We start from the raw sequence: 214,176 nt of genomic DNA, 5'->3' as shown, positions 1-214,176 counted from the left end.
TGATTGAATTTGTTTGGTTTTATGGATTTAAGATAGTGTTACTTGATGGTGTTGTGTTGGAGTCAATTGATTTGCTACAAAGATTTGGATTTTTTGAGAAAGGAAATAAATGCCTCGCCCTACGACAAAGTCGCAACTACAAGAAGCTTCACAGACAAATTTTAAAAAGCTTTTCGCAATTATTGAATCTATCCCGCTTGGTGCCCAAAATACTCATTTTGCCTACAATGAACGCGACGAGACACTTAAAGATGTGCTTATCCATTTATATGAATGGCAGATTCTACTGCTTACTTTTGTGCGGACAAATCTCAATAAAACCAGCGATTTTATCCCTTTTTTGCCGTCACCCTACAACTTCAAAACTTATCCAAAAATGAATTGGGCAATTAAAGAAAAACACCACGCCACTTCACTAGAACACGCAAAAAGTTTGCTTTATCAAAGCCATACAGAAGTAATGGAGCTTATCGCCACTTTACCGCATAAAACACTTTTTGTGAAAAAGCATTATAAGTGGTGTGGCAACACAAGTCTTGGTAGCTATTGTGTGAGCAGCACTTCAAGTCATTATGACTGGGCAATAAAGTGTATTAAAAAGTATGTTAGGGCTTTAAAGTAGATTTTATAATTCTGTAAGATGTGCTATGAATTTGTGGAATAAAGGTGTGTTAAACACTCCAACTCTTCAGCAGAAAAGCCTGCTTGTAGCCTTGCTTTGTGATTGAGTATCTTTGGCACGGAGTGGAATTGCTTAAAATTTTGAAGTATTGCTAGAAAGTCCTCTGGGCTTGTTTTGGTATTGGCATATCTCCACCAAAAATCCCCTTTTCTTACGTGCTCTATCTCATCGTGCAGGATAATCTCAAGCGTTTGTAGAATCTGCGGAATATTCTCGTGTTCAAAACGCTCAATCTTAGCTACCACAAAAGGATTTGCATCAAGTCCATTTGCTTCTAAGCCACGATGAAGCAATGCCATTCTATCTCTAAAATCCTGTGTAGCACTCTGTGCGTCAAAAAGCTGGGAATGCACAGCAAAATCTCCATATTCATAGCCTAAACTATGAAGTGAATCTAGCAAAAGTCTAAAGTGATTTGCCTCTTGCAATGCCACAATAAGCCAATCTCGGTAATATTGCAGGGGCAAATGTCTAAAGCGATACATCGCATCAAGGGCTAAATCAATCGCACTATATTCAATATGCACGATAGAATGCAATACTTTAGCAAGGGATTGCACGCTTTTGATATGCCTTGGGCGGCGGATTTTTGTAGGGTGGGTGATAGTGCAAAATCGCTGATATGATGGGGTGCGAAGTGGGCGAATAGGGGAGTGAAAGTCGGTAAAAAAATGCTGTATCTCCTGCGTTTGGAAGCTAGATTCTAAATAATAAGAATCTAGCGTGTTTGAAGGTGGATTCTCACTTTCTAACAGCTCTTGTGCCATTTGCTCTATATTGGCAATAAGCTTCAGCTTTTCTTCTGGGCTTTGAGCAATCATTGCTTCAAAAATCAGCGTAAAATCCATTAGGCCTCCTTTTTGATATGAGTCATATGATGGTAAAACACAAATGATGTAAGGCTAAGAGTGATTGCAAGTGAGATGATAAGCATTTGCCAACCAAATAGCTCAAAAACAAAAGATGAGAGATAAGAGCCTAGCGTCCCGCCTGTGTAATAAAAGCTGAGATAAAGCCCACTTGAAGCGGCTTTATACTTTGGAGTGAGTGAGTTGTTGAGAGCATTTAGCACGGAGTGTGCGATAAATGAGCCAAAGCACATAACAAACATTCCCACATATATCCACATAAGCGAATGCAAAAGAAAGACACACAGCCCTAGGGCAAAAAGATTTAGGCTTAAAAAAATGGTTTTTTCTCTGCCACCACAAAGCTTGATGATAGGATTAGCAAGAAGTGAAACGACAATCCCTATGCTATAGCCCAAATACAGCCTACCAAGCTCATTTTGACTGATATGCGGAAACATCTCTTTTGCATAAAAAGGCAGAGTGTTAAGCACAGCCTGAAAACTAAAAAACATCACAAACACGCTACCTAGCACCACTAGCGAAGTTTTATTGCCAAGTAGTGGGAGAATCTGTGAGAATGTAAATTGAGTAAGCTTGGAGGCTTGATTTGCAATCCAAGATAGGCTAAAGATTCCACCTAGTGTTAAGCTCACTCCCAAAAGGATAAAGCATATTTGCCACGAAAAAAGCTCTGTGAGATATGCTCCACCCATTCTGCCAATAAGCCCACCTGCAATGGTGGAGGCGATATAAATGCTGACATTAAACTGCAAAGAGCCACTTTGTGAGCGTGTGAGAATGGTAAGTAGTGTGGTAAGAATAGCTGGGAAAAATAGGGATTGAATAAAACGCAAGAGTAAAAAAGTCTCCAAGCTTTCGCACCAAGCAAGGAGAATTTGAAAGATTCCTGCAACAAATAGTGAAAGACTTAAAATCAATTTTGGTTGATGATTTTCTAAAAAATAGCCATAAAAAAGCGGTGCAAATGCCATAGGTAAAAGTGTGATGGAAGTAATGGCAGATGCGTTTTGTGCAGTGGTGTTAAACTCTAGGGCTAGAAGCGGTAAAATCGGTTGGGGGATATAGACGCTAGAAAGCGTTATGATTGCTATATAGACAACGCTAACTTTTGTCTTTGTATCCATTGTTATGCCATTTTATTTACTTTTGCTCCAGCACCTTAAATGCAGGGAGAATCTTACCTTCAAGTAGTTCTAAACTCGCCCCGCCACCTGTGGAGATAAAGCTCATATTATCTCTTTCCCCCGCCCTATCAATCGCATCAGCCGTATCGCCCCCGCCAATCAGGCTAAAAGCATAGGTATCACTCACAGCGTGAGCGAGATTAAATGTCCCACGAGAGAAGGCTTGAATCTCATAGATTCCCAAAGGTCCATTCCAAATAATCGTTTGAGAATCTCTCACCACCTCGCTAAAAAGCTTACTTGTCGCAGGTCCCATATCCACCGCCATAAAGCCCTCTGGCACATCTTGTGCTGGTGTGATTTTAATCTGTGTATGCGTTTTCACATCATCAGTGCTTACCACATCAACAGGCAGGTAAATTTTTACCTTTTTTTCCCTAGCGTGTTCTAGAATCTTTTTAGCCTCCGCCACAAGATCTTCTTCCACAAGGGATTTTTGCATATCATATCCACAAGCTTTTAAGAATGTATTGCTCATTGCCCCACCGATGATAATCTTATCCACAACATCAAGGATATTGTATAAAAGTGCGAGTTTTGAACTCACCTTGCTACCGCCAACGATAAGCAACACGGGCTTTAGCGGATTTGCCATAGCTTTGGCAAAAGAATCTATCTCTTTTTTAAGAAGCAGCCCCGCCACACGCTCTTTAGCAAACTCCGCAATTCCGCAAGTGCTAGAGTGCGCTCTGTGGCTTGTCCCAAAGGCATCATTGACATAAATATCACAAAGAGCGGCAAGTTTTTGCGATAAATCTTTATCATTTTTTTCTTCCCCAACGCAAAATCTAATATTTTCTAATAAAATCACACTGCCACTTGGGCTTTGCTCCTGTAATAGTGCTGCTTCCTCAATGCTTTCTGCAAACCCCACATTTCGTCCCAAAAGTCGCTCCACACGCTTGATAACGTGTTTGAGTGAAAATTCCGCACTTCTACCCTTTGGGCGTCCAAGATGGCTTACAAGCACAATATTTTTAGCGTGATTATCAATGCAGTAATTAATCGTAGGCAGTGCCTCGCGGATTCTCGTATCATCAGAAATGTCAAAATCTTCGTCCATTGGGACATTAAAATCCACACGGATAAGCACCCTTTTGCCATTCACATCAATATCTCTTACACTTTTTGTATTTTTCATAAGTTCAATTCCGGCTTCTTTCATTACTATGCTCCTTTAAAAATAGTGCGGTATTTTAGCATACTTAATCTTAGAAATTTGAGTGTTTTTAGACAAGAATTGCATAAATATTTGTATGCTAGATTCTATCAAGTTTAAATGCTATACTTCGCATATGAAAAGTGCCTATATACAAGTTCCCAAGCCAGATGTAAAAGATAGAGATATAAAAACCGCATACGCCATAGAGCTTTTTGGCATAATCCAAGGCGTGGGATTCCGCCCATTTGTGTATCAGGTAGCCACGAGCTTAAATCTCAAAGGCTATGTGCAAAATCGCCATAATTCTCTCTTTATCTATCTTGAATCTACTTCAACCCAAAGTGAGCAGTTTTTGCAGCAGATTTTGCAAAATCCCCCGCCAAATGCCGTTATACACGCTCACACAATGCACCAAGTCCCTTTTGTTAGCCCCCCTTATAGCGATTTTAGAATCCTTGCTTCAAGCACAGAAAAGCAAGATGACAGGCTCTTTTTGCCGCAAGATGTAGCGATATGTCAGGTGTGCTTACAGGATATGGGCTGTAATACAGGACAAGGTATAAAACAAGATACAAAACAAAGCTCAAGGCAGAATCCACGCTTTAAGGACTATGCTTTTACCACCTGTTCTTATTGTGGGGCTAGGCATTCTATTATCCACGCTCTGCCTTATGATAGGGCTAATACTTCAATGCGGGAATTTAAAAAATGCAAAGATTGTGAGCGTGAGTATCACACTCCCACAAACCGCCGATTCTACGCCCAGCCCATATCCTGCAATCAATGTGCCATTAGAATGCGTCTTATTATCCCTAGTGTTGAAAAATCTTACATATTTGCCTACCCCAAAGCCACAAGTGATATTTCGCTCCTAGCCCTTGTGGCTCAAAAAATAATGGAAGGTAAGATTATTGCCATTAAGGGTGTAGGCGGGTTTAATCTCATCGCAAGTGCAGCTCATACACAAGCCATTATGACATTAAAAAAACGCAAAAATCGCTCAAAAAAACCCTTTGCTATTATGTTTAAGAATCTGCAAGACATAGCCTCTGTGGCGGAGATAAATGAGAGTGAGAAACAAGCTCTATTATCCCCACAAGCCCCCATTGTGCTACTCAATAAACGCCCTTATAATCGCCCGCATAATGAGCGTGAAAATGCGATTCTAAGTCAAGATGCCCTAGAGCTTATAGCACCGCAAATATCAAGCATTGGAGCGATTTTGCCCTACAATGGCATAATGCACCTGCTGTTTAGATTCTTAAATATTCCGCTTATTTTCACAAGTGCAAATGTCAGTGGAACGCCTATTATCACTAGTCTTGATGAGCTTATGGAAAAGCTTAGTGGCGTGTTTGATATGGTGCTTGATTATGATAGGGAGATTACCCACGCCCTTGATGATAGTATTATGCGTTTTATGGCAGGGGAGATACGCCCTTTGCGTTTATCGCGTGGCTTTACACCGCTATTTTTACCCTTTGGAAGCAAAAAAATGTGCTTAAGCCTAGGAGCACAGCAAAAATCAAGCTTAAGCATAGCCTATAAAAATACGCTTGTTAGCCCATATTTTGGGGATTTGCATAGTGTAGATTCTATATGTCGTTATGAAAAAGAGCTGCAATTTTTCCTTAGCCTTTATGTGAATAAGCCTAAGGTGATAGTGAGCGATTTACATCCGCAGTATACTTCAACGCATTTAGCTAAGAATCTTGTAAATGACACAGCCTTGCTAGATTCTGCTACGGATTCTGCGACAAGTTTAGATTCACCGCAATTTTTACAGCTTAGTCATCATAAAGCCCATTTTTATGCGATTTTGGCTGAATCTAGTGCCTTAAACAATGATGGCTTTGGCATTATATGGGACGGCACAGGCTTAGGCGAAGATGGGGGCATTTGGGGCGGGGAGAGTTTTATATATGATTCTAAGCATAAAAGTATGAGTAGAATCTTTTCTCTTAAGCCCTTTGCATTGCTAGGCGGGGAGGGGAGTATCAAAGAGATAGGTAGGCTCACACTAGGCTTGTTATGGAGCTATGGCATACAAACGCAGAATCTAGCGATAGAAAAGAGAGAGAATATAAGCCTTTTGCAAAATGCGTTTGAAAGCAAAGTGTTTTTAGGCACAAGTTCTATGGGGAGGCTTATTGATTGTGTGGCGTATTTGCTTGGGATTTTAGAAACTCAAAGTTATGAGGGGCAAAGTGGAGCATTATTAGAATCTTATGCTTTGCGTGAAAGGGCGGAAGTCTCTCCCTATCCATTTAAGATTGATAATGGCGAGATTGACTGCAAAGCGATGATAGAAGAGATTCTAAAAACGCAAGATAAGGCAAGGGGGGCAAAGCGGTTTTTAGAGACTTTGGCATATATGGCTTTAGAGATGAGTGAAAAGGTGCTAAAAACAAAAAGGGTGTGCGTGTATTTTAGTGGCGGGGTGTTTCAAAATAAGTTTTTGTGTGATAGAATCCACGCTTTGTTTAAAAAACATAATATACCTTTTTATATGCATAAGATTTTACCTTGCAATGATTTTAATATTAGCTTTGGACAGGCGGTTTTTGGCAGTATGGAGCAACATAAGGAGATGTAAAATGAGTGAAAAATTTGAAGGGCTTAATCGCAATGAGCGATTAGCAAATAACGCAAATTTGAATAAAAAATCTGTTGAGATTGTCCGCAAGATTCTCTCAAAAAATGATGTAAAAGCAAATGAGCTAAGGGAGCGGTATAAAAAGCTTGGTGTATATGTAGTGAATCTTATGAGTTCGCCCGGTAGTGGGAAAACGACATTGCTTGAATCTTTAAGCGAGTGCGAGGGGTTACGATTTTGCGTCTTAGAGGGGGATTTACAGACAAATCGCGATGCGGATAGGCTAAAGACAAAGGGGGTGAGTGCCCATCAAATCAGCACGGGGGAGGCGTGTCATTTGGAAGCCTTGATGATAGAATCAGCTCTCAATGATCTAGAAAAGCAATGCGATTTTGCGGCAATGGAGTATTTATTTATAGAAAATGTGGGGAATCTCGTGTGTCCGGCAAGCTATGACTTGGGGGCGAGTTTGAATCTAGTGCTACTCTCAAGCCCGGAGGGTGATGACAAGGTGCTAAAATACCCTACAATGTTTATGTGTGCGGACGCGGTGATTGTGAGTAAGGCGGATTTAATGGAGCATTTTAATTTTAGCCTTGAACGCGTGAAAAATGACTTAGCACAGCTCAAGGCAAATGTCCCGCTTCTACTCACTAGCTCTAAGGATAGGGCGAGTATTGAGAAAGTGAGAGATTTTATAAAGCAGAGAAAAGCACAAAATTACCATTCAAATCATCAGTTTTAAGGAGCGAAAATGTGTCTAGCTATACCCTCTAAAGTTGTGGAGCTAAAGGAGAATAATATAGCCGTAGTGGATACGCTTGGTGTAAGGCGTGAGGCGAGTTTGGACTTGCTAGATGAATCTGTGAAGGTGGGGGAATGGGTGCTGTTGCACATAGGCTTTGTGATGAGCAAGATTGATGAGCTAAGTGCGATGGAAAGCTTAAGGCTTTATGATGAGATTTTAAAAGCAATGCAAGAAGAAGATGAAGCGTTGCTTAATGCTAATGGCGGAGTTAGAGAATGAAACTTTTCATCATCAATCTCGCTCAAGCCACGGAACGCAAAGCTTTAATGACAAAGCAATTTGAGAATCTAGATTCAAAATTAAAAGAAAAATATGAGATTATATTTTTTAATGCTATTAACGCACAAGAAAAAGAGCATTTAGATTTCAAACAATACTCTAAAATAAAAAGCTTACTTTTTCGTGGAAAAGAATTAAGCGATGGAGAAAGAGCTTGTTTTGCAAGTCATTATACACTTTGGCAAAAATGTATAGAATCTAATGAACCCATAATCGTGCTAGAAGATGATGTTGAGATTCTCCCGCATTTTTGGCAAGAGCTAGAACGGATAGAACAAAGTGAGTTTGCGTATGTAAGGCTTATGTATCTTATCACAAAGGCGAAGTTTTATGATTTGCAAAAAGGCTTTTACTTTACTTTTAATAATGTCTCTGGCGCACAAGGCTACTATCTCACACCCACAGCTGCAAAGGCATTTATAGAATCTGCTAAATCGTGGTATCGCCCTGTTGATGATTATATGGATATGTTTTATATCCATAAGATTCCTATTGTATGTGTGAAGCCTGTGATACAAGAAGTGGGGGTAAATACTACAATTAGTGGGCGTGAGCAAAAGCCATCATTGCTTCTTAAAATCGTGCGAGAATGTGTAAGATTGCTTTTTCAAACAAGGCGATTTATTTTTCTATTCTTTTTTAAAAGCACACTTCTTTTGCCAAAAGAATCTTTGCAGAAAATACGCTGGGGGGGGGGGGGGTGCTAAAAAGCAAAGATATATTTAATTTATAATATTTTGGAGCGTGATATGCCAAATTTAGATTTGATAAGCTTAGATTTGATTGAAAATTTTCGCGATAAAGATGTAATCGCAGGCTTTGCTAAAAAGATTGCGATTCTAGCTCAAAGTTTAAAGCAAAAGCTTGTGATTATGGAAGTGTGTGGCGGACATACGCACACACTTATGCGATATGGGCTAACTCAGCTTATGCCAGAAAATATTGAGTTTATCCACGGACCGGGCTGTCCAGTGTGTGTAATGCCTAAAAATCGCATTAATCAAGCCTATGAAATAGCGATGCAAAAAGACACGATATTATTAAGCCTTGGCGATATGATTAAGATTCCGGGTTCTTTTGGGAGCTTGGCAGATGCAAGGGCTAGGGGGGCTAGCGTGCAGTTTTTGTATTCCCCACTTCAGGCTTTAGAGATAGCAAAAAATAATCCGCAAAAAAAGGTTGTATTTTTTGCCATAGGCTTTGAGACAACAACGCCAATGACTGCCGCCCTTGTGGAAAAAGCCCTGCAAGAAAATATTACAAATCTCTTTTTTCACATTAATCACGTGCTTGTTCCCCCGCCATTATGTGCGATTTTAGATTCTAAAAATTCACGCATTAATGCTTTGATTGCCCCTTCACACGTGAGTGCGATAAGTGGAGCTAAGATTTATAAAGATATTGTAGAGAAGTATAGTATTCCTGCGGTGGTGAGTGGTTTTGAGCCGGTGGATATGATGGAGAGTGTGTATAGGCTTGTGAAGCAAAAGGTGGAGGGCAGAAGTGAGCTTGAGATTCAATATAAACGCGTAGTCAGTATGAGTGGGAATCTTAAAGCCCAAGCATTGGTAGAAAAATACTTTACCAAACGCAAAAGCTTTGAGTGGCGTGGGCTTGGCAATATCGCAGATTCAGCTTTAAAACTCAAAGAGCAATACGCATACATAGATGCTGAAGTGGTGTTCGATGAGATTTTGAGTAAAGATTCTGTGGCGGATAATAAGGCTTGTCGCTGTGGGGATATACTGCGTGGAGTGGCAAAACCCTTTGACTGCAAAGTCTTTGGCAAAGCTTGCACGCCAAGCAATCCTTTGGGAAGCTGTATGGTGAGTAGTGAGGGGGCTTGTGCGGCGTATTATAAATACGGCACATTATAGGGGTGTAATGGCGTGTTACAAAATGGTGGCAGTATGAGTGAGATAAAAAAGCGACTATGCGATGGGGCAAAGCGGTATTATGAGTATCTTTCATCACATAATCTGGGTTTGAGTGAAATCCCCATTAGTGTGCCGACATTGCAAGATGATACACTTATTCTTTCACTTAGGGGCAATGTGGCGGATATGGATTTGAAGCTTAGTAGTGCTTTGATTTTGGATATAGATTCTACGCATTATATGGTGGGCGATGAAGAGAATATTGAGCTGCAATATTATGATGAGCGTCAAAAGGTTGTGTATCTCACGCTAGATTCTACACTCAAAGAGAGCGTGAAAAAAAATCTAAAAAAGCTTAGACTTTTTAGCGATTTGAAGTTTTTGGTTAAAAATGTGGAAGAGTTTTTTGAAAATTTTGGCGATAGGCTAAAGCTACCTACATATATAGAATCTAGCGTTATTCCCATTATCCCCACTTTGAGCGGAGAGCAAAATCAAGCCTTAAAAGTCGTGCTAAGTGAGCCTTTAAGCTATGTATGGGGACCACCCGGAACAGGTAAGACCCAAAAGGTGCTGTTTGAAGCGATTTTGCATTATATGAGACAGGGTAAAAGAGTGGCGGTTGTAACAACGACAAATAATGCCTTGGAGCAGGTGCTTATTACGCTTATTAAGCAATTTGATACGCTAGGGCTAGATAGAAGCAGTATTTTGCGGCTTGGCACACCAACAATGGGCTATATGAATGCGTATTGGCAGACTTGCGATCCTAGCTTGTTGCAGCAAAAGGGAGCAACGAATCTTTTTAATTTTCAAGATACACTTAAAACTCGCTTGAAAACAGCTTGTGTGGTGGGCGTAACCCTTGATGGCTTTATCAAGCGATATGAGAGTTTGGAGCTAAGTTTTAGCCATATTTTTTTAGATGAATGTGCGTATGCACCGCTGATTAAAACCTGTGCGTTATGCTTGGAAGGCACACCACTGGCTTTTTTTGGCGATCATAAGCAGCTGTTTCCCGTATGCGAAATGCCAAAAACTGCTCTTATGCAACAAGAGAATGAAAATGCGTTTGTGTGGAATCTCTCTGCTTTGTTTTTGGAATCTTTTTTTAATGGTGAGAAGCCTAAAAATCTCGCACAAGCGTATGAGCAAAGTGGAGAAATCCCACAATATAGGCAAATGCGATGTGTAAATCTAAGTCGCACACATCGCTATGGGGATAATCTCGCACAGATTTTGGATAGATATGTATATCGTATCGGGCTAAGGGGCAAAGATGAGCCTATGGAGATTTTTGCTATTGATAGTGGAGCAAAGCAAGAGGTAGAGACACAAATCAGTCAAAGTGAAGTGAAGGTGTGTGAGATTCTAAGCACAAAGCTAAAAACGAGTGAATATGCTATAATCACGCCCTTTGTGAAGCAAAGGCAGAAGCTTGGGCTTAAAATCCCACGCGATAGGATTTTTACCATTCACGGCTCACAAGGACAGGAGTTTGATAATGTCATCTTTTCACCGGTGAGTTTGCATTATCATTTGACAAATTCATATCAAACCCACGCCCTTTATGCCCTAAATGTAGCTATTTCGCGTGTGAAAAAGCGACTTTTTATCGTGTGCGATTATGCCTTTTGGAGCAGACAAAAAGAACAGCTTTTATCAGCGATCTTGCAACAAGCTCAACTTATCACTTTAGAGGACTTATTATGAAACAAACACAAATTACACTCTCTCAAGGCAGTGGGGGATTAGAATCTAATCTGCTTTTAGAAGAGATTATATATGAGATTTTGGGCGAGGTGCTTGTGCATAGTGGCGAAGATGCGGGGGTATTTGACAGCAAAAAGCCCTTAGCCATAAGCACGGATAGTTATGTGATTAGCCCGATTTTTTTTCCCGGTGGCGATATTGGCAAACTAAGTGTGTGTGGCTCAAGCAATGATGTGGCTATGCGTGGGGCAAAGCCTATGTATCTCACACTTGGCTTAATCCTTGAAGAAGGCTTTGAGATAGAATCTTTAGAAAAGATTTTAGTTTCTATCAAGCAAGAAGCCCTTATGGGTGGGCTAAAGATTCTATCAGGGGATACAAAGGTCACTCCAAAGGGCAGTGTGGATAAAATATTTATTAACACCACGGCAGTGGGGGAGATTCAGAGTGCGGAATATAGTGTGAAAAATTTAGCCATAGGCGATGAGATTATCGTAAGTGGGGCGATTGGCACACACGGAGCGGTGATTTTCTGCCAAAGAAATGAGATAGATTTACAAAGCGATTTACAAAGCGATTGTGCGCAGCTTTACCCTATGCTTGAGAGATTAAGGGAATGTAAGATTCATAGTATGCGTGATGCGACAAGGGGGGGCTTAGCAGCGGTGCTGAATGAGTGGGCTAAGGCTATGTGCGTGGAGATAGAAATTGATGAGGGTGGCATTCCCATTTTGCCGCAAGTGAAGGGGGTGTGTGAGATTCTAGGGCTTGAGCCATTGAGCCTAGCAAATGAGGGTGTATGTGTAATGGCTGTGCCACAGGGGGAGAGTGAAAGGGTGCTAGAGATGTTGCATTCCCATAGCCTTGGCAAAAACGCGTGTGTGATAGGGCGGATTAGCAAAAAAGTGGATAATGTCAAAAATGCACGGGTGATCATCTCTAATGCGTGGGGGGCTAGGAGGTATGTGGAGTATCCACAAGGGGAGCTACTCCCTAGAATCTGCTAATCTGCAGTGTCTCTTGGGTGCTTTTCAGGGAGTTTGCTTTTTGTGCCTCGGCACTACCCTTTAAGTAAAATAAGTTCCTTTCTCTCATAAAAAACAATAACAAGAATGGAGATTTATACGAGATGTTTCACGCTTAAAGCCCTTTGTATGATAAAAAAGCAAAATAAATATAGATTGATTTAAGAAGCTTTAGACTTAACTTTGTTTTGCTAAAGAAGCTATATTTTGTTCGTGGAAGTATCGCAATAGTGGAGATAAAAGTGTAGCGATGATTTCCGGTGGGGAGGCACAGAGAATCTGCCTTATCCGTGCTTTATTGCTTAATCCTAGAATCTTAATTTTAGATGAGAGTTTATCAGGGCTTGATTATGAGCTATGCGATGAGGTATTGGCATTTTTGCGTGAGTGGCAGGGGGAGAGTAGGGCGAGTGTGGTGTTGATTACCCACGATGAAAACATTGCCCTGCGATTTTGTGAAAGGGTGTATTTGCTAGAAGTCGGCAAACTTAGAAATTGCTCATTGCCACGCCTTGCCCTGCGGCAAGTCTCGCAATGACGGAGAGTGGGTATAGTCGCTATTATTTAGATTTTAGCCATCTCTGCGTATGTGTTACTCAAAATAGCTTAGAATCTTATAGCCGCCATCTTTTAGGTATTTATCCTTTTGCATAAGCTTCAAATCACTCTGCATCATATCTTTCACAAGGGCGTTTAAGTCATATTCTGGAATCCACCCTAGCTTCTCTCTCGCCTTACTCGCATCGCCGATGAGTAGATCCACTTCGGTTGGGCGGAAGTAGCGCTCATCCACACACACTACTTCCTTGCCAAGCTCAAGTTTGAACTCCCCATTACAAGCCTTGATATAGCCCTTTTCATTCACACCTTCACCCCTAAACTCTATCTCAATGCCCAGCTCATTAAATGCCATTTTGACAAAGTCTCTTACTTCGGTGGTAACGCCTGTGGCAATAACCCAATCTTCAGCCTTACTCGCTTGTAAAATCATCCACATCATACGGACATAGTCCTTGGCGTGCCCCCAATCGCGTTTGGCAGAGAGATTCCCTAAATACAGCTTATCTTGCAGTCCTAAGGCGATTTTTGCTACCGCACGAGTGATTTTTCGCGTTACAAAGGTCTCCCCTCGTATGGGGCTTTCGTGGTTAAATAAGATTCCATTACTCGCAAAAATATTATATGCCTCTCTGTAATTTACCGTTATCCAATACGCATAGAGCTTCGCACACGCATAGGGGGAGCGGGGATAAAAGGGCGTTTTCTCACTTTGTGGAATCTCCTGCACTAGCCCATAAAGCTCACTTGTGGAGGCTTGATAGATTTTGCTTTTTTCTACTAGTCCAAGTAGTCTCACCGCTTCTAAGATTCTAAGTGTGCCTATGCCATCGGCATTAGCGGTGTATTCTGGTGTCTCAAAGCTCACAGCTACGTGGCTCATTGCCGCGAGATTATAAATCTCATCAGGCTTTGTATCAGCAATAATGCGTGTAAGATTCATAGAATCTGTCAAATCCCCATAGTGTAAGAAAAAGTTACGATTATCAATGTGTGGGTCTTGGTAAAGGTGGTCTATCCTATCGGTGTTAAAAAGTGAGCTTCGGCGTTTGATGCCGTGCACCTCATAGCCTTTTTTGAGTAAAAACTCTGCCAAGTATGCTCCATCTTGCCCTGTGATGCCTGTGATTAATGCTCTTTTCATAGCACTCCTTTTGTGTAAATATCGCAAATGTTGCGTCAAAAATGTCGCATATTGTAGGAAAGTTTGACTTAAATCATTATTTTTTTACCACAATGTGTAAAAACTCATAAATATGATTTTGGGATTCAAAAATGGCTAAAATTGTAGGATAAACCTGCGTATCTTTTAGCAAAAATTGCTCATCTTCATCAGTGCTAAAATAATATGGCTTAGAATCTAGCAAGGCACAAAGCATTTCATACCGCACACGCAGGGCTTTTAAGTCATTTTTTAAAAGCAGGGTGTTTTCCTGTGGTATAGCCTGAATCTTCTCACACAAAATAATGCTAAGATTTTTAAGGTTTAAAAAATGTTCCTGTAAGCTATCAAATTGCTGTAAAATAGTGGCAGGATAGCGTTTGTTGTTGTCTTTATTTTTGTAAATAAGGAGTGAAAGATCATCAAAACTGCGTATAAGCTGATTTTGTTCCTGCAAAATGTGCTGCTTATCCTGCTCTAAATCAAGTGTGAGTGTGGCTAGGCTTTGCAGGGTGCTTTTAAGCTTAGGGATAAACTCATCAGCGCTATATCGCGGATAGATAATTTTAGCAGTCAAAAAGGCGATAAGAAATCCAAATAAAATATCGCCAAACCGATACAAAATAAGCTCAATAAAATTATCATCTACGAAAGCAAACATCAGCACAAGCTCAAGCATAAGCACCAAAGACCAAAGCATAAAAGGATAGGATTTAAAATAAATCACTAAAAAAAGATTGAGTATAAAAATCACATAGAGCCAAGTGTGTCCAAAGCCAAAAAGCACTAGAATTACCCCCAGCACAAGCCCCATAAAACTCCCAAGGATAGAATCTTTACCCAAAGTTTTAATCGTATCTATATTTTGATTCATCATAGTCATCACCCCAAGGGCAATCCAAGCCCCGTGATTGATATGAAAAAATTGTGCGATAAACATCGCAATACTCATCGCACTTGCATAAGTAATACCATAGAAAAAAGGCAAGGGATTTGTTTGAAGCTCTTTATACATACTTTTTAGCGTTTTTGCTTTGGGATTTTCTACAAAGGCTTGAGATTGCAGTGATGAAAGGCGTGTGAAAGATTCTATCTTTGAGTAAAAAATCTTTAGGGCGTTAAGAAAATGAGAATCTTGTATCACCTTGTGGGCTTCAAGGAATGAAGTTTTACTGATATTTGGCTTTTTCCCAAAAAAGATAAGCTTAAGCTCCCCTAGATTCTGTGTAATCTCATCACGCAAAGATTGAAGCAGGGCAGAATTGTGAATCTTAAAATAATCGTGCAGTATATCAAGCGTGTAGCAGATAGATTCAAGCTTGTAGAGATAAAATAGGGCGCGTTTGTGATTTTTGATAGAATGTGTATCTTTGATTTTAGCTGATTGTGAGGTGAGCTTACTTTTCAATAAAGGCAGATGATTAATAAATGTAGATTGAAATAACGCATAGTCCTTACTCCCAAGTGATTTACTCATACTTGATAAGTAGATAAGGATAAGGGCGAACTGCACTTGAATAAAGCGTCCATACTCCCCAAAAGACACAAAAAGTCTCACAAATATACTCACGCTTCCGCCGATGAAAGCTGCTAAAATGCTGTGCCACAAAGGCACATTTGGGTGTGAGCTTACATAGATAACCGCCACTAATGCACTGACTAAAACAAGATTCAGCACTTTTGGCAAGTCGCTATCATAGACTTCACTCACCCCTATGCTAAAGGCAAAAAAGGAAGAAAGCAGAATTAGCCACAAGCTTTCATCTAGTATGCCAAAAATGGGCATAAGCCCACACACAAAGCCCACAAAAAGCACAAGATATTTCCAATCCATATCTTTATTGCTTTTAAAGCCATTCAAAAAAAATACATACATTGCCATCATCACAGCCCAGATAAGCACATCTGCACCGAGTGAAACATAGCAAATCGCCCCGCTAATGCTTAGGGCAATCATCGCCTTTATAGAATAAATAAGTCCAAAATATCCCGCATCATAGACATAAATAAAGCGTCTAAAAATGAGATTATGCAAGGCTTTTAGCATAATTATTTTGCGTAATAATCCCCACTAGCACCAACACATTGCTGTGTGCAAGCTCCATTAGAGCAAATCGTGCGGCATTCCACACTTTGAAAGTTCCCCACCGGCTGCTTTTTGCTACTACACGCACTTAAGGCAATAGCCACCATTAACGCACAAATTACTACTTTTACATTGCTTTTAAGATTCATATTAGGACTCCTTGATTTTTTGGATTTATCAAGCATTTTTAATACCATTTTGCGTGGGATTTACAGAAAATAGTATAGAATCTAGTGATTCTAAATAGGCTAGATTCTAAAAATTAAGGAGCGTTTATGTCTTGTGATATGCCAAAGCCCCCAAGATTAAGCCCGGAGCTATTAAAAAAGATTTTTGTCGCAGCAAGTATTCGCCGATGGAATGACCACGCCACGCCTGTGGAGTTTGTAGAGCTTGATAAACAAGCCCATAAAATCGTTATTGCTTATCTTTTGGCAAAGTATGAAGAGTATGTGCGTGGGGTGCGTATAGATTGGGAGGCGTTGATTTTGCAGTTTTGCTTTGAGTTTTTTGAACGCATTGTGCTAACGGACATTAAACCCCCTGTGTTTCACAAGCTCCAAGCCCATCATAATAAGGAGCTTGTGAATTTTGTCTGCAATCAGCTAGAATCTGAACTGAGTATGTATGAGTTTTTCCCACAAATGAGAGAATATCTCACAAGTAATAAAAGCAATATTGAAGGGCAGATTCTAAAAGCTTCTCACTACTATGCGTCTAAATGGGAGTTTGATATTATTTATCATTTTAATCCCTATATGTATGATGTCCAAAATATCCGCAATATCATTAATAAGCAAGTGGAGGAGCATTATCATCTAGCGGGTATGCAGCAGATTATGCTCTATGAAAATGTAAGAGAGCTTGTAACGATGTTTGGACAGCTACGATTCCAAAAGCGATGGAGTCAAACGCCTAGAATCCCAGCGACTTCTGTGCTAGGGCATACGCTTATCGTGGCGTTGAGTGCGTATCTAGTAAGCTTTGATATAGGCTGTTGTAAGCAAATGCGGATTAATCACTTTTTGTGCGGATTATTCCACGATTTGCCAGAGATTCTAACGCGTGATATTATCTCGCCTATTAAGCGAAGTGTGAAGGGGCTTGATGAGTTTATTAAAAAGATAGAAGAAGAAGCGGTGAATGAGAAGATTCTAGCCATTGTGCCGCCAAATATACAAGAAGATATAAGCTATTTTACGCAAAATGAGTTTAGCAATCGCTATAAGATAGAGCATTTTTGCTATACCGCTGATAGTGAAAGCCTAATGCAGACTTATAATAGAGATGAGTTTAATGGCGTGTATGGCGAGTTTCTAAAGATTTTTGATAACTTAAGCGCATATTTAGAAGCAAAGATTTCCATAAGCCACGGCATTTCAAGCGATGATTTGGTAAATGGTGCAAAGGGGATTTATGATAGATGTGCGGATAAAGTGATATGTGGCGTTGATGTGGGCAAACTCTTTAGGGATTTTGCATAACAAAGATGCATAAATATCGAGGGTGGTGCAATAAATGATAAACCTATTAAAGGCTTTGTGATAGAATCCGCCACTAGTATTTAGAAATTTATGAGATAGCTAATATGTTTTTCAAACGATATGAGTTTTTTGTAAGATATAAAGGAGGGTTAGAGATGATTGTCATTCCGGCACGATTAGAATCTACGCGTTTTCCGCAAAAGGTGCTTTGTGATTTGGGTGGGCTGCCTATGGTGGTGCGGACAGCATTAAACGCGGGGGCGGTTGATGAAGTGGTTGTAGCTTGTGATGATGAGCAAATAGAATCTGCGTGTAAAAAGCATAATATCCCTTGTGTGCTAACAAGCAAAGAGCATACTAGTGGCACAGACAGATGTGCAGAAGCGGTAAAAAAGCTAGGCGTGGCAAAAGATGAGATAGTGATAAATGTTCAGGCAGATGAGCCATTTTTAGAACACAGCGTGATTAGGACATTGCAGAATCTAATGAAAGAAAAACAACCCTTTATGGCAAGTCTTGCCAAGGTGATTGATGAAAAGCAAATTACAGATTCAAATCTTGTCAAAGTCGTGTGTAATGCTAAAGATGAGGCGATTTACTTCTCTCGCTCTCCTATCCCATTTTGTAGAGATGGGGCGTGTGAAGCGTTGCAAAATACGCCATATTTAGGGCATTTAGGGCTTTATGGGTTTTTTGCTAAGACTTTAGAGGAGTTTTGCTCCCTGTCAAAAAGTCCGCTAGAAGAGATAGAAAAGCTAGAGCAACTTCGTGCGATATATCATAAAAAAAGCATTGCAATGGCGGTTGTAGAGACACAAAGCGTGGGGATTGACACGCTTGAAGACTATAAAAAAGCATTGCAATATTTGGCACATAATGAGTGATAACTAAGGGCAAAAATGAGCGTAGCAAGTGTGGATTTAAACCAAAATAATGCTAATCCCAACGATTTAAATTCAAAGGATTCAGGCACAAATGAAAAAGTAGATATGCGTAATGATTCTATTTACAAGCTTTTTTTCTACTTTTTTATCCCAAATCTCTGTGCGATGTTGGCTCTCTCCACATATTCTACTATTGATGGAATCTTTGTGGGTAAAAAGCTGGGTGAAGATGCTTTGGCGGCTATTGGGCTATGTTGGCCTGTGTTTCCTGTGTTGATTGCTTTTGAGTTGCTTTTTGGTATGGGGGCGGCGGCTATTGCGGCGTATTTTTTAGGCAAGGGGCAGGATCATCGTGCTAGACTAATGTTTAGCTCTGTTTTTTATTTTGCGTTAATCAGTTCTGTGTGTATTGGAATCTTGCTCTTTGTGTATGCAAGGGAGGTGGGCATTGCTCTTGGGGCGAGTGGAGATGTATTAGATTATGTTGTGGAATATTTGCAGGTTATTTTTCTAAGTGCGGCAATTATTATCCTGCACCCATTGCTTGATGCATTTGTGATTAATGATAAACGACCTATCCTTGCGATGATGGCGATGATTATCGGCTCGGTTTCAAATATCATTTTAAATTATATTTTTCTTTTTATGTGGGAATGGGGTATGTTTGGTTCAGCTCTGGCGACAGCTTTGGGACACGGGCTTGGTATGGGCATACTTTTAACGCATTTTGTGAGAAAAAAGGGGCGAATCTATCTTGTAAAACGCTTTAGCTTTAATGCTGTGTTAGCTTCAGCAAAAAATGGAATCCCACAAAGTATATCCGAACTTAGCGTAGCGGTGGTTATTGTGATGTTTAATCATACGCTTGTATCCCTTGCGGTGAATGAAAGTGTGAAAGTAAGCTATTTGGCGATTTATAGCATTGTGATGTATGTGGGCGTGGTGTGCTTTACGATTTTGCTCTCTTGTGCGCAAGGGGTGCAGCCTGTGGCGAGCTATAACTATGGGGCAAAGCAAATGGGGCGTGTCAAGCAGGTTTATGCCTTTGGCGTGGGCTTTGCTACATTGATTGGAATCTTGGTGTATGTGGTGTTTTTATTGACAGATTCTTATCTTGTAAAGTTATTTTTGAAAAGCGGACAGGAGGGGATTTTAGAGCCTACGCTTGAAGCGATGAAGGTGTATTATGTGGGATATATTTTCCTTGGGCTAAATATTGTGAGTTCTATATTTTTTCAGTCTATTCAACGCCCTAGAAGCTCATTTGTCATTACACTTTCTTATAATCTCATTTTTATTATTCCTTTGCTTTTTGTATTATCGCATTTGTATGGAGTGGCTGGTGTGTGGGCGTCTTATCCGCTTTCGCTTGTGTGTTCAAGCGTTGTGGTGGTGGGCGTGGTGCTGTATGAGTATCGCTATGGGGTGTTTAAGGATTCTACAACCAAAGCTCTTGTGTAGAATCTAAAGCCATAGATTCTACACCTTTACGCAAAAAAGTTTTATTTAAGATTTATATTTTATTAGAGTAGTGTAACCTTACCCTTATGCGTGGTGAGTATGCCCTGTGTCTTTAGGGATTTAAGTGTGCGGGATAGGGATTCTGGTGCGATATTTAGGGCGTTTGCAATGTGTCGTTGGGTGAGTGTATGGAGGCTGTCTTTGTTGTGTGAGAGATAGCTTAGGACTTTTTCTTGCAAACTTTGGTTTTGCAGGGCAATGTGAGATTCTAAAATCTCTATCTTTTTACATAATGAAGTGATAAAAAGCAAACAAATCTCGCTATTCCCCAAACAATGCGTATGGAAACTCTCGTGGCTTATAGTGATAATCTCGCATATTGAGGCACATTCCGCATTTGCTGGGTAGGGGCTTTGCATAAAAAAGGGCATTTCAGCGATGAATTGCGGAGATGAAAGCGTATGTAGCGTTAGCTGTGTGCTTGAGATATGCTCTTTTGTCTTATAAAGTCGCACTTTGCCGCTAAGAAGTAGGTATAAATGCGTAGGCATAGCACCTTGCAGGAATAAAATCTCGCCGTGTTGATATGTGCGTTTATTGCCCATTTGCTCTAAAATATGAAAAAGTTTTTGCATACATAATCCTTTAAAAATAGAGAATCTTAACATATATCAATGTTTTCTTGTGTAATTTTGTCTAGCATTGCATTGAGATTCTATCTATCATTGATGAAAGGAATAAAATGGAAGCAATCTATCCGTATATGCTTACACTGCATTTGCTTTGTGCGATTATATTTTTAGGATTTATTTTTACTGATGTGGTGTTGCTTAGTCCGCTGAAAAAGGCACTTGGCGATGAGTTAGCAGATAAAATCTTTAATGTTATCTCAAAGCGGGGTGTGAAGATAATGCCCCTTTGTCTGCTTTTGCTGCTGCTGAGTGGCGGGGCGATGATAAGCCGCTATGTCGGCACAACGCAAGGATTTTTTGACTCGCCTTTGCAGGTGCTATTGATGATAAAAGTTGTGTTGGCGTTGTGTATTGTGTGTATGGTGGTTGTGTCTTTGTCGTGTAAGTTTTTGGGGCTAAAAAATCCATTGGCAAAGAGCATTCATAAGGTGGCTTTGGTGCTTGGATTTTTCATCGTGGTGTTAGCAAAAATGGCATTTTATATGTGAAGTTAATTTCAAAAAGGAGCGAATATGCAGGAAAAATTTGATGTGATAAGTGAAGATTCTATTATTAGGCTTATGGATATTTTTTATAATAAGGTGCGTTTTGATAAGCGTGGGTTGGGTGATGTGTTTAACGCTAAGATTGGCAGTGATGATATGGCGTGGGAGAAGCATAAGGCAAAGATTGCGACATTTTGGCAGGGTATGCTTTTAAATAGTGGTGATTATAGCGGACACCCTTTGAAAGCTCATCTTGACTTGCCCCCTTTTCCTAGAGAGCTTTTTGCTGTGTGGCTTGAGCTTTTTAAGCAGAGTTTAGAATCTGTGTATGCAAAAGAAGAGCATATTGTAATGATTATGGAAAGGGCTGAGATGATAGCGAAGCGATTTATGTTTGTGCTGTATGAGAGTGGGTATATGGAGCGTGGATAGGATTGTGTATAGAATCTTATCTTTTATCATATTATTTTATATAAGTATGTGGGCAAAGCCTAGTGGAGTGATTGAGCCATTAAATACAGAAGTGGCAGAGCTTTTTGAGATTAAGACTTTTTGCGTGAGTGGTAATGGAAAGAAAAAAGCTAAAGAGTTTATGTCAAATTCTTTGTGTGGGGAAGTGGAGCAACTAGATTCTATAAAAGAACTTCAACATCGGTGGTTTCAAATCCACATTGCTCTGCCGAAAATAAAAAGCGATACACAAAGCGTATTTTATACTCTTGATGGAAATGCATTTTTTCCTATGATTCTCAATCTTGTAAGTGCTGATATTGATATGTATGATAAGCTTCCCCTTATTGTAGCTATTGGACACGATAGTCCTTTGGCATTTGATAGGGTGTTGCGAAGCTATGATTATTTGCCTTTTGTGCCACGAGATTCTATTCTTATGCAAAGGGTTGATGAGACTGGTGGGGCAGATCAGTTTTTAGACTTTATAACAAGTCAGGTTTTGCCTTTTATAGTAGAACAATATGGGACTCCTAAGAAACAATTACTTTTTGGTCATTCTTTTGGGGGTGTGTTTGTTTTGAATACATTATTTAATCAAAAAGGTGGTTTTACTCATTATGCGAGTGCTTCTCCTTCATTATGGATTGATAAAGGACAGCTTATTAAGAATAATGTGAGAAATTCCACAGAATACTTGAATGTAAAATTGTTTTTAACATACGGAAGCTTAGAGAGACATACTCAAAAAACTACACAAGCCAATCAAGTGTTTCAAGCTCAAGATTTGGATATTGATGAGATTGTGGAGATGTTAAAGATTCAAATTCCCAACGGGGTAAATTATCAAGAATTTGCTAATCAAACCCACGGTAGCTCAATTCCTTACGCATTAAAATGGAGTTTATACGAATTTATGAAACAAGATTAGGACTTATTTACCCGCATAAGCACCTTGTCTCGTGCCATATCGTTTGGATTTGTGCCTAGCTCACCTTGCGGAATGGGCTTTTGCAATTTCTTAAAAAGCTCTTCCCAATATTGTGGCAGACTGCCATCGGGTGCGTAAAAATTCATAGGCTTTGCACTGAAAATATGCCGCCCCTTTGTGTCTAAAAATGCCTCATACACAAGTTCACTGCAATACATCGCACCATTATTTGCTGTATAAGTAAAGTCATAAGGCTCCCCTAAGTGCTTTTCTGCGCGTTTGATACTTGCTTGTATATCCACATTTTTAGCCACTTTTGGAGTAAGACGCATAATATCAAAAAGCGGATTCTCTTTTAAAAATATCTCAAGCTTTTTGCGAACTACCCCTTGCTTTGGCTCTGCCTCCAGCACAGAATCTAAGTGTAAATCAAAGATTCCTATATGTGTATAGCTCACTTCATCTTTTTGCGTAGCTTGGCTAATGGCTTTGTCAAAGGCAGACTCTGAAGTTTTGATAAAGATTAAATCCCCGTGCTGTAAGCCTAGCTTTTTTGCTAAAGGAGAAGGGGCATGGCTATTGCCATTAGGGTTTGCTAGGCAGGTAAGGGAGAGTAGCATAAGACTTGCAATAATTTTTAGCAGAAAACAATTCATTATATTCCTTTGTATTTGGGATAAAATCTAGGATAGAAAGGGTAGATTCTAGCATATTTGGCATTGGCTTTATTTTTTACTTTTCCCCATAAGATATGCGATTGAACCTGAATAGGCTATATTTTCAGCCGAAATTGAATCATCATTTAAAAACTCAACTACGTCATCTTGCTGGGATACAAGCTGTGCGTTTAGCTCATCTTCTTGGTAGGTGTAGTGCATATTAGCATTAATCACGCCGGGCAAAGATTCTAAATGCTTATTGATAGCCACTTCTTCTTGTGTGCTTTTGGCTTCAAGCACGACTATGATTTGAGATGAAGTCTCATCTTCTAGGTAGATTTCACAGCCTTGCACTTCTAAAATCGCTTCTTTCACAGAGCTAAAGGCGGGTTGTGTTGTTTTAATCACAATGCTTGAAATATTCATTTTACACTCCTAAATGCCAAATCATAAAATGCTTATCATCACTGCCGACAATCAATGTTTGCTCATCATAGAAAATAAGCGTATTAATGAGCGAGGTTGCACCTTTGAGTGTGAAAAGCTCTTGTTTTGTGGCAAGATTTATAATTGCAATGTCGTTTTGCTCATTTTTGCTATATGCTCCAAGTGTGCCATTTGGGGAGATTCCAACCGAATAGATAAGAAACTCACTTTCAATCTTTGTGGCATTTTGTAAGGCAAAAGGGGTATGCGTATCAGTCTTAAAAGTGTAAATTGCCATTTGCCTATCCACACTCGCTGTAAGGATTGCATTTTTTGCGGATACGATTTGGTAGTTATTGTCCTTATTAATCATATCAAGGCGTTTTAGAATCTTGCCACTAGCAATGTCAATGACATTCACAATGCCAGATTCATCGGTGCTAAAAATAAAAGGTGGATTTACGCATAAATCCGAAAAACCTGCAAGGCTAGGGTGAGCCTTATAAATAAAAGTCTTGTTTTTTAAATCAAAAAGTCCAATTTCATTACTCAAAAACCCAACAACTAATTTATCTTTATCAAAAGCTACAATGCGTTTGGGTGAAGTGCTTGTTTGCAATATAGGCGTTATTTTCTGCGGAGATTGCAAGGATAACTCTAGAATCTGCTTTGTGCCTTTGCTACCTTCTGCTAGGATAAAAAGTGTTTTGCCATCAAAAGTCGTTATATCATATACACGCGGTGCGTGGGAGTTACCAAAATAATCTTGTATGGGTGGTAGAGTGAGATTCTGAATCTTGTGAGCTTTTTTAGATTGAAGCGTAAAAATATCAATCTTACCCCCAGCATTCCCCACAAAAATCATATTCTCAAATGTGCTGATATGGGTAAGAATCTCATCTATTTGTATAATTTGAGCATTTTTATTTGTAAGCTTAGTAGGCTCTGCTTGTAAGGCTTGAGTGAAAAGCATAGCACCAAGCCCCACAAACAAGCCAAATCGCAGAAAAATACGCCAATATGAAGCAAACATACAAAGACGCATTGTTACTTGACGCCCTCATTTAGCACATCAAGCAGATTTGATGAATTTTTGCTTTCAGTATTGCGGAAATCAGGTGTAAAGGTGTTTGCAACTGCGGGATTGATATTTGCCTGTGGTGTGTGGCAAAGCACGCAGTTAAAACGAGCGTGAGAGACCTGCCCTAAATCTTTGTTTGTGCGTAAGTCGTGTGTGTGTGAAGAAGGGACTGCCACAGCACCTACATCAGCGGCTATGGCTGGGTCGTGGCAGGCTAAACATTGATTATTATCCTGCGTGATAGGCAGCATATCCTCAACATTATGTGGAATCATAGGCGGTGCATTTTCATAAGAGCGTTCAATCTTTGTGCTTTCCCCCGCCTCTAGTTTAGAATACTCATATTCTGGCAGTTTTACATCTTTTTCATCTTGTAAATCTACCTTACGCAAACCAATCTCCGTATCTGTAAGAGCTTCACCTTTTTGTGTCTCTTGTGAATCTGAACACGCAAAGAACGCCAATCCAAGCAATCCTACCATTAAACCTTGAAGCCATTTTTTCATTTTTTCTCCTTTTGTGTGAAATGTAAAATACTAAAATGCAACGCATTATCATCGCACGCCTCAATACATCTTCCGCAACGCAAACAAGTCATTGTTTTTAAGATTCCATCTTGTTTGCCAATGGGTTTTAGCACCTCCGGTTCAGGGCAAACTCGCACACATTCCATACACTTCGTGCAGTTTGAAAGTGTATGTTTGACACGCAAAAGTGCGAATTTACCAAGCAGAGAATACATCGCCCCAAGCGGACAGATATGCCCACAAAAACCATTTTTTAGCACAAATAAGTCAAAGCAAAACACAGCCAACACAGCAAAAATGCCAAATCCCATACCAAAAACCACACCACGATGTAGCATAGAAATCGGGTTAATAAGCTCAAAAGCAGCCACGCCAAATAAGGCACTTAGCAATAATCCTAGCCCCAAAATCACAAAACGCGTTGAGCGTGAGATAAAAAGTTTGCGTTGAGCGGTGTTAAACCCAAGCTTATCACGCAGGAAGTTTGCAAAATCGGTTACAAGATTAATCGGGCAGACAAACGCACAATACACCCTGCCTAAAAATATCCCATAAATAGCTGCTACAAGCAATGCCCCAAGCAACACATCAAGGGCTAATCCACCACCAGCTAGAAAAATTTGCATAACGCTTAAAGGATCGGTTAGACTAAAGATTCCACCAAACCAGCTAGAATGGCTAAGATTACCCTGCACGATATGGCTAAAGATACTTGGCTCTTTAGCAAGGACGGAGCTAGAATCACCCATTAGAGATTCTATATTGCCTCCAAAAATACCCACTTCCTGCTTGTATTGCACATTTTTAAGCGTGGCAATAGAGTAGTTTCCTAAGATAAAAAGCACGAGAATGCTCACTTGGCAAATGCGTCTTAGTAGCAGATATTTGATTTTCGCAAACTTCATTATATGTCTCCATCATTGAGATAATCTAGGCTACCACTTGCTTTTTGCTTTTTGTCTTTTTGCTCTTTGATTTCAAAAAGACGATTTTCATCAGCTTTATCCCAGCCTTTTATGTAGTTTGTCCCCATTTTGCCTAGAGCCACACTGCGAGGCAAGACAATAATAGTTGGAAGCTCTGTTACACAAGCTTTTTCACACATTCCACAGCCCGTGCAGTAATCACTATCTACCACAGGAAGTAAGAATCCGTGTTTGCCTGTGCGTTCATTGCGTTTGTATTCAAGCTTAATTGCCTTATCAAGCAAGGGACACGCACGATAGCACGCATCACATTGAATCCCAGCATACGCCACGCAATGTTTAGAATCTACAATCGCTACGCCCATTGTCGCATTATTAATATCAGGCTCTTTGTATTCTAAAGCGTTTGCTTCTTGTTTTTTTGGCTGATATAAACGCTTTAAGTCCAAAGCATCAGTGGGACAAGCCTCCGTGCAAGGAATATCTCTACACATATAGCAAGGCACTTTTCGTGGTTGAAAAAAAGGTGTGCCAAGCGTGGTATCATCATTTGGTGTAGCAAGTCTAAGCGTATAAAAAGGACAGGCTTCTACACAAAGCCCACATTTAATACAGCTTGCGATAAACTCCGCATCATTTTTACTTGCCCCCGGAGGACGCAAAATATTCCCATTACCAGCTTTTGCGACATTCACATACGCACCCCATACAAACGCACCAAATAGGGCAAAACCTGCATTTTGTCCTATTTTAATTAAGGCTTGTCGCCTTTTGGGATTGCTTGGTTGCTGTGTATTCACTTAGAATCCTTATGCCTTATAAATTTTTACCGCACATTTTTTAAAGTCTGTTTGCTTTGAAATGGGGCAAGTCGCGTCAAGACATACTTTATTGATGAATACATTTTCATCAAACCAAGGTACATAGATAAGCCCCTTTGGAGGGCGATTCCTACCGCGCAAGTCAAGTTTTGCCTTGACTTTACCACGGCGAGATTCTACCCATACGATTTGATTTTGTGCGAGATTTTGCTTAGCCGCATCATCTGGGTGCATATAGCAAAGTGCTTCAGGCACAGCACGATAGAGTTCAGGCACACGCATAGTCATCGTGCCAGAATGCCAATGCTCTAGCACACGCCCGGTGCAAAGCCAAAGTGGATAATCTTTATCAGGCATTTCGCAAGGATCCATATAAGGGCGAAGGAAAATCTTTGCCTTATTATCAATACTTACTTTCGCATCGCTTGGGGCATTGAGTGAGCCAGATGGCATACTCTTGTCTTTATTACCATAGAATGCAAATGCCTTGCCATTGCCGAGCTTTTGAGCGTAAAAGTCGTATTTAGCGTTAAACCTCCATTGTGTTTCTTTGCCATTAACAACAGGCCAACGCAACCCTCTCACACGATGATAAGTGTCAAAATCAGCTAAATCGTGAGCGTGTCCTAAGCCAAATTGGCGATACTCTTCCCAAAGGTATTTGTGGATAAAAAATCCATAGCCCTTAAAGTCTTCATCATTACCATCTTTAATAGCACGATTATCCCCAAACACTTCAGTGTTTAGCTCATTTTTAAGCAAAGGATCATTGATGCTAAAGCCCTTTGCATTTTTATTTGCAAAAAGCACATCATAGAGTGTATCACTCTCTTTATACCCCATAGCTTTAGCAGATTCTAAAACCGGCTTAAGCTCAAGGTTAGCATACTCTTTGCCCCATACTTCAGCAAGTGTGAATCGTTTAGCAAATTCCGTCATTTGCCAAATATCAGGCATAGCCTCACCCGGAGCTATAACTTGCTGTTTCCAGTGCTGTGTGCGTCTCTCTGCATTGCCATAAGCACCCCATTTTTCATAAATCATTGCTGTTGGCAAAATAAGATCGGCTACCTTCGCACTCACGCCCGGATAGCATTCACTCACAACAATAAAGTTATCAAGCTCTCTAGCTGCGGCAATCCAGTGATTAGCATTGGCTGTGTTTTGCCAAGGATTATTTACTTGCACCCACGCCCATTTAATCTTACCATCTTCTAAATCCCGCATAATTTTAAGATAAGGTGAGCCTACCTTGCCATTAAGCGTTCCGCTTGGGAGATTCCAAATTTTTTCGGTGATTTCACGATGTTTTGGATTAGCAACAACCATATCCGCAGGAAGCCTATGAGTAAATGTTCCAACTTCACGAGCTGTGCCACACGCACTTGGCTGTCCTGTGAGTGAGAAAGCACCACTACCGGGCTTGGCTTGTTTGCCTAAAAGCATATGCACCATATAGCTTTGTTCATTAACCCAAGTGCCTCTTTGGTGCTGATTCATACCCATTGTCCAAAAGCTCACAATCTTGCGATTTTTATCAATGTAATAATCCGCTAAGGTTTGGAGTTTTTTCTTATAAGATTCTATATCCTCATCAGGATTACCTTTTGAGAGTTTCGCTACAAAATCAAGGCTATAAGGCTCTAAACCTTTTTTGAAATCTTCAAAGCTAATGCCCCAGTGGTTTCCAGCTGCATCCGCCTTGTCCATTTTCATTGTATCTCCGGCTTTGATTCCAAGATATTGCAAGGTAACGCCTTCTTCTTCGCTCACCACTTTTGATACTTCTTTAGCGACAATGTCTTTTTCTTCAGCTTTAAACTTAGCGTGATTTGGGTTATTTCTCATACCATAGCCGATATTGACAAAGCCGGTGCTAAAGACGCAATTTTCTTTGACAAATGTAGAATCTACGGCGTTGCGATTAATAATCTCGCGTGCGATGTAGTTCCAAATCGCTAAATCTGTATGTGGCTTAAAGATGATTTCCATATCTGCTAAATCCGAAGTTCTATTCGCAAAGGTTGAGAGATTAATCACCTTGACATTGCTATTGCTTAGCTTTCTATCGCTCACACGACTCCAAAGCACAGGGTGCATTTCCGCCATATTTGCCCCCCAAGTAACGATAGTATCGGTTAGCTCAATATCATCATAGCAACCAGCAGGCTCATCAATCCCAAAAGTTTCCATAAAGCCCACAACCGCACTTGCCATACAATGTCGTGCATTTGGGTCAATATTATTGCTTCTAAAGCCGCCTTTGACAAGTTTTACCGCAGCATAGCCTTCTTGAATCGTATATTGCCCAGAGCCAAAGACTGCCACACCCATTGGTCCAAGCTCGTTGTAAGCTTTTTTAAACTGCTTTTCCATTTCATCAAAAGCACGCTTCCAGCTCACAGGTGCAAACTTGCCTTTTTTGTCAAACTCACCATTGCTATTAACACGCAAAAGAGGTTTTGTAAGCCTATCTGCTCCATACATAATTTTGGCACAGAAATAGCCCTTAATGCAGTTTAGTCCTCTATTTACCGGAGCTTCTGGGTCGCCTTTAACAGCCACGATTTTAGCTTGTCCGCTAGTGTCTTTTTGAGTAGCGACCATAATGCCACAGCCTGTCCCACAGAATCTGCACACAGCTTTGTCCCATTTCCAAAGTTTTTGTGCGTTTTGTGCTTCTGCACTCATTGCACTAGGGATACTTAGCCCCACACTTGCTGCTGCTGAAGCTGCTGCCGCACTTTTGATAAACTCTCGGCGTGAAAGCGTGGGCTTGTGTTCTTGCATCTTCTTTGTCATAAAACCTCCTTAAACAATGTTGTTTGACATTTGGGGAATCCAAATGTTTAGGGCAAGATTCTAAACTTAGATTCTCATTTTGCTACTTGATGAAAGTCAATGTGAGTTAATAAAAATTTTACTTTTAATCACTCTATCTTTATACTTATAAATATATTTCTATTTAGCAATGCGTGTGGAAAGTTTGACATAATAGCAAGGTATAGGTTTTAAAATCCCTACAATACACATTTTCGGCACTTAAGGAATACAGATGAAAAAAGAATATATCCTGCTGTTTGACTTAGATGGAACACTTGTAGATTCTACACAAGCCATTTATGCGAGTTTCTCTCAAGCCTATCTAGCGATGAATGACACGCCTCCAAGCCTAGAGCAAGTCAAATCGGGCATAGGGCATACTTTAGAATCTATGTTTTTACAAAATGGTGTCAAAAAGCAAAATGTAGATGAGTATGTGAAGCATTATAGAGTGGCGTATCGTAGGCTAATGGAGCAAGGTACACATCTCCTGCCTAACGCAAAAGAAGCCATAATCTTAGCTCATAGTTTTGCGACACTTGGCGTGGTAACGACAAAGCGGGGCGATTTCTCGCAGATTCTGCTTGATAAGCTTGGTGTGTGGGAGTATTTTAGCGGTATTGTTGGTATAGAATCTGTGAGTAATCCAAAGCCCCACGCAGAGCCGATACTCAAGGCTTTGGAGATGTTGGATAAGGATAAGGAGATTCAAAGAGATAGAATCTATATGATAGGCGATACAATCCTTGATATACAAGCGGCAAAAAATGCTAAGATTCAGGCTGTTGGGGTGCTGTGTGGCTTTGGCAAAAAGGAAGCATTAGAAAAATCCCAAGCACCTTTATGTGAAAATACACTTGAAGCAATAAAGTGGATTCTAGCAGGGGCTTAGAGAGATTGAGCCTAGTGCCACAAAATAAGCAAAAACTTTTTCATAAAATCTTTTTGGGTAGAGCTTGTGAAAGTGAGAATAAGCCCCTTAAGAAAAGGGCTTATTAAGTTTAAAATTTGATGATATGAAGTTTAGTGTCGTCCGGGGAGACCGCCTTCTACTTCAACAACAAGATTACCATCATCTGTGCGTCTTGCTGTGTATTCAAGGTTGTGTTGAGTGTCGCTAAACTCTTGATCATAATCATCAGCCATTTTTTCAAGTCGTTTATCGTAGGCACTTTGACCTCCCATAGACTTGATGTAGTCTTCAAATTTACCATCTGTAAGCACTTCACCATCATTTAAACTTCTAGCTGCGGCTGCCCTATTAAATAGGTCTAGCATTTCAATAATCTTATCACTTTTCATATCTCCAGCGATTTTCGCTTGGCAGGTAACGCGATTTCTTTTCTCATCTACACGATTTGTAGCAAAGTTATTCATTGTGAGATTGAGCTCTTTCATAACTAGTTCTTGTGCTTTTTTGCTAAAGTTACTTGCTTCTTTGTGGTCATCATTTGCCACAGCACCATAGAAATTGTTTTCTAGCCATCTTTCTGTGTAAATTTTCTTTACCGCATCTTGCACATCGCTATCATCGCAGTCTGGCACACCTCCGCCACAAGCTGTAAATGTCAGTGCAGCTACCGCACAGCCTAAACCTAAAGTAAGTTTTTTACTTACTAATTTCATTTTGTCTCCTTTTGAAGTAGTGTTTTTCTATAGATTCCCCTCTTTTATTGCTCTTAATGAAGTAAAAAGGCTTGTAAAGATTGTAAAATCTATGAGGCGGGATTCTACAAAAAAACAAACGCAAGAAAATTAAGCATTTTTTCCTTTTTTTGATGAAAGGGTGAAATAAAATTTAAGCTTTGATTTATGTTTATTTAACGAAGTTTGGCTATGATTTTGCTTTTTTAAATATTTTCAAAACATTTTCAAAAAGGGCGTTATAGCCAAAATGTAAAATAAAAAATGCAAAGAAAATAGAATCTAAATTATGGGGAAAATAATGGCAGAACCAATGACAAACTATGGCTATGAGAAGTTATGTGCGGAGCTAAAGAATCTCAAAGAAGTGGAGCGTCCAAAGATTGTAGTAGAGATAGATGTGGCACGCTCTCACGGGGATTTGAAAGAAAACGCAGAATACCACGCCGCAAGAGAGAAACAAGCTTTTATTGAAGCTAGGATTAATGAGCTAGGGCTTATGCTCTCACAAGCGCAAGTGATTGACCCTGCGACTTTGAAGCACGATAAGGTGAGCTTTGGCTCAAGTGTGAAGATTCTAAATCTTGATACCGATAAGGAGTTTGTTTATACGCTTGTAGGCTCAATGGAGAGCAACCCTTCTCGTGGGCTAATTTCGGTTTCTTCGCCTATTGCCAAGGCGTTAATGGGAAAAAAGCAGGGCGATGAGGTGAGTATTATGCTGCCTAGTGGAGAAAATGAATTTGAGATTTTAGAAGTGTTTTATAAAGAGATTGTGTTTGGGGATTAGGCTATGAAACAGGCTTGTATTAAGATTAAAAAGCTCCATAAGGACGCGGAGATTCCAAAGTATCAAAGTGTAGAGGCGGCTGGATTTGATTTGCATTCCATTGATGAGCTTGTGCTCAAAGCTGGGGATAGGGCGGTAGTTAGCACAGGCTTAGCCTTTGAGATAGAATCTGGCTTTGAAGTGCAGGTGCGTCCTAGAAGTGGTTTGGCACTAAAAAATGGCATAAGTGTGCTAAATACGCCCGGCACGATTGATAGTGATTATCGTGGGGAAATTAAGGTGATTTTAGTCAATCACTCGGGGGAGGATTTTATCATACATAAGGGCGATAGAATCGCACAAGGTGTGGTCAATGAAATAACTCAAGCAGTGTTTGCTGAAGTGGAAAAGTTAAGCGAAAGTCAAAGGGGAGAATCTGGCTTTGGCTCTTCAGGTGTTAGCAAATAAATTGATAGAAATAAAAGGAGTTTTATGAGTTTGCAGTCTAATTTAAAGGGCGTGAAAGAAGAATTTAAAAGTGATGAGAAGCTACTAGAAAATGCGTTTCGCTTGGAGATTTTATGGAGGCGGTATCGCAAGTATGTGTATGTGGCTGTGGTTTGCGGAGCTGTGGGACTAGGCTGGTTTGGTATAAGCTCGTATTTATCAGCTCAAAAAGCACAGGAGGCAAGTGCGGCGTATGCAGTGCTTATGCAGGATTCAGAAAACAAAGAGGCTTTAGAATCTTTACAAAAAGCAAGTCCAAATCTCTATGATGTGTATATGTATTTTAACGCTAATGGCGATAAGGCAAACTATGAGAAGTTGGCAAACTCGCAAAATAAGCTTATTAAAAATCTTGCTAAATATGAAGTAGCTACTTTAAATCTAAGTGAAAAAATCCAAGATAAAGACGCCATAAAAAATGCGGATTTTACAGGGGAGTTTAAGTCTTTAGAAAATGTGGAATACAAGTTATTAAGGGATTTAGCGATTTTGCAAGAAGCTTATGTGCTATTTCAACAAGATAAGATTGCTGAAGCTCATCAAAAGCTAATGCTTATTGCTGAAAATTCGCCCTTTGCCGCAGAAGCGATGATATTGAAGCATTATGGGCTTGAAGATTCAGCTAAAAATGCCCTAGATTCACAATCTCAAGTCGCAAATACGGAATCTCAAGCCACAGATTCACAGCCTAAGCCCTAAGGATTTGTATGAAAAAGTTTTTTTTGTTGGTGTGTGTTTGTAGCCTTGCTATCTTTGCTGGGTGTAGCTCTAAAAAGCATTTTGAGCCAAAGCTCATAAGTGGTAAAATGGAGTTTAAAGACAAGCTAAGTTCGCCCATACAAAGCGTTTCAAGACAGGGAGCGATTTTAAAGGATAATACGCTTATTACCTTGGAAAATGGCATAACGCCTATTGTGCTAGAAAAGGGCTATAAGTTTCTAGCACAAGATGGGGATAATTATGCGATACAAAAGCAATGCGATGAGATTCTTATTGTGCGGAATGGAAATGAGAATCTCCATAAAGTGCCTTTTAGCTCCTGTGTGCTAACTGCGAGTTTAAAGGGCGATAAGTTGGCTATGGTGCTTATTGATAACACGCTTGTGTATTATGATATAGCCAAGCAAAAAGAGATTTTTTCGCAAAAATACCCAAATGTCAGTGCAATAAACTCTTACCTTGCTTCACCTTTGATGAATGATCAGTATGTGATTTATCCGGATTTGGAGGGTAAGATTCTTATTTATAGTATCGCTCAAAACAAGATTGTAAAGGATATTTTAGTCAGTAGCGATAAGTTTTTTAATAATGTCATTTATCTTCACGCCAAGGGTGAATACCTGCTTGGGGCGACTGCAAAGCGTGTGAGTGCGATTATCAATGATAAGAGCTTTAAGTATGATGTGGATTTGCGTGATGTGAAGTTTTATAACGATAAAGTGTATGTGCTAGGCATTGATGGGGAGATTTTGGAGCTTGATCATACTTTGAAGCTGTTGCGTAAGGTGCGATTGCCTTTTGCGGTGCTAAGTGGGATTGTCATACAAAATGACACGCTTTATACGCTTGAAAAGGGCGGCTATGTGATAGCTTTAAGTCTCAAAGACTTTGCACCATTAGTGTATAAAAGCAATCTTTCCAAGAAAAAAAGCCTTTTTTACACCAAGGATAGTATATTCTACGACAAGGTTTATAAAAGGTTTGAGTAATGCTATTGTGCGATGTGGGGAACACTTTTTTACATTTCTACCATAATGGTAAGATTTGGAAAGAAAAGCCCTATGCCCTAAGCAAGAAAAAAGAGAATCTACCTATATATTATATCAGTGTTAATGAACGCTTTGAGCGTTGCTTACTTGCCTCGCACCCATATTGTGTGAATATTGGCGAGTATATTGAGATTGAGAGCGAGTATAAGGGGCTTGGCGTGGATAGGCGTGCAGCGTGTAAGGCGGTGCAAGATGGCGTGATTATTGATGCGGGAAGTGCCATTACTGCGGATATTATGCAAAATGGAATCCACCTTGGTGGCTACATTATGCCCGGACTTAGTGCGTATAGAAAAATGTGTGCTGACATCTCCCCTGTGCTTGATATAAAAATAGAGCCAAGTGTGAATCTCTCCGCCCTACCGCAAAATACAAGCGATGCCCTAAGCTTTGGGGCGATAAAAAGTGTCATTTTAATGATAAAAAACACCACTCGCACAAAAAAGATATTTTTCACAGGGGGCGATGGCAAGTTTTTCGCACGATTTTTTGAAAATGCCATTTATGATAATACGCTTGTGTTTAAGGGTATGCAAAAAGCCCTTGAGAAGCATATCTAGCAGAATCTAAAGAAAATCTTAAGGGAGACAAGATGATAAAAGTCGCTTTACCAAAAGGTCGTATCGCTAAAGAAAGCTTAGCGTTGTTTGAGCAGTTGTATGGGGCGGGATTTGCCTTTGATGATAGGAAGCTGATTTTAGAGCATAGAGACTTTACCTTTATGCTTGTAAGAAGCCAAGATGTGCCTACTTATGTAGCTCATAGGGCGGCAGATGTGGGGATTGTAGGGCTTGATGTGATAGAAGAGCAACAGCTTGAAGTCATAAAGCTTTTAAATCTACAAATCGGTCGCTGCAAGGTTGTCGTAGGCTCTCCTTGTGGAAAAAGCCTTGATCTTCAAAAGCCACAGCTAAAAATCGCTACAAAAATGCCAAATATCACGCGTAAATATTTTGCTAATAAAGCCTTATCTATTGAGACACTTAAGCTCTATGGCTCTATTGAGTTAGCCCCACTTGTTGGGCTAAGTGATGCTATTGTGGATATTGTAGAGACAGGTAGCACGATGAAGCAAAATAATCTTAAAATTGATGAAGTGATTATGGAATCTAGCGCGTATTTAATCGCCAATACAAATAGCTTTTATGAGAAAAAAGAGCAGATTCTAGCGTTGTATGATAATCTTAAAAGCACACTATAAGGGAGCAAAGGGGGTAAAATGAAAAAGATTCTAAAGATTCTGTTTTTATGTTTAAGCGTAGGTTTATGGGCTGGGGAATGGGAGATGTTTTCTGATGGTAAGGATACTTATATCTATTCCACAAATACAGGCGAGATTTATATCCGTCATCAAATGGGAAAACAAAACTATGAAGATGTATTTGTCAAAATGCCCCGTGGTATGCAGCCAAATGAGCTAAGAAACCCTCGCCAAAGTTCCCTATCTCAAAACCAACAAACACCCCAAACTTCAAGTGAAGCAGAAAGACTCAAAGATATGCAGTTAAATGCGTTGAAAAAATCCCAAGATATGCTTAATGCTGCTATTGAGTAGAGCTTAGATTCTGCTATTTTGTGCTTGTGCTTTACTAAAATCTTGCTTTGCTAGAATCTTGTCATACTGAGCTGTAGGCGAAGTATCTACATTCTTTAAAATTCTTTTTTTAGCTAAGGGGGAGAGGCTTGAATTGTGAAGTCGCTCTCTCCCCCTTAGCAATCCCCCACTCCGACGACACTTTCAAGGTAGGCGATTCACGCAGTGAAACGCCACCATTGATTTTATGCGTGGCAAGGGCGTGCCTTGCCACTGCGGTGGTTGCTGAATCGGCTTGAGATTCTACGGCTTTCTCCGTCATTGCGAGACTTCCGCAGGAAGTCGTGACAAAGCGTAGCTTCTTTAGCAATCCATATAAAAACACAAACCCCAAAGCTAGAACCCACTCACAGAATCCGCCCAAAGCCTAATTCATCTCTCTATACAAATCACAGCCTTGCTGATAGCCTAAATAACACGCCTGTCCATAGAAGCTTAGAGCCGCTTGTCTGCTTTTTGCCACACCTATGCCCTTAGCATACATATCGCCTAGATTCACGCACCCTGCCACGCTCCCACCAGCACAAGCCCTTTCATACAATCTTAAAGCGTCCGCATAGCTTTTACTTACAAAAATCCCCTCTTGTGAAAGCACCCCTAGATTATTGCACCCATCAGGCTCAAAGCGTGAGCAGGAGAATTTATACAGCTGTAACGCCACGCCATAGTTTTGCTTCACACCTAGCCCATTTTGATATAAGATTCCAAGGTTGCTACACGCTTTAAGCACCCCACCATCACAGGCTTTTTTGTAATAATACACAGCCTTGCTATACCACTGCAGCCCATTTTCGCCTTTCATATATTCGTATGCGACAAAGTAGCAATCCCCCATAGAGCCATTATCGCAGTTTTGTAGATACTCCGCCACTTTCTTTTTCATATCTGAACTTTCATAGTTATTCATATTTTCATCAGCTAGCCACGCCCCAAATACAACGGCACAAGCCGCACTTAATATCAACAAGATTCTCATCTTTTCTCCTTTAGTTTCAGGGCTTTGTATTCTTCGCACCCCTCTTGGAATCCCAAATCACAAGATAGCCCATAATACTCCATCGCCTTTTTCTTATCTTTTTTAAGCCCCTTGCCTGTAAAAAGCATTTCCGCGATATTGAAACACGCCCTATCATCTCGTGCCAAACACGCATCGCTATAATACAGCCCCGCTTGTTTATAATCTCTCTTTATCCCAAGCCCTTCTTCAAACATCACGCCTAGATTATTACAGCCCCTAGGATATCCGGCTTGACAGGATTTGTGATAGAGATTGAGTGCGACCTCATAGTCCTGCCGCACACCTAGCCCATAATGATACAAGATTCCAAGTGAGCTACAACTCTGCCCAAAGCCCCCATCACACGCTTTGTAATAATAGCTCGCACTCATTGCATAGTTTTGTGCTACACCGCTCCCTTGAAAGTAAAGCGTCCCAATAGCGTGGCACGCACCCAAATCCCCATCATAGCACGCATTTTCATAGAGTCTTATAGCGGTGCTAAACTCCCCATTAAGCCACGCATTATACGCCTCTTGCAATTCACGCGAGGGCTGTGCATTAGCATTGTATGAGGCTTGTGCTTGTGGCGTTAAGGCTTTAGGTGGCGTGATTTCTTTGGAGTGTGGAGTTTGTATAGATTCAAGCGGGATTTCTGGTATTGGCATTTGAGCTTCATTTAGCGTAGAATCTGGTGTAGAATCTGCAGGTGTAGAATCCACAAGTGCGGAGCTTTTCTCAATCTGTGGAGCGATATACTCGCTATTTGGCGTTGGGCTAAGTGCGCTAGGACTCACTATATCACCCTCACCGCCAATAAGGCTTGTCGCCACGCCCAAGCCCACAACCAAACCTATGATATACAATCTCGCCTTATGTAGTATCATCATTATTCCCTTCCGCGAATAGAATTTATTTAAAAATATGTATGCTAAAAGTGTTCCTTTTTTAAGATTCTAGCAAAAATTTTAAAAACTTTTATGCGAAAGTCTGTAAAATGGCACGATTTTTTCTTACCTAAAGATTCTAATAAATGTTTATAGAGGTGTGTATGCGACCAAAACACAAGAAAATGAGACATAGGACAATGAAACATAAAGTAATGGCACTAGCGATGTGTGCGGGAGTAAGTAGCTTTGGCTTAGAGTTTGGATCTATGGGGCAGGTCTCTGCTGGTATGGGCGGGGCTGGTGTGGCTGTGCGTGATTCTGCGTGGGGGCTATACTATAATCCCGCGTTGCTAGGCTCGGATAGACGCACGAAAATGGGCTATAGCTTTGGGATTCAGTTCAAAGAGCAAAATCTTTTGCAGCTTGCCACTATTGATACGGCAAATTTAGAAAAACTCCCCGATACGCTTACAAATCAACTCACCGGTCCAAGTAGTGGCGGCACAAGTGTAACAATCGGCGGACAAAAGGTTGATGGTGCGTTAGGTGGGGCATTAAATGCATTTTTTGGCACAGATAATATTAATGATCAAGCCATTAGTGATGTTGTTAAAGATTTAGGTGGCACTTGCACAGATTTTACTACCTGTGCCGCTGCGATTAAGGGAGATTCTGCCTTGGCTGAAAAGTTTAAGGATAAACTTGCAGGGGCAGCCACAGAGGGAGGCTCCCCGCTTGTGGGAAGCATTATCTCTGGGATTGATGCGGGTAAGCTTGGCGATGTAGTGGATAAGATTCAGCAAGGTGGGGGGGGCAATATCGCTGATGAAATCTTACAAACAGCCGGGAAAGTAACTATCGCAAAAGGAGCAGATTCTGTTATTGATAAGCTTTTAAATGACTTTGGCGTGGTAGATGGAGCGTTAAAGGGTAATGATGTGAATCTGGCTACGCAAAATGGCTTTGTTTTTCAATTTGCTGGGGATAAAGGCTCAAGGCGAGTGGAGAGCGATAGCTTAGGCACAATAAATATCCAAGAGATAGATTCAGGGCGTGGAGCTGTGGGGATAGGGCTATTTACTTCAGCATTTTCTAATGCCTCCGCACAGATTGATCCAAATAATAATAAGCTCATTTTTGATTTAGGTGGGAAGTATTATCAGGCAACTATCAATGGTGATAGTGTAACGCTTGAGTATTTGCAAGGGACAACTAATCTTAATGGCTCAATTATGAATGATAAGGCACAGCATACTTTGTATGCCAACGCCCTAGCCCTTGTGGAGATTCCAATAGGCTATGGGCATACGATTTTCACGCCTATGGGCGATGTGAATCTGGGCTTGGCGGTGAAATTTATCCAAGGGATTGGCTATGGGGATAAGATTAATTTTGCTGTGGGGAATATGCCAAGCGTGAGTGTGGATAAAAATAAAATGGATATGGCTCAAACCTTTGGGCTTGACTTTGGTATGCTCTATTCGCCAAGATTTGTGAAGAATCTTCACCTTGGGCTTGTGGCTAAGAATGTCAATTCCCCCACGATTAACCGCACTGGTGTGGCGGATACTACGCTTCACCCACAGGTGCGCGCAGGGGTGAGCTATGAGATGATGGACTTTCTCACTTTTGCCTTTGACGCAGATGTGCTGCCAAATGAGACACTCTCACTCTCAAGCCCTAAAAGTCAGTTTTTTGGCGGTGGGGTGATGGCGAACTTTAAAAAGGTGGATTTCCGCCTTGGGGCTATGCAGGATATCCGCTCAAATGCGGGAGAAGGGCTAATCCTAACCGGTGGGCTAAATCTCTTTGGATTCTTAGATGTGGCTATGCAGTATGGGCTAGGGCAGAATATCACCATACAAGGCATAAATGTGTCAAACTATATGAGCTTACGCGTAGGCGGTCAGTTTAGCTTTTAGGGGGTTTGCCACTTGGCTTTTGCGGTGCTTTTTTGGGTTTTTGATAAATTAGAACGACTCTTTATTTCGTAAAAAAAGGAGTTGAGAATGGATTTTGTTGTAAGATTATCTGTCGTATTGTTGCCGTTATTTATTGGGTGGTCATCTATTGTTGAAGATAGAACAAGCAGGGAGTTTTTTCCTATTGTAGTATTTATCTTAAGTTGGATAGTTTTTGTTTATGTTGTCAATATCCTATGTGATATTCGTGATAATACTAAAAAATAAATAGAATCTACAACACAAACCGCATAAGCAGGTAGCTGCCCCACACAAACGCTACAAATAAACACGCCATCAGCTGAATAGCACTGCCCATATCCTTTGCTTTTTTGGCTAGAGGGTGGATTTCAAGGCTTGTAAAGTCAATGGCATTTTCAATCGCGGAGTTAATAAGCTCTACAATCACAGAAAGCACACAAGGCAAAATTAGCAAAATCAGCTCCTGCCAACTCTGTGCGAGAAAAAAGGCAACAATGCTTAGCACAAGCCCAACGCTAAAAACTTGCCTAAAGCCCTCTTCTTCTTTCCAAGCTGCCTTAATCCCATCAAGTGAGAAAAAAAAGGCATTATATAAACGCTTGAAACCTGTTTTACCCTTTTTATCATTGCGTTGATAGTTGTTTTCCATTTTGCACCTTTTGCCTTTCTCGCCTATTGTGAGATAATCTCAAAAGTAAAGTTATCTGCAAGGTAAGACGCATAAGGATTGAGCAAAAACTCTTTGAGAGAGACAAACTCTTCTTGTGAATCTGCCTTGTGTTTAAATGAGAATCCAAGCTCTTTGCTTTTGCCTAACACTAAGCTTTCAAGGGCATTGCCAAGCTCTATGATTTCATTATGATAAGCCTCACCCATTATCAAGCTTAGCCCGATTGTGGCTAACATATTTACATTTTTGGCATTTTGCTCAAATCCCTCTTGGCTGACAGGTAGCCCTTGAGCATTGCTTTGCAGTTCATAATATTTATACAGATCTTTGCTTAAGCCATTGTCCTTGACTTTAAACATAACATTATCAAGAGCATATTTGTATTCTTCAAAATGTGTAGAACTCTCTTCATTCACAAACGCATCAAAATAAAACTCTTGCAGAATTTGAGCGATATTTTGTGTTTTAAAGCCATCGTGCTGGTAGGTATCAACACCTTGTATTTGGTAGGTCGCATTCTTAGCTGCAATAGTGCATTGTAGGTTTTCAGCGAGTTTGTCATCATTTTGTTTAAGTGAGATATTGCATCTCACATTGTTTGGGAAAAAAGACGAAAAAAGAGCAAGATTCTCTTTAAGATCCTTATCTTCTTTATCAATATCTTTAACTCCAAGTGTTATATCTTTGATATTAAGTGATGCTTGGAGTGAAGCATTATCCATAGAATCAATATCAAATCCCATATTTTTAAGTGTCAAAATCCCCTCTCCATCTGTGGCGACAATCTTTGGGCTATAACAGCCTATATTTACAAGCCCACTACAAGAGAAAGGCTCCCATTCTGTGATGTAGCCACTCTCTTGGACAAAAGATTCAAATTTTTCATTGAGTGTTTTTTCTAAATGCGACTTGATATCTTTTGTTTTGATTGAGAGAAACACACCCAAACCTAACGCAACTAATGCGCCTAACCCCAAAATAAGAGCAATAAGCTTTTTGTTCATCATTTTTTCCTTTTGCTATGAAATGAAATATGTGGAATTTGCGGATTATAGCATAATAATCGTAATAAAAAGAGAAAGGATTCCTAGCCTAAGCCCCCTTGTCTTTTATATCAAGGCTAGGCTAGGAATATGAGAGAAAGATTATTTTGTGCTTATGGCACTTGCAGAAGTTTTGTCAATTTCACTGAAATTATAAGGCTTTGTATTTTTATCAAGCTCTAAAAGTTCCTTTGGAGCTTCGCCATTAACTTCGTGATGTTTGTAGTATCGCTCACCTGCTGTGTGTCCATTAAGGTCAATTTTATACACAATCTCACCGGGATTAAACTTTTGAATCTCCTCAAAGCCAAGATTTGAAGTTTTGAAGTTTTTAATGCCATTTTGACTTGCGATTTCAACAAGCTTTGTTTGTCCCATACGTGCCATTTCTACCGCTTGAAGTAGCATACGACTAGCTTCCCTTGGATTGTGGAATCCTGTGGAGTTTTCCGCCCCGACAAAATCACCTCGCATTTGCCCTTTTCTATGGAGTTCAAGTGGCTCAGCTAGAGCTTTTGAGATTTTAGCGTCATCTGGTTTGCCATCGGTTTGATATGCAGGAAGTTTGCCTAGCTCTTCACGCAATTTCTTAATATCAAAAATAAGGCTTACAGTCGCATACTCCGCACTTCTCAAATCAAAGGCGACAGATTTTTGAATATCTGCAATTTGCTTTTTGAGATATTCTTCGCTTTGTGTGTGGCAAGTCTTACACGCAGAGTTGATATCAAAAAGTGGTGAAGTGATGTTGTGTTGCGTAATCTTCTTGCCACCTGCACCCTTGACATAAGGCATATGACAATCCGCACAGCTTACGCCATTAGCTGCGTGCACCCCACCGCTAAACATCTCATACTCAGGGTGTTGAATCTTAATCATAGGAGCTTTAGTTTCTTTATGTGTCCAATCCTCTTTAAATATCGGTCGCACCGCATCATAGTGAGCATCAAACATTTCAATTCTAAAAGGCTCACCTTTTTTCCACGCACTCCACGGGAATGTAAGGTTAATGCCATCTACTTCTATTTCAGTAGCTTTATTGCCATTTCGCCAATGCTCATACTCATCATAAGTCTTTTGTGTGCCATTCCACCATTTTTGGCTTTCATCACTTGCGATAGTTTCTCCCATAACCTTGACTTTCTCACCTGTGGGCTTGAAGTAGTATTCCACGTGGCATTGCGCACAAACAAGCGTTCTCATCTCTTTTCTGTCCGCTTTGATACCTTGAATCGGGTCTTTTTGGTAGCCTCTATCCACAAGTGAATTAATAAGGGCTGGACGCACCACTCTTAGGCTCATATCATCAGGATTGTGGCAATCTGCACAAGTAACACCCATTCTCTTGCCTCCGTGTGGTCCGCCGTGTTCAGCAGAACCCTCTTTTATGCCATTACGCGTGGGGACATTTTTAATCATTGTCCAATATTTTGTGCTATTAAATGCGGTGAAATCGCCTTTGGCTACATTATTGATAAGCCAAGGTGTCCAACCGCTATGGCAGTTCATACACGCAGCGGGTTGTCCGCCAAATTTCGCAAATCCGTGTGCGTTTAGGAAGTCTTTATTGTTTCTTGCTGTATCCATTTGATCCACTTGAATCCAAAAATGCCCTCTTTCTTCGTTGGCATCAAGGCTAAATGGATATCCCGCCCACAAAATCGTGAGTTGTGGGTAGCGGATAAGCTTTGAATAGGCAAGATTCCCACCAAAATTTGTATATTTTGGTGCTTCTGTTTCCACTTTGAGATACATATCAAGGTATTCTGGGAAGTTTTTACCCCAAAAGTCAAAAGTTGGATTCTCATCAGTAAGCTCCACAAGCTGTTTAGAGATGACACCAGTATTTCCCGCTTGTTTTGATGAAATATCTTGATTAAGCCATAAAAGCCCAACAATCACAACAATAGCTACAACAACAAGTATGGGTAGCATTCCTTTCTTTTTCTGCATTTTTTCCTCCTTTAGTAAGTTTATTTAAAATCCGCGTTTATGCCCCACGCCTTCGTGGCAAGATACACAGCTTAAAGCACTGCTATCGTGTCCGGGTATGGTCGTGGGATTGACCGCATTTTGGACATATTCAATATGACATCGCACGCAGTTATCTTGCACCATTTGCTTACTTGCCTCGTTTGCACTAAGATTGGTTGGCAAAGATTCAAGTTCAAAAGTGAAAGCATAAGCGTGTCCTACACCACTTTTTGCCTTGGCAATCCATTTAGAAACAAATCCGTGTGGCAAGTGGCAGTCATTACAAGTAGCCCTTGGTTGCCCTGCAATCTTTTGTGAATGGGGCGCACTGAGATAGTCGCTATACACTTCATTCATAATATGGCAGTTATTGCACGCTTCTGAATCGTTGCTAAGATAAGACATTCCCTTTGCATTATAGAAAGTATAACACGCTAGGATAAGTATTACAACGAGCAGAATGGCAAAAATGCTTGAAATGAGAGAGAAGGACTTTTTTTGTTGGCTTTGTTTCAATAGACCCTCCTTAAGTTGTTGCCTTATTTGTGTTGCCGAGTGAGAATTAAGAAAACACTCGCTAGAATTTTATTATTATCATATTGAAAATGATTTGATTTACATCAAAAATAAGGAATAGATGTTATGTTTTTTTATACAAGTTTAGAATCTCCACTTTTTAAGAATGAAAATGTATGTTTTGCCTTGAGCGATCGCTATGGTGGAGTGAGTGAAGGGGTATTTAATACGCTCAATCTTGGCTATGGTGTGGGAGATTGTAAGCAAAGTGTAGATACAAATCATAGGCGTGTGAAAGAAGCGTTTGTAAAAACTTTTGGCAAGGCAGATTCTAGAGTTGGGCTTGGGACTAGTGAGAGTGGGGCGGATAGGGATTTTGCTAAAAATATCCCTATGTTTTATTGTCAGCAGATTCATAGCACAAAAAGTGTGGTTGTAGATGAGAATCTTGTTTCAAAATATAGGCGGCGTGATGGGGGTATGTGTCTTGGCGAGGCAGATGCGATTATCACGCATTTGTCAAATGTGCTTGTTTTTGTTATGGTGGCAGATTGCAACCCTATATTGCTTTATGATAGGAAAAATGGGGTTGTGAGTGTGATACACGCTGGGCGTAAGGGCGTGTTTGATGGGATTTTGCCCTTTGTTTTTAAGCGTATGAGTGAAGTGTATGGCACGAGGGTAGAGGACTGCCTGATGTATGTGGGAGCCTCTATCCGTTCGTGTTGTTATGAAGTGGGGGAGGAGATACGCACACAAGCGGAGATTTTGGGATTTAATGATGTGTTTCAGGGGAAGAATCTTGACTTGATTGTTTGTCTTAAGCAGCAAAGTGAGAATCTAGGCTTGAAACCTAGTCAGGTGGAGATAAGCCCATTTTGCTCAAGCTGTGAGAGTGGGCTATACTCGTATAGGAGGGAGCATTCCACAGGGCGATTTGGACTTTTGGCAATGCTAAAAAAGGGCATTATTTAAGTGTGTATATTGCTACTGCGGTGTGTCCTTTTGCGTTGGGTGGGATTTTGATAAAAGATCTGCCGATAAATCCTGCTTTATTGATGAATTTTCTTGCCAATCCCCTGTCTATGAGCGGAGTTGGCAAAAAGAGCTTCGCCCACATTGTGGCTTTGTAGAAATCAATATGCTCTGGCTGGACTTGCTCGTGGTAAATTTCTAGCAATGTAAGATTAAAGATTCTAGCTATTTCTTGGAGAGTTTTATCACTAAAGCGGGAGATATGATGAGGCGGCATATTAAGAATACCATTGACACAATGCTTCAAAAAGCTATCTTCGCTTGGCACGGCGATGATGAGATATGGGATCTTATCTCGCCCCCCCCCCCAGTTAAAATATCAGCTTTTAAGCAGTCAATTTGAGCTTGTATGAAAGAGTTTGGATTGCTCGTATGCTCTAAAACTTGGAAACTACACGCGACATCAAAAGTTTGTGCGTGTGATTTTGCAAACTCTTCAACAGATATATTTTCAATGACGATTCCATTTTTTGCCGCCATTTGCTTTGCTTGCGTGCTGAACTCTAAGCCGACATAGTGGGGCTTTGTCTCTTGTGGCAGAAAGTTGGCAAAGGCTGCTTTGCCACAGCCTACTTCTAAGACTTTAGAATCTTTAGCGATGAATTTTTTAGCAAAGTGGTATTCGTGCTTTTCACTAAAATAATACCAATCAAGCTGATTTAGGGCATTGTAGAAGGCATCATCACCGGTGGGGATAGAGCCATCTTCACAGGTGAAAAATCGCAAATCACAAGCCTTGCAGTGATGATAGAGTAAATCACTTGTGATAAGTGACTGTATATCAGTGCCAAAACTCCTTTTATACAGAGCGATAAGCTCATCTTTATTTATATTTTGTGTGATATGTGTATCATTGCTGTGGCAGAGTATGCAGGGTTGTGGCGTCATTTAAAGCTCCTTTTTCTTTTTTAGTTTTCTTAATAACCTCACACAGGGTCTAAGCACAAATCGCACCATATTCAGCAAGGGGAATAAACATTTGCTCCCCCCCCCCCGCTAATTTCACAGCTAGATTCACTCGCGTGGGTTTAGATTTATGATAGATTTGGACATATTCTGCCCCTTGTATATCGCCAATATGCGTAGCACCCATAAGTGTGGCGATATGCTTAAAAGTGTAGCGGAAGTGAAAATGCTTTGGCAAATGGCAGTCAATTACAGGGTAAAAACAATTGCCAATAAGTGCCTTGCCGCCTATTTGCAGACTTTCAAGCATTATGTTAAATGTCTCTAGCACATTATCTACGTGTTCTAGCACATCTGTTGAGACAAGGCAGTCATAATAATCTTTTTTAAGCTCATCTACAAAGTGGATATTTGCAAAATTCTCTATACACTTTTTGCCATATTCACTTGGGAATGGTTCGTATATGTCAATTTCAATATCTGGGCAAATTTGTGCGATTTCTCGTGCTAATGTGCCAAACCCTCCGCCATAATCACAAATGCGTTTAAAGCCTTGCTGTGAAATATATAGGGCTATGTTTTTGCGTATTTGCATTGAAAGCTCGTGCGTTTCTATAAAAAGCCCATTGAGTAGCCATACAGGGTGAGCGTAAAATTGAGCGATTGTATCCCAATTTAAGTTTTTGTTATCACAGCCCATATCCTGCCAAGTTTTATTGAGTAGATACCAAATCTGCTCTAAATCATCAGCAATGTTTGGATTCTGCGATTGTAGTAGTTGCTCTACGCCTAGTCTTTCTTGCTCTGTGAGATTTTTCTCTTGTAAGTTGATAGTCATTTTCTCTCCTTGTTTAAATTGTATCAAGCTGTTACAATGCGTTGTTTACGAATCTTAAAGGCGGATTCTAGCATAAAATTTTCACTAAAAAACACACGAGGCAAAGCGTGGAGAGACTTAGTGTGTTGGGGATAAATGCTTCCGTGTCTCGTTGTGGTGGCGGTTTTAAAGCCTAGGTTTTGTATGAGTGAAAAATGATGTGGGCTTACCTCTACTCTACTGCCAAAAGGATAGGCAAAATGCGTAGGCGTGAAGTGAAGATTTTGTAAAAAAAGTTTTTGAGCTTTTGCTATGTCTTGTGCTATTTCATCATTGCTAAGATTATTAAAAATAGGGTGTGAGTGAGTGTGGCAGCCTATGGTGCAAAGTTGTCTTTGCCCCCCCCCCCAGCGTATTTTTAGATGTATTTTCTAGCTTTTGAGTATGGAGGAAGGCTATATCTTCCCAAGAAAGTGTGAGATTGTCATAATCGCGTGGATTATAGAAGATTCCAAAATTTTCAAGGGTTTGTTTGCAGTTTTCATAGCTATCAATTTGTGTGATTATATCAGCTCTCATTGTAAGAAACATCGCTTCTTTTAGGGCTTTTGTTGAGATGTCATACTCCGCATTTTTATAAGTAATGTTATCGTGTGTTAAAAGATGATCTTCTAAGGCAAACCACCACATATTATGGCTAGATTCTGGAAAAGAGGTGCAGATGTAAATGCAAAATGGGATATTGTATTTGGCAAAAATAGGATAGCCAAAGGTAAGATTATCCTTATAGCCATCATCAATGGTAAAGCAGATAAAATATTCTGGTAAATTATTATGCAGTAGCCCATCATAGAGCTCATCAAGGCTAAGGAAGTGATATTTTAAGTCCAATGCTTGAATAATGAAAGATTCTAAAAATTCAGGACTAACTTTCATAGCTTCATTGGGTGAGAGTTTATCTTCAAAAGGGGCGATTCTATGAAGCATTACAATCACTCCACTGCCTTTAAATAATCGCTGAATAGATTCAAACTGCGAGAGAGTATCGCGTATTTTGTTGATGTAATACCTCAAAGTTGTACTCCTAATATTTTTTAGCCACAATGGTTATTAGCACAGGATAGCGTGGATCATTGTAGAAAAGCTCATCGTGCTTAAGCTCTTCAGCGGCGATGCCTTGCAGCTCTGCTGTGGCACTCAAAACATTACCATAAGTGCCAACTTCCACATTCCCTTTGCCAAAGACTTCTTCAAAATCCCTTTTAATCCCCATATCCGTAAAACGCCAATAATCTCCCCATCTCTCATAATCATATTGTGAAATCTGCACAAGTCCTGCTACGGTTACAAGGGCGGTGCCAGATGGTCTTGCGGGTGGATTTATAGATTGATTTGTTGGGCTTGTTTCACGCATTGAGTTTGTTATGCCCCCCCCCCCATTACTTTTTAGCATTAAATATATACCCTTAATCGCTGCTTTATAATCATAGATGAAATTGAGCGTAACCGTGCAAATAAAGCAGTCTAAAATACCTTGTGGCAAAGTGCTGTGCTGTGTAAGATCGCCTATAATCGTAGCGTTTTTGTTTTCTGTGGTGTAATGGAGAATCTCACTTTTATTTACATTGCTTCCAAAAGTTTTGGTGTAGGTGTTTTCGGCGATTTCACATACTCTACCTTGTATAAAATGTGTGTTTGCTGACAAGAAGTCATTGGTGTAGATTCTATCAATGGGTGTGCCGCGATCAAAGCCAAAGACTTGCGAGATAGGTTTAATAGAGCGGAGATTATGCCATTTTGGTGGGCGACATAGGCGATTGTAGCGTTGCAGAACTTTTATTTTGCATTGATTGAAAATTCGCCACGGACACCTAAGCATAGTGCGTAATGTGCTGTTTGCCATAATGTTTCCTAAGATCAAAATGGCGTGGATTCTACATTTTGCAATCTTAAATATTCCTTGATAGTTTAGATAGTTTAAAAATCTACGCTCTAGCTTCCATATATAAGCTTGATATGCCTTTGTATGGGCTGCCATCGGCGTTTATATCTAGTAAATATGCGTTAAAGTTTGGGATTTGAGAGTGATTGTAACGCATTATTTGTATATCGCTAAATCCCGCTTGTGTAAGCAGTCTATGTAGTGAGAATCTATCATACGCCCATTTATGCCGCTCACCAATGCTTGTGCGGATAAAGACTTCATCGCGTATGCTAGAAGGGGCTAGAAAATACAGGGCTTTGAGATAGAGATTTAGAATTTTGTTTGTGAGTTTATCAAGGGTGATTTTGGATTGTAGGCTAGGTTTTGTAGTAGTGTGGGGAGCTATGAGCCTTTCGCCTACTCGTTGCTCTATAAAATCCGCTTTTATCCTATCTCTGCTTACTGCTATGTTGTGGAAACACTCTCCCATCTCTCCGCCACTTCGCATACGCACCATTTGATCAAACATCTCAATCGTCAGCCAATCATACTCAAACTCAAGCCTTTCAAATTCTTGTGTGGGCATTTCTCGCCCCCCCCCCCCGTTAAAATCTCTCTTTTTAGAATCCACACTAGAATCCACAAGGCGTGAGAGTGTAGAGAGATACACAGAGGCGAGATTTTCTAAATCTGGCACGACAAGACGCACAATGCCATTTGGCTTTAAGATTCTTTTGATTTCTTTAAGGATTTGCAGGGCTTTTTGCGGAGCTAAATGCTCTAAAAAGTGGCTGCTATACGCTACATCAAAGCTTTTATCAGCAAAGGGAAGTGTGCGAAGAAGATTTACTTTTTTCACTCTTTTATCAATAGGGCTAAAGTCAATATTTATCCAATCAGGGTGGATTCTACTGCCACAGGCAAAGTTTAAACGCTTCATTCTATATCCTTTATGTCAAATAAAACATGGCATTATAACTCCATTTGATTTAATTTTTCACAATCACTCATCGTTTTAGAGATAAAGCGTTTTTTAATAATCTTAAAAAGTCCCTTGTGTGCTAGTTTGATAATCCATTTAAAATATAATGGCGAGATAGGAGACTGACTAAATAAATGTAAGCCCCCATAGGAGCAAAAATGTAGATTATGGGCTTTGGCGATGAACTCTAGGGATTTGTAGGTATAAAAGCTGATATGCTGTCCGTGTGAAAAGCCATAATACCACCACGCATTCGCTCCGCTAGATTCTGGAATGGGGCAGGGGAGAAGCTCGGTAGAGAAAAGTAGGTTGGGACAGATTTGTAACATAGAATCTATCTGCTCTCTAGGATTTGGCAAATGCTCAAACACTTCAAAGCAAGTTGCCAAAGTGGGCTTTCTATCCTTCTGCCACTCAAACCCCCTAGCAAACAGATTGTCACAATATTCATCACTCCAATAACTCTCTATCCCCACATCACGAAGCAGTCGCACAAGTAGCCCACTCCCACCGCCAAAATCAAGCAAACTCTTTTCACTTATCCCCCCCCCCGTTAAAATCTCGCTTTTAGTATGCATACCAAAAAAAATCGCTGCTACGCAGGATACGATTTTATATAGGTAAAGGTTGCGCGCTACTATGCCTGTGTCTGAAATGTTGATTGCATTTTTGTAGGCTTGTGGTAGCCAATGTGCTTCATTGCAGCTTAAAAATCCGCAGTTTTGGCATTTGTAAAAAGGCTCATTGAATGTGTGCAAAATCTGTGCGAAAAAGGCAAGCTGACTTTGTGTGCCGCAGATTTTACAAGGGATATGGTGTTTGTTGTGTTGTGTTTTCATCTTATCTCCTTTTTGTTTATTAAAATGTTAGTTAAAATCTTTGCAAGTATGCAAAGGCAGGTGCTTAATACTATCAAATCTCTCATCGCCTTGCAAAAATGAGAGATTGCCAAGCGTATCGCGACTTTGCCTTGCGTGGTGCGTGGAGCAATACTCTTGCAAAGGGGCAGTGGTAAATGCAAGTTTAGATTCTAGGCTTTCGTGGATAAAAAATAGATTTGTCCCGCTAGAATCTGCCCCGATAAATACATATCCTTTCTTTTTGCCAAGTGCGATTAAAGCTTTTATACTCGCACCAAAATATAGCCCACTATGATGTGCTAAAAATCGCTCAAAATCCGCCCTGTATGGCACACTGACACTAAGATTTTCTCCAAATATCGCATTATACTCAATCACCACGATAGCAGGTCTTACGCATTCTATGGCTTCCCATACAAAATAATCCACCCCGTCAATATCAATGCTTAAAAGAGCGATATTGTCTAGCTTTCTAGAATCTAGCCATTGCTTGATTAACGCATTGATATTTTCTCTTGTGATAAAGGCGCATTGTGCTTCTATATCGTGCTTCCAATACAGCTCATCTTGCTTGATAGATTCTATATGCTTAGCATTGCCGTCCATAATAAGCCCCATAAAATTGCGTTTTTTCAAAAGATAGCGCGTATTAGATTCTGTATAATCTTGCACACCAAATTCCACAAAAGCACGAGGATAAGGAGAGTGGCTAGAATCTAGCTCTAAAATTTCAAGAAGCAAATCCAAGATTCCATCTTCACCATTTTGCGAATACGCACTAAACTCAAAATCCCTAATATCTACTGCCCCCCCCCATTAATTGTTCTCTTATAAAGCTCTTTGTGTTGCATTGACAGAAGATCAGCGTGTAGCATAGTAAGTTTATCAAGCTTAGAATCTAGCCTATGGGTGAAGTAGAATCTAAGCTTTGCTAAGATTTTTTTAAGAAAATTTTTCATTGTTGCTCCTTTTTTGAATAGGCTAGAGCCTTTATCTCATAGCTGAAAATTTGCGGACTCGGCGCGTGAAAAGCACTATTTGTGATACGATTCCAAAAGGCGAAGTTTAGTTTGTAGAGTTTCAAAAAGATTTTGCGAATAATTCTTTTTACCCCCTTTACCCCTGCAAGCGCGTCTTTATCTATAATGTCTGTATGGGCAAATCCTGCCATTTTTAGCACATATAGTAAGCTTCCGGCTGTAAAAAGGGTGTTGTGAGTAAAGTCCTCATATGCCCAGTAGCAGCCTGTATGGCTTTGGGCATTTGGCACTACTATAAACATTTTTCCACCTTCTTTCAAAATATCACTCTTAAAATGAGAGAGAACTTCTATCAACCGCTCCTTTGGCAAATGCTCTAAAATATGCGTAGCAATCACTAGGTCAAACTTCTGTTGCGGTCTAAAATCAAAGATATTTTCACATATCATAGCTTCTATGCCTACGCTTTGCACATAGGCGATGGCTTTGGGATTTATATCAATGCCAAGCAGTTGATATTCGCCCCCCCCCCCCCCGTTAGAATCTACAAAGCCAAAATTACGCTCTTTAATCGCTAAAAGATTTTGCCCAAAGCCACAGCCGAAATCTAGGATTCTAGCGTTTTTAGGCAGTTGGCACATTACTTCCTTAAAATATGCTGGCAGACTCGCTCTCTTGTAGGTTTCTGGGGAGACACCCCTTGCTTCAAAATATTCACTCATTGTCGCTCCTTTATGTTGGTTTGTGTGTAAATTTGGTCTATGATACCAATAACTTGCTCGGGTTTTATTTCATTGATGTCAAGTGTGCTTTTGTAGGTAAAGGCATTGCTTAGCTCCTTGTATCTGGCGTAATTCGCCGTGATATATGGGTGAAACACAGGGTAGTATTTATCCCTTATCTCTTTGGGATAAGGGATAAATCTCCCTAAATGGTTGCCGTTAGACACGGCGATAATTATCGCCGTGTCTAACAAGGCAGCCAAATGCACCGCGCTTGTTTCATTCGAAACAAGCAGGTTGCCGTTATACACGAGAAAAGCCAGCTCCACTAGAGTGGTTTTGCCTGTGAGATTGTATATAGATTGCTTGCAGTCCTTAACCTTTGCTTGTAGTAGCTGCTCTAGGTAGAATCCACTTTCTACATCGCCATTGCCTCCGCAGATAAGAATATTATGATTATGTGTTTGTATCAAATATTCCCCCACTTCTGCGAAATGCTCCACACTCCAGCGGCGATACTTCGCACTAGCCCCTACAAAAAGAATACTATAAGGTTGCTTGTAGTGTGGGGGCGTGGGGGGGGGCAGATGGAGCTTTGGCGAGGTGCTAAGGGGCTTTTGTAATAGCTGCTCAAAAAACTCCTTGTTGCGATAAAACTCAAAGAGAATTTCTGGGCTACTTGGGGTGAGAGTAGAGTAGATTCTATCGTGCTTTGCCTTTTTGCGTGGGGAGAGATTGACATCATCGCCTTGTGGAGCGATTTTGCTTAGGGCATTGATATGTGAAGCGATGGTAGCATTGAGCTTGTCTCTAGAGTGCTGGGGGTTGATGAGTAGCTCATAGCGTATTTGCTTGATGTGGCGTAGAATCGCAATTGTCTTGTAAAAGCGTTTTGTTTGAAAATCCGCAGTGCTAATCCACACGCATTCATCGCAATATGCACTATCAAAGCACTCATACAAATCTCTCCAAGCACTATTGCCAATAAGCGTGATGTGGTAAGTAGGGTAAGCAGCTCTTATTTCATTCAAAAATGCGCGAAAAAGCAGATAATCGCCTATGGCATCGGTGCGGAGAATAACAATGCTTTTTTGCCTATGAATCTTGGGCTTTGTGTAGGCAAGGATACTGATACAAGGCTCTAGTATAGGTAGCAGTATCGGTCGTAAAATGGACTTTAGCATTATGCTGCAAGTCCCGTGCTAGAGATATTGGAGAAGAAGTTGTGGCAAGAATTGCGGTGTGCTTGAGAGAGTGGGATAACTTTTAAGAATCTATGATTGCTCCCCCCCCCCCGCTAGAAATTTATACATATCAACGTATGTATTTGCTATGTTTGTAGATTCAAATCTCAAAGCGGATTCTCTGGCATTGTGGGCAAGTGTGGCGTAGGCTGTTGCATCTTGGGCTAAAATCCACTTTATTCCCTGTGCCAAATCGCTTGGGTTTGTAGCGAGATAGCCATTGTGCTTATGGGTAATCATATCGCCATTGCCGCCGATGTCAAAGGCTACTACCGGTGTGCCACAAGCTAGAGATTCCATAATGACATTGCTTAGATTTTCTGCCAAGCTTGGAGCGACAAATATATCACAAGCGTTAAAGGCAAAGGATAGGGCGTAGTCATCGTGGAGAAAGCCTAGTGTGCGGGACTTAATCCCTTGAATCTGTGGAGCATTCCCACCAAAGACGAGCAGCTCACACTGACTTTTAAGATGTTGCGGGAGACAATCTAGCGCAGCTTTTAGCTCATTAAAGCCTTTTCTTTCAACACTAGCCCCACCAATCGCACCAAAGCCGATATAAAAAGTAGGCTGTGTAAAAATATGGGGGAATAGTGCGTGTAGGGCGTGCTTGGCAATGGAGATAAGCCAAGTTTTATCTACTGCCCCCCCCCCAGCTAATTGTGCGTAAGCATTGATATAAGCATTGGCGACTTTTGATGATTCAAAAGCTTTTATCGCAGAAGAGCGGGCGTTTTTTGAAAGGTTTTCATATATTGCACTTTCACAGCTTAAAATCCACTCCATACCCTTTGCCAAATCGTTTGTGTCATAACACTTAGCCAGATAGCCATTGTGTTTGTGCGTGATAATATCTTTTAGTCCGCTTGTATCAAATGCCACCACCGGTGTGCCACAGCTCAAAGCTTCAAGGGCAGTTTGCCCAAAGGATTCTACATAGCTTGGCATAATAAATACATCACTTGCACTATAAAGCAGAGCTAGGGCAATATCATCGTGCAACGCACCTAAAAAATGCGTAGGCATATCCTGTAAAACTTCGCCTCCACTAGAGCCAAAGACAAGCAACTCGCAGTTATCTTTAAGATGTTGCGGGAGACAATCTAGCGCGGCTTTTAGCTCATCAAAGCCTTTGCGTGGCGTTGAAGTAGCCCCTATGGCACCAAAGCTAATCATCTTTTTTGGTGTGTGGATACGCAACATTTCTCGTGCTAGGGATTTTTGTATTGGGCGATAAATGCGTGTGTCAATGGGATTTGGGAGATTGATGATGGGCTTAGAGCCTAAGAGGGCAGAATCTTTCGCGCTTTGTGCTATCCAGCGAGATAAGCCATTGATGGTAAGATTATTGAGTTTGGCATAGGTTTTTGCTTTACGCTTAAATGTCCAAAAGCTTAGGTCAAAGGGAAGGGTAGATTGTAATAGGGGGCAGCTTTTACAACGAGTGCCAACCCCTATACAGGCGGCTGCCACATAGTGGCAGCCGCCTGTATAGGGGTTGGCATCGTGCAAGCTCCATAGCATAGGGGCTTGTATGGATTGCAAATCTTTGATACTGAAAAAGCCATTCTCCACCCAATGCAAATGCACGATGTCTGGCTTTAGGGCATTTATCGTTGAGATAAGCAGATGATTGCTTGGGGTAAAAATAGGGATATTGGGGGAGAATATGTCTTTTACTCGTTTTGGATAAGCCATAAGTGGAAGCTGGGAGAGAAAAGGGCGGATTTTAGCGATAAGCTTTTGGAGCTTTGTTTGAGCGAGCTGCTGCACTTTGGGCGTGTCGGTGGTTTTGTTTTGCGTGATGATGATAGAATCTATCCCTGCTTCTAGCAGGGCTTTATGCAGTCTTATACAAGCCCTGCCCGCCCCACCATTATCTTGACTCACAAGATGCACGATTCTCAATACAGTCCTCCAAAAGCAAAGTTTAGTTTCAATTCTAAGTAAATATTGTATTAAACGACAAATTCTACATTCTCTTTATAGTTTTTTTGAAGTGGTACGCCCAAGAGGATTCGAACCTCTGACCTACGGCTTAGAAGGCCGTTGCTCTATCCAGCTGAGCTATGAGCGCATATCTAAATTTGCCATCAAGATTCTATGTTGTAAAACACAAATTTAAGGACTTAAAAACAAATTGGTTGCGGGAGAGGGATTTGAACCCCCGACCTTTGGGTTATGAGCCCAACGAGCTACCGGACTGCTCTATCCCGCGTCAAACTAACACTACATTTTACAAAAAGTGCTAGAAAATTAAAAAACCTGTGAGTTCAAAGAAGTGGCTGGGGTAAAAGGATTCGAACCTCTGAATGCCTGGACCAAAACCAGGTGCCTTACCGCTTGGCGATACCCCAATGAAAAACGAGACGCAATTCTAGCGAGTTTGCTACGATTTGTCAAGGGAATCAAGTCCTCAAAGCCAAAATTATGTGGAGATGTTTTATAAGATTCCAAGGCAAGATAGAAACTTAGTTTGATATTTGCCATAAGTTATTCCATATGTTTTACAATAGACACCATTCCTTGAATAATGTAGTGATCGTGCAATGTGTTCAAGCTGCATTTAAAGGAAAATTTAATTTCAAAGGAAATGATATGAGTAAAGTTGTAGAACTTTTAAAACAGATTCAGGCGGATGCATCGGTATTTTACATCAAGGTGCATAATTTCCACTGGAATGTGAAGGGTATGGACTTTCACCCTACGCATAAGGCGACACAGGAGATTTATGAGCAGTTTGCTGATGTTTTTGATGATGTGGCAGAGCGTGTGTTGCAGCTTGGCGAAATGCCTTATGTAACACTTGCAGATATGCTAAAAGCAGCAAAAATCAAAGAAGAGAGCAAGACAAGCTTTTGCTCTAAAGAGATTGTTCAAGCGGTTTTAGCTGATTATGAGTATTTTCTCAAACTCTTTACCGAGCTTTCAGCCCAAGCAGACAGCCAAGGAGACAAGGTCAGTGCGGCGTATGCTGATGATAAGGTAGGAGAGCTACAAAAAGCGATTTGGATGCTAAAATCTCAGCTTGCATAAATTTTTGTTCCCTAGAATCTACCTTTGTGGTTCTAGGGCAAATTAGCTTTTAAAGAATATAAACTCTAGCTTTCATTATATACGGTAATTTATTTTATTTTTATACAATCACAGCATTTTAAGATTCAAAAACCCAAGGATAGCCAATGTATCAAACGCGTATGAAAGACGCCATAGAGGCGATTAAAAAAGGTGAAATGATTATTATAATGGACGATGAAGACAGAGAAAATGAAGGCGATTTGGTAATGGCTGGAATCTTTTCCACACCAGAGAAAATCAATTTTATGGCACAAGAGGCAAGGGGGCTAATCTGCGTATCTATCACGCAAGAGTTAGCCCATAAGCTAGACCTGCCCCCAATGGTAAAAAGAAATGACAGCAACCACGAAACCGCCTTTACCATATCCATTGACGCCAAGGAAGCAAAAACGGGCATTTCTGCGTATGAGAGGGATTTAACAATCCGCCTAATGTGCGATAACAACGCAAAGCCAAGCGATTTTGTGCGTCCGGGGCATATTTTCCCACTTATTGCTAAGAGTGGTGGCACACTTATCCGCACAGGGCATACAGAAGCCAGTGTAGATATTTGCCGCCTTGCAGGGCTTTCGCCCATTAGCGTGATATGTGAGATTATGAAAAAAGATGGCACGATGGCGGGGCGGGGGGATAAATTCCTACTTGATTTTGCTAAGATTCACAACCTAAAGATTCTCTATGTCAGCGACATCATTCAATATCGCTTAAATTTTGAAAATCTCGTGCGTGAAACTTCACGAGAAAAAGCCGAGTTTATGGGGCAAAAATGCGAGAAAATCACATTTTTAGATCATTTGCAAAATTGCCATATCGCCTTTAGCTTTAGCCCACAGGCTACAACGCCACTCATTAGATTCCACAATACAAGTAGCGATATTGCCCTTTTGACAGATTCTAGTGAATGGCAAGCCCTGCAAAAAAGCATAGACTTACTTTCACAGCAAGGCGGCTATCTTGTATGCCTAAATAGTGAGAATATGGCAAATAGTGGAAATATCGCAAAAAATTGTGGCGATATGAAAGACTTTGGAATCGGCGCACAGATTCTAAAATCACTTGGTGTGAAAGACTTTACACTTCTTAGTTCTCATTGTGCCAACAACGCAAATAAAAGCTACAATGCCTTAAGTGGTTTTGATTTGCATTTGCAACAAAGCATTGAAGTATGAGATGGGTGGCTTAAATATACAATTTTGTTGAATCTTATAGCTTGCATTCCTGCCAAGTGTAGCTTTGGAGTTGTGTAATGCCATTTTCTCCGCAAACGCGACATTGCGGATTCTTTTTTAGCTTGACTTTGCGAAAAGCCATAGAGAGTGAATCAAAGCTTAAAAGCTGATTGTAAAGTGGCTCTCCTATGCCTGTAATGATTTTTAGCACTTCTGTGGCTTGAATGCTTCCTAGAATCCCAGCTACCGAGCCAAATACTCCCGCTTCCGCACAGCTTGGCACACTGCCTTGCGGTGGCGGGCTATCAAAAATACACGCATAGCACGCACTTTCGTTTGGTTTCACACTCATACTCTGTCCGCTAAATCGCAAAATTCCCCCGTGCGAATAGGGCTTATTCAGTAGCACACACGCATCGTTTATGAGAAATTTACTCGCAAAGTTATCGCACCCATCAACAACAACATCAAATTGAGAGATAATCTCAAGGGCATTATGTGAATCTAGCATAGATAAAAATGGCGTGATAGTTACATCAGGATTAATGGCTTGCAGCTTTTTTTGAGCAGATTCTACTTTGGGAATGCCAAGATCTGCAGTGGAGTGCAATATCTGCCTTTGCAAATTGCTTAAATCCACATTATCAGCATCAATAATGCCTATTTCCCCAACACCTGCTGCGGCTAGATAATATGCCACAGGGGAGCCTAGCCCCCCAGCCCCCACTATCAGCACTTTAGATTCTAAAATCTTTTCCTGCCCCTTGAATCCACACTCCCTTAAGCTAAAGTGCCTAGCATATCGCCTTAACTGCTCTTGGCTAAAGTTATACATTGACTAATTGCCTTTAAGAATATTTAGGGCTTGTGCGCATAGGCTTTTCCACACACCTTCATAGTTGATATTCACGCATTGTTCAAAGGCTGCTTGAGAATCTTGCCCACTTGTTTTTAGCACAGATCCTTTGAGATAGAGAACCTTTTGTTTATTGTCATCATTTATATCTTTTTGTAAAAGCTTATCTAGCACATTGATGGTTTCATCAAATCGTTGTGTGCGGATATAGCTTTGAGCTAGGGCAAAATCCACATAAGGAGAATCTGCTGTGTCATTTGTGAGATTCTGCAAACGCAGTATATCTTTAGCATAAATTTCAATGCCTAGCTCATCTTTTTGAGATTCTGCGTTTTTTAGTAGGGCGAGATTGACTTGAAGCATTTTTGGATTATCAGCTTGAGTTTCTTTTAAAAACGCATAAGTTTGGAGCATTCCCTCTTTGTCATCAAGGCTTGAAAGGGTATTAAAGAGTGTAAAGCCCACATCATAATACTGCGTCTTTTTAAGACTTTTAGCCAAAGTGAGTGTATCTCGTCCAGCACGGGCTGTACTTTTCTCATCGCCAAGTTTGGCAAAATTAAGCGTATCTCTGTAAAGCCACGCAAGTTTTTGCTCTACATCTTTGCTTGATTGTGCCATATTTTGCGAGATTTGTGCGGCTTGTTTATTGAGTGCTAGGGCGTAAAGGCAGTCAAAAAGTGGCATTTTCTCACTCTCTTGCAATGAGGCGTTTGGATATTGTAAATAATAGTTTGAAGCCTGTTTGCAGTCATTGTCTTTTAGGCTTTGGTGCAACAAGGCACTATAAGATTCACCAATGATGGGATCATTTTTAAGCATATCTTTTAATGCTAACACTTCTTGGTATTTGCCCTCACCAAAAAGCGTTTGGGCTTTGAGCAAGAGAGCTTTTTCTTGTTCGGGTGAATTGGCGTAATTTTCAATAATATAGTCATATTTTTGAATTTTAGAATCTGTACTTTCATCTTGGGCTAGAGCAAAAAGTAGCTTATCGTCCCTATCTTTAACTTCTTCAGCTTTTGGACGATGCTCAAATTCTTGCAAAAACATCTTATTAATCCTGTGTGCGTCCTGCGTGGCGTTTGCCCCTTGATACCAAAGGCTGACATTATTGAGTAAATCTTCCGCGGAGACATCGTCATTTGGGAGATTGTCATAGAGATATTCCCCAAGTTGTGCAGCAATGAGAAAAAGCTGCTCTTCAGCTAGGAATTTTAAAAATTCATAGGATTTTATTGGATATTTTGTAATATAGCTTGGATTGACTTTAAGCATAGTTTCTAGGAGCTTTTGGGCTTGTTCTTTATCGTGATTTTGCAGACGGAATTTACTCCATTCAATGGCTATGGCACTCGCACTATCAAGGTCTTTTGCCTCTTGGTAAGCTTGGGCAAAGAGCTTTGAGGCAACATTAGAATCTGGACCTGTATTGAAATTTTTTGCTAAAGCCATTTTTGAGAGTGGCATATAGCGAGATTCTGGATATTCGCTTATGGTGCGTTCAAAGTAGTATTTTGCCTCATTTGGAATCTTCATATCCGCATAGGCATTGCCAAGATAATATAAGACTTCTGGAACATTAGAATCTGTGGAGTATTTTTTAATCCATTTTATTCCCATATCCACAATCATATCGCTGTTTTCAACAGAATCAAAATGCTCTAATGCCCTTAGGCGATACAGCAGTAAATCTTTGGTAAAAATGGTTTGAGGATAGGCAATGAGCGTTTCATCTATGGCTTTGACTGCTTCAATATGGTTGTGATTGTTAATGAGTGTTTTAATGTGATTGTAGGCTTCAAAGTCCTCACCCTCATCATAATGCAAAGGACCCCTATCTATATCTAAATCTTTAAAAAAAAGCTCTTTGTTTTTTATGATTTTGATGGGGAAGTTTAGCCCTTTTGGCTTTGCCTGATTTGCATAGTCATTCAAAAAAGGGATTATTTCTTTGTAGCCAATAACTTGCCACGAAGTGCTTAACTTTGGTTGTTCTTTTGTAATGGGGGTTTGTTTTTTTAAATCGCTTGGTGTAGCAAAGAGCTTGATTTTATGCTTTGGCTCTACATAGAGATAGAATCTCCCATCTACCACACGACTCCAAAAGCGGAAAAAAAGTGTCTCTGTCGGGGAAAAACTCGCAATAGGCATTCTATCAAGAGTGCAGACAATATGCGTTACTTCGCCTTGTGTGTCGTGATTTTCTTGGCACTCTAGTGGCTCTTTATGGGCGATATTAAGGACAGAAAAATGCTCTTTTAATTCCTTGCCATAGTTTATGGTAACATCTAAAGCAAATAAAGGCACACAGCACAATAACACCACCCATAATATCCGCACTTACACTCCTAAGGTGGCTAACTTTAAGCCACTAGATTCTAATATATTTTAAGATAGTATGAGATAATGTCAAGCAAATTTTGGACCATAAACATACAGCCCACACTCATAATCGCACAAATGCCGATAGCAACCTTGCTTGAAAGCTCAAGTGGTGGCTGATAATCCCCAATGCCATTTGAATCTTTAGCAAAAATATATACCACAAGCTTAAGATAATAAAAGCCCGCTATAGTGCTATTTGCCACCATTACCAAAGCTAGGAATATATAATCCGCACTCAAGGCTTCTAAAATCAAATACATCTTACCCCAAAAGACAGAAAATGGCGGGATTCCAGCAAGGGCAAACATAAAAAGACTTAGGAAAATAGCTAGAGTTGAGTTTGTCTTTATCATTCCGCTAAAGCTTTTAAAGGAGTGATTGTATTTAGAATCTGCACTGAGCCATAAGATTCCAAATGCTCCAAGGTTGGCAAAAAGGAATAAAATCCAGTATAAAAAGACAATGCTAAAGGCTTCCTGTGTGCCAATGAGAATGGCAGCTAAAACAAAGCCAGAGTGTGAAATTGAGCTATATGCAAACATTCTTTTGACATCTTTTTGAGCTAGGGCTATGAGATTTGGCAGGGTAATGCTTAGCACCACTAGTGTGTATAGCGTGTATTCCACAAAGGGGCTATGGGATTTTAAGAATATGCTAAACACGCTTATAATCACACTAAAAGCGGCAATTTTTGGCACAATAGCAATAAATGCGGCTAAAAGTGAGTTTGAGCCTTCATACACATCAGGCACCCAAGTATGAAAAGGCACCATAGAGATTTTGAATCCAAAAGCGGCGATTAAAAATGTGAATCCTGCAAAGACAAGGATTGAAGGCTCATAATTATGCTGGAGCAAAAACTTTGCGATACTCACAAGATTCACACTGCCTGTTGTGGCGTATAAAAGCATCGCACCAAAGGCATAAAATGCCGTAGCTAAAGCTCCCATAACAAAATATTTGATTGAAGCTTCAAAGGCAACCTGCTTATTATGCAGGGCGATTAAAGCATAGATTGATAAAGAGGCGGTTTCTAAGCCAAGCAGGATAAGGATAAGATTTTGACTTGATACCATAAAGCTAAAGCCAACTAATGCAAATAATAAAAGTGCGTAAAACTCCGCATTTTGTGTCTCATCAAAGGCATTTTGACGCATAAAAAATAGCAGTAGTATAAGCGTGGTGATAAGCATAATAATTTGAGCAAGGAGCGAGATTCCATCTACAAGTAGCATACCAAAAAAGCCCGGGGCAAAAAGCGGATTTGCCTCAAGGATAAGGAAGCCAAGATTGACTATGACAAATAAAAGGGCGATTGTGATATATAAATCGCGAGATTTGATTTTGTTAAACACGCCAACGCCAAGCAGCACAATGCCGCCAAGCAGGGAAATACTCATAGGGATTAGGAGTGATATATTGAGTTGAGTGAGTGAAAAACTCATAGATTCTGGCATTTTATTCTCCTATTCGTGGGATAAATAGCACCCCATCATCATTGAAATCTTGCGGAATGTTACCAAGGGGATATTCTAGCTTTTCTTCGGCATTATCCATTGTATTATCTGTGGCGGGATTAGTGAGCTGAATCTTTGCGGCAATAACTTGACTGAGTGTCTCTGCACTTGTGCTAATAGGCGTAAGCAGGGGCTTTGGATACACACCTAGCCATATAATTATCACAAGAATGGGGATAAAGACAATTTTTTCTCGCAAGTTTAAATCTTTTAATGTCGTGTATTTTGGCAGAGCAGAGCCAAAAAAGACTTTTCTAAACATTGTAAGCATATAGATTGCCCCGACAAAAAAGCTACTGCCTGCTAGAAAAGCAATGATTGGATTAACTTGAAAAAATCCATACAAGCTTAAAACTTCACCTACAAAGCCCATTGTGAGTGGCAAACCAAGAGAACACATCATCACAATTCCAAATACGCTACCATATTTAGGCATACTATGGGCTAGTCCTTGCACATCTTGTAAATCCTGCGTTTGTGTGCGTGTTTGCAACACTCCAACAAGCATAAACAACGCTCCCACAACTATGCCGTGAGTCACCATAAAAAACACCGCTCCACTTAAGCCCTCTGTATTAAGTGAGAAGATTCCAAGCACGATAATCCCCATATGAGAGAGAGAGCTATACGCAAGAAATGTTTTAAGATTTGTTTGAGCAAGGGCTATAAACGCACCATAAACCACCATAAACACGCAAACAAGTCCAATAAATAAGGAAATATTGCTACTTGTAAAAGGAAAAAGTGGCAATACAAGTCGCAAAAGCCCATAAGTCCCCATTTTGCTTAATACCGCAGAAAGCAAAACAGACCCAACAAGTGGAGCTTGCGTATAGGCGTGTGGCTGCCAAGAGTGAAGCGGAAAAATAGGAATCTTAACTGCCATACCAATAAAGAAAGCCACAAAGAGCCATTTTTGCGTGTCTATATCAAGTGAGATTTGATACCAATCAATAAGATTAAAGCTCCAAGCCCCCATAATAAGAAAATATTGATAAGCAAAATACAAGATTCCAACAAGCATAATTAAAGACGCCCCAAAAGTGTAGAGAAAATATTTGATTGAAGCATAGATTCTTCTCTCTCCGCCCCATACACCGATAATATACAGCACAGGCAAAAGTGAAAGCTCCCAAAAAATATAAAACATCATCACATCAAGTGCGCTAAATACGCCCATTATAATGCTTTCAAGGAATAAAATGGCGATAATAAGCGGTGTCCTTAAATATTTGAAAAAATAGAGTGTAAGGAGCGTGATAAAGGCATTAAGCGTAAGTAAGAAAAGCGAAATACCATCAATTCCCACAAAATAGCTGATATTATAAGAAGAGATAAGTTCATAATGCGTAGATAGCTGAATCCCGCCATAATTAACATTAAATTCATTCCATAGCAACGCCACAAATAGCAACTCAAGTATGCCAACAAGAATGGCAAAAATACGACTATTTTCACCCTTTAGCACATAAAGCAAGAGTGCTGCAAAGGCTGGAAAAAATATAACAATATTTAAAAGATAATTCATCTATTTTACCTCCACATAAAGTAAATGCCACACGCAAAGAGCATAGCACAAAGCCCAAGGCACATAAGTAGAAGCATACGGGAAAGTGAGCCATTCTGCATAAGTGAAAGTTTAAGACCTAGAGCTTTTATAAGTAACGCTAGAGAATCTACAAACCTATCAATACCCCCAAGCTCAACCTTTTGCCACAGAAAGTGAGCGCATTTGTAATAGGGCTTAATGAAAATCATCTCATACAGCTTTGGGATATAGTATTGATTGCTTAGAATCTTATATAAGAAGTTAGATTCCCAAAAGGCTGAAAATCCACCACGAGCATATTTGATAATAGCAAATAGCACACTTAAGCCCACAAGCCCTAAAGTCCCGCCAATCAGCAAGATATGCGTATCGTGTGGAATCTCAAGTGAAAAAGCGGGGAAGGCATTTTTAAGGAAAGATTCAAGCACTCCGCCAAACCCAGCGATAATGGCTAAAACCATCAAAGGCAGCATCGCAAGAAGCATATATGAATACGCCTCGTGGGGATGTTCGTGGTGATTTTGCTTAACAAAAAATACAAGCATAAGTAGCCTAAAGCTATAAAATGCGGTAAAAATCGCACTTAAGAGTAAAACTATCCAAATAATATTGTTATGAGTGAAGGCAACTTCTAAGATCAAATCTTTTGAAAAGAATCCAGCAAAAGGATAGATTCCAGCTAAGGCAAGAGAAGCAATAACCATCATAATCATCGTGTAACGCAGACTTTTATGCAACCCGCCCATTTTTGTAATATCAAGCTTATCATTCATTGCGTGCATAACATTTCCCGCACCTAAGAATAACAGGGCTTTAAAAAAGGCGTGTGTGATAAGATGAAAAAGTGCTATGGCATACGCCCCAAGCCCAGCAGCTACAAACATATAGCCAAGCTGCGATAGGGTAGAGTAGGCAATAATGCGTTTTAAATCCTTATTAACAAGTGCCATACTCGCTCCAAAAAACGCCACAAATGCACCAAGCGAAGCGATGAAAAAGCCAATATCAGCAATCATCTCATACAAAGGAAAGCACCGCACCACGAGATAAACCCCAGCAGTTACCATCGTAGCGGCGTGAATGAGTGCAGAAACAGGTGTGGGACCTTCCATTGCATCGGCTAGCCAAGTGTGGAAAGGGAATTGTGCCGATTTACCCATAGCTCCAACAAAGAGTAAAGCACCAATCCATATCAATGTGCTTGTGTCAAAGTCATTTGATTGAAGTGCTAGGAATACTTCATCATATTTCAAGCTTTCACAAATATAAAAGATTAAAAATATTCCCATAATTAAGGCAAGATCGGCGATTCTATTCATCACAAAGGCTTCAATGGAAGCAAAATTTGCGCTTTTTCTTTCATACCAGAATCCAACAAGCAGATATGAGCATAGCCCCACACCTTCCCAACCAGCAAAAAGCCCAAGGAAATTATCACTCATTACAAGCAATAGCATTGAAAACACAAATCCGCTTAAGTAGCTAAAATAGCGGTTAAATCCAGAATCTTGCTTCATATAGCCAATGGAATACACAAACACCATAGCAGACACAAGGCTCACAACGAGCATCATACTCGCACTTACACTATCAATCATAAAGCCAAATGAGCTATAAAAATCCCCCGCTTCAATCCAATCTAAAAAATCAATATGAATAACAATATTATTATGATAGATTTCCCAAAAGATAAGAACAGAAGCACATAAAGAACAGAAAAGTAGCAAAGTAGGCACAATCCCAACAAGTAAAATCTTTTTTCTATGTCCTAAAAATGCGGCAAATACTGCCCCAGCTAACGGGGCAAAAAGGGCTAGATAAGTAAGCCAAATGAGTGTTTGGGTGTCAAGTCTCATAATTTATCCTTTAAGGCTTTTGAGTGTGTTAATATCAAGCGTATGGTGCTTTTTATACCAAATGACAACAAGCCCAAGCCCCACAGCGATTTCAGCTGCGGCAATAGCGATAATAAAAAGCGCGAAAATCTCTCCATTCAAGTCGTGTAAATACGAGCCAATGGCTACAAAGCCGATATTGACAGCATTAAGGAGAATTTCAGTTGAAAAAAATAGCATAAGAATATTTTTTCGCCTTAGGATTCCAAATAGCCCAATGCAAAACAGCAGAGCGGATAAAAGCAGATAGTGATTAAGGCTTATCATCTTTTCTCCTTTTTGACACTAAGAACTATGCCTGCAACCATCGCTACAAGCAGCATAAGTGCGGCAAGTTCAAAGGGGATAAGGTATTGTGTGAAAAGCACATAGCCAATTTTTTGAATATTGCTCATCTCAGCAAAATCAAGCAAATTTACTGAATCTGCGATAGTCTCAAGCTGATTGCCAAGTAAAGGCAGCCCAAACATTATTACTAGCACCACACATATCCCCACACACAGCACAGAGATTACCCATTCGTTCTTGCGAGATTCTATAACATCTTTTGAAGTGTCAAAAAACATCATCGCAAACGCATAGAGTGCCACCACAGAGCCACCATACACGACAATTTGCACCGCTCCTATAAACTCCGCCCCAAGTGTAAAAAAGATTCCAGAGATGAAAATCATTCCACCTGCTAGGGCAGTCATCGCATAGATAATACGCGATGAACTCACCACAATAAGAAAGCTGACAATACATAATGTGCTAAAAAGATAAAATGAAATACTCTCAAACATTAGCACTCTCCTTTGGATTGTTATCATTTGTTACACTTTGTGTGTCGCTAGGCTTTGTAGAATCTTGCAAGGCTTGTTGTGTGTTTTGTGAATCTTGTGTGGATTCTTGTTTTGTAGAATCTAGCACATAGCTTAGAGGCGTTTTTATCATACGCTCATCGGCATTGTAGGACACAGAGCCGAAGCCACCATATTCTATGAGTGAAGATTGAGATTCTAAAAGTTCAGGTTTGAAGCCAAAATGTGCTCTTTGCACACTTGCATTCTCAAAGCCCTTGCCGTGTATGATGGCAAGCTCGGGGCAGACTTCAGCACACAATCCACAATAAATACAACGCCCAAAGTTGATACTATAATCTAAGATTTTTTTACGCCCATCTTCGCCCCTATCGGTAATAATGCGTATGCAGTTGCTCGTGCATATTTTTTCACATAGCCCACAGCCAATACAACGCTCATTTTCAGATTCTAAAAGTCTTTGTAGTTTGTGAATGGCTCTATATCGTGGGCTTAAGGGATTAGATTCTAATGGGTATTGCACCGTAACATTTGGGGAGAAAAACGCGCCAAGTGCAGTTTTTAAGCCACTTAACAAATCAAGGCTAAAGCTTGTTTTGAAAGTGAGTGCAACGCGTGAGAGAAAAGGCTGTTTTTCACGCTTATTGCGGGGCGGTAAGATTCTGTATCCTGTTTTCATAACACACTCCTAGAGAAGTAAAATACAACCAGTGATAAGCACATTTAAAAGTGCAAGGGGAAGCATCACTTTCCAGCACATACGCATAAGCTGGTCAGGTCGCACGTGTGGGAATGAAGCTCTCACCCACATAAATAAAAAGATAAAAAAGCATACTTTTAGCAAAATAGCAATGCCACCGGGGATAAAGCCTAAATCATTAAATCCGCCACAAAAGATAAGGCTTAGAATAAAGGCAGTTGCGAACATATTAGCATATTCGCCGATGAAAAACATACCCCATTTTAGCCCACTATACTCACTTGCAAATCCGGCTGTAAGCTCTGCCTCGTGTTCAAGCAAGTCAAAAGGTGTGCGGTTAAGCTCCACATACGCAGCAATAAGAAAAAGCACAAACGCAAGGGGTTGTTTAAACAAAAGCCAATCAAATATACCACCTTGCTGGTAGTTGTTAATATCCACAAGCGATAAGGAAGCTACAATCATCAAAGGTGCTAGGAGGGATAGCATAGTAATCACTTCAAAGCTCAAAAACTGCAAAGCCGCCCTTGCTCCGCCAATAAGCGACCATTTATTCCCAGAGCTTAGTCCAGCAAGAAGTGGTGCGTAAATCCCACAAGATCCAACCGCTAGGATAAATAAGATTCCAACATTAATATCAGCAATAATAGGGCGAATCGTGTAGCCAAATAGCTCAAATTCAGGAAAAAAAGGTATAGGTGCCATAGCGACAAAAGCCGTTATAGCGGCAATTGATGGTGCCAAGATAAATATGGGTTTTATAGCATTTTGCGGGATAATATCCTCTTTTGTAAAAAGCTTAATCCCATCGGCAACAACCTGCAATAAGCCATAAGGTCCCACATAGTTTGGTCCAATGCGTTTTTGAAAAAAGCCCAAGACTTTGCGTTCTAAATAAGTGCCAAACCCAGCTAAGGCTGAAAAAATAAGCAAAACAACTAGAATCTTAAGAATGGTTTCAATTATGCCACCAGTCAAATCACTCATAACGCACTCCTTGTAGGCTCGGATTCGGGCTTAGATTCAGTCATTTTGCCGCTTAGCTCGGCTGTCTTTAGCTCCACTTTAGCCCATTGATTTTGAGCAAAGATTCTATCCGCCCCTTTAAGCATAGGATTGATAAGGAAATATGGCTCACTCAAGCGATGATCTATGTATAATGCCCCGCTTACTTGCGTTGTAGAATCCCAAAGCGTGATTAAATCTCCTTCTTTTATGCCTAACTCCGCAAATAATGCGTTGCTGACATAAATGCCCATCTTATTTTGTAAATGCACACTTGAAGCGGTGTAGGCATTAAATTGTGATGGTGAGTGGAGTTTGTAGGCATTATAAGTTTGATAATGCGGTAGCTCTAGCTTATTAGATTGAGATTCTGCTAGTGGTGTTAGGGCGATTGATTTGAAGCGATAGCCCCGCATATCAGTGCCATCATTGGCAAACTTATTCTCAAAGTCATCAAACTCACAGCCACAAATAAGGCTTGTGTAGTCAATGAGATATTCCCCCTTCATACCAAAGGCTTTAGCAATATCGCTTAAATCATAGCCTTTAAATGTAAGGGCAGGTTTTAGGGGCAAGATTCTGCTATCAATGCTTGTATAAGTGCCCTCCAGCTGATTGATGGCAGGCAAAATAAAATCAGGCGATTGTGTAGCACATTTTTGGCTATCATCTATGCTAACACAATCAGATTCACACACAAAATCCCCGCTTGTGCGGTAGCCTATGCTGTATGTGGAATCTGCTCTTTTTGGGCTAAAATCACAAATCATCGCTAGTCCAAGGGCGTTAGCAAATGGTGGAATGAGTAATACTTTTAACACGCCTTTATGCTCTAAGATTCCAAGAATGTGAGCTAGAATCTGTGCTTGTGGATTTTCATATACTTCTGCCCCAAGCACAAGCAGGGGGGTATTTTGAAGTATAAGCTTTAGTGCGTCAAACTCATTGATATTGGCTTCAAGCAAGGCTTGAAACTTCACTTCTTCTTTTGTCTCTTTTATTATTTCTGTAATCTCTTGCTCTATCTTCTCTCCTGCCTCATTTGTGCTTGTAATAGTCTTTTTCATTTCTCTTTCAATGGGCGTTGTAATGGTGGTTTTACTTTCAAGCAGGGGTGCTAGAATCTGCCGTAATGTGTGAGATTCTGCATATTCATTATTTTCTACATTCTCTAAATACGCAAGAGCAATCGCACCAACAGCAACGCCTAGGGCATCTTCGCGATAGGCAATGTGCGTGAGTGATTTGCTTAGGCTTGTCATCAGCGTATCATTGAGCGGGTGCATATAGATAGCGTTAGAGCCTTTTTGGAGTTTAAGTTTATTATTTAGCATATAGCGTAAAGTCGGCACTTGGTAGTTTATCGCACTGCCTAGGATAATGACATTTTGTGCATTTTTAAACTCATCTAAATGATTGAGATTTGTCTTTTGAGCGTGTGTCAAAAAGGCATTAATAAAGTTTTTAAAATCTAGGGCTTCTTGGTTGTGAAGTGTGAGATTCTGTATCTTAGCGATGTGATTTAGCACAAAGGCTTCTTCATTTGTCGTTTGATTGCCTACATTAATAGAATCCGCGTTCTTAAAGGCGTTAATAGCAGTTTGTAGATTTTGTTTGGGCTGTGGGCTTGAGCTAACATCATAGGCATAGCGTCCCGCCCCGCAAATGGGATTAAAGTAGAAGTCATTTTTTACGCGGAAAATATGGGGTGTGCCAAGGCTGTCATTGTGGCGGACATCATAGGTGATTTTACAGCCCATAGGGCAGTGCGGACAGGTAGAATCTATCTTTTTGAGTTCCCACGCATTGGCTTTGTATTTAAAGTCATTTGTGCTTAATGCCCCCACAGGACATACGCTAATGCACTCTCCGCAGTCAAAGCAAGGCGTTTCGCCTACAAATGCGATTAAAGCCTTTTGCTTTCTAGCCCACACGCTTAGGGCGTCCTTTGGCATTTTCTCTTTCCATACTGCTGTGTCAAGCACTTCTAAATCCGCCTTTTGTGCTTTTAAGTTATTCTCCCCTAAGTTGTCCTTACAGGTTGTGGCACATCGCTCACACATAATGCAAAGATTCGGGTCATAGACGACTTTTGCCCAAGTTTTATGGGGCTTGTCATTTTCTCTAATGTGATAATTTTGCGAAGTAACATTCATTTTAAGCGTGTAGTTTTGTAGCTCACATTCCCCGCTTTTATCGCACACACCGCATTGCAGTGGGTGATTGACATCATAGCTTTGCATAATGGCATTGCGTTCTTCCATAATCTCGGGCGTATGGGTAAGGATATTCATACCATCTTTTGCCTTTGTGTTGCAAGAATAGCTGCGTTTCCCATCAGCATCTATCATACAGAGCTTACACGCCATAGTAGGAGAGCAGCCGGAGAGATAGCAAATCGCTGGAATCTCAATGCCCTCTTTACGCGCGATACTAAGGATACTCTCTCCCTCAACGCAAGAGATAGCTTGATTATTGATTGTAATGGTAATTTTACTCATAATATCACCTCTACTTTTTTGTAAGGATAGCCTAGATTGACATTATTAGACACATCAGGGAGATATAAAAGGGCGATTGTGCCTTTGAGTGAGCTATCATATTGACATTGCGTTAGAATCTGCTGGGATTCAAAGCCTAGTGTAATGCTTGTTTTATCCTGCAATTTGAATGCTGGAGCAAAAAGCGGTGGTGCTTTAAGCAAGGGTAAATCTATTGTGTTAGCATAGTCGCACTTAGGCATAATGTAGATAAAATTGCCATTAGATTCTGGGAGTTGCTCACAAGGCGAGAGACTAATCTCCACACTTTGACTTGGGCTAATAGAATCTATGAGTTCAGGCATAATGATTTCTATATTTGTGAGTTTGCTTAAAAGCCCAAGTATATGGGCAATGTCCTTGGCATTTGGGTGCTGGGCTAGTTCAGAGCCTAGCACAAGAGCAAAGCTTGAAGGGTTGAGAAAGATTTTAAGTTTTTCTAGCTCTTCTTCTGCGAGATTAGATTCTGAAGAGAGAAAGCCCACATCAAGCTTATCAAGCATATCATCAAGCTTTGATGTAAGGGCAGAATCTATCCCATTTGGTTGAAATGCAGATAAAAGCGTGTGGGCTAAAAGCCACGCTACACCAAATTCCGTGCCAACTTCATATCTAGCAAAATGTGTAATTTGCTCATTGTTTTCAAGCAATGGAAGCGGATGTAGAATAAAAAGTTTAGAATCCGTATCTATCTTTTCCCATAAATAGCCAAAGCTTAGAAGTGTTTTGTGGCTTGTTAAATTTGTTTGTATGGGCTTATTTGAAATATTGCTTAAGATTCTAGCAAAGGCTTTCATTTTGCTCTCCTTACAACAATACTCCAATCCACTTCATTAAATCGCAAACTATTCAGCAACTCATCACCACGATTAAGCACACAATCAATGGCTTTTTGGACATTATTAAAATCTCTCACTTCAAAGAGAAATATCGCCACTTCTCCTTGAGAAAGCTCATCGCACAGCTCACTTAATCGCTTTTCAAAGTCATTTGCCAAATGTCGCAAATCATATCGTCTCATATCTCTCCTTTTACCTATCCACTTCGCCAAATACGATATTTGTTGAACCAATAATTGTTGGAATGTCCGCTACATAATGTCCTACTAAAAGCTCTTGTAACGCTCCTGTGTGATAGAAGCTCGGTGTGCGGATTTTGAGCCTATGCGGAGAGGGCATTCCTTGAGAGTTGATAAAAAATCCTAGCTCCCCTTTTGGAGATTCAGTTGGGACATACACTTCCCCAACAGGCGGACGCATACCTTGTGTAACAAGCACAAAATGCTGCATAAGAGAATAGTTTTGCGTCATAATATCCTCTTTTGGAGCAGAGATATAGCGGGCGTCTTTTGCCATTATCTCACTTGGTGTATTTGGATACATAGTCATAAGCTGCTTAAGAATCTTAATAGATTCATAAATCTCTTCAATATAGAGTTGATAACGCGCATAGCAATCGCCCTCATTTGCCACAGGCACTTCAAAATCAAGCTCATTATATAGCTCATAGGGATTATGTTTGCGAATATCCCACTTAATCCCACTGCCTCGTGCCATAATCCCACTTAAGCCCCACTGCTTAATAAAATCTTGTGAGACTACACCCACATTTTCAAGCCTTATACGCCAGATTCTATTTTTATCAAGTAGCCCACGCACAAGATCAAGCGTTTTAGGCACACTTTGGGTAAATCTTTCCACACTTTGTAAAAAATTATGCGGCAAATCAAGTGGCACACCGCCTATGCGGATAGCATTATGTGTAAGCCTAGCCCCGCAATAATCCTCCATCAAATCAAGCCCATACTCACGCTCAATAAAGCAATACAAAAAGATAGATAACGCCCCAACATCCATACCGTGAACGCCAAGGAAGAAAATATGCGAGATAATGCGATTAATCTCTAAAAGCATCGTGCGAATGACTTTAGCACGCAGTGGCACTTCCACACCTATGAGCTTTTCAACCCCTAGGGCGAAGGCGTAGTTGTTACTTGTAGCGGCAATGTAGTCTAGCCTATCTGTTGTTGGCATAAACTCGTTGTAAATCATATTTTCAGCCATTTTTTCAATACCGCGATGAAGGTAACCAATATCAGGTGTGGCTTTGATGATTTTTTCATTTTCTAGTTCAAGGATAAGGCGGAGCTGTCCGTGAGCTGAAGGGTGCTGTGGTCCAAAATTGACGACCATTTTGTCATTTTCTTGTTCAAAAAAGATATTTTCAAAGTTTGGTTTGAGTTTCGTGTAGTTTTGCTTCATCGGCGTTCCTTCAATTCCTTGCTTGACTTAAAGGATTTCAGCAGGGCTGGAGCTTTAGATTCTTGATAGCGAGATTCAAAACTAATGGCAGAGAAATTTTTATCATCATTTCTATCAATCCTTGCACTATCGCGTTGCTCTGGTCCAATAATCTGCCGATACTCTTTTCCAAAGATTTTATCTACCTCATACCACGCAGCATATTCATCGCCTTGCAAAGGATAGCTTTTAAGCAAAGGGTGTCCTACCCAATCTTTTGGCATAAGTAGCCTTTGTAAATAAGGGTGTCCATCAAAGATAACCCCAAACATATCAAAGCATTCCCTTTCACTCCAATTCGCACTTTTAAAGAGTGGAGTGAGTGAAGCGATATGCTCCCCTTTTTTGATTTTTGTTTTTATTTTAAGGCGTTTGGAGCTTGTGTCTTCAAGCTTAAGAAGCAGGTAAAAAAGCTCAAATTCATTATTTTCTTCTAGCTTATCAATCGCACTCATCTCTGTTAAAAAATCATAGCCCAAAGCGTATAGCTCTTTAATGAGTGGTAGAATCTGCGTAGATTCTATCCAAAGCGTGATGAGGTCATTTTGGATATAGCTTTGTGTGATAGGTGTATGCAGGGCTTGGAGAAAAGATTGAGACTCACCCAAAGGGAGCATTGGCGAAGTTGGCATTACATCAAAGCGGTTTGTGTAATATACACTTTTTTGTGCGTTAGCCTTAGGGGGATTTTGTCGTATCATTTTGCACCTCTTGTGTATTTGGCTTTCATACAAGTCGCTTTGGTTTGATTTGCGGGATAGCTTTTTGTTTGCGGATTTTTTGCTGAAGCACCATAACCGCATATTGTAAAGTCTCTGGTCTAGGCGCACAGCCGGGCAGGTAAATATCAACTGGGATAATCCTATCCACCCCTTGAACGGTTGAATAAGTATTAAACATTCCGCCCGTATTGGCACAGCTCCCCATAGAGATGACCCACTTTGGCTCGGGCATTTGATCGTAAAGTCGGCGGACAAACTCGGCGTGTTTTTTTGTTACCGTCCCTGATACAATCATCAAATCCGCCTGTCTAGGCGAAGCACGAAAGATTGTCCCGAATCTATCTAAATCAAAGCGGCTACCACCTGTTGCCATCATCTCAATCGCACAGCACGCTAAGCCATAGGTAAGCCCCCAAAGTGAATTGCTCCTACTCCAATTTAGCAGTTTATCCACACTGCTAAGGGCGATGGGAAGTCCCGCACTTTGCGTATAATTTACTTGATGCTCTGCCACGATAATGCTCCTTTCTTCCACGCGTAGATAAATCCTACAACCAAAAAGGCAATAAAGCTTAACATTTCAAAAAACACAAAATTGCCAAGTCCAATGTATGTGAAATATTTAAAATCTATCGCCCAAGGAATCATAAAAATCACTTCAATATCAAAAAGGATAAAAAGTAGGGCAAGGATAAAAAAGTGTGTGGAGATTCTATTTTGCTGCTTATTTGGGGTAGGACCGCACTCGTAGGTTGAGAGTTTGAGCTTTTCTCTATCCTTTTTTGCCATTTTTCTTGAGATAATGCGTTGCAGTCTTAGTGTGAGTGTAAAAGCAACACTTGTCAGCACAAACAGCACAAAAACGCCAAAATATGGATGTTCAAAGACAGAATGACTCATCTTGTTCCTTTTTGTTGTTGTAATTTGTGTGCGATTGTAGTGTATAGATTCTAAAAATCAGTATGTTTGGTTAAAAAATACTTTACAAATATTAAAAAAGAGTTACTTTTTTACTCCCAAAACTATGTGTGATTATTGATTTAGGTAGATTCTACACAGATATAAAAGTTGTGTAAATTAAGGCTTGTTATGGCTTATATTAAATACCCAAGTGATTTATAGACTTCATAACAACCAAAGATTATCATACCAACTGCACCAATGCGTAAAAAGAGAAGGCGTTTGTTTTGCAGGGCTGTGCTTAAGATTCCAAGTGTGAATAGTGGTGGAATGGTCGTAACTCCAAAAAGAATCATTACAATCGCTCCATTTAGCCCATTCCCAGCGATTGTAGCTGTAAGTAAAAAATAATACACTATCCCACAAGGCAGTAAGCCATTGAGCAAACCGAGTATGTATATACGCCAAAGTGAAGGCTTAAGCAAAAAGGGACGAGTGAGAGAAATGAGCTTTTGCAAAGGCTTTGGTGTGAGAGAGCTAAAAAGGGCATTAAGCCTAGCAAAATTAAAGCTAGATAGTCCAAAAAGCACAAGCAAGATTCCCACTATAAGTAAGATAACAGCCTTAATCTGCTCGTTTAAGCTAAGAAAATGTCCCAAACTTCCAGCGATAAAGCCAAGTGTGGCGTAAGTAGTGATTTTGCCGGTATGATAGCTTAGGTGCAGGGGGATTTGAGTGAAAAATTGCGTGAATAACGATGAGAATTTAGAATCTTGTAAATTCTGCCCTTGTGTTTGTGTAGTGGCATTTAAGGAATCTTTGCTAGATTCTAAAGAGTGAGTTTTAGCGTTCCTATGGGTTTTATGGGCTTGATACAAGCTTGTATAAGCTACCACAATGCCCCCACACATTCCCACGCAATGCCCTAAAGAAGCAAAAAAAGCAATGCTTAAAAGTGTGGCAATTTCTATATGCTCCATTGATAGAATCCTGCACTTGAGCTTAGAATCTAACCTTAGATAAAGAGTGAATTGACACTTTCATTGTGATAGATTCTGCGTATGACTTCGGCAAAAAGCGGTGCTACGCTTAAGACTTTGATTTTGGGATGGGCTAGTCGCAAGGGGATAGAGTTTGTTACCACAACTTCATCAAGTGAGCTTTTAGCAATGCGTTCAATGGCTGGTCCGCTTAGCACGGGGTGTGTGCCTAGAGCCATTACGCTATTTGCCCCACGCGATTTTAGCACATCAGCAGCCTTACACATAGTCCCTGCGGTGTCAATCATATCATCTACTAAAATCACATCTTTCCCGCTCACATCGCCGATGATATTCATCACTTCACTTTCATTTGCCCTTTCACGCTTTTTATCTACAATGACTAAGTCCATTCCCATTCTATCGGCAAAATACCTAGCCCTTGCCACACCGCCAATATCAGGCGAAGCGATAATGGGGTTTTTAAACGGTTTTTGTCGTAAGTAATCAGCAAATACGATTGAGCCATAAAGATTATCCACAGGAATGTCAAAAAAGCCCTGAATCTGCCCGGCGTGCAAGTCCATTGTAATCACCCTATCAATGCCACTTTGCTCAATGAGATTTGCCACAAGCTTGGCACTTATTGGCACGCGAGGGGCAGCCTTCCTATCCTGCCTTGCATAGCCAAAGTAGGGAATGACGGCATTAATGCTATTTGCCCCACTGCGTTTTAACGCATCGGTCATAATAAGAAGCTCCATAAGATTATCATTTGTTGGAGCGCAAGTGGGCTGAATGATAAAAATATCCTTGCCACGCACAGATTCGCCGATTTGGATATTGATTTCACCATCGCTAAAACGATTGATTGTTGCTTTTGAGAGAGATATATCAAGATATTTGGCAAGTTCATTGCTGAAAAGCGTATGGGCTGACCCACTAAAAATTTTAAAACCACGCATAAAAATAGCCTTTGGAATGAGATTTTTGCATTATAACAAACTCCTTTTACATTTAGCTAAAAATATCTTCATTTTCAGTGATGCTGCATTCTAAAAATAGCTCTAGCTTCCCTTCGCTTAGTAATCTTGGATTGATTTTTCTATCAAGGTTAATGAGCATTTCACTTTTATTCCTATCACGGATAAACTGCCGTGTTTGCACGATATGGCAAGGCGAGTTTAGAATCTTCTCATCAAATTGCGTAATGGCATAAACTTGCTTAATCTCTTTTGGCTCTTTATTTGGCTCACTTAGCTCTTCAAGTATGAGTTTGAAGCGTTTTGGAGCGATTTTGTCATAAAGGCTTGAGCCTTTCTTGCTTGAGTAGTAAAAGAGTATATCTTTGCCCTGATTGTAGATTTGTGTCGTGCTAGAGCTTGATTTGAGTGTGCGGGCATTGATTGTTGAATTTTGCTGATTAAGGAATGAAAGCAGGGCTTTAGATTGTGGCACAAGCACATAAGTATCGCCATAGAGCAAAATCTCCGCATCTTTATCCTGTAAAGGGAAAATTCCGCCCTCATTCACAAATATGTCATTTTCCAAAGAAACAGAATCTGCTTGTGCTTGGGGTTTTGAATCTTGCTGGGATTCTAAACTCACACTTTGTAAAGAATCTGCCAACACAGAATCAAGGGTGGAATCCACAAAAAGTGCTGGGGATTGCTCTTGTGAATTAGATTCTAAACTTATAGATTCTGTATTTTCTGCTATATTTTGTGAATCTTGCGGGACTTCATCACTTGTATGAACTTGATTTGCGTGAGTTTGAGATTCTGTATCTTTTTGAGAATCTAGCTTTGTTTCTACTTCATTAAAATCAGCGATGATAGAATCTGTGCTGTTTGGCGATGTGGTGTCTAAATCTTTTGCAATCCCAAAAGAAAGCCAACATATCCCAACACATATAAAAAACTTCCGCATTTTTAGAATCCTTTTATGAAGTTTTATTAAGAAAAAACACAACTTTAGCTAACATATCGTTAGAAAAAGATTTTATTTAAGAGTAGTGTAATGAAAACAATAGCGATTTTAGGCAAGCCAAATGTCGGCAAAAGTTCCCTTTTTAACCGCCTTATCAAGCAGCATTTGGCTATTACTTCAGATATGAGTGGCACAACGCGTGATGTGAAAAAGGCGTGTTTTGAGATTAGCGGGGTGAGTGTGGAGCTTATGGATACAGGCGGGATTGAAAAGACTCAAGGGCTATTTGCTCAAGTGAGTGAAAACTCGCTCAAAGCTGGGGCAGAGGCGGATTTAGTGCTGTATATGGTAGATGGAAGCTTTTTGCCACAAGATGATGATATAGCCTATTTTCGTAAGATTCAGCGTTTGAAAAAGCCCTTGATACTTGTGGTAAATAAGGTAGATAATGACAAGATTAAGCAAAGAGCGTGGGATTTTAGCTCCTTTGGTGCCAAAGAGATGAGCTTTATCTCCGTGCAGCATAATCGTGGCTTAAGCCTTTTGCTGGAGATGATGTTTGAGCTTTTGGATTTAGCAAAGGAGCAGAATCTTAATGCTATGCTGAAGTTTCAATTTGAAAACGATACAGAATCTAACGATGAGAGCTTGGAGGAGTTTTTAGATACGCTAGATTCTAAGGAGCAAGATAAAGATAGTGAAGAGTGTATTGCTGTTGGGATTATTGGGCGTGTGAATGTCGGCAAAAGCTCACTGCTGAATGCCTTGCTTGGCAAAGAAAGAAGTGTGGTGAGTGAAGTGGCGGGGACAACTATTGATCCTGTTGATGAAGAGAGTGAGATTTTAGGACAAAAGGTGCGTTTTGTAGATACGGCTGGAATCCGCCGCTCTAGTAAGATTCTAGGGATTGAAAAATTTGCCCTTGATCGCACAAACAAAGCCTTAGCTCAAAGTCATATTGCCATTTTAGTTCTTGATGCGAGTGAGCCTTTTGTAGAGCTTGATGAAAAGATTAGCTCTCTTATCCCAAAACACGCTCTAGGCGTGATTGTGGTGCTGAATAAATGGGACAAACGGCATAAGGAATTTAAGGAGATTATGGCGGAGTTTAAGCATAGATTTGGCTTTTTATCCTTTGCGCCGGTGATGACTTTATCTGCGTTAAATGGGCGGAATATTGAGAAGCTAAAGAGCGAGATTCTAAAGGTATATGAGCGATTTTCATATAGAATCCCAACGAGTGTATTAAATGAATGTGTAGAAAAGGCGACACAAGCTCATCATATCCCAAGCGATCACGGCAAGATTGTTAAAATCTACTACGCTACGCAATATGCTACCCACCCACCGCAAATCGCCCTTGTGAGCAATCGCCCACAGAGTTTGCACTTTAGCTACAAGCGGTATATTATTAATGTATTAAGGGAGCATTTTGACTTTCAAGGTGTGCCTTTGCTGCTGAGTGTGCGGGGGAAAAACAATAAGGCTGAAGTGGAAAATGAAAGTATAGAATCTGAAAAAATAGAGCCAACAAAACAAAAAGACGCAAAATTTGGCAAGAAGCGAGATGTGAAACAGGCTAAAAATGTTAAAGGTGCTAAAAAGGATTCTAAAGATTCTAAAAAGGACAAAGAAGCAAAAACAACAAAGAGTAAAAATATGCGTTTTGTGTGAGTGTGCTTGTTTGATGTGCTGAAATAATAGGGGCAAAACGAAAGAATTTGCCAAAGTTTTACACAAGGACATACAAGGCTGTAAGGAATACATTATAAAACCAAGCTAGAATCTAGCCTAGATTCTAAAACCAAAAAGGAGTGAAAATGCTATCAAAAGATATTGTTACCTATGCGAAGATGCGTTATGAATTACGCGCGTATCTTACCTTTCTTTTTACGCAGAATATTAAAAATTTTATGCCGGAGCCGAGCTTTGAAGTCGTGCTAAGTGGGCTAAAACGCATAAAAGATGAGATTAAAGTTTTTGATGCGATGTATATTTTGGATAAGAATGGAATGCAGATTAGCGATGTGTTTCAAAGCAATGGGATTATTGAAAATGCGGGGGCGAACTTCTCAAATCGTGCGTATTACTATGAGGCGTTGGACGAGCAGCGATGTATCATCACAAATCCTTATCCTTCAAAGATTGATGGGAATCTTGTCGTAACGGCTGCCTATCCTGTGTATAATCAAAATCACGAATTGCTTTTTGTGGTGTGTATTGACATTCATCTGCGTGATGCGTTGAAGATTAGCTCGCCTAATCGTTTTTTTCATATTTTTTCAATGTTAAGTGTAGGAATGTATTGTGTGCTTTCACTTGCCTTAAGTTTTATCGCCATCTTGCTTGTGGTGGAGGGGGTAGTGCGGTTTTGGTCAGAAGATCTTTTGCGTTTTCAAAGCTTTGATATTAAAGATATTTTTGAATCTACGATTTTGCTGACCCTTGCTCTGGCAATTTTTGATTTAGTCAAGGCGATTTTTGAAGAAGAGGTGTTAGGCAAAAATGTCGGCAGAAGCTACACAGTGCATAAGACGATGATACGCTTTCTTGGCTCCATCATCATAGCCCTTGCCATTGAAGCTTTGATGCTTGTGTTTAAATTCACCTTTTCAGCGCCCGAGCAGCTACTCTATGCGGTGTATCTCATCGGCGGCGTGGCATTTTTGCTCATCGCTTTGGCTATATATGTAAGATTTGCCTATGGGGTGAATAAGAAGGTATAGGAAAAGTGAGATTAACCCCTACCAATAGTCTTTGGTAGGAGATAGTTAAAATGGTCTCAGTTTCTACTTCACCCCACAAAACTCTCTAATCGCCTCAACCTTATCTGTTTTTTCCCAAGAAAATTCTGGTAATTCTCGTCCAAAGTGTCCATACGCTGCCGTTTTGCGATAAATAGGGCGAAGCAAGTTAAGTGATTCTATAATACCTCTAGGGGTTAGTCTAAAGACTTTTTTCACGCACTCTGTCAGCACAGAATCTTCCACCTTGCCCGTGCCTTGCGTATCTACAAGGATTGATACAGGCTCTACCACGCCAATGGCATAGGCTACCTGCACCACCGCTTTATCACACACGCCACTTGCGACAAGATTTTTTGCCACATATCGTGCTGCATATGCCGCACTTCTATCCACTTTGCTGGGGTCTTTCCCGCTAAATGCTCCGCCTCCGTGCGGACAGCTTCCACCATAAGTATCCACGATTATTTTACGCCCGGTTAGCCCCGCATCGCCTTGTGGTCCGCCGATGACAAATTTGCCTGTGGGATTGACAAAATAGCGGATATTATCGTTGAGATATTCTTGCGGGATTACCTTTTGCACGATTTCTTCAATGACTGAATCTTTCAAATGGCTTTGCTGTGTCTCTGGGCTGTGCTGTGTTGAGATAACGATTGTATCAATGCTTACAGGCTTGCCATCTTCATAACGCACGGTAACTTGGGACTTGCCATCTGGGCGTAAAAAGGGCAGTGTGCCATCTTTGCGTTTTGCTGCTAAGCCTTCTGTAATGCGGTGGGAGAGCCAAATAGGCAGCGGCATAAGGGAAGGCGTCTCACGGCAGGCATAGCCAAACATAAGCCCTTGATCGCCTGCACCTATCTCGCCATCGGCTCTATCTACGCCTTGATTTATATCTGGGCTTTGCTCACCGATACCATTTAGCACCGCTGCACTGCGGTAGTCAAAGCCATAAAGCGCGTCTGTGTAGCCTATCTCTTGCACGACTTTTCTAGCGATCTCTTGCATAGGGGCATATACGCTTGTCTTGAGCTCGCCTGCGATGACACAAAAGCCATTGCTTACAAGCGTCTCACACGCTACACGCGCATTTTTATCGCGCTCAATGATGTAGTCAAGCACCGCATCACTGATTTGGTCTGCCATTTTATCTGGGTGTCCTTCGGTTACAGATTCTGAAGTGAAAAGAAACGATTTTTTCATAAACTCACCTTGTAATTTGAAATTTTTGTAAAGCAGAATGCTAACACAAAAAGTTAAACTACATATTGTAATTTTGATTTTTTATTAGAATCCTCTAGCTAGTGGGAAATTCAAAAAAAATCAATGTGAAACAAATTGTGGTACATAGAATAGATAAATTCTAAATTGTAGCTAGGATTTGATTATATTTTGATTTATGTTAGGGATTCATACAAAGAATAATGGTCGGAGCAGCGGGATTTAAACCCACGACCTCACCCACCCCAAGGGTGTGCGCTAATCAGGCTGCGCTATGCTCCGTCAAAAAGTAGAGCGGTATTATATCAAATTTTGTTAATTTGTCTAGCCCTTAGATTCTAGGAATGCAAATTGCTTCAAAATCTCGCAAAATATGCAAAATTGTATAGAATCTTAAGTAGCAAGGACGCGAAATGAGACAGGTTGAGCTAAGTCAATTTAGGCTAAATCAAAGATTAAACCAAGTAAAACTAAGCAAGATAAAACTCGTTCTTATAGCCTTTTGGCTAGTGTTTGGAATCTCAGCTCTATATGGGCAAAAAATAAGCCAAATCACCCAAGTTGTCGGCATTAGGGATAATAGCCTTGTGGGCTATGGGCTTGTGATAGGGCTAAATGGCACAGGTGATAAGAGCGGGTCAAAATTCACAATGCAAAGTATTGCTAATATGCTGGAAAGTGTCAATGTCAAGCTTTCAGCAAATGATATTAAGTCTAAAAATGTCGCTGCGGTTATGGTAACGGCTTCTTTACCGCCTTTTGCACGGCAGGGTGATAAGCTTGATATTTTAGTCTCTTCAATTGGTGATGCGAAGTCTATTAGCGGTGGAACGCTTGTGATGACACCCCTTACCGGAGTTGATGGCAATATCTATGCTCTAGCTCAAGGCAATATCACAATGGGAGAGAGTGGGAGTGTATTATCGGGTAGAATTGTAGGCGGGGCGAGTGTGGAGCGTGAGATAAACTATAATCTTTATAATCAAGAAAACGCCACTCTAAGCCTTAAAAGCTCGGATTTGCAAAATGCCATAAAGATTCAGCAAACACTCAATAGCGTGTTTTCTGATGCGATAGCAGTGGCTGTTGATGCAAGGACGATTAAGCTTAAAAAGCCAGAGAATCTTAGTATGGTGGAGTTTCTAGCCCTTGTGGAAGAAGTGGAGATTGACTACTCACGCAAGGAAAAAATCATCATAGATGAGAAAACCGGCACGATTGTAGCGGGAGTTGGCATTAGCATTGATCCTGTGGTGGTAACGCACGGGGATATTACGATTAAAATCTCTGATGAGATTTTAGAAGATCCAGAGGTGACAAAGCTAGATAATGATGTTGTAATGAGTAAGTCCCAAGGCACAATCGCTAGTGTAAATGGCACAAAGCCCACGGTTTCAAGCGTGGTTAAGGCGTTACAAAAAATGGGTGCGACACCTAAAAATATCATCTCTATCCTTGAAAATATTAAAAAATCCGGTGCGTTGCGTGCGGATATTGAAGTGATGTAAGATTGAAGCTAAAGGCTGAAATCAAGTTTTAAAATAATAAGGAGTGAAAAAATGAATGTAGATACTTCTATGGCGTTAATGAACTTTCACAAGGCAAAAGATTCTAATAAATTGCGTGTAGATTCAGCGGATTCGCAAAAAGAGGACGCAAAGCTAAAAGAGCAAACAGATAATTTTGAATCTTTGCTTTTAAAGATTATGTTAGAACAAGCGATAAAAAATGATGATACACTCTATCCTAAACAGGCTGGAAGCGATATTTACCACTCAATGTATATTGATAACTTAAGCCAAGAGCTAAGTGGGAGTTTTGGATATAGTGAGCTACTTTTTAACTTCCTAAAAGAGCAGCAAAATCAAGGCAAAGCAAAGCCTAACGCGAAACTTACTAATGGAGTAAAAAATCCTTATGGATAATCAAAATATCATAAGCCCAGAGATTTTACAGCATTTAAGTAGTGATGATAAAAGTGTCCTGCTTGAATCTTTAGCCACACTCATACAAAGCACCTATGGCACGGAGCAGGAGTTTAAAAAACTTCAAAATGATTTTAATGCACTTAAAGCTTTGTATGAATGGGTTTTAGAGCTGATACCTCAAGCGGTGTGGGTGCTGGAAGCTGATAAGAGTGTGTTTTATCAAAATGAGCACGCAAATAAGCTAAAATCTATGCTGCCAAGTATTATTAACCTACAAGAGGGCGAACACGAGGTGGAGTTTGAAGGGCAGTTTTATCTCTTGCAAAATAATAGAAAAAATGATAAGCAAGTGATGAGTGCGACACATATCACTAACCAAAAACGCCAAGAGCGACTAGCCTCTATGGGGCAGGTATCTGCACATTTGGCACACGAGATACGCAATCCAATCGGTTCAATCTCACTTTTAACTTCAAGCCTACTTAAAAGGGGTGATGAGCAGATAAAACCGCTTGTGTTTGAGATGAAAAAGGCACTTTGGCGAGTGGAGCGACTCATCAATGCGACTTTGCTTTTTACAAAGGGTGTAAATCCAAATAGGCAGATTCACGCTCTTATTGATTTTGAATCTGATTTGTATGATAGTGTTGGGTATTATACTTATTCAAAGCCTATTGAGTTTAGTTTTAAGCTTTGTGGTGGCGATGTGAATGAGATTCTGGCGGATTTTGATTTATTAAGCATTGTGCTACAAAATTTTTTATCAAACGCCATTGATGCTATTGAAGAGGGGGAGTGTGAAGCGGGGCAGGTAAATATCACTTTTAGCGATGAGAGTGATTTTTGGTGTTTTAGTATCAGCGATAATGGCGTGGGGATTCAAGATAAAAATATTTTGTTTGAGCCATTTAAAACAACAAAGCTAAAGGGTAATGGGCTTGGCTTGGCGTTGTGTCAGCAGATAGTGGCAGCACATAATGGGAGCATTGAATTACAAGATTCACAGACAAAAAAAACCTTTTTTGTTAAGATTGCCAAAAACTAAACCTTATATTGTTATAATGCGTGGAAACAGCAGATTCTAGTATATTCTAAAGGGTGGCAATATGAGCAATCTTAGCATTTTCAAAATCGGTGTAGGTCCTTCAAGCTCTCATACACTTGGACCGATGTTGGCTGGGAATTTATTTTGTGAGCGAGTAGATTTTAAAATAGAATCTGTAAAAAGAGTGGAGATTATTCTCTATGGCTCTTTGTCATTGACAGGCAGGGGGCATTTAAGTGATAAGGCTATCCTTTGGGGCTTAAGCGATTTAAAAGCACAAACTATCACCGCGGAGCTTCAGCATAAGGTCATAAATGACTGCTTACAGGGGCAGATTCTAAATCTGTGTGGAAAAAAACAAATAAGTTTTAACTATGAAAAGGATTTGATTTTTTCACAAGAGTTTTTGCCACTCCACGAAAATGCCCTAAAAATCACGGCTTTTGATGAAAATGCTAATATTATAGAATCTCAAGTGTATTATTCTACGGGTGGTGGGTTTGTGGCTACGCAAGAGGAGCTAGAGTCTCATTTACAAGGAAGTGCTAAGGTAGAATCTCACTTTGCCTTAGAGATTGATAATGCTGCACATTTATTAGAGCTGTGTGAAAAGAAAAATAAGAATCTCACTCAAATATCGCTAGAGTATGAGTTGCAGTTTCACACGCAAGAGCATATCTCACGCTATTGCCAAGAGATTTGGCAGGTAATGGAAGATTCCTATCATCGTGGGTGTAATCCACAAAGTTTAGAATTGCCGGGCAAAATGCACTTACACCGCAGGGCAAAGGGGCTAAGTGAGCGATTAAAACCAACGACTGATCCTTTTGGGATTATTGATTATGTTTCATTGTATGCTATTGCTATTGCTGAAGAGAATGCTGCGGGGGGCAAGGTTGTTACCGCACCGACAAATGGGGCTTGTGCGGTGATACCTGCTGTTATTTTATATCTTAAAAATCATACCATAGGCTTTAATGACAAATTGATTGAAGATTTTTTGCTTTCCGCAATGCTGATTGGCTCATTGTATAAAAGAAATGCGTCAATTAGCGGTGCGGAAGCTGGGTGTCAAGCGGAGATTGGCTCGGCTAGTTCTATGGCAGCAGCCGCTATGGCAACAACCCTTGGAGCAGATATAAATAAGGCGTGTAATGCCGCAGAAATTGCTATGGAGCATCATTTGGGGCTGACTTGCGATCCTGTGGGTGGGCTTGTGCAAGTGCCTTGTATTGAGCGGAATGCCTTTGGGGCGATTAAGGCTATTAGTGCGGTGCGGATTGCGATGAGTAGGACTTCTAAGCCGATTGTGGGGCTTGATGAGATTATCTCTACAATGTATCAAACCGGCAAGGATATGAATCGCAAATATAAAGAAACATCGCTTGGTGGCTTGGCAAAGACGCTTTCAAGCGTGTGCTGATGTGATAAAAATGGGCTGAAAAATACAGAATCTAGAATCTAAGGGGAATATATGCGTATTACAAAAATTGCGGCGGCAAAGAGATTTGAGCTAGAATTTGATAGTATTGCTACGGATAAGTCAATCTCTCATCGTGGGGCGATGTTTGCCCTTTTAGCAAATGCACCTTGTGAGATAAAGGGATTTTTAGAAGGGGAGGATACGCTGCATACTTTGGAGATTGCTAAGAATCTGGGACTTGTGGTGGAAAAAAAGGGGGATATGTTCTATCTTACCCCACCAAAAGGAGGGTTGCAAGAGCCAAAGCAAGTGCTTGATTGTGGTAATGCAGGGACAGGAATGCGGCTGTATGCGGGGCTTTTAAGCGGAGTAAAGGGGCATTTTGTCTTAAGCGGTGATGAGTATTTAAATGTGCGTCCTATGGGGAGAGTGATTGAGCCTTTAATTGCCATTGGGGCGGATATTAGGGGGAGAGAGCAGAATAAATACGCTCCTTTAAGCATACAAGGAGCAAGGCTAAAAAGTTTTAATTATCAAAGCAAAATTGCTTCAGCGCAGGTTAAAAGTGCGATGATTTTAGCCGGATTACACACAGAGGGTAAATGCAGATTCTATGAGCCGCTTTTAAGCCGCAATCACACGGAGAATATGCTCAAAGGTATGGGGGTAAAAATACAGGGGCGTGAGATTCAAAGCGGGACAAATGGGACAGGTGGCTATGAAGTGGAGTTTGAAGGCTCTTGTAAAAAATTAGAATCTTTTAAGCTTGAAGTCCCAGCTGACCCTTCAAGTGCGTTTTTCTTTGCTGTGGCGGCGTGTGTGCTAGAATCAAAAGTGCTTTTAAAAAATGTGTTGCTCAATAAAACGCGTATTGAGGCTTTTAAGATTCTAGAATCTATGGGGGCAAAAGTGAGCTATAATGTGAGAAGCTCACTCTATGAAGAGATTGGGGATATTGAAGTGCAAGGGGGGCGATTACAAGCAGTTCAAGTGGATAAAAATATTGCGTGGCTTATTGATGAACTTCCTGCTCTTGGTGTGTGTTTTGCTTTGGCAAAGGGGCGGAGTGAAGTGCGGAATGCTAAGGAGCTAAGGGTAAAAGAGAGTGATAGAATCCTAGCTACCATTACAAATTTACGCGCTATGGGGATAGAATGTGAGGAATTTGAAGATGGCTTTAGTGTGAATGGCGGGGAGCTAAAAAGGGCTAGAGTTAGCTCTTTTGGCGATCATCGCATTGCGATGAGTTTTGCCATTGCCCAGCTTGTGTGTGGCGGGGAGATTGAAGATAGTGCTTGTATTGATGTATCATTTCCAAATTTTTTAGAGCTTTTAGGGCGAATTACTGATGTGGAGAATATATAAATGGAAGTAAAACTTGCGAAAAAATACGGATTTTGTTTTGGTGTAAAAAGAGCTATCAATATTGCGGAGAAAAACAAACACGCCACGACTTTTGGTCCGCTTATTCATAATGCTAAAGAGATAGGGCGATTGCAGAAAGATTTTAATGTAAGTTTAAGTGAAACTTTAAATCAAGCTCAACAATTTCAAAGTGTGATTGTCCGCACGCACGGCATTACAAAGGGTGATTTAGAGACTTTAAAAAATCAGCAGATTCATATCGTTGATGCAACCTGCCCCTTTGTAACAAAGCCTCAAAATATTGTAGAAAAGATGTCAAATGAGGGCTATCAAATTGTGATTTTTGGCGATAGCAATCATCCAGAAGTGATGGGCGTGGCAAGTTATGGCGAAGATGTGATTATCGCAGGGAGTGTGGAAGAGCTAGAAAATGTGAAGTTTAAGAAAAAAGTAGCCCTTGTATCCCAAACAACAAAGCAACCTAAGCTTTTTGGCGAAATAGCGGCATTTTTAGCAACAAAAGTGAATGAATGTCGCGTGTTTAACACTATTTGTAATGCGACTTTTGATAATCAATCTGCGGTTGATGAGCTAAGCAGAGAAGTAGATGTGATGATTATCGTTGGGGGGAAAAACTCCTCAAACACAAAGCAGCTTTTAAAAATCGCACAAAAATATTGTGAGAATAGCTATTTGGTAGAAGATGAAAATGAGCTAGAAAAGGCGTGGTTTGAAAATAAGAAACTATGTGGAGTTAGCGCGGGAGCTTCTACTCCGGATTGGATTATTCAAAATGTTGTGGCAAAAATAGAACAAATTTAAGAATCTTTTATGACACAATGCCATTCTTAAGCTATGGCAAGGTTTGCTTTGGTAGAATAAGCGGATTTTAATTTTAAAAAGGTAAAGGGCGTCAATGTTAGTAAATTTGGATAATGTAGTCTTGGAAGGCGAAGAAGATTTTGCGGCTATGCTTGAGGCAAGTGAGCGTAGGGTTGTAAGTGGAGCAATGCAGACAGGCGAGATTGTAGCGATAAATGATGAATATGCTATGGTGGCTGTGCCGAATGAAAAGATAGAGGCTTCACTGCGACTAAGCGAGATTCAAGATGAGAATGGGAAACTGCTTTTTAACAAGGGCGATAAGATTGAGGTATTTGTAACTTCTGGGCGAGGCAGACCAAGTGCGTCTTATAAAAAGGCGTTGAAAATGCACAAGATTGTAGAGAAAATCGCGGAATTAGCAGATGATTATAAGGATAAAGTCATTGAAGCAAAAGTCATCAAGAAAAATAAGGGTGGCTTTATTTTGGAATATGATGGCGTAGATGTGTTTATGCCACGCCGAGATTCTGCTGTGCGTGAAGATGATAAGGCTATTGGTAAAACTTACAAAGTAGCGATTGTGAATCTTGATAGAGAGAATAATTCTATTGTAGTCTCACGCAAGAGATTTTTTGAGCTTGATGATGTGAATCGTCAAAATATGAGTAGCAAGCTCCTTGAAAATGATGGTGTGCAAAATGGTGTAGTGGCTAAGATTGCTCCTTTTGGTATTTTTGTTGATATTGGTGGGATTGAGGGATTGGTGCATTACACAGAGCTTAGCCATAAGGGACCCGTGAATCCGGTAAAGAACTTCAAAGAGGGTGATGCTGTTGTTGTCAAAGTGCTAGGCTATGATGAGAAAAAACGCAGACTTTCACTCTCTATGAAAGCCCTAGGTGATGACCCTTGGAAAGAGATAGAAAAAGAGCTTGAAGTAGGCTATGCGATTAAGGTGAGTGTAAGTAATATTGAAGCGTATGGGGCATTTGTGGATTTAGGAAATGATATTGAAGGATTCTTGCATATCTCTGAAATTTCTTGGGATAAGAATATCAAGCACCCTTCGCAATATTTGAGCGTGGGACAAGAGATTGATGTTGAGATTATTGAGATTGACACAGAGAGTAAAAGACTGCGTGTGTCATTGAAACGGCTGCTTGATAAGCCTTTTGCTAAGTTTGCTAAAACGCATCAAGTGGGCGAGATTATCAAGGGTAAAATCGCTACGCTAACTGATTTTGGGGCTTTTGTAAAGCTTGATGGCGTTGATGGATTATTGCATAATGAAGATGCGTTTTGGGATAAAGAGTTAAAATGTAAGAATGAATTTAAAGTTGGCGATGAGATTGAGGTAAAAATCATTAAGATTGATAAGGAAAATGAGCGTATCTCTCTGTCTAAAAAACTTTTAGATCATTCTCCGGCTAAAGAGTTTGCAAAAACGCATAAGGTTGATGATGTTGTAAATGCAAAAGTCATTGATGTGAAAGATTTTGGCGTGTTTGTGAAGATTGATGAGATGGAAGCCCTTATCCGCAATGATGATATTTATCCGCTTAAAAAAGATGAGATTGTTTCAGGGCAAAAGATAGAGTGTGTTATCACTCACATTGACGAAGAGAATAACAAAGTGAGAGCGTCTATCAAGCGACTTGAGCGACAAAAAGAAAAGGAAACACTCAAAGCTTTTAATGCTGAAGAGAAAATTACACTTGGCGATAAGCTTAAAAATCGCCTTTAGGAGATAAATAGGCAATGAAAAAGCTAGCATTTATTGCAGGGCTTTTAGCGGTTTTGAGTGGGGCGATTTATGGTGTGTTGTATTTTGATAAAATCTCTGTCGCCCCAAACCCCCAAGCTCAACCTATTGAGTTTCCAAAGACTAACACAAATGAACTAAAGCAAGATGAAAGTTGGCTTGGCTCATTAACTGATAGTGATGAATTACCTTATGCGTATCCAGCTACGGAGCTAAGTGTCCGCTTTGATTTTGCAGATGCAGATTCTAAACGCGGTATGCCTTCTTCAATTAGCATTAATGATTTAGATGAGTATAAGTTTGCTTGTGTGAAGCAGGTGTTACGACAAAACAATATAGAATCTGCCTATTATAAGTCAGGAGATAACCTTAAGCTTATGGTATTTTTGACAGATGAGGCTATGTATGAAAAGCTTTTGACGGATTTAAAATATTATCGTCTTAGTTTCAGTGTGCAGTAATCAAAACAAAAGGAGTGTGTTATGAAGTATAAAATCATTGTGTGCGATCATATTCATCAAAGTGGGCTTGATTTGCTTTTGGCTCAAAATGATGTTGAAATGGAGAATCTCGCTTCTATTCCAAAAGATGAGTTACTTGGTAGAATAGCAAGTGCTGATGTTGTGATTACGCGAAGCTCAACAGATGTTGATGAGAAGTTTTTAGAATCTTCTGGGCAGATACGGGCAGTCGTGCGTGCTGGAGTGGGTGTGGATAATGTGGATATTGATGGCTGCTCACGCAAGGGCATTGTTGTGATGAATGTGCCTACGGCAAATACCATTGCAGCAGTAGAACTTACAATGGCACATTTGATTAATGCAGTGCGTAACTTCCCCGGAGCAAACACGCAGCTTAAAAATGAAAGAAAATGGAAGCGTGAAGATTGGTATGGTATTGAGCTAAAGGGTAAAAAGCTAGGAATCATCGGCTTTGGGAATATCGGTAGTCGCGTAGGCATTAGGGCAAAGGCTTTTGAAATGGAGGTGTTGGCGTATGATCCTTATATTTTGCCATCAAAAGCTACGGATTTAGGTGTCAATTACACGACAAATTTTGAAGAGATTCTCTCCTGTGATATTATCACAATCCACACACCCAAAAATGCTGAAACAAAAAATATGATTACCTCTAAGCAAATTGAAAAAATGAAAGATGGCGTGATTTTAATAAATTGCGCTAGGGGTGGGCTGTATAATGAGAAGGATTTGTATGCGGGATTAGAATCTGGCAAGATTAAATGGGCTGGGATTGATGTATTTGATAAAGAACCGGCTATTGATAATGCTTTGCTTAATCTGCCAAATGTGTATGTAACGCCACATATCGGGGCTAATACTTTAGAATCCCAAGAGCAAATCGCCATTCAAGCCGCACAAGCTGCCATTGAAGCGGCAAGAGGCTCAAGCTATCCAAATGCACTCAATCTCCCGGTTAAAGAAAATGAGCTGCCAAAAATGGTAAAGCCCTACCTTGAGCTTATGCAAAAGCTTGGATTCTTAGCCGTGCAGGCAAATAAGGGCGTGATTACTTCCATTGCCATAGAGGCACAAGGCGAGATAAGTGAATATGCAGATTCACTGCAAACCTTTGGGCTTGTGGGGGCTTTAAATGCAAGTTTGGGCGATAAGATAAACTATGTCAATGCTCCATTTGTGGCTAAAGAGCGGGGTATTGAGCTAAAGACAATTTGTAAAAAGCAAAGTGAGACTTATAAAAATCACATTTCTATCACGCTTAGCACACAAAATGAGAGTATTAGCTTAAGCGGGGCGGTATTTGAAGATAGGCATTTGCGTATTACTTCTATTAACCAATTTCAGTTTGACATTGAGCCAAAGGGCAAGATGATATTTTTCAAAAATACCGATGTGCCGGGCGTTGTGGGGCTTGTTGGAAGTATTTTGGGGAATTATAAGGTCAATATTGCCGATTTTCGCCTTGCTAGGCAAAATAAAGAGGCAATGGCGGTTATTCTTGTGGATTCAGATGTGCCAAATGAGGCAATTAATGAGCTTGAAGCAATTCCTGCGTGTCTTGGTGTAAAGATTGTAAATGTATAGAATCTAAGGATAATCTTTGAAAAATGATTATATTCACATCACAGGGGCAAGGGAGAATAATCTTAAAAACATCAATTTGAGTATCCCTAAAAATCAGCTTGTTGTTTTTACCGGACTTTCAGGCTCTGGCAAATCAACTCTAGCATTTGACACACTCTATGCTGAAGGGCAAAGGCGATATATAGAATCGCTTTCAAGCTATGCACGGCAGTTTTTGGATAAGGTGGGGAAGCCAAATGTTGATAAGATTGAAGGGCTAACCCCTGCTATTGCCATTGATCAAAAAACCACAAGCAAAAATCCACGCTCCACGGTTGGCACGATTACAGAGATTTATGACTATTTGCGTTTGCTGTATGCGAGGGTTGGGATTCAGCATTGTCATTTATGTGGTGAATCTATTTCGCAAATGAGTCAAACGGATATTATTGAGCAGATTCTCTCTTTGCCTAAAGATTCAAAACTCATACTTTTAGCCCCCATTGTGAAAGAGAAAAAGGGTAGTTTTGCTGACAAAATAGAATCTTTGCGTCAAAAGGGCTATGTGCGTGCAATGGTAGATGGTGTGATGGTGCGACTTGATGAGGAATTTGAACTTGCTAAGCATAAAAAGCATACGATTAAGGTTGTGATAGATAGAGTGGTCAATACAGATGAGAATAGAGCGCGTATCGCACAAGGTGTGGAAAAGGCGTTAAAAGAATCTTATGGCGAGATAGAAGTAGAGCTTGTGAGTGAGAAAAAAATCTTGCATTATTCAGAGCATTTTGCGTGTTTTAAATGTAAAGTGAGTTTTGAAGAGCTAGAGCCACTTGGTTTTTCCTTTAACTCACCAAAGGGTGCGTGTGAAGACTGCTCTGGGCTTGGAGCAAAATATGCTATTGATATTAAAAAGATTTTAGATAAATCTCAGCCGCTGAATAAGGGTGGGATAAAAATCATTTTTGGCTTTAATCGCAACTATTATGCCGAGCTTTTTTATGCTCTGTGTAAGAGTGCTAAGATTAATCCAGATTCAAGTTTTGAAGAGCTAAGTAGCACACAACAAAGCATACTCCTTTATGGGCGAGAAGAGGAAGTGGAAATCACTTGGCGTTCAAGTAAATTAAAGCGTCCGTGGAAGGGGATTTTGCAAATTGCGTATGATATGTTTAAAGATGATAAAGAGTTAGGCGATTACACAACAGAAAAGGTATGTCAAAAATGTAATGGACATCGCTTGAAGCCTGAATCTTTAAGCGTGAAAGTTGCAGGGCTTGGTATAGGGGATATTATCAGTCTGCCTATTGAAAAGGTGTATGAGTTTTTTAATGATAGCTCACATTTTGCCTATCTAGATTCTCAAAAAAGCTTCATCGCAGAGCCTATTTTAAAAGAAATAAGAGAAAGGCTGTTTTTTCTCTATGATGTGGGGCTAGGCTATTTGAGTTTGGGGCGTGATGCAAGAAGTATTAGCGGTGGAGAATCTCAACGCATTCGCATCGCTAGTCAAATCGGCAGTGGGCTTACAGGCGTGATGTATGTGCTTGATGAGCCTAGCATTGGACTGCACGAGCGAGACACCTTGCGGCTTATTAAAACCTTGCGGAGTTTGCAGGAAAAGGGCAATAGTGTTATTGTGGTAGAACACGACAAAGAGACGATTTTAAATGCAGATTATATTGTAGATATTGGACCAGAAGCGGGACTGCGTGGAGGGGAGGTTGTCTTTAGCGGTGATGTTAAGGCGTTATTAGAATCTCACACGCTGACAGCGGAGTATGTTAAAGGAGAGCGGATTATTGAGTATCCGCATAAACGCACAATTAAACATTGGCTTAGTATCAAAAATGTCAGCATTAATAATATTCACTCGCTTAGCACCAAGATTCCATTATCGCAGTTTGTATGCGTAACGGGGGTGAGTGGGAGTGGTAAAAGCTCTCTTATTTTACAAACGCTTCTGCCTGTGGCTCAAGAGCTTTTAAACAATGCTAAAAAGGTGCAAAAATGCGATGGCGTTGAGATTGTGGGCTTAGAGCATTTGGACAAAGTCATTTATTTAGATCAAAGCCCTATTGGACGCACTCCACGAAGCAATCCAGCCACTTATACGCATCTTATGGACGATATACGCTCTTTGTTTGCTGAGGTTAAAGAATCTAAGATTCGCGGCTATGGAGCAGGGCGATTTAGCTTTAATGTCAAAGGTGGGCGATGTGAGAAATGCCAAGGGGAAGGGGAGATTAAGATTGAAATGCACTTTTTGCCAGACATTATGGTGAAATGTGATATGTGCCAAGGGGCGAAATACAATCCCCAAACGCTTGAGATTACCTATAAGGGCAAGAATATTGCTGATGTGCTAAGTATGAGCGTTGAATCTGCGTTGGATTTTTTTGCTAAAGTGCCAAAGATTGCTTCGCGTTTGCAAACCCTGCAAGATGTGGGGCTAGGCTATATTACATTGGGGCAAAATGCCATCACTTTAAGTGGCGGGGAAGCTCAAAGGATAAAACTTGCAAAAGAGCTTAGCCGTAAGGACACAGGCAAGACGCTCTATGTGCTTGATGAACCAACCACGGGACTACATTTTGCCGATGTGGATAGGCTCACAAAGGTGCTGCATCATTTGGTGGATTTGGGCAATTCTGTTATTGTTATTGAACATAATTTGGATATGATTAAGAATGCGGATTATATCCTTGATATTGGTCCAGAAGGTGGAGCGAGTGGTGGAAAAGTCGTGGATAGTGGCTCTGTGGAGCAGATTGTCAAAAATCATTCAAAAAGCGGAAGTTATACGGGTAAATATCTAGCCTTGGAATTAGAACGCGATAAAAAACATAAAAACGCAAAAAAACAAAAGGAGTAAAAATGAAATTTGATGTAATATTTGGCGGTGTGAGCTTTGAACACGAGATTAGCATTGTAAGTGCGGTGGCGATAAAAAAGGTGCTGGGCGATAAAATTTCAAATTTTATTTTTTTAGATTCTTCGCATAGATTCTATCTTATCCCTGCAACGCTAATGAAGTCTAAAACTTTTAGTTCAGGGGAGTATAAAAAATGCACAGAGATTTTTTTGCAAAGGGGTTCATTTGTGAAAAAATCTCTTTTTGGTTTCAAGGCGATTATCCCAAATACGCTTATTAGCCTGATACACGGAGCAGATGGGGAAGATGGCAGTATAAGTGCGTTGCTTGATTTTTATCATATTCCTTTTATTGGTCCGCGTATAGAATCTAGTGTGATGAGTTTCAACAAGGCTTTGACAAAGATTTACACACAATCAAGGGGTGTGAAAGTGTTAGATTATGAGATTCTCACTCGCAATAGCCCTAATCCCACTTTGCCCTATCCTTTGATTTTAAAGCCATCTCGCCTTGGAAGCTCCATAGGTGTGAGCGTGGTAAATAAAGAAGATGAGCTAGAATATGCTAAAGACTTAGCATTTGAGTATGATGATAGCATTGTGGTGGAGTGCTTTAAAAGTGGTGTGAAAGAATACAACTTAGCTGGGTGCAAGATAGGTGATGAGTTTAGATTCTCTATTGTAGAAGAGCCAAGTAAAAAAGAAATGCTAGATTTTGAAAATAAATATTTGGACTTTTCTCGCACGGCACAGGTTTTGAAAGCTGATATTAGCCAAGAGCTTGAAAAGCAGATTCAGCAAAATTTTGCCAAACTTTATGAAAATGCTTTTGAGGGAGCGTTGATCCGTTGCGATTTTTTTGTGATTGATAATGAAGTGTATTTGAATGAGATTAATCCTATTCCTGGGTCTATGGCGAATTATTTATTTGAAGATTTTGCATTGGTGCTTGAATCTTTAGCTCATAATTTGCCAAAAAAACATTCTATCAAGGTAAGCTATAAATATATTGAACGCATTCATCACGCAAAAGGAAAGTAATCTATGGCACAAAGGCGGATAGAGTATCAAGGGAATATCTTTGATATAAGTTATGAGATTCTAAAGCCGGATTTGGAATCTCAATCTTTAGAATCTCAAGATTCACCGCCTATTATGCTATTTTTACACGGCTGGGGGAGCAACAAGGATTTGATGAAAATCGCCTTTGGCAAGTGTTTTAGGGAGTTTTGTCATATTTATGTAGATATGCCCGGCTTTGGCAATAGCCCTAATGAGAAGCCTTTACATACGCAGGATTATGCCAATATAATACGGAAGTTTATGTGGGAAGTGGCTAAAATAGAAGCGAGTGAATGCGTGATTGTAGGGCATAGCTTTGGGGGTAAGGTAGCGACTTTGTGTCAGCCAAAAGAGATGATTTTACTCTCATCTGCTGGAATCATCGTGCCAAAGCCTTTGAAAGTGCGTTTTAAAATCGCTTTAACTAAGATAATGGGAAAACTAGGGCTTAGGAGTATAGGCAAGGTATTCCGCTCAAGCGATGTAAGTGCGATGAATGAAGGAATGTATCAAACTTTTAAAAATGTCGTTGATGAGGATTTTTCAGGGGAGTTTAGCTCATATGGTGGAGTAGCGAGTATTTTTTGGGGAGAATCTGATAAGGCTACACCGCTTTTTTGTGGAGAGAAAATCGCAGGTTTAATAAAGCAAGGTAGATTTTTTCCAATGCAAGGTGATCACTACTTTTTTTTAAAGCAAGGCTTGGAAGTAGAGCGATTATATAGGAGCAAGTGTGAAACAAAGTAGGCAGTTTTTAGTTTTTGGCAAGGTGCAGGGCGTGGGATTCCGCCGTTTTGTGAAGGCAAAGGTTGATGTAATTAATGAAGAAGAGATGAAAATAAGTGGCTATGTGTGTAACCTTAGCGATGGCAGTGTGCGTGTTGTCGCACAAGGAAGCAAGGAAGATTTACAAAAACTCTATGAGATTTTGAGTGTTGGCACGATTAAAAGTGAAGTGTCGCATATAGAAGTAAGTGATGTTGCTAAAGCAGAATTTGATAGTTTTGAGATTCTAAGATAAGGAGAAAATAATGGATATGCAAATCATTGATACAATAGCACAATGGGCATTTGCACTATGCCTAGCATATTATGGAATGACGAATTTGCAGTGGTATAATTATAGTTTTAAAAGAGTGCTGTTTATGCACCATAAACGCTCTTGGCATTTGTATTATTTTATTCTTCCCTTAGTTGTTTATGTTGGCGGATTTTTTGTGCCTAGCCCTTGGGGTGATTATATCCTTGTGAGTTTGAGCTTGGTGTATTTTATCGCTCTTGTAATTTGGGCTATAAAGCTTGATAAAAGACTTAATTTCACCCCTCGTGTTGTGAAATTTTTTGTGATCTTTTTTATCTTTATGGCTTTAAATGAATCTTTGTGCTATATGCTTGATATTGAGAGTGGATTGCTTGATTTAATGCCACTTATTTTTGCGAGTGTGATTTCAAAAATATATGAAAATGTCTTGCTTAATCGCTATATCGTCCTTGCTAAAGAGAAGCTTGATATTATGTCGCGTCTTATTATCATCGGCGTAACAGGGAGCTACGGCAAAACGAGTATGAAAAACTTTCTCACGCAGATTCTAAAAGAAAAGTATCGTGTGTATGCCACGCCTAGAAGTGTTAATACGCATACGGGCATTGTGGCTGATATTAATAATAACCTTGATTACACCACAGAGATTTACATCGCAGAAGCTGGGGCGCGTTTAAAAGGTGATATTGCTTTGATTAGTGAGTTTATTAATCCGCATTATGCTGTGATTGGTGAAGTAGGCGAACAGCATTTAGAGTATTTTAAAAGTTTAGAAAATATTGTTGAGACGAAATTTGAGCTATTGCAAAGCAAAAGGCTCAAAAAAGCTTTTGTATTTAAAGATAATCTAAAACCGCAGAATCTTGATAATGCCCTTGCTAAAAAAATCACATATTTTCCTGAAAATGTGCGAAATGTAGAGGCAAACCTTGAAGGCACAAGCTTTGAGCTATTCATTAAAAATGAATGGCATCGCTTTGACACAATGGTGCTGGGGCAGTTTAATGTTGTGAATCTAAGTGCGGCGATTTATATGGGGGTTGAGCTTGGGCTTAGGGTGGAGGAGATTCAAAAAGCGGTAAAAAGGATTGAGCCAATCCCGCATAGGTTAAATAAGATTCAAACAAATCAAAAGCTTATTATTGATGATGGGTTTAATGGGAATCTTAAGGGTATGAAGGAAGCTATAAGGCTTTCTTCACTCTATGAAGGACGCAAGATCATCGTAACACCCGGCATTGTGGAATCCACAAAGGAGGCAAATATTGAACTTGCAAAAGCTATTGATGAAGTCTTTGATATTGCGATTATCACGGGAGAGTTGAATGCTAGGACACTTGCTGATAATATTCATAACACGCAAAAAATTATTATTAAAGATAAGTCTATGCTTGAAGATATGCTCAAATCCTGCTCTCAACCGCACGATTTGGTGCTGTTTAGTAATGACGCACCAAGCTATATTTGAGATTCTGTAAGATTTTGCAAGATTCTGTATATAAGGGGTAAAGAATGGATAGAATCTACGCACCTTGGAGGAGTGAATATTTTGGCTCTTGCATTGAGGGGTGCGTGTTTTGCCATATTGCCAATAATCCGCAAGATGATGAGAAAAATCGTGTAATCTATCGTGATGATTTTGTCTTTGGTGTTATGAATCTTTACCCCTACACACCCGGGCATTTTATGCTTTTGCCTTTGTCCCATTGCGATTCCCCAGAGAAATTACCCCTTGAAGTGTGGCTTCATCTACACACACTTTCACATAAGGCGATGTCTGTGCTGTATGAGTATGGCGCACAAGGGGTAAATATGGGGATAAATATCAAAAAAGCAGGTGGAGCTGGAATCCCAGAGCATTTACATATACACTTTGTGCCACGATATGTAGGCGATACAAATTTTATTACAAGTATAGCTGACACTCGCACTTATGGAATGGATTTTGATTCTATCTATCAAAAGATTAAAGTTTTAAGTAAAAAGCATTTGAATCCTGCGGGATAAGCTTGAGATAAATAGAGAGAAAATAAAAGGAGCAAAAATGAGAATCTACTTAGTAATATTAGCCATTATTGTAAGTCTAAGCTATGGGGCAAATGACAGATACAACTATTTGCTTTTTAGCAATGACTACACAGAAGTGCGTAAGGGCATAAATCTTGGGGCTGATGTTGAAGCTAGACTGCGTGGAAGCACACCGCTTTATGATGCGGCAAGGAAAGGGAATCTAGAGATTTTATATCTTTTGATTGAACGCGGAGCTGATGTCAATGCAGTCTCTCACGGCGAGACACCATTGCTTAAGGTTGTGGCTTTGAATAATCTCAAATTTGCTAAAGCATTGATTAGTAAGGGGGCTAAAGTCAAAGTTGCCGATGAGCATTTGGGGAATACGCCCCTGCATTATGCAGTGATGAAAAAGAATCCTGAAATGATAAGCCTTTTGCTTTCTAATGGTGCGGATATGTATGCGGAAAATCACAAGGGCGATACACCTGCGCGTTATATTTTAGCTACTCGCTCTCTGCCTGCTGTGAGTATTAAAAACTCTGATATTACGCTTAATGCTTCTTCATTTAATCTTGGGCAAGGAAGTGTGAATATCAGCATTAACAATACAAGCGATAAGTTTGCTACTATTAATTACATTGCATTGTATATCAATGGAGATTTAATCAGCGAAGCGGAAGTGAGTAAAAAGATTCCACCGCGTTCAAATGCGTCTGTGGGGAGCTTGAAGATTCCAACAGATACTTATGAGAATATCCGCATTAAAAAATCAGGTGTTACGGATATAAAATATGGCTTTGCGGTGGAATATGACCTTGATGGAAAGGGTGATAGTCTATATAAAAAGACAAATACAGAATTGCGGCTGTGGTAGATCTAGCTCTAGAATCTTATTGTAGAATCTCGTGAATCTAAAGCAATAATGTAGCAACAATCTCCCCGCACTCAAAGCACAAAAGCCACGCAAAAATAGCAAATAAAACGCCACAGATTCTATCAATCACATAAAAAGTCTTTGCATTAATGTAACTTCTTGCTATGTTTGCACTCAAAATCACAAAAACAAAAGCGGCAAAAAGCGAACACCACAACGCCACAAGTCCAAGTTTGATATTTTCATCAACAAAAGGTGTAACCAAAAAGATAAAAAACAAAATAGCCTTAGGATTAGAGACATTAAGGATTAAGCCCTGCAAAAAGCCATCTTTTTTGACATTGTGCGTAGAATCTAGCGTGTAGGGCGTGGCATTGAGCATAGCAAAAGCAAGATAGAGCAAATAGCCTCCACCCACAAAGCTAAGGATAAGCTGAATAATGGGCGTATTAAGCCAATGGCTTAGCCCCACATAAATAATCCCTAGATACAAAAACCACCCACTTGCTATGCCAAAAAGCACTTTAAATCCTTGCAAGATTCCATAACGCAAGGTTGTTTTGAGTGTGAGTAAAATATCAGGTCCGGGCGTGATTGCACCAAAAAAGCCCATAAGGCAAAGAAGAACGATTTTTTCTATACTATCCATAACAAACCTTTGGGAAAAGATAAATGGGTTATTATAGTCCTTTTTGCTTAGAAGTAAGCCTATTTTTAGTCAATTTGGGCTAGAATCCTGCCTTTAAAAATCACTTTGTAAAAAATCGTTTTGGAGAGAGAATGGATAGCCTACTAGAAGATAAAAGTGTGGAAGTAAAGATTGATGATTCTATTAAGGAGAGTTATCTTGATTATTCAATGAGTGTTATTGTGGGGCGGGCATTGCCAGATGCTAAAGATGGGTTAAAGCCGGTGCATAGGAGAATCTTATATGCGATGAATGAGTTAAGCCTATCCCCCCGCCGCCCTTATAAGAAAAGTGCGAGAATTGTAGGTGATGTGATTGGTAAATATCACCCGCACGGCGATACAGCCGTATATGATGCACTTGTGCGTATGGCACAGGACTTTTCTATGCGACTTGAGCTTGTAGATGGGCAGGGGAACTTTGGCTCTATTGATGGCGATGGTGCAGCGGCTATGCGTTATACTGAAGCGCGTATGACAAGTGCGAGTGAAGAAATGCTACGCGATATTGATAAGGACACAGTGGAGTTTGTGCCAAACTATGATAATACGCTAAGTGAGCCAGATGTCCTGCCTAGTAGAATCCCAAATTTGCTTGTGAATGGCTCAAGTGGTATTGCTGTGGGTATGGCGACTTCTATCCCACCACACCGCATTGATGAGATTATTGACGCACTCATTTTTGTGATTGATAACAACACGCAAAATGTTGATGATGTGCTTGAACTTGTGCAAGGACCGGATTTTCCAACAGGTGGGATTATCTATGGCAAGGCGGGAATCTTAGAGGCTTACCGCACAGGGCGAGGGAGAATCCGTGTGCGCGCAAAGGTGCATATTGAAAAAACAAAGACAAAAGATGTGATTGTGATTGATGAAGTGCCTTATCAAGTCAATAAAGCCAAGCTTGTGGAGCAAATATCCGAACTTGCTAAAGAAAAGATTATAGAAGGCATTGCAGAAGTGCGAGATGAGAGCGATAGAGAAGGGATACGCGTAGTCATTGAGCTAAAACGCGATGCGATGAGTGAGATTGTGCTTAATCATCTTTTTAAATCCACCACAATGGAAAGCACCTTTGGAATCATACTTCTTGCGATTAATAATAAAGAGCCAAAGATTTTTAATCTCCTTGAGCTATTGCAGATTTTTATTGCTCATCGCAAGACCATTATTATCCGCCGAAGCATTTTTGAGCTTGAAAAGGCTAAGGCTAGAGCGCATATTTTGGAGGGCTTAATCATAGCCCTTGATAATATTGATGAGATTATCCGCATTATTCGTGCGTCAAAAGATACAGAAGAAGCAAAAAATGCGTTAGTAGAGAAGTTTAGCTTAAGTGAGCTACAAGCTAAAGCCATACTTGAAATGCGTTTGCAACGCCTTACAGGGTTAGAGCGAGATAAGATTAATGCTGAATATGCCGAGCTACAAGAACAAATCGCATATTTAGAATCTATCCTTAAAAGTGAAGAAAAGCTAAAAAGTATCGTAAAAGATGAGCTTTTAGAGATAAAAGAAAAGTTTAGCTCCAAACGCAAAACACAGATTGAAGAGGACTATGACAGCATTGATGTAGAGGATTTAATCCCAAATGAAAAAGTTGTGGTAACAATGAGCCATCGCGGCTATGTCAAACGAGTGCTACTTAAAACTTATGAAAAGCAAAATCGTGGTGGTAAAGGTAAGATTAGCGGGAATACGCACGAAGATGACTTTATTGAATCTTTCTTTGTGGCAAATACGCACGATACGATTATGTTTGTTACCAACAAGGGACAGCTCTATTGGCTCAAAGTCTATAAGATTCCAGAAGCGGGGCGCACAGCCATTGGCAAGGCAGTTGTGAATCTTATTAATCTCTCCCCTGATGAAAAGATTATGGCAACTATCACGACAACGGATTTTAATAATGATAAATCACTTGTATTCTTTACTAAAAATGGTATTGTCAAACGCACAAATCTCAAAGAATACAGCAATATCCGCAGCGTTGGGGTGAGAGCGATTAATCTTGATGGGAATGATGAACTAGTAACTGCACATATTGTGGGTTCAAGTGTCAAAGAGCTATTTATCGCTACACAGCAGGGTATGTGTATCCGCTTTGGCGTTGATGAATTGCGAGAGATTGGACGGGTGAGCCGTGGGGTAACGGGTATTAAGTTTAAGGCAAGTGAAGATTGCGTCATCGCGGCAACGACAATCACAAGCGATACAGATAAGCTTTTAACCGTGAGTGAGCAGGGCATTGGTAAGCAAACATTAGCAGGAGAGTATAGGCTACAATCGCGTGCAGGTAAGGGTGTGATTGTAATGAAGCTTACTCCAAAAACGGGCAAACTTGTGAGTGTGGTCAATATCAATGATGAAAATATGGATTTAATGGTGCTGACAAGCTCGGGTAAAATGATACGCGTAGATACCGAAGCCATACGCGAAGCAGGGCGTAATACGAGTGGCGTGAAAATTGTCAATGTTGGCAATGATAAAGTTGCTTACGCCAATGTCTGCCCCAAAGAGCCAAAAGAAGATAATGAAGAAGAGGGATTAACACAAGAAGATTAGTGCGAGAATGGGAGATTCTATGCGTTATAAACTTGTAGCTTGGCTTATGCTTGGGGCTTATGTTTGTGCCTTTGGGGCAAACAAGCTTGATTTACTTCCGTATGATGAGCGATTTGATGGGCTAGAAGTTGAGTTGCTTATTTCATACAAAGTTGTTAGTCAAGATAATCTAGCCCAGCGTGAGCGTTACCGCGTGTCGCAAGTAATGCAAGAAAAGAGCGGGTATCATATCACAAAGGAGTGTGAGATTGATGCGAGTAGATATCTTATAATGGACGATATGCCCTATTTCATTTCATCTGTTTTAAAGCAGGAAAAAGAGCAGGTGCTTGAGTGTTTGTATGGGTATGAAGTGAATGTGCGTGAAAGCACAAAAGGTAGGAATAACGCCATAAGCTCAAAAGTCAGCCTTGAGATAGCTCCAACAAGGATTAGGGCAAAGCTTGTTGATAAAAGCATAGTGATGTATATTTTAGCCAAGGGGGAGAGATGAAAATTGCCATTATAGAAGATGATATTAATTATAGAAAGTCCTTAGAGACAGCCTTTGAAGACTATCCGCAATATGAAATTGTAAGTTTTAAGAATCCAAAAGATGCCCTAAAAAAGCTTGATGATAGTTTTCATCTCGTGATTACTGATATTAATATGCCCCAAATGGACGGACTAAGCTTTTTGCAAGAGCTAAATGGGCGATATGAAGCCATTGTCATCACAGGTAATGCTTCTGTGCAAAATGCGATTAAGTCTATCCGCTTGGGTGTGAAAGATTTTCTTGTTAAAGGTTTTGAGATAGAAGCACTCATTGAAGCCATAGAGCGAAGTCATAAAGTGCATACAATCACGCAAAACCCCACAAAGCCCCAAGATTCTACAAATGCCCACAAATCCCAGAAGCCTACTAAAGATTTTATCTCCACTTCTCCAAAGCTAGAAGAGGCAAAAAATATCGCGTTGAAAGTGGCTAAGACTGATGCAAGTGTGCTGATTTTAGGGCAAAGTGGTGTAGGTAAAGATGTATTTGCAAACTTTATCCATAAAAATTCCTCCCGTGCCAACGCACCATTTATCGCTATCAATATGGCAGCAATCCCCGAGCATTTATTAGAATCTGAGCTTTTTGGCTATGAAAAAGGAGCTTTTACAGACGCCACAAGCCCAAAGCCGGGCATTTTGGAAGATGCTAATGGTGGAAGTGTATTTTTAGATGAGATTGGCGAAATGCCTTTAAGCCTTCAAGCAAAGCTTTTGCGTGTTTTGCAAGAAAAAAGCGTTACACGACTAGGCAGCTCCAAGCCCATTAAAATTGATGTGCGTTTTATCTCCGCGACAAATGCCAACATTCAAGCTAAGATTGCAAAAAATGAGTTTAGGGAGGATTTATTTTTCCGTTTGCAGACTATTCCCTTGCCTGTCCCACCACTCAAAGAGAGAAAGGAGGAGATTTTACCTCTCAGTGAGTGGAAGCTAGAATCTGTCTGTATGCAGTATGGCTTAGGGCAGAAGCGATTTTCCAACGAGGCAAAGGAAGTATTACTTGGCTATGAGTGGTATGGTAATGTGCGAGAGTTGCTTTCAGTCGTGGAGCGAGCGGGGATTTTAAGTGAAAATGATGAGATAAGCCCAAAGGATTTATGTTTAGAATCTCGTAGTCAGGCACTTAGCGGTAACTCACCGCAAAAACAAGGCATAAGTGAGCTAGAAAAACAGCTCATCGCCCAAACGCTTACAGAATCTCACAATGACTTACAAAAAGCAAGTGATATGCTAGGTATGAATATAGAAGTCTTGCGTCATAAAATCGCCCGTTATGGCTTGTGAGCTTGGTTTGCAGGATTCTAGACTTAGATTCTAATGACCCTTTTTATAGTTGTTGCAGTTGGGCTGTAAGTCATACTTTATAAAATCTCCATTATCCGCTTTTAAGAAAGCTTACTTTTGTTTTATCTACGAGATTTATTCATAAAACTTCTTTTTACAATGTCATTGAGTTTTGTATAAACCCAATCCACATAAGTATGGATTTTAAATCTATGCTTATACCACAAGCTTTTTGCATACTCTCTTGACTTTTTAGTTTTGGGGTTTAGAATCTAAAGACCTTTAAATACTACTTAAGATAATTATCACAGCTTGCATTGCAATACATCACAATGAATACACAAGCTATAAAACATAACTTTTAAACCAAAAAAGATAGTTGTTACAAAAAAGGATATGTTAAAAAATATACAAAGATACAATGGGTAAAAGAATATTTTCATTTTTGTAAAGATAGTGTATCATTCCGCCTTAGAAAACAGCAAACAAACAACTTACAACAAATAAGCTCAGGATAAGGATAATGACACAACACACAGAGATGGCTTTGAACGCACAAGAAGCGGAGATTCTGCACGAGTGCGATGAGCTGACCCTTGATTTTACTTCGCTTAATAAAGATTCTATAAGTTTGATACCACCGCAATGTGTGGTTATAGGCTATGGGGATTTATGTGATGCGTTTTTATCTCTTTGTGTAGAAAAAGAGCATTCTTATGTTTTGGAAGTTTCACAGCTTTTGCCACAGGACTTTGTGAGTTTAAAGGGGCATTTGGGAGCATTTAATCTGCGATTTAAAAATGCTCTTGGCGAGATAGAGAGTCTTCAAACCGCACAGGTTGTGTGTTTTGCCCCACTTGATTTGCCTGAATGTAAGGGTGTACATAAGCCAAATATGTATGAGAGTGCCATTCAAATGCTTCAAGCCCTTTTGGGATTCTGTGGGGAGCAGAGCTATGAGAGAAACATTATTTTTAACCCCACGCATTGTCAATTTCAGCTAAGACGCCCTTTAGCAAGTGGGGAAAGTGTGTGTCATAGCTGTGTGGATATATGCCCAACTATTGGTATAACAAGTGATAAAAATGCTAGAATCTTGGAGCTTTCTGCGATTGATTGTATTGCGTGTGGGCGATGTGTGAGTGTCTGCCCCACAGGGAGTGTGCAGCGGCAAGGTGATGGATTAGAGGCTTTTACTTACAAGGCTAGGTTGTATAAAGACTATATTCCGCTTGTGGTGAGAAGAGAAATCTTTGAGAGCAGTGAATTTATAGAAAATTTTAAGATTCTAAAAGAGCAAAATCCCCTTATCCTACCTTTTGTGTTGCAAGTCCCAGATATGCTAAATAGCGTATATTTTTTAACATTATTGCAAGAGAGTGGCTCTTCTATTATTTTGTATGCTCCCCTTGGTGAACACACAAATACTGATAGAGATTCTATCAACGAGATATATAAAAGAATCTTTTCTTCAACAGCCATTATGGAGCTTAGCGAGATAGATGATATATCTACATTAAAGCCCCTGCCACAAAGTCATTATGTCTATACTCCAAGGGAAAATGAGAGTAGTAAGGACATATTTGCAGAAAGAATGCGATTTTGGATAAAGCAAGAGAGCTATGGCAAGGTTAAGATTCAAGGCTTTGGGATTTTAGGCATTAACGCGGAGCAATGCACCTTGTGCCTTAGCTGTGTGGAGGCGTGTAATACAAAGGCATTAGTGAATAATCAAAGTCGTTTTGAGCTTTTGTATAAACCTGCCCTTTGCACGGATTGTGGCTATTGTGTAGCAAGCTGTGCGGAGCAGGTGCTAAGTTTAGAAGAATCTAGCCTAGCATTAGAAGAGAAAAGCTTTGCTTATACGCCTATTGCGAGTGATGAGCCTTTTAGATGTGTGGAGTGTAATAAGGTATTTGCCACACAAAAAAGTATCAATAAGATTAAGCAAATTCTAATGCCAAGCTTTGGCAATGATAGCTTGAAGCTCAAAACTTTAGAATGTTGTACTGATTGTAAAGTGAAAGTGATGTTTGAGGGATAGATATGCCACAGAGTAATGTAGAATCTTTAGCAAAAGCAAGAGCTTTGTATTATGACTTTTTTGCAGGATTATTTTTGTATGAGCTATTAAGTGAGCGTGGCAGTGTGCTTTTAGAGCAGATTAGAATCTTAAAGGAAAATAGCTTAAATGAAAGCGATAAAGTGCATTTTGAGCTTTTGGAAAGTGAGATTATGCATAAAGGCATAAAAGGGATACTTGATGAATATACACGCACTTTTATTTTGCCTTTTGATACTCCTTTGCCTAATACGCCAATGCCTCAAAGAAAAAGGCGAGATTCTAATGAAATGGAATCTAATATGCACTCTCAAAGTGTGGGGCGTGTGATGCTCTATCTCTCACATTATGTTGAAAGCTGTTTAAATGGTAAATCCCTGTTAAAAGCACGAGGATTAACTAAGCAAAGCACCTTTAGACTAAATAGCAAAGAGTGTAAGGAGAGTGAGGAGCATTTAGGATTCTTACTTTTACTTATGCGATATTTATTGCTATCAAATGATGAGAATGATAAAAGCTTAAGCATAGAGGTGGCAAATGAGCTTGTTTTGCCTTTGGGTGAGTATGTAAGCAAAGCATTACAACAAAGGGAAGATTTAAGCTATTATGCGAGTATAGGAGAGTTACTCAAAAGCTTTTTGCAGGTGGAATCTGCTTTGTTGTAGGGGGTAATGCTGTAAGAGTGATGGCGGTAGGCTGATTTGAGCTTTTAGTCTTAAAAGTTCAAATGGGTTTATCCCAAAAGTCAAAAAGCAAAAGGAGGCTCTATGAGTAAAACGCAAGAAGACAATCAATCAAGGCGTAAGTTTTTAAAAACTGCTGGGATTGGTGGGGCTGTGGTTGCGATAGGCTCCCTTAGTTTGAATGGGTGTTCTGGAGAACACAAACAAAAAGAAGTCATCAAGGGTAAAAGCAAAAAGCAAGAGATTCTGTATCGTAGCGATACGCAGTATTGGCAGACATATTTTTCTGTCGCCAAATGACATATAAGGAGTGAAAATGAGCGAAGTGAATGAAAGACGCAATGCGAGACGCTCATTCCTTAAGCTTTCTGCATTGGCTTCTGTGGCTGGTGTGAGTAGTGCTTTTGGGAATGAGGGTGAGCGTGTCATTAGAAAAGCGAGTGAGGCGGAGCTAAAGGAGCGTTATCCTAACGCAAAGCGTGTGAAAACGATATGCACACACTGCTCTGTGGGCTGTGGGATTATCGCTGAAGTGCAAGATGGTGTGTGGGTGCGTCAAGAAGTCGCCCAAGATCACCCCATCTCACTTGGCGGACACTGCTGCAAGGGTGCGGATTTGATTGATAGGGCAAGAAGCGAGACGCGTTTGCGTTATCCACTTGAAAAAGTCAATGGCAAATGGGAACGCACAAACTGGGATAGTGCGATGGATAAAATCGCTTCAAAACTAAGCAAGATTCGTGAAGAAAGCGGACCTGATGCGGTAATGTGGATAGGAAGTGCGAAGCTCTCAAACGAACAAGCTTATTATTTGCGTAAGTTTTCTGCGTTTTTTGGGACAAATAATCTAGATCACTGCAATCGCGTTTGACACTCCCCAACAGTCGCCGGTGTGGCGAATACATTTGGATTTGGTGGAATGTCAAACCATATTGCCGATATGATGTTTTCAAAATATATTTTCATCATCGGTGCAAATCCTGCAGTGAATCACCCTGTATCTATGGTGCATATTTTACGCGCTAAAGAGACTGGAGCGAAAATTGTCGTTGTAGATCCGCATTTTAGTAAGACTGCGGCAAAGGCTGATGAATATCATAGAATCCGCAGTGGGACAGACATCGCCCTTGTGTATGGTATGCTTCATCATATTATTAAAAATGACTTGCACGATAAGAAATTTTTGCAAGAGCGGATTTATGGTTATGAGGAAATCATCAAGGAAGCGATGAAAATGACGCCTGAAGAGGCAAGTAATATTACTGGGATTCCCGCTGATACAATCCGTCATATTGCTGAAGATATGGCAAAGGCAAAGCCTGCAAGTCTCATTTGGAATCAAGGGCTAACACAGCACACGGTTGGCACAAGCAACACGCGGATTATGCCGATTTTACAAATGTTCTTAGGCAATATGGGTAAAAATGGTGGCGGTGTCAATATCTTACGCGGACACGATAATGTGCAGGGAAGTTCAGATATGGCAGCAAACCCTGATGTTTTGCCCGGATATTATGCGTTAAATGAAGCGTCTTGGCGACATTTTGCAAAGCATTGGTATGTTGAATATGAATGGTTGCTCTCACGCTTTAAAGATAAAAAGATGATGGAATCTAGCGGTTATGCACATTCTACTTGGAAGTTTGGTGTGCTAGAACCTGAAAATGCGGCAAATAACGGCGATACGATGTTGCGTGCGTTAGTGGTTATTGGCACAGGTATGACTTCTGTATCTTTGCTTGACTTGCAAAAAAAAGCAATGGATAAGCTAGAGCTTGTAGTGTTTATTGACCCGTATGTCAATGACTTGGCTATTTATAGCGATAGGGATAATGACTTATTCTTACTTCCAGCGGCTAGTCAAATGGAAAGCTCTGGTTCAGTAGCAGCGACAAATAGAAGCTATCAATGGCGTTCTAAGGTTATGGAGCCACTCTTTGAATGCAAAGAAGATCAAGAGATTCTCTTTGAGTTTGCTAAGCGATTTGGATTCTTAGAAGAGTATCAAAGAAGTCTTTATGAGATTGCTAAAAAAGATGGGCGAAGTGAATTTATATGGCCAGAAGATGCGACAACGGAGCTAACGCAAAGTATCCGCAGTATCGGCTTACAAGGTATGAGTCCCAAAAGGCTAAAAGCACACCAAGAAAATTGGCATATGTTTGATAAGGTAACGCTGGAGGGCAAAGGTCCATTTAAGGGCGAATATTATGGATTGCCTTGGCCTTGCTGGAGTGATAAACACCCCGGAACACCGGTATTTTACAATGATAGTATTCCTGTTATGCGTGGTGGTATGGGCTTTAGGGTGAATTGGGGCGATACTTCTCCAGATGGGAAAAGTATGTTTTCAGCTCGCTCATTGCCCGGCTCTAAAATCGCCGGACATCCGCCTGTGAGTGCCGCAAATGCTGAATCTTTGGGCTTAAAATTAAGTGCCGAAGAGAAAAAGGCAGTTGAAGGCAGCACTTATGCTCTTGGCTTTGGTAATAATATTTTAGCCGAAAAAGCACTTGAAGCAGGACTTTGTCCTTATGGTAATGGGCGTGCAAGGGCAGTTGTGTGGAATTGGTATGATAAGATTCCATTGCATCGTGAGCCTATTCACTCTGTGCGTGGGGATTTAGTGGATAAATATCCTAACTTCCCAGATAAGCCAAATCATTTTAGGGCAAATATCAAATACCGCTCACGACAGATTGAAAAAGATTGGGTGAAAGAATTCCCTATTAATATGCTAAGTGGGCGTTTGGTCTCACATATGGGGACAGGGACAGAAACGCGAAGTGCGAAGTATTTAGCTGAAGTGCATAGTGAAATGTTTGTTGAGATTCACCCTGATAAAGCCTTTGAGCTAGGTATCAAAGATGGCGATATGGTGTGGGTGTATGGCACAATGGATACTCGTGCGTTGATTAAGGCAAAACTCTCATATCGCGTTGATGTCAATAGCGTGTGGATACCTCAAAATTTCTCTGGGCTTGATCAAGGTAAGAATCTGCTTGATAAATATCCTGAAGGCACGGCTGCTTATGCTATTGGTGAATCTGCAAATATGATTTCAAGCTATGGATTTGACTATAACACAGCTTGTCCAGAGACAAAATGCGGATTATGCCGCATTGAAAAAGCGTAGGGAGGTAGGCGATGAGTGATACTTTATTGAAAACGGGCTTAAATGATCCCGGACACGCAAGAATCAAGTTTTATTGCGATGATAATCGTTGTATTGATTGCCACGGCTGTGATGTAGCGTGTAAAGAAGCTCACCACTTGCCTGTGGGGATTAATAGAAGACGCGTTGTAACGCTCAATGATGGGATACAAGGTGCGGAAAAATCCATATCTATTGCTTGTATGCATTGTGCTGATGCACCTTGTGCGAAAGTCTGCCCAGTGGATTGCTTTTATATCCGTGCAGATGGAATTGTCTTGCACGATAAGAAAACTTGCATTGGCTGTGGATATTGCTTGTATGCTTGTCCTTTTGGCGCACCACAATTCCCTAAATCTGATGTATTTGGCTCACGCGGCTCAATGGATAAATGCACATTTTGTGCTGGTGGTCCCGAAGAAACAAATAGCGAAGAGGAGTATCGCCTATATGGGCAAAATCGCATTGCTGAAGGCAAAGTCCCTGCGTGTGCGGCGATGTGCTCTACAAAGGCACTTTTAGCAGGTGGAAGCGATGATGTAAGTGCAATTATCCGTGAGCGTGCTTTGAAAAAAGGGCTAGATCCTGCAAGGACACCGCATACTTGGCAAAAAGCCTATGGTGATTAATCCATAAGGAGTGATGAATGAAACATATCTTTATAGCGTTGCTTGGGTGTGTGTTAAGTCTGCTTAATGCGTATGGTGCGGGAGATTCAGTAAGTGTGAGCGAGCCAAAGGGTGCAATTACATTTAAGACAAATACTGATATTTATGGCACGGCACAAATTGAAGCCATTAAAAATTGGGGCTTAGGCACAAACACAGCTGGGGTGATAGAATCTAGCGTTGTTGTAGGCAAGGGTGGGAGTATAGAGCCTCTCACTCACGGCGAAGATATTGGCGGGATTCGTGGCTGGAATGGTTTGGGAGAGCTTTTTACAATTTTGCAAGAGCAGTATTTTGCCCTTATCTTTTTGCTGATTGTGATTTTTGTGCCAATGGCGTTTTATGGGCATTATAAGATTGTTGGGAAGCGACACTATTCACACGATAGCTTTTTGGTTGTTTTTACAAAATACAACATTATCGTGCATTGGTGTGCGGCAGTGCCTTTTGTAATGCTCTGTCTTACAGGGCTTATGATGGTCTTTGGCGATAAGCTTGGTGGCGGTGCGTTGATACGCTTTGCACGAGATGTGCACGGGTTTGCTACTTTATTTTTTGCTGTGTTTGGGACATTGATGTTTTTGATGTGGGCGAAAGATTGTCTGTTTAAATCCTATGATATTAAGTGGATGATGATTCTAGGCGGTTATTTAGATAAGGTTAATCGCGAAGTTCCTGCACATAAATTTAATGCCGGGCAGAAAATGTGGTTTTGGGTGGCTACACTTGGTGGAGGCGTGATGGTTTTCACCGGGGCGGTTATGTTCTTTCAATGCACGGATATTAATACCTTGCGTCTTATGGCGATTTTGCATAATGTGCTTGGTTTTGCTGTCATTGCCCTTTTGATAACGCATATTTATATGGCAGTCTTTGCCATTGAAGGTGCTATGGAATCTATCATCAATGGTAAAATGGGCGAGGAAGAACTCTCTATGCTTCATAGCCTTTATTACAAAGATTTAAAGGCTCAAGGCAAGTTAGATTCTATGCGTTTTAAACATTAAGTGTTTGTGCTGTAAAAGGGCTTGTGTGGAAAAAGTTTTGCATAAAATGCGTATGCTAAGAATCCATAGAGATGGCAGGGCGGAGACATTGCAAGATGATGTTGTTGAAGAGCAACGCATAGCCTTTTATCTTAATGGCACAAAGCTTTTATCGGTGATGAGTTTGCCTTATCACCAAGACGCTCATTTGGTAGGATTCTTACTTAATGAAGGTGTGTTAGAATCTGTTGATGATATTCTCTCGCTTGAGATTGCCAAAGATGGCTTAAGTGTGTATATGCAAGCTAAAATTAAAGAATCTAAACTCGCTCATCTCCATAAAGAAAAAACCTTAACAACAGGTTGCTGTGTGGGGGTGAGTGCGAATTTTGATGGTGAGATTACGCAGAAATTTATCGCTTCAACAATGCGAGTGAGTGCGGATAGAATCTTTGAGTTGATTGATGAGTTTAATACCCCAAGTGAGCTTTTTTCGCAGACAGGCTGTGTGCATAAGGCTATGCTTGTGTGTGAAAAAACGCTTATATGCGAAGATGTGGGGCGACATAATGCCATTGATAAAGTCATTGGTATGGCAAGACTAAGTCATTTGAGTTTGCAAGATTCTATTTTAATAGTGAGCGGGAGGCTCTCAATGGAGATGGTGATAAAAGCGGCGATGAGTGATATTCCTATGGTGATTTCTCGTGCGGCTACAACACATCTTGGCATTAAGTCTGCTCAACTTTTAGGAGTGAGCCTTGTAGGCTTTGCTCGTGGTGATACGCTAAATCTTTACACACATACTTCACGCATTGTATGTTAGAATCCCCTGCGTTTTTACCTATTTTGTAAATAGTTGTATATGCAACTATTTACAAAATTTGGCTAAAATCCCACTCCAAATTTTTATAATCATCACTTAGGAGTTATTGTATGATGAGAAAAAGTATTGTATGCATAGCATTTGTATTCGCTTCGCAGATGTTTGCGGAGATTCAAAACGATAATTTTGAATCTGAAAAAGTATATCGGTTTGAAGAGATTGAATCTACAAAAGATAATCTACAAATTCAAGGGAGTAGTCAAACCCCAACAAATAAGGGCGAGACAGATAAGGCTTCAGGGCGGCTTTTTACTTTGGCTGAATTATTAGAGGGGGCAAAGAAAAATTACAATCTTGAGGCTAAAGAATTGGCAATTTTACAAGCCCAAGCGGTAAATCGTGCGGCTTATGGGGAGTTTTTACCCACACTTGATGGGGCATATCAATACCAAGATACGGACAATCCAAGTATGCGTCTAAAAGCTCATACAAGCAGTGCCAAGGCGAATTGGGAGATTTTCAGCGGATTTAAGACTTATAATAAAGTGCGTGAGAAAGGCTCATTGTATCGTGCAAGTATTGAAGATAAGGAGCATACAAAAGATCAATTATTTTTAAATATCATTGAGCAGTATTATGGGTATTTTACCAACCGCGCACAGCTTTTAAGCCTTGAGCAGAAACGCACACAACTTGAATCTAATATTAAACGCGTGGAGCGTTTGTATAATGCAGGGCTTACGACTATTGATGATGTAGAATCTTTGCGTGCAGAAGTCCTTGCCACAGAACACGAACTTGCTAATATTAAAATGGAGATTGAAAAGAATAAATTTATGCTTTCACTTTTATCAAATACTGAAGTAGAGGCACTAGAGCGTAAGACTATCAAAACGCCACTTTTTAAACTTGATGAGAATAGACACGATTTGAATATGCTTAACTTCCAAGCTCAAAGTGCTAAATATCAAGCAAGACAGATTAATTATTTGCCCATTGTAAGTGTGAGTGATACCTATGTGATTAATAGTGATATTACTAAAAATGGCTCTCTTGCATTCAAGGACTTGCCACTGGGTATGAGTGCAAATGATATGCTTCCTATGATTCAGCGTTCATTCCCACTCAATCAAAATCAAATTATGATAAGTGCGACAATCCACCTTGATGCTCTAACAATTTATCGTCAAAATGAAGCGGCAAGGCTTGGCTATATGAAATCACTTAAAGAGCTTGCCTATAAAAAAGAAGAGCAAAAAAAAGATGAAAGAATGTATCGTAAAAGCCTAGAGATTGCCGTAGCAAAAATTAAGGCAAGTGAGGCGGCATTGCGTTCGGCAAATATTGCTTTTGACAATGTGGCTAAAAAATATGATGCACAGATTCTAAACTTCACAGATTATTTGCAGTCTTTGACAAAAAAGGTAGAGGCAGAGGCGACTTATAATCAGGCGTTAAATAACTATGAAATGCAAAAAGCATATTATATTTATTACAGCGGACAGGATTTGGCTCAACACATTGAATAAATTTGAGTAGTAAGCGACAAATAAAGGAGTAAAGATGAGAAAGATTCTATTGGTGGGATTAATGTTATTATCGCATATGTATGCGGGTGAAGATGTATATGCGATTTTTAATGCTGAAGCGATAAAAGATGCGAATTTGAATCTCGCAACGAGCGGGATTGTATCAAATATTTTAGTTGATGTGGGGAGTGAAGTAAAAAAAGGAGATTTACTTCTCACACTTTTTAATCAAGATATAGAATCTCAAGCGCGTTCAACGGAGCAGCAATATATTTTTGCTAAAAGACAATATGAACGATACCAAAGAAGTGGTGGAGCTGTGGATAGAAACACACTTGATAGGTATAAATCAGAATATAAAAAGCTTGAGGCGGACTATTCTTATCAAATGGCAATGTTGAGTAAAACGCAGCTTAAAGCTCCTTTTGATGGTGTAATCGCTTCTAAAGAGATTGAGCTAGGCGATGGTGTGAGTGCTAATAGCACAAAGCTTTTTAGGCTGATAACCAAAGATGTAAAGCTTGTGCTTGAATTTGATTTTAAATATATCAGTAAGGTTAAGGTGGGTGATAGATTTGACTTCCGCATTGATGGGAGAAAAGAGGATTTGCATACAACTATTAGCAAAATTTATCCAACTGCTAGCACAAGCACACGCAAAGTCAAAGCTGAAGCCATAGTCCAAGGTGTGATTCCCGGGACATTTGGTGATGGCTATATAAGGACAAAATAATGTATAAGTTTGCCATTACTCGTCCCATTACAACTTTAATGTTTGCTTTTGCGATTTTGTTTTTTGGGTTTTTGGGTGTAAAAAAAATGCCAACTTCACTTTTTCCGGATATTGATTTTCCTGTGGCTGTGGTGATTACAAGCTATCCGGGAGCAAGTGCAGAGATTGTAGAGACAAAGGTAACCGATAAGATTGAAGAAGCGGTTATGGGGATTGATGGGATTAAAAAAGTAACTTCAAGCTCTGCAAGAAATGTAAGTATGGTTATCGTGCAGTTTGAGCTAGAAAAGCCCCTTGATAGTGCGGTCAATGATGTGCGAGATAAGGTGGGGTCTTTGCAGCTAGATTCTGGAGTAAAGACACCAAGTATCAATAAATTTGATAGCTCTTCTATGCCGATAGTTTCAATTTTTCTTACAAGTGATAAGGTGGGTTCAGCCGAGCTTATGCGACACGCTAAGGATAATATTAAGCCGTTATTGCAAAAAATCTCTGGCGTTGGTGGCGTGGAGATGAGAGGGCATAGAGAGCGACAGATTAGAATCTTTGTAAGCCCTAGTATGCTAAATAAATATGGGCTAACTTACACAGACATTTCAAATAAAATAGGGTTAGAGAATCTTGAGATAGACGGCGGTAGGCTTATTGGCACATTGCAAGAGTGGGCAATCACCACAGATGCACAAAGCACGGATTTAAGCGATGTGGGGAATATCCGCGTGGCTGAAGGCATTAGATTGGGGGATATTGCAACTATTGAAGATGGGATTGAAGAAGATAAGACTTTTGCGTCTTTAAACAAAACACCCGGTGTGATTTTTGAGGTGCAAAAAATTTCTGGGGCAAATGATATTGCCATTGCTGATGCGGTGATGAAAGTCCTGCCACAGATTGAAGCTATTAGCCCTGATTATGAAGTAATGGCATTTAAAGATACGACACAAAATGTTCGTTCAGCCATTGCTTCTGTTGAATTTGATGTGCTTTTAGGGGTATTTTTGGCGGTATTTGTTGTATTTATGTTCCTAAGAAGCGTGAGTATTACGCTTGTATCGGCTATCAGCATTCCTATTTCTATTTTTGGGACTTTTGCTTTGATGAATTTCTTTGGATTTTCACTCAATATGCTGACACTTCTTGCGGTGGCTCTTGCTATTGGGATTATTATTGATGATGCTATTGTTGTGATTGAGAATATCCATAAAAAGCTAGAATCTGGTATGCGTAAGCGTGAGGCAGCCTATGAGGGTGTGCGTGAGATTGGCTTTGCACTCATTGCCATTTCGGCTATGTTGCTTTCGGTATTTATCCCTGTGGGAAGTATGAGTGGGATTGTGGGGAGATTTTTTCAAAGCTTTGGGATAACCGTAGCAGCGGCTATTGGAATCTCATATATTGTTGTTATTACCATTATCCCTATGGTTTCTTCAATCGTGGTAAATCCCAAGCATTCAAGATTCTATTATTGCACAGAGCCATTTTTTAAAGCACTTGATGGCTATTATGTCAAAACCCTTGCTTTTGTGTTGCGAAATAAGATTAAGGTGATTGTGGGCGTTATTGGCGTGTTTTTCTTATCTATTATGCTACTAGCTAAGATTGGTATGGAGTTTATTATCCCTGATGATAAGAGTGAATTTCAAGTCTTTTTGGAGACAAAGCCCGGCATTAGTATGAGTGCAATGAAAGAAAAAACGGGAATCTTGCAAGATATTGTTATGGCAAATGAGAATGTGGAATTTACTTCATTGCAGATTGGCTATACAAATGAAAAAAATATCTTTAAGGCTCAAATTTATGCGCGTTTAAAGCCTATTAAAGAGCGGAAACTTTCTCAGTTTGAGATTATGGCGGAAGTGGGTGAAAAGCTTAAAAGTAGCGAGCTGGCTAATGAATTTGTCATTTCACTATCAGAAGTCTCCGATATGGGTGGAGGGGATAACTCCCCTTATCAAGTAGCAATCTTAGCCCCAACTGATGAGAGTTTGCATAAATCAAAAGACAATCTTATTGCATTACTCAAAAACGATCCATTGTTGGCAGGAAAGGTAGATAATATCCATATCAATGCTGCGGATAACTTGCCTGAATATCGTTTGCGGGTGCTAAAGCAGAATGCTAGTCGCTATGGTGTGAGTGCAAAAGAGATTGGTAATGTCGTGCGAGGGGCATTCTCTGGGGAAGCGGCGATTGGGTATTATAAAGAGCGTGGGAAAGAGTATGATATTACTATACGCGTGCCTAATACGGATAGAATCTCCATCAATGATATTAAGAAACTGCAAGTGAAAAATGGCAATGGGGAGTTGATGTTTGTAGAAGGGCTTGTGGAGATAGAATCTACAACCGCTCCATCAGTTATTACGCGTCTTGATAGGCAAAGATCGCTAACTGTGTATGCCTACCCTGTAAAAGATTCTGGAATTTCTCTGGGTGATATGATGAAAATTACCGCTCAAAAGCAGGGTGAGTGGCTTGAATCTGGAGCGACTTTTAGACTTCAAGGTGAAGCAGAAAATGCACAGGAGATGATGATAGCTTTTCTTGTAGCGGTTTTAACGGCTATTGTGCTTATTTATCTTATCCTTGCGGCGTTGTATGAGAGCTTTTTGCAGCCTATTGTTATTATGATGACCTTGCCTTTTAGCTTTTCTGGTGCATTTATCGCGCTCTTTGTTGTGGGGCAGCCTTTCAGTATGTTCTCGCTTATGGGGCTTATGATACTTATGGGGCTTGTTGGGAAAAATGCGACTTTGCTCATTGATGTGGCAAATGAGAAAAGAAAAGAGGGGTATAGCACTGATGAAGCACTTATCCTTGCTGGAGAATCTCGGCTACGACCCATTTTGATGACAACGATTGCTATGGTGTTTGGTATGATACCTTTGGCTATTTCTGTTGGCTCGGGTGCTGGTATGAAGTCGCCTATGGGGATTTGTATTATTGGAGGGCTACTTTTCTCTATGTTTTTGAGTTTGCTTATCGTTCCTGCGTTGTATCGATTGCTTGTGCCGCTTGATGATTGGTTGCAGAGATTCTATAAGCCTAAGGCGGAAGATAAGTTTTAACAAAAGGGTGCGATACAATATACAAAAACAAGCTATAATTGCGATATAAGCGTAGATTCTAGGGTAGGGATATGAAGCGAATAGCGTGTTTATATGTATGTATGGTTGTAATGCTTGGAGCACAAGAGATAGATGATGCTCTCGCACAGGAGTGCGTAAAAAGGCATTACCCGCAGGTGGTAAGGATTGCCGATAATGAAGTGGTGCTTGAATCTGGGGCAAGATTTGTATGGAATGATGGCAGGGAGAAGGACTATGATGAGAAGATTCTCTCCCCTGATATGAACGATGCTTTTACCTATCCCTACCCACTCCAAGGCAATGTGCTAGATCGCAATAAAGATACTTCTAGGGTAAGGCATTTGGGATTCTACAAAGAGATTTATGGGCATTCAGCAGATGAGGTGAAGGCTCATCTTGTGAAGTTGCCGTGGTTTCCACATCGTTTTGAAAAAGGTTTTGTTGTTGTTACAACGCTTAATGGCACAAGTGAGGCTTTTGCTCGTGTAATGCAAAGGCTTGAGAATATACCACAGGCGTATTATCAGTTTTTGAGTGATCAAGATGCTTTTTATTGGCGTAATATCGCAGATTCTCCAAATCTTTCCCCACACAGCTTTGGGATTGCTCTAGATATTAATACGCAGTTTTCAAAATATTGGCTGTGGGATAGAAAAGAACGCAACGAGTATCAATATGAAAATCAGATTCCCCTAGAGATTGTTCAGGCATTTGAGGCAGAAGGCTTTGTGTGGGGTGGGCGATGGTGGCACTATGATACGATGCACTTTGAGTATCGCCCAGAAATTATTTGCTATGCGAGAAATTTTAAGTCAGTGCGGTAGAAACTGCGGTGCAAAAACCTTTTATGTGCAGGTTTAGGGGATTATTTATTTTATAGTCAAATAATGTTTTGAAGACTTAACTCAAAAAAAACCAATCATTTTTTAAATTACTAAAGTTTCAACTTTATGAGAGAAAAAGGAAGGGTGGGTTGCAACAAATAATCACATTTAACGATATGTTTGAGTGTTGGATAAATTTTTGCCAAAAGATTTCAATGAAGATTTGGGTAAAATCCACAGATTCTAAGCTAGGCTAGAATCTGCTTGTTATTTGGTGGCTATTCAATATTTGTATAAACGGCTTGGACATCATCATCTTCTTCAATTTTATCAAGGAGCTTTTCAATCTCTTGGAGTTGTGTTTCATCAAGTGTGATTGGGGAGGTTGGGATTCTCTGTAGGGTGGCTTTTGAGATTGGAATCTGCAGCGTTTCAAAGCCTTCATTCAATCGTCCAAAGTCCGTATAATCTCCATAAGCGATGTAATACTCTCCCTCTTCATCGCTTAGCTTTTCTAGCTCTTCTAGTCCATAATCAATAAGGGCGAGTTCTAGCTCTTCTATATCGTGGCTATTTTGTGTGCGGAACTCAAAGACGCTTTTGCGTGAAAACATAAAATCAATAGAGCCATTGGTAAGAATACTTGCATTTGGCGTTTTGTTAAAGTAGCTTTTGATATTGGCGATGGTGCGGGTTGGGTTATCTGTGGTGCATTCTATGAATATAAGCACACCATAGGCTGCCTTGCCCTCATAGGTGATTTCACTAAAGATTCCATCTTTGCCACTGGCTCGTTTGATTGCCGCGTCAATGTTGTCTTTTGGCATATTTTGTGCCTTGGCGTTGGCAATGGCGGTGCGAAGCTTGGCATTCATCGCTGGGTCAGATCCGCCCTCTTTGGCAGCAACGGTAATGGCTTTAGCAAGTTTAGGGAAAATTTTACTCATCTTATCCCATCGTTTTTCTTTGGCGGCTCGGCGATATTCAAATGCTCGTCCCATAATATATCCTTTGGATTTAGAATCTAAAAGGTGGCATTATAGCTAAAGCTTGGCGGATTATTCAATATTTAGGGAAATTTAAAGGCTTTTACATTGGGTCAAACTGATAATGCTCTAAAAGCTTAAGGATAGCTTGTTTATCTGGTGTGGGCTTTGCCTGAAAGATTCCAAGGCTATTAGCAGAATCTATACATTCTAAAAAATCAAGCAAGATATGATAATGAGGGCGGTTAAAAAAATCGTGGATAATAATGATACTTTGCGGACAATATAAAATCGCATTCAAAGCACACGCCACGCGAAACCGCCCATCAATAAAGATTGTATCAATCTGTGAGCGAAGTGTAGAATCTAGACTGACAAAGATACTTTGGGAATAGAGTGGAAAGCTGTGTCTTTGGCTCTCATCTTTTGGGAAGCCCCACTTTTGCACTTCGCCGATATTAATGGGATAGAATCTCAAGCGATTGTGGGCAAGGGCGTTTTGGATAAGGCTATTTTGGGATAGCTCATTGATAAAAGTAGGGTTAGATTCCACGCTAAAGATTTGTGCTTGTGTAAGATAGCAGAGTAAAAATGTGCTACCGCCACAGCCAAATTCTATATAGGCTTTGGATTTGAGTGCGTATTGTGTGAAAAGGGTAATTTCTGCGGGTAGGGCATACATTGGCATAAAAGTATCGGGCATAAAAGTTTGAGATGTGGCTGGGGAAGTAGAAACTGCTAGGCATTGATTAGGGCTAGAATCTAGCAAGGTAAGCCTTTAAGATTCTAAAGAAGTTTAGCTATCTCTTTAGTGTGATAGCTAATGATGATGTCCGCTCCTGCGCGTTTAAAGCCTGTGAGTGTTTCAAATAAAACGCGTTCATAGTCAATGAGATTGGCTTTTTGTGCGTGTTTTAGCATAGCGTATTCCCCACTGACATTATATACCGCTAAGGGTAGCAAAGTGCGGTCGCGAATATCACGCACGATGTCTAAATAGGCTAGGGCTGGTTTTACCATTAAAATATCCGCTCCTTCAGCTTCATCTGTTAGACTTTCAAGGATAGCTTCCCTGCGATTAGCACTATCTTGCTGATAAGAGTTTCTATCGCCAAAGCTTGGAGCGGAGTTTGCCACATCGCGGAATGGTCCATAATAGCCACTTGCAAATTTAGTAGAGTAGCTCATAATGGGGATATGAGAGAATCCGCCTTTATCTAAATAGGTGCGTATTGTGCTTACCATTCCGTCCATCATTGCACTTGGGGCTATCATATCCCCACCGCAACTTGCAAGGACTAAGGCTTGTTGCCCTAGAATTTCAAGTGTGGCGTCATTATCTACGCTATTAAGATTCTTATCTAAGATTCCGCAATGTCCGTGGTCTGTGTATTCGCAAAAGCATAAATCAAGCGTGATAATCATCTGTGGAAAATGCTTTTTTATGGCTTTTATGGCTTGCGGGATAATGCTTTTATCACTCAAAGCCTCGCTTCCACAAGAATCTTTGTGGCTTGGCAAACCAAAAAGGAGAATATGGTATATGCCAAGATTCAGCAATTCCTCGCATTCTTTAAGGATATTATCAACGCTTAGTTGAAACACATCGGGCATAGAGGGGATTTCATTTTTGACATTTTGTCCTTCAATCACAAAAAGCGGATAGATAAAATCCTGCTTGTGTAGTCTAGTTTCTCTTACAAGCTCTCGCATAGGGGCTTTTAGGCGTGTGCGTTTTAGTCGTCTAAACATTGTTAATCTCCTTTTTTGGGTTTAATGGGGCAGTAGTTTTCCACCACACAATGATGAATGATGAAAACATTACAACCATCTTCGTATTTGTAGCTAAAGTCAAAGCCCTGATTGTCAAGGGTATTTTTGATGATATACATTCCTAAGCCAAAGCCTTGCGATTGTGGGGACTTTTCATTTTTGAAATAGGGCTTGAAGTAGTCTTCTAGCGGATATTGCAAGGCTTCACCCTTAGAGCTAGTGTAGAGCTTGTCATTTTTGGTATAGACACGCACTTTGCCATCTGTGCTGTATTTTATGGCATTATCAAGGAGATTTTTTAACGCAATAGCAAAAAGGTCAAAATCCGCTTTGATAAGGGCATTTTCACTCTCAAGCGTAATGGGGCTAGAATCGTGGATAAGGAGCATTTCTTCAGTGTGATGAATAAGATCGTATAACAAAAACTCTTGCTTGTTAATATGGTAGCTTTTGGAGTTGATTTTCTCAATCTTTGCAAACTCGTTGATTAGGTCATTAAGACGCATAAAGGCGGAGCAAAGCTGCTGTTTTTGACTGTCATTTTCCACCATTTCAGCCACAATTCGCCCTTTTGTGATGGGCGTTTTTAGCTCGTGCATAATAGAGCGTAAAAGTAAGGAGCGAGATTCATTTAGGCTTTTAATTTTATTTGACGCTTTGTGAAACTCACAATATAGCTCACCAATCTCATCTTTTGTATTTTGCTTATATTGTGGAGTAAAAGCACCATCGGCAAATTGCTTAATCTGCCCTTTTAGAATCTTAAGGGGCATTAGGCTTTTTAGGACGATGAAAAACACAAAAGTTAAAAGGATAATACCAATAAGCGTGATAATGTAAAAATCCTCATAAGATTTGCGGGAGTTGTCTTTATAGAGTGTAGTTTCATTGTGCGTTTCAAGCAGGATATAAATGCCATTTTGAGTGTTGATTGCCTTTGCAAATACGCCTTCAAAGTCTGTGGGTAGCTTATTAATCTCTTGCAAAACGCGTTTAATCTCTTCTTCTTCTACCGGCACAAATTGCATTGTTTGAAGGTATTGCTTGATGATTTGGAGATTGCCACCGTGTTGCATTATCTCATTGATTGTTGTGGTGAATTGCGAGTATCGCAGCTCGGATAGGATATTCTCATTTTCTATATGCTCTTGGATAAAATAATAGGAGATAGCAAAAAAACTCAGTAACGCACAAAGAAATAAAATGATGATTTTAAAAAAGATAGAGTGCCGAAAGGAAAGCATAGAATGCCCTATGCTTCAAGTTTATAGCCAACACCACGCACGGAGATAATGTATTGGGGTTGCTTCGGGTTTTCCTCTATTTTGGAGCGGAGGCGTCCTATGATGACATCAATGCTTTTATTTGAGCTTTCAGGGTTAATAGATTCAGATTCAATAGCGATGGCTTCGCGTGAAAACACGTGCCCTTTTTTGCTGATAAGTAGAGTGAGAATCTCATATTCCGCACGGGTAAGCTCTAGCTTTTTATCTTTAAAAAATACTTGGCGGCTGTATTTGTCAATCTTAAATACACTATCTTTTTCCTTATCTTGCTCTTTGATACTCTTTTTGTTGTAGCGTCTAAGGAGCGATTGGATTCTAGCCACTAGCTCCTTTGGGTCATAGGGCTTTGAGATGTAGTCATCTGCACCGCTTTTAAGGGCTTCAACCTTATCATCAACATCGCTTCGTGCGGAGGATACGATAATAGGAATGCTATTTTGCTTTGCTACTCGCTTGCACACTTCTAAGCCATCAAGATTAGGCAAAGTCAAATCAAGGAGCAAAACATCAAAATGTTTTGCATTAACCGCACTCATTCCGGTGTATGGCTCATCATAATTAGTAACATTCATATCATATTGTTTCAAAAAGCCTGTGATAATTTCTGCTAATTCTACATCATCTTCAATCATTAAAACTTCTAGCATTGTGTAACCTTTAATTGTGGTAAAAAAGTTAGGGATTGTATAACAAAACACTTTTTAGATAGCTTAAGTATTGTTTTGGGATTGTCAAAAGAGAGAAAGAAACCGCTCAAGTGGGGGCTTGAGCAGCTCAATAAAGGTTTAGTTGTCATCGGTGTGAGCATCTAGGGAAACAAGGAGGAAGTTGGAGGGGGATAACCTCCTTTGAGATGATGCTCACAATGGTTAATCCATCACCTCGCCCTATCTCATTCAGGCTAAAGGCTGGGAGAATTTTAAAGGGCATTGTTAAACAATAATTTAATGATGATTAACAATCTTGTAAAAACAATATACAAATTAAAATATAATTATTTTTTTAGGAGTTCTAAACGCTCTTGGATTACATTAAGCTGATGTTCAAGGAAGTGGGTTGTGATACGCAGAGCAGATTCTATATTTTGATTATGCTCTGCTTTGAGTCCTTCAAAAAGCACCAAAAGTCGCTCCTGTAAGCCTTCTAAAAACTCGCATTCTTCTTTTAAGGATTCAGCACTTTTATGCGTGGAGTGGGGCATTTCAGTAGTGGAGTTTTCAGCAATGGGCGTAGGGGAGCTATCAAAGGTATGAAAAGTTTCTGCTAATTCTATGGGTTTAGCTTGTGAATCTTGCGTGAGAGATGGATGTGAGAGTTCATTAATCGTTTCAAGTATTAAATCTTTGAGTTCCATTGGAAAAGCCACCTTTGAAATTGGATTGTTTCATCTTGGGATTGTGGGTTGATGAGCTGCTCTTTACGCATTTCATTGACTTGTGGGAAGTTATTTTGTGTAAGCATAAGATATTTTATGGCTTGTTGTGCGTCTTTGTTATTCGGCTCTTGCAATAAAATCTCGCGGTAGATTTTTAACGCATCTTCTTTCAGCCCGTGCATTTCGTAGATTCTAGCAAGTGTGATTGATTTGATACTCAAAGTCTTTGCTCCTACTTCAAAAGATAAAACGCCACATTGTATAATGATTTTGCTAATTTAAATATTAAGGTAGTTTGTGTCGCAGAAACTTCCGGCGTGAATGTTGCTAAAGGCATTTTTTAGCGATTTGAAAAAGTTTGGATTTTCACTCTCCATATTTTTCAAAAACTGCTTTGTAGCTTCTCTAGCATAAGGCTTTTTATCAGAATCTAGCCAGTTAATCGGGCAATTGCAATCAGGTGCAATATAGATACCATTACTTGCGATAAAATCAATAATCTGCCGCTCACGCACAAAAATCAAAGGGCGTATCACTTCTAGCCCATTCTCCGCACGATAAATAGGCGGCATAGACCGCATAGCTCCATTGTAAGTGAGATTCATAAAAAAACTCTCCGCCGCATCATCTAAATGATGTGCTAAAGCGAGTTTGTTATAACCATACTCTAAGGCTTTGCTGTATAACGCCCCACGCCTCATACGAGAGCAAAAGCTACAATAAATCGTCCCCTCCCTTTTATTCTGCTCTAAAATCTCATAAATATCCGTGCGGTATAGCTCATAGGGAATGCCTAGCTTTTCACAATATTCAAAAATATACTCATACTCCCCACCCCTGCCATAATCCACGGTTAAGGCTTTAAACTCAAACTTAAAGGGTGCGTGTCTTTGCATATAGGCAAGGATTGTAGCTAAAAGGATAGAATCTTTCCCACCGCTTAAGCCTAAAAGCACCTTATCGCCTTCTTTAATCAAGCCATATTGTGCATTTGTTTTGCCTACAACGCTTAGGATTTTTTTGCTGATTTTTGGTGCTTCTTTCATCTTAGAGCTTTTTTTGCAATCCCCACTAGAATCCGCACTGAAATCTGCAGACTCTACAAAATCCCCTTGAGATTCTGCTCTAAAACTAGAATCTACACTCCATTTTTGGATTTTAGCATTAGTGATATGCGTAGCGTTATACATTTTATTCCTTTATATTCGGCGGAGTTTTCAACCTATGCTCTTTGTGAATATCCCCCCACTTTTCCACAAACTCATCATAAGACATTGTGTGTGTTTCAAATCTCTTTTCTTTATCTCTCCAATATCGCAAAAATACCTTATGCGAATCCTTAGGGAAAGTTATTTCTATATAATCTTTGCTGCCATCTTCTGCTTTTATATAGATAGGCTCATCATCGGTTTGAGACTTTTTCTTTGTGAAATAATCTCTATTTTGATAGATAAGAAAGCAAAGGTATGCTCCCATCACTGAAGCGATAATGATTTTTTTATAAAATTCCATTTATGGTCGCTCCACATTAAGAGTTTTTAAAATCTGTGCTTCATTTGTAAGTATAGCATCATATTTGATAATAGCTAGATTCTCATTTTGATTAATGTAAAACTCAATCACGCCTTGAATCTGTTCTAGCTTAGGCAGTGCTTGAGTGATAGAATCTTTTAATGGGAGATAGAGATTTTGATGATTTGCAGGATTTGTAAGAAATATTGCCAAAATAACAGCCCATACCACACATACCGCAGCAATGATAAGCGAAAGATGAAACAATCCTATCTCTTCATACAGCCACCCACCGCACATTCCGCCAAGGGCTGAACCAACATAGCCAAGTGTGGTAAAAATGCCAAGGGCTGCACCTTTTTGATGAGCCTTAGGATAGCGACTAGCAAGGGATTGCATAATAGGCTCGTGAATGGCAAAGCCGATAAAAAAGACTAAAACCCCCGCAGCAAAAAGCAAAAGGTTTTCTTGTGGTGTGGCAAATGCCATAAGGAAGTAAGATAACACAAAGGCAAAGATTCCAAAAAGCATAACGGCTTTAAACTGCCCCTTTTTTTGTGCAAAGATTGATGAAGGACCCATCGCAAAAACGCCTACAAGTGCCGCAGGAGCATAGACTTTCCATAAATCCCCTTCTGTTAAATTAAAATGATGTGTCAAAGCAAGGCTTATACATACAAAGGCAAAAATCATCAAAAACTTCTGCAAAAACGCACTAAGATTCATAATCAGCAGATTCTTATCTTTTAAAAGATTGCTTGTGCTTGTGTCGTTGAAGTGATATTTTACACTTGGCGTGTCGGGGACTTTCCAATATAAAATAAGCAAGGACAGCACACAAAAGGCACTTGTGATGAGAAATAGGGCATTCAGCCCAAAGGTGCTTGCCACAATGGGGCTTAGAAGCATAGCTAAAACAAAGCTTATGAAGATTCCAGCTCCCATAATCGCCATTGCTTTATTGCGTTCTTCTTCTTTGACTAAATCGGCAATTTGCGCACTCACCACACCGCCAACAGCCCCAGCTCCCTGCAAGAATCGTCCAATAATAAGCATAGTGATATTTTCCGCAAACGCACAAACCAAAGAGCCAAGTAAAAAGATAAAAAGTCCAACACCTACGATATGTTTGCGGTTGTATTTATCACTCCAGATTCCAAAGGGCGTTTGAAAAATGATTTGCGTTAGGGCATAGCCACCAGCGGCAAGTCCAGCCAAAAACGTCGTGGTGTGAAACTCATCAGTATAAAGTCCAATGATAGGCAAAACAATAAAAAGTCCAAAAAATCGCAGACTAGAAATTAAAGCAAGAGGAAAAACAGCTTTCATTTGATTCCTTATGATGTCCTAAAATGTGTCGCTAGAGATGAGAATCTAGCGTGATGAAGCAATGCTAATAGATTCTATAATATCCCCTTGCTTAATGCTATCAAGCACTTTAAAAGATTCTAAATCCTCCGTTTCAATCCCGCCAAAAACGGTGTGTTCTCCATCAAGGTGAGGTTGCTGGGCAAAGCAGATAAAAAACTGACTACCGCCTGTATCTCGTCCGGCGTGTGCCATTGATAGCACGCCTTTTTTATGTTTGTGTGGATTGTTATCTAGCTCACATTTGATTCTATATCCCGGTCCGCCTGTGCCATTGCCAATGGGGCAACCGCCCTGTGCGACAAAGCCTTGTATCACACGATGAAAGCTTAAGCCATTGTAGAATCCACTTTTAGCTAATGAGGCAAAATTTGTAACACTCTGTGGTGCATCGGCATTAAAGAGCTTTAAGGTCATTGTGCCTTTGCCCTCTCCATTTGGTGATTTTACCGCTATGAAAGCATATTGTAGCTTTTCTAGCTCATCTTGATTTATATCAAATACTTTGAGTTCCTCTCTAAACATTGTTTGCTCCTTGTATTGCTTAAGATTTATAGAATGAAAGCCGATATTGGCTTTGATACAGATTCTACATTGCAATGTAAAAAGTGCGGGGATTTTACCGATATTAGTTTAATAATATTTCAATGAAAGGTGTTGGCGGTGTTTAAGCGGGGTGTTGTTTTTACCATATTTGTGGCTTTAATGTATATGGTGAATCCTGCCTTGCTTTATGGCTCTGAAGATTCTTTGAAAGAAGTTATGGAGGGGTATGAAAGCCCACAAAAGCTTTTTATGCCACAAGAGAAAGAACATAACGCTACGCATTCTATAAATCACAGCCCACAAGCCAAATCTCCCTCATCAAAGGGCATTTCCCCACGAGATATGAAGCTCCCAAAATTACCCGATTGGATTTATAGCACAGCCATTATTGAATCTTCTTTTAATGATGGGTCGTTTAAAAAGGGTTTGGGGACATTGCTGAAAAACGGCTTTTATATTACATCTTCGGAAGTCATCTACAATGGCACAATTACCCCCACAAAGATTTATGCAAAAATGCAAGATGATTTTAATGCAAATATGATGTGTGTGGCACAGCTTAGCATTAAGGCAATAGATTTAGATTCAGGACTTGCACTTCTAAAGGTGGCAAAATATGTGGATAGCTATTGTCAAATGCGTCCCATAAAAAGCTATTATCAAGATAGAATCTACAAACATTTTGGGGTAAATGTTTTTGCTTCAAGTGTTGGGATTAAGCCACAGACAGAGGCATATTATCCCTATCTTGATGATGAGTTTGTGTTTATTCAGCAGAGTTTGAAGCTCACCAAATTTGCAACATATTATGACTTTGATAGAAGGGTTGAGCAGGTGTATGGCTTTGAGATGGGGCGGGATTCTTATGAGGAATTTACCTATGGCAGGGCATTTTATGATAAAAATGGCGTGTTTTTGGGTATTATGAGTAGGGCAGGGGTTGGGTATTTGCCGGTGTTTATTAATCGCAATGTGATTCAGGATTTCTTATGTGATGTGCAGGATAAAGAGATTATCAATGAAGAGTTTGTGCGTAATGCGTGTAAGAAACTAGGGAGCAAAAGAGAGCGATTTTTTACTGATATGAAAGGACGCACAAGCTTTTATTAGGTTTGCTTAGATTCTGTTTAAGTCTTTAACATCTTAATCAATGATAGCATTTTGGAGGGGATTTTGCTTAAAGTAGAATCTGTTAGGAATATATATATTTTTTTGGGTAGAATACAGCTTTTGTAAAATCCAAAAACAATCAATCACTAAAGGCATAATTATGATGAGTAAATCGCGTGTTGTTTTGGCGGGTATCATTGCATCATTACTAATAAGTTCGGCTTTATTTGTTGGGCTATCAGCCGATGAGGCTCAAAAGTCAAAGCCAAAAGTGCAAGAAGTCAATAAGGTAGAATCTTTTAAAAAACTCCGCCGCATTATGGGGATTGTGGAGGAATATTATGTTGATGAGTTGAGTTTTGATGAGATTGTAGATAAAGCTATTGATGGGCTTTTAAGCAATTTAGACGCACATTCAAACTATTTAAACAAAAAGAAATTTGATGATTTGCGTGCAAATACCGATGGCGAGTTTGGTGGGATTGGTATCACCGTTGGGTTAAAAGATGGTGCATTGACCGTTATTGCACCTGTTGATGATACACCCGGCGATAAGGCTGGGCTAAAAAGTGGCGATGTGATTATCAAAGTAAATGATCAAAGCACCATTGATATGAGTATTGATGATGCGGTGAATCTTATGCGTGGCACACCTAAGTCAAAGGTAGAGCTTACAATTGTTCGTAAGGGAGAATCTAAGCCTTTGGTGTTTAATATCGTGCGTGATATTATCAAAATAGATTCTGTCAAAGTGCGTAAAATTGAGGAGAGTAACTTTGCGTATGTGCGTGTGGCGTCATTTGATAAAAATGTAACGCGTAATGTAACAAGTGGATTAAAGCAATTAGGGAAAGTTGATGGAATTGTGCTTGATTTGCGTAATAATCCCGGTGGTGTGCTTGATCAAGCGGTGGATTTAAGCCGATTGTTTATTAAAAGTGGTGTGATTGTCTCACAAAAAGGACGCACAAAGCAAGAAAATATTGAATACAAGGCAAAGGGTGCATCGTATGGAGATGTGCCTGTGGTTGTGCTGATAAATGGCGGAAGTGCAAGTGCAAGTGAGATTGTCGCAGGGGCGTTGCAAGATCATAAAAGAGCGGTGCTAATAGGGGAGCAGACATTTGGAAAAGGCAGTGTGCAAACGGTAATGCAGCTGGATCAAAATGAGGGGTTAAAGCTCACAACTGCAAAATACTATCTCCCTAGTGGCAGGACGATTCAGGCGGTGGGCGTTACCCCTGATATTGTCGTATATCCGGGTGTGGCACCAGAGAATGAAAATAGCTTTAGCATTAAAGAATCTGATTTGAAGCGACACTTGCAAGGGGAGTTAGATAAGGCAAATGCGGATAAGACAAATCAGCAAACAAACAAAGCTGAAGCTCCAAAAGATGATAAAAAGCTTGTTACACAAAGTATGATATACCAAGATATTCAGCTTAAAACTGCCATTGATATATTAAAGGCGTGGGGTGTTATAGGCACTTTTGGCACGAATAAAGCAAAATAAAAATCAAGTCAAACAAAGGAGAACTATGCAAAAAGAAGCAATGTTGTATGAAGGAAAGGGTAAGAAACTTTTTGCCACAAGCGATGGAAATGTGGTAATTGCGGAATTTAAAGATGATTTAACAGCTTTTAATGCCGAGAAAAAAGGTGTTGAATCTGGCAAAGGTGCTTTAAATTGTCAAATTAGCTCTTTGCTTTTTGAGCTTTTAGCAAAAAATGGCGTGGAAAGCCACTATATCAAACGCTTAAATGACATTGATATGCTTTGTAAAAAAGTGAGTATTATTCCCATTGAAGTGGTTGTGCGAAATATCGCCACAGGCTCACTCACAAAGCGTTTAGGCATAAGTGAAGGGAGTGTGTTGCCCTTTGCTTTGGTGGAGTTTTATTACAAAGATGATGCGTTGGGTGATCCCATTATCAATGATGAGCATTGTAAGATTCTAGGTTTAGTCAAAGAGCAAGGTGAGCTAGAAGTGCTTAAGGCTGAAGCAAGAAAGATAAATGAGATTTTGAGAGATTTTTTTGATAAAAGGGGTTTAAAACTTGTTGATTTCAAGCTTGAGTTTGGGCGGGATAAAGATTCTAAAATTATTTTGGCTGATGAGATTAGCCCAGATAGCTGTCGTTTTTGGGATAAGCAGACAAATCAAAAGCTGGATAAAGATAGATTTAGACAGAATCTGGGCAGTGTCAAAGTGGCGTATGAAGAAGTGCTAAAACGCATTTTAGGATCTTAAGAGTAAGAAAGGGAGTATATGCAGGTTAGAGTTCTTGTTTCACTTAAAAATGGGGTGCTTGACCCACAGGCAAAGGCTATTTTTCACGCTTTGAATGCACACGGATTTGAATCTTTAAAGGGTGTTAAGCTTTCAAAAGAGATTTTGCTAGATTTGCAAGAAGATAATGCGGATAAAGCCTACGAGATAGCAAAAAATATGTGTGAAGAGTTGCTTGCCAATGTTGTGATTGAAGATTATAATATTGAGATTGTTCAATGAAAGTAGCTGTGGTTAGATTCCCGGGGACAAATTGCGAGTTTGATACGCAGTATGCTTTTGAAAAGCTTGGGGCGGAAGTATGTATCCTTTGGCACAAGCAGAGTGAGATTCCCAAAGATACACAGCTTGTGGTTGTGCCCGGTGGCTTTAGCTATGGGGATTATTTGCGTTGTGGGGCGATTGCGCAGTTTTCGCCGATTATGAAAGCGATTAGGGAGTATGCTTTGCAAGGTGGCAGGGTGCTTGGAATCTGCAATGGCTTTCAGATTCTGTGCGAAGCGGGATTATTGCCCGGAGCCTTAAAACGCAATGAGAATCTGCACTTTATTTCAAAAATGCAAACATTGCGTGTGGTGAATAAAAATAATATTTTTCTGCGTTCTTATGCTAAAAATCAAGAGATTGCCCTGCCTATTGCACACGCCGATGGCAATTATTTTATTGATGAGAGTGGCTTGGAGGCACTCAAAGCAAATGAGCAGATTCTGCTTGAGTATGTAGATAATCCTAATGGTTCGGTTGGCGGCATTGCTGGGGTGTGTAATGAAGCTAAAAATGTCTTTGGGCTTATGCCCCACCCGGAGAGAGCGATTGAAATGGTGCTTGGTGGCTGTGATGGGGTGGCGATGCTTGATAACCTTTTGCAAAAAAGTTAAGGAGTTAGAGAATGGGTAGGCTTCAAAATCTTTTATGGGCGTTGTTGTTTATTTTTGGACTAAATTTTGCCTATGCTGATACGCCTTCAAAAATTGCTTATCTCAATGTGGAATTTCCAAGTAATGATACAAGCTTGTATGTGGGGCAGGATATTGCTGTGAAGTATAGCCTAACCCTGCTTTCTCAAGCTAAACTTGTGGGTGTTGAGTTTCTAGATTTTAGTCAAAAAAATAATGTGGAGCTAAAAAATAAATCCGCAAGTTGGCAAGAGGGTAGCAATGGAATCTTGCAAAATACTTATGTGTATAAGATTAAAGGTAAAAATGTCATCTTACCCCCCTTGCGTGTGAAAGTGGCTTCAGCTGATGGGAGCTATGAAGAAGAGGTAGTCGCTAATGGAGCGAAGCTTCAGGCTGTGGAGCTAAATAATAATCCAAACTATGCAAATGTCATTGCGGATTCAATGGAAGTTGTGGATTATCGTGTAAAAGAATATGATGAGCAAAATAATGTAGTGATTTTTCAAATTGAAAGCAGAGGCGGCACACTTCAAAGTATGAAAATAGGGCAGTATGCCAAACAGGGCTTGGAGGACAGCAAGGTGGTTGATGGTGTAACTTATGGAATTTATTATGTTGTGCTGGATAAGGCTTTGCGTTCTTTGTCGTTTGATTATTTTAGTTTAAGTAAAAAGCAGTTTGTGAATATCACTCTGCCTATTAATCTCACGCGTAACAGCGTTGATGAGGGCGGGGATATTAAACCACGCAATACTTTTTTGATGTTTAAGAATCTGCTACTTGGCGGGCTTATTGTTTTTGTGGTTTTAGTGTGGGTTGTGTTTAAAAAAATCCGCAAGATAAGCCTTGTTGTGCTTGTTGTGCTTCTTTTGTTGTTGGCATACAATATCTTTTTTAGTGCGACTTCAGGTGTGGCACAAGCTGGGGCGAATATTAGCATTATCCCATCGCATAATTCTACGATTATGGAAGTGGTCAAAACACCCACAAAAGTGGATATTATAGGCGAGTATGAGGAGTATTATAAGATTATTATAGATTCTAAAGTTGGCTGGATAAGGAAAGAATATGTGGGCAAAAACTAGAGCAATTTTTGCGACACTCTCCATCGCATTGTATCTGCCTATCATCATCGCACAGATTTATTTGACGCGTTCTAAGGAAAATGGTAGGTGGGCTAGGCGGCAGTGTCGTTGGTTTTTTGGCTTGAATGGTTTATCGGTTGAGCGTGTGGGGGACTATGATAAGGACGCACAGCTTTTGGTGATGAATCATCAAAGTGTTACGGATATTATTTATTTTGAGGGATTTCATCCAGAGAATATTTGCTGGGTGGCTAAAAAACAGCTTGGTGAGATTCCACTTTATGGACACGCACTCAAGGCTCCTGATATGATTTTGATTGATAGAGAAGATAAAAATGGGATTGTATTTTTGCTAAAAGAAGCCAAGAAGGCATTAGCACAAAATCGTCCTATTGCTATTTTTCCCGAAGGCACGAGAAGTAAGGGGGGAGAGAAGTTTTTGCCTTTTAAGCCCGGGGCTAGGATTCTAGCTTCTAAGTTGAAGCTTAGAATCCAGCCTGTGGTGCTTATTAACACGCGTAAGTTGTATAATACTTCGCCTTTGTCTATTGAAACAAATAAGGCTAGAGTGGTGCTTATGGAGGCTTTTACACCAGACTTTGATGATGAAAATTGGTATAAAAAGCTTGAAATGAGTATGCAGGAAGTGTATCTTAAACACTACCACGAGCTAAATAAGATGGATTTAAGCAACAATTTGGCACAATCCTAGCCTTTTTGGTTGCGAGATTCTGCTTGTTTGGTGAATTTGCCCTTTTTTTGCGATGTTTTTTTGAAAGTTTCTTTATTTTTTGGGGTGTTAGCTCAGTTGGGAGAGCGCAACGCTGGCAGCGTTGAGGTCAGGGGTTCGACCCCCCTACATTCCACCATTTCTTTTACAAACAAACACGAATAGACATAAATCAAAATAAACAAAACAAAACTAAAACAACCTTCTGTAGGCTTTCCTAAAGTTTAGAAAATCAAAAAATGATATTTTTTTCCTAAAGAGCGGATTCTTGACATTTTGAAAAAAATAAAAATTTTTGGTAACAAATTTGGAACAAAAAACTTAAAACAAAAAAAGGCATAAAATTTGTTCCAAAATTTATAGTTTAATTTTAATTATTGTTCTTGTTTATATTTGAAGAAAATAAGGATAAAAAAAGAAAAACCTCATCCGAGGAAAAACACCAAAAAATTATTTTTTTAGGTGTTTTTTTGTTTTAGAGACTATTCTTAGTCCCTTTCTCTCCATTCGTGATTCTGTAATCACTTCTGGAGAGTTTTCTTTCCTGCTAGGATACGCCGTTATAAATGTAGCGTGCCCAGCAGAATCTCGAGAGGCAACAATTGTTGTCCTTTCATTGCCTCCCTTGATGACCTCCCCGATTTTAGCGTTGTTTAGCTTTTTAGCTACATCAACGACAGCGGAGAGGTCAATCCCTCTTTGCTCGACACGCTCCCAGAAGTGTCTCGAGCACTTCATATAAATGGGTGACATTTTTTTCTCCTTTCGCTTTTCACATAGGTATAGCTTTGCCTATCTATCCCTTAGAGTTTCCACAAAGCTTTCAGCTACATGCCACGCATAGCCAAGTGCCTTGCTTGCTCCTTTGTCGCCATAATGAACCTCAAAAGAATAGGATTCTATCATGAGGCTTTTGCTTGTGTGTATATCGCCATATTTGTCAATCCTAGTAAGGATTTGACTAAGGATAAGCTCACAAGCAAGTCTATTGTTTGGGCGAGTGTAAGTGAAGGTTTCAACTAAAAATGTATTGTCATTCTTAGTAAAACCTATGCTTTCATCATAGGAAGCGTTCCATATATAATCTTTGAGCTTGCTCATGTCTTCAATTTCTTGGTTAATTCTATCGGCAAATCCATCGTTTGCCTCTGCCAAGACTTTGAGTTTTTCGCCTAATTCAATTTTCATTTTGCACTCCTTCGTTGATAATCAAGATACCTTAGTCCATTCAATGCCCTTGGCATCAACGGACACCTTGAAAAATACTTCCACGCTTTCGTGTTCGTATTTTCCACCCACATAGCGGCTGACTTTTTCCCACTTACTAAAAGTAAGCTCATCTGGATAAAAATACATGCCGCTATGCCCGCAGCCATATACACCATTGCGTTTCCACATATTTTTGGGATTAATCCCATAATATTGCAGAATCGCAGCAAACACTCTATTGTAGAGTATTTTGCTTTGCACGGCTTGGCTCATTTGCAAGCTCCAGTGGCTTGGTTGAAGCCACTTTGGAACAACGCTTTCGCATTGCCCTGAAGCTCGCACTTTTTCTCCTTTTCCTGCGTAGTTGAAAACGCAACTGCGCTTCCTAAACCACACAGGAAAAGCGTGGTGATTAAAATTTGTTTTATCATTGTTGCCTCCTTTTGGCATTGCCAAAAAAAGACAGCATTTATCGCCAAAAGAGGCAATAAAAATACTGCCTCTTTTGGCTATTTCAGTGCTTAACGCACACCTAACTACTTCTCCAGCGGACACTTGGAGCAATTATCTTGTTCGCAAATACTGCAAGGCAAGATTTGCTCACCACAGGCAGGACAAGATTGAGTCTTGAAAATTCTATCAAGCTCAACTTCATCGCCACAATGTGGGCAAAGCTCCCAAGTGACCTGATCATCTGCCAATACAGAATCAATCAAGTCGCAGAAGGAATATGTCCGCTCCGCAACTTCAACTCCATTAAGGTAGCTCGTGATACGAGCAAACCTTAATTCTGAATCCAGCTGATACGCAGCACGCGTGTAAGCGTCCTGCTCTTCAGACAACTCGTGGTTGTCTGGGTCTTGCAATTTAGCAGCAAGTCTTCTGATGTGACTTTTCATCACACCTTTTAGAGACTTTTCAGCCTCTTTTATGTCGGAGTGGCTGTTGCAATAGCCATTAAACAGGCTATTTTGCCATGCCAGTGCAACATAATGTTGCAAATTCTCCCCTGCTTTTTCTACAAGCACTCCGCCGCTGACTCGCAGAAGAAACACTCTGCATCTTCCACTGTTTCGATGGGCTCTTCCCAATCTGGGTCGAATTGTTACATGACATTATCTGCCATAGCAACAAAATCCGCGTCGCGGTCCTCTTTGTTTGCATAAGTCGCAAACAAAGTTGTGCTTTCAGAGACTTCAACAGCCTCTGAAATGATTCCATAAATGACTTGTTTATTCATTTTTTCTCCTTTTGTCTGTTTTTCTTCTTTCCTACAACACTAACCTATAATGTTAGTGTTGTTTTTGAGGGCGGTGTGAGCCCACATAGTAGCGACTTCTATCGCTGATTCTTTATTTGAGCGATCTTCGCTTAATACAGCATCTTCTGCTGTTCTTCCGCCAAATTCGCTCAATATCCCTTTCTTGTCCAAGTCGCATACATTCCCTGAATATAGGGATGTATTCCACCTGAATTTACCGCCGCCTAGATTTGTTCTGGCAATCTCAATCACTACGAGACCGCTAAACAAGCTCACCACCTCTACATTGTTGGTGCTATTCCAGCTACCAACAATGTCATAATGAGCCAATTCTCTTACGAGTTTTTGGCTTATTCTTTTTTTTATTTCTCTTTTTGTCATGTGCTCTCCTTTGTTATTTTTTTGCACAAATGAAGGGGCACAACATATCCCCTAGGGGATAAAAATGCACCCCTAGGGACTCTAATAATGTTTGGAAGGCTATTACATTTTGTTCCCAAACAACCTCTCAAATTCCTTCAGAAATCTATGCTCAACATATTGCATGTCTTGTAGCATAGACTCTTCTTGAATTTGAGATAACACTTCCTCTCCATAAGGCTCCGCTAATTGCGCCCAGTCATAGTTTTCACTATTCATAAGCACAAGTGCCTCAGAGACCATCAATCGCTTGTCAGCGATTTTAATCTCTTCTGGCATAGGCGGAGTTAAGCCGAAAATTTCAGCTGCTTGAAGCAAACATCTCTCTTCGGCTTCCCTATATTGAGCCATTTGAGGGGATTTCTTAATGGGTGTTGGAACATCCATACCCGTTAAACCCTCAAAGACTTCATGAATAAGAGCCCATTTCTGAAGCTCCGTATTCCCTTCAAATATTCTAACCATCACCAAGCAGTGCTGGGCGACAGAATAGAATCTTTTTGTTTGACCCCAAAATCTACAAACTCTTGAAAGAGTTTGCGCTATGACTTTTGGGTCAAAATCCTTTTCCTGCAAGTCAAACGGATCAATGAGCCGTCCGCTTGCATTCATCACTCTCATGTTTTTCTCCTTTCCCTGTATAACAGGATTTAAAAGGGAAAATTACACACCTCGTGGGGAATGTAAAAATCCCCACTCGGGCTGAATAGAGGGTTTAGCAATGGCTTGCTAAACCTAAACAACCTATAGGTTGTCCTGCTTCATCGCGAAGCAACTCTCCGGGGCTGAATACATCAGCTCTCTTAGCTGCTTGCGCAACTAGAAGAGAAGTGATGTAAATCACACCCTCTTGAGCTTCTGGGAGATCTTGGATCTCACCAAAAGCTGTTTTAAATACAGGGATACCATCGATGCACCCTGTATTTTCTTTTTTACTAGCCACTCTTGCCACAATACCGCTTGGAGCGATTTGTGTCGTTTCTCCTTCACCATTGTGAATGGTGAGGTTGTGCGGGGTTAGATTTACTATTTTTTTCATTTTCTATCCTTTTTTTTGTTTTTAAAACATCTTATGAGAAGACATCAATACCCCGTGTTGGGAATATTGAAATCGATATTCCCAAACACTAGGGGCTTTTTAGAGGTATTTGATTGTTACACCAAATTCCTCTTTTCCGTTTTTGCTAGAATACAGCGGAAGATACCTTTCAATATCCCCACATTCATCAACAAAGACGGAAATCTCCGCTTGTAGAGCAAACTCATAGGAGTCGTCCAAATCCTCTTTTGAGGATTCTACATTCTCCCATAGGAGCTGCTTCAGTTCATCAGGGGTTTTAACCCAGATGCTTTGCTCCACGAAATTAAGGCTTCCCATTGCCGCAATGATCTTGCGGTCCTCCTTTTGAGGCGCTTCTACAGCCTCGAAGCTGTAGAAATCCTCATCGCAATTCGGGCAGAAGTATTTATAATCTTCCACCGCTGATGGCTTGAGGCTTCCGCCACAGCAACGGCACAACGCCTCGCCAACGATGAGTTGCTCCTCATCGAAGAAATACCTAAAAGGTATTTCTCCTTTTTCGAATAGGGTTTTTTGCCACTCTTCGATTTCTTCAATGCTTGTGCCCAAAAGGATCCAAGCATTGAGATTGTTTTCAATCTGAAGCTTGAAGTAAGCTTCTGCTTCAGATTTTTCTGCGAATACCTTTGTATCAGGAGGAAAGTATCCTTCCTGATTTTGGTATTCTGACCTTGTGATTTTGTAGATTCTCATTGTCTCTCCTTTTTTTTGTTTTTTGACAAATAATTTGACAAATAAATAGTAGGAAGACATAGCAGTCCCTGTGTGGGAATACAAAATGTCATTCCCACACCGCCGGGCTGATGAAGAAAGTTAGAAGGGTTTAATAGAGGAAAATAGGATTAAAGATATGGTTAGGTGAGTTTCCCTATCGATTGTTCCTAATTTGCGAACAAATCTCAATCGATCGAAGCTCTTGATTTGCAGGCAATTGGCTGCAGACGGGTTGCTAAGTCCATTTTCTAAGTTAGGTTCTATCCTAACCATAAATGGAACGCCCTCAAATTTATCGCGCCATGTTGTAAGTGGCACTACAATTTTGGTGTCAAAACTTGCAATTTTGTCTGAGCTAATTACTATTGCGGGGCGAGACTTTGCTATTTCTGAACCAACTTGTGGATCAAAATTGCATTTCCATATTTCGCCCTGCAAAATGATGGATTTATTCAATCCCATCATTTACCGCAACATTTCCTAACCATTTTTCTTCTTTGTTCCATTCCTCATCTTGAGCCAAGATTTTATAGGCTTCATTCCACGCCTCTTTGTTTTCGATGCGTTTCATTAAAGCATTGAAATCTTGCTCCCCTTTTTCTCCCCTTTTAGAAATCATGATTTGTCGCAATTCGTTTTTGCAACTATCATAATTCTTTTGGAGGCTTTCTTCTTTGTGGTTATTGACAGCAAGTGGCATTTTCATACTCACTCCTTTTAAGGTTTCTGTTGTCAATTCTACCATATTTTGATGATAATAAGCTACTATCATCTTTTCCTCCTTTTTTATTTTTTAGCAACATATTTCTATGTTGCAAGGATATTTCTACCCTAGAGTGAAAACACTCCAGAAAGAGATTTGTCCTACCCCATAAAGGGATAAAAAGAAATCCCTTTATGGAATATTTCTAGCCTTAAAAGGCTAGTTTCGTTTCTCGAGCCAGTCGCTCAAGTCAAAACCCTTTTTCAAGAGATCTGCTCTGCCTTTTGACTCAAGAAACTTTTCCCAGTCAAGCACGCTCACGACTTTAGCGTGGGCTTTAAGCTGCTTTTTTATGGCAGCGTTAAAGTTTTTCCCCGCTTCATCATAATCCCCAACCACCATTAGGCGAAGATCTTTGAACATGCTCAACTGGCTTGCATCAAATAGAGAAGTTGCGCTGCCGGGCGTAATAGCACGAATACCATGCGCCACAGCATTAATTACATCCTTCTCGCCTTCAACTATAAAGATAGGCTCTTGTGGAGCTTCTCTATATTTTAGAAGGTCTGAAAGATTAAACGCACTTCTCTTTCGCCCTCTTGTATAACGCAACCGCTCGTGTTTAGCGAGTGTTGGGTTATACTTCCATAGAGTGACTGTTCTGCCTGCTTCATCACGAATAGGCATTATTAGCCGCTCTGGAAAGGGCTTTCCTTTGAAATTGCCTGCTGGCTGATACCCAATATCATACCGCAAGGCAATTTCACGCCTTCTTTCCCCTGACTTCACTGATGGAAGCAACGCCCTGAGAAGCTTTGAATAAGCCTCAAAGTGCGTTTTTCTGTTAGAGCGATATTGCTCTAACCACTTCTCGTCTATGAAGCCTTCCTTTTTCTTCTGCTCGCTTTTGTCAAAGTCTGCAAAATCAAAAGGAATCTCCATTCCCAAGAGCCTCTGTGCTTCACGAATGGCATCGCCAATATTGTGAAAGCCATGAAACTCTTGGAGAAAGGAGGGGAAATCTCCGTGCCAATCGCTTCCAAAATCATGAATGTGTCCATTCTGATTAATGAACGCGCTTGGCGTTCTCTCGTCCCGTATGGCAAAATGCCAAGAACGAGAGATTTTATAGCCAAGGCTCATTAGAGCCGAGGCTGCGCTCTCTCTTGTTGATTCCATTTTTTCTCCTTTCCCTGCATAGCAGGAAATAAAGAGGGAAAATCACACGCCCCGTGGGGAATGTAAAAATCCCCACCTTGGGCTGAATAGAGATAAAAAAAGGTTACCCTTCCATTATCTCTCGGATTCTCTTCAAATCCTTTTCAGGAATTGAAGAATATATCCATGCGGAGCCATAGCGATATGGCTTCCCTTCGTGCTGAACCTCGTAAAGTCCAACACTTTTAAGATACCTTACCGCTTGATCATAAAAAGACTCCTTTTGGAATCTTTTTATAGCTCCGGTTTCAAAGCCCTTTTGCACCGCCTCTTCTTGCTCCGGTGTCCCGGGCTTAAGATAATTGAGGTGGTATTTATCCCACAACTCAATAATCTCCAACAGAAGGGGCGATGCAGATAGCTCGCCTTCTTTGATGAGAGCCCTAATGGTCTCATCATTCTGCCCGCCGCTGTATATGTCGGTGTGCAAGTGATTCCATATAGAACCACACACAGAGAAGCGGACACTCCCATCACTCATAGTTGTAAGCCCAAGCTCAAGCTCAACCTTACAAGCCCTTTTCTTTTGGTAGGGCGGAAATGCCACCTTCCCAAAAGAAAGTTTTTTTTGTTTTTTTTCAACGATTTTAACTATTTTCATTTTGCACTCCTTTTAATCTTTGTGCTAAATCCAAGGAACACAAGACTCCCAAGTGGGAATCAAATAGTTCCCACCTTGGGCTGAAAAGCTCTTCACAAAAATATCTCTCACTAAGGCAACAATAGCTCATTAAAAACATTAAAGCCGAGGCTTAATCCTGATCGTCAGCAGGCAACACTGGAACGGAATTTAATCCGAAAAAATGAGCTAATTGTTTGTGGGGGATATTTTTATTGTGAAGAGGTGCCGACATCTGTCGGAGGAGCAAGCGCTCCATAAAAAAATCAAAACAATCCACGAGGGATTAGGTTTTAATCCCTTTATGGAATGTTTGCAATAAATTCAGGCATAAAAAGCCTAAGGGCATATCTGTAAAGACAGACAGCCTAGTATCTACAAGTTATCATCTTGTAGTTGCAAGACATCTATGGTCTTACTTCTGAGTAGCTCGTAGGTTTTCCTACACCGTCCCTATTGTTTTGATGAGAAACAAAAATGCAAATTTGCATAATGGGGCTACTTGGCATGTTTTACCGCTTCTAATGAACGGAACGCGCTTTGCAATGCGAAAGGCGATAGATTTCGATTCTAATGAAAGAATGAAATAAAAAATTTATGGTTGGATCTTAGCTGAAAAAAGTCAATATGAAAAGCCTTGTGGTGCATAAAAAAGCGGTCTTGCTTGTTTTGTGATATTTACTTAAAATGTATATACTTCTATGTATATACAAAGAAGGAGTAATTGATGAGAGCAAAAGTGTTTCAAAGTGGCAATTCACTTGCGATAAGATTACCAAAGGCATTGAATCTTACTAAGGATTGTGAGCTTGAAATCAGACAAGTAAATCAAAGTATTATTCTGACGCCAAGCAATACGAGCTGGGAGAATTTGTTTTTTGCTGTTGATAGTTTTTGCGGAGAGATAAAGAGAGAGCAACCACCCATACAGGATAGAGAATGGCAAAAATAATGCTTGATACGAATATATGTATCTATATTCTCAACAACAAGCCCGAATACATTAAGGGCAAGTTTTTGCAATATAGAATAGGAGATGTTGCTATAAGTTCCATTAGCGTAGCTGAATTGTATTTTGGTGTGGAAAAATCAAGATTTAAAGAACCAAACACAATAGCTCTTAGTGCATTTCTAGCAAATCTTGAGGTTGTGAATTTTGGGAACAAAGAAGCTAGTGTCTATGCAAGTGTTAGGGCTGATTTAGAGCGTAAAAAATCTCTGATAGGCTCTATGGATATGTTGATAGCTGCCACCGCTATAGCCAACAACTTGGTTCTTATCACAAACAATACGAAAGAATTTGAGAGAGTTCAGAATCTTAATATAGAAAATTGGATTAAGAAGGTGTAGGGTTTTGAGAAAGCCCTAAAACTGCTAGAGAGATGAATAAACACCTCTCCCTTTGTCAGCAACTAGAACAAAGCTTCTGCTGCTTGACTATTCCCAATGTGGGCTCTATAAAGAGCATCCACATTGAGGACAAAAAAGTCCCCTTTTTGAATGGCACCTTCAGGGAGTTTCCCTGCATCGGCTTCCATTCCGGGAACCACTTCCAGCTTGGCGAAGTAAATGCCATTGGCACTTTCCTTCACTTCGCTAATTTTGAAGCCACAGGTATTGATATAGCCTTCGAGCTTGTCGAAGGTATCAAAATTGTTCCCTGTGGATTCTTCCACAACAGCCTCAACAATATCATCGCTGACATTGTTGTGCAACCAAGCCCCTTGAGCTTTGTCAAAGACAAAGCCAAGTGACTTTAACGCAGCGCTGTTGTTAAAAACAGCGCCACTTGCTTTGGCTGTTAAGCCTCCCTTCATCTCCAGCTTTACACCAAGAGGCTCTAAAGCACTCTTGAGCTCGGAGAAAGATTTCGGGTCCGCCTGTGGCTGTGGCTGATCCATTTCTGGATCATATTCCTCCTGAATATACGGCATTGAGCCGAACTCAGTTGGAAAGGCAAGGCGGAAGCCTTGCGCTACAGCTACTTTTTTTATCATTGTCACTGGCTTGGTTCTCCAGATCTGTGTATCTTGCTTATATTCGGCAAGATAGACCTCGTGGCGGAAGGGTCCGGTAAAATCTTTGCGATGAATTTCAATCACCGCTTTCATTTTATCTCCTTCTCCCTCGGTCCAATGATTCCAGTGTCCTAGCTTTCCTGTCATTTCCGCCCTTTTCAAATAGGCGTTGTAGCCTATTATGATGTTGAATTTATCCTTGTATCCAACAGCGTAAATTTCGCGGAGGAATGGATTTAAATTCAAGAGTTGGCACAATTCTAGGAATTGCTCTTTCTGCCCTTGAGGCAAATTCAAACCCATTGAGCTTAAATACTCTATGGCTTTGCTTTTTGCCGCCTCATTTGAAGCAACGAGGTTTTGGTTCTGGCTTACAATTTGATTTTTCATTTCAAATCCTTTTGCTTGCCACCTGTTAGAGCAAGACTTAAAATTTTTTTACAGGCTAGAGTATTAAATACTCTATAGAAGGATTCACCAAAACCATCCCTTAGAGGGATTGTTAAGGGAATCCCTCTAAGAATATTTATGAATGGCTATGGCTGGTATTCACTAGCGTAATACCAATACGACTCTGGGTCATACTGATTCGCTTGGTGCCACACCATAGCCCACTCTTCAAATGGAATAAACTCGCCATCCCCGGTAGCAAAGCCACCTAGGACGATTTCTTCATCTCCATCTGTCTCGGAAGTCAAAATATTCTCAATCTCAACTTCCACGCCATTGGTATCTCGGATTTTTAATTTTCCGAGATACTCCTTTAGCGGCACTGGGGTAATGAGTTGATAATCCTCATTGCCCTCAGCCCTAGCTTTTGATTTAAGCCATTCATCATAAGATGAAAAGCTCTCCTCAAAGCCCTGAGCTTCCGCCGCCTTATTCACAGCAGACAGAATATGCTTCTGCGCTGTGATAAAATTTTTAAAGGAGAGCGATTCAACCACTTCTCCTTTGAAAGTTTTCACTATCACAAACATGCTTCCTCCTAGAGTCTTACGACTCTTGCTGTGATCGCCCTTTCAGCACCATCACAGCTTCTATACAAGCTTAAATAGTCTTCAAGACCATCTAAGCCGCCTAGAAAACTCTCAATCTCATCTTGGGTTGCCACTTCGACATCTCCAAGATCAAAATACTGAGATTGAAGACTTTCCAATTCTTCCTGAATCGCTTCACGCAACTCATTTGTATTTGAATACACACGAAGTGTAGATTCCAAGCTTTCTGAGCTGTTGAAGCTCACTAAAATGTTTTTTTTCATTTTTTCTCCTTTTGCATTAACTCATAGCAGCCCTTGCTTAACATATAGTCAAGCGCCTCTGCTATCTCTTTTCCAAACACAACAGCACAATAGGTATCTACTCTATCGCTTTTGTCTGTGTCCTTGAGGGCTGTTGCATTCAAACCAGCTTCCTCTAGCTTTCTGACAAACTTTTCTGCAAATTCGATGAGAATAGGCTCATCTAGAATTGCAGAAACATCATCGTAGGCTTGGATGCAACCGGCTTGAAAGCCAACAAGCCCTTTACTCACTTCCAACAGGAGATCTTGGAAGTAATCCAAGTCCTCCATTGTTGGAAGTGGTTTTATGACCACATCTTCAAACGACATCCCGAAACAGATGTCGTTTAAAAAAAGATACAGGTCTAATTCTTCGCAATATGCGAATTTCAACCCGTATGTATTTGAAAAATATTCCACATCATTCTCACTAAAATTAGTGAGAAAAATTTGATACGGTTCAAAGTTCTCAGGAACCTCAAAACCATATTCCAAGTGGAATAATTCTCCTATGTTGTTACAAAGAACCATATCGTGATCCTTCATAAAAACTCCAAAATTTAACTCTTTTGCCATATTTTACTCCTTTTGACAATTTGCCAAAAAGACAGCACTTCTGCCATAAGGCAGAAAAAATACTGCCTTATGGCTTATTCAGTGCCTAGTGGCACAACTTAAATTTCAAACCCTTTGGCTATCCAAGCATCATCAAGGAGCTCATTTACTTTCACATACTCCTCTTCTGTTCCTTCTTCGCATTTGTGAATAATATAGAGGTCACCCTCTACATCTTGCACTTCCGCGATTCCACAATCCGTATAGACTGCGGAGAGTATGCCACCAGATAGCTCATAGTGGCAAGCACCAAGTCTGTAACTTGAAGCTTCTAGGATTTTTTGCTGTAGCTCATAGTCTTTGACAGGCTTGTATTCCTCTGCAAACACAATATTACAAGCATCGTGTCTGTTATGTTGTGTTTGTGTTCTCAAGTCGTAAGCAACATCGCGATCGACTTTGAACAACCTAAACTCTTTCCTAAAAAATTCTTTTTCCAAGAAAGAGTTTAAAATCTCCAACAGAGCCATAACGCTATGCGCGCTATAGTCCGTGTAAAGCTTTCTTTCAAAAAGCTCTACCTCACCATCTAGGAGAATATTGAATATTCCCCTGTCCTCCTCTTCGGAAAACTCGCTCTCAACCTCAACAAGAGACAATCTCTTATCAAGTTTGAGCTCCCTTGCTTCGGGTATCGCTTCGATAGCCCAAAGAAATTCTCTCGAGATTTCCTCGAGTTTGTTGTAATTTTTTCTTAGCATTTCTGCTCCTTTTCTTTTGTTTTTTTATAACTCTATCCCATAGTCCTCAAAGTAAGCCTCTGGAATCATTTCCAAGAGAGCTTCTATACTTTGAGCGACATAGGGCTCATCTAAGCCAAGAACATCATCATAATAGCATTTACGCTGCATATCAAACAGCATATAGCCGCTGACAATCTCTTCGCCAACCCTACCTTGAACTTTATGGGCACTAAACTCCATAAAATCCAAGATCTTTAGCGCCTTTTTGTTTGGTTCATCTAATTCGACATCATCGAAAAAGACTTCGCCAATACAAAAAAGGCTGCAACCTTTAAAATCTAAAGGCTCTCGCATAGCTCCTCCTTTAGATTTTCCATTCCCAAAGCATAAGCGGCATTAGCCGTTGTCACGATAATCTCGTGAGCTAGCTCCATTGCTGCTTTTACATTTGGGTATTTTTCAGCAACCTTGCCTTCATAGCGGATTTCCGCTACATCGACACATCCGTTGTATGGAGTGATAAACACACCATCTACAAACGGCTGATTGCTGAAAAACAATCTATTAGCAAAGACTGCCATTTCTGACACATCTTTGCCACCTAAAAAGCTTTTTACGAAGCCGGACTTGTCCCTAAGGATACAAGCCTTAGCTTCTTTAAAAGCTTTCTTGAGAATTTCAAAATCTGCATGTTCTATGCAGAAACTTTCATATTCTCCCCGCCATAAAAAGCCTAAACCATCCTGAATCGCAGAATCAAAATCTTCCGCAGTCCATTCTTGGCTGGAGGCTTTGGCGTATGCCTTTATGCTGTCCATAGGTCACCCCCTTCCAGCATTTTTTCAACTGTTTTATTATAAGCAAGACTTAAAGTCCGCTCATAATTAAACAATTTTTCCATTGCACCCTCAACACAGCTAAAATGTGCTAAATAGCGAGCAACAGCCCACTCTTCACACATTTCTGCGATTGAGAGATTAAGAAAAAAATCTTTTTTTTTCGCATTTAACATTTCCGAAGCAATTAATTCTTTCGCTTCAGAAAATGCCGTCTTCACATCAGCATCGTGTTGATGCTGTTGCAAGAAGTTTGTAATTTCTTGCATTTTTTTGTTGGCGACCATTACGCAACCTCCTTGTCGAGGTTGGCAAATCGCTCTAGGCTTTCCTGAGCGATATTGATGCACAATTGTGCATCGTGTCCTCTGTGGCAAGCCAACTGATATTCATCAGCCAAGCTCCACACAGAAAGGCTTGCAACTTTTGCCGCCAACTCTTTATCTTGAATTGCAGAAGAAGCTTCCGCAATTACATTTTTAAGGACTTCCAAGAAGTCTTTATCGTTTTTCAGGTTCATGCAAACCTGAAAAATTTCTGTTGCTGTGTAAATTTCCATGTCTTACTCCTTTTTTATTTAAGACAAAATACAAGGAGCCTAATCCCAAGTGGGAATTTTAGACTCCCACTTTGGGCTGACACTAGAGTGAAACACTCCATTAGAGATTCTCCTATCCATAGGGATAGAAAAAAAAGAATCCCTAATGGAAGGTTTTTTTATTGCAATAAGTGCCAAAAGGCACTTATTTTTTTTTTAATACCAATGGACACGGACATAGCCGCTTTTGACGGCGTATGGCGCGTGTGCCATTTGTTTTAGACTCATAAGAGCCGATTGCTTCTCCTTTGACAGGAAAGTAATCTTCTTTTCAGATAGGGAGAGTAAATCATCCCTATCTACCTCTATGTAGGTCTCTTCATCGCTGAAGTGCTGTATTTCAAGCTCCTCCAGCAACGATTGAAACCCAAATAAGTCATAGTTGAAGCCGATGCAATCACCGACCTCAACTACATAATTTTTAATTATATGAGCTCTGTATCCCATTGTTTTTCCTTTTCTTTTCAATTACGCCATTACAGCGTGCAGTAATGCAAGGAAACTTCCTTGCAAAACTCCTCAACAAAAATGATAGCTTCTTCGGCTACCATTTTTACCATTTCGTCTATAGAGACATCTGCTCTATAGATGTGATCTTCTTTGATCACCTCTTCATCAAGGAGAATCTGCTCGATGACACCATTTTCATCTGCCCTGAGCAAGTATTGCTCAATGGACAGAATCACTGCTGTTTCTGTGCCAAACTCGAGATCATTGATCTCGTAGCTTGACATATAGAGCTCAAAGAGCCCATTGCCTATTGAAGCCAAAAGAACTCGTTGAGAGTCCTCAAGGCTTTGTTTTATGAGTTCCTCAAACATACTAAGCCTCCTTGAAGATTAATTTCTTAAGAGACTCTTTGAGAATCTCAATACTTTTTGCTTCTCTAACAATTCTAAGGAACTCGTCCTTAGACTCGCTAGAGAGCTTGTCTTTGTAGAGCTTATAGCCATCGCTGACTAAAAAACTCATTTTTTCTAGCTTCAAGAGGTAGATGTTTGCAAGCAAACCCTCCTTTGAAGTTACATAGCCGATGTGCGTAAAAAGCTCATCAGCTATACCATTTTCAACTATTGCATTTTTTAATTTGCAATAGTTGAAACTTGCAAGAACATTGTTTTGAATGTCCTTGCTTTTAATATTTAACAAACCAAACATTTTTACTCCTTTTGTTTGATTAAGAAATCCTCAACATACCATAGTCTTTACCTACGGTTTTGAGGGTTTCAAATATCTCTGGGTGTTGCTCGGCTAATGCCTTAGAGTCAACTCCCACTCGCCCTTTCATGAGGCTATAGGAAATACTTAAATCTTGCACCTGAACTTTTTTCGTGTTTGTGGCACTCATAAAGTCCATAAGCTTAGATTTAAGCCCATCCGCCTCTTTTTGGGCATCTTTCTGTGCCTTTTGCAACTCCGCATACCTTAGAGCATCTTGCTCTAATTCTAAAGGTAAGCTATCCGCACCCTTGTGGAGCGCAGGGCAATTACCTTTGTAACTGCAGAAGCTACATAAGCTTCCCGTTTCAGCTTGTGGCTCTTGCTTTGTTTCCAAAGCTTCCCACAAGTTTTTGGCTCTACTTAAAGCCATTTGAAACATTTCTTCCGAAAAAGAAACATCAAACGCTTCTAGAGCTCCAGTGTTGAGGTTGATTACAGCAATAATGCCGCGTTCAACCTTTTTACTTTTACGGAGAAGTCCCATTTGAAGCTGGACTTGTAAAATCCAGCTTAAATATGGAGTCTCTGGTATCGCGTTGGTGCTTTTGCACTCAACAACGATATTTTCAGTCCCCATATTTACAACGAAGTCGATGTGGGTTTTAATAAAGGCATGATCGCCTTCACCAGCCACTTCAACTTGTTCCTCAAATGGAATCTTACCGCCCTGCAACCCGTAACGAATCACAGATTCCGCCATATGTCCTCGCAAGAACACCAGCTCTTGCTGAAAACTAGCCTCAACAGGCATAGTTTTCGTTAAGAATGCCTTTCTGGGGCATTGTCCTATGTCAGACGAACCGACATAGGTTGAGCGATCCCCTAGGGTTTCCGCTGTGTTTTTCTTAGAGAAGGCTTTAATGCCATTCTCTAGGAAATTTAAAAATTTTTCATTTGTTGTTGCCATTTTTTCTCCTTTTAGCAATTTGCCAAAAAGACAGCACTCTGCCATTAGGCAGAAAAAAAATACTGCCTTATGGCGATTCAGTGCCTAAGCACAAACTTTTATAGATTGATCCCATTTGCTTCTAAAATAGAAGCAAATTCATGAAGCGCTGAATCTTCGTTTTCAAAGATACAGCAAGTGAGTTCCTGATATTCAGAAATCACTCGCTTGCTTTTTTCATCGAATTTTCTACATTGAGTAGAAACAACAACGAAAAAAGCTCCATCGCTCCCAAAAATGTCGTAATTGATACCACTTGAAGTGATATTGCATTCGCCATTTTCTATTTTTTCTTTTATTTTTTTTGTAACTTTGCACTCCTTTTTTTGTGCTATCTTGTAGGCTAATCCCCTTATTCAGAATCTAGTGAAGCTTCGTATGCCTCTGTGTTATCCATAAAGGTTTCGAAAGTGACTTCGCCACTTTTTACAAGCTCCTCTAGCCAATCAACCACCTGATAGCGGTTGAAAAACAAGAAAGCATGCTTTACAGGCATATCTTCTACGCCTAAACAGCCTTCAATTCCAAATAGTGGGGCATTTGTCATTCCAAAGTGATATGGATACAATCTATCGTTATCCATACAGAATGAAATGGCATCTAGCCCATTTTTAATGAGAACTTCATCTCTGAAGTCCCCAAATTTTCTATCAAAATCCATTTCGGAAGAAATTTCATTCTCCTCAATGAACTTTTTTAAATCGCCCTTATAGTGCAAGGTTAAACCCTTGTCACTAAAGGTAATCCACTCTCTTGAATAAAATTTGTTCAACTCATTAAGAGTTGTTTTTTTTAATTTGTTTCTATTCATCTGAATCCTCCATTTGTTCTAGTTCTGCTTCCCACTCTCGCTCCCAAGCTGCGATATTGTCGATGAAGATTTCAAAAGAAACCTTTCCTTCTTCTCGCAAAATGCTCACAGGGTCTACAAAATGGTCCCCAAAATAGAATACATATAGGGGTTCATAAGCATGGCAAGTTTTAAGAAAAATGCCATGGTTATCGTATTCCCACCATATTTTATTTGCTTTTTTTTCATTCCAGCCAACGATAACATCGCAGGCTTCCCTCATTTCTTCCAAAAAGCACGGAGAGGCTTTTTGAAATCCCTCAGAATCACTTATCGAATGTTTTTCGATAAACGATTTTAAAAGCCCTTTGTAGAAAAGAGTTGCCCCTTTTTCTACTGAAAAGCTTATTAGATCTGACCCATAACAGCTGTTGAGTTCTTCAACAAGTTTTACGGTTAATTTCATCTGAAACTCCTTTTTTTGTTTCTATCAATTCCCTTTCGGGTCCTAAACTGACACCAGAGTAAAAAATACTCCATAAAGGGATTGATTAAACAAGAAAGCCCCACAAGGGACTTATGTTTAATAATCCCTTGTTGGAACATTTTAAACCACGACAAGCGTGGTTTAAGTGGTTTGGAGTTAAATTCCGAAAAAGTCAAACAGAGTTGCCCCTGCTTGAATTTCTTCAGTTTTTGGACGGGGATAGTGACCTATGCTCCCATCTTCTTTTAGTTCTATTTCTTCGGTGATGTTTATCACCCAATGTCGAAACGCAATATGCGCCTCAGCAAAACTATCGAAGACAACTGAATAGTCGTCTTCTCCGCTTTCATACTCAGTGACAATAAACTTATCACCGAGCTTATCTAGGCTCACGAGAGTCCCATACTCAGTATGAGCCTCCATATAACCCTGAAATCCACTAAATTCCCCTTTAAAGAGGTCTAATTCAAAATTTTGAGTTGCTGACATAATATGTCCTTTCTCTGCCTTCTAGCAGAATCAACTATTCGTTCTCCAACGAATAGGAACATTCCGCAAGGATTCCACCGCCCACAAGGACAATAGAAAAAAATGTCCTTGCGAGACTAAAAAAAACTGAATCCGGAAGTATTTCTACTCCAAAGAAGGCTCTTGTCCCAGAGGACATAAAGCTTAAGCCCTCTTGGGAATAAATTGCACCGAAGTGCTAAGGCTTTTTCAAGCCTTGAATAATCTCCTCAAGCCAAATTAATGGCTGTGAGATTATGAAATTGAGGAAGCGGATAAATCCTATCTTCCCCTTAAATCTGTGAAGCGCATACTTAATGCTAAAAGCACTAAGTATAAGCCCCATAATCAAGTAGGTTGAGGCTACAATCCCTATAATTTCAAGGAAACTCATATAAGCCCCCTTGATTGAAGGGCAAAAAATTCATCATCAGAGATGAGATTTTCTTGCCCCCTTTTGTAGGTTGTCACAAGACTTGCCCCAAATTGCCCCGCACGCTCTAATACAACAATGATATTTGTCATATCATCGTAGTATTTTTGCGGCTTTGCAATATCATTTCCGCCTTGTTCCATAGGTTGAGTGGCTCTAACAGCTCTTGCTATTGCTCCGCTCAACTCCTCTTCCTCCTGCGCTTCAAATCTTTGTTGCACTCTTTGAATAAAGTGTGCAGAAGCATTAATACCTCTACTCACTTGTCCAAATATAAGTGCAAAACAAAGATTCTCTGCCTTCCCAGATTTTTTGGCTTCTTTTTTAGCCAAATTTGTAGCCAATTTTTTAGCTACTTTTTCCACTAGATTCATACAACACCTCCCAGTGTCAATCACGCTAAAGAGGTGTCATATCTCCACAAGGGAAAATATGTTTCTCCCTCGCGGAACTACAGGCTAACTAACCCTTTTGCAAAGATTAGAAAGCCAACTTATGCTGACACAAAACCACTACGCGTAGCGAATTTTGTGTTTAATTTTGCGAGTATATTTCGTTCTATCACGCACGATGCGTGTTTGTAACGAAATCTCCCGTTTGAAATTCGCCTGTATGGCGGAATCTCTTTTTAACACTTTCATGGTGTCTCCTTTTTTTTTTTTTTGTTTTAGAGTTTTTACTCCAAAAAAGACACCTACACCCCAAAGGGCATAGTAAAATTGTGCCCTTTTGGGAATAAATTTTTCCACAAGCAATCCTCGCCAATGAAGGCGATTAACAAAAGTATTTATGAAAATAATTTTGAGGGATTGTTTTTTTGTGGAGTATGGAAATTACAGACTAGAACGGAATGTCTTCGTCTGAAATTTCTATTGTTGGGGTTTCTACTGGTTCAGCAGCAGAATCTTGTGTCTTTTCGACACAAAATTTCCCTGTTATCCAGCCAACTTTCATAAAGTTGGTGTCCCCGAGCTGTTTTGGCTCTTTCAAACGATGGGTTGTTAGTTGCAGCCCATCGTTATTTTTGGTGAGAGTCTTCTGCGTTGCAGAATCATACTCTCTTAACAAGCCAAAGAGCCCTTGGGTAATACCTTCTACGACATTACCATTTTTGTCTTTAACCGGGAAAGTCTTCCCCAGATTAAAACTCGCTAACTGACCGTCCTTGGTCTTATACGATTTTGTAATGGTGTAGCCACCATTTTCTTTGTCTTTTGTTAGCCCGATAGTAACCGAGCCAAAAAATCCAAAATCTAGCGTGCTGAACACACTATTATTCTCTTTATTGAGAATAATATCTCCTAGAGCACGCTCACTACCGTATGTCCTTGTAATTTTTGTTGCGTTCATGCAATCTCCTTGTTCGACTTTGCCATCAGTCATTTAAAAATTTTGTCGCTACCGAAGTAGAAGGCGAGAAGGTAAATACCTTCCAGAAAGGAGATTTTTTTTTGCTGTAATAGAGTATCTCCCAAGGAGATACAATACCTGTGTAGTGTGTTTGTAATACACAGAGCAAATCTCCTTTATGGAAGATACTTACCGAAAAAAAAGGGCATAAAAACCCTTATGCCTACAAGGAATCATCTTGTAGTGTGTAAGACTTTTTAAAGTCTTACTTCTGAGTAGCTCGTAGGTTTTCCTACACCTTTGCCCTAAACTTGTTGATGAGACAAGATTGCACTTAGTGCAAAATGGGTTGCTACTTGGCATGTTTTACCGCTTCTAATGAACGGAACGCGCTTTGCAATGCGAAAGGCGATAGATCTAATTCTTAAAAAGAATTGAGATAAAAAATTTATGGTTGGATCTTAGCTGAAAAAGATTAACAGAGTCAATAATGATTCACAAAAAAATATGCCTAGCACTAACAAACTTTGGTGCTAAATTTTCAGTAGAATTTCAGCCAAAGAAAAAATCCGCCTTTTCAAAAACCACATTTTTTGCCATTTTTTAGTGTTTTTGACACCATTTTGTGAAGGTTGTGACACCATTTTGTGAATCACTGACACCATTTTGTGAAGTTTTTGACACCATTTTGTGAAGCAACCCCACTTGTCATTAATATATATAATATGTTTCTTTTATAAGTTTCTTTATAAGTTAATCAAATTCAATATTTTATTTATAAGTGTTTTATAAGAAAATGCACGCGCGAACATTTTCCAACACAACCTTCCATTTGACTTGATATTTTTTGCTATCAAAGAAGGAAGCTATTCAGCCTTCTACTCTCAAAAAAATCTCATTTGAAACAGCCTAAGCCTTTTGGCACAATACATTCACAAAAAACCACTTAAGGAGTTTGCAGTGTTAGTTACAGAAATTAATCAAATCATCTCGCTTGCACTTGAAACAGCAAAGATTCTAGAAAACAAAGGTGACACACAAGTCGCAATTTCTATTCTTAGGAACATTGCCAAAAAAGGCAATGAAATCGTTATGGAGGCAATGCTAGAAGCAGAGCTCACAGAAGGCACAAGTGAGGAGTGGCTTAAGCTAGAAGGGCTAAAAGCTAACTTCTCCTTTGACAGCAACCTTATCAAACAAGGAGAGGCACAATGAGCACATCAAGACAGAACTTAGATGAAAGAGCATCTAAGATTTTAGCAGAATATAACAAGCTACAGCAAGAGTATGAAGCTTTTAGAGAGCAGAGAAAAGCTCTCCTAGATGAGCTTAAATCAAGAATCTCCCATACAGCAAAACTAAGATGTTATATGCGAGAAAACAAAAAAGAAAAATTCAAACGAACCTATGGTGCTACGCAAATAGGCATTCCAAATCAATGCTATACTCTTGCAGACTTAAGCATTCATCTTGGTTCGCATTTTTCAATATTCAATATACCAAGCATACCTACCTCACATCTTGTGAAAGAGGATTGGGACATTGTTAAAAAGAGTCAAGATTGTTTTAGCTTTATAGAGCCTAATGGCAAAGAATATCTTTTTGAGTTTTCTCCAATGCGTGAGATGAAATTTAGTTTCCGAGCTACATCATTTGCTAGAGACTTGTATGACTATGCAGGAATTTCAAAAGAGCTAGGAGAGTATGGAAACCTACACTACAACAAAATAGACATTGCCAAAGCCTTTGAGAAAAAGGATTGTGTGATTGTTGTCGCTGATGATTTCCAACAAGCTTGTGAGAAGGCTAAGAAAAAAGGCTTGTCGCTAAAAGGATTGACTTCACTTGTGAAAATAGAACATAGCAATGGCGACATTCAATATCGTAGAACTTGGGAATACAATTCAGATCCCAAAGGCAATTCTTTTCCTATTGAGCTTTTTGGCTTAGGTAAAGGTTCTTTGAAGCTAGGTTATATCCACGACAAAGAGAGTGAAAGATATGAAAGGCGTTTGGAACTCATAGAAAAAGTCTATGAGAATATTCAATATGCTGAAGCACTTGCTAAAAAGTTCAATATCAAGGTTTCTCGTTTGATTTCTGAAATACAAGAAGGTAAGATTGATGTGGTGTTTGGCTATATGCAAGGCTGGCTTCAAATCTTGCGTTTTCCAAATGAAAACTTTAGAGAAAGCCAAGCATACTTAGCCTACCAAAAGTGGCTTGAAAGCTAGGAGGATTGACAATGACACAGGATTTAAAGGCACTAGAAGCAGAAAACAAGCTTATCAAAAAGAAACTCCAAGAAACTAAAGAGGCTGTGGAGTTTTTTCACGATATGGCAAAAACACCATACAGAGCATTTGACATGCAAGAAGCCGCTAAGGCTCTAGGCGTTAAAGGAATGGATAAAAACAGGTTGTATGCGTTTTTGCGGAATGAAGGAATCTTGATGAGCAATAATCAGCCATACCAAGAATACATTGACAAAGGCTACTTTGCAGCCGTAGTAAGAAACAAGCCTATTAGCTATGGCTTAGAAACAAGAGTGAAAACACTTGTATTCTCAGATGGATTGAAATTTATTCATTCTTTGCTCAAAAAACATACCAAAAAGAGCTTAAAAGCAACAAACCATAGTGAGATATGCCTTAGTCAAATAAAAACGAAAAATAAGCCAAATAAAGAGCTTTTTTCGTATGATTTGTTAGATTCTTTCCTTGAGATTGCAAAAAAAGAAGGCGTGCAAATGATTTGTTAGGATTCTTTGGCTACTATCTCGCAAAAGCAAGAGAATTAACCTAAAAGCACAAAAGCACAAAATAAGTGCTAAGTTTTGTTGTGCCTTAAAAACAGGAGATTAAAAAGATTGAATTGCTTAGACAAAAAAAAGTCAATCAGCATTGAGGAAAACAATGAGATTGATGAAACAATCATCAAAAACGCGATAAAAGACATTGAGTATTCTCCAAGCAAATTCGCAAGGATACCTAGTGTATCGCATTTGCCTGAAGTTGCAAAAAAGATTCACTCACTTGCTCCTACGATGACAGAGTGCAGAATCCCTATTTTTGTGCCATTAACCAAAGTGAGTGAGACTTCAGACATCTACCTTGATTTTAAGAAAAATAAAGGCGTAAGAAAGTTAGACACACCTTGGGGAAAAGCATTTGTGCGTGGGCGTGTTTTACTTACACAAACGCATAGAGATATTTTAGATAGTGCTATTATTTGTGCTGAAAAGATAAGCTACTCACAAATTGATGGCTCTATTCAGGTTTATTTTTACGCAAATAAAGCCTTAGAGTATTATTCAGACAAAAAAGGAAGCAGAAACACTGAGTGGCTCGTAACAATGCTAGAGCAGATAAGAGACACGGTTATCAAGTATCAATCTAAAAGCGAAAATGGTAGAAGGAACATCTCGTTTGACTTTAATATTATCCGCCGTATTGTGTTCTCAGAGAGCAATGGTATGTTCTTTTTGGAATTTGACCCTAGCTATGTGGCATTTTATCAAACAGAAATGAGCGTATGCTATAAAAGCATTATGCCTGAAATACTTAGCTGTGAAAGCGGTATTGTAAAGTCTATGATACGCTTTTTTGTTACGCACAAAGAAATAACTATAGGGCTTGACAAGCTTTTAGAATCTGTCGGTTGCCCTCTTGATTTAGAAACACAAAGTAGAAAATATTATCGTGTGATTAACAGCATAGAAGAAAGCAGAGAGTTGTTAGAGGGTTTGGGTATAACTTACAACAAGAAAGAAAGGATTTTTACTTTCAAAAGGCAAGACAATGTTTTTATACAGGGCTCATCACTGCAGAGCCCAAACAAGGAAATAGCAATCAAGGCTCTCAGTAAATCAACACAAGAGAAAAATGAGTGGCAGATTCCCCCTCTCAGCACACTTAAAAAGAGCAAAAGTTCTAAGGCAAAAGTGTTCCAAGAACCTTCATTGTTCCCTGAAGAATTTTTAGCTTGAAAGGATTAAAATGAGTATTGCACCAAAAAAAATGTATTTCTTTTTGAGATGCCCTAAGTGCAGAAGAAAACTTAAAGCCTCTTTCATCAAAGATGCCATTGCGGAGTGTTTTGCAATGGGTGAAAGTTTTGAGTATAATTGTAAGCATTGTAGCCACGACTTTGTAGCAAGTTGCAATGTCAGAGTGGTAGCAAAAAATAAACCACTTGACAAACAATGATTTTGACCGTCAAAATGGGTTCAAATGGCTTTGTGCGTGGAAGTATTTTACTTTTTTTTTGAAAAATGCAAAGATTAAAGGATTCGTAGAATGATACATTTGATACTTGGAAGTATGAAAGCAGGAAAAAGCAAAATGCTTTTAGAAGAATATGCTCGTCTATCCGCAGAAAATCCTGATAAGAGCATAGTGTTTGTGCGTTCAAGAAGGGATAAAAGGGATTTTATTACAAGAGACACAAGCATTGATACTTCAAACATCAAGCTTGTCAATGATAGAGAAAAGCCCATAGATAGTGATATTATTCTTGTTGATGAGGCTCAATTTATTGAAAAACCCTTTATAGATTTTTTACTCGCGACTAGAGACAAAAAGACAATTATTGCCGCTGGATTGCAATCAGATGTTTTTGGTAGAATGTGGGGTAGCATTTCAAGGCTAATGGCTCATTCCACAAAACTAACGCTACTGCTTGCTCATTGCGATGTTTGTGGCAAAGAAAATAGCGCCCTAAATCATATAGGCGATGGTTTGGTCGGAGACAATTACCTTGTTTTGTGCGATGAATGTTTTAAAAACAAAAAAGGAGAAAGAATGCAGATAATGGAAAATGGTGATATTTATCTTTCCCAGCTTATGCCCGATCCTTTAATTAGGCAGTCTTTTAAGTCTTATGTTCGTGGCAGAGCTAATGTGCCACTCAAAAAAATAGGCAACAGAGTTGTTATCAACGCAGAATCAGCCCACAAGGTTTTAGAATATGCAAAAAAGCACCCTGTATTAAGCTATGAGATTGAAAGTCCAACCAAAATCAGCTTAGAGATTTTAGAAAAAACATTTGCATAAGGAAAGAAATGAACCAAAAGACACTGAAAAGATTTGCTGAATTGTCCGAAAGAATTGATGAGGTTATTGCAAGGGCTGAGTTTGCAATGGATAATATCCGCACTCTTAATCAACAAGGAGCAACACCTGATCCACGCCAAGAAGCTGATGAAATTGCTTTGGCTGTTTCAGAGCTTATGGATATACTTAAAGAGATTAAAACGCTTGATGTTCCTATGGGGGATATTTTTGCAAAGCAAGTTGAGGTGATGATACAAAGGCTAAAAAGTATAGATAGAGTGGTAACCCCAATTTCAAAGGCATTGCACGAAGAATATGCAAAGGAATGCACTAATGGCAATAAATAAAGCATATTTAAATGCAAGGCACGATGAAAGCTCGGATGAGTGCATGACACCTTTTTATGCAGTTGAACCCTTGCTTAAATATATTCCAAGGAACAAGACCGTTTGGTGTCCATTTGACAAAGAGTGGAGTGCATTTGTCAAGCTTCTATCAACGCGAAATGAAGTAATCCATTCTCACATTGATGATGGCAAAGATTTTTTCACATACAAGCCTAAGCACTTTGATATAATAATATCAAATCCGCCATTTAGCTGTAAGGATAAGGTCTTGCAAAGATGTTACGAGCTCAACAAGCCATTTGCAATGCTTTTGCCTGTGAGCTGTATTCAGGGCAAAAAGCGAGTGGAAATGTTTATGAAAAATGGCTTGCAGATTCTTGCATTTGACTTGAGAGTGGATTATCATACAAGGGGCAATATGCAAGAAACCACAAAGGCTACATATTTTGGGAGTGCATTTTTTTGCAAAGACATTTTGCCACTATCCTTAATGTTTGCCCCACTAAAAAAATACGAACAATCACTAGGCGAGAAGGCAAGTGCTAAACGAGAGCGATTGTATCAGCCTAGTTTGTTTGAAGAGTTTGAGGAGATGGCATGAGAAAGCGCACGAGGATAAACAAGAAAAAGCCTGACTCATACACGCTTATAGAGGAATGGTTTTTCCCAATATTTGTTGCCTGTATTTTTGGCTTGATATTGCTGGTTATGTTTCTATCTATCGTGCTTGATTGAAGCTTGGCGTGGGGTATGTGTATTATCGGCAACCAACTATCTATTTGAAATAAAAAACCCAAGTGGGCAGCGGCGGTCCCCACGCCACAACTAAAAACAACAAAAAAGGAGTAGAAATGATTGATGAGCTTAGAGCAATAAACAAATTGCAGGGAGACTTGGAGCGATTCCAAACAATCCAAATGGAACCGGGACTTGTATTTGACAAGGATAAAAGAGCCTTTGAAGAAAAGAACTTCATTTACGACACAAAAGGCAATAGGTATCTAGTCAAAAAAATAGATTTAGACTTTGACAAAAAAACAATGGATTTTCTCATTGAAGGTATGACAGAGTCTATTACCTATGGGCTTATGCTTTTAAGCGAACCGCCTGAAAAATATAATATCACCACAGGCTTATCTTTAGAGGGAGTAAATGCCTCAAAAGAGTTTGATACCTCAAAAGTGACAGAACACGCAGAATGTTCGCCTATAGGCTATAAGCAATATGTGCGAAGTAGTTATGCAAATAATCGCTATTTGATTGAAAAGATATTGTGGCTAGAGGACGATTTAGTAGATTTAGGCTTGCGCCCAGTTGGCAAAGAACCTATCGTTGTAAGGTTTAGAGTTGTGTAGTTCATTTGAAAAGTATTTAGATTTTAGGTTAGAATTACACAATCCCTTTGAACAGGGAGGTTTTTTGCCTAAGATAAAGGGGGCATTGAATTTTGAACGCAAACTCAGGCGAGTATAAAACAGGGCGTCCCCCCTTTGTCTTTTTTACACTAAATTTGGAGTTAATAAATGATAATTACTAAAGGGCAAATTCTTGATATAGAATCAAAGCTAAAAGTTTGGAGAGATGAGCGACATGTAGCTCAAAGCAAGCAAGGAGCTGGATTAAAAGGCAACTTCTTTGAGGAAGTAGCGGAGCTTTATCGTGCAAAAACAAATGTAGAAAGAGTGGATGCCTTCTGTGATATGTGCGTGTTTGTGTTAAACGCATACAATGTGAGCTCATATATTACTGAAATTCCACTTGATAATCTTGCGCTCACAAACTTTGAAGAGCAAAAAATGCACGATACCATAGAGGATATGCTTTTATCTTTTATGAATAATGCTTTTGAAAAGGTAATTCAGCTGGCATTTTCTTGTATCTATATGCTTGGTTTTAATCCTTATCTCTGTATGCTTGAAACAATCAAAGAAATTAGTTCAAGAACAGGAAAGTATGATGAATCTATTGACAAATTCATCAAAGACAAGGGCGTGTATAGCATAGATGAGTTGCATAATATTTTAGAGGCAGATACAAACCTTAAGCACTACGAAGTTTTGGAGCTTGAAAATATATACAAAGTATCTGTAAAATATCACAACGAAAAGGAAGCTGTGTTGGAATATGCCAAATGGTATGGTGCAAGCTATTCTCTATGTAGGATATAATATGGCAAAAATAATCAACCTAAAAAATATAGCAACACAGCTAGAATACAAGACAGAAGAGGCTAAGATTATGGCTATGGCTAGAAAAGCAATTAAAAACGGCTGTTCTTTGTATATCAGGCAAGAGGACATACAAAATAACAAGGATGCCTTTTTCTATGCAAGTAGCCATAAACTATATAGACCAAAATATACTTACAAAAACAAGACATTGGCACAATATATCAAGGACAATGATTTGCAAGTGAGTGTGGAGACTGTGCGAAAGAGAATCCGAAGAGGATTGAGTATAGAGGAAGCCTTGCATTGCAATAGCTAAGATTCAGGGGGTGGGGTTTTTGTAAAACCTTCCAAATATCAAGGACAATGATTTGCAAGTGAGTGTGGAGACTGTGCGAAAGAGAATCCGAAGAGGATTGAGTATAGAGGAAGCCTTGCATTGCAATAGCTAAGATTCAGGGGGTGGGGTTTTTGTAAAACCTTCCAAAAAACGACAACCCGAGTGGGCAGCGGCGGTCCCCACCCCTGAAAGATTTTTTTGCCTTATAGAGTGGTGCGTAACCAGCACAAGTAAAGAACAACTTGTGACAAACTTATAAACAAAAATGGGAAAAGAAGTGATAAAAAACTGCCAAAAAAACTCTGGGTAGAGTATAAAAAGGACGGCGTTCTCTTAAGGCAAAATTGTTTGGAAGCAAAACCTTTTACAATTTGGATTTACTTGCTCCCATTGGTTTAAAAAACAACAACAAAACAAAAAAGGAGTTTCTTTATGAGTGGCATTTTATTGTTCATAAAAGATCATCTCGCATTAGTTATGTTTCATACGCTTTTGCTTATAGCGATTGTGGCTTATCCGCCTTTTTCCATATTCTTGGCATTGTTTGGTTTAGCAGTTCAAACCATTGTAGAAGAGTTTAGGAAAGACAAAGACATAAATATTTATATGTTTAGAGAAAAAGAGAATAATCAAGATAGGAAAGACTAGAAAATGGAAGTAGCTTTTGTGATTGTTGCCTTTGGACTTTTGTTTTTTGTGGCTAAAGAAAAAGAAAAAGCTAGAAAATTTACAAAAGAGAGGACGGAAAAAATTCACAAAGTCGTTCAAAATGTTAAAAAAGAGGTAGAAATGCTTAGTAGCGAGAATCTCAGCCATATTAAACCTGCAGATATATTCACGCAAGTTGTTGAGAAAAAATATGATTTGCAACAGCAATTAGCCTTCATAGAGAAAGAAATAACTAATTGTAAAGATCAGACGACAGAAAAAGCAATGCTAGAGCTACATAAAGAAACCCTAGAAACAGCACTAGAAGTGCAAAACAATGCAATGTTTTATGTTAAAGAGTGTATCTCGCAAGGCATAAATAAAGCCCAACAACAAGGAGGACAAAAAAATGGGTAAAGTATTAAAGGGGTTAGAAATGATTTATTTCAAATTCCCCGAAGTAGAAATTCCTAGACTAGACAACGAAGGACACTATAATGTTTCAGCTAAAGTGCATTTGGACGAGTATGATGATCTATGCTTTTGTATGATGATTGAGGGTTGTCAAGAAAAAAGCAACCCTGATTGCTTTGTTATGGATGAAGCCATAGAAACTTCTCGTATGACAGAGGAAGAGTTGCTTTCTCTCTTTGATAGAGGCGTTCAAAGATTATCACAGCGATTAAAAGATCCTGATGAAGAAGCATTCTTTGCGGATAATTATCTTTAGGAGGCTATATGCTAAAACACAAAACAATAAGGCATAACAACACAGACATAAAGCTCTCGGCTGAGAGCTTTGTTGAAAGGATTCCGCAAAGCAATGAAAAAAGCTTCTATATTCTTGTAAAGGCTTCAGATAAGGATTTTTCTCTAGTCCAGCTAGGAGTTAGAAAGAATATGGATAAACATAGTCTTGAAAAAGTTTGTGAAATGGCTTTGTCTCAAGCAGAAGCTGATTTGAAAAGTGGGAGGCATAAAGAGTATCATTTCGCATAGATAAGCAAAAGAACGGAGGCTTGATGAAAAAATTTTTGCAATTCATTTGTTATAAGCTATCGCGAACATTCAAAGAATGTTTTTCGCAAGATAGTTTAAAAAGTTTTTTCTTTCAGTTGCCAGCGGCATTGCTTTTATTAGCATTGCTTGTCTATGTATATTATCAAAAACTACATTAAGAAAGGTAAAATATGAGCAATATTTATTTGGGTAAAGAAGTGTATTTTGATAAGAAAAAGAATCAAATATGCTATGGAGAGGCTTATATTTCGGCAAGCCAAAAGAAGCTTTATGACAAAAATGGCATAAATATCACAGAAAATGCCATCAAAGCAACAGTAATGTTTCTTTTAGAAGAGCATAATAAGCACGCCGAGTTTCTCATAAAAAATAAGGGCAAATTCAGGCTTAGGCTTGAAAGAGCTGAGTAGAGGGTGTTCTTATGACAGCACAAGATTTCAACTCTTTAACTCTTAGCGAGAAAAAAGAAGCCTTGCGTTTTGGAAACACCAAGTATGGCTTCTATTGGAAAAGCGAAAGTCAGGTTTGCTTTGATGATTGGAGCCATAGAGCTGTATCTATTAGATTAAGCCCTGATTATCAACATCTCACTTGCAGTTTTGAAAAATCTGAAACAAGCGTTCAAGGCACTATAATCTTTGAAAGAGATAGCAAAAAGTCAAAATGGCATACGCCAAACACTTTTAAGCAAGTGCTTTCAACCTATAAGATTAAACAATCAAGGCGCAGATAGGATAACTTTGGATGTATAGCTCAAATGGTTAGAGCAACCCGCTCATAACGGGTTGGTTGTAGGTTCAAGTCTGCTACATCCACCATAAGTAAAAGGAGATTTATTGATGAATAAAGTATTGATGGCTATTGTTTGTGTTCTTGGTTTTAGCACAATACAGGCAAAAGAGATAGACAGCTTTGAAGAAGCCAAAAAGCTCTTACCTGAAGTATTTAAAGGACAGGAAACAACCTTTTATTGCAGTTGTAAATACGCCAAACTTGGCAAGAGATTTGTAGTTGATCCATTGTGTAAAACCTATACTCCAAGAAAGCCATACACTAAAAATGGCAAAAAGAATGAGCGAACACATCGTATTGAGTGGGAACATATTGTCCCAGCAGAGAATTTCGGTAGGCAATTTACTTGCTGGAGAGATGGGGATGAGCAATGCGTAGATAGCAAAGGCAAAAAATTTAAAGGCAGACAATGCTGTAAAAAAATATCCCCTGAATTTAGGTTAATGGAAGGCGACATAAGAAACCTTGTCCCAGCCATTGGTGAAATTAATGGGGATAGAAGCAATTTCAGATTCGCCCAACAAGGCAAAGATGAGAGTCTTAAGGGGCAATATGGAGAATGCGAGTTTAAAATCTCAGGGAAAAAAGCATACCCAAGAGATGAAATTAAGGGCTGGATTGCAAGAACATACTTGTATATGCACGAGAAACATAATATCAAAATCTCGGATTCCGAGCTTAAGCTCATGGAAGCTTGGGATAAGCAGTATCCAGCCAAAGAGGATGAGCTAAAATGGCTTGAAAAGGTTGAAAAAGTCAAAAAGAAATACAAAGGAGCGAAAAAATGAATTATAGACTAGCCGCAGATGGTAGGATTGAGGATACAATGGCATACAATGTAGATACGCTAAATGCAACGACAAGTGGCGAATGTATCGCTTGTGGAGAGATGATAGAGTATCCATACAGGACAGGAGTAGATAAGGAATTTGAATGTCCGCATTGCCATACGCATTTGCAAACTGAAATTCTTTCAACATTCCTGACTGTTGAGGTTGGCATTAAGATTATAGACTAGCTCAATGAATAAAAAAACAGAAAAATGCCTTGAAGTTTTGGCATTCACTTGTGTAGCCATAGTTTTTGTTGTTCTGTTGTGTTCTATCTTTTCTTTGTTCTTTTGAATTTGCAAAAATATTCCCTTTTAAGTAGAATTTCGCCCTATTTAAAAGGAAAGGAAAAAGGAATGAGAACATTAAAATTTAGAATAGAAGAACAAGGAGTAACCTTCATAGATAGCCAAACGCAACAAGAGCAGTTTATGTTTTTTGAAGAGTTAAGTAAGCCTGTTATTCTAGGAGGAAAACCGGGCATTATGTTGAAAGATGGGCGTATGGCACTTGTTGAATATGAAGAAGAATCGGAATATACCGCTTTAATCAAAGCAATATTTGACAATCGTGGAGAGTAGGATGGAGTTGTTATTTAACTTAAAAGTGTATCTTTATCGCTTTGTAATAGAACATTCATTTTTGATGGCTAATTTGACCGCAGTATCTATATCTACCTGCGTCGTTTTCTTAGTGCTTCTTATTCTCGCAAAAAGAAATGGAGACATTAAAAAGGCAAGGACATTGAGTGCAGCTATAAGAATCCATTTTCTTTTGGCTGTTCTTTTTGTTGTTTTGATAGTATGGGCGAATATTGTGCATGATGATATGTGGCAATATATACAAACTTGAAGCAATAAACATATTAGTTGTTCTATCAAGAGAGAAGTCCTTCTCTTAGAATCTCATTTGAAAGCACTCTTTAAATATTCTATAATGCGCCCATACAAAAACACAAAGGAGTTCAAAAGTGAGTAGAATTGAAGAAGTAAAAGCTAAAGTGAAAGAGAGGATACAAGATGCCAAGGGAGCTTGGAGGCGTATCCATAATGTGGGCGGTTTGGAAATGTATATTGTGGAAGATTACATTGTGCTTTTTGAAAGCAGTTCCCTTCAAGAAATAACAAGCGACAATGTTGTGCGTGTTAGTTTGGGAAAAGAAGTAGAGAGATATTGTTTTGATAACGATAAAGAGAAAATGGTAGAGAAAGCGGCAAATTTGATAGTGGCTAATGATTTTTAGGAGTAAGACAGTGAATCGCCCCCCCCCCCCCACTTATAGAAGTGAGTGTAATTCACAATACACGCATACAAATTAATAAAGGAGATGTAAAATGATTTTGATTAACATGAAACCTGTAACAACTTGGAATAAAATATTTGAGCTTAGAGATGAGCTACTTACTTTGGCTATTGAAAAATATCCTAGAAGTGAAAGAACATTAGAGAGAGAAATGCTATCTGCTTGGATTTCAATGGCTACAACGAATCTCTGGGAAAATAAGAATAGCTGGGACGATAAGCATAGTATGTTTAAAGATGAGAAATCATCTGTATGGGCTAAGTATCAATTCTTTAAAGATGTATCTATGAATACAGATTATAAATTTTCTTTTAATGAGAATCGGGATAGTGGTGATGACCTTACAGAAATTGGGAAAAAGAATGTTTTGCCACGCAGAAATATTTTGTTAGAAACATTAAGCTTGGGTAATCAACTAAAAGAATATCTAAAGCTTAATAAAAAGACACCTGTAACATTTACACTTTGAGAAAGGAGCGTAGAATGAAATCTAGAAAGGTTTGTAATTTTGGTTTTTTTGTGAATACATTGTTTTATGTAGCAAGTTTGGCTTATGTTGGAATGTTTGCATATTCTTATGAATGTGATGTGAATGTAGATTTTGTGGTTTTTACGATGGAACATTATCTTGTTTGTTTTGTTTTTGCTATGGTATTACCCACAATATTTGGGTTACTTACTGCCTTTTTGATAAGAAAGCACTTGACTGATGATGAAGTATGGAATTTTTTTGCATTTAATATGCTTGGAGGTCTATTAAGTGGTCTGATTGTGTTTTGTTTTTGGATTGACCCAAAAAAAAATATAGATATAACAAACGAGCAAAGGGGCATCATTGCAGATTTGGTTAAGCAAGAAAAAGTCAGTAAGCAGAGCGTTAGAGTTAAAGCAGGAGGATTCTATAATGATTGGGTTAGGAAACAAGGAGGTGGCAGAGAAATAGAAGAAGTTATGGGTATAAATCGTGTGCCTTTGGAATTTTATGTTTGTCTTGAGAAAGGCTTTAACAGCCCCATTTGTGCCAAATTATTTGAGAATTTTCTTGTAAGAGAAAAAGAGGAAGTTAGGCGCGAAAAAGAAAGTGAAGCTCTTGCAAGAAAAAACAAACAAGAAGCTATTGAGAATTACAATAGGATTCTTGAAAAAGTGAAGTGAGATTCTCTTAGGTGGGTGAAAATCTCGTTAAACGCCCTACATACGCCCATACAAAAATTAAAGGAGAAAAAAATGGAAACGCTAAAACAAATAGTCCTAGGTGTTGTTGTCGCACTTATTGGAGTTGCGGTGATATGGAATCTTACAGGATTATACTTGATCCATACAAAGAATATGACAGACATTAGTGGTGGTGGCTTCACTTTTATCGTGCCACAGGGCAAAACAAGAATCTATTGTAATGGTAGCCCCATTGCAACATTAGACACAGACAGTATAAATGGTATGAGTATTGGCGAGACGGAGTATAAGGCATTCTTTGCAGATAAAAGTATGCAGACTTATGTTTGTGAGTAGTGATTAAAGGCAAAGGAGAAAAAATGAAACTAGCAGACTTTGATTTTAGGATATGGGACAAGGGAGAAGAAACGCTCACTTATGCGAGTAGGGATTGGAAGCTAGGCATAGGCTTTTCTAATCCACAACAAGATTATGGCGAGAGTGAAAGCGAATTGCACGCTTATTATGATGGCGAACCTATGTGTCCTAGTGATTGTGAGATAGAGCTATGGAGCGGATTTTATGACATTAAAGGCACAAAGCTATACGAGGGGGATATAGTTTGTTTTAAAAATAGGGGCAAATATAATGATGATAGAGATGAAGTTTTAGCAAAACACATCAAAGAAAAATGCCTTAAAAAAACATTTTTAGCACAGATATTTTTTAAAAATGTGGGAGGGGGATATTGTATAGAACGCCAAACAAAGAGAGGACATACAAAATACTTTAGTCTTTTTGATATGTCTTTTTACCTTAACTTTAGATTAGAAGTCGTAGGCAATATCCACGAGAATGCAGGGCTATTGTGATGAGATTAAAAAGTTCTACAATCAAAGACTTTGCAGAGGCATTAGGTGAAACAGATGAGCTTGGCGAGAATAGGATAGAGCATTACCACAGAGCTATCCCAAAAGTGAGTGTGAGAAATAATCTAAAGGAGATTTTTTCACCATTGTTTGATGTCAAGGATTGTGTATTGAAATTATTATCTTGCGTGTGCTTTTTGGTGTGTTTGCCTATCGTTTTAATCCTATCAGCTTTGGAGTATGATAGTAGGCGGCGGATAAAAATTTTGTATCTCTACCTTATCAAGCATAGAAAAGAGATAAAGGCTTACAAGAAATATTTACAAGACACAAAGGAGTAGAAATGAACGCATTAACTTATGGGGATTATTTAGGCATAGCACTTTTTACCATAGGGCTGTATTTTATGGGGCAGATAGTATATGAGATTCTAGCCGTAATTATAAGAGTGTATCTAAATCGCAAAAAAGCCCCACCGATACCCATAAACACATTTGATTTGCTAGAGACTAGCCACAGACACGAAGTTACTATGTGCGAAGTAGAAAAGGCATTACAGGAAGACATAGAACAAGGCGTGATAACAAGCTACACCATCGGCGATGATTTTATAGTGTATAGGCAAAAAGGTGGGCGCAAAGAGCTTATAGATTTAAGTAGATACGATGTGGAGTAAGGAGCAAACGATGTTTAAAGATAGGATAAGAAAGTGGCTAGGCTTGGAGCAGATAAGCTTAGATTATAAGAAGTCAAAGATTGCCTACAAGCAGAGTCTGCAAACATATAGAGAGTTGTTAGAAAAGTTTGTGAATTTTCAATCTCTAATGTGTAAAGAATACATAAAGCTAAAAGATAGGATAGAAGCCTTAGAAAAGGAATTAAAGGATAAGTAATGTTTTGTTTAGATGAGTATATAAGTGATTTACAACTTACTTCAGCAAATATGCTGGGAGCGTATATAAATGAAAAATACAAGGATAATAAGGAATTTACAAAACTTATATCCCTTGAAATAATAAAACATTTAGATATTGCTTCACTTGAAATTGAAAGAAAATTAAACGGCTTAGAGAAGGAATTAAAGGATAAAGAATGAAGCTAACTTGCTTTAAGCCAACAGCAATACACACCGCTTGTGCGGATATAAGAGAACAAGAAGCGGATTATTTTGCAAGGTGTTTATTAATGCCACAAGATAAATTTAGCGAGTTAGTAGAGCAAGGCTATACGATAGATGAGCTATCTGCCTTTTTTTATGTGCCAAAAGGGCAGGTGTGTAATAGAATTGATGAGTTAGGATTGGATTATGATTCTATACAAGCAAACAAGCAAAATATAGAAAATATCGCCGACTCTGCTTCAACAGCATTAGTAGGCGGCGGCTTACTTGCATTAGCAGGTTTTTTATTTTTATGAGTAAAAATAAAAAACCTCTTGTAGAAAAAGCAAATCAAGGCTTAAAGAAATAATGAGTTTGCGACAACATCTCTATGAGTTAAAGACAAAAACCGAAGGAGTTCTACTAAAAGAAGTGAAAACTTCAAATAAAATATTCTTTGCATTTGCAGATATTGATAGTTATGTTATCTTGAATGGCGAGTCTGCCATTAAGCTCAATAATGGAGATTTTGTGTTTGTGAAATGTGATAGCACTCAGCTATCCGCATTAATCAAAAAAATTTCAAAAAAAGGAGTATAAAAATGTCGGTTGATTTTTTGGATACAAGTCTGTTTGGACTTTATGGCGTATTTTTAGCCATAGTCTTTGGCATACTCTATTCTTTGTTAGGGAGCTATTTTATCAGTATTATGGGAACTCTAGCATTATTGCCTATGTTCATGGGCTTTTACAAAAAACCTGCTGAAGAGTATCTCCAAACGCTTCAATCAAAAATCACACCGCAACAAATGAAAGAGCTTGAAAATAAGGCTACAATCGGCTTTTTGCTATGTGATATTACAGAATATGCAGGAAGTGACTGCTTGAAGTATCTTGGCTATATTGAGAAAACTCTTCTTTTGACAGAACCTAAAGGAACGGAAAAAAGTCAAATCCAAAAGAATCTAGAAAATAGAGAAAAGGCAAAGGAAATGCAACAATGAGATTGTTGCTTGTTAAGACCTTGTTGTCTATTGTTGCTATAGCTCTTGCATTTGCATTCTATTTTGTTGTTGGCTCTATACTTCCTTGATTTTAATATCAAGTAGAAGGTATGCAAAAGATAGGCACAGATCAGTATGGTGCTGATATATTGTTACTGAGTGAGAACATTGCAGTCATCTCTTCAGGCGAAAACAAAGGACTTGTGCTCTATTATGACGACTTAGGTTGCCTCCACAATACCTGCCTTGAGTGCCTTGCTGAAACTTATTCCAATAAAGCAGAAATTCTTTCCCAGATTGTAGATTTGAGGAATATTGTTGTTGATGGCTATTTCATAGATCTCTACAACGAAACAATAGACAATGGGCCATTTGAGACTTCAGAGGACAATTCAATCATAAGATACAAAGGTTACTCCTTCAATGTTCTCACTAATGAGCTTACAGGAGAGATTCAAGAGCTAAACTCTGATTTCACTATGGAGTGCAAAGAGCCTAGCGAAGAAACAAAGAATAGGCTTGTTGCATTGCTAAAAGCTATAGTGCGAGCCGATATAAGTGGCTTTTGCACAGAAAAGGAGCTACAAAACATTGAAGAATGTGTTGTGCAGGATTGAGTGTGTATTTTTTATTCAATTTTCTTTTTTCATTAACTTTTTATTTGTTTTTCAAAAAAAATTAAGCTAAAATGTCCGCATATATTTCAAAACACTTTTGAAACACCGCTATACTGAAACATAAGGAGTGTCAAAATGTCTGCGACTATTGACAGAATCATAGCTACTCCTACGCATATAAGATATGCTGGTAGTAATGGTTTTTTGGTGCTTAATGCAAAAGACGAAAATGGCAAGTCTATCACATTAACAGGCAACTATGACATACAAGAAACAAGCTCTGAAAAAGCTTTTTTAAATCATAGATTTTGCTTTTTTGGTGCTCCAAAACAAACCCCTTATGGTGAGCAATTTGCATTTAATGCTTATTCTATTATTCACGAGAATACAGAGAGCGAAATGTTTTACTTTCTTACAAGAATTGCAAGTGGCATTAGCAAGAAAAACGCTCAAGCTCTTATGCAGAGTTTTGGGGCGAATCTTGTTAGTGTGATAGAGAATCATCCAAGTGCCCTACTCAATGTAAAAGGTATCAAAAAAAAGAAAGCCGACAATATTGTAGAGGCTTGGGCGAGTAAAAAACATTTAAGAGAATTGACAGGAATGCTCGCACCCTATGGCATAAGCAACACTTCCATTAAAAAAATCTACGATTCTTTTAAGGAAGAAAGTGTAAAAAAGGTTATGGAAAATCCATATATCCTTACACAAATCAAAGGCTTTGGCTTTAAAAAAGCCGATGAGGTAGCTTTGAAGCTTGGCTTTAACCCAGCAGGCATACCCAGAATCAAAGCTGGAATCCTGTATTGTATGTATGAAAAGGTTCAAGGGGCTGGGGATACATTTGTTGAGCGCAATCTTCTTTATTCTTTTGCACGAGAAGCCTTAGAGTGCAAAGAATATCCATATTTGGATTTGCCTATAGATGACACTATAAACGATTTGATTTCTGAAAACAAACTGCATGTAGAAATGTATGAAAATACAGAATGCCTTTTCTTGCAAAACACATTTCTCAAGGAGCAATATATCCTTGAAACTTTTAGGCTTCAGAAGGATAGAAAGGCAAGTATTTGCACCATAGAAGAAGCAGAAAGCTACCTTGCTGAGTTTGAAAAAACACACAACATCACATTAAGCCAAGAGCAAAGAGAGGCGGTTATCTCCGCACAAAGTGGAGATAAAATCATCGCTATTACAGGGGCTGCTGGAACAGGTAAAACTTCTGTTTCTAAAGCCATATTAGGCTTGTTTGAAAAGAAATATGGCAGAAACAATATCGTATGCTGTGCCCTATCTGGCGTAGCCGCCGCTAGAGTTAAAAAACAATCTGGCTATGAATCTTCAACCATACATACGCTCTTAGGATATGATATTATCAAAAAAGGCTTTGCAAGGAACGAGGAGAGCCCTATTCCTGCAAATGTAGTTTTACTAGATGAGGCTTCAATGGTGGATCTTTCTATATTCCATAGTTTGTTGAAAGCTATAGATTTTCATAAGACACATCTTATTTTACTTGGAGATTCAGCACAGCTCCACCCTATCGGCTGTGGCGAAATCTTTAATGATACGCTGGACTTTAACTTGACTAAAAAGATTAGATTAACAAAAATCTTTAGGCAAGATGAAAGCAGTGCGCTCACCACACTTGCAAGTGAAGTAAGGATAGGTCGTGTCCCTGATTACAAAGGAAAAGAATATAAAGACTTTTTCTTTGGCAAGATGGAAATTCCTTATTACTGGCAGAGAGTAAAAGGAATGAGTGACACAGAAAAAAGGGCTGAGAGAGATAATATCCAAGAGCAAATCCTTAACTATATGAGGCGTTGTATTGAAAGGGGCAAGCTTCGTGTGGAAGAAAGATTTGGCACACAGCCCCCAAAGAATTACGAAGAGCTGTGGGAAAGATTATCTTACACCCAAATCATTACGCCACAAAAAGAAGGTATTTTGGGGGTAAAGAACCTCAACAAAGAAGCCCAAAAAATATTCAATCCTCCAGATCCTAAAAAACCTTCATTTGAAGCTCAAGATTATACTTTTGCAGTTGGGGATAAGGTTATTCACCTTGTTAATAAAAACCTCACCTGTATTGTTAATGGCGAAGAAGATGAAAGGCGTGTATTTAATGGGCAAATAGGTGTTATCACTTGCATAGACAACGAAGAAGATGAAATCATAGTGGAATATCCAAACGAGGGATTTGCGGCGATTTATAGCATTAAGCATTTTATGAGCTCAGAAATAACACTTGCTTATGCTATTTCCATTCACAAATCACAAGGTTCAGAGTTTTCGGTTGTATTTATACCTATGACAATGAACCACGCAGGAATGCTTAATTCAAAGCTGATTTATACAGCGATGACAAGAGCTAAAAATCAGGTTATCTTTATGGGCGAAACTTATGCGTTTGAAATGGGTTGCAAAAGAAAGAATGAGCTTAGAAGAAAAACGCTCATTAAAATCAGGCAGGAGCAGAACTAATGCCGATAGAAATCTTAGCGGTTGATATTTATTTTAAGGATACACTCAAGGATTCTATCGTGGATATGCTCCTTGAAGATGGATATAACGACTTCTTCTATATACACTGCTCCAAATACGCCTCTAGCTCATTATTGCAAAGTGCTTCGGAACAAGTCAGCGGAAGGCAAGAATATGGGCTTTTTAGAATGTTTTTAGACGAAGACAAGACAAGGTTCATCACCAACAAGCTGTTTCAAGCCTTTGGCAAAGAAAATATGCGTATCTATACATACAAAACTTCTCAAGCCTAATTTCAATTATTATCAAAAAAATTGTTGCTAAAAATGAATAAGACTCTGCGAAAGAAAACTAAATCTTTTGCAGAGCACGAGTAAAGGAGTATCCTAATGATTTCAACCTCAAAAGGATTTCTTTTGTGGATTGCAACACAAAAGAAAAAGGTAAGCAAGTTGTTTAGAGTCTAACATGCTTTTTTGCACAAACGACTAAAAAATAAAGGAATGTCTCATGTCTAAACACTTATCGTGCAGAAAAAAAGGCTGACAACGACACGAATACCATCTCAAATTGCGAATGGGTGTGGGGGTGCAATTTTTTTGCTTCAGTAAAAAAACAAAGAGATGAAAATTCAATGTCTCACCTATGATTGTAATACTAGAAGGTAAATGAAAAACGATCGCTACACGCAATAATGTTTGATTAATGTTTTTTGGTTAGGATCTAATCTGCCTACTAACAGGCACATATTATGAAAGGAGGAGCGATAGTATGTTTGGTTTTGGAAACAACAATGACAAGAATAGAAGCTCAAATGGCAACAATAACAATGCTAGGCGAGATGATAGAAATAACCAGAAGCCACAAGGGCAAGGTTATGGCAACAATAATGCCAACAACAATGATAAAAACAAAAAACAACAAGGCGGTATCGGCGGATTTTGGAGCTGAGTAGTCTATACTTGAAATATAGCGGTAAAATATCATAGAATGTTTCTTGCTAAAAAAATATGCTAAGGAAATGACTATGGAGCCAAGTTTGTCGTTAGAGACACAAGTGAATTTTTTTAATGCAATGCCTCTGTGGGGCAAAATGCAAATTTTGGAAAACTTATCATTTAAAGCCGATGGTTTAGGCAGAGGTGTGATTCAGCAAGGTAGCTTCGTTTCTAAAAAGAAAAGCTACCCTATCCAAAACATTATCGCCAAACTCAAAGGCAAGAAAATGAAAGAATTTACAATGTATTTGAAAAATACCCCACAAGAGAGCAATGTGATAGGTATTGTTGTCTCGGCTACTTTAGAATAACTTCTCTTTTTGACAGCTCTTTTGAAGTTTTAGACAAAAAGAGTATAATTTTAGCCTTCGGGGGATTATACCATAGAGTCCCCACCTTATTCTTATACACAATATGGGCATATTGTGCTACAATCCTATATATAAAAAAACTACTAAAGGATAAGATATATGAATCTGAGCGATTTTGTAGCTGGCTCAATGAGAAAAGAATATCAGTATGCAAGTTTTTTGCCAAGCAAAATCAACCAAGAGTTTGTCTGGGATGATTCTCTTATTAATGTTTTACTGGAAAGGGCTACAATAAAATTAGGAGAGCTCAATGCTTTTACGCTTATTGTGCCTAGCGTTGATATTTTTATACAAATGCACATCAGAAAAGAAGCTAACACATCCAGCAAAATAGAGGGGACAAAAACAGAACTTGATGAGGTTTTGGCTTCTAAAGAATATATAGCACCAGAAAAGCGGGATGATTGGCAAGAAGTGCAAAATTATGTTAGGGCGATTAATTATGCTATAAAAGAGCTAGATTCTATACCGCTTTCTAATAGGCTTATAAAAAACACACATAAAATATTGTTAGATAGCGTTCGTGGAGAGAGAAAACAGCCCGGAGATTTTAGAAAAACACAAAATTGGATAGGTGGATCAAATTTAGGGAATGCTTTTTTTGTTCCTCCTCATCATACAAATGTGGAAGAATTGATGAGCGATCTTGAAAAATTTTTGCACAATCAAGATATTAATGTGCCCTATTTGATTCGTATTGCCATCGCTCATTATCAGTTTGAAACTATCCACCCATTTTTAGATGGGAATGGCAGGATAGGAAGACTTCTCATAACATTATACCTTATATCAAAAAGACTTCTTATTAAGCCTTCGTTATACCTTTCAGATTTTTTTGAAAAAAATAAAACGAGTTATTATGATTCACTCACAAGAGTGAGAGTGCATAACGACTTGGTGGGTTGGGTAAAATTTTTTCTTGAGGCTGTTATAGCTACCGCCGAAAGTGGCGTTACAACTTTTAGCAAGATATTGCAACTAAAACAAGATATAGACATTCAGATAAAAAGTTTTGGCAAAAAAGCCCATAATGCTGATAAGCTTGTTCAGTTGTTGTATCAGAATCCAATCATTACGACTAATGGTGCGGCTCAGTTCTTGGGTGTAAGCAAACCTACTGCTATTGCTCTTCTCAAGGATTTTGAAGAGTATGGTGTCCTTAAAGAAGCTACGGGTTATGGCAGAAGCAAAATGTATCTATTCCAAAGTTATATAGATATTTATAGTTAAAGTTGAAGCCTTAACTTTAACGATAGATATTTATCGTTAAAGTTGGAGCGCTAAATTTAACGATAAAATTTTCATATCCCAAGAATTACACGCGCACCTATCGCCGCCGTATAGTTAAGTGGCTCTACAAATTTACCAACACTAGCCCCCTGAATAGTTGCAGTTATATGGTTCGAATCCTCTACATACCAGCCATCAGCATACAATTCAACGCCAAAATCCACATAAGACATACGATACTTTACGCCGACTTCAAGTAAAGCCCCATAGCCTTTTTTCTGCGTAAATCTTAAATCCTCATCAAAACCTATGCCTGTTGTATAGCTTGTGTTATTTCCACGAATAAGATACCGCCCATAAAAATTCGTATAAAATACTGCATTCTCTAAAAATTTATGTTCTAGGCTTAATCCAGCCACAGCATAAATATAGCTCTGTTTTCTTTTGTAGGCACTTGCCTCATTAACATCGTTGTGTAGCTCCCTATATCCTGCACCAGCATTAAACCATACAAGCGGATTCCCATCCATAGTTAAAAGCCATTGACTGATATATTCTCCATAGTAATATTTATCATTAGAATCTGCAATAAGGCTTTGACATTGCGAAGGATCTGCCACAGAGCATTTGCCCCCTGTATATTCCATAGCCTCCCCAAAGAAATAACCTCCTCTAAGAGAATGTCTGTGCTCCTCAAAAGCATATTGTAACGCTCCTGTAAAACCTTTCATTTGTCCTTTTATAGACATAACGCTAGGCTCACTATAAACATAGGCTTGGTAAGCAGGAGCTATACTTAGACTTAACCCCTCACCAGCCCTAAGAGAAGTTGGGCTAAAGACTAGCGCTTGCAAAAGCAAAAAACTAGCCGCAGGAACGACATTAATAGGCATAATACCACCTTTTGTAGAAATTGAACTAAAATTATGTTTGCGGAATGTTTGTTTGTGTATTATCCTATTCCAAAACAAACTCTCAAACAATGGTTTCTGCCAAAACAAAGGTTGTTTCAAAAAATCTCGCTTGAAAATATCGCTACATTCCCATATAATACACGCATAATATAAAAAGGGAGTAGAAAATGGAAGAAGAGAATAAGAAAAGTAGGCTGAAAGAGCTTATGACACAAAGAGTAAATCTCACGCCAGAAACAAAGGCTCGTATCAAAAAATGGATTGAGCGCATTGTAATCACAATCCTTGTGATTTTTGTGCTTATGAGATTAGGCGGATAATTTAGAAAGAAAAGGAATGCAAATGGAAAAACTACAACAAAAAATCAGCCAACGCTTAGAGGAAGGATTGCTAAAGCAAGAAGACTTCAATCCAAAAGAAGTGATTGTAGCTTCTCTCTTTGGCGGAATACTAAAGTTCAGTATAATTGAAACGCTAGGAAAAAATGGCAAGACATATTTCGCAGAGGCAATACAAGGCGAAGTGATAGGTTTCACTGAAAATGGCTTGAAGCTTGACTTTGGTTCTCAAGTTTCAGAAGGTGCTATTGTTGCTAAAGATTTTGGAACTAATAAACAAGAGGCTATTCAAGAAGTTTGTAGGTGGATTCGAAATGCTCAAAACAACCAAGATTTTCTTGTTTGAAAGCACTGCCTATTGTTGTAGTGCCATCATAAGACAAAGGAATATAAAATGGCGACATTAATCACGCAAGAAATCATCAGAGAAGTGGAAGGTAAGGCGACACCCGCTAACGATTCTGCTAAAGGGGCGCGCCACTTAAACTCTAGCACCATTATCCCACAAAACACGCCGAAAAAAGTGGATTCTAGTATAGAACACTTTGAAGCTAATCTCAAAGAACTTTACGAACGATTTAATAGTTTAAAATGGTTTGATGAAATAGAAGGAGCTAAAAGGAGGGATATGCTGGACAATGAAATTATCCCTGCCATTGCGAAACACTTTAAACCTATTATAGAGAAGCTTAAAACCGCAGAAAATAAAGCGCAAATGGTAAAAATCATTAAAAATAATATAGATGAGTTGAGCGACTATTTAGCTTTCCATATAGCAAAAAGAGGGGATGAATATGTAGATGGCTATGGGGAGGGGCAATATGCTTTTTTTAGCGATGAAATATTTAAACTCTTTAAGACAGCGAAAGACACACAGAAATATAAAGACATTTTTGCTGATAAAAGGTATGTGGTTTTAGGAGGCATAGAAAACTTAAAAGATAAAGCCACTGCGATACATTTATCTTTTAGAGATATAAATGGAAAAATTAAAGGCTATGAGAGAGCCCCTAGAAAACAGGATTTGCTTTTTGAAAATTTAACGCTGGGAAATGATTTTAAAAGCCCTATGCTTATTAGCACAAAAAATAAAAAGCTAAAAGAAAAAGTTATTGAAAAGTTAAAGAATAATTATTTAGATAAAAATATATATAAGGATTATTTGGAAAATCAAATAGAAAATATAGAGTGTTATAATCCTAAAAAGATTGTATTAGGAAACTATATACCACCAAAGTGGAAGCCACAAAAATTAGAGGAGTGGAAAAAAGAGCTTGGGGAATTACAACGATATGATAAGGCTAAGGCAATGGAGAGTGTAACTAATCCACAAAGCAGTGAAGGAGAGTAAAAATGACAGCAAAAAAAACAAATGACAAGGCTATAATAGGAGGCATTCTAATTGTGCTCGCACCCATAATTTTTCTATATGGAATAATAGCCTTTGAAATAGCGGTTAATATTTCATATAAAAACAACACAAATATAGAGCTTGTTCTATTTGTGATAGAACATCAAACCCTGTTAAGCACTTTGTTTATTGTAGCTTTGGTTTTTTGTGTCGCATTTGGTGTTGTTTATTCCCAAGCAACTAATCAGATGCCTTGGTTTTTGTTGCCTGTTATTCTAATAGCACTTAGCCTTGATGTTTTTGCTTATAAAACTCCTTACATCAAACTGCAAGAACAAGAAAATAGGATTATTCAAGATTTGATAGATCAAGGCAAAATCACAGAAGAAAGCTTGAAGGCTGGTTTTTTTGAGGAATACATTAAGCTTCCAGCAGAGCTAGCGGTTTGTTTTGACAAAGAATTTAAGGGAGAGCTTTGCGGTATATTGTTTGACAAGCTTCTTGCAGAGGAAAGAATTAAAATTGAAGCTAGAAACGAAACTAGAAAAACAGCACAAGCCACTAAAGAGAAACAGGAGAATAAACTCATGGAGAATTACAATCAGATTCTCCAGCAAACAAAATAAGCTTCTATCAAAGGAGAAATACTCTTTTGCAACTCCTTCTTTGACAGCTAAACTTCATTTGAAAATGTCTCTGCAACCCCCTATAATACGCCCATACAAAGACTAAAGGAGCGTAGAAATGGGTTATACAAACTATTGGACTCAAAGCAAAAAGCAAGATAGATTTAGCGATGAATTTGTTGAAATGGCAAGAGAAATCTGCAGACTTGGTTTTGACAGAGGTATTGAGCTTGCTAGTGGCGATGGCGAAACATCTTTTGGCGTGTTTGAGCTTAATGAAGAGCTCTTGAAAGACTATGTTGCAAACGATGGCATTTGGATTAATGGCTTTGGCGACGAAAGCTGTGAGACATTCTCACTTGAACCACAAGCAGAAGTAGGCGAATTTAGCTTTTGCAAAACTGCTAGAAATAGATACGATGCGGTGGTTAAGGCATTAATGTTTCTCGCATATAGAGAAGGCATTATCAGGGACATTAGCTGGGACAGCTGTGGAGATAAAGAGCAAAATGAATATGGCTTTGCCTTATATGAAAGTGCAACAAAGGATATGAGTATGCGAGAAGAAATGTCTCGTATCTTAGGAATCTAAAAAACAAAAATATATATTTGTAATATCGTGGAGTCTTAACATATAATTGCGTTTAGAAATTTGTCAAGAGAGTTCTTATCCTCTTGGGCAAACCTACTTCTTTTTTGTCAAGTATGATTCACTATAGTCAATGTCTCTTATGATTTGTTCTGCAAAAAAAATATCACAAGAGTTGCAAAGGCGCGATAAAAAGTCGCTCTTTTGGAGCCCTTGGGCGAATCACCACATTTTACACTACAAAGGAGTTTTTGAATGAAAAAATTACTTTTCATTGCTGGAATCAGTATGGCTGTTTTAGCTAATATAGGATTAGCTGATGAGTTAGAGAATAACGACACTCAAGTCCAAACACAAGTCAAATCCCAACAATCTAAAAATACATTTAAGGTTGATGAAGAAGAAGCTGTGAATATGAGTAAGCAAGATTGGATTAATTTGCGTAGCAGAATGAACGAGAATAAAGAATCACATTTTCAAGCTGCCCTACAACTTGATAATGCGGAAGAAAGAAAATTCCATCGTGAAGCCGCCAAAAACCTTGATGAGCTAAAAAAGAAAATAGATCATCGCCGTTGGATTGAAAAAGAAGGCGGTTGGGGTATTCCAGCACAAGTGGATTTGCCTTTGGTAACCTTAATGGACTTTGATGGAGTTCAAGGGAACGAAGGGACTTTTATTATGCAAACTGGCTTTCGTTTAGGTATCAGTAAAAGACAATTCCACCCAAATTTAGAGTTTCGTGCCCTTACAGGTGTAGGTTATGCGTATAGCAGTGTAGGACATTCAGCATACTTCCCTTTTGCCTTAGAAGTGGGTTGGGCTGATAAGTATAGAAGACATCCTCGCTTTCTTGCAGGTGTAAGCTATGAGTATTCTACAGACTTTGGAAAGACAGAAGTGTATCTTGCTATATCCCCATTCAAAGATGATAATTGGGCGCTTCGTGCAAGTTATGGATTAAGTGGCGGTATGAAACTTGATGCCCCAGCTATTTCAGGCAACACAATCACTACCCAAAAAGTGATGATTGATGCAAATAGCTTTTTTAGTCTCGGTGTTGTATTTGTATATTAAGGAGCGAATATGAAAAAGAAAACATTATCCCTTCTTTTGATAGCCACCTTTGGAGTGGCATTTGGAGCACCACAGCCACAAGCCTGTGAAGATGGTGTAGTAGCAAAAAGTGTAGAGAGAAACACAGAGTATTCTCCAAAAGCAGAAGAGTTGGAAAAAGCCATTAATAATAAAAGCACGCAGGACATCATTGACAAAGTCAAAAATATGTCCGAAGAGCAGTATCAAAAGTTCCTAAATGGACTTGATTCTGTGCTTGATAAGGTTAATGGCACCACAAAAGAACAAAAAACACAAGAAGAAGAGGATTAATCCTCTATTCCTCCATTCACACCAAGTCCTAAAAAGGCTTGTGCGCTCCACTTGAAAACACAATCACATTTTAGGTATATTGTCAAAAACAAAAAGCAGGAGAATCTATGCTAAAAAAAAGCCTATTATTCATAGGATTATTGTTTGTAAGCCCCATATTCGCAGATGATTTAGAATATGATTATGTTTCACAAAAAGTAAAGCCTGATTATATTCAGCCATTCAAGAAATTTGAGTTTAGATTTGGCGTGGGCTATGATATAGGCTTTAGCACCTACAACAACAAAAAAATCAATTATCACAATTCGGAGGTTTCAGGGCTTGACTTAACCTTTGGTTTCCTAGTTCGCCCAACACGACATTTTAGCCTTGAGCTTGGAGCTGGTGTAGGAACTCAAAGTGTGAAATTCTCGCATAATGGCAAAAAGACAGAACCAGATCCAGCAGACTTAGCTTATGTAGAAAGCCTATTAACGCCAGAGTTTTTTGAAAAAGTTAAAGACGCGATGATGACAGGGGATTTAAGCAATGTGTGGCATTTATTTGATTGGAGCAAATTAAACTATGATTATCAAGGCAAACCTCAGTTTCCAGAAGGATTTACAGCCATTAAATTCCCTTTTATAGCTAAATTCAACTATCATATTAACAATAATTGGGTTACTTATATCGGTGGAGCGTATAATAAGGGCGGATTGATTGATGATGCTAGAGTGTTTGTGGGCTTTAATTACAAATATTTTGATATGAGAGTGGGATATATTGCTTATACGAGCGAAAGGTTTAAAGATGATAGATATGCTAGAATCACACAGCAAGGTGGAGCTCCTGTAAGTTTGACTATAGGAGCAGTATTTTAGGAGTTATTCCTGTTTGTTTTCATCAGAAAATAGCGTAGCTTCTTGCGTATTCTCCTGCTGTGTTTCTTGTTTTGGCTCGTCAATTTTTTTAGCTATTTCAGGTTTAATATAAAATCCTTTTTCGGCTAGAAATTCTTTTAAAAAAATATCAAATCTATTAGCAAATTCTTCTTTATTTTTTTCTATAGTTTCAGCCACAGCTTTGTTTCCAAATTGGATATTTTTACAAAAGTAAGAAACTTTTTTCTTTTTAGCTCTTGTGCTTGTGATCGTGGCGTGTTCTATAACCTCTTTTTCGCTCATTTCCCCATTTACAAAGGCATTAAACAATTTGAGCTGAAGGGGTTTTGTCTTATTTGAAAGAGTAATAAGGAGTTTTACGCTAAGTTTTGGCTCTTGTTGTGTGTCTATATATTTTTGTATGTCTGGGTGTAGTTTTATAAGCCCAGAGATCTGAGATATATATGGGATAGAAATCCCAAGCTTTTCGTTTATATCTTTAAGATAATAATGTTCTAGCAGGTTATTAAACACGCGAGCCATTTCCATAGGAGATAAATTCTCTCTCACAAGGTTTTCACTTACATTTTTAATTAAAAAATCCTTATCTATGTTTGCAACCCCATTTAAAGAGATGGGTATTGCCTTAATTTTAGTTTCTCCTAAAAGAATATGAGCCAACACTCTCCTGTGCCCATAAAGCACTTGCGCTTCGTGTCCTATACTATATATAGCGATAGGCTGTAACAAGCCATTTGCCTTAATGCTCGTTGCAAGCTCTTTGATTGAAGGATCTCGCTCAATAATTTCCCTTGTCTCTTTAGAGAAAAACCCATTTTCATATCCAACTCTCATTTGTTGCTGGTTAGGAATTAAATTTTTTATCTCCACCTCTATAATTTCGCCATTGTGCTTTAAGTGTGAGAGATCTGGCGTATCTTTATCATACACTCTTTCCCCTTCATTTCTTTTAGGAACAGGGATTTGTAATGTTGAGCTTCTTAAATCAATACCTTTTCTCTCATCTTTCCCTAAAAGATTTTCTAATCCACTCACATCTTTACTCTTTTGTTGTTTCTTGTTGTTGTGGTTGCTTGATTTTGCTCCGCCTAAAAGCTTCTCTAGCTCGCTTGTGCCCTTATTTTTGTTGTCGCCATTCATCTAATACGCCCTTTCTTTTTTATAAAAAACAAAATAAAGCGTATTCTAAAGAAAAAAACTTAATCACAAACTTAAACAATGCTTTCAAATATGAAATATAGCGACAGGAAAACAACCTTTCCACATATTGCTGGGAAAGTAATCCCCAGACCCCACAACTTGCGGGGAGACCCCGCACCCCCCCCTAAAAATATGCTTTTATTTTTTTGAACCCACTAAAATAACCACCCTCCCTAGCCGCCGCTCACCTCTATTCCATTTCCACCTCACTTGGTCGCACTTGTGGTGCTTTTCCATAGCGTGAGTCTTCTTTTTTTCTTTGGTGTTTTTGGCAAGCTAAAGCTTGTGTGTGGCGTGTGCCAAGGATACACCAAAAACCAAAAAAAAAGGGTGAAAGCGGAATTTAGCTAAGAATTACAGCTGTTTGCTTATTCTTTGACAGCTAAAAACCATTAGAGAAAAAATCTTTGATTTTATATAATTATAGTAGAGATTGCACTAGAGAGTTACACCTCTCTAGTTTGCGACCTACTTTAAGCAAAGGAGGTCGGTATGGTTAAGATTTGCCAAAAAAAATCTTAGTTGCCATTATATTGCTATGTTTTATAGTAGTCAAGTGTTGCTAAGATTTATTCAAGCCTAGCTCATTTTGCTAAGGTGAGCTAGGTAATCTTAACCACTCTCTACTTAGCATTTAAAAAAAATACAAGGAGTTAAAAATGTCTGACAAAAAGATTTCTAAGAAAAAGGCTAAAAAATTAGAGGCTATTAGTGCGAGTAAAAAAGAATATCCAGAAGCTGAAGGCGCACTTGAGTTTTTCTTGGGCTGGGTAGCAATGCCTGCTCTTGCACTTATTGGCATGTTCTGCGCTGTGCCTTTAATTTTAGCCTTTTTTCAAATTTTCATCATCCAAAGAATGGAACATTCTGACTTGAGTTACTTTGAATACCTGCTTGGTGTTATACAAGGCTTGTTTTGAAAATATCACTCAAATTCGGTGAAATAATAGAAATTCACGCACAACAACTACAAAACTCTTAGAAATGGCGAATTGCACTATTAATAGCCTAAAGCAAGATTTGCAGGTGGATGATGAGGGGCAAAGCTAAGATTCTGCTATCAAAGAAAGACAAAAAAACCTTGCTATTCTTTTTTTTTGATAGCCTTTCTTGTTGGAAACAAGAAATGAGTCGTGATTTAGAGCGAATTGCTGGATATAGGCATAATGCTGATGATTTGAAAATGCCTATGAAAATCTATACAATACGCCTAAATTAATCTAACAACACAAAGGAGTGAGAATGGCAGGAATAGATTTGAATGAGTATAACCCAGCCATACAGGAATACAAGGGTTACAGATACTTTTTGATTGAACATAAGTATTGGACTTGCGGTTATATTATAATAGACTTGGATTTATTTACAAAGTTAGAGCTAAGATATTGTAAAAATGTCACTTCAAATGAATATGGCTATATATCTTGGGTATCTGACCCTAAATTAGACAAGCCTGTAGAGACTCAAAAGGAAAATGAAATATTCTTTGGGATAGGCGACAAGCGTTTTGAGGAATTTGGATATGGAGTGATTCCTGATAGACGAGAAACAGAATCAATTATTAAAGAATGGATTGATTGGATTGTGAAAGAATGTAAAGAGACAGAACAAGGAGCGATTCTCCAAGAGCCAATAAACAAAGAAGCTTATCAAACAAGCGGTTATCCACTTGAAAACACTTTATAATGTGCCTACAATACACTCATACAAAAAGGCACAAGGAGAAAGAATATGAAGCTAGAAAACATCAAATTTAGAATATGGAACAATAAAAATAAAGCTTACACGCCAAATATTCTATTGCACCACATAGAAAATGGTGTGCAATATGGCAACGATTATCAAGGCGTTTTAACTGATTGTATTCAAAATGGCACAGGAAAAGAGCTTTTGCAATTAGCCAAGATTCATAATCTAGATATAGCCCTTGAGCCATACACAGGTATTAAAGATAAGAATAATAAGAAAATATATCACGGCGATATTGTAGAAATTTTTGATGATAACTTTAAAACAAGTTTTACAGCAGTCGTATTATTCTTAGAGAAATATAATGAAATTAGATTCGTAAGGCTTACACCTCCTTGTTGTGGTCTTTCTTATAAAAAGCATTTAGCGGACAAGAGAATATATATCGTAGATAATATTCACTCGGAATCCAATGAAAAAATGACAGCCTCTATGCTCTGTCGTGAAAATTTTATATATAACCTAAAAAACAATGAAAAACTAAAAAAAGCTATTGAAGCAAATAAGAATATTGAGCTGCTCTAAATAACCATTTGAGTTAGGGTTTCAAATCCCCTATAATACGCCCATACAAAGATTAAAAGGAGTGAAACAGATGCCAAATCTTGAGCAGGTAATCAAAGATAAAATCTATATCAACGAAAAAGGTTTAAAAGCTCTTACCAAAGAGTTTCCTGCACTTCTCTTTTTGCAGGAAGATTTTGCCTATGGCAACAAAGAGCTTTATCTTGAGTTTTTGCACGAAGATTTTCATAGCTTAGACACTAGTCAAATAGAAAATAAGTTTGACTTTGTTGATAATGTTGAGGAGACATTTGAGCTTTTAAATGATGAGATCTCTGTATTTGTGAAAGAATACTGCGACAACACAGAATATAGCGAACTTAGTATTGTAGGTATGAGTTTAGTTAAGGTGTTAGAGAATCCTATAAAAGCAAAGAAAAAACTTCTTGTAGCATTTTGCGAGCATACTATAGAGAAAGCTTTAGACTTCACATTTGAAACCGAGCACCTTGTTGTTGAAGAAAGCCAAAACACGCTTATTAAGTATGGACTACAAGAAATAGAGACAAAAGTTTCTTGGAAGCATTTTTCATTTCAAGGAGCAGCTAATGCTATCTCACGACACATTCTTATCCGATTGAGTGGAGATGATGAGTATGAGTATCTAAAAAAGAATACAAGGAGTGATTTTCTACGCCTCGGAAATGCTATTGTGACTTTTAGTTATATAGACAACAAACCTTCACTTGTGGGATTAACTGAAAGTTTTGTGGAAAAGTATTTGGCATAAGACTATCAAAAGAGAGAAATTTCAGCCTATCTCAACAACAATATCTCATTTGAAATAGGGTTTCAAATTCTCTATGATGCGAGCATACAAAGATTAAAGGAGCGTAGAAATGGATAAACATGATAAAATTCATGAGGCTATACATTATGTTTTCTTGATTGTAGTGTTGATAATTGGATGGATAAAAATCCCCATTTATGTTTATAATGAGTTCAAAGAAATAAAGACATGGACAGATAATTGGGAAAAGAAAAGGCTAGATGAAAGTTGTGATAATTTGATAGATGAAATTTGTAACAAGGAGCGTGAAAAATGAGTGATGAACCAATGGGAATAAAGCGTAGAATATTATTGGGAGTGTTGTTTATCCCATTTTTCTTTATTTTTTTGTATGGAAGCTTAATTCTTAAATTTATAGCTAGTTTCTGTTATAAGAATCAGGTTAATATGGATATATTGATTTTTGTAATAAGGAATGAAAGCTTGCTAAGTTTTTTGGGTGGTATTGGCATTCTATTTTTGGTTGGATTCTTATTTGCTTCTTATTATTGCAAATTATATCGTCAATTTTTAGTCTGGTTAATTCTTTTGCTGATATTTTTTGCTGGTTGTTTTTCTATGTGCGAAATCCCTGAAGAAGATGGACTGAAAGGTGAAGAACTGATTTCATCGATAATGGAAAAATCAGAGAAAGAAGGGTGTTCTTTGCGAATTAAGAGTTTATTTATTCCAAAGGAATGAGCCTATTAGACTATAAACAAGAAGCCTTTCAAGTTAGCCGAGATTGCTCGGCTTTAGTTAAAGTGGGTGTAATTCACTTGATAGCCATATCTCATTTGAAATAAGGGCGCTAATCCCCTATAATACGCCCATACAAAAATTAAAGGAGAAAAAAATGGAAACGCTAAAACAAATAGTCCTAGGTGTTGTTGTCGCACTTATTGGAGTTGCGGTGATATGGAATCTTACAGGATTATACTTGATCCATACAAAGAATATGACAGACATTAGTGGTGGTGGCTTCACTTTTATCGTGCCACAGGGCAAAACAAGAATCTATTGTAATGGTAGCCCCATTGCAACATTAGACACAGACAGTATAAATGGTATGAGTATTGGCGAGACGGAGTATAAGGCATTCTTTGCAGATAAAAGTATGCAGACTTATGTTTGTGAGTAGTGATTAAAGACAAAGGAGTAGAAAATGAAACCTGAATATGATGAAGATCTAATTGGATTTCTAGTTGTTTTCTGGTGCATTATTTTTCCAATTGGTGTTTTTGGGATGGCACTTCTTACTTTTTGGAGTTATCAAGATGTAAAAGATTGGGCAGATAGGCAGAGAGAAAAAACACAAATAGAAAGAAGCAAAGAACACAAAGAAACAAAAAACATTACACAAGGAGTAGCAAATGATAATGGCAGTAGCAAATGAAAAAGGTGGTAGCGGCAAAACTACCATAGCAGTAAATCTAGCCTGCGCATTAGCAAACATAGCGTGTTAATTGCGTAAGCTAGAAAGAAATATGAAAAAAAAGGAGATTAAAAATGAAAATTAGTAGGACAGGTTTTTATGTTTGTGTGTTTTTAGTTTTATCGTTTTATGCAGCAGGTTTTGTTTATGCGAGTATGTTTGCGTATTCTTATGAAAATGATGTAAATGTAGATTTTGTAGTTTTCACAATAGAATATTATTACATTATTCTCATTGTTATTATGTTATTGCCTATGATATGTGCGATGTTTATTGGAGTATTAAAAAGCCCTTATTGGACTTATGAACAGGAAGAAGGAATTTTTGCACTTGCTATATTTGGAGGTATTTTTTATGTTATGTTTATGACAATATTCTTCTTTTTCCACGCAATAGACAATGATGGCTATATAACAAACAAGCAAAGAGACATCATTATAGATTTGATAAGGCAAGAAAAAATTAGTAAGCGGAGTGTTAAAGCAAGCTCTAATATAGAGATAGATAAAAACGCATATATAGGACGCAAGCCTTTGGAGCTAGCAGTTTGTTTCCAAAAGGGATTTCATAGCCCTATTTGTGCTAAATTATTTGAGAATTTTCTTGTAAGAGAAAAAGAGGAAGTTAGGCGCGAAAAAGAAAGTGAAGCTCTTGCAAGAAAAAACAAACAAGAAGCTATTGAGAATTACAATAGGATTCTTGAAAAAGTGAAGTGAGACAGGACAAGTGTATGTATATGTCTGATATAGGTATCTCCTTTTCAGAACAGAACGCTATTTTAGCATCTTTGCGGATAAGGAGATTGGACTTCAATTATTGCAAGGGCAAAGGCAGAAGAGGAAATAAAGTAGTGCTTGATGAAACCTTAAAGCAATCACTTCTTAAGATTCTAAGAACACGAACTAGCGTGTTAGCGTTTAGCAAGTTAAAAACGGGCTGTGATAAGCTGTGTGATTATTTTGAAATAGAACAAAACAAGATACCAAAAAACTGCAATTTTAGGGGTAACTTCAGTGCTAGAGTGCATAAAGCTCAAAAAAACATACCAGCGGATTCTGTATTCTTGTTTAGGCTTGTTGATGATTTGCAAATCAGAAGCAATTTGTATAGGGCTGTGAAAAAGGCACAAATAGAGTTGCCTTTTATACAAAGAGGCTTACGCAAATGGTATTATATAAGTCCTGAGTATTGGAAACAGAATAAAGCGACTATTTGCTCTAAAATAGAAAATGTAAGCACAAGCACTGAAAACAAAGAACACTTGTTGTATTTTTACGGAAAATGCAATAAGGCATTTGAAAAGTGAAAAAGCATATTTAGATTTTGTTTTGCTATCAAAAGAGAAGTTCATTCTAAAATCTCATTTGAAAACACCCCTGTAACTCCATATAATGCGGGCATACAAAAGCATAAGGAGTAACGAAATGGGAACACGATGTGTAATAGGAACAAAGGTAGAAAACAATCAAGTCAATTACATATACTGCCACTTTGATGGTTATCCAGAAGGTGTAGGAGCTAAACTTAACACAGAGCATTGGAAAACACAAAGACACATTAACTGGATGATGGATGCAGGGGACTTGATTGCATTGTATCCTACCTTTCAAGAATCTAAATTCTATTTAAAAGATAAGGACTCAAGAAAGAACATAAACGACCCTGAAAACTACAAAGCAAGGTTAATCACGCAGGAGCAATGGGATAATGATGCCTTTGCATTCTGCAATATTGAGTGGGCTTATTTGTTTGATCCTAAAACTAAAGAATGGACTTGTAAGCAAGTGCAGTAAGGAGTGTCAAATGAAAAAAGAAAAAGTCTATGCGATTAGAAACATTACTGAAGAAGGCAATGTATTTTTTCTATCACAAAGCAGAAACCACAAAGGCTTAAAGCATATTAAGGAAGCCTTTAGGCGGCTTAATAATGGTGTAGAACAAGTTGAGCTAGGCACAATGGAAGTGAGAAATGGCTCTAGGATTGAGGATTCTTTCACGAGCATCAAAAAGCTTGAAAAAGAAGTGTGAGTGAAGCGTGATCTTCTCATTTGAAACTCGCCCTGAAAGACCCTATAATACACGCATACAACAACACGAAGGAGTGCAAATGAGTTACTTCACAGATGTGAAAGCTAAGGTTAAGAGCATTGCTAAAAGGTCAATAACAGATAATGATGACATATATACTTGGGAATATATCCATAATGTTGGCGGATTAGATATTTTCATTGAGATGCAAGTAAAGAATAAATGTTATGATGTCGTGCTGCGTGAAGTGAGATATTCTACTTTAGAAATAACTGAAAAAGATGAGATAAGGGCAGGTATAGGAAAGAAGTTCAAGCGATTTGAGTATAGGGATTTAGATTCTATGGTAGAGAAAGTAGCTAGCCTTATTTGTGCTAACGAGTTTCTATAATCAGCCAACAAAAAAAAGGAGTGTAAAATGAAAATCAATTTGGGAGAAAGCCTACAAGCATTTGCAACAGCCAATGAGGCATTCAGCAAAAAAATTAACCAAGGTGTTAATACTGAGATTCCTGTAATATATCAAGTATATGCTGATAATGCTCACTTTAACAGAACCATCAGTTTTGACGGCGTATTTGAAGTGCAAACTTTGTTTGAGACAAGCTCAAATAACTGTATTGTTGGCAACTTTTGGTTATGCCAACTATGCTATGGCATTTCAAATAATGGTGGCTTATTCCCAGATCACGATATGCTTCTTGCTAAATATGATTTTGTCGTAGAGCACGAAGAAGGCAAAGAAAAAGAGGCTTTTGCAAATGCTTGGCAAGTGGTAGAAGAATTTGTTGGTGCTTTGAGGGTTGAACATAGGGACTTGGATCCGCTTCTATAATTAATCAAAAAAAAAGGAGTGCAAAATGAAGGTTGAATTAGGCGAAAAACTCAAAAAAAATAGCCGAGGCAAATATGCTTGGCAAGTGGTAGAAGCCTTTGTGGAGGCTTTGAGTGAGTAAAATGCAACAAACTTGCACCTATGCCCTAAAAGTGCAAGATGTGTGCGGTTGCTTTGAATTTTTAGGTAGCAGAGATAGTGGAGAGAAGCTACATAGCAGAATTGTAGAGTTATTAGGCTCACAAGAAAATAAGGATATGAAACTTGAATTAGATTTTAATGGTGTATGTGGGGTAGCCCACGCCTTTGCAGATGAAGTTTTTGGGCTGTTGTTTGCAAGATTTGGCGTAGAATACATTAAGACACGCATTGTTTTAAGTAATGCCAATGATACCATTAAAAGTATGATTAATTTTGCTATCAAAGAAAGAATAAAAAAAGCAAGAGACACAAACGGAATATAACAATATAACCGCTTTGTGTGTTTCTCTTTTTGACAGCACACACTATTTGAAACACAAGCCGCATTCCCTTATAATACGGGCATAAATTAACGCAAAGGGGCTAAAATGAGCGATGAAATAAGCTTGGGAGATATTGATACCTATGATTTGGTTTTTGAGCTAAAAAACAGGATATACAGCAATCCTTCTATTATTGAGGACTTGCAAGATTCTTTAGGTGTTGAAAATCCAAGTAAAACATTAGACACGCTCAAAAGGCTTCATACTTGGAACAACCAAGAGACAGCTAAATCCACCTTTGAAGCAATGGAGTTTTCAAAGAGTTTGAAAGAGTGGATTCTGCGAACATACGCACAGTGAAAAAAGGAGAATATATGCCAAACAAGCACGAACCCTTTTTTACCTTTAAAGGAAAAAAGAATGATGAGTGTTTTACTCCACGCTACGCTATAGAACCTTTATTAAAATATATTAAACCAAACAGCACTATATGGTGTCCCTTTGATAAGTCCTATTCTAATTATGTCAAAGTTTTTACAGAAGCAGGACATAAGGTATTAGCAAGCCATATAGATGATGGGCAAAACTTCTTTTCATATGAGCCAAGTGTAGATTATGATTATATAATCAGTAATCCGCCTTTTTCTCGTAAAAGAGAAGTCTTGCAAAGGCTAAAAGCTCTTAATAAGCCTTATGCTATTTTATTGCCTATTAGCCTTTTGAATGATAATTACAACGAAGTATTAGACAACCAAACAGAATTTATGATTTTTGATAAGCGTATAGAGTTTTTATATCATCAGCAAGAAAACGCAAAAAAAGGGCTTATAAACTTCAAGAGCGTGTATTTTTGCAAAAGTTTTTTAGGCGGAGCTAATGTGTTTGAAAAGATATATAAAAGAGAGGAAAACTTCAGCCTAGAAGCAGAATGGGATTTGCAGAAGCTATTAGAAAGAGAAGGGAGATTGTTTTAGCTCATAGGCTATCAAAGAAGAAAAAGCTTTTTTGTGTGGCTTTTCTCATTTGAAAACACCCATTAAATCCCCTATAATACGCCCATACAAAAATTAAAGGAGAAAACAATGGACTCACTAATTATCAAGAAAGAAGACATCGGACATGTCAAGTTTTACCCTGAAGATGATGGGTATGAAACAATTAAGGAGTTACCAAATGCTGAGGTGTTTTACGAATACACTGAAAATGAGTATGTGGTGTTCTACACCTTCAACAAACACAAGGCTAAACACTATAAGCCAAGAAAAGGAGCTTGATAATGGGTGTATATGCTCAAGCATTTTATTTTAACGACAAAAAGTCCCTAAAACAATTTGTTAGGGACTGCAAGAGCGGTTTTATTAAGTTTGAGGAAAGAAGAGAAGCATTAGGTGTAGTTGGATTTCTTCACCAGACATTTGGCTATCAAATGAAAAAAATGCTAATAAATGCGGACTACAATATCCCGGATCCAAACGGACTTCAAGTAATTCTTAGAGAAAGAGATCTAGATGATTTGGTTCCATTTGATAGGTATTGTGAGGACGATTTAAAGTTTCTTAGAGAAGGATTTAAAGAGTTCAATGCTAAATTTGTTTATCTAGCGTAAGGAGAGCACAGGATTTAGCTCAATACATTGTAAAAAAAACCAAAAAAAGCCATTAAAGCAAACAAGAAATTGAGCCGCTTTAAATAACCATTTGAAAACATCTTTTAGTTTCCATACAATACGCCTATACAAACATTAAAGGGAGCACAAAATGGATAAATACATTAAAAGCCTAAAAATAGATGAGGCTAAAAAGGAAAGAGAAGACAAACTTAGTGTGAAATTGCATGGAGGCGAATCTCTCTGGTTTAACGCTTTGTATGGCAGCTCTGTTTCAAAACAAGAAGCGAGGCTTGAACGATACAAGAAATTTCGTGAAATCATAAAAAAATATTCTATCCAAAAGGACACTGTTTATATTGATATTTTATTAAACACAATATTTGATACCACAAAAGCAATGATTTCCAAAAGGCGAGGTTATAATGATGATGATTTTTTACATATCTATTATGAGATTCTTTACCAATACATTGAAGAAAACAAAGATATTGTATTGGGGATGCTTAAGGCTAATGAAGAATTTTTTGATATTCTCCAAAAAGAACATAGTCTATTAAACTTTGAAAGAAGGTTAAAAGATTTAAAGGACTGTCCATTATTCTTTGATATTTGGCAGTTAGCTTATGGTGGATTGTTGTCTTTTGGTGTAAAAAGAGAAAATGGTGAGATTTCATCTTATTGGGTCGAGGTATCTATGGAAAAAGCACATTTCCATAAAGATGAAAATAGGATATGTTTTAACAGAAGCGGGGCAAAAGGTGAAACTTTGTTTTATAAGACATATAAAAGACGGGAAGGTGCAATCAAAAAGATTAGCGAGATACTAAAAGCTAATAGGATGCTCAATGTTGAAAAAGATTGGAAACAAAAAATGAGTTCTAAATTGAAGGAAATTGCTGGATACAAAGATAACGCTGATGGTGTAGATGTATGAAAGCACAGGATTTAGCTCAATATATTATCAATCACTCAAGTAAAGGCATTTCAAACCTTGAACTTCAAAAGATTATGTATTTTGTGGTGTTGAAACACTACAAAGACACAGGAGAATATCTCTTAGATAAAGACTTTGAAGCTTGGCAGTTTGGAGCGATTGTTTATGATGTATATTTGTTTTACAGAGACTATGGAGCAAATAGCATAGATAGGACAAATGAAAACATAGAGATAGAGGATTCTATTAAGCAAAGAGTGGATTTTGTGTTATCTAAACTATCAAACTACAATTATTGGGAGTGGGTGGGTATGCTTCACGCAAAAAGCGGAGCTTGGGATATAACATATTCTAAAAAGAAAAAAGGCGTAATACCACGAGAGCTGATAAAGAAAGAAAGCTTCACATTATCGCTATAGCTTTTCTTAGCTCAAAAATCTCATTGGAAAATCATAGCCGAAAAGCCTATAATACGCTCATACAAAGATTAAAGGAGTGCAAATGTTAAACACATACAAAAAACAAGTTCAGTCCAAAATTAAAGAGGTTGTTAATGATACAATCCAAGCTCAAAACAAAGAGCACATTTTTATCCACAATGTAGGCGGTATAGATCTCTACATATTCATTGATACGCACTCAAAAATATACGATTTGGTGTTGTTTAGTGTAGAATATGATGATTTAGCAGATTCTACAAAAGAACATAATCAGTTTATGCTCTCCAGCAGAGAAGAAATAGGCAGAGAAAGCTATGCTGATGAAAAAGAGCTTATCCAAAGAATCACTGATCTTATCTGCGAAGAACTCGCTAATCTCTTTATGTAGGCGTATTTGAAAATTATAACCAAAAAGCCTATAATACACGCATAAAAACAAAAGGAGCAGAAATGGAAAGCAAAAATGTTGTTTATGGCGAAGTGGCAAGAAGGCTTTTTGATGAGGCTTTGGGCTATATGGAGAGACGAATGGGCTGGGAGTTTGATGATGAAATTGCCAAAGCGTTAGAGAACTTCTTTGCTGAATGCGGTTTGCCTTTGGATAATGGTTTGGCTTATATTACAAACAATATCTATGTAGGCGGAAGCTATGGCTTTTTAGAAGAGTTAGAAGAAAGCGAAGCTAAACGCATTAAAGGGTCTGATAAGGAAGAGTTTGTTTATTGGAATGCTAAAACAGGTTGCTTTATTGAGAGGCTTTACTAAAAAGGAGTAAAATGGGAAACCGATGTGTCATTACAAACAAAGAAAAAACAAGAGCGATTTACCAACATTGGAATGGTGGAAGAGATTCTATTGAGCCCTTACTCAATGTCGCAAGGGATTTAGGCAAAGGCTTTGATGGGCTTGTGGAAGTATCAGCTAAGGTTTTTGATGGTGAAGAGATAGAGTATGGAGAAGCAGATAAAGATAACTATGACAATGGAGTCTATGTGATAGATGATGAGTTTAACATTGTGGAAAGGGAATTTTTAAGAGGGAGTGAGCAAAAACATTACAACCCTTTGCGTATGGAGATTTTCATAAGGCTTACTTATGAGCTAGGAGCTATGAAAGAGAAAGAGATTGAAAAGATAATGTCGCTAGTAGATAGCCTTGCGTTAAACACTCTAAAAGGAGAGTAAGATGACAGAAAAAGCACAGAACAAAGAAAGAGTGTTAAAAATCTTTTTAACGCTTATGGCTGTAATTGCAATGCTCCTTGCCTGTGGAGTATTAGTTCTTAAGATTATTGCTAAATTCTCTTATGAGGACAACACAAACATAGAATTTGTGTTGTTTATGATAGAGTATAACAGCTTACTAAATCGTGTTACTTATGGCGGACTATCTCTTGTGTTGTTACTTATCTTTTTTGAGCTGAGAGAGGATATTACCAAAGGTGTCGGTACATTATTTGTATTAGCTCTAATTCTTGTGATAATAGTTATTGTTGGAAATTTTGTCATAGATCTCAATAAAGCGTATGGAGGGGGTGCAAGAATAGAATTGTTGAAAGCTAGTGAAAGAAAGGTGCTCCAAGATATAGTGTTTCAAAACAATCTCCCAATAGGATATATTGATGATGCTCCCGATGAGCTAAGAATTTGTTTTGACAAAGAATTTAAGGGGGAAATCTGTAAGATATTGTTTGACAGGCTTCTTACAAAGAAAAAAAACAAAGACAAAGAGAAAGAAGCCTTGCAATCTCTTGAAGAAAGAAAAGCAGAAGCGCTTACGGAGAACTATAATAGGCTAAAACAAACAAACTAGTATTCTAACAAAGGAGAAATGCTCTTTGCAACTTCTTCTTTGACAGCAAAATCTCATTTGAAACAAACCCCGAATCTCCCTATAATACGCACATACAAACCAACGCAAAGGATCAAAATGAAAGTATTGAGCCAAGAAACAATCAGCCTTGTAAAACAAATCCAACAAGGACTTCAACGAGTAGTGAATGCTAAGTTGGAAGTATTGATGAGCGAAGTAAGAAGCATTGATAGAAAATTCCAACGCAGAGAAGCTAAGTGGAGACAAACTCAATCTAAGGAGTTTTTGGCAAACTTCAACACACTTAAAGTTTCTGATTTTATGTGGGCGGCAAGATGTGCTGGAGTAAATGTGCCACAAAAATATTTGAATGAAGTTAGAGAGAGCATTGAAAGCGGAGTATTTAAGGTAAAATTTAGTGGCGGACAAGGATACCAAGCCGCATTGTTCTAAGAGAGAATGGGGTTAAACCCCATCAAAAAGGCTACTATTCTGTAACTTCAAACTTGTAAGGAACAGAAGTAATGCCACTGTCTCTTACAGCTTCAGCAATACCTAAAGCATCTCTACTAGGTTGTGAGCCACTAGCTTGATAGTTGCCAGAGTAGATTTTACGCAAGATATTGATTTTTGCTTGATTTGTTTGTGCGGTTTTGATCTGACTGTATAAATCAGAGGCTTTATATAAAGAATCCTCGCTCAATAGTCCCACAACAATCATTTTAACATTCTTATCTCTTAAATGTCCTTCAACTCGTCCTAATTCGTCTTGGCAATAAGGACAATTTGGGTCTGAGACAATATAGAGCGTTTTGTTTGTTTTTGCTGGGCTTTTCAGTGTAACTACAGGGTAGTTTTTCTGCTTGATTGTGGCAAGAAGCTTATCGCTCTTACTGCGATTATTGTAAGCATCTGTTTCTTGCACCGTTTTCTGCAAAGTAAGAAGCAGATTGTCATTTGAAGTTAAAAAGCTAGAATCAGCGCCGATAAGCGTAGTGCCATTTTTATCTGCAAGGAAAGGCACACGCTGATTGCCTGATTCTAAAATCACAACCTGCATATCTTTAAGCTGATTAAGCGGGACTTGCTTTACAATCTTTACATCAGCTCCTGTTTTCTCCTTTACAAGCTTCTCTATAGGATTGCTTGCACCCATAAGACTAAAACCGACAGCACCTACTGCAACACAGGTTAGAATGCTACTTAATGTTTTCTTTTTCATTTTTACTCCTTTTGTTTTTGTTTTTCATCTAGGATTTCTTGAATGTTATCAAGGCTCTCTTGGAGCTTTTTATCCATTCTCTCCGCAGATGTGAGATTAGCATCATCTTCTTTTTGTCTTTGTTCTTTTTCTAGGGTATCTTCTTGTTTTTGATTTTTCTCCCTTAGAAAACGAATTTTAGAGCTAACGCTAATCTCGTCCTCAGCCTTTTTTTCAGCAGTAGGCTGTTCTGCTGACTCTTGTGTGGTTTGTTGTGGTGCAACCTCTTGATTATTTGGCTCTTGCACTGCCTGAGATTCTTCTTGTTTTGGTTGCTCCTGCACCGCCTGAGATTCTTCTTTTACCTCAGGCTCAGGTTTATTTTCTTCGTTAGTTTGAGCTTGTTGTGGCTCATTTGTTTTCGTCTCATTAACTTGATTTGTTTGAGGCTCTTGAGCTTGTGGCTCATCTGCCTCTAAATCTTTTTCTTGTAAAGGAAGATTTGGCTCATTTATCTTTTCATTAGCCTCATTTTCCTTTACATCATTGCTAGAGTTTGCCGGAGCTTGATTATTTTGAAGTTGTTGCTCCACCAACTCATCAGGTGCGTTATCACTAAGCCCAACTTCTGGCTGAGTCCGAGTTGCATTACTTGCATCCGCGTTGGTTTGAATAGCTTCAAATGCTTGTTTAACCTCAGAAGCACTTAGCAATGTTGATGAGATAGATAAGATTAGGATAACCGATAATGATAACTTCTTCACTTTATTGTCCTTTCTCCCCTTTTACAAGGGGAAGAGAGTTTAGGCAAATTTGCTGGCAATTTGACTGATTTGGCTATTAAGCTGATTGAGAGTTTTAATCGCTTCGGCTTTTAAATCCTCAATCTTTTTGCTTGCTTCAATAGCTTCAGTGCCTTTTTCCCCACCAGCGAGTATTGCAAAGTTTGCTTCTTTGCTTGATGAATAGATATTTCTTAATACCTGAGAGCTTCGGCGCGTAAAATCATCACCCACAACAATGCTTACATAATCAATGTTATTGATGTTTTGTAAGATGAGGTGGCTTAACAAGGCAAATCTTTGTTGGCGATTTGCGTCTATAAAGTTACGCGGTGTTGTTCCCAAATATGAGAGCAAATCTCTAGTTGTAGCTTTGTGTTCTCTTGCTCTGCGCTCAAAAAATGCTTTTCTTTGAGTTGCTGTAGCTTGTCTTCTGCCTGCTTTTGCATTTGTTTTAGCTGTTTGAGCTTCTGCTGTTGTTGCTTCTGTTGCAACTTCTGTGTTTTCTGTTGTTACTACTTCTTCAGTAGCTGTAGTTTTAGCTTTTGCCATTGTCTATCCTTTAATGTGTATTTGTAATTTAACCTATCTGTCTTCCCACTCTTGTGGGGATTGAAACTTTTAACCTTTCCCAAAGGCATAGTATCATTTGCCTATTATGCTCTTTTTAAACCATAACACACCTCCTTTTATTCAGGTTCTTCTCTTAGAAAATCTCATCAGAGAGTGATTTTTCCATCAGCACTTCATTGAGAAGTCTGCGGATTTTTCTAATCCCTGAGAGAGCATTTGCAAGAGCAAGCTCATTATGCTGGTCGTATGCAGAGATTACATCCTCTTCAAGCAACTTGAGAATAGAGAATATATCTCCTGCATTTCTGTCTAGGATTTTAGAAAAGAGATCTTCTTCAAACATATATATACCTCCTATTTTTTGGTTTCAGTCTTTGGCGTTATGGTTAATAAGTTACCAATCGCGTTATAATATTCAGAGTTGTTAAAAGTCATTGTATGTGGAGTATATTTCTTATCCACAAAATAACCACCACCACCAACAAAGACAAAAGCATCAAGCTTGTCAATCTCATTAGAGTATTTAGATTCCAAAAACTCCATTATATCTTTGGTGTATTCCTTTTTCAAATCGCTGACAAAAGAAGAAAGGTCAAATACTTCCCCTCTTAGCTTATAGCTTTCATCAATGATGATTTTTAAGGCTTCTTTATTTGTAATGTTGCGATTATAGGTTGCTTTGATATGTTTTTGCATAGCCTCAGCAATTAAAATCACCCCCTTTTTCTCAAACGAGTTAGCTTGGTTAAGGCGTGATTTTTGAATTTCTTTGTCAAATACCAAAACAATATCAAGCGTATTAAACCCTAAATCCGCAACAATATAGTTATCAGGCTCTTTGTCTTTGTTGCTCCAAAAGTCTTGCAAAGCTTTGACAGCTCCTACGCCTTGTGGAATTACGGTTACTTTTTGCTTGTAATCTATTCCATTCACATTAAAGCTCTCAAGTGCTTTTTGAAAGCTTTGAGCGTGTTGCTTATGTGTTGGAGCTAAACCAACGCACACTTCTTCAATGTCTTCAGGCTTTAACCCTTCTTTTGTAAAAATCTCGTGTAAAAACAATGGAGCATACAGCTCTAAATCTTGGTAACTTGTAACTTCTTTTATAAACCTTGGGTCAGAGTTGAGCGCCAAAGAGCTTACGAAATACCCCTTGCCATTCATCACAGCAACATTGTCATCAGCCTGTATGTCATCAGGACAGATAGCAACAACGCTAGGGAATTTCTTAAGCACCATTTTACCATTTTTATCTTTGAAACAATATTTTGTGTGTCCAAAACCTGTGTCTATTCCTAATTTCATTTTTTTCATCCTTTATTGTAAAATTGTCCTTATATATAATGTATAAGGTGTATGCAAAGAGTTGCTTATGCAACACTAACCTCTTTTTCTGCTACTTTGTCATATCAAATTCATTGCGTATCTCCTCTAGTGAAGCAATGCCTTCTTCACTATAAGTAGATTCAGCCTTGATATGTGTAGTTTCCACTTGTGGCTTTTCTTGTGATTGTGCTACTTTTGGCTTTTGGACAGCCTTTGGCGTTTGCCTTTTAACCTCATCTATAGGCTTCTGTGGTAAATAGTTTGGTATATCGCTAGGTTCTGGCAAAAGAGAAATAATCTTTTCAACCTTATCTTGCGATTCAAATTTTCTCAACACATTAAAGAGCCTATCCCTATTAGAATCGCTTAATGCCCAATAGAGCACTTCCCTTATAACAAGAGAGCGTGTTTTAGGGTTAAGATTGCGTGCAAAATCTTCAAGAATGCCATGTAATGTTATGCTACATTTCAAGATTCCTCCTTTATATATAAAGGTATGCACTCTCATTTTTCTATACATATATATAGGTATATGAATAAAGTGCTACCAAAAAAAGAGCAAAATTTCATTTTTGCAAATAAACAACAGACATTTCAAAAAAAATAAATGCGACTTATGTGTGACATAAGTGATACATAAATGCGACTTAAGTGTGACTTGTCATTTTCCTTATAAAAGGAGAAAAAATGGCATATTTTTAGGTGCGACATAAGTGATACTTATATGATACATAAGTATAAGATAAGTGATGCTTATGTGCGACTTGCATTATACCAAGAAATCTAAGTGCGACTTAAGTGATACTTATGTGTTAGACAAGTGATACTTATATGATACATAAGTCTCCCAAGTAGTTTAGTTTATCGCAAAGAACGCTTTAAGTGATACTTATATGATATATAAGTGCGAGATATGTGATACATAAATACGCCCTAAGTATAATATAAGTGCTACCTGCATTATGGCTACAAGGTTAAAACCTTTGGCTATAACGCCTTATTTTAGGTATTATAAATGGTTATTTCTCCATTTATTCTGCAACAAGAAAAGCATTTTTTTGATTGTCTAAACGACTTTTGAATAGTATGATTTTATGGTAACAATGTCAAGCCATAGGTCAAAATAAAGCTTTAAATAAAAGAACAATCTCGTTATCTTTTGTTAATGATAAGTGATTAATATGTGGGTTTTTATTCTGCAAATTAACCCAAAAATAAGCGGTTAAATAAACGATTAGATTCTGATTATAATTTGTGTTTTAAGTGGTTATTTATGCCATTTTTGCACTTTTGTTGTTGTTAATAAAATGCAAGGAGATAGCTATGCTTGATTTAAAGGATATGAGCGATTTGTGCGAAGAGTATAATATTAAAGAGCGCGTTTTTTACAAACTTCTTTTACGCTCTTTAAAGGAATATTATACGCAAAGAAAGATTATATTTTTTGATATTTACAAGCAACATATTGCTTATGTTGATAGGAAAAAAATTGACAAAGTAAGGGATTATGGGACTGCTTTACGCTTTTTTAAACCGAGCCAAAAAGACTTAAAACAGATAAAAATAATACTTGCTAGGTATTTAAAAAAGCATAAACAAAGGGTAATGAGAAAGAACAAAGATATGCGAAAAAAGATATTTATAAATGCTTTAGGAAGTAGTTATATACGAGCTACAATAGTTGAAATTGAAGAAGAAAGTGTGCTTCTTTCGCTTACAAAAAATGGAGAAAGAGTGGGAAATTTGAAGATTTATGTGCCTATTTTGTCGTTTTTTGATGATGATGTTATTGAAAAAGGACACAATTTTTTGGTTAAAATAAGGGGTGTAAGGGCAGAAAATGGAATGTTTTTAGTAGAAGGAACAAGGCGAGATAGTGGCATAATTAAGCTTGAATTTAAGGAGATTTTTGATGTTTTTGTTGAGAGATTATTGGTAAAAACTGCAGAAGAAGAGCTTTTTAAAAGGGAGGATTTTGCTTATAGAATCCTAGATATTGACCTAAACAAAAAGGAGGTGCATATTCAGCTAAAGAACAAAAGAATGGGAAGATTCGTGGCGGTTGTGGCAAAAGTCACTCAGAGCAGATTAGGTTTTAGAGTTATTTGGAGGTAGTAAATGGCTAGAGCTAATAAAAGGCGAATAGAAAGCCTTATAGGACAGGTTAGCAAAGAGAAAAGCCATAGGCGATTTTCGGTGTTTAAGGACACATTGTTGTTGCCTATGGAGGTGTATGGAGCGTTAAAGTATTTGGTTGGAGAAATCGGCTGGAGTGCTTTACTTGACACAAAGGAAGCAAAGAGCTTTATGCGACTTATTGTGGAGTTTGCAGATGAGCTTAAGGCTAGGAAGAAGATTGAGAATTTTTGTGGCGTGACAAGGCGTGCTGAAGCTAAAGAAGCTGAGGTTAAAGAACCTGCTCCTAAAGAGAAAGTGAGCCAAGGTGCAGGAGAGCATAAAGAGCAAGGAGTGAAGAATGGAGAATAAGGCAAAAATGCTAAAGCATAAAGAGGTGGAGTTGCTTGAGTATAGGGGCGTGCTAGATGTAACTAGGCTTTTTTTGAAGGAGAGAATTGAGGACACAATATTCAATGCGTTGGTGTATATCAACAATGTGTGCTTGAAAAAGGATGAAGAGTTCCCTGATATTGTGCCTATGATTATTCACGCAGGGGTGTATGATGCGTATAATGTGGAGTATAACTTGTTTATTGAGGCATTGTCATTAAACTTTACAGCATTGACTAGACAAGAGTTCGTTATGGAGTTTGCTTTAAAGGGAGGAATAGCACGAGGGAGAAGGGTGTTATCGCCTATCTGCCTGAATGTCATACTTGAGACGCTTGATTTAGCCTCAGTGAATACTGCAAGGCATATAGGGCAATCTTTCTATAAGCCCATTGTGTATGAGAATAGAGATACAAAAGAAGCGTTTCAAATGGCGGCATTAACGCTAAGAGAAGAGGCTTTAGGATTTATGTTTTGGAAAAGAGAGGATTACAAGGAGCTTATGGCTAGTTTGGAGTATTTTTTAAATAGAGAATTTGACTTTGAACAAAAGGCTTATGGGGCATCAAGTTGCAGAGAATTTTGGAAGAAAGCTAAGAGGATTCCAGCACCTTTGTATAAGATTATTTAAGAGTGCCCTTCTATATAAGTCTATATATAGACTATTCTCTAAGTCTCTAAGTTGGTAAGTTGCTATGTCTTTAAGTTGCTATGTTGTTAAGTTGTTAAGTTGCTATGTCTTTAAGTCGTGTGGTTTATGAAATAAACCCAGAACTTGCCATTTTTTTTCAGTGAGCAAAAAAAATTTCTCACGAGTTAAAATCAAAATTTTCAAAAGGAATCCGAAATGGAAAATCAAATTGCCAAAATTGCAAATTTCACAAAAGAGCATTTAGAATCTCTGGGATTAGAATCACTTGAAAAGCCGATTTTTGATTTTTTGCATTTTTTTGCCACTTTAAACAGCTTTGAGAAGATTTTCCTATGTGGGGTATTACTTTTTGTGAGTTTTTTGATTTTATGGCTATTTTTGAAGTTTTTACGGGGTATTTTATTTTCACTCGCTGTCCTACTTGGTATCAAGAAAAAGAAGCGGAAGCTTGAGATAGTAAGCGGGAAAATAGCCACGCCAAGCAGTTTAGACTTCAAGCAGAAGGGCTTTTTTGCACTTTGGAATAAAGCAAGATTGTTAGCAGCAGCATACAAACTTGCCAGAATTGAAGAGGAGATTCAAAAAGACAAGCCTGTGAGGCTAAGTCTTTCACAGGCAATTTTTGTAATTCAAAACTACGACAAGTATAATTACTTTGCAGCAGAGGATGGAAAAATTAAATTTGAAAAAGTAAAAAAACAAATTGATGAAAGAGAAGCCGTAATTGTTGATACAGAAATTGAAGAAGAAAAAGAGCAGAAACAACTAGAAACTCCGGAACAGATTGTTGAGCGTATGACAGGGGGCAGGGCTAAAATAATATTTGATGATGATGGAAATATTGCCTCGTTTAAAGATATACACAAAGAACAGGAAGAAGCCCTTAAAAAAATGCAGAGAAATGATATGTCTAATTTTGCACCAAAAAACATACCTGCAAAAACACCTTCACAAAATGGTGTCAAAAGTGATGGTAATAGGTATGAAAGCTGGAGCAAACAAATGAATGCCGAGGGACACAAAAATTCAGGGGCTAAACCCAATACTGAAGAGAGAACAAATTTAACGCAAAAAGAAAGGCTAGAAAATGCCAAAGAAGCTGAAGCTAAAATCAGAGAAGAAAAGAAGGCGCATTCGGCTAAAGATTTGAAGATGAGTTTGCGCTTCAAAAATAGCGGAGAAAAACAAGCTAAAAAAGATCCGACAAATATAAGTCAAAAAGGAGACGGAATTGAAGTTATAGAAATGCCAGAAGCAATAGCAAATTTAAATAACCTAGATGTCAGTGATTTTGATGTAGATTTTATAGGCAAAGAACCAGAGCAAAAAAAGGAAAAACAAAAGAATGCAAAAATGATGAAAGCAGCACTAAAAGAATCTCAAAAACCCAAAACTCAAAACAAGAGCGTTGAGAATAAAAAAAATACAGAGAAAAAAGAGTCTCAAGCATTTGAACTCAAGGCTGATGATTTTGAGATAGAAAAACCTGTGGTAAAAACAGAACAACCAAAACCAAAGGCTGAAGCACCCAAAATTGAAAAAGAAGGAGCGAAAGAGGCACAAGAAGATTATGCAGCTACATTTGTAATGAAACATTGCACAAAAGAGGATATTGAGAACAAGGAGGTATTTATTGACAAAAAGAACTCAATGGTTCTATTTAAAAAGAGTTTTTTCTCTAAGCTTGGCAAGCCTCAAGATTCTGCGCGAGAGAAACAATACTGGGGGAAATTAGAAGGTAGATATAATATTAGACTTGAGCTTAATGTGCTGAATGAGTATTTTGATCCTGAAAGGCTTATAGGCTTAAAAATCAGATCTATCTCAGACCTGAATATTTCACAATGATTTTTTGCCTATTTATAACAACCATTAACGCAACTTTAGTAATATAACCGAAGATTACATCTAATTTTCTTTGTTTTTTTTATTGTTTGATTCGCTTGATAACCACTCATTTGTGTGTATGGAGCAAGACATTTGTCCTATATTTTATGGCAAGCGTTTTTTTGCGATTTTGTCACTTGACAAACAATGATTTTGACCGTCAAAATGGGTTCAAATGGCTTTGTGCGTGGAAGTATTTTACTTTTTTTTTGAAAAATGCAAGACACAAACACAGACAAAAAAACAAAGTTTATCTAAAAAGGAGCGACTTATGAATAGTGCCACAAACACAATAGACCAGAGACAAGAAAGTCAGCAGAACGAAGCTCAAGAAGAATCAAAAGAGGGTATGTTTATACGAATGGCAGAAGTTGCCAAGATTCTAGGTGTGTCTTATCCCACTGCAAGAGAAATCCTAAAAAGGAACAATATTACCAAATATGTTCTTACTCCAAGAATTATTTATTATAAAAGAAGTGAAGTAGAACAGATTTTCACCAACAATGGGATTTCTATATGAACATTGTTAAAATATTCAAAAAAAGAAGCGAGAGCTATTTTGAGATTCTCTATAAGAATATCAAAGTGCTTCAAGAGATAACAAGAGTAAGGCGAAAAAAATTGCTCCTAAAAAATATTAACGAACAGCAAGACAAAATAACCTTTGCTGACAAGAGAATTGAAACCTTATTTTATGAAGTATATAGAAAACGCTTCAAAAATAGAGAGTTGGATGCGGTTGTTGCCTTATTAATGAAAGACTTGGAGAGATTTAAGTTTGAAGAGACTTCTTCTGTTCCTCAATCTTATGAGCCACAATATACAAGTTTTAAAAATAGATATGATAAACTTAGAACCATTAATCTCTTGTCCCACACGGCTCGTGTTTTTATGGTAGCGTGTAAAGAAGGACAAGATTATCCTGATCGTTTTATGGAGCATGTAGCCATATTAGCTCTGGCTCACGATTTTGGAAAAAATCCAGAGGTAATAGATCTTGCATCTGAAGGCAAGAAAGAGAAGCATAATCAAATTAGCGCAAGATACCTTGGGCTTGTTATGAGAAGTATGAACCGATACGGAGATGATCTTATCAGTGCTTTGGAATATGCCTTATTCTTTCATCACGCACCCAATGTTGAGGCTAATGTATCAGCAGAGCCTGTTCGCAACGAATACATTGATATGCTCAACAAGTGCGACAACATTGCACGAGACGAAGAGCTTAAAATAGTAAATGAGAATATTAGGATAGCCAAAGAAGAGGCAAACAGGGAGCAAGAAATAAAAAGCATACTCCAAGACAAAGAAAACGCAGAGCAAGGAGCGTAAATGACATTTCGTTCTCATATTACATTAGGGCTTATTGGTGGCTTTGCATTGACATATATGCCCAATTTCGTGCCATACAAAGAAAGTGACATTATTGCTGTATTGCCACTTATTGCATTAGGTTCTATATTCCCAGACATAGATGAGCCAAATAGCTATATAGGCAAAAGGATGCCGGGCTTCTCTCATATTGTTTCTATGCTCTTTGGGCACAGAGGCTTTACCCACTTTTTAGCTTTTCCAGCTATACTTTGCTTTTTGGGTGTATATTTCTTTCCAAATCTCGTATTTTTTATATACGCTTTTTGTTTTGGGATACTTATGCACCAAATAGGCGATATGGTGACTAAAAGTGGTATCCCCAAATACTTCTTTCCATTAGCCTATGGTCCATTTAAAAATCTCAAGGCTGTTTTGTTGCCTCAACCTTTTAGATTTAGAACTGGAGGCAAGGTAGAAATGCTTTTTGTGCTGCCTACTTTGCTAGCACTTCTAGGCTTAATTATATGGGACAAATACGGAGAGTGGATATTTGCTCAGATTTGGAGGTTTATAAATGGCTAATAAATACAAAGAAAGTTTTTTAACAACACAAGAGGCACTACAATTTTATGCCCTAGCCATAAACATAGAGAAGAAAATCGTAAGAAAAAGATTAAGTCCAGAGAAGAAGGAGCTTTTGAGGCAAGCCTTGCGAGAAGTTTGTCTTGAAGCAACTCAAAGGGCTGAAACCATTTTCAAAGAAGGAGTTAAAAATGTTCGGGAACAATAATAATACCGGCAATGGCAATACAGGCGCCCATTGGAGCTCAAAGCAAGCTCACAATAGGACAATGTGGCAAGGCGAATATCAAAACGCCAGCAATGAACGAGAGTCTATGTGGCATCTCAAAAATCATCAAGGAGGAAGGCAGCCAGTGCAAAGAGAGCCTGAAAAGAAGGATAAATATCCTATCTTTTCGGATGTCCAAGAGTTGCAAGATGAATTGCAATCAATCTATGCGAGTGGGACAGCTTTCACAGAACAAAAAACAATAGATGTAACGGAATCTGAGTATCGTATGCTTCCATTCAAGATTTTTAAGATTGTAGGAAAAGGTATTGCATACGCAAGCCTAGTGTATTGTATAGCTTTTGGTTTGTTCTTGCTTGCAAGTATAAGGCAAGTGCAAGTAGGAGGTTTCTACCCAGTAAGCTTATTCTTGGCGTATGCTTCTCTATTTTTCTATGCGTATGTCGTATATGGAATGAAACAATTTGTCATTCCAGATGAGAAACAGCCAAAAACAAAGCAATTTTATGGGCAAGTTATAGCTGGTTGGCGTGTGGTAGAGTTTTACCTTGTATTCAGTGTCGTTATTTTAGTGTTGCTTGAAAGCACATTCGCCTCTTGGCAAGGATTCTTGTATGAGCCATTGCTTGCAATCAAGAAAATGACAAAAGGTTTCTTGGCAATTAGCCCAGCTAACTTTGAAGCAGCCTTGTTCCATACAACGGGTGTGGCAATCATTATGCTTGTAACTTATGCACTTTTTGCAAGGTGGGCGTTTAAGAAATTCACCAAAGAGCAGCACAGAAATGTTATTGCAATCAAAGCTCAATACGATAGAGCTGATGCTGCGATTAAAGCTCTTGATGGTGAAATATAAATAGAAAACATAAGATAGGAGGTGCGGTGTGTAGCAATAAAAGAGACTTTAGGCTTTTGCCTAAGATAAGGGCAATATGTGGGTAGGTTCTGTCTCATTGACGGAGAAAGTGCCAATAAGGCTAAAAAATACTTTATACAAGGAGTTATTATGACTTTAGAGGTAAAAGAAAACAGCATGTTGGGACGATTAATTCTCTTAATGTGCGTATTAACAGCGGCAGTTGCATTTGCAGCAGGAGAAAACCCATTTGAATTTATCAAAGCAGCATTCTTTGATATTTTGCAAAAATATGTTGCTTGGGTTATTCTTGGGGTTATGTGGATGACTTTCATTTTGGGTATCATCTTTGGGGGACTTCCTTGGATGCCGACAGTCATCACTGGAATTTGTGCGACAGCTGGTGTATTCTTCTTCCCAAGTTTCTTGAAACCTATCAGCGACTGGGCAAGCTCATATCGTCCAACCACAAGCGTAGGGCAATAGTATGTCAGAGAGAATCATAGAGTTCCCTGATAGAATACATAGACAGCGGCTTATTGCTGCTGTTGAGGCGGACAACCTATTCATTGCCGTAGGCTCTTTTGGAGTCACCGTAATTACCTTCGCCCTTCTTGGTATGGGCGGAGAGGCATTTATGGTAGGATTAGGAGTAGGAGGTCTAGTTACCTATGTGTATGTCTATTACAAAGAGCGTTTTAAGCGTGGTTTCTTTACGCACTGGTGCTATGTAAAGAACTATCGCTACCCAAAATATGAAGGGGAAGAAGGACTACCAAAAGATTTTTTACCAGAAGGATATGAAAATGAGTTTAGGGATTGACAACGAATATGGAACTATCGGCAAAGATGCCATAGATCAAGTAGATAGACTTTTGTTAAATAATAGACTATTGCAAATTTTTGTAGGTGTAGTCTTGATATTGTTATTGATTCTGACTTTTGGGTATTTCAGCCTATCTAGCGAGCGCACATCTCATATTATGATGCCTCCTTATGGCGAATTTGAAGTAGCCAAAATGAGAGCAGATCCACTTTATTATAGAGTATGGGGAGACTTTGTGTTGGCTAGATTTGCTAGCTTTACGCCAAGCACAATTAAAGAGAACCTTGCAAAATCATCTGAAATATTTGAGAAGAATACATATCTGCAAAGGAAGGCTGATTTTGATAACTACCTGACAGCTGTTATCACAAACAACATCACCCAAACCTTTAGATATGATGATAATGAAGTAATTGTGGAGCTAAAGAACGGAGGTTCTGTAGCCACGGTAACTTACAATGGCTATGCCACACAAAGCATAAGCAACATTACCAAAATCACTAAGAAGTGCTTTTACAAGTTTGGCTTCTATATTAGTGATTACAAAATTTATCAAGATTCTATAAGCACAGACTGCTTAAACAATGATAGTATTCATCATCTTACAGAGGAAGAAAAAGTCATTGAGGATAAAGATCCTGATGCTACAGCAAGAAAAGCTCAACAAGAACTCAACGATCAAGATATTGACAATAGGGTCATTCAAAGGGAGAATCTTGAGGAAGGTGTAAAAGAGAAGGCTGAATTTGAAAAAGAGAGAATCCAAAAGAAAAAGGAAAAACTCCTTGATGCAGATTATATTCTTTCGGGTGTAGGAGACAATACTAAACCACAAGAAGGGACAGAGCAAAACCCTAGCGGACAAACTCCAAATCAGCCTCAAACTCAAGAGACACAACAAAATACACAGCAAAATTCTCACTTGCAACAGCAAGGAGATAATGCTAAAGTAACACCTCAAGAAAATCAAAACACACAACAACAGCCTGCAAACTAGGCTGGAATCTTGTTATAAAAGGAGGAAACTGAATGAATAGAAAGATAAGTCTAGTCTTGGCTAGTCTTTTGCTTGCAACTATACCTTTGACAGCAATAGAAGACGATAATGTAAAAAGAGACAAAATAGAACAAGCCCTGCAAGATGCGGCTTCGCAAGTTAGAGACCCTAACACAGGTATGCCACCAGAAAGTTGGAATGAAGAGAATGCGGATATTGCTGATATGAATCAGCCAACTTATGGTAACCCTCAGCATGAAATGGCTTTGGGGCAGAATAACAGCTATCAAACACAGACACCGGTTGTGAATGAAGTTCGCTCTAACTCATCTAATCGCCCTAAAAAGGATTATTCTAATTTGCCTGTGCCAGCTGGAGCAAAATTGCTTACATTACGAACAGAATTAAGCATTCCTATCACAAAAGAGAAACATACTATCATTGAGTTTCCTTTTGAGATTAAGGCAGAGTTTGGAGAGTTTGAAGCTAAGGCTACACAGGAAGAAGCAGAAACCTTAGAAGTAGATAAGCAAAGACAGCCAGTATCCATTATTCAAAAAGAAAATAGACTTGTGATTAATTCAAGCCTTAATGGAAAGGCAGAGGCTATTATTTGGGGTGGTCCTTATCCTGTGGTGCTTAATATCACTATAGGCAACAGCAAAAATAATCCGGGCTATTATGTGATTAAAGAGCAAGATTCTTATGCAAGGCAAGGAAGCAATGTTAAAAAACTAGAAAACAATAACCACGAGAAGGTTATCAGTATTCTTACTGCTGCAATGTATAAGGATAAAAAGCCAAAAGGATATGAAAAAAAAGACAAGAAAAAGATTTACAAATACAAAGAGCTTGGCTTAACACTCGTGCATGTGTATAGCCTTGAGGGCGATCATTATGTGGGAGAGCGTTGGGAGGTTAAGAATGAAGACAAGAAAAAGACATTAAACCTTTATGAGGAAATGTTTTATGTGCCAGATGTATATTCGGTGTCTTTCTTGGCAAACCCTATAGGTCCCAAGAAATCAACCTCTATGTATATTGTTAGAAAAAAACCAGATGGAAAGAAAGGGAGATAAAATGATGGAACTTTTTGTGTTTTACTCGATTATAAGCATTTGTGCTTTGGCACCTATCGCACTAGTCTTGCATATTGTAAATGGGATTTTAGATTTGATAGGGAAAATAAGGAACAAAAGACTAGCTCCTAACTCACATTGTGCCAAAGAAAAAGCTCAAGAAGAGAAGAAAGAAGCTTGCAAGAAAGAAAACCATTAGTAGAAGGCATTTGGAGTCTGTTTCAAAGAAAAGATTCCAGAGGTTTAGAAAGGTGGACTCTCATACGCTCAAATATGAGCTTTGAAGAGGCTATGGAGGCATTAGGAGAGTATGGGTATAGGTTCCCTAAGGAATGCTTCAAAATCGCCTTAAAATCCGCATAAACACTCAAAAAACACATATTAGAGAAATCACAAGAAAAATCAAATATAATAAGGAGAAGGAAAATGGAAGGAATCACACTCAAAAGAATGGAAGGCTTGCAAGAGAGGGCAACATTTTTAGTTGATGATTTGGAAAATCAACTTCACATTATGGAGCAAAAGCAAGGACTCGTGGCTCATATCGCCAAAGAAATGCCAAATATACAAATGTCTAGTGTTGCATATTCCTCAAAGCAAATTCCGCTTATAGTGGCAAAGCGTATCACACAATGTTCTGCCACTATTGATGCCAGAAACATTGTTGGCACGGCACATCCGGATTATAAAGGTATGAGCTGGGCTGATCTCATACGATATGGCAAAAGAATGCACATTAACATTCCACTCCTTAAAGAGAATCCAAAATACTATGTTGAAGAAAAGCTCAAAGAACCAACTATGCTTTTGACACAAATAGATGATGAAATATACATTGATGGAGATGGAAACCATAGGAGTGCTTTGGCTAAGTTCATTTTTGAAGAGAGTGGATATTTTGAATTGCATGGCGTGACTTTGACTACATATCAAACCGATAGAGAGATAATGCGTGTTTTAGGAGATATATTAGGCTTCTTTGAAAAGCGTTCAACACCTGTTATTGTCAATATTCAAAGCACTATCACAAAGAGAGAGGACGATATAGGCATTGCTTGTGATATTTATAGCCACAATATAGCCATTACAAATCTTGTGAATCAAAAGAATATTTGTTTCTCAAATGCTAATGGAGCGGTTTTAGAGGTGTTTTTAGATGGAATTAAAGGCGGAAATGCTGAATGTAGGGATTTTTTAGGAAAATAGAAGGCGGATGATATAATCATTACTAATAGATAGAGAGTAGGACATAAGTTATTTATTAATAATGATTATCTTTATTGTTTAATAAGTAAAAAAAGAACCCCATACAGGGAAAGTATTTAGAAAATTCCAAACACTTTTACTTAAAGCTAAGTAAATTATGCAATCTCCTTTCCAAGATGTGCAAATCTAAACAAAGCTTATTCTGCAATGTTTGCAAACAATTTTACACTGTTTACATCGCCTTTTTGACAAACTTTTTTTTCTTTTGCAAAAACAAGGTGTATGCTGTTAGAACAACTAATTTTTCAATTATCTTTTCTGCATATTCCCCATCAACTCCTATGAGTTCGATCTCTTCTGAATGAGCAGAAAATTCAAGTTTTCCTTTGTGGATACGGAGACCATATTCCGTAATAAATCCAACTACAGTTATACTGCCGCCATCTATGCCTATCCTGCTTGTTCCGGGCACTTCTTCTAGAGATATTGGACTTTTGTTCAATATCTTTTTTAGCTTAGATTTTTTTTGAAATTTGATCACCATAATGTGCTCCTTTCGCCATACGGCATTTATGCACTAACAAAAGAGCACTTCTCGGTGCCCACATATAACTTTTCACTGACTGCCGCCATACGGAATTTCATTCCCCGAAAAGCTTATGCACGCACCTACCCAAAAGGGCAAGTGAAATACTTAAGCCCTTTCGGGAATGAAAACAAAAAAAAGTGATAAATAAGGGGGGAATTAGAAAGGTTCCAAACCCGGAGAGGGTTTGGGGGAATGGAAGACTATGAAAATTTGAGAATAGCTATTAGTAAGCCTGTCATTGCGATCTGTGTTCCCACAAACCACTTTAATAAGTCCGCTTTTACTTCTGCTATTTGTTTTTCTAGTCTAGCCTCTGAGGCATTTATATCTGTCTTCAAGACATTTATATCCGCCTTAGAGGCAACACTATCTTCAGCCGCTTTTTTGGCAGCTTCTTTAGATTCCGCAATGACAGCTTCTACAAGCTGAAATGCTTCCTCTTTATCAATAGTGATTCCTTCTGCGTTCTTTTCATTGATTCGATTTACCAAGTTATTCAGCAAAATCTCAAATGTTCTGCTGAATTGATAATTCGTTTTCATGAAAACTCCTTCCATTTTTTTCTCCTATTTTATCATTTTTTAGCAACATATTTCTATGCTGCAAGGACAAATATTTGCCCTAGAGTGAAATAAACACTCCAAGGAAAGATACGCACAATATCCCACGAGGGATAAATAATTGTATCCCTCTTTGGAATATTTTGTCGTAAAATGCGACAAGTAGGCGTGAGCCTACTTGTTTAATAGTCGCATTCATATTCTTCTTCATTAAGATAGAAGAAGGCGTCACTCAGCGACACATTCGTTCTGCCTGAATAGGCATTTTTCCTTTTGCATAAATTTCGCGCGTGGTTTAACACGCTGGAAATCTCTATTGCCTCAATCTCATCAAACAAATAGGATGCCCACTTATTATTGAACTCATCCGTCCAAAAGCCATTTACTTGATTCATTTTCAAATCCTTTTGCTTGCCACCTGTTAGAACAAGACTTAAAAATTTTACAGGCTAGGAGAAATACTCCCAAAGAGATTTGAAAATGACAATAATCCACATAGGGATTATTGAAAAAATCAAATCCCTATGGGAATATTCAAAAATAAATGTAAAATAAGGGGGAATTAGAAAGGTTCCAAACCCGGAGAGGGTTTGGGGGATTTTACTGGAAAAGTTTTATGAGTGCGACTACAAATCCACCTACTGCGACTTGTGTTGCCACAAACCATTTCAGTAAGTCGGTTCTTGTCTCAGCTATTTCACGCTTAACCTCGGCAATATCTGCTTTGGTTGCATATGGCTTCAGAATCTCATACATATCAGCTTTTGTGATAAGCTGATTTTTGAGTTTCTCCATTTCTAGCTCTACTGCACTTTTAGAGAGAAATTCTTTCCGTGCTTCTTCAAGAAACTCTTGTTTTAGCACTTCAAGATTTAGGCTCGTTGTGGTGGCTCTGTCATTGACAAGCTCCTCAAAAGCCTTAATAAGTCTCTCCGACTTTTCCTTGTCTTGATTAAAAATACCTTGCACAAGAGATTTGAAACTCTCATTTAAGACATATTTCATCGCAACTCCTTTCATCTTTTTCTCCTTTTATTTTATCATTTTTTAGCAACATATTTCTATGCTGCAAGGACAAATATTTGCCCTAGAGTGAAATAAACACTCCAAGGAAAGATACGCACAATATCCCACGAGGGATAAATAATTGTATCCCTCTTTGGAATATT

General features: G+C 39.0%; 270 protein-coding genes and 6 tRNA genes. 159 read left to right on the top strand and 117 right to left on the bottom strand.

Annotation, left to right across the window (positions count from 1 at the left end):
• Positions 1-109 precede the first annotated feature (109 nt).
• On the top strand, positions 110-622 hold the full coding sequence (locus LS74_RS02455; protein WP_034589264.1) for a ClbS/DfsB family four-helix bundle protein: 513 nt from the start codon (positions 110-112) through the stop codon (positions 620-622).
• 23 nt (positions 623-645) lie between these two features.
• Here the strand turns inward: LS74_RS02455 and LS74_RS02450 are convergent, their stop codons facing one another.
• Genes LS74_RS02450 through LS74_RS02440 form a run of 3 tightly spaced genes read right to left on the bottom strand, consistent with a single transcriptional unit; the run spans position 646 to position 3,903 of the window.
• Positions 646-1,530 carry a ferritin-like domain-containing protein gene (locus LS74_RS02450; RefSeq protein WP_034589262.1) on the bottom strand — a complete coding sequence of 295 codons (885 nt, stop codon included), beginning with the start codon at positions 1,528-1,530 and terminating at the stop codon, positions 646-648.
• Positions 1,530-2,678 (bottom strand): MFS transporter, encoded by a 1,149-nt coding sequence (locus LS74_RS02445; RefSeq protein ID WP_034589261.1) that lies wholly within the window; start codon positions 2,676-2,678, stop codon positions 1,530-1,532. The genes LS74_RS02450 and LS74_RS02445 overlap by 1 nt, the downstream gene beginning before the upstream one ends.
• A 16-nt stretch (positions 2,679-2,694) precedes the next feature.
• Positions 2,695-3,903: a phosphoglycerate kinase gene (locus LS74_RS02440; protein WP_138128754.1), complete on the bottom strand. Its 1,209-nt coding sequence runs from the start codon at positions 3,901-3,903 to the stop codon at positions 2,695-2,697.
• A 58-nt stretch (positions 3,904-3,961) separates the two neighbouring features.
• On the opposite strand from LS74_RS02440, the gene hypF reads away from it, so the two are divergent.
• From hypF to LS74_RS02400, 8 genes are all read left to right on the top strand, one after another.
• Entirely contained in the window at positions 3,962-6,496 is a 2,535-nt protein-coding gene (gene hypF, locus LS74_RS02435) for a carbamoyltransferase HypF (RefSeq protein ID WP_236096775.1), read from the top strand.
• A gap of 1 nt (position 6,497) precedes the next feature.
• The gene (gene hypB / locus LS74_RS02430) at positions 6,498-7,241 is read left to right on the top strand and encodes a hydrogenase nickel incorporation protein HypB (protein ID WP_034589532.1); all 744 of its coding nucleotides are present in this window, start codon (positions 6,498-6,500) and stop codon (positions 7,239-7,241) included.
• A gap of 9 nt (positions 7,242-7,250) precedes the next feature.
• Positions 7,251-7,523 (top strand): HypC/HybG/HupF family hydrogenase formation chaperone, encoded by a 273-nt coding sequence (locus tag LS74_RS02425; protein WP_034589533.1) that lies wholly within the window; start codon positions 7,251-7,253, stop codon positions 7,521-7,523.
• The gene (locus LS74_RS02420; RefSeq protein WP_236096774.1) at positions 7,520-8,290 is read left to right on the top strand and encodes a glycosyltransferase family 25 protein; all 771 of its coding nucleotides are present in this window, start codon (positions 7,520-7,522) and stop codon (positions 8,288-8,290) included. Before LS74_RS02425 ends, LS74_RS02420 begins: the two co-directional genes overlap by 4 nt.
• Before the next feature lie 42 nt (positions 8,291-8,332).
• Positions 8,333-9,460, top strand: a complete 1,128-nt coding sequence (gene hypD, locus LS74_RS02415; RefSeq protein ID WP_138128750.1) for a hydrogenase formation protein HypD — start codon at positions 8,333-8,335, stop codon at positions 9,458-9,460.
• Positions 9,461-9,493: 33 nt separating this feature from the next.
• Positions 9,494-11,173 (top strand): AAA domain-containing protein, encoded by a 1,680-nt coding sequence (locus LS74_RS02410; protein ID WP_236096773.1) that lies wholly within the window; start codon positions 9,494-9,496, stop codon positions 11,171-11,173.
• A complete protein-coding gene (hypE, locus tag LS74_RS02405; RefSeq protein ID WP_034589108.1) occupies positions 11,170-12,180 on the top strand; it encodes a hydrogenase expression/formation protein HypE in 1,011 nt (336 codons plus the stop codon). The genes LS74_RS02410 and hypE overlap by 4 nt, the downstream gene beginning before the upstream one ends.
• Before the next feature lie 268 nt (positions 12,181-12,448).
• Positions 12,449-12,736 carry an ATP-binding cassette domain-containing protein gene (locus tag LS74_RS02400; RefSeq protein ID WP_236096772.1) on the top strand — a complete coding sequence of 96 codons (288 nt, stop codon included), beginning with the start codon at positions 12,449-12,451 and terminating at the stop codon, positions 12,734-12,736.
• A gap of 54 nt (positions 12,737-12,790) precedes the next feature.
• Here the strand turns inward: LS74_RS02400 and gmd are convergent, their stop codons facing one another.
• From gmd to LS74_RS02385, 3 genes are all read right to left on the bottom strand, one after another.
• Positions 12,791-13,900 (bottom strand): GDP-mannose 4,6-dehydratase, encoded by a 1,110-nt coding sequence (gmd, locus tag LS74_RS02395; protein WP_034589543.1) that lies wholly within the window; start codon positions 13,898-13,900, stop codon positions 12,791-12,793.
• A 76-nt stretch (positions 13,901-13,976) separates the two neighbouring features.
• Positions 13,977-15,965: an FUSC family protein gene (locus LS74_RS02390; protein ID WP_138128748.1), complete on the bottom strand. Its 1,989-nt coding sequence runs from the start codon at positions 15,963-15,965 to the stop codon at positions 13,977-13,979.
• A gap of 2 nt (positions 15,966-15,967) precedes the next feature.
• Positions 15,968-16,153 (bottom strand): hypothetical protein, encoded by a 186-nt coding sequence (locus LS74_RS02385; RefSeq protein WP_034589554.1) that lies wholly within the window; start codon positions 16,151-16,153, stop codon positions 15,968-15,970.
• 126 nt (positions 16,154-16,279) lie between these two features.
• On the opposite strand from LS74_RS02385, the gene LS74_RS02380 reads away from it, so the two are divergent.
• The 3 genes from LS74_RS02380 (at position 16,280) to LS74_RS02370 (ending at position 19,833) form a co-directional block, all read left to right on the top strand.
• On the top strand, positions 16,280-17,488 hold the full coding sequence (locus tag LS74_RS02380; protein WP_138128746.1) for an HD domain-containing protein: 1,209 nt from the start codon (positions 16,280-16,282) through the stop codon (positions 17,486-17,488).
• 155 nt (positions 17,489-17,643) lie between these two features.
• Complete coding sequence (kdsB, locus tag LS74_RS02375) at positions 17,644-18,372, top strand: 3-deoxy-manno-octulosonate cytidylyltransferase (protein ID WP_138128762.1); 729 nt, start codon at positions 17,644-17,646, stop codon at positions 18,370-18,372.
• A gap of 15 nt (positions 18,373-18,387) precedes the next feature.
• Positions 18,388-19,833: an MATE family efflux transporter gene (locus LS74_RS02370; protein ID WP_034585726.1), complete on the top strand. Its 1,446-nt coding sequence runs from the start codon at positions 18,388-18,390 to the stop codon at positions 19,831-19,833.
• A gap of 62 nt (positions 19,834-19,895) precedes the next feature.
• Here LS74_RS02370 and LS74_RS02365 read toward each other — a convergent pair whose 3' ends face one another.
• A complete protein-coding gene (locus LS74_RS02365) occupies positions 19,896-20,468 on the bottom strand; it encodes a Crp/Fnr family transcriptional regulator (RefSeq protein ID WP_034585722.1) in 573 nt (190 codons plus the stop codon).
• Positions 20,469-20,575: 107 nt separating this feature from the next.
• On the opposite strand from LS74_RS02365, the gene LS74_RS02360 reads away from it, so the two are divergent.
• Genes LS74_RS02360 through LS74_RS02350 form a run of 3 tightly spaced genes read left to right on the top strand, consistent with a single transcriptional unit; the run spans position 20,576 to position 22,391 of the window.
• A complete protein-coding gene (locus LS74_RS02360) occupies positions 20,576-21,013 on the top strand; it encodes a copper resistance protein CopD (protein WP_034585719.1) in 438 nt (145 codons plus the stop codon).
• A gap of 24 nt (positions 21,014-21,037) precedes the next feature.
• Positions 21,038-21,442 (top strand): group III truncated hemoglobin, encoded by a 405-nt coding sequence (locus LS74_RS02355; RefSeq protein WP_034585716.1) that lies wholly within the window; start codon positions 21,038-21,040, stop codon positions 21,440-21,442.
• Positions 21,414-22,391, top strand: a complete 978-nt coding sequence (locus LS74_RS02350) for an alpha/beta hydrolase (RefSeq protein ID WP_236096771.1) — start codon at positions 21,414-21,416, stop codon at positions 22,389-22,391. The genes LS74_RS02355 and LS74_RS02350 overlap by 29 nt, the downstream gene beginning before the upstream one ends.
• Here the strand turns inward: LS74_RS02350 and LS74_RS02345 are convergent.
• From LS74_RS02345 to napA, 7 genes are all read right to left on the bottom strand, one after another.
• The gene (locus LS74_RS02345; protein ID WP_034585713.1) at positions 22,388-23,047 is read right to left on the bottom strand and encodes a YiiX/YebB-like N1pC/P60 family cysteine hydrolase; all 660 of its coding nucleotides are present in this window, start codon (positions 23,045-23,047) and stop codon (positions 22,388-22,390) included. The genes LS74_RS02350 and LS74_RS02345 overlap by 4 nt on opposite strands.
• 69 nt (positions 23,048-23,116) lie before the next feature.
• Positions 23,117-23,476, bottom strand: coding sequence for a chaperone NapD (locus LS74_RS02340; protein WP_034585710.1), 360 nt, complete (start codon positions 23,474-23,476; stop codon positions 23,117-23,119).
• Position 23,477: 1 nt separating this feature from the next.
• Positions 23,478-24,521 carry a WD40 repeat domain-containing protein gene (locus LS74_RS02335; protein ID WP_034585707.1) on the bottom strand — a complete coding sequence of 348 codons (1,044 nt, stop codon included), beginning with the start codon at positions 24,519-24,521 and terminating at the stop codon, positions 23,478-23,480.
• A gap of 2 nt (positions 24,522-24,523) precedes the next feature.
• Positions 24,524-25,063, bottom strand: coding sequence for a nitrate reductase cytochrome c-type subunit (locus LS74_RS02330; RefSeq protein ID WP_034585704.1), 540 nt, complete (start codon positions 25,061-25,063; stop codon positions 24,524-24,526).
• Positions 25,060-25,989, bottom strand: a complete 930-nt coding sequence (gene napH / locus LS74_RS02325) for a quinol dehydrogenase ferredoxin subunit NapH (protein ID WP_034585701.1) — start codon at positions 25,987-25,989, stop codon at positions 25,060-25,062. The genes LS74_RS02330 and napH overlap by 4 nt, the downstream gene beginning before the upstream one ends.
• Positions 25,989-26,810: a ferredoxin-type protein NapG gene (napG, locus tag LS74_RS02320; RefSeq protein WP_034585698.1), complete on the bottom strand. Its 822-nt coding sequence runs from the start codon at positions 26,808-26,810 to the stop codon at positions 25,989-25,991. The genes napH and napG overlap by 1 nt, the downstream gene beginning before the upstream one ends.
• A gap of 9 nt (positions 26,811-26,819) precedes the next feature.
• Complete coding sequence (gene napA, locus LS74_RS02315; protein WP_034585695.1) at positions 26,820-29,633, bottom strand: nitrate reductase catalytic subunit NapA; 2,814 nt, start codon at positions 29,631-29,633, stop codon at positions 26,820-26,822.
• A gap of 253 nt (positions 29,634-29,886) precedes the next feature.
• Between napA and LS74_RS02310 the strand changes: the two genes are divergently transcribed.
• Positions 29,887-30,546, top strand: coding sequence for an HAD family hydrolase (locus LS74_RS02310; RefSeq protein WP_034585692.1), 660 nt, complete (start codon positions 29,887-29,889; stop codon positions 30,544-30,546).
• A gap of 131 nt (positions 30,547-30,677) precedes the next feature.
• On the opposite strand, the gene LS74_RS02305 is transcribed toward LS74_RS02310, so the two are convergent.
• Positions 30,678-31,280: a hypothetical protein gene (locus tag LS74_RS02305; RefSeq protein ID WP_034585689.1), complete on the bottom strand. Its 603-nt coding sequence runs from the start codon at positions 31,278-31,280 to the stop codon at positions 30,678-30,680.
• 319 nt (positions 31,281-31,599) lie between these two features.
• Here LS74_RS02305 and greA point away from each other — a divergent pair, with 319 nt between their 5' ends.
• From greA to LS74_RS02270, 7 genes are read left to right on the top strand one after another with little or no spacing between them, the layout of a single operon-like run.
• Entirely contained in the window at positions 31,600-32,088 is a 489-nt protein-coding gene (gene greA / locus LS74_RS02300) for a transcription elongation factor GreA (RefSeq protein ID WP_034585686.1), read from the top strand.
• Between the two features lie 3 nt (positions 32,089-32,091).
• The gene (gene dut, locus LS74_RS02295) at positions 32,092-32,535 is read left to right on the top strand and encodes a dUTP diphosphatase (RefSeq protein ID WP_034585683.1); all 444 of its coding nucleotides are present in this window, start codon (positions 32,092-32,094) and stop codon (positions 32,533-32,535) included.
• A gap of 24 nt (positions 32,536-32,559) precedes the next feature.
• Positions 32,560-33,273 carry a hypothetical protein gene (locus LS74_RS02290; RefSeq protein ID WP_034585680.1) on the top strand — a complete coding sequence of 238 codons (714 nt, stop codon included), beginning with the start codon at positions 32,560-32,562 and terminating at the stop codon, positions 33,271-33,273.
• An 8-nt stretch (positions 33,274-33,281) separates the two neighbouring features.
• Positions 33,282-34,283: a hypothetical protein gene (locus LS74_RS02285; protein WP_034585677.1), complete on the top strand. Its 1,002-nt coding sequence runs from the start codon at positions 33,282-33,284 to the stop codon at positions 34,281-34,283.
• Positions 34,283-34,903: a type III pantothenate kinase gene (locus LS74_RS02280; RefSeq protein WP_034585674.1), complete on the top strand. Its 621-nt coding sequence runs from the start codon at positions 34,283-34,285 to the stop codon at positions 34,901-34,903. Before LS74_RS02285 ends, LS74_RS02280 begins: the two co-directional genes overlap by 1 nt.
• A gap of 32 nt (positions 34,904-34,935) precedes the next feature.
• Positions 34,936-35,544: an ATP phosphoribosyltransferase gene (hisG, locus tag LS74_RS02275; RefSeq protein WP_034585672.1), complete on the top strand. Its 609-nt coding sequence runs from the start codon at positions 34,936-34,938 to the stop codon at positions 35,542-35,544.
• Between the two features lie 18 nt (positions 35,545-35,562).
• Complete coding sequence (locus tag LS74_RS02270) at positions 35,563-35,898, top strand: hypothetical protein (protein ID WP_236096770.1); 336 nt, start codon at positions 35,563-35,565, stop codon at positions 35,896-35,898.
• A 109-nt stretch (positions 35,899-36,007) separates the two neighbouring features.
• Here the strand turns inward: LS74_RS02270 and LS74_RS02265 are convergent, their stop codons facing one another.
• The 3 genes from LS74_RS02265 to LS74_RS02255 all read right to left on the bottom strand — a co-directional run bounded on the left by LS74_RS02265 (position 36,008) and on the right by LS74_RS02255 (position 37,821).
• On the bottom strand, positions 36,008-36,199 hold the full coding sequence (locus LS74_RS02265; protein WP_034585732.1) for a hypothetical protein: 192 nt from the start codon (positions 36,197-36,199) through the stop codon (positions 36,008-36,010).
• 105 nt (positions 36,200-36,304) lie between these two features.
• Positions 36,305-36,913 (bottom strand): tetratricopeptide repeat protein, encoded by a 609-nt coding sequence (locus tag LS74_RS02260; RefSeq protein ID WP_034585670.1) that lies wholly within the window; start codon positions 36,911-36,913, stop codon positions 36,305-36,307.
• Positions 36,910-37,821: a tetratricopeptide repeat protein gene (locus LS74_RS02255; RefSeq protein ID WP_034585668.1), complete on the bottom strand. Its 912-nt coding sequence runs from the start codon at positions 37,819-37,821 to the stop codon at positions 36,910-36,912. Before LS74_RS02255 ends, LS74_RS02260 begins: the two co-directional genes overlap by 4 nt.
• A 200-nt stretch (positions 37,822-38,021) precedes the next feature.
• Here LS74_RS02255 and traF point away from each other — a divergent pair, with 200 nt between their 5' ends.
• Together traF and LS74_RS02245 are read left to right on the top strand one after the other, a co-directional pair.
• Entirely contained in the window at positions 38,022-39,746 is a 1,725-nt protein-coding gene (gene traF / locus LS74_RS02250) for a conjugal transfer protein TraF (RefSeq protein WP_407920959.1), read from the top strand.
• A gap of 87 nt (positions 39,747-39,833) precedes the next feature.
• Entirely contained in the window at positions 39,834-40,013 is a 180-nt protein-coding gene (locus LS74_RS02245) for a hypothetical protein (RefSeq protein WP_034589219.1), read from the top strand.
• 7 nt (positions 40,014-40,020) lie between these two features.
• Here the strand turns inward: LS74_RS02245 and LS74_RS02240 are convergent, their stop codons facing one another.
• The 4 genes from LS74_RS02240 to nrfH all read right to left on the bottom strand — a co-directional run bounded on the left by LS74_RS02240 (position 40,021) and on the right by nrfH (position 43,970).
• Positions 40,021-40,416: a diacylglycerol kinase gene (locus LS74_RS02240; protein ID WP_034589218.1), complete on the bottom strand. Its 396-nt coding sequence runs from the start codon at positions 40,414-40,416 to the stop codon at positions 40,021-40,023.
• Between the two features lie 23 nt (positions 40,417-40,439).
• On the bottom strand, positions 40,440-41,444 hold the full coding sequence (locus LS74_RS02235) for a hypothetical protein (protein ID WP_236096769.1): 1,005 nt from the start codon (positions 41,442-41,444) through the stop codon (positions 40,440-40,442).
• Between the two features lie 138 nt (positions 41,445-41,582).
• On the bottom strand, positions 41,583-43,433 hold the full coding sequence (locus LS74_RS02230; RefSeq protein WP_138128744.1) for an ammonia-forming cytochrome c nitrite reductase subunit c552: 1,851 nt from the start codon (positions 43,431-43,433) through the stop codon (positions 41,583-41,585).
• A 24-nt stretch (positions 43,434-43,457) separates the two neighbouring features.
• Complete coding sequence (gene nrfH, locus LS74_RS02225; RefSeq protein WP_002956289.1) at positions 43,458-43,970, bottom strand: cytochrome c nitrite reductase small subunit; 513 nt, start codon at positions 43,968-43,970, stop codon at positions 43,458-43,460.
• A gap of 126 nt (positions 43,971-44,096) precedes the next feature.
• On the opposite strand from nrfH, the gene LS74_RS02220 reads away from it, so the two are divergent.
• Positions 44,097-44,945 carry a polyphenol oxidase family protein gene (locus LS74_RS02220; RefSeq protein ID WP_034589055.1) on the top strand — a complete coding sequence of 283 codons (849 nt, stop codon included), beginning with the start codon at positions 44,097-44,099 and terminating at the stop codon, positions 44,943-44,945.
• Here the strand turns inward: LS74_RS02220 and LS74_RS02215 are convergent.
• From LS74_RS02215 to LS74_RS02135, 16 genes are all read right to left on the bottom strand, one after another.
• Positions 44,938-45,252: a hypothetical protein gene (locus tag LS74_RS02215; protein WP_167480461.1), complete on the bottom strand. Its 315-nt coding sequence runs from the start codon at positions 45,250-45,252 to the stop codon at positions 44,938-44,940. The genes LS74_RS02220 and LS74_RS02215 overlap by 8 nt on opposite strands.
• Entirely contained in the window at positions 45,249-45,893 is a 645-nt protein-coding gene (locus tag LS74_RS02210) for a class I SAM-dependent methyltransferase (protein ID WP_052086496.1), read from the bottom strand. Before LS74_RS02210 ends, LS74_RS02215 begins: the two co-directional genes overlap by 4 nt.
• A 49-nt stretch (positions 45,894-45,942) precedes the next feature.
• Positions 45,943-46,749 carry a methyltransferase domain-containing protein gene (locus LS74_RS02205; protein ID WP_236096768.1) on the bottom strand — a complete coding sequence of 269 codons (807 nt, stop codon included), beginning with the start codon at positions 46,747-46,749 and terminating at the stop codon, positions 45,943-45,945.
• Between the two features lie 23 nt (positions 46,750-46,772).
• Positions 46,773-47,054 (bottom strand): polysaccharide deacetylase family protein, encoded by a 282-nt coding sequence (locus tag LS74_RS11235; protein WP_233705560.1) that lies wholly within the window; start codon positions 47,052-47,054, stop codon positions 46,773-46,775.
• Between the two features lie 19 nt (positions 47,055-47,073).
• Complete coding sequence (locus tag LS74_RS02200; protein WP_236096767.1) at positions 47,074-47,802, bottom strand: polysaccharide deacetylase family protein; 729 nt, start codon at positions 47,800-47,802, stop codon at positions 47,074-47,076.
• A 10-nt stretch (positions 47,803-47,812) separates the two neighbouring features.
• Positions 47,813-48,631, bottom strand: a complete 819-nt coding sequence (locus LS74_RS11230; protein WP_236096766.1) for a hypothetical protein — start codon at positions 48,629-48,631, stop codon at positions 47,813-47,815.
• Between the two features lie 82 nt (positions 48,632-48,713).
• Positions 48,714-49,592: a class I SAM-dependent methyltransferase gene (locus LS74_RS11225; protein WP_236096765.1), complete on the bottom strand. Its 879-nt coding sequence runs from the start codon at positions 49,590-49,592 to the stop codon at positions 48,714-48,716.
• 32 nt (positions 49,593-49,624) lie between these two features.
• The gene (locus tag LS74_RS11220) at positions 49,625-50,473 is read right to left on the bottom strand and encodes a class I SAM-dependent methyltransferase (RefSeq protein ID WP_236096764.1); all 849 of its coding nucleotides are present in this window, start codon (positions 50,471-50,473) and stop codon (positions 49,625-49,627) included.
• Between the two features lie 27 nt (positions 50,474-50,500).
• Entirely contained in the window at positions 50,501-51,235 is a 735-nt protein-coding gene (locus LS74_RS02165) for a hypothetical protein (RefSeq protein ID WP_236096763.1), read from the bottom strand.
• A 59-nt stretch (positions 51,236-51,294) separates the two neighbouring features.
• Entirely contained in the window at positions 51,295-51,453 is a 159-nt protein-coding gene (locus tag LS74_RS11215; RefSeq protein ID WP_236096762.1) for a hypothetical protein, read from the bottom strand.
• Complete coding sequence (locus LS74_RS02160) at positions 51,450-52,196, bottom strand: class I SAM-dependent methyltransferase (protein ID WP_138128740.1); 747 nt, start codon at positions 52,194-52,196, stop codon at positions 51,450-51,452. The genes LS74_RS11215 and LS74_RS02160 overlap by 4 nt, the downstream gene beginning before the upstream one ends.
• A complete protein-coding gene (locus tag LS74_RS02155; protein ID WP_138128738.1) occupies positions 52,193-53,380 on the bottom strand; it encodes a glycosyltransferase family 9 protein in 1,188 nt (395 codons plus the stop codon). The genes LS74_RS02160 and LS74_RS02155 overlap by 4 nt, the downstream gene beginning before the upstream one ends.
• Positions 53,381-53,470: 90 nt before the next feature.
• Positions 53,471-55,339, bottom strand: a complete 1,869-nt coding sequence (locus tag LS74_RS02150) for a glycosyltransferase (protein WP_236096776.1) — start codon at positions 55,337-55,339, stop codon at positions 53,471-53,473.
• A gap of 101 nt (positions 55,340-55,440) precedes the next feature.
• Positions 55,441-55,517, bottom strand: a tRNA-Arg gene (locus LS74_RS02145).
• A 64-nt stretch (positions 55,518-55,581) separates the two neighbouring features.
• A tRNA-Met gene (locus LS74_RS02140) sits at positions 55,582-55,658 on the bottom strand.
• 64 nt (positions 55,659-55,722) lie between these two features.
• A tRNA-Gln gene (locus LS74_RS02135) sits at positions 55,723-55,797 on the bottom strand.
• A 241-nt stretch (positions 55,798-56,038) separates the two neighbouring features.
• Between LS74_RS02135 and LS74_RS02130 the strand changes: the two genes are divergently transcribed.
• Positions 56,039-56,476, top strand: a complete 438-nt coding sequence (locus LS74_RS02130) for a Dps family protein (protein ID WP_034588608.1) — start codon at positions 56,039-56,041, stop codon at positions 56,474-56,476.
• A gap of 146 nt (positions 56,477-56,622) precedes the next feature.
• A complete protein-coding gene (locus tag LS74_RS02125; RefSeq protein ID WP_034588606.1) occupies positions 56,623-57,687 on the top strand; it encodes a bifunctional 3,4-dihydroxy-2-butanone 4-phosphate synthase/GTP cyclohydrolase II in 1,065 nt (354 codons plus the stop codon).
• A gap of 34 nt (positions 57,688-57,721) precedes the next feature.
• Here LS74_RS02125 and LS74_RS02120 read toward each other — a convergent pair whose 3' ends face one another.
• From LS74_RS02120 to LS74_RS02030, 19 genes are all read right to left on the bottom strand, one after another.
• Positions 57,722-58,522, bottom strand: a complete 801-nt coding sequence (locus tag LS74_RS02120) for a HesA/MoeB/ThiF family protein (RefSeq protein WP_138128736.1) — start codon at positions 58,520-58,522, stop codon at positions 57,722-57,724.
• A gap of 3 nt (positions 58,523-58,525) precedes the next feature.
• Positions 58,526-60,886, bottom strand: coding sequence for a DUF7494 domain-containing protein (locus LS74_RS02115; protein WP_034587517.1), 2,361 nt, complete (start codon positions 60,884-60,886; stop codon positions 58,526-58,528).
• Between the two features lie 38 nt (positions 60,887-60,924).
• On the bottom strand, positions 60,925-62,388 hold the full coding sequence (gene nuoN / locus LS74_RS02110) for an NADH-quinone oxidoreductase subunit NuoN (protein WP_034587515.1): 1,464 nt from the start codon (positions 62,386-62,388) through the stop codon (positions 60,925-60,927).
• A 1-nt stretch (position 62,389) separates the two neighbouring features.
• A complete protein-coding gene (locus LS74_RS02105) occupies positions 62,390-63,976 on the bottom strand; it encodes an NADH-quinone oxidoreductase subunit M (RefSeq protein WP_034587512.1) in 1,587 nt (528 codons plus the stop codon).
• A gap of 5 nt (positions 63,977-63,981) precedes the next feature.
• A complete protein-coding gene (gene nuoL, locus LS74_RS02100) occupies positions 63,982-65,853 on the bottom strand; it encodes an NADH-quinone oxidoreductase subunit L (RefSeq protein WP_034587509.1) in 1,872 nt (623 codons plus the stop codon).
• Between the two features lie 3 nt (positions 65,854-65,856).
• Positions 65,857-66,159, bottom strand: coding sequence for an NADH-quinone oxidoreductase subunit NuoK (nuoK, locus tag LS74_RS02095; protein WP_002956318.1), 303 nt, complete (start codon positions 66,157-66,159; stop codon positions 65,857-65,859).
• A complete protein-coding gene (locus LS74_RS02090) occupies positions 66,156-66,677 on the bottom strand; it encodes an NADH-quinone oxidoreductase subunit J (RefSeq protein WP_034587508.1) in 522 nt (173 codons plus the stop codon). Before LS74_RS02090 ends, nuoK begins: the two co-directional genes overlap by 4 nt.
• A complete protein-coding gene (gene nuoI, locus LS74_RS02085) occupies positions 66,670-67,374 on the bottom strand; it encodes an NADH-quinone oxidoreductase subunit NuoI (protein WP_034587507.1) in 705 nt (234 codons plus the stop codon). Before nuoI ends, LS74_RS02090 begins: the two co-directional genes overlap by 8 nt.
• Positions 67,375-67,383: 9 nt before the next feature.
• Positions 67,384-68,373: an NADH-quinone oxidoreductase subunit NuoH gene (gene nuoH / locus LS74_RS02080; protein ID WP_034548324.1), complete on the bottom strand. Its 990-nt coding sequence runs from the start codon at positions 68,371-68,373 to the stop codon at positions 67,384-67,386.
• Positions 68,374-68,378: 5 nt separating this feature from the next.
• Positions 68,379-70,901 (bottom strand): NADH-quinone oxidoreductase subunit G, encoded by a 2,523-nt coding sequence (locus LS74_RS02075; RefSeq protein WP_034588237.1) that lies wholly within the window; start codon positions 70,899-70,901, stop codon positions 68,379-68,381.
• Positions 70,898-71,737, bottom strand: a complete 840-nt coding sequence (locus LS74_RS02070; protein WP_034588240.1) for a hypothetical protein — start codon at positions 71,735-71,737, stop codon at positions 70,898-70,900. The genes LS74_RS02075 and LS74_RS02070 overlap by 4 nt, the downstream gene beginning before the upstream one ends.
• Complete coding sequence (locus LS74_RS02065) at positions 71,734-71,961, bottom strand: NADH-ubiquinone oxidoreductase subunit E family protein (protein WP_002956324.1); 228 nt, start codon at positions 71,959-71,961, stop codon at positions 71,734-71,736. The genes LS74_RS02070 and LS74_RS02065 overlap by 4 nt, the downstream gene beginning before the upstream one ends.
• Positions 71,962-71,971: 10 nt before the next feature.
• Complete coding sequence (nuoD, locus tag LS74_RS02060; RefSeq protein WP_034588242.1) at positions 71,972-73,201, bottom strand: NADH dehydrogenase (quinone) subunit D; 1,230 nt, start codon at positions 73,199-73,201, stop codon at positions 71,972-71,974.
• Positions 73,198-73,941 carry an NADH-quinone oxidoreductase subunit C gene (locus LS74_RS02055; RefSeq protein WP_034588244.1) on the bottom strand — a complete coding sequence of 248 codons (744 nt, stop codon included), beginning with the start codon at positions 73,939-73,941 and terminating at the stop codon, positions 73,198-73,200. The genes nuoD and LS74_RS02055 overlap by 4 nt, the downstream gene beginning before the upstream one ends.
• 25 nt (positions 73,942-73,966) lie before the next feature.
• Complete coding sequence (locus LS74_RS02050; RefSeq protein WP_034588246.1) at positions 73,967-74,476, bottom strand: NuoB/complex I 20 kDa subunit family protein; 510 nt, start codon at positions 74,474-74,476, stop codon at positions 73,967-73,969.
• Positions 74,458-74,862 (bottom strand): NAD(P)H-quinone oxidoreductase subunit 3, encoded by a 405-nt coding sequence (locus LS74_RS02045; RefSeq protein WP_014666945.1) that lies wholly within the window; start codon positions 74,860-74,862, stop codon positions 74,458-74,460. Before LS74_RS02045 ends, LS74_RS02050 begins: the two co-directional genes overlap by 19 nt.
• 194 nt (positions 74,863-75,056) lie before the next feature.
• Positions 75,057-75,842 carry a sulfite exporter TauE/SafE family protein gene (locus LS74_RS02040; protein WP_138128734.1) on the bottom strand — a complete coding sequence of 262 codons (786 nt, stop codon included), beginning with the start codon at positions 75,840-75,842 and terminating at the stop codon, positions 75,057-75,059.
• 35 nt (positions 75,843-75,877) lie between these two features.
• Positions 75,878-76,807 (bottom strand): ribose-phosphate pyrophosphokinase, encoded by a 930-nt coding sequence (locus LS74_RS02035; protein WP_034587846.1) that lies wholly within the window; start codon positions 76,805-76,807, stop codon positions 75,878-75,880.
• 52 nt (positions 76,808-76,859) lie between these two features.
• Complete coding sequence (locus LS74_RS02030; protein ID WP_034587848.1) at positions 76,860-77,771, bottom strand: hypothetical protein; 912 nt, start codon at positions 77,769-77,771, stop codon at positions 76,860-76,862.
• A 90-nt stretch (positions 77,772-77,861) separates the two neighbouring features.
• On the opposite strand from LS74_RS02030, the gene der reads away from it, so the two are divergent.
• Together der and LS74_RS02020 are read left to right on the top strand one after the other, a co-directional pair.
• Positions 77,862-79,445: a ribosome biogenesis GTPase Der gene (der, locus tag LS74_RS02025; protein WP_034587849.1), complete on the top strand. Its 1,584-nt coding sequence runs from the start codon at positions 77,862-77,864 to the stop codon at positions 79,443-79,445.
• 146 nt (positions 79,446-79,591) lie between these two features.
• Positions 79,592-80,497, top strand: a complete 906-nt coding sequence (locus LS74_RS02020) for a PDC sensor domain-containing protein (protein WP_034587850.1) — start codon at positions 79,592-79,594, stop codon at positions 80,495-80,497.
• A 63-nt stretch (positions 80,498-80,560) separates the two neighbouring features.
• Here the strand turns inward: LS74_RS02020 and metK are convergent, their stop codons facing one another.
• Both metK and LS74_RS02010 read right to left on the bottom strand, forming a co-directional pair.
• Positions 80,561-81,721 carry a methionine adenosyltransferase gene (metK, locus tag LS74_RS02015; RefSeq protein WP_034587851.1) on the bottom strand — a complete coding sequence of 387 codons (1,161 nt, stop codon included), beginning with the start codon at positions 81,719-81,721 and terminating at the stop codon, positions 80,561-80,563.
• A 222-nt stretch (positions 81,722-81,943) separates the two neighbouring features.
• Positions 81,944-82,021: transfer RNA gene (locus LS74_RS02010), tRNA-Pro, on the bottom strand.
• A 212-nt stretch (positions 82,022-82,233) separates the two neighbouring features.
• Between LS74_RS02010 and LS74_RS02005 the strand changes: the two genes are divergently transcribed.
• From LS74_RS02005 to LS74_RS01930, 16 genes are all read left to right on the top strand, one after another.
• Entirely contained in the window at positions 82,234-83,247 is a 1,014-nt protein-coding gene (locus tag LS74_RS02005; protein ID WP_201274696.1) for a flagellar basal body P-ring protein FlgI, read from the top strand.
• A 51-nt stretch (positions 83,248-83,298) separates the two neighbouring features.
• A complete protein-coding gene (locus LS74_RS02000; protein WP_034587854.1) occupies positions 83,299-83,664 on the top strand; it encodes a hypothetical protein in 366 nt (121 codons plus the stop codon).
• Positions 83,657-84,712, top strand: coding sequence for a sensor histidine kinase (locus LS74_RS01995; RefSeq protein WP_138128732.1), 1,056 nt, complete (start codon positions 83,657-83,659; stop codon positions 84,710-84,712). The genes LS74_RS02000 and LS74_RS01995 overlap by 8 nt, the downstream gene beginning before the upstream one ends.
• Before the next feature lie 61 nt (positions 84,713-84,773).
• Positions 84,774-86,135 (top strand): L-serine ammonia-lyase, encoded by a 1,362-nt coding sequence (locus LS74_RS01990; protein ID WP_034587806.1) that lies wholly within the window; start codon positions 84,774-84,776, stop codon positions 86,133-86,135.
• A gap of 51 nt (positions 86,136-86,186) precedes the next feature.
• Complete coding sequence (gene aroA / locus LS74_RS01985; RefSeq protein ID WP_034587804.1) at positions 86,187-87,500, top strand: 3-phosphoshikimate 1-carboxyvinyltransferase; 1,314 nt, start codon at positions 86,187-86,189, stop codon at positions 87,498-87,500.
• On the top strand, positions 87,501-88,322 hold the full coding sequence (locus LS74_RS01980) for a 4-hydroxy-3-methylbut-2-enyl diphosphate reductase (protein WP_034587803.1): 822 nt from the start codon (positions 87,501-87,503) through the stop codon (positions 88,320-88,322).
• A 94-nt stretch (positions 88,323-88,416) separates the two neighbouring features.
• Positions 88,417-90,069 (top strand): 30S ribosomal protein S1, encoded by a 1,653-nt coding sequence (locus LS74_RS01975; RefSeq protein WP_034587801.1) that lies wholly within the window; start codon positions 88,417-88,419, stop codon positions 90,067-90,069.
• A 14-nt stretch (positions 90,070-90,083) separates the two neighbouring features.
• A complete protein-coding gene (locus tag LS74_RS01970) occupies positions 90,084-90,548 on the top strand; it encodes a hypothetical protein (RefSeq protein WP_034587800.1) in 465 nt (154 codons plus the stop codon).
• A gap of 21 nt (positions 90,549-90,569) precedes the next feature.
• Complete coding sequence (serA, locus tag LS74_RS01965) at positions 90,570-92,150, top strand: phosphoglycerate dehydrogenase (protein ID WP_034587798.1); 1,581 nt, start codon at positions 90,570-90,572, stop codon at positions 92,148-92,150.
• A gap of 16 nt (positions 92,151-92,166) precedes the next feature.
• Complete coding sequence (gene uvrA, locus LS74_RS01960) at positions 92,167-95,004, top strand: excinuclease ABC subunit UvrA (RefSeq protein WP_138128730.1); 2,838 nt, start codon at positions 92,167-92,169, stop codon at positions 95,002-95,004.
• A gap of 2 nt (positions 95,005-95,006) precedes the next feature.
• Positions 95,007-96,044, top strand: coding sequence for a D-alanine--D-alanine ligase (locus LS74_RS01955; protein WP_034589290.1), 1,038 nt, complete (start codon positions 95,007-95,009; stop codon positions 96,042-96,044).
• Positions 96,045-96,047: 3 nt separating this feature from the next.
• Positions 96,048-96,812, top strand: coding sequence for an alpha/beta fold hydrolase (locus LS74_RS01950; RefSeq protein WP_138128728.1), 765 nt, complete (start codon positions 96,048-96,050; stop codon positions 96,810-96,812).
• Positions 96,799-97,086: an acylphosphatase gene (locus LS74_RS01945; RefSeq protein ID WP_014666936.1), complete on the top strand. Its 288-nt coding sequence runs from the start codon at positions 96,799-96,801 to the stop codon at positions 97,084-97,086. The genes LS74_RS01950 and LS74_RS01945 overlap by 14 nt, the downstream gene beginning before the upstream one ends.
• A gap of 10 nt (positions 97,087-97,096) precedes the next feature.
• Positions 97,097-98,575 (top strand): Mur ligase family protein, encoded by a 1,479-nt coding sequence (locus tag LS74_RS01940; RefSeq protein ID WP_034588667.1) that lies wholly within the window; start codon positions 97,097-97,099, stop codon positions 98,573-98,575.
• A 44-nt stretch (positions 98,576-98,619) separates the two neighbouring features.
• Positions 98,620-99,114 carry an HIT family protein gene (locus tag LS74_RS01935; RefSeq protein WP_034588665.1) on the top strand — a complete coding sequence of 165 codons (495 nt, stop codon included), beginning with the start codon at positions 98,620-98,622 and terminating at the stop codon, positions 99,112-99,114.
• Between the two features lie 37 nt (positions 99,115-99,151).
• Positions 99,152-99,994, top strand: a complete 843-nt coding sequence (locus LS74_RS01930; RefSeq protein WP_034588663.1) for an ankyrin repeat domain-containing protein — start codon at positions 99,152-99,154, stop codon at positions 99,992-99,994.
• 37 nt (positions 99,995-100,031) lie between these two features.
• Here the strand turns inward: LS74_RS01930 and LS74_RS01925 are convergent, their stop codons facing one another.
• Positions 100,032-100,643 carry a LysE family translocator gene (locus LS74_RS01925; RefSeq protein WP_002956348.1) on the bottom strand — a complete coding sequence of 204 codons (612 nt, stop codon included), beginning with the start codon at positions 100,641-100,643 and terminating at the stop codon, positions 100,032-100,034.
• Positions 100,644-100,774: 131 nt separating this feature from the next.
• On the opposite strand from LS74_RS01925, the gene gyrA reads away from it, so the two are divergent.
• The 14 genes from gyrA to LS74_RS01855 all read left to right on the top strand — a co-directional run bounded on the left by gyrA (position 100,775) and on the right by LS74_RS01855 (position 119,624).
• A complete protein-coding gene (gyrA, locus tag LS74_RS01920) occupies positions 100,775-103,249 on the top strand; it encodes a DNA topoisomerase (ATP-hydrolyzing) subunit A (protein WP_138128726.1) in 2,475 nt (824 codons plus the stop codon).
• Between the two features lie 19 nt (positions 103,250-103,268).
• A complete protein-coding gene (locus tag LS74_RS01915) occupies positions 103,269-103,742 on the top strand; it encodes a hypothetical protein (protein ID WP_034586607.1) in 474 nt (157 codons plus the stop codon).
• Positions 103,739-105,070: a sigma-54-dependent transcriptional regulator gene (locus LS74_RS01910; RefSeq protein WP_034586604.1), complete on the top strand. Its 1,332-nt coding sequence runs from the start codon at positions 103,739-103,741 to the stop codon at positions 105,068-105,070. Before LS74_RS01915 ends, LS74_RS01910 begins: the two co-directional genes overlap by 4 nt.
• A gap of 523 nt (positions 105,071-105,593) precedes the next feature.
• Complete coding sequence (locus LS74_RS01905) at positions 105,594-107,114, top strand: 4Fe-4S dicluster domain-containing protein (RefSeq protein WP_034586601.1); 1,521 nt, start codon at positions 105,594-105,596, stop codon at positions 107,112-107,114.
• Positions 107,115-107,116: 2 nt separating this feature from the next.
• Positions 107,117-107,797: a molecular chaperone TorD family protein gene (locus tag LS74_RS01900; protein WP_034586598.1), complete on the top strand. Its 681-nt coding sequence runs from the start codon at positions 107,117-107,119 to the stop codon at positions 107,795-107,797.
• 102 nt (positions 107,798-107,899) lie between these two features.
• On the top strand, positions 107,900-108,115 hold the full coding sequence (locus tag LS74_RS01895; protein ID WP_034586595.1) for a twin-arginine translocation signal domain-containing protein: 216 nt from the start codon (positions 107,900-107,902) through the stop codon (positions 108,113-108,115).
• A 16-nt stretch (positions 108,116-108,131) separates the two neighbouring features.
• Complete coding sequence (locus LS74_RS01890; protein ID WP_084584237.1) at positions 108,132-110,951, top strand: molybdopterin-dependent oxidoreductase; 2,820 nt, start codon at positions 108,132-108,134, stop codon at positions 110,949-110,951.
• Between the two features lie 11 nt (positions 110,952-110,962).
• Positions 110,963-111,598, top strand: a complete 636-nt coding sequence (gene fdh3B / locus LS74_RS01885) for a formate dehydrogenase FDH3 subunit beta (RefSeq protein WP_034586590.1) — start codon at positions 110,963-110,965, stop codon at positions 111,596-111,598.
• 17 nt (positions 111,599-111,615) lie between these two features.
• Positions 111,616-112,644, top strand: coding sequence for a formate dehydrogenase subunit gamma (locus tag LS74_RS01880; protein WP_034586588.1), 1,029 nt, complete (start codon positions 111,616-111,618; stop codon positions 112,642-112,644).
• Between the two features lie 25 nt (positions 112,645-112,669).
• Positions 112,670-113,449 carry a formate dehydrogenase accessory sulfurtransferase FdhD gene (gene fdhD, locus LS74_RS01875; RefSeq protein WP_034586586.1) on the top strand — a complete coding sequence of 260 codons (780 nt, stop codon included), beginning with the start codon at positions 112,670-112,672 and terminating at the stop codon, positions 113,447-113,449.
• Positions 113,450-113,559: 110 nt separating this feature from the next.
• Complete coding sequence (locus tag LS74_RS01870; protein WP_034586583.1) at positions 113,560-114,978, top strand: TolC family protein; 1,419 nt, start codon at positions 113,560-113,562, stop codon at positions 114,976-114,978.
• A 34-nt stretch (positions 114,979-115,012) separates the two neighbouring features.
• Entirely contained in the window at positions 115,013-115,711 is a 699-nt protein-coding gene (locus LS74_RS01865; protein WP_034586580.1) for an efflux RND transporter periplasmic adaptor subunit, read from the top strand.
• Positions 115,711-118,779 carry an efflux RND transporter permease subunit gene (locus LS74_RS01860; RefSeq protein WP_138128724.1) on the top strand — a complete coding sequence of 1,023 codons (3,069 nt, stop codon included), beginning with the start codon at positions 115,711-115,713 and terminating at the stop codon, positions 118,777-118,779. Before LS74_RS01865 ends, LS74_RS01860 begins: the two co-directional genes overlap by 1 nt.
• Positions 118,780-118,850: 71 nt before the next feature.
• Positions 118,851-119,624: a M15 family metallopeptidase gene (locus tag LS74_RS01855; protein WP_236096761.1), complete on the top strand. Its 774-nt coding sequence runs from the start codon at positions 118,851-118,853 to the stop codon at positions 119,622-119,624.
• Positions 119,625-119,902: 278 nt separating this feature from the next.
• Here LS74_RS01855 and LS74_RS01850 read toward each other — a convergent pair whose 3' ends face one another.
• From LS74_RS01850 to LS74_RS01800, 11 genes are all read right to left on the bottom strand, one after another.
• The gene (locus tag LS74_RS01850) at positions 119,903-120,625 is read right to left on the bottom strand and encodes a YebC/PmpR family DNA-binding transcriptional regulator (RefSeq protein WP_034589426.1); all 723 of its coding nucleotides are present in this window, start codon (positions 120,623-120,625) and stop codon (positions 119,903-119,905) included.
• Positions 120,626-120,713: 88 nt separating this feature from the next.
• Positions 120,714-121,379: a hypothetical protein gene (locus tag LS74_RS01845; RefSeq protein WP_034589425.1), complete on the bottom strand. Its 666-nt coding sequence runs from the start codon at positions 121,377-121,379 to the stop codon at positions 120,714-120,716.
• Positions 121,380-121,396: 17 nt separating this feature from the next.
• Positions 121,397-122,362, bottom strand: coding sequence for a porphobilinogen synthase (gene hemB / locus LS74_RS01840; RefSeq protein WP_138128721.1), 966 nt, complete (start codon positions 122,360-122,362; stop codon positions 121,397-121,399).
• Positions 122,363-122,364: 2 nt separating this feature from the next.
• Positions 122,365-123,627 carry an ArsS family sensor histidine kinase gene (locus tag LS74_RS01835; protein WP_034588554.1) on the bottom strand — a complete coding sequence of 421 codons (1,263 nt, stop codon included), beginning with the start codon at positions 123,625-123,627 and terminating at the stop codon, positions 122,365-122,367.
• A gap of 8 nt (positions 123,628-123,635) precedes the next feature.
• Entirely contained in the window at positions 123,636-124,316 is a 681-nt protein-coding gene (gene arsR / locus LS74_RS01830; RefSeq protein WP_034548291.1) for an acid response regulator transcription factor ArsR, read from the bottom strand.
• 347 nt (positions 124,317-124,663) lie between these two features.
• Positions 124,664-125,023, bottom strand: coding sequence for a CiaD-like domain-containing protein (locus LS74_RS01825; protein WP_034588557.1), 360 nt, complete (start codon positions 125,021-125,023; stop codon positions 124,664-124,666).
• Positions 125,005-125,265: a hypothetical protein gene (locus LS74_RS01820; protein ID WP_034588560.1), complete on the bottom strand. Its 261-nt coding sequence runs from the start codon at positions 125,263-125,265 to the stop codon at positions 125,005-125,007. Before LS74_RS01820 ends, LS74_RS01825 begins: the two co-directional genes overlap by 19 nt.
• A gap of 57 nt (positions 125,266-125,322) precedes the next feature.
• A complete protein-coding gene (locus LS74_RS01815; protein WP_034588566.1) occupies positions 125,323-126,090 on the bottom strand; it encodes a tRNA 2-thiocytidine biosynthesis TtcA family protein in 768 nt (255 codons plus the stop codon).
• 145 nt (positions 126,091-126,235) lie between these two features.
• Positions 126,236-126,556, bottom strand: a complete 321-nt coding sequence (locus tag LS74_RS01810) for a hypothetical protein (protein WP_034588562.1) — start codon at positions 126,554-126,556, stop codon at positions 126,236-126,238.
• A complete protein-coding gene (locus LS74_RS01805) occupies positions 126,557-127,885 on the bottom strand; it encodes an MFS transporter (RefSeq protein WP_138128719.1) in 1,329 nt (442 codons plus the stop codon).
• A gap of 45 nt (positions 127,886-127,930) precedes the next feature.
• Complete coding sequence (locus LS74_RS01800) at positions 127,931-128,449, bottom strand: peptidylprolyl isomerase (RefSeq protein WP_034589464.1); 519 nt, start codon at positions 128,447-128,449, stop codon at positions 127,931-127,933.
• A 138-nt stretch (positions 128,450-128,587) separates the two neighbouring features.
• Between LS74_RS01800 and LS74_RS01795 the strand changes: the two genes are divergently transcribed.
• The 8 genes from LS74_RS01795 to LS74_RS01760 all read left to right on the top strand — a co-directional run bounded on the left by LS74_RS01795 (position 128,588) and on the right by LS74_RS01760 (position 134,724).
• Positions 128,588-129,580, top strand: coding sequence for a hypothetical protein (locus tag LS74_RS01795; protein WP_236096760.1), 993 nt, complete (start codon positions 128,588-128,590; stop codon positions 129,578-129,580).
• 160 nt (positions 129,581-129,740) lie between these two features.
• The gene (locus tag LS74_RS01790; protein WP_138128717.1) at positions 129,741-131,093 is read left to right on the top strand and encodes a S41 family peptidase; all 1,353 of its coding nucleotides are present in this window, start codon (positions 129,741-129,743) and stop codon (positions 131,091-131,093) included.
• Between the two features lie 25 nt (positions 131,094-131,118).
• Positions 131,119-131,832 carry a phosphoribosylaminoimidazolesuccinocarboxamide synthase gene (purC, locus tag LS74_RS01785; protein WP_034589494.1) on the top strand — a complete coding sequence of 238 codons (714 nt, stop codon included), beginning with the start codon at positions 131,119-131,121 and terminating at the stop codon, positions 131,830-131,832.
• 18 nt (positions 131,833-131,850) lie between these two features.
• Positions 131,851-132,093 (top strand): phosphoribosylformylglycinamidine synthase subunit PurS, encoded by a 243-nt coding sequence (gene purS / locus LS74_RS01780; RefSeq protein ID WP_115025991.1) that lies wholly within the window; start codon positions 131,851-131,853, stop codon positions 132,091-132,093.
• On the top strand, positions 132,090-132,749 hold the full coding sequence (gene purQ / locus LS74_RS01775) for a phosphoribosylformylglycinamidine synthase subunit PurQ (RefSeq protein WP_138128715.1): 660 nt from the start codon (positions 132,090-132,092) through the stop codon (positions 132,747-132,749). The genes purS and purQ overlap by 4 nt, the downstream gene beginning before the upstream one ends.
• An 11-nt stretch (positions 132,750-132,760) precedes the next feature.
• On the top strand, positions 132,761-133,855 hold the full coding sequence (locus LS74_RS01770; protein WP_034588954.1) for an SH3 domain-containing protein: 1,095 nt from the start codon (positions 132,761-132,763) through the stop codon (positions 133,853-133,855).
• Positions 133,839-134,567 (top strand): 1-acylglycerol-3-phosphate O-acyltransferase, encoded by a 729-nt coding sequence (locus tag LS74_RS01765; RefSeq protein WP_034588953.1) that lies wholly within the window; start codon positions 133,839-133,841, stop codon positions 134,565-134,567. Before LS74_RS01770 ends, LS74_RS01765 begins: the two co-directional genes overlap by 17 nt.
• Positions 134,568-134,648: 81 nt before the next feature.
• Positions 134,649-134,724 (top strand) — tRNA-Ala (locus tag LS74_RS01760).
• Positions 134,725-135,035: 311 nt separating this feature from the next.
• Here the strand turns inward: LS74_RS01760 and LS74_RS01755 are convergent.
• From LS74_RS01755 to LS74_RS01700, 13 genes are all read right to left on the bottom strand, one after another.
• Positions 135,036-135,338 (bottom strand): hypothetical protein, encoded by a 303-nt coding sequence (locus LS74_RS01755; protein ID WP_034588950.1) that lies wholly within the window; start codon positions 135,336-135,338, stop codon positions 135,036-135,038.
• A gap of 39 nt (positions 135,339-135,377) precedes the next feature.
• Complete coding sequence (locus tag LS74_RS01750) at positions 135,378-135,773, bottom strand: hypothetical protein (RefSeq protein ID WP_034588948.1); 396 nt, start codon at positions 135,771-135,773, stop codon at positions 135,378-135,380.
• 21 nt (positions 135,774-135,794) lie between these two features.
• The gene (locus tag LS74_RS01745) at positions 135,795-136,136 is read right to left on the bottom strand and encodes a hypothetical protein (RefSeq protein WP_236096759.1); all 342 of its coding nucleotides are present in this window, start codon (positions 136,134-136,136) and stop codon (positions 135,795-135,797) included.
• A gap of 194 nt (positions 136,137-136,330) precedes the next feature.
• Positions 136,331-136,849 carry a hypothetical protein gene (locus LS74_RS01740; protein ID WP_236096758.1) on the bottom strand — a complete coding sequence of 173 codons (519 nt, stop codon included), beginning with the start codon at positions 136,847-136,849 and terminating at the stop codon, positions 136,331-136,333.
• Between the two features lie 50 nt (positions 136,850-136,899).
• On the bottom strand, positions 136,900-137,034 hold the full coding sequence (locus LS74_RS11615) for a hypothetical protein (protein ID WP_268903678.1): 135 nt from the start codon (positions 137,032-137,034) through the stop codon (positions 136,900-136,902).
• Between the two features lie 39 nt (positions 137,035-137,073).
• Positions 137,074-137,436, bottom strand: a complete 363-nt coding sequence (locus LS74_RS01735; RefSeq protein ID WP_034589581.1) for a hypothetical protein — start codon at positions 137,434-137,436, stop codon at positions 137,074-137,076.
• Between the two features lie 102 nt (positions 137,437-137,538).
• Positions 137,539-138,096: an HD domain-containing protein gene (locus LS74_RS01730; protein ID WP_236096757.1), complete on the bottom strand. Its 558-nt coding sequence runs from the start codon at positions 138,094-138,096 to the stop codon at positions 137,539-137,541.
• A 94-nt stretch (positions 138,097-138,190) separates the two neighbouring features.
• Positions 138,191-138,514 carry a hypothetical protein gene (locus LS74_RS01725; RefSeq protein ID WP_034589582.1) on the bottom strand — a complete coding sequence of 108 codons (324 nt, stop codon included), beginning with the start codon at positions 138,512-138,514 and terminating at the stop codon, positions 138,191-138,193.
• A 99-nt stretch (positions 138,515-138,613) separates the two neighbouring features.
• Positions 138,614-139,249: a hypothetical protein gene (locus LS74_RS11210; RefSeq protein WP_236096756.1), complete on the bottom strand. Its 636-nt coding sequence runs from the start codon at positions 139,247-139,249 to the stop codon at positions 138,614-138,616.
• Positions 139,250-139,369: 120 nt separating this feature from the next.
• Positions 139,370-139,735 carry a type II toxin-antitoxin system PemK/MazF family toxin gene (locus LS74_RS01715; RefSeq protein ID WP_084584245.1) on the bottom strand — a complete coding sequence of 122 codons (366 nt, stop codon included), beginning with the start codon at positions 139,733-139,735 and terminating at the stop codon, positions 139,370-139,372.
• Positions 139,719-140,042 carry a hypothetical protein gene (locus LS74_RS01710; RefSeq protein ID WP_034586906.1) on the bottom strand — a complete coding sequence of 108 codons (324 nt, stop codon included), beginning with the start codon at positions 140,040-140,042 and terminating at the stop codon, positions 139,719-139,721. Before LS74_RS01710 ends, LS74_RS01715 begins: the two co-directional genes overlap by 17 nt.
• Before the next feature lie 150 nt (positions 140,043-140,192).
• Entirely contained in the window at positions 140,193-141,152 is a 960-nt protein-coding gene (locus tag LS74_RS01705) for a DNA primase (RefSeq protein WP_034586903.1), read from the bottom strand.
• A gap of 103 nt (positions 141,153-141,255) precedes the next feature.
• Positions 141,256-141,792 carry a hypothetical protein gene (locus tag LS74_RS01700; RefSeq protein ID WP_034586900.1) on the bottom strand — a complete coding sequence of 179 codons (537 nt, stop codon included), beginning with the start codon at positions 141,790-141,792 and terminating at the stop codon, positions 141,256-141,258.
• A 745-nt stretch (positions 141,793-142,537) separates the two neighbouring features.
• Between LS74_RS01700 and LS74_RS01695 the strand changes: the two genes are divergently transcribed.
• The gene (locus LS74_RS01695) at positions 142,538-142,762 is read left to right on the top strand and encodes an antitoxin (protein ID WP_034586897.1); all 225 of its coding nucleotides are present in this window, start codon (positions 142,538-142,540) and stop codon (positions 142,760-142,762) included.
• Positions 142,750-143,160 carry a type II toxin-antitoxin system tRNA(fMet)-specific endonuclease VapC gene (vapC, locus tag LS74_RS01690; RefSeq protein ID WP_034586895.1) on the top strand — a complete coding sequence of 137 codons (411 nt, stop codon included), beginning with the start codon at positions 142,750-142,752 and terminating at the stop codon, positions 143,158-143,160. Before LS74_RS01695 ends, vapC begins: the two co-directional genes overlap by 13 nt.
• Before the next feature lie 62 nt (positions 143,161-143,222).
• Here the strand turns inward: vapC and LS74_RS01685 are convergent, their stop codons facing one another.
• The 20 genes from LS74_RS01685 to LS74_RS01585 all read right to left on the bottom strand — a co-directional run bounded on the left by LS74_RS01685 (position 143,223) and on the right by LS74_RS01585 (position 153,578).
• Positions 143,223-144,218 carry a recombinase RecT gene (locus tag LS74_RS01685; protein ID WP_138128713.1) on the bottom strand — a complete coding sequence of 332 codons (996 nt, stop codon included), beginning with the start codon at positions 144,216-144,218 and terminating at the stop codon, positions 143,223-143,225.
• A gap of 146 nt (positions 144,219-144,364) precedes the next feature.
• Positions 144,365-144,808 (bottom strand): hypothetical protein, encoded by a 444-nt coding sequence (locus LS74_RS01680; protein ID WP_052086397.1) that lies wholly within the window; start codon positions 144,806-144,808, stop codon positions 144,365-144,367.
• An 8-nt stretch (positions 144,809-144,816) separates the two neighbouring features.
• Positions 144,817-145,092, bottom strand: coding sequence for a hypothetical protein (locus tag LS74_RS01675; RefSeq protein WP_034586894.1), 276 nt, complete (start codon positions 145,090-145,092; stop codon positions 144,817-144,819).
• Entirely contained in the window at positions 145,089-145,688 is a 600-nt protein-coding gene (locus LS74_RS11205) for a hypothetical protein (protein WP_236096755.1), read from the bottom strand. Before LS74_RS11205 ends, LS74_RS01675 begins: the two co-directional genes overlap by 4 nt.
• Positions 145,689-145,786: 98 nt before the next feature.
• Positions 145,787-146,428, bottom strand: a complete 642-nt coding sequence (locus tag LS74_RS11200; protein WP_052086395.1) for a hypothetical protein — start codon at positions 146,426-146,428, stop codon at positions 145,787-145,789.
• A 24-nt stretch (positions 146,429-146,452) separates the two neighbouring features.
• A complete protein-coding gene (locus tag LS74_RS01655) occupies positions 146,453-146,764 on the bottom strand; it encodes a hypothetical protein (RefSeq protein WP_034586890.1) in 312 nt (103 codons plus the stop codon).
• Positions 146,749-147,228, bottom strand: a complete 480-nt coding sequence (locus LS74_RS01650; RefSeq protein WP_034586887.1) for a hypothetical protein — start codon at positions 147,226-147,228, stop codon at positions 146,749-146,751. The genes LS74_RS01655 and LS74_RS01650 overlap by 16 nt, the downstream gene beginning before the upstream one ends.
• On the bottom strand, positions 147,216-147,533 hold the full coding sequence (locus LS74_RS01645; RefSeq protein WP_034586884.1) for a hypothetical protein: 318 nt from the start codon (positions 147,531-147,533) through the stop codon (positions 147,216-147,218). The genes LS74_RS01650 and LS74_RS01645 overlap by 13 nt, the downstream gene beginning before the upstream one ends.
• Positions 147,533-147,805 (bottom strand): hypothetical protein, encoded by a 273-nt coding sequence (locus tag LS74_RS01640; RefSeq protein ID WP_034586881.1) that lies wholly within the window; start codon positions 147,803-147,805, stop codon positions 147,533-147,535. The genes LS74_RS01645 and LS74_RS01640 overlap by 1 nt, the downstream gene beginning before the upstream one ends.
• A gap of 195 nt (positions 147,806-148,000) precedes the next feature.
• Positions 148,001-148,291: a hypothetical protein gene (locus tag LS74_RS01635; protein WP_034586878.1), complete on the bottom strand. Its 291-nt coding sequence runs from the start codon at positions 148,289-148,291 to the stop codon at positions 148,001-148,003.
• 29 nt (positions 148,292-148,320) lie between these two features.
• Positions 148,321-148,665, bottom strand: a complete 345-nt coding sequence (locus tag LS74_RS01630) for a hypothetical protein (RefSeq protein WP_034586876.1) — start codon at positions 148,663-148,665, stop codon at positions 148,321-148,323.
• Position 148,666: 1 nt separating this feature from the next.
• Positions 148,667-149,002 carry a hypothetical protein gene (locus LS74_RS01625; RefSeq protein WP_034586874.1) on the bottom strand — a complete coding sequence of 112 codons (336 nt, stop codon included), beginning with the start codon at positions 149,000-149,002 and terminating at the stop codon, positions 148,667-148,669.
• Between the two features lie 19 nt (positions 149,003-149,021).
• Positions 149,022-149,972, bottom strand: a complete 951-nt coding sequence (locus LS74_RS01620; RefSeq protein ID WP_034586871.1) for a CRISPR-associated protein Cas4 — start codon at positions 149,970-149,972, stop codon at positions 149,022-149,024.
• A 391-nt stretch (positions 149,973-150,363) separates the two neighbouring features.
• Positions 150,364-150,822, bottom strand: a complete 459-nt coding sequence (locus tag LS74_RS01615) for a hypothetical protein (RefSeq protein ID WP_034586868.1) — start codon at positions 150,820-150,822, stop codon at positions 150,364-150,366.
• The gene (locus tag LS74_RS01610) at positions 150,815-151,267 is read right to left on the bottom strand and encodes a hypothetical protein (RefSeq protein WP_034586864.1); all 453 of its coding nucleotides are present in this window, start codon (positions 151,265-151,267) and stop codon (positions 150,815-150,817) included. Before LS74_RS01610 ends, LS74_RS01615 begins: the two co-directional genes overlap by 8 nt.
• 177 nt (positions 151,268-151,444) lie before the next feature.
• Positions 151,445-151,777, bottom strand: a complete 333-nt coding sequence (locus LS74_RS01605) for a hypothetical protein (protein WP_034586860.1) — start codon at positions 151,775-151,777, stop codon at positions 151,445-151,447.
• Between the two features lie 217 nt (positions 151,778-151,994).
• Positions 151,995-152,189, bottom strand: coding sequence for a hypothetical protein (locus LS74_RS01600; RefSeq protein WP_034586858.1), 195 nt, complete (start codon positions 152,187-152,189; stop codon positions 151,995-151,997).
• Positions 152,186-152,602 carry a hypothetical protein gene (locus LS74_RS01595; protein WP_034586856.1) on the bottom strand — a complete coding sequence of 139 codons (417 nt, stop codon included), beginning with the start codon at positions 152,600-152,602 and terminating at the stop codon, positions 152,186-152,188. The genes LS74_RS01600 and LS74_RS01595 overlap by 4 nt, the downstream gene beginning before the upstream one ends.
• 138 nt (positions 152,603-152,740) lie before the next feature.
• Entirely contained in the window at positions 152,741-152,977 is a 237-nt protein-coding gene (locus LS74_RS01590) for a hypothetical protein (protein WP_138128711.1), read from the bottom strand.
• A gap of 91 nt (positions 152,978-153,068) precedes the next feature.
• Entirely contained in the window at positions 153,069-153,578 is a 510-nt protein-coding gene (locus LS74_RS01585) for a hypothetical protein (protein WP_138128709.1), read from the bottom strand.
• 960 nt (positions 153,579-154,538) lie between these two features.
• Here LS74_RS01585 and LS74_RS01580 point away from each other — a divergent pair.
• From LS74_RS01580 to LS74_RS01390, 40 genes are all read left to right on the top strand, one after another.
• On the top strand, positions 154,539-154,793 hold the full coding sequence (locus LS74_RS01580) for a hypothetical protein (RefSeq protein WP_034588786.1): 255 nt from the start codon (positions 154,539-154,541) through the stop codon (positions 154,791-154,793).
• Positions 154,790-155,812, top strand: a complete 1,023-nt coding sequence (locus LS74_RS01575; RefSeq protein WP_236096754.1) for a hypothetical protein — start codon at positions 154,790-154,792, stop codon at positions 155,810-155,812. Before LS74_RS01580 ends, LS74_RS01575 begins: the two co-directional genes overlap by 4 nt.
• Before the next feature lie 11 nt (positions 155,813-155,823).
• A complete protein-coding gene (locus LS74_RS01570) occupies positions 155,824-156,339 on the top strand; it encodes a phage antirepressor KilAC domain-containing protein (protein ID WP_084584335.1) in 516 nt (171 codons plus the stop codon).
• A 108-nt stretch (positions 156,340-156,447) separates the two neighbouring features.
• A complete protein-coding gene (locus LS74_RS01565; RefSeq protein WP_034588788.1) occupies positions 156,448-157,566 on the top strand; it encodes a hypothetical protein in 1,119 nt (372 codons plus the stop codon).
• A gap of 10 nt (positions 157,567-157,576) precedes the next feature.
• Positions 157,577-157,786, top strand: a complete 210-nt coding sequence (locus tag LS74_RS01560; RefSeq protein WP_034588789.1) for a hypothetical protein — start codon at positions 157,577-157,579, stop codon at positions 157,784-157,786.
• A gap of 90 nt (positions 157,787-157,876) precedes the next feature.
• The gene (locus LS74_RS01555; protein ID WP_138128707.1) at positions 157,877-158,632 is read left to right on the top strand and encodes a thymidine kinase; all 756 of its coding nucleotides are present in this window, start codon (positions 157,877-157,879) and stop codon (positions 158,630-158,632) included.
• A gap of 8 nt (positions 158,633-158,640) precedes the next feature.
• A complete protein-coding gene (locus tag LS74_RS01550; RefSeq protein WP_034588092.1) occupies positions 158,641-158,979 on the top strand; it encodes a hypothetical protein in 339 nt (112 codons plus the stop codon).
• Positions 158,966-159,580, top strand: coding sequence for a class I SAM-dependent methyltransferase (locus tag LS74_RS01545; protein WP_201274695.1), 615 nt, complete (start codon positions 158,966-158,968; stop codon positions 159,578-159,580). Before LS74_RS01550 ends, LS74_RS01545 begins: the two co-directional genes overlap by 14 nt.
• Positions 159,577-159,714: a hypothetical protein gene (locus LS74_RS10870; protein WP_167480460.1), complete on the top strand. Its 138-nt coding sequence runs from the start codon at positions 159,577-159,579 to the stop codon at positions 159,712-159,714. Before LS74_RS01545 ends, LS74_RS10870 begins: the two co-directional genes overlap by 4 nt.
• A 116-nt stretch (positions 159,715-159,830) precedes the next feature.
• Positions 159,831-160,334, top strand: coding sequence for a hypothetical protein (locus LS74_RS01540; protein ID WP_034588094.1), 504 nt, complete (start codon positions 159,831-159,833; stop codon positions 160,332-160,334).
• A gap of 168 nt (positions 160,335-160,502) precedes the next feature.
• Positions 160,503-161,147 carry a hypothetical protein gene (locus LS74_RS01535; protein ID WP_034588097.1) on the top strand — a complete coding sequence of 215 codons (645 nt, stop codon included), beginning with the start codon at positions 160,503-160,505 and terminating at the stop codon, positions 161,145-161,147.
• 1 nt (position 161,148) lies between these two features.
• Positions 161,149-161,466 (top strand): hypothetical protein, encoded by a 318-nt coding sequence (locus LS74_RS01530; RefSeq protein WP_138128705.1) that lies wholly within the window; start codon positions 161,149-161,151, stop codon positions 161,464-161,466.
• A 453-nt stretch (positions 161,467-161,919) separates the two neighbouring features.
• Positions 161,920-162,135, top strand: a complete 216-nt coding sequence (locus LS74_RS01525) for a hypothetical protein (RefSeq protein ID WP_034588102.1) — start codon at positions 161,920-161,922, stop codon at positions 162,133-162,135.
• A 48-nt stretch (positions 162,136-162,183) separates the two neighbouring features.
• Positions 162,184-162,552 (top strand): hypothetical protein, encoded by a 369-nt coding sequence (locus LS74_RS01520; RefSeq protein ID WP_138128703.1) that lies wholly within the window; start codon positions 162,184-162,186, stop codon positions 162,550-162,552.
• On the top strand, positions 162,545-162,865 hold the full coding sequence (locus LS74_RS01515; protein ID WP_034588108.1) for a hypothetical protein: 321 nt from the start codon (positions 162,545-162,547) through the stop codon (positions 162,863-162,865). Before LS74_RS01520 ends, LS74_RS01515 begins: the two co-directional genes overlap by 8 nt.
• Positions 162,866-162,873: 8 nt before the next feature.
• Complete coding sequence (locus LS74_RS01510) at positions 162,874-163,134, top strand: hypothetical protein (protein ID WP_034588111.1); 261 nt, start codon at positions 162,874-162,876, stop codon at positions 163,132-163,134.
• A gap of 191 nt (positions 163,135-163,325) precedes the next feature.
• Positions 163,326-163,565, top strand: a complete 240-nt coding sequence (locus tag LS74_RS01505) for a hypothetical protein (protein WP_034588114.1) — start codon at positions 163,326-163,328, stop codon at positions 163,563-163,565.
• Between the two features lie 11 nt (positions 163,566-163,576).
• A complete protein-coding gene (locus tag LS74_RS01500) occupies positions 163,577-163,888 on the top strand; it encodes a hypothetical protein (protein WP_034588117.1) in 312 nt (103 codons plus the stop codon).
• Positions 163,889-163,897: 9 nt separating this feature from the next.
• A tRNA-Ile gene (locus tag LS74_RS01495) sits at positions 163,898-163,973 on the top strand.
• Between the two features lie 21 nt (positions 163,974-163,994).
• Positions 163,995-164,735 (top strand): endonuclease, encoded by a 741-nt coding sequence (locus LS74_RS01490; RefSeq protein WP_034588120.1) that lies wholly within the window; start codon positions 163,995-163,997, stop codon positions 164,733-164,735.
• Positions 164,732-164,965: a hypothetical protein gene (locus tag LS74_RS01485; protein ID WP_034588123.1), complete on the top strand. Its 234-nt coding sequence runs from the start codon at positions 164,732-164,734 to the stop codon at positions 164,963-164,965. The genes LS74_RS01490 and LS74_RS01485 overlap by 4 nt, the downstream gene beginning before the upstream one ends.
• 168 nt (positions 164,966-165,133) lie before the next feature.
• A complete protein-coding gene (locus tag LS74_RS01480; RefSeq protein ID WP_034588126.1) occupies positions 165,134-165,358 on the top strand; it encodes a hypothetical protein in 225 nt (74 codons plus the stop codon).
• 389 nt (positions 165,359-165,747) lie between these two features.
• The gene (locus LS74_RS01475) at positions 165,748-166,020 is read left to right on the top strand and encodes a hypothetical protein (RefSeq protein WP_034588131.1); all 273 of its coding nucleotides are present in this window, start codon (positions 165,748-165,750) and stop codon (positions 166,018-166,020) included.
• A gap of 91 nt (positions 166,021-166,111) precedes the next feature.
• Positions 166,112-166,549 (top strand): hypothetical protein, encoded by a 438-nt coding sequence (locus tag LS74_RS01470; protein WP_138128701.1) that lies wholly within the window; start codon positions 166,112-166,114, stop codon positions 166,547-166,549.
• Positions 166,550-166,668: 119 nt separating this feature from the next.
• Positions 166,669-167,235: a hypothetical protein gene (locus LS74_RS01465; RefSeq protein ID WP_138128699.1), complete on the top strand. Its 567-nt coding sequence runs from the start codon at positions 166,669-166,671 to the stop codon at positions 167,233-167,235.
• A 72-nt stretch (positions 167,236-167,307) separates the two neighbouring features.
• Entirely contained in the window at positions 167,308-167,592 is a 285-nt protein-coding gene (locus tag LS74_RS01460) for a hypothetical protein (protein WP_034589737.1), read from the top strand.
• Between the two features lie 23 nt (positions 167,593-167,615).
• Positions 167,616-168,107 carry a YopX family protein gene (locus LS74_RS01455; protein WP_084584379.1) on the top strand — a complete coding sequence of 164 codons (492 nt, stop codon included), beginning with the start codon at positions 167,616-167,618 and terminating at the stop codon, positions 168,105-168,107.
• On the top strand, positions 168,107-168,445 hold the full coding sequence (locus LS74_RS01450; protein ID WP_034589735.1) for a hypothetical protein: 339 nt from the start codon (positions 168,107-168,109) through the stop codon (positions 168,443-168,445). The genes LS74_RS01455 and LS74_RS01450 overlap by 1 nt, the downstream gene beginning before the upstream one ends.
• A gap of 2 nt (positions 168,446-168,447) precedes the next feature.
• Entirely contained in the window at positions 168,448-168,780 is a 333-nt protein-coding gene (locus tag LS74_RS01445; RefSeq protein ID WP_138128697.1) for a hypothetical protein, read from the top strand.
• Positions 168,781-168,790: 10 nt separating this feature from the next.
• A complete protein-coding gene (locus LS74_RS01440) occupies positions 168,791-168,997 on the top strand; it encodes a hypothetical protein (RefSeq protein WP_034589255.1) in 207 nt (68 codons plus the stop codon).
• A complete protein-coding gene (locus tag LS74_RS01435) occupies positions 168,997-169,200 on the top strand; it encodes a hypothetical protein (protein WP_034589254.1) in 204 nt (67 codons plus the stop codon). The genes LS74_RS01440 and LS74_RS01435 overlap by 1 nt, the downstream gene beginning before the upstream one ends.
• Complete coding sequence (locus LS74_RS01430) at positions 169,197-169,520, top strand: ImmA/IrrE family metallo-endopeptidase (RefSeq protein ID WP_034589253.1); 324 nt, start codon at positions 169,197-169,199, stop codon at positions 169,518-169,520. Before LS74_RS01435 ends, LS74_RS01430 begins: the two co-directional genes overlap by 4 nt.
• Before the next feature lie 52 nt (positions 169,521-169,572).
• Positions 169,573-169,803, top strand: a complete 231-nt coding sequence (locus LS74_RS01425) for a hypothetical protein (protein ID WP_034589252.1) — start codon at positions 169,573-169,575, stop codon at positions 169,801-169,803.
• Positions 169,804-169,805: 2 nt separating this feature from the next.
• Complete coding sequence (locus tag LS74_RS01420; protein ID WP_034589251.1) at positions 169,806-170,207, top strand: hypothetical protein; 402 nt, start codon at positions 169,806-169,808, stop codon at positions 170,205-170,207.
• Between the two features lie 110 nt (positions 170,208-170,317).
• Entirely contained in the window at positions 170,318-170,824 is a 507-nt protein-coding gene (locus tag LS74_RS01415; protein WP_034589249.1) for a hypothetical protein, read from the top strand.
• Positions 170,825-170,959: 135 nt separating this feature from the next.
• The gene (gene recD2, locus LS74_RS01410) at positions 170,960-173,314 is read left to right on the top strand and encodes an SF1B family DNA helicase RecD2 (protein ID WP_138128695.1); all 2,355 of its coding nucleotides are present in this window, start codon (positions 170,960-170,962) and stop codon (positions 173,312-173,314) included.
• Positions 173,314-173,607: a DUF3240 family protein gene (locus LS74_RS01405; RefSeq protein ID WP_236096753.1), complete on the top strand. Its 294-nt coding sequence runs from the start codon at positions 173,314-173,316 to the stop codon at positions 173,605-173,607. The genes recD2 and LS74_RS01405 overlap by 1 nt, the downstream gene beginning before the upstream one ends.
• Positions 173,608-174,085: 478 nt before the next feature.
• Positions 174,086-174,265 (top strand): hypothetical protein, encoded by a 180-nt coding sequence (locus LS74_RS01400; protein WP_034589525.1) that lies wholly within the window; start codon positions 174,086-174,088, stop codon positions 174,263-174,265.
• Positions 174,266-174,341: 76 nt separating this feature from the next.
• Positions 174,342-174,623, top strand: a complete 282-nt coding sequence (locus tag LS74_RS01395; RefSeq protein WP_034589526.1) for a hypothetical protein — start codon at positions 174,342-174,344, stop codon at positions 174,621-174,623.
• A gap of 159 nt (positions 174,624-174,782) precedes the next feature.
• Positions 174,783-175,913 carry a Fic family protein gene (locus LS74_RS01390; RefSeq protein WP_138128693.1) on the top strand — a complete coding sequence of 377 codons (1,131 nt, stop codon included), beginning with the start codon at positions 174,783-174,785 and terminating at the stop codon, positions 175,911-175,913.
• 71 nt (positions 175,914-175,984) lie between these two features.
• Here LS74_RS01390 and LS74_RS01385 read toward each other — a convergent pair whose 3' ends face one another.
• Positions 175,985-176,806, bottom strand: coding sequence for a hypothetical protein (locus LS74_RS01385; protein ID WP_034587317.1), 822 nt, complete (start codon positions 176,804-176,806; stop codon positions 175,985-175,987).
• A 188-nt stretch (positions 176,807-176,994) separates the two neighbouring features.
• Here LS74_RS01385 and LS74_RS10865 point away from each other — a divergent pair, with 188 nt between their 5' ends.
• From LS74_RS10865 to LS74_RS11185, 8 genes are all read left to right on the top strand, one after another.
• Positions 176,995-177,147 carry a hypothetical protein gene (locus LS74_RS10865; protein WP_167480459.1) on the top strand — a complete coding sequence of 51 codons (153 nt, stop codon included), beginning with the start codon at positions 176,995-176,997 and terminating at the stop codon, positions 177,145-177,147.
• A 22-nt stretch (positions 177,148-177,169) separates the two neighbouring features.
• On the top strand, positions 177,170-177,511 hold the full coding sequence (locus tag LS74_RS01380) for a hypothetical protein (protein ID WP_034587315.1): 342 nt from the start codon (positions 177,170-177,172) through the stop codon (positions 177,509-177,511).
• A gap of 177 nt (positions 177,512-177,688) precedes the next feature.
• Positions 177,689-178,516: a hypothetical protein gene (locus LS74_RS01375; RefSeq protein WP_138128691.1), complete on the top strand. Its 828-nt coding sequence runs from the start codon at positions 177,689-177,691 to the stop codon at positions 178,514-178,516.
• A gap of 2 nt (positions 178,517-178,518) precedes the next feature.
• Positions 178,519-179,142, top strand: a complete 624-nt coding sequence (locus LS74_RS01370) for a UbiA prenyltransferase family protein (protein ID WP_034587309.1) — start codon at positions 178,519-178,521, stop codon at positions 179,140-179,142.
• A 118-nt stretch (positions 179,143-179,260) separates the two neighbouring features.
• Positions 179,261-179,734, top strand: a complete 474-nt coding sequence (locus LS74_RS11195) for a hypothetical protein (protein ID WP_236096752.1) — start codon at positions 179,261-179,263, stop codon at positions 179,732-179,734.
• Positions 179,735-179,986: 252 nt separating this feature from the next.
• Complete coding sequence (locus LS74_RS11190) at positions 179,987-180,808, top strand: hypothetical protein (protein ID WP_236096751.1); 822 nt, start codon at positions 179,987-179,989, stop codon at positions 180,806-180,808.
• Positions 180,809-180,817: 9 nt separating this feature from the next.
• The gene (locus LS74_RS01355) at positions 180,818-181,120 is read left to right on the top strand and encodes a hypothetical protein (RefSeq protein WP_034587307.1); all 303 of its coding nucleotides are present in this window, start codon (positions 180,818-180,820) and stop codon (positions 181,118-181,120) included.
• A 107-nt stretch (positions 181,121-181,227) separates the two neighbouring features.
• Positions 181,228-181,980, top strand: a complete 753-nt coding sequence (locus tag LS74_RS11185; RefSeq protein ID WP_236096750.1) for a hypothetical protein — start codon at positions 181,228-181,230, stop codon at positions 181,978-181,980.
• A gap of 3 nt (positions 181,981-181,983) precedes the next feature.
• On the opposite strand, the gene LS74_RS01345 is transcribed toward LS74_RS11185, so the two are convergent.
• Positions 181,984-183,141 (bottom strand): ParB/RepB/Spo0J family partition protein, encoded by a 1,158-nt coding sequence (locus tag LS74_RS01345; protein ID WP_034587306.1) that lies wholly within the window; start codon positions 183,139-183,141, stop codon positions 181,984-181,986.
• A gap of 719 nt (positions 183,142-183,860) precedes the next feature.
• Here LS74_RS01345 and LS74_RS01340 point away from each other — a divergent pair.
• From LS74_RS01340 to LS74_RS01210, 27 genes are all read left to right on the top strand, one after another.
• Positions 183,861-184,121, top strand: coding sequence for a hypothetical protein (locus LS74_RS01340; RefSeq protein WP_034587305.1), 261 nt, complete (start codon positions 183,861-183,863; stop codon positions 184,119-184,121).
• Positions 184,122-184,443: 322 nt separating this feature from the next.
• Positions 184,444-184,887, top strand: a complete 444-nt coding sequence (locus tag LS74_RS01335) for a hypothetical protein (RefSeq protein WP_052086414.1) — start codon at positions 184,444-184,446, stop codon at positions 184,885-184,887.
• A 45-nt stretch (positions 184,888-184,932) separates the two neighbouring features.
• Entirely contained in the window at positions 184,933-185,475 is a 543-nt protein-coding gene (locus tag LS74_RS01330) for a YopX family protein (RefSeq protein ID WP_034587303.1), read from the top strand.
• A gap of 70 nt (positions 185,476-185,545) precedes the next feature.
• Entirely contained in the window at positions 185,546-186,244 is a 699-nt protein-coding gene (locus LS74_RS01325; RefSeq protein ID WP_034587302.1) for a hypothetical protein, read from the top strand.
• Positions 186,245-186,353: 109 nt separating this feature from the next.
• Positions 186,354-186,560 (top strand): hypothetical protein, encoded by a 207-nt coding sequence (locus LS74_RS01320; protein WP_034587300.1) that lies wholly within the window; start codon positions 186,354-186,356, stop codon positions 186,558-186,560.
• Positions 186,557-186,985, top strand: coding sequence for a hypothetical protein (locus tag LS74_RS01315; protein WP_034587297.1), 429 nt, complete (start codon positions 186,557-186,559; stop codon positions 186,983-186,985). Before LS74_RS01320 ends, LS74_RS01315 begins: the two co-directional genes overlap by 4 nt.
• A 154-nt stretch (positions 186,986-187,139) precedes the next feature.
• Entirely contained in the window at positions 187,140-187,424 is a 285-nt protein-coding gene (locus LS74_RS01310) for a hypothetical protein (RefSeq protein ID WP_034589737.1), read from the top strand.
• A 24-nt stretch (positions 187,425-187,448) separates the two neighbouring features.
• Positions 187,449-187,679 carry a hypothetical protein gene (locus LS74_RS01305; RefSeq protein ID WP_138128689.1) on the top strand — a complete coding sequence of 77 codons (231 nt, stop codon included), beginning with the start codon at positions 187,449-187,451 and terminating at the stop codon, positions 187,677-187,679.
• Positions 187,657-187,749, top strand: coding sequence for a ParA family protein (locus LS74_RS01300; protein ID WP_084584388.1), 93 nt, complete (start codon positions 187,657-187,659; stop codon positions 187,747-187,749). The genes LS74_RS01305 and LS74_RS01300 overlap by 23 nt, the downstream gene beginning before the upstream one ends.
• Before the next feature lie 76 nt (positions 187,750-187,825).
• Entirely contained in the window at positions 187,826-188,434 is a 609-nt protein-coding gene (locus tag LS74_RS01295; RefSeq protein ID WP_138128687.1) for a hypothetical protein, read from the top strand.
• Between the two features lie 86 nt (positions 188,435-188,520).
• Positions 188,521-189,024 (top strand): hypothetical protein, encoded by a 504-nt coding sequence (locus LS74_RS01290; protein ID WP_034587983.1) that lies wholly within the window; start codon positions 188,521-188,523, stop codon positions 189,022-189,024.
• 118 nt (positions 189,025-189,142) lie between these two features.
• Positions 189,143-189,511 carry a hypothetical protein gene (locus tag LS74_RS01285; protein WP_034587984.1) on the top strand — a complete coding sequence of 123 codons (369 nt, stop codon included), beginning with the start codon at positions 189,143-189,145 and terminating at the stop codon, positions 189,509-189,511.
• 10 nt (positions 189,512-189,521) lie between these two features.
• Positions 189,522-189,746: a hypothetical protein gene (locus tag LS74_RS01280; RefSeq protein WP_034587985.1), complete on the top strand. Its 225-nt coding sequence runs from the start codon at positions 189,522-189,524 to the stop codon at positions 189,744-189,746.
• Between the two features lie 79 nt (positions 189,747-189,825).
• Positions 189,826-190,137, top strand: a complete 312-nt coding sequence (locus tag LS74_RS01275) for a hypothetical protein (protein ID WP_034587987.1) — start codon at positions 189,826-189,828, stop codon at positions 190,135-190,137.
• 27 nt (positions 190,138-190,164) lie between these two features.
• Entirely contained in the window at positions 190,165-190,581 is a 417-nt protein-coding gene (locus tag LS74_RS01270; protein ID WP_034587988.1) for a hypothetical protein, read from the top strand.
• A 122-nt stretch (positions 190,582-190,703) separates the two neighbouring features.
• The gene (locus tag LS74_RS01265) at positions 190,704-191,045 is read left to right on the top strand and encodes an STAS-like domain-containing protein (protein ID WP_034587991.1); all 342 of its coding nucleotides are present in this window, start codon (positions 190,704-190,706) and stop codon (positions 191,043-191,045) included.
• A 105-nt stretch (positions 191,046-191,150) separates the two neighbouring features.
• Positions 191,151-191,405 carry a hypothetical protein gene (locus LS74_RS01260; RefSeq protein WP_034587993.1) on the top strand — a complete coding sequence of 85 codons (255 nt, stop codon included), beginning with the start codon at positions 191,151-191,153 and terminating at the stop codon, positions 191,403-191,405.
• Between the two features lie 14 nt (positions 191,406-191,419).
• The gene (locus LS74_RS01255) at positions 191,420-192,019 is read left to right on the top strand and encodes a hypothetical protein (RefSeq protein ID WP_052086453.1); all 600 of its coding nucleotides are present in this window, start codon (positions 191,420-191,422) and stop codon (positions 192,017-192,019) included.
• Between the two features lie 108 nt (positions 192,020-192,127).
• On the top strand, positions 192,128-192,319 hold the full coding sequence (locus LS74_RS01250; RefSeq protein ID WP_034587994.1) for a hypothetical protein: 192 nt from the start codon (positions 192,128-192,130) through the stop codon (positions 192,317-192,319).
• A 2-nt stretch (positions 192,320-192,321) separates the two neighbouring features.
• Entirely contained in the window at positions 192,322-192,651 is a 330-nt protein-coding gene (locus LS74_RS01245) for a hypothetical protein (RefSeq protein ID WP_034587997.1), read from the top strand.
• A gap of 151 nt (positions 192,652-192,802) precedes the next feature.
• Positions 192,803-193,588, top strand: a complete 786-nt coding sequence (locus LS74_RS01240; protein ID WP_034588000.1) for a hypothetical protein — start codon at positions 192,803-192,805, stop codon at positions 193,586-193,588.
• On the top strand, positions 193,585-194,007 hold the full coding sequence (locus LS74_RS01235; protein ID WP_034588002.1) for a Panacea domain-containing protein: 423 nt from the start codon (positions 193,585-193,587) through the stop codon (positions 194,005-194,007). Before LS74_RS01240 ends, LS74_RS01235 begins: the two co-directional genes overlap by 4 nt.
• Before the next feature lie 82 nt (positions 194,008-194,089).
• Complete coding sequence (locus LS74_RS01230) at positions 194,090-194,416, top strand: hypothetical protein (RefSeq protein ID WP_034588004.1); 327 nt, start codon at positions 194,090-194,092, stop codon at positions 194,414-194,416.
• Between the two features lie 62 nt (positions 194,417-194,478).
• Positions 194,479-194,793 carry a hypothetical protein gene (locus tag LS74_RS01225; RefSeq protein WP_034588007.1) on the top strand — a complete coding sequence of 105 codons (315 nt, stop codon included), beginning with the start codon at positions 194,479-194,481 and terminating at the stop codon, positions 194,791-194,793.
• Positions 194,794-194,804: 11 nt separating this feature from the next.
• Positions 194,805-195,212, top strand: coding sequence for a hypothetical protein (locus LS74_RS01220; protein WP_034588010.1), 408 nt, complete (start codon positions 194,805-194,807; stop codon positions 195,210-195,212).
• 1 nt (position 195,213) lies between these two features.
• Positions 195,214-195,840, top strand: a complete 627-nt coding sequence (locus tag LS74_RS01215; RefSeq protein ID WP_034588013.1) for a hypothetical protein — start codon at positions 195,214-195,216, stop codon at positions 195,838-195,840.
• 117 nt (positions 195,841-195,957) lie between these two features.
• Entirely contained in the window at positions 195,958-196,293 is a 336-nt protein-coding gene (locus LS74_RS01210) for a hypothetical protein (protein WP_052086455.1), read from the top strand.
• A gap of 34 nt (positions 196,294-196,327) precedes the next feature.
• Here the strand turns inward: LS74_RS01210 and LS74_RS01205 are convergent, their stop codons facing one another.
• The 6 genes from LS74_RS01205 to LS74_RS01180 form a co-directional block, all read right to left on the bottom strand.
• A complete protein-coding gene (locus LS74_RS01205) occupies positions 196,328-197,062 on the bottom strand; it encodes a hypothetical protein (RefSeq protein WP_138128685.1) in 735 nt (244 codons plus the stop codon).
• Between the two features lie 2 nt (positions 197,063-197,064).
• Complete coding sequence (locus LS74_RS01200; protein ID WP_034586453.1) at positions 197,065-197,805, bottom strand: hypothetical protein; 741 nt, start codon at positions 197,803-197,805, stop codon at positions 197,065-197,067.
• A gap of 39 nt (positions 197,806-197,844) precedes the next feature.
• A complete protein-coding gene (locus tag LS74_RS01195) occupies positions 197,845-198,375 on the bottom strand; it encodes a hypothetical protein (RefSeq protein ID WP_034586450.1) in 531 nt (176 codons plus the stop codon).
• A gap of 154 nt (positions 198,376-198,529) precedes the next feature.
• On the bottom strand, positions 198,530-198,739 hold the full coding sequence (locus tag LS74_RS01190) for a hypothetical protein (protein WP_034586447.1): 210 nt from the start codon (positions 198,737-198,739) through the stop codon (positions 198,530-198,532).
• An 11-nt stretch (positions 198,740-198,750) separates the two neighbouring features.
• Positions 198,751-199,701, bottom strand: a complete 951-nt coding sequence (locus tag LS74_RS01185) for a ParM/StbA family protein (RefSeq protein ID WP_034586444.1) — start codon at positions 199,699-199,701, stop codon at positions 198,751-198,753.
• Positions 199,702-199,792: 91 nt separating this feature from the next.
• Complete coding sequence (locus LS74_RS01180) at positions 199,793-200,194, bottom strand: hypothetical protein (RefSeq protein ID WP_034586442.1); 402 nt, start codon at positions 200,192-200,194, stop codon at positions 199,793-199,795.
• Between the two features lie 851 nt (positions 200,195-201,045).
• On the opposite strand from LS74_RS01180, the gene LS74_RS01175 reads away from it, so the two are divergent.
• The 3 genes from LS74_RS01175 to LS74_RS11180 are packed head-to-tail and all read left to right on the top strand — an operon-like array spanning position 201,046 to position 202,861.
• Positions 201,046-201,837 carry a hypothetical protein gene (locus LS74_RS01175; RefSeq protein ID WP_034586439.1) on the top strand — a complete coding sequence of 264 codons (792 nt, stop codon included), beginning with the start codon at positions 201,046-201,048 and terminating at the stop codon, positions 201,835-201,837.
• Positions 201,838-201,840: 3 nt separating this feature from the next.
• A complete protein-coding gene (locus LS74_RS01170; protein WP_034586436.1) occupies positions 201,841-202,209 on the top strand; it encodes a hypothetical protein in 369 nt (122 codons plus the stop codon).
• Positions 202,199-202,861 carry a hypothetical protein gene (locus LS74_RS11180; protein WP_236096749.1) on the top strand — a complete coding sequence of 221 codons (663 nt, stop codon included), beginning with the start codon at positions 202,199-202,201 and terminating at the stop codon, positions 202,859-202,861. The genes LS74_RS01170 and LS74_RS11180 overlap by 11 nt, the downstream gene beginning before the upstream one ends.
• Positions 202,862-203,085: 224 nt before the next feature.
• On the opposite strand, the gene LS74_RS10855 is transcribed toward LS74_RS11180, so the two are convergent.
• The gene (locus LS74_RS10855; RefSeq protein WP_167480458.1) at positions 203,086-203,379 is read right to left on the bottom strand and encodes a hypothetical protein; all 294 of its coding nucleotides are present in this window, start codon (positions 203,377-203,379) and stop codon (positions 203,086-203,088) included.
• Between the two features lie 37 nt (positions 203,380-203,416).
• Here LS74_RS10855 and LS74_RS01160 point away from each other — a divergent pair, with 37 nt between their 5' ends.
• The 11 genes from LS74_RS01160 (at position 203,417) to LS74_RS01105 (ending at position 211,858) form a co-directional block, all read left to right on the top strand.
• Positions 203,417-204,730 (top strand): hypothetical protein, encoded by a 1,314-nt coding sequence (locus LS74_RS01160; RefSeq protein WP_167480457.1) that lies wholly within the window; start codon positions 203,417-203,419, stop codon positions 204,728-204,730.
• A 310-nt stretch (positions 204,731-205,040) separates the two neighbouring features.
• A complete protein-coding gene (locus LS74_RS01155) occupies positions 205,041-205,289 on the top strand; it encodes a helix-turn-helix transcriptional regulator (RefSeq protein WP_157979091.1) in 249 nt (82 codons plus the stop codon).
• A gap of 101 nt (positions 205,290-205,390) precedes the next feature.
• Positions 205,391-206,101, top strand: coding sequence for an HD domain-containing protein (locus LS74_RS01150; protein WP_138128683.1), 711 nt, complete (start codon positions 205,391-205,393; stop codon positions 206,099-206,101).
• Positions 206,102-206,665 (top strand): metal-dependent hydrolase, encoded by a 564-nt coding sequence (locus LS74_RS01145; RefSeq protein WP_052086389.1) that lies wholly within the window; start codon positions 206,102-206,104, stop codon positions 206,663-206,665.
• On the top strand, positions 206,658-206,873 hold the full coding sequence (locus tag LS74_RS01140) for a hypothetical protein (protein ID WP_034586424.1): 216 nt from the start codon (positions 206,658-206,660) through the stop codon (positions 206,871-206,873). Before LS74_RS01145 ends, LS74_RS01140 begins: the two co-directional genes overlap by 8 nt.
• Positions 206,857-207,750, top strand: coding sequence for a hypothetical protein (locus LS74_RS01135; RefSeq protein WP_034586421.1), 894 nt, complete (start codon positions 206,857-206,859; stop codon positions 207,748-207,750). Before LS74_RS01140 ends, LS74_RS01135 begins: the two co-directional genes overlap by 17 nt.
• A gap of 150 nt (positions 207,751-207,900) precedes the next feature.
• A complete protein-coding gene (locus LS74_RS01130) occupies positions 207,901-208,236 on the top strand; it encodes a hypothetical protein (RefSeq protein WP_138128681.1) in 336 nt (111 codons plus the stop codon).
• A 1-nt stretch (position 208,237) separates the two neighbouring features.
• Positions 208,238-208,573, top strand: coding sequence for a hypothetical protein (locus LS74_RS01125; RefSeq protein ID WP_034586416.1), 336 nt, complete (start codon positions 208,238-208,240; stop codon positions 208,571-208,573).
• Positions 208,557-209,573 carry a TraE/TraK family type IV conjugative transfer system protein gene (locus LS74_RS01120; protein ID WP_034586413.1) on the top strand — a complete coding sequence of 339 codons (1,017 nt, stop codon included), beginning with the start codon at positions 208,557-208,559 and terminating at the stop codon, positions 209,571-209,573. Before LS74_RS01125 ends, LS74_RS01120 begins: the two co-directional genes overlap by 17 nt.
• A 32-nt stretch (positions 209,574-209,605) precedes the next feature.
• Positions 209,606-210,652 (top strand): TraK domain-containing protein, encoded by a 1,047-nt coding sequence (locus LS74_RS01115; RefSeq protein WP_034586410.1) that lies wholly within the window; start codon positions 209,606-209,608, stop codon positions 210,650-210,652.
• 426 nt (positions 210,653-211,078) lie between these two features.
• Positions 211,079-211,858, top strand: coding sequence for a hypothetical protein (locus tag LS74_RS01105; protein WP_052086387.1), 780 nt, complete (start codon positions 211,079-211,081; stop codon positions 211,856-211,858).
• 232 nt (positions 211,859-212,090) lie between these two features.
• Here LS74_RS01105 and LS74_RS01100 read toward each other — a convergent pair whose 3' ends face one another.
• The 4 genes from LS74_RS01100 to LS74_RS01085 all read right to left on the bottom strand — a co-directional run bounded on the left by LS74_RS01100 (position 212,091) and on the right by LS74_RS01085 (position 214,012).
• Positions 212,091-212,402, bottom strand: coding sequence for a hypothetical protein (locus LS74_RS01100; protein WP_034586404.1), 312 nt, complete (start codon positions 212,400-212,402; stop codon positions 212,091-212,093).
• A gap of 245 nt (positions 212,403-212,647) precedes the next feature.
• Positions 212,648-212,989 carry a hypothetical protein gene (locus tag LS74_RS01095; RefSeq protein WP_034586401.1) on the bottom strand — a complete coding sequence of 114 codons (342 nt, stop codon included), beginning with the start codon at positions 212,987-212,989 and terminating at the stop codon, positions 212,648-212,650.
• A gap of 200 nt (positions 212,990-213,189) precedes the next feature.
• Positions 213,190-213,402, bottom strand: coding sequence for a hypothetical protein (locus tag LS74_RS01090; protein ID WP_034589923.1), 213 nt, complete (start codon positions 213,400-213,402; stop codon positions 213,190-213,192).
• A 205-nt stretch (positions 213,403-213,607) separates the two neighbouring features.
• Entirely contained in the window at positions 213,608-214,012 is a 405-nt protein-coding gene (locus LS74_RS01085) for a hypothetical protein (protein WP_138128677.1), read from the bottom strand.
• Positions 214,013-214,176 lie beyond the last annotated feature (164 nt).

The organism is Helicobacter magdeburgensis (assembly GCF_000765825.2).
Classification (GTDB): Bacteria; Campylobacterota; Campylobacteria; order Campylobacterales; family Helicobacteraceae; genus Helicobacter_C; species Helicobacter_C magdeburgensis.
This window is presented reverse-complemented; position numbering and strand designations above follow the sequence as displayed.

Coding starts and splice junctions, on each gene's coding strand:
- LS74_RS02455 (WP_034589264.1), top strand. CDS start 110: ATGCCTCGCCCTACGACAAAGTCGCAACTACAAGAAGCTTCACAGACA.
- LS74_RS02450 (WP_034589262.1), bottom strand. CDS start 1,530: ATGGATTTTACGCTGATTTTTGAAGCAATGATTGCTCAAAGCCCAGAA.
- LS74_RS02445 (WP_034589261.1), bottom strand. CDS start 2,678: ATGGATACAAAGACAAAAGTTAGCGTTGTCTATATAGCAATCATAACG.
- LS74_RS02440 (WP_138128754.1), bottom strand. CDS start 3,903: ATGAAAGAAGCCGGAATTGAACTTATGAAAAATACAAAAAGTGTAAGA.
- hypB (WP_034589532.1), top strand. CDS start 6,498: ATGAGTGAAAAATTTGAAGGGCTTAATCGCAATGAGCGATTAGCAAAT.
- LS74_RS02425 (WP_034589533.1), top strand. CDS start 7,251: ATGTGTCTAGCTATACCCTCTAAAGTTGTGGAGCTAAAGGAGAATAAT.
- LS74_RS02420 (WP_236096774.1), top strand. CDS start 7,520: ATGAAACTTTTCATCATCAATCTCGCTCAAGCCACGGAACGCAAAGCT.
- hypD (WP_138128750.1), top strand. CDS start 8,333: ATGCCAAATTTAGATTTGATAAGCTTAGATTTGATTGAAAATTTTCGC.
- LS74_RS02410 (WP_236096773.1), top strand. CDS start 9,494: ATGAGTGAGATAAAAAAGCGACTATGCGATGGGGCAAAGCGGTATTAT.
- hypE (WP_034589108.1), top strand. CDS start 11,170: ATGAAACAAACACAAATTACACTCTCTCAAGGCAGTGGGGGATTAGAA.
- LS74_RS02400 (WP_236096772.1), top strand. CDS start 12,449: ATGATTTCCGGTGGGGAGGCACAGAGAATCTGCCTTATCCGTGCTTTA.
- gmd (WP_034589543.1), bottom strand. CDS start 13,900: ATGAAAAGAGCATTAATCACAGGCATCACAGGGCAAGATGGAGCATAC.
- LS74_RS02390 (WP_138128748.1), bottom strand. CDS start 15,965: ATGCTAAAAGCCTTGCATAATCTCATTTTTAGACGCTTTATTTATGTC.
- LS74_RS02385 (WP_034589554.1), bottom strand. CDS start 16,153: ATGAATCTTAAAAGCAATGTAAAAGTAGTAATTTGTGCGTTAATGGTG.
- LS74_RS02380 (WP_138128746.1), top strand. CDS start 16,280: ATGTCTTGTGATATGCCAAAGCCCCCAAGATTAAGCCCGGAGCTATTA.
- kdsB (WP_138128762.1), top strand. CDS start 17,644: ATGATTGTCATTCCGGCACGATTAGAATCTACGCGTTTTCCGCAAAAG.
- LS74_RS02370 (WP_034585726.1), top strand. CDS start 18,388: ATGAGCGTAGCAAGTGTGGATTTAAACCAAAATAATGCTAATCCCAAC.
- LS74_RS02365 (WP_034585722.1), bottom strand. CDS start 20,468: ATGCAAAAACTTTTTCATATTTTAGAGCAAATGGGCAATAAACGCACA.
- LS74_RS02360 (WP_034585719.1), top strand. CDS start 20,576: ATGGAAGCAATCTATCCGTATATGCTTACACTGCATTTGCTTTGTGCG.
- LS74_RS02355 (WP_034585716.1), top strand. CDS start 21,038: ATGCAGGAAAAATTTGATGTGATAAGTGAAGATTCTATTATTAGGCTT.
- LS74_RS02350 (WP_236096771.1), top strand. CDS start 21,414: ATGAGAGTGGGTATATGGAGCGTGGATAGGATTGTGTATAGAATCTTA.
- LS74_RS02345 (WP_034585713.1), bottom strand. CDS start 23,047: ATGAATTGTTTTCTGCTAAAAATTATTGCAAGTCTTATGCTACTCTCC.
- LS74_RS02340 (WP_034585710.1), bottom strand. CDS start 23,476: ATGAATATTTCAAGCATTGTGATTAAAACAACACAACCCGCCTTTAGC.
- LS74_RS02335 (WP_034585707.1), bottom strand. CDS start 24,521: ATGCGTCTTTGTATGTTTGCTTCATATTGGCGTATTTTTCTGCGATTT.
- LS74_RS02330 (WP_034585704.1), bottom strand. CDS start 25,063: ATGAAAAAATGGCTTCAAGGTTTAATGGTAGGATTGCTTGGATTGGCG.
- napH (WP_034585701.1), bottom strand. CDS start 25,989: ATGAAGTTTGCGAAAATCAAATATCTGCTACTAAGACGCATTTGCCAA.
- napA (WP_034585695.1), bottom strand. CDS start 29,633: ATGACAAAGAAGATGCAAGAACACAAGCCCACGCTTTCACGCCGAGAG.
- LS74_RS02310 (WP_034585692.1), top strand. CDS start 29,887: ATGAAAAAAGAATATATCCTGCTGTTTGACTTAGATGGAACACTTGTA.
- LS74_RS02305 (WP_034585689.1), bottom strand. CDS start 31,280: ATGAAATTAGTAAGTAAAAAACTTACTTTAGGTTTAGGCTGTGCGGTA.
- greA (WP_034585686.1), top strand. CDS start 31,600: ATGGCAGAACCAATGACAAACTATGGCTATGAGAAGTTATGTGCGGAG.
- dut (WP_034585683.1), top strand. CDS start 32,092: ATGAAACAGGCTTGTATTAAGATTAAAAAGCTCCATAAGGACGCGGAG.
- LS74_RS02290 (WP_034585680.1), top strand. CDS start 32,560: ATGAGTTTGCAGTCTAATTTAAAGGGCGTGAAAGAAGAATTTAAAAGT.
- LS74_RS02285 (WP_034585677.1), top strand. CDS start 33,282: ATGAAAAAGTTTTTTTTGTTGGTGTGTGTTTGTAGCCTTGCTATCTTT.
- LS74_RS02280 (WP_034585674.1), top strand. CDS start 34,283: ATGCTATTGTGCGATGTGGGGAACACTTTTTTACATTTCTACCATAAT.
- hisG (WP_034585672.1), top strand. CDS start 34,936: ATGATAAAAGTCGCTTTACCAAAAGGTCGTATCGCTAAAGAAAGCTTA.
- LS74_RS02270 (WP_236096770.1), top strand. CDS start 35,563: ATGAAAAAGATTCTAAAGATTCTGTTTTTATGTTTAAGCGTAGGTTTA.
- LS74_RS02265 (WP_034585732.1), bottom strand. CDS start 36,199: ATGACGGAGAAAGCCGTAGAATCTCAAGCCGATTCAGCAACCACCGCA.
- LS74_RS02260 (WP_034585670.1), bottom strand. CDS start 36,913: ATGAGAATCTTGTTGATATTAAGTGCGGCTTGTGCCGTTGTATTTGGG.
- LS74_RS02255 (WP_034585668.1), bottom strand. CDS start 37,821: ATGATACTACATAAGGCGAGATTGTATATCATAGGTTTGGTTGTGGGC.
- traF (WP_407920959.1), top strand. CDS start 38,022: ATGAAACATAAAGTAATGGCACTAGCGATGTGTGCGGGAGTAAGTAGC.
- LS74_RS02245 (WP_034589219.1), top strand. CDS start 39,834: ATGGATTTTGTTGTAAGATTATCTGTCGTATTGTTGCCGTTATTTATT.
- LS74_RS02240 (WP_034589218.1), bottom strand. CDS start 40,416: ATGGAAAACAACTATCAACGCAATGATAAAAAGGGTAAAACAGGTTTC.
- LS74_RS02235 (WP_236096769.1), bottom strand. CDS start 41,444: ATGATGAACAAAAAGCTTATTGCTCTTATTTTGGGGTTAGGCGCATTA.
- LS74_RS02230 (WP_138128744.1), bottom strand. CDS start 43,433: ATGCAGAAAAAGAAAGGAATGCTACCCATACTTGTTGTTGTAGCTATT.
- LS74_RS02220 (WP_034589055.1), top strand. CDS start 44,097: ATGTTTTTTTATACAAGTTTAGAATCTCCACTTTTTAAGAATGAAAAT.
- LS74_RS02210 (WP_052086496.1), bottom strand. CDS start 45,893: ATGACGCCACAACCCTGCATACTCTGCCACAGCAATGATACACATATC.
- LS74_RS02205 (WP_236096768.1), bottom strand. CDS start 46,749: ATGACTATCAACTTACAAGAGAAAAATCTCACAGAGCAAGAAAGACTA.
- LS74_RS11230 (WP_236096766.1), bottom strand. CDS start 48,631: ATGGCAAACAGCACATTACGCACTATGCTTAGGTGTCCGTGGCGAATT.
- LS74_RS11225 (WP_236096765.1), bottom strand. CDS start 49,592: ATGAAGCGTTTAAACTTTGCCTGTGGCAGTAGAATCCACCCTGATTGG.
- LS74_RS11220 (WP_236096764.1), bottom strand. CDS start 50,473: ATGAAAACACAACACAACAAACACCATATCCCTTGTAAAATCTGCGGC.
- LS74_RS11215 (WP_236096762.1), bottom strand. CDS start 51,453: ATGAAAAATTTTCTTAAAAAAATCTTAGCAAAGCTTAGATTCTACTTC.
- LS74_RS02160 (WP_138128740.1), bottom strand. CDS start 52,196: ATGAGTGAATATTTTGAAGCAAGGGGTGTCTCCCCAGAAACCTACAAG.
- LS74_RS02155 (WP_138128738.1), bottom strand. CDS start 53,380: ATGCTAAAGTCCATTTTACGACCGATACTGCTACCTATACTAGAGCCT.
- LS74_RS02130 (WP_034588608.1), top strand. CDS start 56,039: ATGAGTAAAGTTGTAGAACTTTTAAAACAGATTCAGGCGGATGCATCG.
- LS74_RS02125 (WP_034588606.1), top strand. CDS start 56,623: ATGTATCAAACGCGTATGAAAGACGCCATAGAGGCGATTAAAAAAGGT.
- LS74_RS02120 (WP_138128736.1), bottom strand. CDS start 58,522: ATGTATAACTTTAGCCAAGAGCAGTTAAGGCGATATGCTAGGCACTTT.
- nuoN (WP_034587515.1), bottom strand. CDS start 62,388: ATGCCAGAATCTATGAGTTTTTCACTCACTCAACTCAATATATCACTC.
- LS74_RS02105 (WP_034587512.1), bottom strand. CDS start 63,976: ATGAATTATCTTTTAAATATTGTTATATTTTTTCCAGCCTTTGCAGCA.
- nuoL (WP_034587509.1), bottom strand. CDS start 65,853: ATGAGACTTGACACCCAAACACTCATTTGGCTTACTTATCTAGCCCTT.
- nuoK (WP_002956318.1), bottom strand. CDS start 66,159: ATGATAAGCCTTAATCACTATCTGCTTTTATCCGCTCTGCTGTTTTGC.
- LS74_RS02090 (WP_034587508.1), bottom strand. CDS start 66,677: ATGTTTGAGAGTATTTCATTTTATCTTTTTAGCACATTATGTATTGTC.
- nuoI (WP_034587507.1), bottom strand. CDS start 67,374: ATGAAAACAGGATACAGAATCTTACCGCCCCGCAATAAGCGTGAAAAA.
- LS74_RS02075 (WP_034588237.1), bottom strand. CDS start 70,901: ATGAGTAAAATTACCATTACAATCAATAATCAAGCTATCTCTTGCGTT.
- LS74_RS02070 (WP_034588240.1), bottom strand. CDS start 71,737: ATGAAAGCCTTTGCTAGAATCTTAAGCAATATTTCAAATAAGCCCATA.
- LS74_RS02065 (WP_002956324.1), bottom strand. CDS start 71,961: ATGAGACGATATGATTTGCGACATTTGGCAAATGACTTTGAAAAGCGA.
- nuoD (WP_034588242.1), bottom strand. CDS start 73,201: ATGAAGCAAAACTACACGAAACTCAAACCAAACTTTGAAAATATCTTT.
- LS74_RS02055 (WP_034588244.1), bottom strand. CDS start 73,941: ATGATACGACAAAATCCCCCTAAGGCTAACGCACAAAAAAGTGTATAT.
- LS74_RS02045 (WP_014666945.1), bottom strand. CDS start 74,862: ATGAGTCATTCTGTCTTTGAACATCCATATTTTGGCGTTTTTGTGCTG.
- LS74_RS02040 (WP_138128734.1), bottom strand. CDS start 75,842: ATGGAGCATATAGAAATTGCCACACTTTTAAGCATTGCTTTTTTTGCT.
- LS74_RS02035 (WP_034587846.1), bottom strand. CDS start 76,807: ATGCGTGGTTTTAAAATTTTTAGTGGGTCAGCCCATACGCTTTTCAGC.
- LS74_RS02030 (WP_034587848.1), bottom strand. CDS start 77,771: ATGCGGAAGTTTTTTATATGTGTTGGGATATGTTGGCTTTCTTTTGGG.
- der (WP_034587849.1), top strand. CDS start 77,862: ATGAAAACAATAGCGATTTTAGGCAAGCCAAATGTCGGCAAAAGTTCC.
- LS74_RS02020 (WP_034587850.1), top strand. CDS start 79,592: ATGCTATCAAAAGATATTGTTACCTATGCGAAGATGCGTTATGAATTA.
- metK (WP_034587851.1), bottom strand. CDS start 81,721: ATGAAAAAATCGTTTCTTTTCACTTCAGAATCTGTAACCGAAGGACAC.
- LS74_RS02000 (WP_034587854.1), top strand. CDS start 83,299: ATGAATGTAGATACTTCTATGGCGTTAATGAACTTTCACAAGGCAAAA.
- LS74_RS01995 (WP_138128732.1), top strand. CDS start 83,657: ATGGATAATCAAAATATCATAAGCCCAGAGATTTTACAGCATTTAAGT.
- LS74_RS01990 (WP_034587806.1), top strand. CDS start 84,774: ATGAGCAATCTTAGCATTTTCAAAATCGGTGTAGGTCCTTCAAGCTCT.
- aroA (WP_034587804.1), top strand. CDS start 86,187: ATGCGTATTACAAAAATTGCGGCGGCAAAGAGATTTGAGCTAGAATTT.
- LS74_RS01980 (WP_034587803.1), top strand. CDS start 87,501: ATGGAAGTAAAACTTGCGAAAAAATACGGATTTTGTTTTGGTGTAAAA.
- LS74_RS01975 (WP_034587801.1), top strand. CDS start 88,417: ATGTTAGTAAATTTGGATAATGTAGTCTTGGAAGGCGAAGAAGATTTT.
- LS74_RS01970 (WP_034587800.1), top strand. CDS start 90,084: ATGAAAAAGCTAGCATTTATTGCAGGGCTTTTAGCGGTTTTGAGTGGG.
- serA (WP_034587798.1), top strand. CDS start 90,570: ATGAAGTATAAAATCATTGTGTGCGATCATATTCATCAAAGTGGGCTT.
- LS74_RS01955 (WP_034589290.1), top strand. CDS start 95,007: ATGAAATTTGATGTAATATTTGGCGGTGTGAGCTTTGAACACGAGATT.
- LS74_RS01950 (WP_138128728.1), top strand. CDS start 96,048: ATGGCACAAAGGCGGATAGAGTATCAAGGGAATATCTTTGATATAAGT.
- LS74_RS01940 (WP_034588667.1), top strand. CDS start 97,097: ATGGATATGCAAATCATTGATACAATAGCACAATGGGCATTTGCACTA.
- LS74_RS01935 (WP_034588665.1), top strand. CDS start 98,620: ATGGATAGAATCTACGCACCTTGGAGGAGTGAATATTTTGGCTCTTGC.
- LS74_RS01930 (WP_034588663.1), top strand. CDS start 99,152: ATGAGAATCTACTTAGTAATATTAGCCATTATTGTAAGTCTAAGCTAT.
- LS74_RS01925 (WP_002956348.1), bottom strand. CDS start 100,643: ATGGATAGTATAGAAAAAATCGTTCTTCTTTGCCTTATGGGCTTTTTT.
- gyrA (WP_138128726.1), top strand. CDS start 100,775: ATGGATAGCCTACTAGAAGATAAAAGTGTGGAAGTAAAGATTGATGAT.
- LS74_RS01915 (WP_034586607.1), top strand. CDS start 103,269: ATGCGTTATAAACTTGTAGCTTGGCTTATGCTTGGGGCTTATGTTTGT.
- LS74_RS01910 (WP_034586604.1), top strand. CDS start 103,739: ATGAAAATTGCCATTATAGAAGATGATATTAATTATAGAAAGTCCTTA.
- LS74_RS01905 (WP_034586601.1), top strand. CDS start 105,594: ATGACACAACACACAGAGATGGCTTTGAACGCACAAGAAGCGGAGATT.
- LS74_RS01900 (WP_034586598.1), top strand. CDS start 107,117: ATGCCACAGAGTAATGTAGAATCTTTAGCAAAAGCAAGAGCTTTGTAT.
- LS74_RS01895 (WP_034586595.1), top strand. CDS start 107,900: ATGAGTAAAACGCAAGAAGACAATCAATCAAGGCGTAAGTTTTTAAAA.
- fdh3B (WP_034586590.1), top strand. CDS start 110,963: ATGAGTGATACTTTATTGAAAACGGGCTTAAATGATCCCGGACACGCA.
- LS74_RS01880 (WP_034586588.1), top strand. CDS start 111,616: ATGAAACATATCTTTATAGCGTTGCTTGGGTGTGTGTTAAGTCTGCTT.
- LS74_RS01870 (WP_034586583.1), top strand. CDS start 113,560: ATGATGAGAAAAAGTATTGTATGCATAGCATTTGTATTCGCTTCGCAG.
- LS74_RS01865 (WP_034586580.1), top strand. CDS start 115,013: ATGAGAAAGATTCTATTGGTGGGATTAATGTTATTATCGCATATGTAT.
- LS74_RS01860 (WP_138128724.1), top strand. CDS start 115,711: ATGTATAAGTTTGCCATTACTCGTCCCATTACAACTTTAATGTTTGCT.
- LS74_RS01855 (WP_236096761.1), top strand. CDS start 118,851: ATGAAGCGAATAGCGTGTTTATATGTATGTATGGTTGTAATGCTTGGA.
- LS74_RS01850 (WP_034589426.1), bottom strand. CDS start 120,625: ATGGGACGAGCATTTGAATATCGCCGAGCCGCCAAAGAAAAACGATGG.
- hemB (WP_138128721.1), bottom strand. CDS start 122,362: ATGTTTAGACGACTAAAACGCACACGCCTAAAAGCCCCTATGCGAGAG.
- LS74_RS01835 (WP_034588554.1), bottom strand. CDS start 123,627: ATGCTTTCCTTTCGGCACTCTATCTTTTTTAAAATCATCATTTTATTT.
- arsR (WP_034548291.1), bottom strand. CDS start 124,316: ATGCTAGAAGTTTTAATGATTGAAGATGATGTAGAATTAGCAGAAATT.
- LS74_RS01825 (WP_034588557.1), bottom strand. CDS start 125,023: ATGGAACTCAAAGATTTAATACTTGAAACGATTAATGAACTCTCACAT.
- LS74_RS01815 (WP_034588566.1), bottom strand. CDS start 126,090: ATGAAAGAAGCACCAAAAATCAGCAAAAAAATCCTAAGCGTTGTAGGC.
- LS74_RS01810 (WP_034588562.1), bottom strand. CDS start 126,556: ATGGAATTTTATAAAAAAATCATTATCGCTTCAGTGATGGGAGCATAC.
- LS74_RS01805 (WP_138128719.1), bottom strand. CDS start 127,885: ATGAAAGCTGTTTTTCCTCTTGCTTTAATTTCTAGTCTGCGATTTTTT.
- LS74_RS01800 (WP_034589464.1), bottom strand. CDS start 128,449: ATGTTTAGAGAGGAACTCAAAGTATTTGATATAAATCAAGATGAGCTA.
- LS74_RS01790 (WP_138128717.1), top strand. CDS start 129,741: ATGATGAGTAAATCGCGTGTTGTTTTGGCGGGTATCATTGCATCATTA.
- purC (WP_034589494.1), top strand. CDS start 131,119: ATGCAAAAAGAAGCAATGTTGTATGAAGGAAAGGGTAAGAAACTTTTT.
- purS (WP_115025991.1), top strand. CDS start 131,851: ATGCAGGTTAGAGTTCTTGTTTCACTTAAAAATGGGGTGCTTGACCCA.
- purQ (WP_138128715.1), top strand. CDS start 132,090: ATGAAAGTAGCTGTGGTTAGATTCCCGGGGACAAATTGCGAGTTTGAT.
- LS74_RS01770 (WP_034588954.1), top strand. CDS start 132,761: ATGGGTAGGCTTCAAAATCTTTTATGGGCGTTGTTGTTTATTTTTGGA.
- LS74_RS01765 (WP_034588953.1), top strand. CDS start 133,839: ATGTGGGCAAAAACTAGAGCAATTTTTGCGACACTCTCCATCGCATTG.
- LS74_RS01755 (WP_034588950.1), bottom strand. CDS start 135,338: ATGTCACCCATTTATATGAAGTGCTCGAGACACTTCTGGGAGCGTGTC.
- LS74_RS01750 (WP_034588948.1), bottom strand. CDS start 135,773: ATGAAAATTGAATTAGGCGAAAAACTCAAAGTCTTGGCAGAGGCAAAC.
- LS74_RS11615 (WP_268903678.1), bottom strand. CDS start 137,034: ATGAATAAACAAGTCATTTATGGAATCATTTCAGAGGCTGTTGAAGTC.
- LS74_RS01735 (WP_034589581.1), bottom strand. CDS start 137,436: ATGACAAAAAGAGAAATAAAAAAAAGAATAAGCCAAAAACTCGTAAGA.
- LS74_RS01730 (WP_236096757.1), bottom strand. CDS start 138,096: ATGAGAGTGATGAATGCAAGCGGACGGCTCATTGATCCGTTTGACTTG.
- LS74_RS01725 (WP_034589582.1), bottom strand. CDS start 138,514: ATGAAAAAAATAGTAAATCTAACCCCGCACAACCTCACCATTCACAAT.
- LS74_RS11210 (WP_236096756.1), bottom strand. CDS start 139,249: ATGAGAATCTACAAAATCACAAGGTCAGAATACCAAAATCAGGAAGGA.
- LS74_RS01715 (WP_084584245.1), bottom strand. CDS start 139,735: ATGATGGGATTGAATAAATCCATCATTTTGCAGGGCGAAATATGGAAA.
- LS74_RS01710 (WP_034586906.1), bottom strand. CDS start 140,042: ATGATAGTAGCTTATTATCATCAAAATATGGTAGAATTGACAACAGAA.
- LS74_RS01705 (WP_034586903.1), bottom strand. CDS start 141,152: ATGGAATCAACAAGAGAGAGCGCAGCCTCGGCTCTAATGAGCCTTGGC.
- LS74_RS01700 (WP_034586900.1), bottom strand. CDS start 141,792: ATGAAAATAGTTAAAATCGTTGAAAAAAAACAAAAAAAACTTTCTTTT.
- LS74_RS01695 (WP_034586897.1), top strand. CDS start 142,538: ATGAGAGCAAAAGTGTTTCAAAGTGGCAATTCACTTGCGATAAGATTA.
- vapC (WP_034586895.1), top strand. CDS start 142,750: ATGGCAAAAATAATGCTTGATACGAATATATGTATCTATATTCTCAAC.
- LS74_RS01685 (WP_138128713.1), bottom strand. CDS start 144,218: ATGAAAAATCAAATTGTAAGCCAGAACCAAAACCTCGTTGCTTCAAAT.
- LS74_RS01680 (WP_052086397.1), bottom strand. CDS start 144,808: ATGTTTGTGATAGTGAAAACTTTCAAAGGAGAAGTGGTTGAATCGCTC.
- LS74_RS01675 (WP_034586894.1), bottom strand. CDS start 145,092: ATGAAAAAAAACATTTTAGTGAGCTTCAACAGCTCAGAAAGCTTGGAA.
- LS74_RS11205 (WP_236096755.1), bottom strand. CDS start 145,688: ATGGCAAAAGAGTTAAATTTTGGAGTTTTTATGAAGGATCACGATATG.
- LS74_RS11200 (WP_052086395.1), bottom strand. CDS start 146,428: ATGCTAAGAAAAAATTACAACAAACTCGAGGAAATCTCGAGAGAATTT.
- LS74_RS01655 (WP_034586890.1), bottom strand. CDS start 146,764: ATGCGAGAGCCTTTAGATTTTAAAGGTTGCAGCCTTTTTTGTATTGGC.
- LS74_RS01650 (WP_034586887.1), bottom strand. CDS start 147,228: ATGGACAGCATAAAGGCATACGCCAAAGCCTCCAGCCAAGAATGGACT.
- LS74_RS01645 (WP_034586884.1), bottom strand. CDS start 147,533: ATGGTCGCCAACAAAAAAATGCAAGAAATTACAAACTTCTTGCAACAG.
- LS74_RS01640 (WP_034586881.1), bottom strand. CDS start 147,805: ATGGAAATTTACACAGCAACAGAAATTTTTCAGGTTTGCATGAACCTG.
- LS74_RS01635 (WP_034586878.1), bottom strand. CDS start 148,291: ATGGGATACAGAGCTCATATAATTAAAAATTATGTAGTTGAGGTCGGT.
- LS74_RS01630 (WP_034586876.1), bottom strand. CDS start 148,665: ATGTTTGAGGAACTCATAAAACAAAGCCTTGAGGACTCTCAACGAGTT.
- LS74_RS01625 (WP_034586874.1), bottom strand. CDS start 149,002: ATGTTTGGTTTGTTAAATATTAAAAGCAAGGACATTCAAAACAATGTT.
- LS74_RS01620 (WP_034586871.1), bottom strand. CDS start 149,972: ATGGCAACAACAAATGAAAAATTTTTAAATTTCCTAGAGAATGGCATT.
- LS74_RS01615 (WP_034586868.1), bottom strand. CDS start 150,822: ATGAATAGAAACAAATTAAAAAAAACAACTCTTAATGAGTTGAACAAA.
- LS74_RS01610 (WP_034586864.1), bottom strand. CDS start 151,267: ATGAAATTAACCGTAAAACTTGTTGAAGAACTCAACAGCTGTTATGGG.
- LS74_RS01605 (WP_034586860.1), bottom strand. CDS start 151,777: ATGTCAGCAACTCAAAATTTTGAATTAGACCTCTTTAAAGGGGAATTT.
- LS74_RS01600 (WP_034586858.1), bottom strand. CDS start 152,189: ATGAGTTTCCTTGAAATTATAGGGATTGTAGCCTCAACCTACTTGATT.
- LS74_RS01595 (WP_034586856.1), bottom strand. CDS start 152,602: ATGAATCTAGTGGAAAAAGTAGCTAAAAAATTGGCTACAAATTTGGCT.
- LS74_RS01585 (WP_138128709.1), bottom strand. CDS start 153,578: ATGAACGCAACAAAAATTACAAGGACATACGGTAGTGAGCGTGCTCTA.
- LS74_RS01575 (WP_236096754.1), top strand. CDS start 154,790: ATGAGCACATCAAGACAGAACTTAGATGAAAGAGCATCTAAGATTTTA.
- LS74_RS01570 (WP_084584335.1), top strand. CDS start 155,824: ATGACACAGGATTTAAAGGCACTAGAAGCAGAAAACAAGCTTATCAAA.
- LS74_RS01560 (WP_034588789.1), top strand. CDS start 157,577: ATGAGTATTGCACCAAAAAAAATGTATTTCTTTTTGAGATGCCCTAAG.
- LS74_RS01555 (WP_138128707.1), top strand. CDS start 157,877: ATGATACATTTGATACTTGGAAGTATGAAAGCAGGAAAAAGCAAAATG.
- LS74_RS01550 (WP_034588092.1), top strand. CDS start 158,641: ATGAACCAAAAGACACTGAAAAGATTTGCTGAATTGTCCGAAAGAATT.
- LS74_RS01545 (WP_201274695.1), top strand. CDS start 158,966: ATGGCAATAAATAAAGCATATTTAAATGCAAGGCACGATGAAAGCTCG.
- LS74_RS10870 (WP_167480460.1), top strand. CDS start 159,577: ATGAGAAAGCGCACGAGGATAAACAAGAAAAAGCCTGACTCATACACG.
- LS74_RS01540 (WP_034588094.1), top strand. CDS start 159,831: ATGATTGATGAGCTTAGAGCAATAAACAAATTGCAGGGAGACTTGGAG.
- LS74_RS01535 (WP_034588097.1), top strand. CDS start 160,503: ATGATAATTACTAAAGGGCAAATTCTTGATATAGAATCAAAGCTAAAA.
- LS74_RS01530 (WP_138128705.1), top strand. CDS start 161,149: ATGGCAAAAATAATCAACCTAAAAAATATAGCAACACAGCTAGAATAC.
- LS74_RS01525 (WP_034588102.1), top strand. CDS start 161,920: ATGAGTGGCATTTTATTGTTCATAAAAGATCATCTCGCATTAGTTATG.
- LS74_RS01515 (WP_034588108.1), top strand. CDS start 162,545: ATGGGTAAAGTATTAAAGGGGTTAGAAATGATTTATTTCAAATTCCCC.
- LS74_RS01510 (WP_034588111.1), top strand. CDS start 162,874: ATGCTAAAACACAAAACAATAAGGCATAACAACACAGACATAAAGCTC.
- LS74_RS01505 (WP_034588114.1), top strand. CDS start 163,326: ATGAGCAATATTTATTTGGGTAAAGAAGTGTATTTTGATAAGAAAAAG.
- LS74_RS01500 (WP_034588117.1), top strand. CDS start 163,577: ATGACAGCACAAGATTTCAACTCTTTAACTCTTAGCGAGAAAAAAGAA.
- LS74_RS01490 (WP_034588120.1), top strand. CDS start 163,995: ATGAATAAAGTATTGATGGCTATTGTTTGTGTTCTTGGTTTTAGCACA.
- LS74_RS01485 (WP_034588123.1), top strand. CDS start 164,732: ATGAATTATAGACTAGCCGCAGATGGTAGGATTGAGGATACAATGGCA.
- LS74_RS01480 (WP_034588126.1), top strand. CDS start 165,134: ATGAGAACATTAAAATTTAGAATAGAAGAACAAGGAGTAACCTTCATA.
- LS74_RS01470 (WP_138128701.1), top strand. CDS start 166,112: ATGATTTTGATTAACATGAAACCTGTAACAACTTGGAATAAAATATTT.
- LS74_RS01460 (WP_034589737.1), top strand. CDS start 167,308: ATGGAAACGCTAAAACAAATAGTCCTAGGTGTTGTTGTCGCACTTATT.
- LS74_RS01455 (WP_084584379.1), top strand. CDS start 167,616: ATGAAACTAGCAGACTTTGATTTTAGGATATGGGACAAGGGAGAAGAA.
- LS74_RS01450 (WP_034589735.1), top strand. CDS start 168,107: ATGAGATTAAAAAGTTCTACAATCAAAGACTTTGCAGAGGCATTAGGT.
- LS74_RS01445 (WP_138128697.1), top strand. CDS start 168,448: ATGAACGCATTAACTTATGGGGATTATTTAGGCATAGCACTTTTTACC.
- LS74_RS01440 (WP_034589255.1), top strand. CDS start 168,791: ATGTTTAAAGATAGGATAAGAAAGTGGCTAGGCTTGGAGCAGATAAGC.
- LS74_RS01435 (WP_034589254.1), top strand. CDS start 168,997: ATGTTTTGTTTAGATGAGTATATAAGTGATTTACAACTTACTTCAGCA.
- LS74_RS01430 (WP_034589253.1), top strand. CDS start 169,197: ATGAAGCTAACTTGCTTTAAGCCAACAGCAATACACACCGCTTGTGCG.
- LS74_RS01425 (WP_034589252.1), top strand. CDS start 169,573: ATGAGTTTGCGACAACATCTCTATGAGTTAAAGACAAAAACCGAAGGA.
- LS74_RS01420 (WP_034589251.1), top strand. CDS start 169,806: ATGTCGGTTGATTTTTTGGATACAAGTCTGTTTGGACTTTATGGCGTA.
- LS74_RS01415 (WP_034589249.1), top strand. CDS start 170,318: ATGCAAAAGATAGGCACAGATCAGTATGGTGCTGATATATTGTTACTG.
- recD2 (WP_138128695.1), top strand. CDS start 170,960: ATGTCTGCGACTATTGACAGAATCATAGCTACTCCTACGCATATAAGA.
- LS74_RS01405 (WP_236096753.1), top strand. CDS start 173,314: ATGCCGATAGAAATCTTAGCGGTTGATATTTATTTTAAGGATACACTC.
- LS74_RS01400 (WP_034589525.1), top strand. CDS start 174,086: ATGTTTGGTTTTGGAAACAACAATGACAAGAATAGAAGCTCAAATGGC.
- LS74_RS01395 (WP_034589526.1), top strand. CDS start 174,342: ATGGAGCCAAGTTTGTCGTTAGAGACACAAGTGAATTTTTTTAATGCA.
- LS74_RS01390 (WP_138128693.1), top strand. CDS start 174,783: ATGAATCTGAGCGATTTTGTAGCTGGCTCAATGAGAAAAGAATATCAG.
- LS74_RS01385 (WP_034587317.1), bottom strand. CDS start 176,806: ATGCCTATTAATGTCGTTCCTGCGGCTAGTTTTTTGCTTTTGCAAGCG.
- LS74_RS10865 (WP_167480459.1), top strand. CDS start 176,995: ATGGAAGAAGAGAATAAGAAAAGTAGGCTGAAAGAGCTTATGACACAA.
- LS74_RS01380 (WP_034587315.1), top strand. CDS start 177,170: ATGGAAAAACTACAACAAAAAATCAGCCAACGCTTAGAGGAAGGATTG.
- LS74_RS01370 (WP_034587309.1), top strand. CDS start 178,519: ATGACAGCAAAAAAAACAAATGACAAGGCTATAATAGGAGGCATTCTA.
- LS74_RS11195 (WP_236096752.1), top strand. CDS start 179,261: ATGGGTTATACAAACTATTGGACTCAAAGCAAAAAGCAAGATAGATTT.
- LS74_RS11190 (WP_236096751.1), top strand. CDS start 179,987: ATGAAAAAATTACTTTTCATTGCTGGAATCAGTATGGCTGTTTTAGCT.
- LS74_RS01355 (WP_034587307.1), top strand. CDS start 180,818: ATGAAAAAGAAAACATTATCCCTTCTTTTGATAGCCACCTTTGGAGTG.
- LS74_RS11185 (WP_236096750.1), top strand. CDS start 181,228: ATGCTAAAAAAAAGCCTATTATTCATAGGATTATTGTTTGTAAGCCCC.
- LS74_RS01345 (WP_034587306.1), bottom strand. CDS start 183,141: ATGAATGGCGACAACAAAAATAAGGGCACAAGCGAGCTAGAGAAGCTT.
- LS74_RS01340 (WP_034587305.1), top strand. CDS start 183,861: ATGTCTGACAAAAAGATTTCTAAGAAAAAGGCTAAAAAATTAGAGGCT.
- LS74_RS01335 (WP_052086414.1), top strand. CDS start 184,444: ATGGCAGGAATAGATTTGAATGAGTATAACCCAGCCATACAGGAATAC.
- LS74_RS01330 (WP_034587303.1), top strand. CDS start 184,933: ATGAAGCTAGAAAACATCAAATTTAGAATATGGAACAATAAAAATAAA.
- LS74_RS01325 (WP_034587302.1), top strand. CDS start 185,546: ATGCCAAATCTTGAGCAGGTAATCAAAGATAAAATCTATATCAACGAA.
- LS74_RS01320 (WP_034587300.1), top strand. CDS start 186,354: ATGGATAAACATGATAAAATTCATGAGGCTATACATTATGTTTTCTTG.
- LS74_RS01315 (WP_034587297.1), top strand. CDS start 186,557: ATGAGTGATGAACCAATGGGAATAAAGCGTAGAATATTATTGGGAGTG.
- LS74_RS01310 (WP_034589737.1), top strand. CDS start 187,140: ATGGAAACGCTAAAACAAATAGTCCTAGGTGTTGTTGTCGCACTTATT.
- LS74_RS01305 (WP_138128689.1), top strand. CDS start 187,449: ATGAAACCTGAATATGATGAAGATCTAATTGGATTTCTAGTTGTTTTC.
- LS74_RS01300 (WP_084584388.1), top strand. CDS start 187,657: ATGATAATGGCAGTAGCAAATGAAAAAGGTGGTAGCGGCAAAACTACC.
- LS74_RS01285 (WP_034587984.1), top strand. CDS start 189,143: ATGGGAACACGATGTGTAATAGGAACAAAGGTAGAAAACAATCAAGTC.
- LS74_RS01280 (WP_034587985.1), top strand. CDS start 189,522: ATGAAAAAAGAAAAAGTCTATGCGATTAGAAACATTACTGAAGAAGGC.
- LS74_RS01275 (WP_034587987.1), top strand. CDS start 189,826: ATGAGTTACTTCACAGATGTGAAAGCTAAGGTTAAGAGCATTGCTAAA.
- LS74_RS01270 (WP_034587988.1), top strand. CDS start 190,165: ATGAAAATCAATTTGGGAGAAAGCCTACAAGCATTTGCAACAGCCAAT.
- LS74_RS01265 (WP_034587991.1), top strand. CDS start 190,704: ATGCAACAAACTTGCACCTATGCCCTAAAAGTGCAAGATGTGTGCGGT.
- LS74_RS01260 (WP_034587993.1), top strand. CDS start 191,151: ATGAGCGATGAAATAAGCTTGGGAGATATTGATACCTATGATTTGGTT.
- LS74_RS01255 (WP_052086453.1), top strand. CDS start 191,420: ATGCCAAACAAGCACGAACCCTTTTTTACCTTTAAAGGAAAAAAGAAT.
- LS74_RS01250 (WP_034587994.1), top strand. CDS start 192,128: ATGGACTCACTAATTATCAAGAAAGAAGACATCGGACATGTCAAGTTT.
- LS74_RS01245 (WP_034587997.1), top strand. CDS start 192,322: ATGGGTGTATATGCTCAAGCATTTTATTTTAACGACAAAAAGTCCCTA.
- LS74_RS01240 (WP_034588000.1), top strand. CDS start 192,803: ATGGATAAATACATTAAAAGCCTAAAAATAGATGAGGCTAAAAAGGAA.
- LS74_RS01235 (WP_034588002.1), top strand. CDS start 193,585: ATGAAAGCACAGGATTTAGCTCAATATATTATCAATCACTCAAGTAAA.
- LS74_RS01230 (WP_034588004.1), top strand. CDS start 194,090: ATGTTAAACACATACAAAAAACAAGTTCAGTCCAAAATTAAAGAGGTT.
- LS74_RS01225 (WP_034588007.1), top strand. CDS start 194,479: ATGGAAAGCAAAAATGTTGTTTATGGCGAAGTGGCAAGAAGGCTTTTT.
- LS74_RS01220 (WP_034588010.1), top strand. CDS start 194,805: ATGGGAAACCGATGTGTCATTACAAACAAAGAAAAAACAAGAGCGATT.
- LS74_RS01215 (WP_034588013.1), top strand. CDS start 195,214: ATGACAGAAAAAGCACAGAACAAAGAAAGAGTGTTAAAAATCTTTTTA.
- LS74_RS01210 (WP_052086455.1), top strand. CDS start 195,958: ATGAAAGTATTGAGCCAAGAAACAATCAGCCTTGTAAAACAAATCCAA.
- LS74_RS01205 (WP_138128685.1), bottom strand. CDS start 197,062: ATGAAAAAGAAAACATTAAGTAGCATTCTAACCTGTGTTGCAGTAGGT.
- LS74_RS01195 (WP_034586450.1), bottom strand. CDS start 198,375: ATGGCAAAAGCTAAAACTACAGCTACTGAAGAAGTAGTAACAACAGAA.
- LS74_RS01190 (WP_034586447.1), bottom strand. CDS start 198,739: ATGTTTGAAGAAGATCTCTTTTCTAAAATCCTAGACAGAAATGCAGGA.
- LS74_RS01185 (WP_034586444.1), bottom strand. CDS start 199,701: ATGAAATTAGGAATAGACACAGGTTTTGGACACACAAAATATTGTTTC.
- LS74_RS01175 (WP_034586439.1), top strand. CDS start 201,046: ATGCTTGATTTAAAGGATATGAGCGATTTGTGCGAAGAGTATAATATT.
- LS74_RS01170 (WP_034586436.1), top strand. CDS start 201,841: ATGGCTAGAGCTAATAAAAGGCGAATAGAAAGCCTTATAGGACAGGTT.
- LS74_RS11180 (WP_236096749.1), top strand. CDS start 202,199: ATGGAGAATAAGGCAAAAATGCTAAAGCATAAAGAGGTGGAGTTGCTT.
- LS74_RS01155 (WP_157979091.1), top strand. CDS start 205,041: ATGAATAGTGCCACAAACACAATAGACCAGAGACAAGAAAGTCAGCAG.
- LS74_RS01145 (WP_052086389.1), top strand. CDS start 206,102: ATGACATTTCGTTCTCATATTACATTAGGGCTTATTGGTGGCTTTGCA.
- LS74_RS01140 (WP_034586424.1), top strand. CDS start 206,658: ATGGCTAATAAATACAAAGAAAGTTTTTTAACAACACAAGAGGCACTA.
- LS74_RS01135 (WP_034586421.1), top strand. CDS start 206,857: ATGTTCGGGAACAATAATAATACCGGCAATGGCAATACAGGCGCCCAT.
- LS74_RS01130 (WP_138128681.1), top strand. CDS start 207,901: ATGACTTTAGAGGTAAAAGAAAACAGCATGTTGGGACGATTAATTCTC.
- LS74_RS01125 (WP_034586416.1), top strand. CDS start 208,238: ATGTCAGAGAGAATCATAGAGTTCCCTGATAGAATACATAGACAGCGG.
- LS74_RS01120 (WP_034586413.1), top strand. CDS start 208,557: ATGAGTTTAGGGATTGACAACGAATATGGAACTATCGGCAAAGATGCC.
- LS74_RS01115 (WP_034586410.1), top strand. CDS start 209,606: ATGAATAGAAAGATAAGTCTAGTCTTGGCTAGTCTTTTGCTTGCAACT.
- LS74_RS01105 (WP_052086387.1), top strand. CDS start 211,079: ATGGAAGGAATCACACTCAAAAGAATGGAAGGCTTGCAAGAGAGGGCA.
- LS74_RS01100 (WP_034586404.1), bottom strand. CDS start 212,402: ATGGTGATCAAATTTCAAAAAAAATCTAAGCTAAAAAAGATATTGAAC.
- LS74_RS01095 (WP_034586401.1), bottom strand. CDS start 212,989: ATGAAAACGAATTATCAATTCAGCAGAACATTTGAGATTTTGCTGAAT.
- LS74_RS01090 (WP_034589923.1), bottom strand. CDS start 213,402: ATGAATCAAGTAAATGGCTTTTGGACGGATGAGTTCAATAATAAGTGG.
- LS74_RS01085 (WP_138128677.1), bottom strand. CDS start 214,012: ATGAAATATGTCTTAAATGAGAGTTTCAAATCTCTTGTGCAAGGTATT.